Here is a 230686-nt window from a genome sequence, read left to right as displayed (position 1 = left end):
GACATTAAATTCCGTTCCATAGGTTCATTTTCGTAAATTATAGAGCATGTTGGTCCCATGATTATCTCTAGAAAGATGACATGAACCGGTGAAAAAATATTGGGATAAATCCAACCCAGTGCCAAAGGAATAAAAACAATCATGATGATTGGAATGTGAATGGAAATGATGTATTGTATCGCTTTTTTTAGGTTGTAATATATTTTTCTGCCCATGGCAATGGCATCAATCATTTTTGAAAAATCATCATCAATGAGAATAAGATTGGCAGCTTCCTTCGCAATTTCAGTTCCCTTTTTTCCCATGGCGATTCCAATGTGTGCTGATTTCAAAGCGGGTCCATCATTCACACCGTCACCAGTCATAGCTACAATTTGATTATTGTCTTTTAGTGCTTTTATAATCTTGAGTTTGGCCTCGGGAAACATTCTTGTAAAAATGGACGTTTCCATTACTTTTTCTCGAAGTGTAGCATCGTCCATGGCCATTAATTCGTCCCCATTTAGCGTTTTATCCGCATTTCTGAAGCCAATTTGTTTGGCAATTGTAGCGGTTGTTTCAGCATTATCGCCTGTAACTATTTTGACTTGAATTCCGGCTTTATAAAAAGTTTCGAATACTGCTTTAATATTCGCTTTTGGAGGATCGTAAAACGCAACTAATCCTTTAAACGCAAAAGAAAATTCCTGTTGCTTTTTGGGGTAATCTGTACCGGAAAACTCAGCAATGCCAACGCCCAATACCCGATATCCCTGCAAAGCCATTTTGGTCATTGCGGATAAAATTTGTTGTTTTTCCTTTTCGGATATATTTGAAGTTGCGATCAATGCTTCGGGAGCACCTTTGGCAGCAATATATCTCGTTCCATCTTGATTTTCGAAAACATGGGTCATCATCGGTGGCTTGCCATCCAATGGATATTCGTGTACCAATTTAAAATTAGGTCGTTCATCTATTATTTTTAACTTTGAATACGCTTCATGCAATGCAATTTCCATCGCGTCAAAGGGAATGGGTTCGCTGGCCCACATCGCGAGAGTCAGTAATTCGATATCATTCTCACTTTCATTATTAATTTCATTACTGTTACTTTCTTTTGTTGTATCATCAGATAACGTGTACCATTGTGCCAGACTCATTTTATTCTCGGTAATTGTTCCCGTTTTATCGGTGCAAATTACGTTTGCGCTTCCTAAAGTTTCGACCGTTTTTGTCTGTTTTACGATGATCCCCATCTTCATTAATCGCCAAGAACCAAGCGCCATGAAGGTGGTGAAGGCAACCGGAATTTCTTCAGGAATGATACTCATAGCCAAAGTAAGTGCATTCAGTAAGCTGTCTAAAACATTATTTGAATTGTAATAATTGATAACCCAGACAAAGCCAAAAATCACTAAACCAACAAGTGACATTTTTTTGACAAAATTCCCCATTTGCTTTTGCAAAGGTGTTTTTTCTTCACCAATTGCCTCCAGACTTTTACCTATTTTTCCCAATTGAGTTTTGTTACCAATAGCAGTTACTTCACAAATTGCTAAACCGCCAGTGACAATAGTCCCAAGGAAAACGGTATTGTTTTCGTCGGTTTCATTTTTAAAAACTGCCATCGATTCTCCTGTCAGAATGGACTCATTAACGGAAAAATCATTGGATTGAAGGATGATTCCGTCGGCAGGAATAAAGGTGCCCTCTTCCGACTGGATGAGGTCACCCATGACAATTTCTTCGCTTGAAATTTCAGTAATTTCGCTGTTGCGAATGACTTTGCTTTTGGGCTGCGATAGTTTTTTTAACGCTTTAATGGCAGTTCTGCTTCTGGATTCCTGATATAATGAAATGGTTGAAATCAGTATTATTGCAACAATCATGAAAATCCCGTTTCCATAATCGCCAATTATAAAATAAATGCTTGTTGCAGTTAGTAATAGTAGGAACATAGGCTCCAATACCATGTCAAATAAGGATTTAAAAAATTGATTTTTTTCCTGATTCACTATCGAATTCGGTCCAAATTTTGTTCTGGAAAGCAAAACCTCCTCATCTGATAGTCCTTTTAATTCTTGTCGAGTTTTTGTCATAGCAAAATAAATTAATCGGATTTTCTGGATCGAGAACTAAGGAATATTTTGGAACCAAAGAATTGACATTGAACTGCAATTTAATTATTTATTGTAAAATTATAGCAATTTTTTGCTTAAAATTATCTATATTTGCACGCAATTAAACTCCAACTACAATTGCAATGATCGCACACAACTCTAAGATTATCGGTGAAGGATTAACTTACGATGATGTTCTATTAGTTCCCAATTACTCAAATGTGCTTCCGCGCGAAGTGAGTATTCAATCCAAATTTTCAAGAAATATAACGCTTAATGTTCCTATTGTATCCGCTGCTATGGATACCGTTACCGAAAGTGCTATGGCAATTGCTATGGCGCAAGAAGGAGGAATTGGTGTTTTACATAAAAATATGACTATCGAGCAACAAGCTGCGAAAGTTAGAAAAGTAAAACGTGCAGAATCCGGAATGATTATCGATCCGGTTACCTTGCCATTAACTTCGACAGTTGCTGATGCTAAAAATGCCATGAAAGAATATGGTATTGGAGGTATTCCAATTGTAGATGAAAATCAAATATTAAAAGGAATCGTTACCAATAGAGATTTACGTTTCGAAAAAAATAGTTCAAGACCTATTGTTGAGGTTATGACTACCGAAAACTTGGTTACTGTTGCTGAAGGAACTTCTCTGGAACAAGCAGAAGTAGTTTTGCAAGGTCATAAAATCGAAAAGCTACCGGTTGTAAATGACAAATATGAGTTAGTTGGATTAATAACTTTTAGAGATATTACCAAATTAACCCAAAAACCAATTGCCAATAAAGATGTTTATGGTCGATTACGTGTTGCTGCAGCGATTGGTGTTACAGGTGATGCTGTTCAAAGAGCCGAAGCATTAGTAAACGCTGGTGTTGACGCTATTATTATTGATACCGCTCACGGACATACCCAAGGTGTTGTCAATGTATTGAAAGAAGTGAAAAGTAAATTCCCTCAAATAGATGTTATCGTGGGAAATATTGCAACTCCTGAAGCAGCTAAATTTTTAGTTGAAAATGGGGCAGACGGTGTGAAAGTAGGAATTGGTCCGGGTTCTATTTGTACCACTCGTATTGTTGCCGGTGTTGGTTTTCCTCAGTTCTCGGCTGTTCTTGAAGTTGCTGCGGCCATCAAAGGAACTGGAGTTCCTGTAATTGCAGATGGTGGAATTCGCTACACGGGTGACATTCCAAAAGCGATTGCTGCTGGTGCTGACTGTGTGATGCTAGGTTCATTATTAGCTGGAACTATGGAATCTCCTGGTGAAACTATTATTTTTGAAGGAAGAAAATTCAAGTCTTATCGTGGAATGGGTTCTGTTGAAGCGATGCAGGAAGGTTCAAAAGACCGTTATTTTCAAGATGTTGAAGATGATGTGAAAAAACTGGTTCCCGAAGGAATTGTAGGACGTGTACCTTACAAAGGTGAATTGAACGAAAGCATGCAACAATTCATTGGTGGTCTTCGTGCCGGAATGGGGTATTGTGGTTCAAAGGATGTTCCAACTTTACAGGAAACAGGACGCTTTGTACGTATAACTGCCAGCGGAATAAACGAAAGTCATCCACATAATGTTACGATTACTAAAGAGGCTCCGAATTATTCAAGATAATTTTTAGTTTTTTAAACAATAAAAAAAGGCATAATTAATTCCATTAACGGTTTTAATTATGCCTTTTTTCTTTAATGAAAATTTTTAATCTGCGGATTCAGTTAAATCTTTCTTCAGATGCTCGCTGTCCCAACTGTGATTGGTTGCAGCCACTTGAGAGTAAATATCACTCTTCAGCAGTTGTTCCTGAAGTTCAATTTCTTCTTTTACGGTTATCATGTAAGCCATTTTATCATGACGTTTTTCGGCCAATTTTCTAGTGGTAATTTCATCATATTTTATAAATTGCTGCCCTTGTCTGGTCGCACTATACTTCCTATGACCCAATTCTACTAATGCATCAACACCCATATTAACTGCACTGTATAATGTTTCCCGATAAATATGTTCGACTTTATGATCAATTAATTCATAGGCATCAATCCGGTTTCGGGCGCGGGTTAAGATTTTTAAATTTGGAAAATGTTTTTTTAAAGTTTCAATCACTTGTAAATTTACCGAAGGATTATCTATGGCCGCAATGAAAAGCTTTGCATTCTCGCAACCGGCAGCTTTCAACAATTCTAATCGGGTGGCATCACCATAGTAAACTTTAAATCCCAATTTCCTTAATACATCAATTCGGTCGGAATCATAATCCAGAATAGTCGCCTTGACTTTATTGGCTCGCAACAAACGGCCAACAGTACTTCCAAAATGACCAAAACCCGCAATAATGACAGGATTATCCTCTTCAATAAAATCACTTTCTTTATTAGTGTCAGTGCCTTTTTCTTTGATTCTTGTATTGGGGTAAATTAAACGCTCGTTAATTAATAACAAAAAAGGAGTTGCAACCATACTCATTGCGATTACTGCCATTATTTGGTTCGCTAAAACATTAGGAATAATATTCAGTTGCATACAAAAACTCATAATCACAAAACCAAATTCTCCTGCCTGACTCAAACCAAATGCAAATTGCAGATTTTGATCTAATTTCTTTTTATTAAATCTACTGATTGCAAATAAAACCCCGAATTTAACTAAAGTGAGAATCGCCCCAAAAACAAAAATGAAAAGAGGATTCTCAATAATCAATTTGAAGTTTATCGATGCGCCTACGCCAAGGAAAAATAATCCTAAAAGCAGTCCTTTGAACGGTGCAATATCACCTTCTAGCTCATGACGGAATTCCGAGTTTGCCAATACGACTCCGGCCATGAAAGCGCCGAGAGCAGGACTTAAACCAACCAATTGCATTGAATATGAAACACCAACTACTAATAATAATGCCGAAGCGGTAAACAATTCCTGTAAACGAGTTCTTGCGATAATATGTAATAACGGAACAAATAGAAATCGTCCGGCGAAATAAATTGTTGAAATACTTCCAATAACGATTAATGTTTGTAACCAGTTTGGGAAATTTGTAATTAAAGATTGGGGTACATCATTTGCTGCCTCAATATTGACGGTTGATAAAAGTGGTAGAAAAGCTAAAATTGGGATTACTGCAATATCCTGAAAAAGTAAAACTGCAAAAGAGGAACGTCCAACGGAAGTGTTTGATAGTCCTTTTTCCTTTAAAGTTTGCAATACAATCGCAGTGGAAGATAATGCCAGTGCGAGCGAAATGGCCAACGTGGTTTCCCATTTCCAGTCCATAAATAAAAGACATCCCACAAACAGAAGAAGAGTAGTTCCTATCAATTGCGCGGAACCCATTCCAAGAATAAATTTCCGCATTTTCCAAAACTTGCTGGGTTCTAATTCAAGACCAATCAAAAATAACATCATCACCACCCCAAATTCGGCAAAATGCATGATATCCTGACCTTCCTGACCGATAAAACCCAGAACAAAAGGGCCTATAATTATTCCAGCTAATAAATAGCCTAAAATTGAACTCAAACCCAATTTTTTAGCGATAGGTACGCATATAACTGCCGCTGATAAATAAATAATTGCCTGAAGTAGAAAATTCGTATCCATATTATATTTTTATTGTGGCAAACCATTCATTCAAGTAATTGTACTGCAAAATTTCATCTACATCTAAATCATTATTTTCTAAATAGTCGAGAAAATAACCATAAATCAAGCCGTTTTTATCATAATCTTCCTTGCTCATATTATGTGTCCCATGTACCACAAAAGGGGGTAAATAAGTCATATTACACACTTTTGCCGTTTGATTGAACGGTTCCAACAATTCAAGAATAGTAAATCGATCGCTGCCTGTTTCACAATAATTTTCTTTGTCGCCTCCAGTTGTGATTACCTGAAAAATAATTTTGTCCTGTAACGCAGTCCCTTTTTTGCCATACGCCCAATTGTGTTCCAGAACCATATCAATCCATTGTTTCATCAATGGCGGACAGCTATACCAATACATTGGATGATGCCAGATGATAATGTCATGTTGACTTAACAAGACTTGTTCGTGTTTTACATCAATGTCAAAATCCGGATATTCCTCGTATAAATCATGAAAAGTTATATTTTCTGAATCGGGGATATTTTCTACCATAGCTTTATTCGCATGTGATTTCTCATATAGCGGATGGGAAAATAGGATTAAGATTTTGTTTTTCGACATAAAATTTATTTTTGCTTTTTATTTTAAAAAGTTTAACTAGTTTATCTATTTGATTTACAGTCGTTTTTACTGTTTTAAAAACGTTTTGAAAGATATAAAATATTGCTCAATTTTTGATGATTTAAAAAGATACAAAAGTTTTTTTGCTTTTGATAAATAAAAAACAGAAAATCCCGTCAAAATAAAATCAACAGTTTTATTCCGACAGGATTAAAGTTTAACAATTATTGGTCAGCAGCATTGCTATAAAAAGGATAAGTAATCAAATATGGTTTATAATATGAATTTTAGAACTTAATTTTTGAAAAAAGTCGTTAACAGCTTTTTACTTCCCACTACCCAAAGAATATCATTTTTTTGTAAAATCATATTGGATTCAGGATTCAGTATTCGTTTTCCGCTCCTTTCAATTCCTACAATTAAACCATTTGTTTTTTCTCGTAGTAATGAATCGCGGATATTTTTACCAATAAACTCTTCTTCTTTAAGTTCTAATTGTTTTAAGATAATATCGGTGTCAACAACTTTTTCTGGAATTTCTATTTCATTTTGATGTAAATAGGATTTAAATTCCTTGACCTGATTGTCTGTTCCAATGACACAAATTTCATCGCCTGGGAATAATCTTTCGTTTTTATTTGGAATATTAATCATGATTTCACCGCGTTTAATGAAGGCGATATTAATTCCTAATTGTTCCCGAATGCGCAATTCATCAAGTGTTTTTCCTGCAATATTGGAAGTTGGCGCAATATCAAAAGTAGTCATGTGGCCGTCCCAAGGTGTTAAATCACTTCGGCTTCTTATGGCTTTTTTGATTTCTCGGGCATTAAGATTTTTTAAGAAATGATCTTCTATTTTATGGTACTGTGCGTTTAATTTTTTTGGAAAAACAAAATAAACAACAACCGCTGCTATCAAAGCTATAAAAGCAATTATTGGAGAGAAAAATATATTTAATAAAAATCCAATATAGAAAAGAGTCAACACCATTCGCAATAAAATCATCATTAAAATAGGTCCGCGATATTTGCGTTCTTCTCTTAAAATAGCCACTTCTTTTGCAGCAACGCGTCGCAAAGAAAGTGCCCATAAAAAAGGAGATATTATCACTAATGTGATTAATGCGCCAAATATATTTCCAAATTGTGATTCTTGCACTAAAGGTAAAATGAATGTAGAGGAAAGCAAAATGACAGCCACAATAATTACAGAATGGATAATTACTTGTGTCAGAAAAGCGCGTACAACTATCTGCCAATTGCTAACCAATTTTATAGATTGCGCATTGGCACTGTAACGTTCAATTCTTTTAGTCCATTTCCGAGGCAATTGCTTTTCCAGATATTCAGAAAAAGGAGTAGCGAATTTTACCATAAAAGGAGTCGTAAACGTAGTTACTGCTGATACTGCCACTACAATAGGATAGAGGAAATCACTGGTTACATTCAATGTCATTCCGAGTGTGGCAATGATAAAAGAGAACTCCCCAATTTGCGATAAACTCATTCCGGTTTGCACGGATTGTTTCAGTGGTTGTCCAGAAAGTAATGCGCCAATTGTTGAACTTACGGATTGTCCTATAATCACCACGAAAGTCAAAATAGCAACAGGAAAAGCATATTCGTACAACGTATCTGGATTAATTAACATACCAACTGAGACGAAAAAAACAGCTCCAAAAAGATCTTTTACCGGTTTAACCAAATGTTCGATGTGTTCCGCTTGAGTAGTTTCGGCAATGATGGAACCCATGATGAATGCGCCTAAAGCAGGCGAAAAACCAACATTAGCAGCAAGAATAACCATCATCAAGCACAATGCAAGTGAGATGATTAGCAGCATTTCGTCTGTCAAAAGGCTCTTTGCTTTTTTAAGTAATGTTGGGATAAAAAAGATACCGCCTACAAACCATATCGTCAAGAAAAAGATTAATTTAAAAACAGACAATAACAGTTCAGTTCCTGAAAATTGTTGACTTACGGCAATTGTAGAAAGCAAAACCATCATTAAAATGGCAACTATATCTTGGACAATAAGCGAACCAAGAACAATTCCTGCGAATTTTTGAGTTTTGACGCCTAGTTCGTCGAATGTTTTGAGAATAATAGTAGTCGATGAAATAGAAAGAATTACTCCAAGAAAAATGCTGTCCATTGGTTTCCAGCCAATCCATTGGCCTACCAAATATCCAATGGAAATCATTGCAATAATTTGTGTTATCGCAGTAATTGATGCGGTTCCGCCCACTTTCATCAGTTTCTTAAAACTGAATTCCAGTCCTAAACTGAACAATAAAAAGATTACTCCAATCTCGGCCCAGACTTCTACGCTTTTTATATCTTTTATCGATGGAAAAAAATCAAAATGGTTTCCAGCCAAAAATCCCGCAATTAAGTAGCCCAGAACTAACGGCTGTTTTATTTTTTTAAATAATAAAACGGCTACGGCAGCAGTCATTAGGATTAATCCCAAATCACTGATTAGCGGCTGTAAGTGGTGCGAGGCGCTCGCTACTGTTTCTTCAGCATTCATAGGCATTTACTTCTATTTTAAGGTTTTTACGTATAATGGTAAGATATAAAAAAACTTTAATTTTCAAAGTGTAATTTTAGTCGGATACTGATTTTATGATTTTTTTAGCAATAAAAATCCCGTTGAAAAGAATTTAATTTTCTTTATCAACGGGATTTTATAGAAAAGAAATAATTTCTTTTAATTTATATTCCTAAGAAATTACTCGGAGTGATTTGCATCAATTCTGCTTTTATTTCATCCGAAACTTCTAAAGTTGCTATGAAACCGTGAATTGCTTTTTTATCAATCGCTTCATTGGTTCTGGTCAATCCTTTCAATGCTTCATAGGGATTAGGATATCCTTCACGACGCAAGATTGTTTGAATAGCTTCCGCTACAACAGCCCAGTTTTTCTCTAAATCTTCGTGGAATTTTGGTTCGTTTAATAACAGTTTGTTCAATCCTTTCAAAGTAGCTTCAAAAGCGATTAGCGTGTGTCCCATTGGTACACCAATATTTCTCAAAACGGTACTGTCCGTTAAATCACGTTGCAATCTTGACAACGGTAATTTAGCCGATAAATGTTCGAAAATCGCATTTGCCATTCCTAAATTCCCTTCGGAATTTTCAAAATCAATTGGGTTTACTTTATGTGGCATCGCCGAAGAACCAATTTCTCCCGCCTTGATTTTTTGCTTGAAATATTCCATTGAAACGTACGTCCAAATATCTCGGTCTAAATCAATGATGATGGTATTTATTCTTTTCAACGCATCAAAAAATGCAGCGAAATGGTCGTAATGTTCAATTTGTGTAGTAGGGAAGGAGTGGTGTAAACCAAGGTTTTCCTCTACGAATTTCCCTCCGAATTTTCTCCAGTCAATTTGAGGATAGGCCACATGATGGGCGTTGTAATTTCCGGTTGCACCACCAAATTTAGCCGCAAAAGGAATATTAAATAACAAACGCATTTGCTCTTCCAGACGTTCTACAAAAACACCAATTTCTTTACCCAAACGCGTTGGAGAAGCAGGTTGTCCGTGAGTTCTGGCAAGCATTGGAATATCGCGCCATTCGGTACTTAGATCTTTTAATTTTGATGTCAAAGTGATCAATGAAGGCATGTATACTTTCTCGAAAGCTTCTTTCGTAGAAAGCGGAATCGCTGTGTTATTAATATCTTGGGAAGTCAATCCAAAGTGGATAAACTCTTTATGTTCAGATAATCCTAATTTTTCAAAAGCATCTTTGATGAAGTATTCGACCGCTTTTACATCGTGGTTCGTTACTTTTTCGGTTTCTTTGATCCAAAGCGCATCTTCAGTAGAGAAATTTTTATAAATGTTGCGTAAACTTTCAAATACATCTGGGTTTACGGTTGTAAGTTGTGGCAAAGGCACTTCGCACAAAGCAATGAAATATTCAATTTCAACCAATACGCGGTATTTGATTAAGGCTTCTTCAGAGAAAAACGGAGCCAGTGAAATAGTCTTGTTTCTATATCTTCCGTCGATTGGCGATATAGCATTCAATTCGTTTAAAGTAGTCATTGTTTAGTTGTTTGTTCGAAAAGCACAAAAATAGTTATAAGTTACAAGTTATGGGGTATAAGTTTAGATTTTTTGCGGGAATTCGTTATTGAAACTAAAATTCTTTTATTGCCATTGACATTGGAATTGTTATTTACGTTCTCATTGATTTTGCCATTTTCATTGCCATTGCCATTGTCACTGATTTTGTTATTGCTGGAGCAATTTTTCTTTCATAAAAGCAATACCAATTGAAGCCACTTCCGGAATCACTTCCAATGGGTTTCTAAGATTTGGGATTTTTATCGGCTTTGGATCAATATAAAAAATAGGTGTTTCCCGACTCGTAAAATCGATTAATCCTGCCGCAGGATATACTTGCAAAGATGTACCAATCACCGCAAAATAATCCGCACTTTGAGTAAGTGTTATCGCTTCATCAAGCGCTGGAACCTCTTCGCCAAACCAAACAATATGAGGTCGCAATTGATTTTTGTTTTCGTCTAAATCACCAAAATTCAAATCGTCCTGCCAATCCAGAATGTAATTTGGGTTTTTGGTACTTCTGACTTTTAATAATTCACCGTGTAAATGCAACACATTCGAGCTTCCTGCGCGCTCGTGTAAATCATCCACATTTTGTGTAATAATGAAAACATCGAATTCATTTTCTAAATCAGCCAGAATTTGATGACCCAAATTAGGTTGTACTTCCTTGAGTTGTTTTCGTCTTTGATTGTAAAAATCCAGTACCAAAACCGGGTTTTTATGCCAACCTTCGGGAGTTGCGACATCATTCACGTTGTGACCTTCCCAAAGTCCGTCACTGTCACGAAAAGTTTTGATGCCACTTTCGGCACTTATTCCCGCTCCTGTTAAAACAACTAAACGTTTTTTCATTTTATATAAATTTGGGCGTGACCACAAGGGTCGGGCTTTCGGCTTTATCGTTTTGGCTAAAAAGCCCAAAAAGGATATCGCCTCTATCCCTCACGCGAATTCCGTAAACATTCATAATTTGGTTTCAATTGAACAACCCTAAAAGCTGTCGTCACAATCTACTTTTGAAGGTATAAAGCTAGTCTTTTTTACTATTTTTGCAAAAAAATAATCCCTAATGATTGATTTAGAGTATCTCGCTTTTCTTGAAAATATCTTAACCGATAACCGAAAAGAAAAATTTCTGAAAGTATTGGAAAACAGAACCAAACATTTTACCATTGCTGTTGAGGATATTTTCCAAATGCACAATACGAGCGCGGTGATGCGAAGCTGCGAGATTTTCGGAATTCAGGAATTGAACGTGATCGAGCAGCGTTATGGAAAAAGTATCGACAAGGAAATTGCGATGGGTGCCCAAAAATGGGTCGACATCAATACCTTCGACAGTATTACGAATTGTGTGGATACGTTGAAAAGTAAAGGCTACCAAATCATTGCTACGACGCCACATGAGAATGATTGTTTGATGGAAGATTTTGATATTTCGAAACCGAGCGCTTTATTCTTTGGAACAGAAAGAGACGGATTATCAGAAGAAATTTTGAAACGCGCCGATGGTTTTCTAAAAATCCCAATGGTAGGTTTTACCGAAAGTTTAAATATCTCGGTTTCGGCGGCGATAATCATTCAAAACCTTACGAATCGATTACGTAATTCAAACATTGACTGGCATTTATCCGAAAAAGAAATTTTAGAAAAGCGTTTGGCTTGGGCAATAAATTCCATTAAAGATATTAAGCGAATTGAGGAACGGTATTTTGAAGAGAATCCGAGGTAGATTGCTTTGGTGACAAATAAACAATTAAGAAAATGACTTTCTACTTTATTTTACTTCATTTTCTAATTGCTCTGGATTTTGTCTTGTGTCAAAAAAGGTAATAATCTCAATCTCTTTTTTGTCAAAGTGTACTCTATAGTAAAAAGTAGTTTGTTTTGTTACAACACATTTAAAAAGCCCTTTGAATAAATAAGAGTCTGGACAACTTTCAGGTTGATTTGAAATTTGTTCTATTTTAGAAGTTAGCTTTTTAATAAAATCATTTCGAACTTTCAAATTCCATTTCAGTAAAAGATACTCATTTAATTTCAAAAGTTTACTTTCAGCTGATTCGGATAAAAAGACTTTCACTAGGAGATTTTTTTAAGAAAGTCTTTGAACTCCACTCTTTTTCCTTTATTCAATTCTGATATTCCTTTTTCAATTTCCTCTTGCTGAGCAATACTCAATTCATCCCAAAAATCAGCTTTTTCTTTTTGAATAAATTCAGTAATTTTTTCTATAAATTTATCATTCTCAATGTTGAGAATAATTTTTACTAATTCTAATTTAGAAGATTGAATATCCATGTCTTTTATTTCTTAAATTCAAAGTTACAAAAAAATAGTCACAGATATTCCCATGGAATTCTCTTTCTAACGGGATAGGATTCCGACATTTCGGATTTGAAAGTCGTGTCCATCATAATAATTAATTGTGTTTTACGGTACAATATCGAAATTTTCAAATTACAGATTTCATTTGTTGATATAGAGTAAATACATGTATTACTTGGTTAGTTTTCAAATCCGCAATTTCGTTCGATTATCAAAGTTTTGATTTTTCATAACGGTTTATACTCCTGCAAGGTTTCAAAAACCTTGTAGGTATCATTTTTGCAGATTTACATACTTAAAAGTCCAATAAAAAAATATTAAAACGTTGTTTCGCTCTCCAGTTGTATGTCTTTTATGTTGTTTGGATTCATTTTATAGCGGTAGACGCCGTTATTTCCAATGGCAAATAAGGTGTTGTCTCGCACAATTAAATCAAAACAATTTTTGTCAATGGCATTCACCAAAACAGGTTCAGCAGGATTTTGAATGTTGAATATTTTGATAACATCATCGCAAACCAGTAAATAATCAGCGGTGTAAAAACTGATGCCCTTTGGTTGCGACAGTGTTCTGCTGTGAATTAATTTTGGATTCGTAAGATCTTTGGTATCATAAACCTGCAAAACATTGGTGTTGTTGCCACAAGTTGCGTTTGAATTCAAGGTTACATAGGAGTGTGTGCTGTTGGCAATGACAGGATCACAAGCGGTAAAGTGTTGCACACTGGACAATTTTGTTGGGTTTTCAGGATTTGTGATTGAGTAGATAAACATTCCGTTTCTAGATCCAATAAACATATTATCTCCGTATGAAAATAAAGTTTCAATATCGAAACCTATGGGAATCTCATTGACTTTTACAGGCTTTTCGGAATCAATTAAAGAGAAGACATTCAACTTCATCTGGTCAACGCCGTAAAGATAATTCCCTTTTATAGCAAAAACAGCAAGTGAACCGCCTTGTCCTATATCGCCGTTTTGCGCGCTATCACTGTCGGAACAACCCATTATAAACACTAGTAATACGAAGGATATAATTTTTTTCATGTGTTACTTGATTAAAGTCCAATCTATTATTATTTCGTTTTCTTTGGTGTAGCCATATAAGCCGTTTGGAGCTTGCTTTTGCGGAAACACATTCCTGTTTCTGTTGGTTACCGTAAAAATTTTAGTGGCAGGATTGAAAGTGGCAGTTACTAAATCGACTGCTTGATTGATGTACACAGTATTTCCTTTGATGGCTAAATCAGTTGCGCCCGGAGCTTTTATAAAATGGAGTCGGATTGGTTTCTTAGGATCCGTGTAATCATAAACATGGAACCCTTTATTGACATCATTTATAAACATGAAATCGTCCTTGATATAGATTTTCCCCGATTTAATAATGGGTTGCGCATTTTGAAAAGCAATCGAACTTTCCAGAGCGCTGCGGGCAATTATCACCGGTTTGTATTCTTGACGCTCAAAGTCACCGTTATCCGTTGTGGGCCAACAGGAAATGAAGAGATATGAAACCAGCAGGAGAAGTACTATTTTTTTCATTGCGAAATGTTTTTATAAAGATAGCAAAAAAGATATTTGGTTGAGTTATGTTGCTGTTATTGTTCGTGTTGTATGTGCAATGAGACTCCGCTATCGGATTTTAACGATGTATTTTGTCATTGCGAGGAACGAAGCAATCATATTTAGTAATTTCTTTTGATTGAGTTCTTATCGTTGTGGCGGATTGCAAATCCGCGGTATCTGGCGCTCGTTTGCAACGAGTGCCTACTTAAAATTGTTATGATAAATTGTAGCGTTTGCAACGCGGTTTGACTAAACATATTACCATAATGGTTCAACATTTACATTACAAAAAACGAAGTTTTTTTCTTCATAATTTCTATAACTACTATTTACATAATCCCGTTCCTGAAAAACGATTTCGGCTTCAATAGGATTGTAATGTATGTAGTTAACGCGTTGCTCTATTTTTTCTAAAGTATCTAATATAACCGGAAGAAAGCCGTCTTGCCACAATTTGTAATTTTTTGCCCTCCCTGATTTTTGAGCTTCAAAACTAAACTTTCGTAACAACCATTCTCGCCTACTTTCAGGATGTTCTTGAATTGCCTTTACTAATTTTTTTGAAGTATGCTTTTTAAAATCACGAATGACATTTTGCAATTCACCGGCGAAGGCTGTTACTATTAAATGAATATGACTTGTCATGTAAACGTATGCATGTACACTCAAACCTTTTTCTTTAATGCAATAATTTAAAGACTCATCTAATATATTACAATAAACAGGGCGTACAAACAAATTTACCCAATCTACAACTGTAATAGTAATAAAAGTAGGCACTGTACTATCAATTACTTTGTATTTTTCTGACATTGGTTTTATTTTAAATACAGCATAAATCTTAATAATAAGAAATAGAAGTATATTTTTTAAAATATTTCTATACTAGTTAGCCGCGTTGCAAACGCTATGATTTGTTCTATGATTTAAGTTGGCACTCGTTGCAAACGAGCGCCAGTGGGGTTGTAAAATTCAGTTTCTTTATGAAGTTTTATATTATAAAAATTGCGCAAAGTCAGAGAGATTTGCGCAGCATTTACGAAAAATTTATATGTTCTCAAAAGTGTTTTGCGGAACGGATATTATTTTCTTCTGACTTTGATTAAATATCTTTTTCAAAATACAAATGAATATAAATGGCAGAACCAAAATTTGTTGATGTTGATGTAGTTAATCTATATCCTTTTGAGGCATATTTATCTAGTAATTGCTGAATTTCTTTTTTTGAGTCATTAGCAATGTGCTTTGAATCTAAAGTCAATTTAGAGTAATAAATTAAACTTTCTACTTTGTATTCTTTCATAACGGTTTTTTTGGTAATTAAATAGTGTTCTAACTTTGCATGTAAATATAAACGATTTTGCTTACAAAAAAAAGTTGCTTTTCCTTATTTTTCAACAACAACTCAAAATAGATACACGATCCATTTGTGATGAATTCAGGGATTGTATTCCAATATCTGGCGCTCGTTTGCAACGAGTGCCTACTTAAAATTGTTATGATAAATTGTAGCGTTTGCAACGCGGTTTGACTTAACAGATTACCATAAAGGTTCAATATTCACATTACAAAAAGCGAAGTTTTTTTCTTCATAATTTCTATAACTACTATTTACATAATCCCGTTCCTGAAAAACGATTTCGGCTTCAATAGGATTGTAATGTATGTAGTTAACGCGTTGCTCTATTTTTTCTAAAGTATCTAATATAACTGGATGAAAGCCGTCTTGCCACAATTTGTAATTTTTTGCCCTCCCTGATTTTTGAGCTTCAAAACTAAACTTTCGTAACAACCATTCTCGCCTACTTTCAGGATGTTCTTGAATTGCCTTTACTAATTTTTTTGAAGTATGCTTTTTAAAATCACGAATTACATTTTGCAATTCACCGTCGAAGGCTGTTACTATTAAATGAATATGACTTGTCATGTAAACGTATGCATGTACACTCAAACCTTTTTCTTTAATGCAATAATTTAAAGACTCATCTAATATATTACAATAAACAGGGCGTACAAATAAATCTACCCAATCTACAACTGTAATAGTAATAAAAGTAGGCACCGTACTATCAATTACTTTGTATTTTTCTGACATTGGTTTTATTTTAAATATAGCATAAATCTTAATAATAAGAAACAGAAGTATATTTTTAAAATATTTCTATACTAATTAGCCGCGTTGCAAACGCTATGATTTGTTTTTATAATTTAAGTTGGCACTCGTTGCAAACGAGCGCCAGTGGGATTTATAAAAAAAAAATTATTTGATTTCAGGGGTACTTTTTGGAGCGGGATATTTCTATACTAGTTAGCCGCGTTGCAAACGCTATGATTTGTTCTATGATTTAAGTTGGCACTCGTTGCAAACGAGCGCCAGTGGGGTTAGCCGCGTTGCAAACGCTATGATTTGTTCTATGATTTAAGTTGCCACTCATTGCAAACGAGCGCCAGTGGAACTATCAATTACTTTGTATTTTTCTGACATTGGTTTTATTTTAAATATAGCATAAATCTTAATAATAAGAAACAGAAGTATATTTTTTAAAATATTTCTATACTAGTTAGCCGCGTTGCAAACGCTATGATTTGTTTTTATAATTTAAGTTGGCACTCGTTGCAAACGAGCGCCAGTGGGCGCAATTATGCTGAATGAAAATAATAGTAAAATTGCAAATAATATTTTTTTCATATTTAAAGAGTTGTTTTGGTTTTGCATAACGTTCTGGGATTTCAGCTGGATGTTAGGAATCAACCACTTCATGACGGTTTAATTATTACCAAGCTCTTAAAAATTGCGCAAAGTCCGAGACATTTGCGCAGCATTCACGAAAAATTTATGTGTTTTCAGGAATAGTTTGCGGAGTTCGGGTCATTGTGAGGAACGAAGCTATCACAACTAGTTTATTTGACTAAATGCTTATCGTTGTGGGCACGGATTGCAAATCCGCGCTATCGGAAGTAGTTTTTATAAAGCTGATGAATAATATTTAAATAATTCTGGATTTGAAGATAATCCAAATGCTTCGATTATTTCTCCTTTAAATTGTTCAATTTTTAGATTTTCTAAATCTTCTATTCCGTGTAGCATTCCATAATAGCAATTATATCCTCCAAACCTTCCGTGATATTCTATAATTCCAAACCAACTATCCCTGATACTAATTTCGTGAATTATTTCATTATTTTCATTATCAAAAGTACCATCAACACAAAATTTTCCAAGAATTGGTCTGTCAATTTCTGCATCAGGTTTAATTAATTCTATTTTACTATCTTGATAACTTGAAATAATAATTGCTGACAATTGGCTATTCTGATGAATGATTGTAATCAAACAATTTTCAAAACGATATTCATTAATATTTACTATTAAATCATTTCCAAATAATTCATTTTCATCAATCGTGTGTGAGAAAAGTGGCAATCCAATTATTTCTTCAATTTTAGTCATTGATATTCCGATATGAACTGAATAAATAAAATCTTTAGGAATTGTTTTTTTACTATCTTCTATTTTCTCTTTTATATGATTCTTTTTTTTATTTTTTTCATTAACAATTTGAACGTAATAAACTAAAAGTCCGCCAAGCGAACCACATATTAAATTGATAATAAAATCTTTCATTGTTCTTTTTGATTATTGAATTCGGAGTCGTTCCGATAAAATTATTGTCAATTTGGATAAAGCCCTAACTATATCCTACTTATCACCCCATAATTTGATTAATAGATCTCATAAACGTCAGACTTTATTTATTTTCAAATATATAAATTAATCGCTGAAAATACTTATAAAAAATAAAACAACAATTTATTTATTCTCAAAGATATATTCTTGGCGCACAGGATTATTACGGGAAACCGTAAACGCAGTTGTTTACCACAAAATCCCTAGCCCCGACAGCAGCGGAAAGCCTATGCCGGTTGAAAACCACTTTTTTCTGGTGGTGGCAGAGCGACCAGAGGAAGCTCCTGACAGCGGCTAGAAAAAGGGTTTGAAGCCAAATAGCTTGCAGCGTAAGGCGGGATTGGCTTCTGAAAATAAGGCGCAAAAAAATTCCCCAACTACTTTCGTAATTGGGGAATGTAATAGTAAGAAATTGAAACGGTTTTTATTTAACGACAACCCATTGTCCTGAAGCGATTAGGCTTTCGGCTTTTTTGTATTTCATTTCTTGTATTTGTCCGTTGGCCACGTTTTGAATCGTAACGTTATCGTTGCGATTAATTTTTGGCATATCTCTCATGATAGTTTCGGTAACTTGACGTTGTTGCGTTTGTCCAACCTCACGGTTTGCAGCTTCGCTACTTACGATTTCATCTTTTGAAGTCGTGTAATCTTCTACCGGAGCAACTTCTTTCGCTTCTTGAATTTGTTGGTTTTCTTGAGCTGGTAAATCCCCTTTGAACAAGAATGAAATTACCTCTTTATTGACATTGTCAATCATTGCTCTAAACAAATTGAAAGCTTCCAGTTTGTAAATTAGCAACGGATCTTTTTGTTCGTGAACGGCAAGTTGAACTGATTGTTTCAATTCGTCCATTTTACGCAAGTGTTTTTTCCAAGCTTCATCTACAATTGCTAGAGTGATGTTTTTCTCGAAATCAGCCACTAATTGCGCGCCTTGCGTTTCATAAGCAGTTTTCAAATCAGTAACCACATTCAACGATTTTATTCCATCAGTAAACGGAACAACGATGCGCTCAAATTGGTTGTTTTTATCTTCGTAAACACTTTTTATGATCGGGAAAGCTTCTCTGGCGCTTCTTTCCGTTTTCTCTGTATAATAGTCTAATGTTGCTTTGTATACTTTTCCTGTTAACTCCATTTCGCTCAACTTCGTGAACTCACTTTCGGTAACTGGTGATGTGATAGAGAAATAACGAATCAATTCAAACTCAAAGTTTTTGAAATTGTTAGTCGCTTTGTTTTCTCCAATGATAACTTCGCAGGTATCATAAAGCATGTTGGCAATATCCAATTTCAATCGCTCTCCGAACAAGGCATGACGACGACGTTTGTAAACCACTTCACGTTGCGCATTCATAACATCATCATATTCCAATAAACGCTTACGAACTCCAAAGTTGTTTTCTTCTACTTTTTTCTGAGCACGTTCGATAGACTTAGTCATCATAGAATGCTGAATCACTTCACCTTCCTGTAATCCCATTCGGTCCATTACTTTAGCCACTCTTTCAGAACCAAACAAACGCATTAGGTTGTCTTCAAGAGAAACGTAAAACTGAGAACTTCCAGGATCACCTTGACGTCCTGCACGACCACGTAACTGACGGTCTACACGACGAGAATCATGACGTTCCGTACCTACAATTGCTAATCCACCAGCGGCTTTTACTTCGGCAGATAATTTAATATCGGTACCACGACCAGCCATGTTGGTTGCAATAGTTACTACTCCAGGTTTTCCTGCTTCTTCAACAATTTGTGCTTCTTGTTTGTGCATTTTTGCATTCAAGACATTGTGTGCAACGCCTCTCATTTTCAACATTCGGCTTAATAATTCTGAAATCTCTACAGAAGTCGTACCAATAAGAACTGGTCTTCCTGCTTTAGACAATTCAGTTACGTCTTCGATTACGGCATTGAATTTTTCACGAGTTGTTTTATAAATAAAATCCTCTTTGTCTAATCTTGCCATTGGTCGGTTCGTAGGAATTTCTACCACGTCCAATTTATATATTTGCCATAGCTCACCTGCTTCCGTAGATGCAGTTCCAGTCATTCCTCCCAGTTTGTTGTACATTCTGAAGTAATTCTGTAAAGTAACGGTTGCAAATGTTTGAGTGGCAGCTTCGATTTTTACATTTTCTTTGGCTTCAATCGCTTGGTGCAATCCGTCAGAATAACGACGACCGTCCATGATACGACCAGTTTGCTCATCAACAATCATGATTTTGTTGTCCATGATCACATATTCTACATCTTTTTCGAATAAAGCGTAGGCTTTCAAAAGTTGTGTCAACGTGTGAATGCGCTCGCTTTTTACACCGAAATCCTGAAACAATTTTTCTTTTTCTTCTGCTTCCGTGTCTTTATCTAATTTTTTCTTTTCGATAGCGGCAATTTCAGTTCCAATATCCGGAAGGACAAAAAAGTCGGCATCAGTATCTCCTGAAAGATATTTGATTCCGTTATCCGTCAATTCAACCTGATTGTTTTTTTCTTCAATAACAAAATACAATGCCTCATCAATCTTGTGCATTTCTTTTTTGTTATTCTCCAGGTATTGATTTTCAGTTTTTTGAAGCAATTGTTTAATTCCTTCTTCACTCAAAAACTTGATCAATGCCTTATTTTTTGGTAACGCTCTGTAGGCTCTTAATAGTTGAACTCCACCTTCTTTAGTTTTTCCTTCCTTGATTAACTTTTTTGCTTCAGATAAGAAACCGTTTGCCAACTGTCTCTGAATGCTAACTAAATTTTCAATTTTCGGTTTCATTTCCATGAATTCATGACGATCTCCTTGCGGAACCGGACCTGAAATAATCAATGGTGTTCTGGCATCATCAATTAATACAGAATCGACCTCATCGACAATTGCAAAATTGTGTTTTCGTTGCACTAAATCCTCAGGTGAATGCGCCATATTATCTCTCAAATAGTCAAAACCAAATTCATTATTGGTTCCGTAAGTGATATCGGCATCGTAGGCTTTTTTTCTTCCTTCTGAACTTGGTTGATAGTTGTCAATACATTCTACAGTCATACCGTGGAATTCGAATAAAGGCGCTTTCCAAGTACTATCCCTTTTTGCCAAATAATCATTCACAGTTACAAGGTGCACACCGTTTCCAGTCAATGCATTTAAGTAAAGCGGTAAAGTTGCCACCAATGTTTTTCCTTCACCGGTTTGCATTTCAGCTACTTTTCCTTCATGCAAAACCATTCCGCCAATTAATTGTACGTCATAGTGAATCATGTCCCAAGTAATTTCTTTCCCTGCAGCACTCCATGAATTTGCCCAAATAGAAGTATCTCCATCTAAAGTGATGTAGCTTTTTATTGCTGAAAGTTCACGGTCTTTTGGAGTTGCCGTTACCACTATTTGCGTGTTGTCTTTGAAACGTCTTGCTGTTTCTTTTACCACTGCAAAAGCTTCCGGAAGAATTTCCATCAATGTTTTTTCGGAGACATCGTAGGCTTCTTTTTCAAGAGCGTCAATGGCTACGTAAATATCTTCTCTTTTGTCAATATCAACAATGCTTTCCACCTCTTGTTTCAGTGCTGCGATTTTCGCATCTTTTTCTGAACGAGCTTGTTTTATTTTGTCTTTAAAAAAGATCGTTCTACCTCTAAGTTCATCATGTGATAATGCTTTTAGAGGTTCTTCGAAAGTTTTTATTTTGTTGAGATAAGGTTGTAAAGCTTTGACATCTTTTTGTGACTTATCGCCAACAAAGACTTTAATAATACTGTTAATGAAACTCATGATATGTTTTTATTTCTAATTGTGTAATTCTGTAAATTTAAACCAAAAAAAAGCCTCTTTTGAGACTTTTTTATTGGTTTACCTTTTAATATTCATCCTCATTCCAAAGATAATCTTCGTCAGTAGGATAATCTGGCCATATTTCTTCCATTGATTCATATATCTCGCCTTCATCCTCAATAGATTGAAGGTTTTCTACTACTTCTAATGGAGCTCCTGCTCTAATAGCGTAGTCAATAAGTTCATCTTTGTTAGCAGGCCACGGTGCATCACTTAAATAAGATGCTAATTCTAATGTCCAATACATCTGTTGTCGATTTAGTTTTGTGCAAAAATAAATTTTTTACTGAAAAATACAAGTAAAAAATGATTTATTTTTAGTTAAAGTTAAGAACGTCTTTTTTGATTGCTGATTATTGATTTTTGATTAACGATTTTTGATTTTAAAAAATGCTGTTTCCCGGTTTTAAATCGTTTGTAATCATTTAAAATAAATATAGATTTAACTTTTCAATAAATCTGAAATCAAAAATCGTAAATCTTCAATCTGAAATCTTATTTCCTCGGAATCCATTGAACCTCGGCAGCGTTCAAGTCATGAGACAACTTTCGTGCCAACACAAAAAGGTAGTCAGAAAGTCGGTTCAGGTACTGGATAGCGATTTCAGCAACGGGTTCATTGTGGCTTAAATGCACTGCTAAACGCTCTGCTCTTCGGCAAACACAACGTGCAATATGACAATATGACACGGTAGTATGTCCACCAGGAAGTACAAAATGAGTCATTGGCGGTAATGCTTCTTCCATCGCATCAATTTCATTTTCCAATAATTCAATATCTGATTCTATAATTCCTAGTTTTTTCAAACGAAGTTCGCCGTTTTTCATTACCTCTTTTTCTGGTGGGGTTGCTAAAATAGCACCAACAGTAAATAAACGGTCCTGAATTTCAATAAGAATTTCTTTGTAATGTGCATTCATTTCCTGATCGCGAATCAGACCAATATGGGAATTCAATTCGTCAACGGTTCCGTAACTTTCTATGCGGGCATGATCTTTTGGGACTCTGGTTCCGCCAAAAAGTGCTGTTGTTCCTTTATCCCCAGTTTTTGTATATACTTTCATCTACCGTTTATTTTATTTAAAAAAAACAAATTTAGCGTATTAATTCCACTATTTCCGCAACAAATCGTTCCATTGCGTTTTCACTCAGATTGAAATATAAATCGGGTTCTATGCATTCAATTTCCATTAAATAAAGTTCTTCGTCAATCAGAATTCCATCTACACGTGCGTATAAGAGATCTTCCTTAAAAGTGTCGACAACTTTTTGGGCTTTCTGAATCATTTCTGGGCTGGGCTGAACCAAAGTATATTTTCCTCCAAAAAGCGATTGCACCCTGAAATCACCATCAACTGGTTTTTTGTTTACCGCGTGAGAGAATTTTTTATTGAAAAAGATAAAAGAGGTTTCTCCCAATGTTTGAATCTCGGGCATGAATTCCTGCAAAAGCAACTCTTTCTCTGCAGCGATACTTTTATATTTCCCGCTGATTGCCTCAACTTCGGAAATTTCGAAAACTTCGGTTAGATACGATCCTGCCGAAAATGCCGGTTTTATTACCGCTTTTTTCCAGTGCGCAGGAATCAGTTCAGCAAGATTAAGATGTTCTGTCTTGTCAATGAAAACGGTGGGTAAAATCGGGATTCCTTGCTGCTCCATTTCACGCAAATAGAACTTATGGATGTTTTGCTTGATTATTTTGATTGGATTTAATGTCTTTATTCCCAGTTTTTCTATTTGGTCGAGCCAAATTTTAAACTCGGTTTCTTTTTCGAAATAATCCCAAGTATTGCGAAAAACCAGATAATCAAATTCAGACCAACTGATGGTTTTGTCACTCCAAATAGCGGCGGTGGCTTTTATATTATGTTTGGCCAAAGCCGGAATTATTTTTTGATCTTCGGGATTTAAATCGGGAAGTTTTTCGCAGGTTAGTATGGCGATTTTCATTTTTTGATAGGTGTTATTTGGAATTCTAAGTGCAATCGTGGTTTGGATTTCCTAGCCCGGATAATAGTGGAAATCCTTTTCTAAAAGCTGCCAGCCTTTTGTAGGCGGGAAACTTGTAGAAAAGATTGTAACGGATAGCCGGATTAAGCTCCTGAAAAAAAGTTATTTCGTGGTGTCGCTTTCGATTAGTCCATCACGCAAACGAATAACTCTGTGAGCGTATTCGGCGATTTCCTCCTCGTGCGTCACCAGAATTACGGTGTTGCCATTAGCGTGGATGTCCCCAAAAAGTTTCATAATTTCAAGCGATGTTTTGCTGTCCAGATTTCCGGTTGGCTCATCAGCAAGAATGATTGAAGGTTTGTTGACCAAAGCGCGGGCAATGGCTACACGCTGGCGTTGTCCTCCTGATAACTGATTGGGCTGGTGATCCATTCTGTCGCCAAGATTTACCTGTTCCAAAACTTCGGTGGCGCGTTTATTTCTATCTGATTTAGAGAAACCAGCGTAAATCATTGGTAAAGCCACATTGTCTAAGGCAGTTGTTCGGGGTAAAAGGTTGAAAGTCTGGAAAACGAATCCTATTTCTTTGTTTCGAATTTCGGCTAGTTCATCATCTTTCATCTGGCTGACGTCTTTTCCGTTCAGAATGTAACTACCGGAAGTTGGCGTGTCAAGGCAGCCTAAGAGATTCATTAAAGTTGATTTTCCGGATCCTGAAGGTCCCATTAATGCTACATATTCGCCTTTATTTATTTCTAAATCAATTCCTTTAAGAACATAAACGATTTCATTTCCAAGTACAAAATCTCGTTTGATATTGGTTATTTTAATTAGCGGGTTTGCCATTTCTATTTTTATTTTAATAAGCAGCTTTAGATTCTAAAAGTACAAAAGCCATTTGAATATTTAATAAGTAGTTTTTTTAAAAATTTGTTACATTTTTTATTTTAATATAAAAGTACGACTGCTAATCCATTGCGAATATTTTGTTTATGGTATTTCTCGGTTTTTGATACTAAAAATAGATGACAAAGTTTTATATCATTTTAGTATTTAATTATATAATTTACATTTAATTCTAGTTTATTTCACAATTATTTGAATATTTTATAAGATTTTTGGATGTGTATTGAATATTAAATAAATTTCTTAAATTTGTCTTAATAATTATTAAAATCGGAAATTATGAAAAATACAAAATTAGCTTTAGGGATAGCGTTACTTGCTATTGGATTTACATCTTGTAAAGATGACAAAACTGTTATGGCAACTAAATCAGTTGATGCTTATGTAGTGTATGTAGACTCGTTAGGGAATGTTTCTCCTGAAGATGCACAAGGAAATTGGGAAGGAATTGATGCTACGTACCAAATGAGAAGCAGTGAAGCTGAAGCGGCTTTAGCAAATATGGAAGATAATGCAGATGCTCAAGCACGTCTTGATGCAAGTAGAGCTAAATATGAAGCTTTGAAAGCTAAAGTTGAAGCTCAAAGAGCAGCAGCAGCGGTAACAACTACAGCTACAGCAGTAGGTACTTCAGGAAAACAATCTTTAAGAAATGCCTTATTTGGTGAAGGAAAAATAGGTGATGATATGAAATTTACTTGGGTTACTGCATCTAATATTCTTGGTGTTTACCAACAGTTTGTAAATACAGTAGAGGCTAATAAAGATAAATATACTCGTGAAGACTGGGATGAAGTAAAATTAATGTACGAAGCATTAGACAGCAGAAAAAATACTGTTGAAAAAGAAGGATTGTCTTCTGAGGACAACAGAAAAATTGCTGCTTTAAAATTGAAATTCTCGCCAATGTATACCTTGAACAGAATGGGTGCAAAAGCAGGTGAAATGAAAAGAGCTAAAGAATAAGCACTAATTGATGTATATATAGAAATGACAGTCAGCAATGGCTGTCATTTTTTTTTTAGGTTCGAATTATAAAATGTTCTTTTGGTTGTTCTCTTCTAAAAAATACGAATCCCCATTGAAACGTATCAATGGTTACCGTCACTTTTGGATGCTTTTTTATGATTTCCCATGCTTTTTCCATTTCTGGCGACCAATGAATATCATCGAATATCCAAACGGTTTCGTTTGTTATTGTTTGAAGTAAGACTTCAAAATATTCTAAAGTAGCTTTCTTGGAGTGATTACCGTCGAAGTAAATTAAGGAAAAGTGTTCAATATTCAGTTTGGAGTGTTCAGTTGCGGTATTCGATGATGTATTCAATTTGTCTAGATAAAAATTAAACGTTGTTACAACAGATTCTACATTATCAAAATTGAATTTTTCAAATTGCAATTGAGCTTCTCCAGCCGTTTGCGGACAACCTTCTAAAGTGATTATTTTTGCTTTTCTCCCGACGCTTTTGGATCCTAAAGAAAGTGCTGAAGTCGCTAATCCTAAAGAAGTTCCGATTTCTAAAATACTGTCCGGTTGAAAATAATGAGTGATTCTGAATAGTAATTCGGCTCGCTTTGCAGAAATCCCAGCAGTTTTCGCAATCTTGGATATTACTCTTGTATTGGATTTGAAAACTTTCGAACCCGCACCAAAATCAGTGACTTCAATCGTATTTTTGTTTGTTAAAAGTGAATTTCTGTACTTTTTTAAAACAGCATATTCTGGTTTTGATTTTTTGTCATAGAAACATTTTGTCAACAAATTAAACACAAACGGCGAATGTACAGCATGCTCGTTTTTGGAGTGCCAAAGGAATTTAAGGTACGATTTTATTTGAAATAACATATTGACTTGTACAAAATAGGCGCGAAGATAGTGAGATAATAGCCGAAAGTCAAAATGCAATACTATCATCTTCATGCTCGGACTTTTGACTCTATGACTTTGAAACTTTCCGACTTTAAAAAGGCTATATTTGCGCCCTTGGAATTTACACTAAGAATAAGACCCATTTTTACGATAATGATTGAACAAATAGAACATAAAACTGCTATAAGCTCGGAAGAAATCGACCGATGCATCGCTATTTTGGCACAACTGAATACCGATACCGACCAAATATTTGATATTCCAAAAGAACAAAGAACTGCCTTAATCAAAGCTGCAGGAATGTTTTCCAGACCCGACCGTGACGAACTTTCCCGCAGAAAAAAAGATGGAAAAGTGGCTGCCAAACGCAAAATGGAAAAACGCGACCGAACTGCCCGAAAGGAAACCGGAATTCGGCATGCGCGTGAAGCCAGTGTTTTTATGGCGCCAAAATTATTGGCTTACAATGATCTCGCCCTCAAAGAACAGTTGGAATTGGAAACTCCCCGAAATTGTTACGTTTGTAAAACCGAGTTTACTAAAATGCACCACTTTTACGATACGATGTGTACGGATTGTGGAGATTTTAATTATGCCAAACGTTTTCAAACTGCCGATGTAAAGGGACAAGTTGCTGTTATTACAGGTTCTCGCTTAAAAATTGGGTATCACATTACGTTGATGTTATTGCGTGGTGGAGCAACAGTTATTGCTACAACTCGTTTTCCGGTGGATTCCGCTTTGCGTTTTTCTAAGGAAGACGATTTTATAGATTGGGGACATCGTTTGAAAATTCACGGATTGGATTTAAGACACATTCCGAGCGTTGAGATTTTTTGCAATTTCATAGAGCAAAAATACGAGCGATTGGATATTCTGATTAATAATGCGGCGCAAACCGTGAGACGTCCTGCAGGATTCTACACTCATTTAATGGAAAATGAAGAGCGTTCTATCGGTTCCTTGCCAAAACAAGCGCAAGAATTATTGCTGGATCATACCAATTGTTTGGATGAACTAAAAGTATTGACAGCAGGCGCTTCTTCTAATCAAAATATGCCGGTGACTTGGCACGGACCGGAACCTGGAATTGGGTTGCGGGCTTCTGCCAAATTATCGCAGATTCCGTATTCGTTTGATAATGCTTTGGTGGCAAATGAAGTTTTTCCGGAAGGAGAACTCGATGCCGATTTGCAGCAAGTCGATTTACGAAAAACCAACAGCTGGCGCTTGCGATTGGGACAAATAGAAACAACCGAAATGATAGAAGTGCAGTTGGTGAATTCCGTAGCACCTTTTGTATTGTGCAACCGCCTTTCGGAAGTGATGAAGAAAGACAACACTGGAAAAAAACACATCATCAATGTGTCGGCAATGGAAGGGAAGTTTCACCGCTTTTTCAAAGAAGACCGTCATCCGCATACCAATATGGCCAAAGCCGCCCTGAATATGCTGACGCACACTTCCTCTGGAACATTGGCAAAAGATGGAATTTTTATGAATGCAGTTGACACAGGTTGGGTAACCGACGAAGATCCGGCAGAATTAGCCAAAAGAAAACAGGAAGAAGAAGATTTTCAGCCGCCATTGGATATTGTAGATGGAGCAGCACGAGTGATGGATCCGTTGTTTGACGGTATCAATACCGGAAAACATTGGTCTGGAAAGTTCTTGAAAGATTATAATCCGATTCCTTGGTAAAAGCCTCCTAACCCCCGAAGGGGGAATTAAAAATAGTCACAGAATAAAACAACCATAACAGAATTGGATTTTGTTGTGGTTTTTTTATCACTACTATTGTTGTCACAAAGTCAAAGACATTTACATAGCTTAACCAAAAACTATTGCAAGTTTTTAAGAGCGAGCTAAACTTAAAAAAGAACAATCGGGAGTTCATGTTGACGGCTACCATCTTTAGCGCTTGATTCAAATAGAACGAGAGTCAATTTAGAATTCTCTCGTTTTTTCTCAACAGTAATTGTAAAGTCAAAGTTGCCCCACTCGGGAGCTCCCGCATCAGTAGTCTGAAACCCCGTCTTTAACTCGTCGTGTCCGTCTTCAATAATCCAATTAAAGTTTGCCTCAAAGATTTGCCCTTTTCCGCGTACTCGGAAATTATTTTCATCTATACGTTCGACAGTTACTTCTTTGAAACGTGCATTAGAATATTGCTCTGGCAAAAGAATTTCTGGCTTTTCAGCCTTTACTACTTTAGTGCTATCAGGAATGGTTAAAGTGTCTTTTACAATAGTAGTGCGCAGAGTTTCCTTTTTATTGCAAGCGAATAATAGTAGTGCCGATAACAAAATTGTCCATTTCATAGTTGTGTTTTTTGTTTTTATAGTCGATTTTTTTAGCAGTTTGGTAATGTCGTGGCTATTGTTTGTTTTCAGGTAAAAGCGTAACAAATAGTTGTAAAATGAAATTTCCAAATAAAAACCACAAGTAAGCAAAAGCGCTGAACATAAAAACAAAAATAGGAGCAAAGCAAACTAAAACCACAACTCCATTTAAACCATAAATATCTTCATTGTTAAAGTTTACAGGCATAAGTCCAAAACTCACTAAGATAACAAACAATACTAAAAAGGGTAAATAGGCAAATGAAAACGTCACAAAAATTTTCTTAAATAATGAGTTTGGCTTCCCAGAATATTTTGATAAAGTGGTTTTGAGATTCATTGGATTTAGGTTTTTTATTCAGCTTTTAAAATCTTGTTGTAACGGGCATGGATTGCAAACCCGCGCTATCGGGTATGAATAATCGTTTTTTGGCTATTGCATCGAGAACATTTTTTCATCCAACAAATACTTTTAATTCTTGTTGATATACTAAAAACGATTATTGTGTCTTACAAATATCATCATTTTAGATAATACCTTAAATAGTAATAACCGATTAAATTTTCTTTCTAGAAAAAACAACCCCAACAGTTTTAGCGTTACTGCTAAAAGTGTTGGGGTTGTAAATTGTAATCAAATGTGTGCTTCTATTTCCCTTCGGGGGTTAAAGGCCTTTTATCCTTCGATTTTCGCACTAAGCTCAAACCATCTTTCCTCTTTTTCTTCAATTTTATTGATGATGTTTCTCAATTCGTTAGCTTTCTTTTCAATTGAGGCATCATCGATTTTTCCGTCTGAGAATAATTGCTCAATTGCTACTTTCTGAAGCTCTAAATCCTTGATTTCTTTCTCTGTTTTTTGGAATTCTTTTTGCTCGTTGAACGTCAGGTTTCCAGTTGGATTGTTTTGTTTCCAGTCTTTCTTTTCAGCTTTGTTTTCCTCTTTTTGAGCCACATCAGTACTGTCTTCGTAGGCTCTAAAATCAGAATAGTTTCCAGGGAAATCTTCAACTACACCATCACCTCTAAAAATGAACAAGTGATCCACAATTTTATCCATGAAATACCTATCATGCGAAACTACTACCAAACAACCTGGATAATCCAAAAGGAAGCTTTCCAAAACATTCAATGTTACAATATCCAAATCATTGGTCGGCTCATCCAGAATCAAGAAGTTCGGATTCTGAATCAAAACCGTACATAAATACAAACGTTTCAATTCTCCACCACTCAATCTGTCCACAAAATCATATTGTTTTTTAGCATCAAATAAGAAACGCTCTAACAATTGCGAAGCCGAAATCAATTTTCCTTTCATCAAAGGAATGAATTCTCCATATTCCTTAATAACATCAATCACGCGCTGTCCCGGTTTTGGGTTAATCCCGCTTTGCGTGTAGTAACCTACTTTTATTGTTTCACCAATCACTACTTTTCCACCATCAAGTGGCAAAGTTCCGGTCAATAAATTCAAAAATGTCGATTTTCCGGTTCCGTTTTTTCCGATGATTCCAATGCGTTCGCCACGCTGAAAATCAAAACTGAAATTATCCATGATGACATGATCCTTGAATTTTTTGGAGATTTTGTGAAGCTCGATAATCTTGCTTCCCATGCGTTCCATGTTAATTTCAAGCTCTACTTTGTTTTCACGGCGACGACTTTGTGCTTTTTCCTTGATATCATAAAAATCATCCTGACGCGATTTCGATTTTGTCGTTCTCGCTTTTGGCTGACGGCGCATCCATTCCAGTTCTTTCACAAAAAGATTCTGCGCTTTATCCACACTTGAATTTTCAGATGCGATGCGTTCTTCTTTTTTCTCTAAATAATACGAGTAATTTCCTTTGTATTGGTATAATTTTCCATTGTCTAATTCGATGATTTCATTACAAACACGCTCTAGAAAGAAACGGTCGTGTGTCACCATAAACAACGTAATATTTTCTTTGGTAAAATAACTTTCCAGCCATTCAATCATCTCTAAATCCAAGTGATTCGTAGGTTCATCCAGAATCAATAAATCAGGACGATTGATCAAAATAATAGCAAGTGACAATCTTTTTTTCTGTCCACCCGAAAGATTTTTTACTTTCAGCTTGAAATCTTCCAACTTCAATTTGAATAGAATTTGCTTGTATTGCGTTTCAAAATCCCACGCATTGTGCTGATCCATTCCGTCAAAAGCTTTTTGGTAGGCTTCTTCATCTTCGGGATTTTCTAATGCTTTTTCATAGGCTTCAATCACTTTCAACGTCTCATTATCCGACGCGAAAATGCTTTCTTCAATCGTCAATTCTTCCTGCAAATTATTGTTTTGCGAAAGAAACGCCATTTTGATTCCTTTTCTCAATACGACTTGTCCGGTATCTGATTCTTCCAAACCATTAATGATACTCATAATAGTCGTTTTTCCAGAACCGTTTTTGGCTATGAAGGCAATTTTTTGATCTTTATTGATTCCGAACGAGATGTCTTTAAAAAGAGTACGTTCACCAAAAGATTTCGAGATATTTTCTACAGAAAGATAATTCACAGGGCTAAATTTTTTGCAAAAGTAAGCTATTAAATGACGATTTGCCAATAGTTTAGTCGAATCTAAGTTTTCATTAACAATTATTGTTTCAGATAATTGGCTAAAAATGCGCTTAAATCAAATTGATGTAACTGCTGCGGGACATTAATAATTCGTTTTCTGGCGAAATTTTCATTGGTTAGAAAGTAATGAAGTCCATCTAACGTGCTGATGCCTTCCATCTGATGAAACGGAAGCGCAATTTTAATTTTTCTCTTGTTTCCGGAGAAAAAACCGGATTCATTATAATCGTAAAACAGATACAGAAAAGGCGATAAAGACTTGCTGTAGCCAGCAAGAACCAGCAGTTTTTTTTCGGCAAGATAGGTTGCTGCGGTAATTAATCCTTTCACATTATAGGATTCTTTCAGTTTTGCAATATGGTTTCCGGGAAGTTTTGGAATTACATAAACACTAGTTCTTTTTTCTTTCCATTCTTTGGTAAACATGTAAATACTGTCACCGGAAACAACAAATGCTTCGCAATCAAAATTGGTTGTATTGGCCTTTGCTTTTTTAAAATCCGTTTGATTGGAATATGAAAAAGACAGCGTATCAATTTTTGGATTGTGCTGCGAAAGCGACTGTTTTTCAACTCGTAATATATGAAGATCCTTTCTGTTTCCGGAGACATTATTCCCAAAATCGCCAATGTAAAAATAGTCATTGTCTTGCGCAATTTCTTCCCAGTCGGTATTGGTTACGTTTTTTAGTTCAATTTTATTTTGAATAACACCTTTGTTGTCAATCTCATAAAGTGCCGTGTCAGTGTCATCATTACTGGTCCAAAAAAGAGAATCGCTTTGTATTAAACTGGAAGTTTCTTTCAGAATGGCATCTAATTTTACCGAATATTTAGGTTTAATTCTTGCCGACGCATAGTCACAACTTCCGTCATTTACAGTTGCGGCAGAATTGTAGTTTTTAGAGAGTGGGTCGATGCAACCTAAAATTTGAGCTTGCGAAGTACAAATGGCAAATAATAGTGCTAGTGAGAATATTTTTTTCAATGAATTATTATCTTGAGATTCGTTAATATGTAACAAAAGTAAAGTTTCTCAAGTTTATAATTAGAATTTGGAGCGAATGATTTAGGCTTACTTGCTGATATAGTTCCCGCTTTCCGCTTCAATCTTTGTTCGTTCCTCTCAAAGGATTTTCACTGTAATCGGGGCTAAAGGGAAACATGTTTTTGTATTTTGTAACCTTAATACTTTGTGTTGTTACATCTTAAAATATATCTTTGAAAAATGCAGTTATCCGTCATTATCCTCAATTACAACGTTCGGTATTTCCTCGAGCTCTGTGTTTTAAGCGTTCAGAACGCTTTAGAAACCATTGACGGTGAAATCATTGTAATCGATAATAATTCTTTCGATGACAGTTGTGCCATGATGAAACATCGTTTTCCAAACGTAAAACTCATTCAAAATAACGAAAATATTGGTTTTCCAAAAGGCAACAACATTGGCGTAGCCCAAGCCAAAGGCGAATACATTTGTATTTTGAATCCCGATACGGTTGTCGCCGAAGATACGTTTGTGAAAATTTTGAATTTTGTCACTTCGGACGCAGTCGAGAAGAATAGTTTAGGAATTGTAGGTTGCAAACTCATCGATGGAGCGGGAAATTTTTTGCCCGAAAGTAAACGGGGTGTTCCAACACCTTGGGTCGCTTTTACAAAGGTTACCAGTTTGTATAAATTGTTTTCCAAATCAAAAACTTTTGGAAAATATTATGCGCAAGATTTAAACGAAAACCAAACAGGAAAAGTAGACATTCTTGTGGGTGCATTTATGTTCTTGAAAAGGGATTTGTATGTTGAAGTGGGCGGATTTGATGAAGATTGTTTCATGTATTCAGATGATATCGATTTGTCTTATCGGATTTTGCTAAAAGGAAAGTCGAATTATTATTTCCATGAAACGACCGTAATCCATTATAAAGGAGAAAGCACCGTTAAGGACGAAACGTATATGAAGCGGTTTCAGCAAGCAATGAATTTCTTTTACAAAAAGCATTTTAGTCCCGATGGTTCGGGATCCGCGTTATTCTCGATTTTTATGAAGACAGGAATCGTGTTTTTTTCTTTGGTAAAAATGTTTCAAGGGAAATCTGTAATAAAAACAGTTCCAAAATCATATCTTTTGTATTCGGAAAACGAAAAATTAGCGGATAAACTGCATCTTGTTTTGCAAAATAAAGTCCGGTTTCACGATTTAAAAACAGAAAAAATGGTAATTTCGTCTTCTGTTAAAAACAAAAAAGCAGTGGAATTTATTTTAGATAACGAATTCATTTCTTTTAAAGAATGTATCGCAATTCTCGAATCGTCAAGGATTAAAGGGATTACCTTTAAAATTATACCTAAAACCGCTAATTTTTTAATAGGAAGTAACAATAGTAACGAGAGAGGTGAGATTATAGAAATAGAGTAATAAATTACATTTAATGTAATTTATATTTGAAATATTTAGTAATTTCGCAAACTGAAAATCAATATCACCTTTTAGGTTAACAATATGGCAAGATTTGAATTAAAACTTCCAAAAATGGGAGAAAGCGTTGCAGAAGCAACCATTACAAACTGGTTAAAAGAAGTGGGAGACAGAATTGAAGCTGACGAAGCTGTACTTGAAATTGCTACAGACAAAGTAGACAGTGAAGTGCCAAGCGAAGTTTCCGGAATTTTGGTTGAACAATTGTTCGGAAAAGATGATTTGGTTCAAGTGGGTCAAACTATCGCAATTATTGAAACCGAAGGTGGAGAACGTGTCTCAATTGTTAATGAAGCGGTTGCTCCTGAGGTTATTGCTGAATTGACAAAAGCGGTGAAACCGGAAGTGTCTGTAACCCAAGAAAATGATGCCTCTTTAAAGGATTTCTCTGCTGATTATTCGGAATCTGAAAAATTCTTATCGCCTTTGGTGAAAAATATCGCTAAAGAAGAAGGAGTTTCGGTTGCTGAATTAGCAGCAATTTCAGGCACAGGAAAAGAAGGAAGAGTAACTAAAAATGATATTTTAGACTACGTAAAAAATAGAACTAGCCAGCCTGCAGTTGCCGCTCCGGTTGCCGCAGTTCAAAAACCTGTTGTTGCTCCAGTGGCTCAAAAAGCAGCTCCGGTTTCTGTAAGTGGTGGTGATGAAATTATAGAAATGGACAGAATGCGCAAGCTGATTGCGGGTTATATGGTCGCTTCGGTACAAACTTCGGCTCACGTACAATCATTTATTGAAGTCGATGTTACGAATATTGTAAAATGGAGAGAGAAAAATAAAAATACTTTCGAAAAGAGAGAAGGAGAGAAGTTGACGTATACCCCAATTTTCATGGAAGCGGTTGCGAAAGCGTTGAAAGATTATCCTGGAATGAATATTTCTGTTGATGGCGATTATATCATCAAAAAGAAAAATATCAACCTTGGAATGGCGGCTTCGTTACCAAACGGAAACTTAATTGTTCCCGTTATTAAAAATGCGGATCAATTGAATTTAGTAGGAATGGCCAAAGCGGTAAACGATTTAGGTGGTCGCGCAAAAGCGGGTAAACTAAAACCGGACGATACACAAGGCGGAACCTATACGGTTACGAATGTCGGAACTTTTGGAAGTGTTTTTGGCACGCCAATTTTGAATCAGCCGCAAGTGGGTATTTTAGCCCTTGGAGCAATCCGTAAAATGCCGGCGGTAATTGAAACTCCCGATGGAGATTTTATCGGGATTCGCCAGAAAATGTTCTTGTCGCACAGCTATGATCACAGAGTGGTCGACGGCGCGTTAGGAGGTAGTTTTGTAAAAAGAGTCGCTGAATATTTAGAAGCATTTGATGTAAACAGAGATGTTTAAAACTTTATAATTACAATAAAAGCCCGATTGATTTTCAAAAATCAATCGGGTTTTCTTTTTTTGAGGTCTTCTGGAACTTTAAAGGTGGAACTTTAAACGGAATTAAACCCAAATTTCTATATTTGTAACCACACAAAATTTAAAAATGGAACTTAAACTCAATAAACCAATTTGCTTTTTCGATCTTGAAACCACAGGAATTGACATCGGGAAAGATAGAATTGTAGAAATCTCAATATTCAAAGTTTTTCCAAACGGAAATAAAGAAAGCAAAACCTGGCTGGTAAATCCAACGATTCCAATTCCGCCGCAGACAACGGCTGTCCATGGAATTACTGATGAAAAAGTGGCGAATGAACCTACTTTTAATGAGTTAGCGACGCAAGTTTATAATATGATTAAAGACAGTGATTTGGCTGGATTTAATTCAGATCGTTTTGATATTCCGTTATTGGCCGAAGAAATGTTACGTGCCGGAGTAGATTTTGACATGAAAAATAGAGTTTCAGTAGATGTGCAAACTGTTTTTCATAAAATGGAAGAGCGAACTTTAAGCGCGGCACATAAGTTTTATTGCGGAAAAACGCTTGAAAATGCGCATTCTGCAGAAGCAGATACGATGGCTACTTATGAAATTTTGAAAGCACAACTGGACCGTTATCCGGAACTGGAAAACGACATGAAATCATTATCAGAGTTTACAACTCGAAAAAAAATCGCTGATTTTGCCGGAATGATAGCTTTTGATAAAGACAATGAAGAAATTTTCACTTTTGGAAAACATAAAGGAGTAAAAGTGGGTAAAATTTTGGAAACAGAACCCGGTTATTTCAGTTGGATTCAAAATGCTGATTTTCCGTTGTATACCAAAAAAGTTTTAACAGCGATTAAACTTCGAAAACTGAATAATAAATTAAGCTAATTTTTGAATCTTTTAATCATTTAATTTTTTAATTAACAAGAAATGAAAATAATCTGCATCGGTAGGAATTACACCAATCATATAGAGGAATTGCATAACGAAAGACCAACGGAACCGGTAGTTTTCATGAAGCCGGATTCGGCTGTATTGTTGAAACAACACCCGTTTGTAATCCCGGAATTCTCGGAAGATGTGCACCATGAAATTGAAATTATTGTCAAAATAAGTAAAGTGGGGAAATACATCGAACCTAAATTTGCGCATAAATATTATGATGAAATTAGTGTCGGAATCGATTTTACCGCTCGTGATCTACAGGATAAATTAAAAGCAAAAGGACTGCCTTGGGAAAAAGCAAAAGCATTTGACGGCTCGGCAGTTATAGGTGAATTTTTGCCAAAAAATCAATTTAGTTCACTAGAAAATATTACTTTTGAATTAACCAATAATAATAAGACAGTACAAATAAGTAATTCTAGTTTTATGCTGTGGAAAATTGACGAACTCATTTCATATGTTTCTCAGTTTTTTACGTTAAAAATTGGTGATATTATTTTTACGGGAACCCCGGAAGGAGTCGCTGCTGTAAAGCCAGACGACGTTTTGGAAGGATTTTTAGAAGGACAACAACTATTTAGAATACAAGTAAAATAATGGCTATAAACTACAACCTTTCAAAAGTGTACGCACTTTCAGACAACGATCCGGAATTTGTAAATGAAATTCTGACTTTATTCGTTACCGAAGTTCCAGATGATTTACAACAAATAAAGGAAGGAATTAAAAAGAAAGACCACAAGCATGCTTATGCCTATGCGCACAAGATAAAGCCAACCTTAGATTTGATGGGTTTAAACGTCGCTTTTGAAGAGATTCTTCAGGTCGAAGCCTGGACGAAAGCTGAAGGTAAAAAGAAAGACATTAAAGAAACTTTTAAGAGCGTAAAAAACCAAGTCAACGACGCTATTAAAGAAATCAAAAAAGATTTCGATTTGTAATATTGTGGCGTGACCACGTTTTCACTATCGTTACAGCGTGGTCGTGCTATCCGTTACAAACGAAGTTCATTGAACTCCTATGAAAATATAATTAGGTGAAGTAATCTCCCGGAAAAGCGGGAGGATTTTCACTTTTATCTCTCACGAAAATTGCAAGTGAATACTATTTATTTAATGCTACTTATTTAAAAAAACAAACACACTCCTTTGAACTTAAAAGACAAATATGAAAGACAAAATAGGACTTCTGTTTTTTTTATTTTGTTCATTTACCATATATTCTCAGAAAAATTATTCTTTTAATTATATCATTGAATATAATTTTCAGAAAAATGAAACTTCAAAACCAGAGAAACGATACCTTTTAACTAATTCTGAAGACGATAGTTATAGCGTTTATGTTTATGAAGAGGATAATTTGAATTTCAAAATGGATTTTAAGGATGAAAAAGGCATTCGCAGTATTTCCACAATTGATAAAAATGATTTTTTTAAAGCTGAAACCATGGTGTTGAGTTGTGAAAATATTCAATATCAGAAAGACAAGCGCAAATACGATTCGGCGAGGTTTGATTTTATCAATAAAAAGGATACTTTAATCAATGGAATTTCCTATCAGAATTATGAGATGAAGTATCGTAAAAATGCAGAGTCGAAAAGATATAATCGTGGAATCTCAAATTACATTGTAGAAAACAATACGGATTTTCATCCTCCATTAATGATGTTTTCAAGTATATTCGATGTTAGTGCAACAAGTAAAAACAGACCAAATGGTATTGCAAAAGAAATTTTCTCCCTTAGTCACGATAAAAAGCAGTATGAGTTTATCTATAAACTTTCACAATTTGCAAAAATCCAAAAATTTTTAGAAATCCCTGCAGAATGTGATTAAACAAATCCTAAAGTGAGCAAGTATACATTGTTTGATTGTAGTGGTAGAGATAAATTTAAAATTTTAATTAAATAAATGAAAGCAACTATAGTTACCATTGGTGACGAAATTTTAATAGGTCAAATTGTCGATACAAATTCTGGTTTTATTGCCAAATCGTTAGACAAAATTGGAGTTGAAATCAACGAAATGATTTCGATAAGTGATGATAAAAAGCATATTTTAGATACGTTTGCCTCTCTTCAAAACAAAGTAGATTTAGTGATTGTTACGGGCGGTTTAGGGCCAACAAAAGATGATGTGACCAAGAAAACATTCTGTGATTACTTTGAAGATGAACTGATCATTGATGAAGCGGTCGAAAAGCATGTTATTGAGCTTATTGAGCGTGTGATGAACAGAACAGCATCGCAAATCAATAAAGATCAGGCGCTGGTTCCATCAAAATGTACGGTGCTTCACAATCAGGTGGGTACTGCGCCGGGGATGTGGATGAAAAAGGAAAATACCGTTTTTATTTCGCTTCCCGGAGTTCCTTATGAAATGAAATATTTGGTAGAAAATGAAATCATCCCTAAAGTAGTTCGGGAATACAAACGTCCGTATATTATCCATAAAACAATTCTGACGTACGGACAGGGCGAAAGTCTGGTGGCGGAACGAATCGAAGATTGGGAAAATAACCTTCCGGAATTCATCAAATTGGCTTATTTACCAAGTCCTGGGAGAGTTCGTTTGCGACTTTCTGCCCGAGGTATCGATAAGAAAAAATTAGAAGCGGCTATTGATGAAAATGTAGCTTCTCTTGATGCACTTATTCACGATATAATTGGTGGTTTTGATGATGAAGAAACCATCGAAGTTGTGGTTGGTAAAATGCTTGTAAAGCAAAATAAAACCATTTCGAGTGCCGAAAGCTGCACCGGAGGTAAAATTGCAGCTTTGTTAACATCGGTTCCGGGAGCTTCGAGCTATTTTAAAGGCAGTGTAGTTTCTTACGGAACAGAGGTGAAAATTAATGTTTTAGGCATTCCGGAAAGTCTTATAAACGAATATTCAGTGGTGAGCAGGGAAGTAGTTTCGGGGATGGCGTTGAGTGTAAAAAAGATGATGAAAACGGATTATGCAATTGCGACAACGGGAAATGCCGGTCCGACAAAAGGAGACTCAAACGCGGAATTAGGAACTGTTTTTATCGCATTAGCTACGCCAAATGAAATAATTGTTGAAGAATTTAATTTTGGTCAACCCCGTGAAAAAGTGATAGATAGAGCGGTAATTAAAAGTTTGGAACTATTACAGAAAGAAATTTTGAAAAATGTGCGATAATATTGTTGGTTAATAGGTTTATTTTTCTTTTCTTTGCACCCTGATTTTGAATAACGATAAAAGATAAGTATAATGTCAAGAGTTTGTGACCTTACAGGTAAAAGAGCGATGGTAGGAAATAACGTTTCTCACGCTATGAACAAAACTAAGAGAAAATTTTCTGTAAACTTAGTTAAAAAGCGTTTTTATCTTCCAGAAGAAGATAGATGGATTACTCTAAGAGTAGCTGCATCTACGATAAAAACAATTAATAAAAATGGAATCGCTGCAGTTTTGAAAAAAGCTCAGTCAGAAGGATTTATTAAATAATCCCTTCCAAAATAAAAAAATAGCAAGATGGCAAAGAAAGGTAATAGAATCCAGGTAATTTTAGAATGTACTGAACACAAAACATCAGGTGTTGCAGGGACTTCAAGATACATAACAACAAAGAACAAAAAAAATACTCCGGACAGATTAGAGATTAAAAAATTTAATCCAATCTTGAAACGTGTAACTGTTCATAAAGAAATTAAATAATTATTAGTCATGGCAAAGAAAACAGTAGCAACGTTACAGACAGCTTCTAAGAGATTATCAAAAGCCATCAAAATGGTGAAATCTCCTAAAACAGGTGCATATACATTCGTAGAATCTATTATGACTCCAGAATCAGTTGATGAATTCTTGAAAAAGAAATAATATTCAATAAGCATTATATAGAAAAGCTACTTTCATTCGGAAGTAGCTTTTTTATTTTCTATATTTACCAGTAGAAAACGTATTGGTTCGTTGGACTTAAATACTTCATTCTTAATACTATTTATACAATGAGTTTTTTCAAAAGAATATTTTCATCAGAGAAAAAAGAAACATTAGACAAAGGTCTTGAAAAATCAAAAACAAATTTCTTTTCAAAGCTAACCAAAGCGGTTGCCGGAAAGTCTAAGGTTGATGATGAAGTTTTAGATAATTTAGAGGAAATCTTAGTGGCCTCAGATGTTGGTGTGAATACAACCTTAAAGATTATTACCCGAATAGAAAGCCGTGTGGCTTCAGATAAATATTTGGGAATAGAAGAACTCAACCAAATCCTTAGAGAAGAAATTGCAGCTTTGTTATCAGAGACCAATTCTGGGGAAGCCAGTGAATTTGTAATTCCAATTCAAGCCAAGCCTTATGTTTTAATGGTTGTTGGGGTAAACGGTGTTGGGAAAACGACTACCATTGGTAAATTAGCGTATCAATTTAAAAAACAGGGCTACAAGGTTGTGCTTGGTGCGGCGGATACTTTTCGTGCAGCAGCAATTGATCAATTACAAATTTGGGCAGATCGAGTAGGCGTTCCTATTGTTCGTCAGGATATGGGAAGTGATCCCGCTTCGGTAGCTTTTGATACCTTGCAATCAGCAGTGGCTCAAAATGCCGACATTGTTATTATTGATACCGCAGGTCGTTTGCATAATAAAATTAACTTAATGAACGAGTTGACCAAGGTAAAACGAGTGATGCAAAAAGTCGTTGGTGACGCGCCACATGATGTGTTATTGGTTTTGGATGGATCAACCGGTCAGAATGCTTTTGAACAAGCGAAACAATTTACAGCAGCTACCGAAGTGACTTGTTTAGCAGTTACTAAATTGGACGGTACTGCCAAAGGCGGGGTTGTGATTGGTATTTCCGATCAATTTCAAATTCCTGTAAAATATATTGGTGTGGGTGAAGGAATTGAAGATTTGCAGGTTTTTAATAAATATGAGTTTGTAGATAGTTTTTTTAAATAATAGGTAGCTAATGAATTTCTCTTCTATCAAAAACAGCAACCCAATTTATTTTTATTTTGTAAGTATTGTTTCTTTTATAATTGCAAATCTTATTCGCGATAAGAGTCTGAGTGTCTATTATTTTTTGTTGGTAGTTGGTTTGGTATTCTTTGTTTTAGGTTTCTTGAAACGGATGAAAACAAAATAGAGTACTGATGCGAATTACTAATTTTTTGACACAAGACTTCATCATAATCTCATAGATCAAAATCTGGATTATAAAGATTTGCAACATTTCTCAGTAGGACATTTATTATTTTACAGCTGTGAATACCATAGATTTGTTGGTCATTTATGCCTATTGTCATTAACATATTGGCTGGGTCAGAAGGTATACCTAGCCCTGATTGCAGCGTAAATCCTTTTTAGCCGCTTTTTCAGCGGATAAAAAGATTGAAGCGAAAAGCAGGAAACAGCTCCTAAAAATTATTATCATATGAAAAATACATTTAGCATTCTTTTTATAGCATTTCTTTTTGTGGCTTGTCAGCAAAAGATAAAGCCAGAAGAAATTTCAAAAATAAACGGATATTGGGAAGTGGAGAAGGTTGTTTTTGATTCCATAAAGGACAAAGAATATAGGATGAATGAAGTGTATGATTATTTTGAGATAAAGAATAATAAGGGCATTCGGAAGAAAGTAATGCCACAATTAGACGGAACTTTTTTAGTGAACGATGCGTATGAAAACGTAATGGTTCGATTTGCGGATGACAAAGTATTTTTAGATTATTCAACACCGTACATGAAGTGGAGTGAGGAATTAATTGCTGTTTCAGAGCAAGAATTAGTGCTGTTGAACAAAGAAAATATAGAATATCATTACAAGAAAGCAACATCAATAAATTTACTGGGCGATGGCAAAACGACTAAATAATCAGAGTACGATAGGGGATGTTTTGAAACAAATTATCCAAGTGAATAAACTGCAACCGGGAATGGATCAAATTGACGTGAAAGATGCCTGGAAAAACCTAATGGGGAATGGTGTGAACAGTTACACTAATAACGTGGTTTTGAAAGGAAGTACTTTGTATGTTGAGTTGACTTCGTCCGTTTTGCGTGAAGAATTAAGTCACGGAAAGTCTAAAATCGTCGCGATGATTAATGAAGAATTAAGACGTGATGTGGTGAAGGATGTGGTTTTGAGGTAGAGATATAAGATTGTTGAATAACGATTTTTGATTTAAGATTTTTGAAATAAAAAAATCCCGTTTCGATTTTGAAACGGGATTTTCTATTTGTTTTCAGATTAATATGTGACTGAACACTAAAAACTGAACACTGAATACTAGAATTGCTCTCTTCCAGCAAAATGGAAAGCACCTTCGATAGCTGCATTTTCATCGCTATCAGAACCGTGAACTGCATTTTCACCAATAGAAGTTGCGTATGCTTTACGGATAGTTCCTTCAGCAGCTTCAGCTGGATTTGTAGCACCAATTAAAGTTCTGAAATCTTCAACAGCATTGTCTTTCTCTAAAATAGCAGCAACAATTGGTCCTCTTGACATGAATTCAACTAATTCACCGTAGAAAGGTCTTGCAGCGTGTACTTCGTAAAAAGCTTGTGCATCAGCAACAGTTAATTGTGTTAATTTCAAAGAAACGATTTTGAAACCTGCGTTTGTAATCATTGCAAGGATGTTTCCGATGTGTCCGTTAGCAACAGCATCAGGCTTAATCATTGTAAAAGTTCTATTAGTAGCCATTTTTTTATTTTTTAAATTTTGTGCAAAAATAGTATTTTTTTATTGAATATTTTTACAAATTCGGCATTCAAATAACGGTTATCTGATTAAAGTACAATAATATCAAATTTATTGTCCAATGGTTTGAGCTGTTTGACTAATGTTGAGATTAGATTTTCACCAAATTCTAAATAAAATTCCGAAAAATTAGTTTGTCGTTCCTGTAAACTTTGGTTTGGGAATAACTCGTTTTGCAACTCAGTGATGCGTTGCAAAATTTCACTTAATTTTCTTTTTTGTGCTTTCAGTAAGCGTTTTTCCAGATTTTCTAATCCTTTTATTTGTTTGGTTTCCTGCGCTTTTACAGCTCCAAGGAAAGACTCGTCGGTTTTGTTCGCTACATCATAAAGCTCCTGAAATTGTTTTTGCAATTGGATTTTAAGATGCGTTAAATCGACTGGGAAATCTGACAATTCTTTGGTTTTAGTTGTTACTAAATCGGCCTGTTTCGAAAATAAACCACCCCAATTCAAGTCTAATTTATCTGCTTTTTTAGCTTGCTTTTCGGTTGCCAATAGTACAGAGTTTCTCAATAAAAGCATTGGAAAAGTTACTTTTGCAGCAGCAAAAAAGGATTTTAGTTCCAACCAATAGGCAATTTCTCCACCTCCGCCGATGTAACATAGATTTGGTAAAATCACTTCCTGATACAAAGGACGCATAATCACGTTGGGACTGAATTTCTCCGGATGATTTTCTAAAAGGGATAGAATTTCATTTTCAGAAAACTCAATTTTAGTGTGGTTTACTTTGTATCTGTCGTTTTCAAATATTATACGTTCTCTGATGTCATCTTCAATATAGAACAAATTGATTTCACGAGGATTTACCTGAACCGTATACTCTTTTAACTTTTCGGCAGTTTCCAACACTAATTTATGGGAAGATTGATGCAGTAATTCTTCTTTTGCAAAAGGGATAAAGTTGCGTTTTAAATCAGCATTATCAGCATCCAAAATAACTAAACCATACGCACCAAAAAGCGAATTTGCTAAAAATCTTGTGGCATCGGCTAGATTATCGTGTTTGAGATATGAATCTTCAAATAATTTTTTTATCGTGTCAGCATTTAAACTGGAGCCGATTTCTAATGTAAATATTTCAAGAAATTCATCCAGACCTTCAGTTGACAAACGACCCACAGGGCCAGTACTTTCTTTGTTCCAGCGGAATTTTTTGCCTTTAAAATTGAAATAATTGATTTCTTCAAAATCATGATCCTCGGTTGCCATCCAGTAAACGGGCACGAAATTATACGTTGGATATTTCGCTTTTAATTCAGTTGTTAAATTAATGGTCGAAATGATTTTGTACAAAAAATATAAAGGTCCGCTGAACAAATTTAACTGATGTCCTGTTGTAACAGTAAATGTATTCGGGTTATTTAAAGCGTCAATATTTTGTTTGGTCAAAACTGAAGTTTCAACTTTTGAATATTGTTTTTGTAAAGTGGAAACTAGAGTTGGTCTGTTGTTATTATTGTAGTTGTTCTGCTTTTCAAGGATTTGATCTTCAAAGTTCTCAAGCTTTGGGAATCTATTGTATAGAGAATCTAGATTGTTCTTTTGATCTAAATAATCGTTCATTAAAGAAGAGAAATATCCGGAATTTTGATAGCTGATACAGTCGGTTGGCATGTTTTGAGTTTCTAAATTTGTCGCTAAAGTAAGAAAAAGTAAAGTTATTTTTTTTTGGTTTAAGATATGTTTAGGAAAATAGTAATTATCTCTTTAAACTAAAATGACCTTTATATTCTTTTCCATCAGCTCTGTTTACTACAAACCAATAATCATCGGAAGGAAGTTCATATCCATTCATGGTTCCGTTCCAATCGTTATTTTGGATTAATTCTTTGATTAATTTTCCATAACGGTCAAATATTTTTATAATCAAGTTGGTTTCCAAATCTGAAAATTTAATATTCCAAGTATCATTAAAACCATCTCCGTTTGGGGTAAAATATTTGGGGTACATTAATAAAAAGACTTCATCTGTGGCAGTTCCGCAACCATTTTTGTCTCGGACATGTACGGTATATTCGCCACTAAACAATGCCGAAAATTGATTGCTGTCCTGAAAATGAGTACCATCAATTGAATATTCGAAATCACCTGCGCCCGATGCAAAAACAGTAATTATATTCTGATTGTCGGTCCAATCTTTCGTCTCTACAGAATTTATAATGGCAATGTTTGATTTTCGTACTTCAAAATTCTTAGTACTCGAACATAAAATTGTACTGTAATTAGTAGTAACGGTAACAGAATAATTTCCTGGATTTGCAATAAGTATCGTAGATGTTGTTGCACCTGTTGACCACAAATAAGTGTCGAAACCTAATCCGGCATCAACAGTAATGGAATTGTTTTCGCAAATGGGAACAACATCAGGAATTGTAATAATTGGTTTTGATACAAGCGTTAATTTTAATTCAACAATGGCATAACAAGGCGTATTAGAATTGATGCGAACATAAATTTTGTTCTCACCAAAAGATAAGTTGTAATTTGAAAAATTATTGATTTGATTAACTGTCAATTGATTTTCTGCACCTAAAAAAGTCGAATAATAAGAAAACGTATATCCTGAAGTATTTGAAATTAACTTAGAATCGTAAACTGATAGATTCACTTTCTCGGATCCGTCATTCAAATCATCACAAAATAATTCTTCATAATTATTTGCAGGTAAAGTGTTTATTAGTGAAATAGTAACAGCTAATTTATTAAGGCTTTCGCAATTATTTTCTGTTTGCGAAGCATAATAAGTCACGCCGTCTTGCAAAGAGGTTAAATTCGACAAAAGAACTGCGGCTGAATTGTACCATTTTATTTCATTACCTGAAATCTTGATAGTTTCCAAAGTTGGGTTTTGACTGGAACAAAAAGTCTGACTTGTATTTCCTGTTGGTTCAGGAGTATTTTGGGTATTTATTAGGACAGGAATTCTTTCGCTTTCGCAGCCACTAATGGTTTGTGAGGCGTAATAAGTGATTCCGTTTTCAAGTGGAGTTGTGTTTGATAAAAGAGTTCCATTTGTTAAAGTATCATACCATTTTATATTTTGACCTGTAATTGCAATGCTACTAATTGTTGCATTTTGTTGAATGCAAAAAGTTTGAGGGGAAATTATAATGGGATTTGTAGACTTATCAAATGTGTAAAGTTTTAAATCGGTTTCAACAAAGCAAAATGGATTATTTTGAAAATAACTTTTGACTCTTATGGTTTCTTCTTTTTTGATTGTATTGGTATATGGATTTGGTAAAGGACTGGGTAATAAATTTCCATTTGAATCTATATATTCAACTACTAAATTAGTTTGACTCCCTACTATAGTCGAGTTTATATTCGAAGTATCAAAGGAGTTCGATATTCCAGATCCTGGAATCGTCTCGCAGGAATAAATGGAGTTCAGAGTATTAATAGCAGGGGTATTAGTAATAGTGATGTCTTTTTCTAGCGTTTGTGAATCAGAGCCGCAATTTACTATCACTTTAACGTGATAAGTCCCTTCATCTGAAAACTGGTGTGTTGGATTATTAATTGCTGCACTATTTGATGATGAATTAGGGTCGTTAAAATCCCAACTAATTGAATCAAATGTTCCGTTTACCTTAAAGCTAGTCAAGCCGTTCAAACAGGTATTTTCAGTGATTATTTCACCAGTGGCATTTGATGCATCAAGTTTATATTTATAAAACATAACATCGCTGGCATTGTTACCACTGTTATTGTTGATAAAAGAACCGTTGATAGTTAATGGGGAACTTTGAAAATTTGCCGTTAGGAATAGGTCATTTCCATTAAATAAAATTGGGCTAGCAGCATCAGTAGACATGCCTTGCGAATAATAATTTGTTCCATTTGATTTTAGTATAAATTCAGATTCAAAATTGTTTAAATTGACTTTAAAAAGTACCAAATCCTCACTATTATATTCAGACGAACCACTAGTGTACGTTCTACTTTTGATCGTTGCATTGGGAAATGTCATTGTGCCGGTAAAACTAGAAAAAATAAATAATTCATTTCCTTTTTCAGTTAAATAACCCGTGTTTCCTGAAGAGTTTCCATCCATTCCGGGAATGTCCAAACGTGATGAGTTGTTAATTTGTTTAATTCTCTCTAAGTTTCCTGTGGTAATATTGAATTCTGATAAAATACTTTGGGTAAAATGATATCCTTCGATAGGATCTGTATAAATAGTTCCAAGTATATCTGCTAGTTTGTAAAAAGATGCCCACAGATATAATTTGTCATTGTTAGGGTTATAATGCAAAAGAGTTGGTCTGTGAAAAGATGCATTTTTAGTTTTATTGTTGGAAATTTCTTTACTCCAGACAATATTTAAATTAGTATCGATTTTATCAATGTCTGAATGAGTATATGAACTATTTGAAGGTGAATATTTTGCGAAATATAAATCTCCATTTTTATCCATTGCAGAGCTAGTATACTCAGCATCGCTAGTTCCAAATTTTTTAGCTTCTTTTAGATTTCCATCAAGATCAAATTTAGAAATGAATAATAATGGATGGTATAAATAATATCCGGTATTAAAGGTGTTTGTCAGTGTTATTTGATTGTTGATTGTTATGCTAGCCATGAATGTGCCAGTTATGTATAGAATATCATTGTGGATATAGATATCTCTCATTCCGTAATCTGCACCACTACCTATTGATCGGTTCCAAACAAAATTTCCATTTTTATCAAATTTCACCAGATTTAATCCAGGATACATAGGCAATCCACTAAACAATTGTGGATAGGTGCCTACAGTATTATGAGCATTATACCAAGTAAATAAAACATATATATTGTCTTGGCTGTCAATTGCTAACTTACTTAAATAGAGATTTCTTTCGTCAATTTCTTTTTTCCAAACTAAATTGCAATTAAAATCAAATTTGTAAATAGACATCCAATCTCCGAAATTCCCTCCATTCTTTGCTAAGTATATACCATCGCTTGCTTTCTTTAAATCAGCAGTAGCATCATCATTCCAACCACCAAAGTTTTTTGTACAATCAAAACATTGACCTTGCATTGCAAATGAAAAAGTAAAAAGTAAAAAGTAAAAAAATAAAAAAGGAAAAAGAAAAATTCGCTTCATAAGTAAGATTTATAGCAAAACAAATGTAATTAAATATCTACAGATTACATAAAAACTAAAAATGGCATTATTTTATATTTGAATCCAAAGAATAAATAAAAACGTAGCCTTTTACTTTTGTGGAAAGAACATAAATAAGCCTTATTTTTGCACCAAACTTATTTCTTTTGAAAACCAAATTATTCGTAATTACGCCGCCTTTTACCCAACTGAATACACCTTATCCGGCAACCGCATATATCAAAGGGTTTCTGAATACTAAAAACATTGAGTCTGTTCAGGCGGATTTGGGCATCGAAGTGATTTTGAAATTGTTTTCGAAAGAAGGACTTGAAAATTTGTTTAAAGTCGCAAGTTTAAAGTTTAACGTTGGAGAAGTCTCAGATAATTCGAAACGTATTTACGCTTTGCAAGATGAATACCTTAAAACGATAAATCCTGTTATTGCTTTCCTTCAAGGGAAAAATCCAACATTAGCGCTTCAAATATGTCAGGAAGATTTTTTGCCTGAAGCATCTCGGTTTGCACAATTAGAAGAATTAGATTGGGCTTTTGGAACCATGGGAACACAGGATAAAGCGAAACATTTGGCGACTTTGTATCTCGAAGATATTTCAGATTTTATCGTTGAATGTGTCGATGCGAATTTTGGTTTCAGTCGCTATGCCGAACGCTTAGGTAGGTCTGCCAATTCTTTTGACGAATTGTACGAAGCCTTACAACAAGAGCCAACGTACATTGATAACATTCTTCTTTCGATTTTGAAAGAAAAAATAGAAACCGTTCAACCTACATTTTTTTTGATTTCTGTTCCGTTTCCAGGAAATCTATATTCAGCTTTTCGTTCCGCGCAATGGGTGAAAAAGCATTATCCGAATACTAAAATTTCAATGGGCGGCGGTTTCCCAAATACGGAACTGCGTTCGCTTTCGGATACTCGAGTTTTTGAGTTTTTCGATTTTATTACGTTGGATGATGGAGAAGCACCAATTGAAGAATTAATAAATGCTGTCACTTCGAACGCAGTCGAGAAGCTATATAAAAGAACTTTTCTGTTGGAAGACGGAAAAGTAGTTTACAAAAATAATTCCCTAAAGCCTGATTATAAACAATCACAAGTGGGTACTCCAGATTACTCTGATTTACTTTTGGATAAATACATTTCGGTAATCGAAATTGTAAATCCAATGCACCGCATGTGGAGTGATGGCCGCTGGAATAAACTCACTATGGCGCACGGTTGCTATTGGGGAAAATGTACGTTTTGTGATATTTCTTTAGATTATATCAAAATTTACGAACCCGTTGCAGCCAATTTATTATGCGACCGAATAGAAGAAATGATTGCCCAAACAGGCGAGAACGGATTTCATTTTGTGGATGAAGCTGCACCTCCTGCTTTGATGCGCGCTCTAGCACTAGAAATACTCCGCAGGAAATTAGCGGTTACTTGGTGGACGAACATTCGATTTGAAAAAAGTTTTACCAAAGATTTGTGTCTACTTCTAAAAGCTTCCGGTTGCATTGCGGTATCTGGTGGTCTCGAAGTCGCTTCTGATCGATTATTGAAACTTATCGACAAAGGTGTAACAGTAGAACAAGTTGCGAAAGTCACCCGGAATTTTACTGAAGCAGGCGTTATGGTTCATGCGTATTTGATGTACGGATATCCTACCCAAACCATTCAGGAAACGGTGGATAGCCTTGAAATGGTGCGTCAATTATTTGAAGTTGGTGTATTACAATCGGGATTTTGGCATCAATTTGCAATGACCGCGCACAGTCCAGTGGGCTTGTATCCGGAGAAATTTGGTGTGGTAAAGGAAACCGAAGCGATTGGAACTTTTGCAAATAATGATATTAATTATACTGATTCAACAGGAATCAATCATGATAAATTCAGTTTTGGGCTCAAGAAATCCTTGTTCAATTTCATGCACGGAATCTGTTTTGATTACGAGTTGCAGGACTGGTTTGAATTTAAAATTCCAAAGACTAAAATTTCACCTGATTTTATTTTTGACGCTTTACTTGAAGACGAGGATTTCAACATCAAGCCTACAGCAAAAATTGTTTGGTTAGGCGGAAAACCATTTGTAGAACATTTTACCAAATCCAAGAAAGGAAATTCCTGGGAAATGATGACTTTGACTTTCCATGATAAAAAAGAAAGTTTCAATATTCAAACTAACAAGCAGGAAGGAGAATGGCTAGTAGAAATGCTGTTGAAAATCTCCGTTTCTAACGTTAAAATATACACTTTTCAAGAAGTAAAAGCGGACTTTGAATCAAACTTGGAAGACTTTGAATTGTTTTGGTTCTCAAAACCAATTAAAACTCTTAGAGATTTTGGATTATTAGTCTTGTAAAATTATTTCTTGAAACTATAGTAAATTAGCATAAAACTTTTATTTTTCGATTACGAAAACGTTTTCTTTTACTTATTTTTACGAAACTAAAATAGAAACAAATGAGTATTGGTTATAAAGTTAATGTAAACGACACTTTTCATTTTGATTTGGAAAAGGAAAGTGTTTCACAACTGGATGCAGTGCGTGTGGAAACGGATAAATTCCATGTTTTACACGAAAACACTCCTTTTCAAGCGGAAATCATCACTTCTGATTTTCTCAAAAAAAGCTATACCGTAAAGGTAAACAACAACACCTATAACGTTGCCATTTCAAATTCTTTAGATATTTTGATTAAAGAAATGGGATTTGAAACAGGACTTACCAAACAAGTCAATTTTATCAAAGCACCTATGCCCGGATTGATTCTGGAAATCAGTGTGGTGGTGGGACAAGAGGTAAAAGAAAACGACAATTTAATTATTCTTGGCGCCATGAAGATGGAAAACAGTTTTCTTTCGCCTCGCGATGGTATCATCAAAACCATTTCGGTTGCTATGGGAGACGCCGTGGATAAAGGACAGTTGTTAATTGAATTCGAGTAGAGATAAAAGATACAAGATAAAAAGAACCAAGAATTTATATTTCTTTGCTCTTGCAGCGAAGCGGTCTTTATTCTTTTAGTCTTAATAAATATGAAAAAAATATTAGTTGCCAATAGAGGGGAAATCGCTATCAGAGTGATGAAAACCGCACAGAAAATGGGCATAAAAACCGTTGCGGTTTATTCAACAGCCGACAGAAATGCACCGCACGTAAAATTTGCTGATGAAGCCGTTTGGATTGGAGAAGCACCTTCCAGTCAATCGTATTTGTTAGGAAGTAAAATTATAGAGGTTGCGAAATCTTTAAACGTAGATGCCATTCACCCGGGTTATGGATTTTTGAGTGAAAATGCTGATTTTGCTGAAGAAGCGGAAAAAAATAACATCATTTTTATTGGTCCAAAGTCGAAAGCGATAAAAATCATGGGAAGTAAATTAGCGGCCAAAGAAGCCGTTAAACAATACGATATCCCAATGGTTCCCGGTTTTGACCAAGCCATTACGGATGTCGAAAAAGCAAAAGTTATTGCCAAGGAAGTTGGTTTTCCAATACTGATTAAAGCTTCTGCCGGTGGTGGTGGAAAAGGAATGCGTGTGGTAGAAAGCGAAGCTGATTTCGAATCTCAAATGGATCGCGCCATCAGTGAAGCAATCGCTGCTTTTGGAGATGGTTCGGTTTTTATCGAAAAATATGTGGGCTCGCCAAGACATATCGAAATTCAGGTTATGGCAGACAGCCACGGAAATGTCCTATATTTATTCGAAAGAGAATGTAGCATCCAGCGTCGTCACCAAAAAGTGATTGAAGAAGCACCTTCTTCGGTTTTAACACCGGAATTGCGAAAAAAAATGGGAGAAGCTGCTGTTTTGGTGGCTAAATCCTGTGATTATTTAGGAGCTGGAACTGTTGAATTTTTATTGGACGAAAATAATAATTTCTACTTCTTGGAAATGAATACACGTTTGCAGGTGGAACATCCCGTTACGGAATGGATTACCGGAACCGATTTGGTCGAACTGCAAATTAGAGTCGCAAGGGGAGAAGAATTGGCAATCAAACAAGAAGACTTGAAAATAAAAGGACATGCGATGGAATTGCGTGTGTATGCCGAAGATCCGATTAATGATTTTTTACCAAGCGTAGGTCATTTGGATGTTTATAAATTGCCTGTTGGCGAAGGAATTCGTGTGGATAATGGTTTTGAACAAGGCATGGATATTCCTATTTATTATGATCCGATGTTAGCCAAATTAATCACTTATGGAGAAACTCGTGAAGAAGCGATTCAAATTATGATTAAGGCCATTGAAGATTATCATGTGGAGGGTGTGCAGACAACATTGCCTTTTGGGAAATTTGTTTTTGAACATGAAGCGTTTCGTTCCGGTAAATTTGACACGCATTTTGTCAAGAATTACTACAGTGCCGAAATGTTAAAAAACCAAATAGCGCAAGAAGCCGAAATCGCTGCGAAGGTCGCTTTGAAACAATATTTTGAAGATCAAAAAATCATACGCTTACTAAATTAAAATTGTTGTTCTGACCATTAAGGAATTAAGAAAATTTAAGTTCAGCTTTTTAAATGAAACTTAATTTTTAAATGGTTTTCAAATAAAAATTAGCGAATTGGCGGTTAAAAAAATAAATATGAAAGATAAAATAAATATACTTAATCATAAAATTGCAGAAGCTCATTTGGGTGGTGGTAAAAATAGAATAGCAAAACAACATTCGAATAAAAAACTTACTGCCAGAGAACGTGTCAATTACTTGATGGACGAAGGTTCTTTTGAAGAAATTGGGATGTTGGTGACGCACCGAACATCTGATTTTGGAATGGAAAAAGAGTTGTATTACGGTGACGGTGTCATTACGGGATACGGAACCATAAATGGGCGATTGGTGTATATTTTTGCGCAGGATTTTACGGTATTTGGCGGTTCGTTATCCGAAACTCATGCCGAGAAAATCTGTAAAGTGATGGATATGGCAGTCAAAATGGGAGCGCCCATGATTGGTCTTAATGATTCTGGTGGAGCGCGTATTCAGGAAGGTGTTCGGTCTTTAGGCGGTTATGCTGATATTTTTTACAGAAACGTACAAGCTTCAGGTGTGATTCCGCAAATCTCCGCTATTATGGGACCCTGCGCCGGTGGAGCGGTGTATTCTCCGGCAATGACTGATTTTACAATGATGGTGGAAGATACTAGTTACATGTTCGTGACTGGCCCGAATGTAGTGAAAACTGTAACCAATGAAACCGTAACGTCGGAGGAATTGGGTGGTGCGAGTACGCATTCTACTAAATCGGGTGTGGCGCATTGTACTTCTACTAATGATGTGGAATGTCTGGAGGATTTGAAACGCTTATTGAGCTATTTGCCGCAGAGCAACAAAGAAAAAGCACAAAATTTACCGTACGAAATGAATGATGAGGTTCGTACCAAATTAGCGACTATCATACCGGATAATCCAAACAAGCCATATGATATGCATGAGGTGATTGGTGGAATTATTGACGAGGATTCCTTTTATGAAATTCATAAAAATTATGCCGAAAATATCTTAGTTGGTTTTGCTCGATTGGGAGGAAAAAGTATTGGAATTATAGCCAACCAACCGATGATTTTAGCTGGTTGTCTGGATGTGAACAGTTCCAAAAAAGCGGCACGATTTACCCGTTTTTGCGATTGTTTTAATATTCCATTATTAGTTTTGGTGGATGTGCCTGGTTTTTTACCGGGAACTGATCAAGAGTGGAACGGAATTATCGTTCACGGTGCGAAACTGTTGTACGCCCTTAGCGAAGCAACCGTGCCGCGAGTAACCGTAATTACCCGTAAAGCATATGGTGGTGCGTACGATGTAATGAACTCAAAACACATTGGTGCCGACATAAATTTTGCTTGGCCAACTGCTGAAATTGCTGTGATGGGAGCTAAAGGAGCATCAGAAATTATCTTCAAGAAAGAAATCAATGAAGCCGAAGATCATGAAGCCAAACTCTTGGAAAAAGAAGCGGAATACGCTGATTTGTTTGCGAATCCGTATACTGCAGCGCAACGTGGTTTTGTAGATGAGGTAATCTTACCAGAAGACACTCGACGCAAATTGATAAAGGCGTTTAGCATGCTCGAAAATAAAGAAAGCATAACGCCAAATAGAAAACACGGAAATATTCCTTTGTAATTATTGGATATAAAAATTTTGAACGACCCCGAAAAGTTAAATACTATTTGGGGTTTTTTATGAAAAAATTTCAAGAATCCGACTGCTGTTTTAAACATATAAATTACCAGTTTAGATTTTGGAAGGATAGTCGTTTGGTTCTAGGTTCAGCGAAAACATTTTTTTTAAAAAGAATAAGTTATAAATTCCAATAGAATCTATGAGAAAATTATTAGTTAAGATTCAAATTGAATTAAGCGATGGAATAGATTATCTAATAAATAAATGATGTTAATGGTAAACCGCAGTAGCTTAAATTGTTGTTTTTTTTATGACAAAAAAAGTCTAACTTTGGCCAGCAAAAAAAGTGATATATCTTACAAAAATATTGGTAAGATTATTAAGTTGTTTTTTTATTTGCTTATAACATATGAAGAGATTGTGTAGCCTAAATACGTACTTTAAATTATTGTTGTTGATTGCATCAGCAACTGTGTTCTTTTTTATTTTATACGCTTCACTTTACCTTTACACCGTTCAGGAAGAGCATCGTTTTTATAAAGCGACCTACAATCAATATAATAATGAGGTTAAATCATTATTCAGACTTAATTCTAAAACGCCTACAGCAACGGTTATTGACGTCACATTTTGGGATGAACTAGTCAATTTTACTAAAACCAAGGACGAAAAATGGTACAATAATTACATATTAAGTGAATTTGAATCGTATGACGCGGATTATATTGGAATATACGATTTAAACAAAAAAATAATTAATAAGACAACTTCTGCTAAGGTTAAAGGTTTTGATTTTATTCCAAAAGCAATGATGACTTCCCTTCATCAAAGTAAACTGAAAAGGTTTTATGTAAAAATTCCTGAGGGTATAGTTGAGGTTTTTGGAGCAACAATTCATCCTTCAAGTGATCCAAAAAAGATTAAAACAAAACCTTCTGGCTATTTTTTCATGGCCAGACTTTTAGATAAACCCTTTTTTAATGCCTTGGGTAATTTAAGTAGTTCCAAAATTAATTTGGTTTCTGCAGATTATATCTTGAATCCTGAGGACGATTTTGTCACCGTTGGATTGGATCTAAAAGATTGGAAAAACAAAGTGGTCAGCAAATTAGTTTTTAAAAGACCTTTTAATTTAAATTATAGTAAAACGAAAGAAATTCTTTTAATAGTCGTTTTAGCTTCTTTTGTCAATATTTTAATTTTTATTTATTACACTAAAAAATGGGTTTATGACCCATTAAAATTGATTAAAAATATTCTTGAAACCGGAAGTAATACTTCCATAAACAGTTTGAAAAAATCCAAAGGAGAATTTGGCTATATTGGAAATCTATTCGAAGAAAACAGCAATCAAAGGAAGCAATTAGAAATTGCTAAGCAAAAAGCTGAGGAAAGTGATACACTAAAATCTTCTTTCTTAGCTAATCTATCACACGAGATCAGAACGCCCATGAATGCCATTATGGGATTTAGTGATTTATTGACGGACGCTAAGCTGTCGGAAAAAGAGAGATTCGAATATTTGAAAATTATAAAAAACAGCGGAAATAATTTAGTTTCAATTATTGAGGATTTAATTGAAATGTCCAGAATTGATGCCAAGCAAATAGCACCGAATTATAAAGGATTGGATATAGAAAAATGTATTGCTGAATTGTATAAATCTATCAAAATTACAATTCCTAAAGAAAAAGATATTGAGTTTTGTGTAGTGGAAAGTAGCGTGAAGCTTCAGAAAAATATACTTACTGATGAAACAAAACTGAAGCAGATTATTGTAAATTTAATAACAAACGCTGTAAAATTTACAGAAAAAGGTTTCGTGTCTTTTGGATATTCCATAAACAAAGAAAGAAATGTTTTAGAGTTTACGATTCAAGATTCTGGTTTAGGAATTAGTGATGATTATACGAAAGTTATCTTTGACAGATTCAGAAGAATTGAAGACAATGCAACTAGTGAAATGACAGGATTGGGACTTGGTTTGTCTATTACTAAAGCATATGTCGAAATGTTGGGTGGGGAAATAAGTGTAAAATCGACCATGGGAATTGGATCTGTTTTTACATTTACGATACCGTTACAATATGATGAAACTGTTGTAGAAAATTTGCCGGGGAAAAAGATCTCCTTTTCTGGAAATTATGAGAATGAGATTATTTTGATTGCGGAAGATGACAATATTAATTTCCTGCTGTTAAAGAAAATTATAGAATCAAAAAAGCATACCGTTTTACGAGCTTTTAACGGTCAGGAAGCAGTAAATATTTGTGCTGAAAATCCACATGTCAGTTTGGTTTTTATGGATATAAAAATGCCGGTATTAAACGGTTTTGAAGCCTTTGAACAGATAAAAGTATTAAAACCGGAACTTCCCGTTATTGCCCAAACCGCGTATTCTTCCTTTGAAGACAGAGAACGAATTATGCAATCGGGATTTATGGACTACATTACAAAACCATTGGACAAAGAGAAAATATTCGAATTATTAGATACTGTTTTTATGGAAATTAATTCCTAAATTTAATAATAAAAAATATTCCGGATTTCTATTTGGGTACTTTTTTTTTATTTGTCGTTTCATCTAAAACTATCAATTTTTTTTTTTCTAATTGATTCCCCATCCTCTAAAACTTAATTGACAAAGAATTTAAAATACAAAAAGCATGATATTTAAATCGATAAATCCATTTTCACAAGAAGTGATTGCGGAGCATGAAATATTGACAAATGCGCAACTCAATCAAAAGCTACAGATATCCGAAAGTGCTTTCAAGATTTGGAAAACTACTTCTTTCCAAGAAAGAGCTGACAAGATGCATAAACTGGCTAATATTCTCCGTGTAAATAAGGAGAAACTGGGGATGCTAATTACAAATGAAATGGGTAAGATTTTATCTGAAAGCATTGCCGAAGTAGAAAAATCAGCGGGAAATTGTGACTTTTATGCAGAACATGCGGAGCAAATGCTAAAAGAGGAAATTTACGATACGCCTTTCAAATCCATGTCGGTTTATGATCCAATGGGAGCTGTTTTTGCTATTATGCCTTGGAATTATCCTTTTTGGCAAGTATTGCGTTATGCCGCTCCGGCAATTATGGCAGGTAATGTGACACTTTTAAAGCATGCGCCAAATGTTATAGGTTGCGCCAAAGCAATAGAAAGTGCTTTTTTGGAAGCCGGTTTTCCCGAAGGTGTTTTCCAACAAATTACGATTAAAATTGATCAAGTTGAAAGTGTTGTCGCTTCAAATAGTGTTTGTGGGATCACTTTGACAGGTAGTGAAATGGCAGGTTCATCTGTGGCTGCATTGGCTGGAAAGCATATCAAGAAATCTGTTATGGAATTAGGAGGTTCAGATGCTTTTATAGTTTTGAATGATGCTGATCTTGAAAAAGCCGCAACCGTTGCTACACAATCCAGGATGTTGAACGCAGGTCAGGCTTGTATTTGTGCCAAACGTTTTATTGTTATTGAAAAGGTTGCGGATGAATTCGCTGCGCTTTTTAAGCAAAAAGTACAATTTCTGCAACAAGGAAATCCATTACAAAATGGAATCCAAATGGGTCCATTGGCCCGATTGGACTTAGCAGAAAAATTAGAAGGTCAATTAGCAAAATCATTGCAACAAGGAGCAAAATTACTAGTAGGAGGAGAGCGGGAGAATTGTAATTTCCAACCCACGTTAATTGATTTTGTGGATTCAAATAATGTTGCGTTTCAGGAGGAAACTTTTGGACCATTAGCTACTATCATTAGAGCGAAAGATGCAAATGATGCAGTCGCTATAGCAAACAATCACAGGTATGGTTTGGCTGCGGCTATCTGGAGCGAAGACCGTGAAAATGCATATAAACTCGCAAGGAGAATTGAAGCCGGAAACGTTTTTGTAAATTCTTTGGTGCGTTCAGATTCCAGAGTTCCTTTTGGAGGAATAAAAAAATCAGGCTATGGAAGAGAATTAGGCGCAATAGGAATCAAAGAATTTATGAATATGAAATCGTTAGTTATCGAATAAACGATTATCGGGGACTGGTACAATACTATTTCAATTCAGATTTGGTCTAGAATGCAAGTATTTAGCATGTCTTATAAATATAGAATCAAGAACAGGATTTGTAATTGTAACAAATCTGTTCTCGATTTTTCATTGAATTTCGACCTATTAATGCAAGGTGCTGGTAGGTATCAATTGCTTTAGTTCTACTAATACGTATAGACTGCCGCTTTTAAATCGTTTGGTTTATTGGAAAGAATTACAATAAATGGAGATCCTTTTATTGCAGCATTCTGTTTCAATCGTTTTTCACCGTTATCTGAAAAAGATACAGGAGATTCTCCTTTTATTCCACCATAAAAACTTGTGATTATCCCAGATTCTTTCAATCCTTCAGTTTGATGTTTTTCTAGCACAACAACCTTTTTATAATCAGATTTTCCATTCAGTTGAATCCTTTCAGATAGGATTGCAGAAGCAATTTTTGATTTTTCATTCAGCTGTGAAACAGCATATTGACTGATTTTTTTTTCTTCAGCACTTTGCGGTAAAGTGTAGTACACTATATTATTTTCCTTTTTAATAAAGTTTACATCCATCGTTTCGCCATTATGTTTGACTATTTGATGTGTTTGAGCAAGTAAAGAAGAAGTAAATAAAAATGTGAACGCTATAAATAAATTTTTCATGTGTATATAATTATGAGTTTAAATGACTCCATTTTTAGAGTGGTAGATAGATTAATAATGTTTTTAGTAAAAAAATGACTTTAAGCTTGTTCTGGTGGAGGAGTTAAATTCTGTAAAACAAACTCTTTAATTAGAAACGAATCAAAAGAATTAATCTTTCTGCTTTCAAAAGAATCGTAGTCAAAACAGTTTATACTTTCAATTGAAGCAAGTAAGAGTGTTTTAGATTTACTCTCTAAGGTGTTCTCTCCTGCATTTTTTTCGCTTTGTTCGTATAAATCCTGATTCTTTTCATTTGAAACCATGTATAATTTGTCGCTTATCCAAAGGGAGGAAAAAACGACAAATAACAGCAAAACGGAAAGCTTAATTAATAATTTAATCATGTTATAAATTTAATGAAAAAGGATTTTTTATGCTATTAAAATTTTCATAAAAAAAAAGAGAAATAACTGGGAACAAACCTGATGGAATCACAGTTTCATTATTGGCTTAATGAATTTAAATTTTAGTTAAATTGAATCAATTTATGAAATCTTAATCTATTGTTTTTGAATTAAAAATCAATTTTCAATTTTGTTTAATATAAAAGCGCACCCCTATTTTTGGTAGGGTATTTTTTTTTATTAAGTTTAAAAATATGTTAAATACATGTATTTTTTGGTATAATTGAATGATTAGATGTAAAAAATTAGGGTATGTGTTTAAAATAATGATTATTGAATTTTTAAAATAGTTCTTTATAAATATGGAATATCCATTTTTTTTTGTTCATTTTTTGTTATTGATAATTCTTCTCAAATCAATGTAAAAAAGTTGTAAATAGTAATTTTAGTGAAATAAAAGTTAATAAATTCGCCTCAGATGAAAGGAAATTTTAGATGTAAAAAGGTGTGAAGAAACCTATTTTTAGTAAAATATAGAGTTTCTGAATTTCAAACTAGTATTAACCAAAACCAAATAAAATACCAATGAGATTACTAACTAAAACCAACTAAAGATGAAAAACCAATTAGCAGCCATAGCATTATTGCTAACAACAACATTAACATTTGCACAGGAAACAACGCCCGCGCCCGCCTCAACTTTTGCTGGATCTGCTGACGCTTATTACAAATATGATTTTTCAGGAATAGATAATAGTTTGACCAGTTTTACTAATTCCCATAATTCATTTGAATTGGGAATGGCTTCTATTGAAGCTTCTCATAAAATGGGGAAAGCTTCTGTTTTTGTTGACTTGGGTTTCGGTAGTAGAGCCGCTCAATTTACCTATAATGACGATTCGACTACATTTATGATTAAGCAATTGAATTTTACTTATGAGTTCTCAGATAAATTCAAAGTTACTGCAGGAAGTTTCGGAACCCATATTGGGTATGAATTATTGGATGCGGTTGATAATAAAAACTACAGTATGTCATATGCATTTACGTACGGACCATTCTTTAATACGGGTGTAAAAGCTCAGTATACCTCGGGAAAGATGAGTTTTATGGCCGGTGTCTCAAACCCGACTGATTTTAAAACAACCATTGAGGCAGGTTCTTCCCAGAAAACATTCCTTGGACAAGTTGCGTTTTTAGGCGATACTGGAAGCGCTTACTTTAATATAACTTCAGGAAGCAGCAACCCATCTTCAGAAGAAAATAAGACTCAGTTTGACTTTGTTGGAACAAAAAAATTGAGTGATAATTTTTCATTGGGATTTAACGGAACCTACGCACTGACCAGCAATGATTTTGACAGTTCGTTGGACGGAGAATGGTTTGCCCTAGTGGGATACGCTAATTTAGCGTTGAAAGAATCGTTAAGTCTGGCTTACCGATTGGAGTATTTAGATGCTAAAGAAGCTACAGCAGGTTTGGGTTTGCTTGCGGGAACGAGTGTTGTGGGTAATACATTATCGTTAAATTACAAGGTAGGAAATTTGACTATTATTCCTGAGTTTCGTGTAGATACAGCATCTGAAAATATCTTTTCAAATAGTGATGCAGCACCAAAAGGAGTTACTGCTTATGCCTTACTGGCAACAACATATTCGTTCTAATTCCTGTTTTTTTTTTTTTTTGCTGCCAAGATATTCTAAAGTATTTTGGCAGTTTTTTTTGAAAGGGACTACTTATAAATAATTGTATTAGGACGGTTTAGATTAAGATCTATAATTAAGAAGTATTACTAATTATTGTTTCTTATAAATAGAATATATAGTATTAATGGTCTTTTCATCCAGAATATCGTTTACCTCATATTGAATAAAGTGCAGTTTAAAAGCTGTAATTGCCGCAGATAAATTTTTAGTGTCGTATCCGATAATTTGCAATCCCAGTTTAACATTGAAATCAATCGGAGCGGTTTCTAAAACTTCATCAGACCAAATCCCGAAACCTTTATCTGCTAATACTTTCCATGGAAATAAAGCGCTAGGGTCTTGTTTTCGAGAAGGTGCAATATCAGCATGACCTATAATGTTTTGTGCAGGAATATTGTAATCTTTCTTTAATTTTGTCAGAAGAGCCAATAAACTGTTGATTTGCAGTTCAGAGAAAAGCTCTGTTCCATTGTTGTCCAATTCAATACCTATTGATGTCGAATTAATATCGGTATTTTTTCCCCAAGAACCATTTCCGGCATGCCAAGCTCTGAGATAATCATTCAGCATTTGAACTACTTTTCCATCTTCTGAAATTACATAGTGCGAACTTACTTGTGTAGCGGTTTTGGTAAATGTATTTATAGTCTGTTGTAAAGAATCCTGTGCAGTGTGATGAATAATTATGAAATTTGGCTTTCTCAGATTGAAATTTACAGTTCCTATCCATTCTGTATTAATGCCATTTTCTAACGATGTAGAACCCGTTTGAGAAATAGTATCTTTGTAAGTATGAAGTTGCTGGCTGTATAAAGTATCAATATTCAGCTTTACATGAGGAATTAGTGGTAGCGAGTGGGGATCCTTATTGGAAATCGTTTTGCTTAAGGATTTAAGTTGTTTATCATAGATTTTCTCGCTCTTTTTGTAAGGATTCGTGGAGCATGAAGAAATGACAACAGCAAAAATTAAGTAGTAAAAAATTTTTTTCATTTTGGGAATTAATTTTTGTGTTTAACAAAAAAATTATTGTTTTGCTTTCTTCTTAGAATTGGATTTTTTAGGATTTTTTGCTTCTTCATTCATTGCAGTATATTTTTCCTTCTGGTCCTTATTAAGCAATTCCATTATTTTTCTGTCTGTAACTTCTGATAGCGCTTGAATGTTTTTTATTTTGTCTTCTTGGCTAACTTCTGCTTTTACGAGAATGCCTTGTGTTTTTATACTCTCTACCAGAATATTCGAGATGGCAATTTCCTGAAGTGCATCAAGATTGAGTTCCGGTTTTACGCGCTCGATTATTTTTCTAACGGTAACTTCAACTGGAATTTCTTTTGGTTTATCCTGTGCTCTTGATTGATCCATTCCGCTATTCATTCGACGATTGCTCCCGTAACCATTTCCATATCCGCCATTTCCGTATTGTGCGGAAATGGTATTTGTTGATAATAGTACAAATGCGAAAATTAGAAAAGATTGAATTAGTTTCATAAATAGCGTTTTAAAATGATTTTAAAAATCGTTCCCAAAAAATTATGCTGGTTCTCCGTACAAGTCGAATTCTGTTGCTTCAATGATTTTTATCATTACAAACTCACCCGTTTTTACGTAATGTTTCGATGCGTCAATCAAAACTTCATTGTCAACATCAGGACTGTCAAATTCAGTTCTTCCTACAAAATGTCCACCTTCTTTTCTGTCAATGATGCATTTAAATGTTTGTCCAACTTTTTCTTGGTTCAAATCCCAAGAAATTTGGGATTGTAATTCCATGATTTCATTAGCACGCTCTTGTTTTACAGTATCTGGAACGTCATCTTCAAGTAAGTACGCATGCGTATTTTCTTCATGTGAATAAGCGAAACAACCCATTCTGTCAAACTTCATTTCCTGAACAAAGTCTTTTAGTATGTTAAAATCCTCTTGAGTTTCTCCGGGATACCCTACGATTAACGTAGTACGAATAGCCATTCCTGGAACTGCAGCACGGAAATCTTTCAGTAATTTTGTTGTTTTCTCCTGATTTGTTCCGCGACGCATTGATTTCAAAATAGAATCTGATATGTGTTGTAACGGAATGTCAATATAGTTACAAATCTTTGGTTCGCGCTTCATGATTTCCAAAACATCCATCGGGAAGCCGGTAGGAAAGGCGTAATGCAGACGAATCCATTCGATTCCTTCCACTTTTACTAATGCTTCCAATAATTCTCCAAGAGCTCTCTTTTTATATAGATCTAAACCGTAATAGGTTAAATCCTGAGCAATTAAAATTAATTCTTTCACCCCATTTTTAGCTAAACCTTCTGATTCTTTCACCAATTTTTCGATGGTTTGCGAAACGTTTTTGCCTCGCATCAATGGAATCGCGCAAAAGCTGCATGGTCTGTCACAACCTTCAGAAATTTTTAAATACGCATAATTTTTTGGGGTAGTAGTCAAACGTTCTCCCAACAATTCATGTTTGTAATCTGCACCCAATGCTTTCAATAGTTGTGGTAATTCTGTAGTTCCAAAAAACTGATCTACATTAGGAATTTCCTTTTCTAAGTCCGGGCGGTAACGTTCTGAAAGACATCCGGTCACAAACACCTTGTCAACCAGTCCTCTTTCTTTCTTGTCAGCATATTCTAAAATCATATTCACTGATTCTGCTTTAGCATTGTCAATGAATCCGCAGGTATTTATAACAATAATATTGCCTTCTTCGGCTTCTGGAGCTTCATGTTGTACGTCTTTGCCACTGGCGCGAAGCTGGCCCATAAGCACTTCACTATCATACACATTTTTCGAACACCCAAGAGTGATTACGTTAATTTTATTTTTCTTTAAAGACTTAGTTCTCATAACAGTATAATCCCGATATTTTGGGAATTTTGCAAAATTACAATTTTTTATTCAAACTTTCCAGATACTTTTCTGTATTGTTTGGGCTAGTTGCCGATGTTCTTTTGGAGCTATTCCTGCTATACGCTACAATCTCCCGAAAAAGTCGGGAGGATTTTCACTTCTATCAGGGCTAAAAAAAAATCCGTTTCATAATCACGAAACGGACTCTAAATTTTATTTTATTGCGATAATTACATTTCAAAGAGCAGAGATAAAGACACATTATTATTAATGTTGTCGATGCTTGCTCCATCCGTAAATCCTTGACTAAAAAAACCTTGTTGGGTATTTCTTTTAGCGTACGAATAGGCTAAATCAACTTTGGTAGAACCAAAACTATAACCTAAACCTGCTGAATAAGCTTTTAAATCACCTATCGTAACTTCGTTTTTATAAGGACTTTGTTCATAACGGTAACCGGCTCTTAAGCTCAAAGCATCAATTTTATATTCAGCACCTATTCTCAATTCGCCTGTAGTGTCGAGTAACGAATTCATATCACTGTTTAAACCCCTGAAATAAGAATCATTTTCCGGTTTAAATTTAGTATTACTATAATTTTTCATTGCATAATCAATACTAATCAACCCCGATTTTCCAAAAACATACGCAAAACTTCCTGTCAATTTGCTGGGAGTCTGTAATTTATAAGGTTCGTACAAGTTAATGATTCTAGGGTCCACAACATCCGATGGCAATTCATCGATGTTATTGCTGCTAACTGTAACTAATTTTTGAGAAAATTCGTCATTTAAGGTGTACCATGTTGAAGATTCGTAAGCCAGACCAACTCGAACTTCAGTTGTCAGTTTTGCGATAGCTCCCAAGTGGAACGAGAATCCGTTTCCGTAAGTGTTTAAGTTATTGTCAAACTGTAATCGATTTATCTTGTAATTGGAGTCCAATGGATTACTGTTGTCTTCGTAAAAACTGGACGATCTTTGAAAATCAGTAAAATGTGAATTTAAATTTAATCCTATGTATAATTTATCTTGATAAGACGTGGCTGCATTAAATGATAATTTACCATTATATCCACTGCTGTACACTAAGTTTTCTTGGTAATATTTACCTCCCGACGGAACGTTTGATGTGTATACGGAATTGTTGGCGTTAGTACTGACTGGATTGATTACGAATCCTTGATACCCCAAAAATGCTTGTTGAGCACCGTTTCCTAAATCATCATAGTTTGAATTTTCTAATACATTTAGAGGCACACCATTGGCAAAACTCAAAAAATAATCAGCTACAGAATTGTTTGGATTGGTTCCTGCAGAAAATTTTATATTATCAAAATTACTACTGTTTTCATAGTTTACTGCTAATGAAATCTTTTTCCAATTGCTATCTGTATTACTGTTCTTAAATACGAAAACAACTCCACCTTGATTCAGGTCAAAAGTATTATTTTTTTCAGTTGTTTCAGTTCCAAAGTAATTCGAGTTATTCGTCGTATCATAATTGCTAATGGTGACTCCTATTTGATTGTTTAAAAAAATAGCTGAACCGGCAGGGTTTACATTTATCGATGACAAATCCCCTCCTAGAGCTCCAAATGCCCCTCCCATTGCTCTAAATCGGGCAGTTCCGTTCAGGTTATCCTGCGAATAACGCATTGCATCTTGAATATCTTGCGATTGTGCAATGTTTGCAGTCAAACCTAATGCTAATAAAATTATATATTTTTTCATTTTAAATTCGAAGTTTAATGTACAATAAAAATAAGAATTGAAATTATCTGTTTCCTCTTCCGCCACTGGATGATCTTCCGCTTCCACCAGAATTACCCGAACTTGGACTGTAAGATCTAGAATTACTATCGTTTCTAGAACTTGGAGTGTAAGATCTTGCCGGTGTATTATTCTGCTGACGGTTTTCTATGTTAGATCTTCTGCTTGGCGAGTTTTGAGGATTATTTGGCGCTGGTTGTCGATCTCTAGAAAAAATTGGACTTGTTCTGTCAAATCTATTAGATGAATTTCTTCTGAAATCAGTATTGTTACTTCTTGTATTATCTATGTTGTTGTATCTTCGATTAATTGTGCTGCTTGGATTTCTGGAATAATTTCCTGAATTCCGGTTGTTGTAATTGCGATTGTCGTTTAAATTGTTGGAGTAGTTAGAACCTCTTCTGCTTGGGTTGTATGAATAATTCCTGTTGTTGTATTGATTATGGTATCCCCAATTATTTCCGTACCAATTATTCCACCCCCAGTTATTCCATCCCCAGTTATTACCATAAAAACCATTTCCGTACCAATTGTTCCAACCCCAGTTGTTTCCGTACCAGCTGTTTCCGTACCAGCTGTTCCAGCCAAAACCCATGTTCAATCCCCAACCGTTACCGTACCAGTTGTTCATTCCCCAGCCATTGTCATACACATTTATTACAGTTGAAGGATTGTTGCCCCAGCCTGGATAACTGTTAATGGTACCGTTTTGATTGTCGTTTTCTATACTGTAATTGTTATAACTGTCAACGTCTGTAAAGATTTCAACAGGTTGACTGTTGTCTTGTAGGGATCCAAAATAATCTCTATATTGAGTATTGATTTGGGTATCTGTTCCAGCAGCCTGATTTGAACTGTTGTTATATATTCCGTCGGAATCATTGTAAGAACTGTTTTTATAGGAACTACAGGAGGTTATAACAACACTTATCAATCCAATTATTAGATAATTGGGAATTGATTTTGCCGAAGAAAAATAATAAGTTTTCATATCTATACATTTTTATTGTTGGTCATTACAAAAATAGTTAGTTTTGTCGAACTATTTATGTAAATGTATTAATGCAAAATTTGTGCCAAACTATTCAATATGAGTAAGAGCTTAACTACAAGATCAGAGGATTATTCAAAATGGTATAACGAGTTGGTTGTCAAAGCCGATTTAGCCGAAAATTCCGGTGTTAGAGGCTGTATGGTTATCAAGCCCTATGGATATGCGATCTGGGAAAAAATGCAAGCGGAGTTGGATCGAATGTTTAAAGAAACAGGGCATCAAAATGCTTATTTTCCTTTGTTTGTTCCAAAAAGTATGTTTGAAGCGGAAGAGAAAAATGCGGAAGGCTTTGCAAAAGAATGTGCGATCGTTACTCATTACAGATTAAAAAATGATCCGGACAGGCCGGGGAAATTAATGGTGGACCCTAATGCAAAATTAGAAGAGGAATTGATTGTTCGTCCTACAAGTGAAGCTATTATTTGGTCTACGTATAAAGGTTGGGTGCAATCGTATAGAGATTTGCCATTGTTGATTAATCAATGGGCTAATGTAGTGCGTTGGGAAATGAGAACCCGATTGTTCCTGCGAACAGCGGAGTTTTTGTGGCAAGAAGGACATACTGCTCATGCAACAAAAGGCGAAGCTATTGAAGAATCAGAAAAAATGATGAATGTATATGCTGATTTTGCTCAAAATTTCTTAGCGATTCCAGTTATCAAAGGAATAAAAACTGAAACCGAACGTTTTGCCGGAGCTGAGGAAACCTATTGTATCGAAGCTTTGATGCAAGATGGAAAAGCCTTGCAAGCGGGAACATCGCATTTCTTGGGACAAAATTTTGCTAAAGCTTTTGATGTGAAATTTGCAAATGCCGAAGGAAAACAAGAATATGTTTGGGGAACTTCTTGGGGTGTTTCGACTCGTTTGATGGGTGCCCTGGTGATGACGCATTCAGACGATCAGGGGTTAGTTTTGCCTCCTAGTTTAGCGCCAATTCAGGTAGTGATTGTTCCTATTTATAAAACAGACGAGCAATTGGCAGCTATTACGGCTGAGGTAAATGTTTTAACAGCAGCTTTGCGGAAATTACACATTTCAGTAAAATTTGATGATAGAACGACCCAAAAACCTGGTTTTAAATTTGCAGAATGGGAATTGAAAGGTGTTCCAATTCGTATCGCCGTTGGTCCGAAAGACTTAGAAAACGCCACTTTTGAAATAGCAAGAAGAGATACACTGACTAAAGAAGTAGTTTCTAAAGATGGAATTACGACTTACATTACCGATTTATTAGAAAAAATTCAAAAAGAATTGTTCGACAAAGCTTTAAATTATAGGAATACACATATAACGGAAGTGAATAGCTTTGAAGAGTTTAAAGAAGTTTTAGACACTAAAGGAGGTTTTGTATCAGCACATTGGGACGGAACTGCTGCAACTGAAGAGAAGATTAAAGACATGACAAAAGCAACCATCAGATGTATCCCTTTAGACAGGGTGGAGGAGACGGGAAGCTGTGTATTTACTGGGGAAAGTTCAGTAGGAAGAGTTTTATTTGCGAAGGCGTACTAAAAAAAAAATATTTTTTTAGTACCAGCTATTGTACGTTTCAAAAATAGTTGTATTTTTGCATCCGCATTAGAGAAGCAGGGCCCGTTCGTCTATCGGTTAGGACGCATGGTTTTCATCCATGTAAGAGCGGTTCGATTCCGCTACGGGCTACTATTTTTTTTGCAGATTAAAGTTATCCTGAACTTAGAGGGAAAATGGCCCGTTCGTCTATCGGTTAGGACGCATGGTTTTCATCCATGTAAGAGCGGTTCGATTCCGCTACGGGCTACAAGTGAATTTTAGATTGACAAAACTTAGGGGATAATGGTCCGTTCGTCTAGGGGTTAGGACGCCAAGATTTCGTCTTGGTAACAGGGGTTCGATTCCCTTACGGACTACAAAAATTAGTAAAAGATAAAAAAATAATAAAATGGCAAATCATAAATCAGCTCTAAAGAGAATTAGAAGTAACGAAAAGAGAAGAGTATTAAACAGATACCAACACAAAACTACTCGTAATGCCATCAAAGCATTAAGAATAGCTACTGATAAAACAGATGCTACTTCTAAATTATCAAGTGTAATATCAATGATTGATAAATTAGCTAAAAAGAATATCATTCATGATAACAAGGCGTCTAATTTAAAATCTAAATTAACGAAACTTGTTTCTAAATTGTAATAGTACAATTTATTATATATAAAAAAAGCTCCTAATATATTAGGAGCTTTTTTTATATATGTTATTTTTTTATTCCATCTTGTTTTTCAGATATTCTAACATTGATTGGGTAATTGGTTTGGATAAAAAGTCAATTACCATAGGATATTTTTTTGCATTTTGTAAATCTTCAGGGTCAATTGTCGACGAAAGTACAACCACTTTTATGTTATGGAATTCAGAGAATTCTGAACTGCTAAAATAATCCAGGAATTCCCATCCCCCCATTACAGGCATGTTCAAATCTAAAAAAACCAATTGTGGGTGCTGTATTACTTTGTTCTGATTACTGGCAGTTTTAATGTTGTTAAAGTAGCTAAGTGCTTCCTCGCCATTTTGAGAGGTAATTATTTCATTGGAGAATGCGCATTTGATAATTACTTTTTTGCACAGCATTAACGTTATTGGATCGTCATCAATACACAAAATTTGGTCTAACATTATTGTTTGTTTTTGAATGTTAATGTAAATGTGGTTCCTATATTGACTTTGCTTTCAATATTAATAGTTCCTCCCATAGTTTCAACCTGTGATTTAACTAAATATAAGCCTAATCCTTTACTGTCAGGATAATTATGAAATCGTTGGTAAAGTCCAAAAACTTTATCCCGATGCCTTTCTAAATCAATTCCTATTCCATTGTCTTGAAATACCAATACAGCATGATCATCAACTTCATTGGTCGTAATAGTTATTTTAAGTTTTTTATTCGCCGATTTATATTTTATGGAATTTGTCAAGAGATTCAACAATATGCTTTCTATGTAAGCTTTGTTAATATTTAATACGGAGACTTTATCAAAATTGAGTTTAATTATGGGTTTATACAAATCAATCTGGAAACTAAGCTGACTAAAAACATTCTCAAAAATTTCTTTAATTAACACCGCTTCTTTTTGAATGGAAGGATTGTCTTTTATGATAATAACTTTTACCAGATCATTAATCGTATCGTTCAGTAAATGTGTAGATTTATTGAAACCGTCCAAGATTTCCTTTAGCTCCTGATCTTCTATGGGGATGTCTTCTATTAGATTTAAAAGGCCAGTCAGATTTGATAGCGGAGCTCTCAAGTTGTGCGAAGTAATATAAGAAAACTGTTTTAAGTCTTTGTTGTTTTGAGTTAATTCTCTAATAAGTTGCTCTTTTTCCTTTTCTTGCTTTTTTTCCTCGGTTATCTCCCTTTGAATAGAAATCCAATGAGAAAGTTCGTTTTCAGAATTATAAATAGGGATCATGGAGAAACGCACCCAATATTCCTCTTTATTTTTTGTAAGACTGATTGTCTCTATTAAGCATTCCTCTCTGTTTTCTATTGCTAGTAATAATTTTTGAAGTTCATTAGTATCAGAATTTGGACTATTGAAAATATTTGGAGTTTTACCTATAAGATCATCAACGTCATATCCTGACATACTTGAAAAAGCAGGATTTAAATAAATGATGTTAGGGATTTTTCCGTCAACCGAAGTAGCCTCGGTGATGATAATGGAATCTTTGGATTGCGTAATAACAGTTTCTAACAACTTAAGCCTTTGTTCCTCCTCTTTTTGTTTGGTAATGTCTTGTATTGCTCCAATCATTCTGATCACTTTGCCGTTCTCATCTGTCAAAAGAAACCCTCGGTCTAAAACATATTTATAGGTATTATCAGAACACCTAAAGCGATATTGATCCTGCCATTTTTCTGTTTTTTGCTCTATAAAGGAGTATAGTCTTATCGACATTTTAATACTGTCTTCAGGATGAATCTTATCAAACCACCATGTCGAGTTGTCGCCCACTTGATCTTGTGTGTATCCAAAAACGCTTTCGATTCCCTTATTCCATGAAAAACTGTCGTCTTGTATTTTCCAGTCCCAAATCGTGTCACTGGTTGCTTTTGCTACAATGTCATATTTCTCATTTGACTCTTTAATTTCATCATTAGAGTTTTTAAGTTTTTCGAAAATAGTTATATTGCGGGAATCATTTTTTGATAAAACAAGTTTGAAAATTATACCGGTCACGAATACAAACAGAATGTCTTTGGTAAAAGTATACAACTGTGAATTTTCATCAGAAATATATTGAATTAATATTTTATGACTAACAATAGCTACAAACATTGAGATTAGAATGTAGGTGATGATTACTTGATTGGTTTTGCTTTTCATTACTCAAATATAAAAAAATATTGCGGTATTATTAAATATAAGTGTTAACTTATTTTTTGAAATTTTAATAAATGTCTGTATTTTGGGTCTAAAGAGTTAACAATATGTAAACTATTGTATAAATATTTTTTATCTCAAAATAAAGTGTACCTTTGCACCCATTAAAAATCACAGATGGAATCTATTAGAAACATTGCAATTATTGCCCACGTCGATCACGGTAAAACAACTTTGGTTGATAAAATTATGTATCACTGTCAGTTATTTCGTGACAACGAGAATACAGGTGACTTAATCCTTGATAACAACGACTTAGAGCGTGAAAGAGGTATTACCATTACTTCAAAGAATGTTTCTGTAGTATACAAAGGAACAAAAATCAACATTATCGATACTCCTGGTCACGCCGATTTTGGTGGTGAAGTAGAGCGTGTATTGAACATGGCTGATGGAGTTTGTCTACTAGTAGATGCATTTGAAGGGCCAATGCCACAGACACGTTTTGTATTACAAAAAGCATTAGACCTTGGTTTAAAACCATGCGTTGTTATTAATAAAGTTGATAAAGAGAACTGTACTCCTGAAGAAGTTCATGAAAAAGTTTTCGACTTAATGTTTGAATTAGGAGCAGAGGAGTGGCAATTGGATTTTCCAACTGTTTACGGTTCTGCTAAAAATAACTGGATGTCTGACCATTGGGAAAACGTAACTGATAATGTGGAAGCATTGTTAGATATGGTTATTGAAAATGTACCAGCTCCAAAAGTATCAGAAGGAACTCCTCAAATGTTGATTACATCTTTAGATTTCTCAGCATTTACTGGTCGTATCGCTATTGGTCGTTTAGAAAGAGGTGTTTTGAAAGAAGGAATGCCAATATCTTTGTGTAAAAGAGATGGTGTAATAATCAAATCACGTATTAAAGAATTACATACTTTTGAAGGACTTGGTCGTAAAAAAGTTCAAGAAGTAATTGCTGGTGATATCTGTGCAATTATTGGAGTAGAAGGTTTTGAAATTGGAGACACTATCGCTGATTTTGAAAACCCGGAAGCTTTACAAACTATTTCAATTGATGAGCCAACAATGAGTATGTTGTTTACTATTAATGACTCACCATTCTTTGGAAAAGAGGGTAAATTTGTAACTTCTCGTCATATTAGAGACCGTTTGACAAAAGAATTAGAGAAAAACTTAGCAATGAAATTAGGTGAAACTGATTCAGCTGATAAATTCATGGTTTTTGGTCGTGGTGTACTTCACTTATCTGTTCTTATTGAAACAATGAGAAGAGAAGGATATGAATTGCAAATTGGTCAACCACAAGTTATCATCAAAGAGATTGATGGTAAAAAATGTGAGCCAATTGAGGAATTAACTATTGATTTACCAGAAACACTTTCGGGTAGAGCGGTTGAGTTTGTTACTATGCGTAAAGGTGAAATGCTAAGTATGGAAACAAAAGGAGAACGAATGATTGTAAAATTTAATATTCCATCACGTGGAATTATTGGATTGCGTAATCAATTACTTACTGCTACTGCTGGTGAGGCTATTATGGCTCACCGTTTTATTGGGTATGAGCCTTACAAAGGAGAAATTGCTGGACGTAACAAAGGTTCATTGATTTCGATGGAAAAAGGAAAAGCAATCCCTTATTCTATTGATAAATTACAAGATCGTGGTAAGTTTTTTGTTGAACCAAATGCTGAAATTTACGAAGGTCAGGTTATTGGTGAGAACTCTCGTGGTGATGATATGTGTGTAAACGTTACTAAAGAGAAAAAACAATCTAACGTTCGTTCTTCTGGAAATGATGAAAAAGCAAGAATTATTCCTCCGATTATTTTCTCATTAGAGGAAGCTTTAGAATACATTCAAAAAGATGAATATGTTGAGGTTACACCAAAATCTATTCGTTTGAGAAAAATATATTTGACAGAAACTGATAGAAAAAGATTTAAAATCTAATTTTATTTTTATAAAACTGAAAAGCCATTCGTTGATTCGAATGGCTTTTTTTATGATTTTTAGGGTAGTAATTGTATGTTTTTTTTTCGAAAAATAATTCTGGAAATATTTTATTAATGTGTAAAAATGCCAAATTTTATTCGAAACAATTGGCTTAAAAAGTTATATGAAAGATAAAGCCAGTAAATATTCTATTATCGCATCAAGCTAAAATGGCTTTTGGCTTCTCTCCCGTCTTCAAGTCTTATTGTGAACCAATAATCGTCTGCAGGTAATGGCTCTTTTAAATAAGTCCCATCCCATCCCAGACTAGAAGGAGATAGCTGGTTCAATAATTTTCCAAATCGATCAAAAATATATATAACGGCATTCTGATACATGCTGCTGTTTATTCCTTTCAAATTCCAATAATCGTTATAGCCATCACCATTGGGAGTAAAGAATTTCGGAGCATTTAAAACGGCAAAACTTTTTATAATTCGTCCACATCCATTTTTATTCTCCGCAATTAATTGGTGAAATCCACCAGGTACGTTTTCAAAAAGTATTGAATTTTGAAATGAAGTTTCGGATCCATTTTCGTATTGAAGCTTATATTCATAATCACTTGAATTATCGAGTTCGACTGTCACTTGATTTGTTTGCTGTAAATCTTGTATAATAATATTATTTATTTTCGCTAAGTAGGATAGAGTTACAATGTATTTTCGTGTAGCGGTACAGCCGGATTTATTTTTTACCGTGACGTTATATTCACCTTCTTTGTTGATGGATATGGTTTGTGTTGTTTCGCCTGTTGACCATAAATAACTGAAATCATTAATTGATGCTGGTGCTAAAATTCCCGAATTCAAAAGGATTGAGTGATCTATAAGCCCTTCGCATAACATCACATTTTCTAAAATATTGATTTTTGGAGAAGGTTCAACTATAATTTGAAAATTTCCGGTTCCGTAACAACCTTCATCATTTTTTGCACGAAGGAATACCGTTTTAGAAACTGAAACAAACTCTTCATTTAGTTCGTTTATTTCGATAAAAGCATCCTCTTCACTTGAATAAAAAGAGATTTGTACATCTGAAGGTAAATTCAACTCCTTTTTTATTAAATCTTTTTTTTGTTCCAAATCAAATGCTGCTTTTCCGTCACCAAGATCACATTCATGCATTGATTCGGGTAACAATAGTATATTTTTGTTAGCATGTAAGATGACAGTTCCTATGCTGTAACAGCTTGAGTTTGGTTGCGAAACTTTTGCGTATAAAAGCTCATCGGGAATTCTATTTCGATAATTTGCGGGAATAGATTGCGTATTAGTTAAATCATTTTCAGCATCATGAAAACTGTGGTAGTAATGTACTTCATAATCTTTTTCGCCTCTACTAATTTGTTCGTTAGCCAGCGACAAATTAAACAGCGCTAATCCATCAGTTGGAACATTATCTTGTGTATCGCATTGTGTTAACATATGAGAAACAGTAAGTACTTTGGGGACTTCATAAATAGAAATTGTTTTTTCAAGAGGTTCTCTTTCTTCACCATTTACGGTTTTTATCAAAGTCACAATATACTCGCCGGGTGCCTGGTACGTATGGTATGGCTCTCTGTCTGTTGATTTTGTCGTTCCATCGCCAAAATCCCAAACAACGGAATCAATTGTTTCTACAGAGTTACTGTAAAAATGAGTAGCATCACCCAAACAATTGAATTCATAACTGAAAGCATATAAGAATAATGAGGTGATGAATGGCGGTAAACCTTGTTCGGAACTGCCTTTTGTTAAGCTTATTGCATTTGGTATATAATTACAACTAATTCCATCTAATTCCGGATTGTTGATTACCGACAATTTATTGCGTAGATTATCGGTTGTAACGTATCCTGCGCGGTAAATTTTCTCGTCAATAGCTAATTGTAGCGCTCCTGCTATGAGAGGAGAAGTGTCTATAATAGTTTTTGAGGTTGGTATAGAGGCATTTTTCAGGTCATATTGAATTAATGAACTTTCTAAAATGGTCTCGCCATCCGCCTTAAATTGATTTGCTGTTATATATAATTTTTTTGTTTTGGAAGAAAATTCAACTCCATAAGGATTCGAATTGACCAACAGCGGGATTTCATTGCTTGTTTTTCCTGTACTGGAATCGAAATCATACAGTAAAACATTGCCAGTGCTTCTGATAGGATTACCTTTTGGTCCGCTTTCATTTGTTCGGCGTGAAGCATTATTTGCAATAACTACTTTTTTCCCGTTGGGAGATGCCTTTAAATATCCTATGGCATTTGGAAGATAACCGCCTAAAAGGATTTTAAGATTGGTCTGTGTTTTGACCGGATTCTTAATGACGCCTTTAGCGCTTATTTTAAAAGCATAAAAATTATTTATAAAGTGGGTAATTACCCAAAAAGAGACTCCATCGCCGTGTTGAACGGCTGTAATCTTTTCGGAACATTTGTATTTTGTTTCTTCTATATCATTGGGATTATAAGTGACAAGATGAACATTCTTCTCAGTACTTACAATGTCGCCAAGACCATTATTTAGCCGTATATCTACTTGAGAATAATTTAAGCCATTATTTGGAGGATCCAGATCATTTAATGGATTATCATCCGCATTTGCAGGAAGCGGTTGGTCGACAGTAAAAATATAATAGATATATGGATCGTTTGGTTTTGGAACTATGATCGCAGACTGTGTGCTGGAATTGTGTCCAAGTAAATCAGAGCCATTAGGCATTATTTGATGATTCTTACTGTAAACAACTCTACCATCGGTATAAAACAGCAAGTTACCGTTTTTATCAGAAATAGTGGTACATCCTTCTCTGGTCTTCAATTTCCCATCAGTTAGCGAAACCGGACTCCCTGAATTGAAATCAAGACCTGCATTATTACCAAAGTACCATATCGCCGCTTCTTTTTGTGCAGTTGCGGGTGTAACAAAAATAAATAAGGTAAATACCAAAAGAAGGAGGGTTTTCATATCTATTTTATACCATCAAATATAGTTAATATCAGTGTAGAAAAGAAATAATACCATTCCATCAATATCGAGATTGTTTATCTCTTCAAACTGAAATGTCCCTTCGCTTCTCTGCCATCACCTAATTTTATGGTATACCAATAATCATCTGAAGGCAAATTTTGCCCTGCAAAAGTACCGTCCCAACCTTGACTGGAAGTGGAGATTTGCTTTAAAAGCTTGCCATAACGGTCATAAATATAGATAATAGAATTTTCGTTGAAATTAGCATTTACTCCTTTTACATTCCAATAATCATTTTGACCGTCGCCATTTGGAGTAAAGAATCTCGGAACACCAATAACAGCAACAGTTTGACTTACGGTGCCGCAACCATTTTTATCATTGATATATACTTCATGAATTCCTGCAGATACATTTTCAAACAAATTCGATTGTTGAAAAGGGCCAAACGCAGCATCAAGACTATACTCATATTGCCCTTGCCCACTTACATTTACCGTTATGGAGTTTACCTCTGATAGATCTACAATAGCAACATTTGTTATTTGAGCGATATCGGATGCGGTTACTTTTATCGATCTGGTTCTGCTACAGCCAGCGAGAGAGCTGACTTCTACTGTATAATTGCCTGCTTGATTTACATCCAAAGTGGATTTCGTTTCGCCTGATAAAACTACATTATCTTTAGACCAGATATAAGTGTAGTTGCTGCTTGGCGATCCATCTTGAATTCCCGAGTCTAATTGTACAAAAAAAGTAGGGAGGTTAGTACACACTAATTGATTTTCATCTAAATCCTCATTAGTGTCAATATTTGGTTTTGGATTAACTGTCAATGTGATTCTTGGACTTAAACCATAACAGGCGTTATCAGTGGTACTTTCCACGCGAACCCAAATTTTTTGCTCATTTGGATAGCCTACATTACTATAGTTCGTAATGTTTGTAATTGCATCGTTTTCAGCCAATGCGTCTTGTTCATTTTTATAATATTTTATAGAATAACCGCTTGTGGAGGTAGGGAGAATTGCCAAAATTTCCATCGTAACACTACTAAAATCAAATGTAGCGATTCCATCAGTATCGTCATTGGTCACAGTTAAGTCATCACAATTGCTGAAGGTTCTTTTATAAGACGCTGGAATTTGAGTAGTGGATACGACTAGGTTTATTTGAACTGTGCTAAAACAACCATTTGCATTTTCTACTCTTGACCAAACTGGCATGCTTCCCGCGGTGGTATTTCTAAAAGCTAGCGGATTGGTAATCAATTTCGATGACTCCGCTGTTTGCGCTCCAGCTAATGAGCTGTAATACGTGAATTTTTCTGCTGCGGAATCAGAGGAAATTAGTGAGTTTTTGACTGTTAAATTAAAATCTGAAAATCCATCTGTATCATCATCACACTGTACAATAGTTATGGTATTGACAATTGGCAGAGCATAAATTTTTAATTCAGTTTCTGCAGAAACTAAACCGCAGGAGTTTCCTGATTTTTCCAGTTTCACTCTGTACTTGTAACCATTCATTGTATTTTTAATACTGGTAATTAGCAAAGTTTTAGTAGTAACTCCACCGTACAATGCATTGTTTGAAAGGGTATTCCACACAACTCCATCGGTTGAAACTTGCCATTGATATGTATTTCCGCCATTATCACTTATAGCAATCGAAGCATTTTCCAATTCGCAGGTTGGCGATATTTGCGGTTGGACAGTGATTTCGATTGGTGCAGCAGTTATGTAATTATTATTTGGAGTGCTGTAACCCACGCCACTTGTGACTTTGCCATTTACATTTACAATAACAGGAGAATTTCCTAAAACACCGTCCAAGTCTGGATCATTAAAACCTGCTTCGATCACATCTAAACAGGTGTCGCCATCACTATCCAAATCGATATAGTTGAAAATTCCATCTGCATTTGTATCTGCAATGGTGTAATTTAGCTTACCGCTGTCTTGACTTGTTTCAAGACCATCAAACAGACCATTGGAACCAAAAGCTGCAGCAGGACCATCAATCATACCATCTTTATTAGTGTCGAGAGCATTATGACCAGATTCAACCACATCAAAAATACCATCATTGTCACTGTCTAAATCAAGATAATCATATACAGGCGAGGAATTGAAAATATCATTATCTGTATTAATTCTACTTAAACCAAGTTCAAAAGCATCATCTAAGCCGTCTTTATTGGAGTCAATTCCAGAATAAACTTTGAAACCTTTTCCCTGAGCCTCAATAGTATCCGGAATTCCGTCATTATCACTATCGATGTCCAAAAGATCAGGGATGGTATCTGAGTCGGAGTCAAAAGTTTCTGTATGACTAATCATGAATGTCGCCTTATTAATTGCTGTTTCCGAAAGATTAGTATGGATGAATGTCACTGCATTAGTTAGGTACGATGAAAATTGAAAGGTGCCCAAACCTGCCGCCAATGGTGTGGTGCTTTTTAATCGGAATCGAATTTGGAAAGAAGAAAATTCAGTCACGCCGCTTTCATAAATTCCGTCATAATTAGTGTCAACTAATAATTGATTATCTGGGTCGGTCAATGTAATTGTTTTATCAGCAGGGACTTGCAGAATGAAATCACCTTCCGAATTTAAATACTCAGAAATAGGAGTACTTTGGGTTGGATTATCCTGTCCAATGTACTGTATGCTTATACTTTTATTTTTTGTGAAAGAAATGGTATGGGAGACATTATTGATCTTGCCAGCCGGAACTTCCGAAACATATCCATTAACCGGTTTTCCGGTAATTGTACCGCTGCCGCTTGTTGTTGCGCTGTAATATGGGCTTGCTGACGAGTTTGACTGGTTCAACAGAGAAACATTGGCTTCGAGAATGTTTAAAATCCCATCGTTATCCAAGTCAATATCGATGTTGTTATTGGTACCGTCATTATCTGAATCTAATGGACAATCGCTGACTGGAATCATATCTGAAAAAGTAGGAACGTTGGAAGGACAGCCCACAATACTTCCTTTTACCTGATAAAAACCAGGTTTTGTTGGTGTATATGAATTTGAATTGGCACCTGTAATCAGAATGTTATTGAAATACCATTGAAAAGTATCGTAAGAGGACAGGGTGCTGATTTTTAAAATAACATTAGGAATACAGGCAGAAGTCGCCACCGCAATTTTGTCGGTAACAATTTCTGGTTTAGTATCAAATCCAGAATAATACCCGCCATAAGTTGCCGCTCCATTTGTTCCAAAATACGAAACATATACTTGTCTTGTTGATTTTACGGCTATGTTTCCCGACAAATTATATACGGTATAACGCACATAATTTGGGTTTCCAACTACTGCAACTGGCAGGCTGGTAATAGGGATGTTGTTTAAGGTTACTGCTGCGCCAGCTTCTGTTACAATGTTTAATCCACCGTTATAAATAGTATTTCCTATGGACTCAATTGCTGGAATATTGTCGACGATACTGGGTGTCGAACAATTTAAGGGCGGCACAAAAAATAAATTTTGATTTGCAGGGGAAAAATCACCTCCGATACTCTGATAAGCAGAAACATTTTCGGAGGTAGAGACATATAAATTTCCATTTATAAATTGGCTACCATCAATAACAGTATTTTTTCCTTTGCTAAGAGTTACGAGCGGTGTCAAGGAGCCGTTCAAAAAAACTTTAGTATCATCTGCATTCGCAATTAGCAAAACACGTTCCAGTTCGTCGCTTCCCAGACCTTTTACAAAGATGTATTCTTTTCCGGTCTTTTCTACTGGCACAATTTGATCAAAACCTACATCTCGGCCAGTGGGATTTCCAGCAGCGTTCACAAAAGTACTGTTGCTGCCTCCAAATGATCCCGAATTTACAACCACTGGCTTGTCCGATTCCACTAGGGCGCCAATTATATTGGAACTGTTCGAAACGGTACCGCTATAATTCTCCAAAGCTAAAACATAACTCTCATTTTTATTTAAAGTAACTTCTATCGGTCCATTAATTATTGTTCCATCTGTCAGCACTGTACCTGGTGGGATGTTAGAAAATGTGACTTTGGTGCCATTCTCTGTAGACAGTACGGAAGCAAAATTTACTACAATTGGATCATAAACCGGATTTTGCATAGCGCCTAATCTAAATTCTTTCCCCAAGGCACTGTTTCCTTTTGACACCAATCCTCCCGCATGATTATAGGACCTGCTTACTGATGAATATCCTGCATTAACACGAACACTTACGTAAATTAAATCTTCTGCTTCAACGATATATCCCTTATTTGTTACAATTCCAATGTTAGTTTTCGGAGTGAAGAGTTGAGTGTCTTGTCCTTGACCAACTGAATATATATAAGGTGTATTGTTATTGACAACACCAGTTATTATACTTCCGCCATTTGCCATAATTTTAAAATTGACATTGGTGGTACTTGGTGTAGAAATATATAGATATTGGTCCCCTGCTAAATTTGTAGCACAAGTTATAGGTGGTATGTAATGTGATTTGCTAAACTGTGAGAAACACGATAAAGAAAAAAGAATAAATAGACAGAGTAAAGTTTTTTTCATTTGCTAAAAATAACAAAATTTAGATTATCTTTTTAATGAAAAATGACCTTTTATTATTCTTCCATTTTCTAATTTTAAATGAAACCAATAATCATCCGCCGGCAATACAAAATCATTCACAATTCCATTCCAGCCAATATCTGATGTGGTCAATTGCTTTAGTAACTTTCCGTAACGGTCATAAATATACAAAGAGGAGTTGGGTAGTTTTTCAAGATTTTTTACTTGCCAAACATCATTATATCCATCATTGTTTGGCGTAAAATAACGAGGATAATCTAAAATATAAACCACAAACGGAACTGATGATCCGCAACCATTTTTATCTCGTGCATATACAAAATATTCGCCAGGCGGCACTGCGTTAAATTGAGGGTTTTCCTGAAAAAAAGAACCATCTATAGAGAATTCATAGGTCCCATTTCCTGTATATTCGATAACTATTGAGTTTTGATTACCAGCAAAATCATTGATTGCTACTCCAGTAATTGTTGCAATTCCAGATGCGGTAACCGTATATTTTTTGGTGATTTGGCAGCCATTTGCATTTGTGATTATCACCGAATAAATTCCGGGAGTATCTACCATTATAGCATTTGTTAACGCTCCTGTACTCCATAAATAGTTGGCAAAGCCAGCATCAACAGATAAGTTTACAGAGAATCCTTCGCACAGAATTAGAGTTTCGTCTTGAAAATTTGCCGGACCAAAAGTATTTACGACCAATGTGACAGGAGTAATAGCATAACAATCCGTACCATTCATTATTTTGGAATAAATCGTCTGTTGGTAAGCAACCGTATTTCTAAAATTATTGGGTAATGGATTTAGGTTTGCAATCGCATCCGATTGGTTTAAATAATATTCTACTATCAGTCCGGCCGGTAGCCCAGTTACTATTTGTGGTGTAACTTGGGAATTTAAATTAAATCCAGCCATACCGTCTTCAACGCCATCCTCATCACAAGTTGAAATTGGGTTTTGTACCAAAATACTATTATTTGCAATGCGCAGTTTTACTTCAGCATAGTTTGCACATTCAAAAGAATTAGAGACTTTGGCGAAAACGGACTGGTTAATGGTTTTGCTGGCGTATGCGGAAGGATTGGCAATTGGATTATTATGTGTATTCGCATCATTCATTGATTCATAATAAACAACAGGACTCAAATTAGTTCCACTGTTTTTTATAATGGCATCTGCTTTTTTTAAATCAAAAATGGCTAATCCATCACTGTTATCGTCACATTGTATGAGTGTGGCATCACTCAGAACAATTTCAGGAGTGTATTCAATTGTAATTTCCTCAGTTGCAATACAGCTTGGCGTGATAAGGACTTCAACTCTGTATATTCCAGGAGTAGTTACCGTATAAGTGGGAGAATTGTTGATGAATTCTACGTTGTTTTTAAACCATTTATGAGGATAACCGGAAGGCAAATTTGGTGCAATGGTGTAGCTTTCTCCAAAACAAATCGGATTATTAGTGGCAAACAAACGGTCCGGTCCTAGGTCTATTTTCGGTGAAAAACTGCCTGCCTTTAGAAAAACTGCTGAGTCATAATATTGATTTCTCTGATCTGCAATTACCAATTTTATGTGATAGGTTTTTCCTGGCTCGACTTTCTTTTGCGCGGTTAAGACTTTTGTTTGCCCCGCATAATTTATTGGACTGGTAAAAGTATTGAAACCGCCGAAATAAAATTCGTTTTCCGGACCGCAACTCTTTATTGCTTCTGTAGAATTAGGTAAAGCATTAATTTGAGGATGGATACTTTTTGAAGAAACGGGTATTGTGGTTCCCGGCAGCAATGCTAAATTTGAATACGTACTGGTATTAATTTCTTTGATTAAAAACGCAAAACCGTCGGAGTAATTACAAGGAAAATCATCTTGATACTCATTGGATGCAAATATATAATCAAAACTTATAAAATCCGTCAATGCTTTAAAATCAAATTCTAAAACCGTCGCGTTTATTGTATTTGTTATTCCTAATGCATTCTCTAAATCTGCATCTCCCGGCCAGGGTGAATCTCCGCCACCCAGGCTTCTTACAAAAGGGCCAATGGAATTTTTGCTTCCCCACGTACTTAAAAGAACACCTTCAGTAAAAGGGAAACTACCGCCTTGGTTATTAAAATAGCCGTAACTATTTTGACTTGTTGAAAATGATTTTCCGGTTACTGAAAAATTAGAAACATTTGCACAGGAACTGTTAACCAGTACATCTTCAACAAGTTGTTTTGCGGAGTAGGATTCGTTGACTGAAATAGGCTGCGCCGTTGCACTAAATATAGCGCAACTAATGAAAAAATAAAGCGATATTATTTTTACATATTTCATAGCTACGTAAAGATACTACAAATCTCTATTTTTTAATAATCGATAGGAAAGGAAAATAAAAATTGCTGTCCAACATAAAACTATAATAATAGAAATTAGATCGACATCATATTTCTTGTTATTATCTAAGCCTATTTGGACTCCTAAATTTTTAACTACTGATAATCGTGTAAAAGGCTCTACTATTAAATTCGACATGGATTCAAGAGGCAAAAATCGAGTGATTGATGCGGCCGTTGTGGAATTCGGGAATACTTTAAAACTTAAAACTCCATTGATAATTCCCTCAATTATATTCCAAACTAAGAGGAATCCAAGTGCAAATGCGGAACGCTTGACCAATATCCCTAAAAATAAACAGAAAGAGAAAAAACCAATTAACTTTACGAAATATGCCAAAAGATATTCTAAATCAGAGAAAACTATACTGAATTCGTTGTAAGAAGAATATCCAAATCCTAAAATCAGGGACAATATAAAAATAAAAACGGTAGATACCGAGGCAAACAAAACAACGGTTATGAATTTAGACTTAATGAATTCCTTTTTGCTCATTCCATCAATTAAATTTTGCTTCAGCGTACCATAGGTATATTCATTTGCCATCATCGAGACAATAACTATTGCCAAAAATAATTTTAATATTGCCGCAATATAAGTGTTGAAATGCCATATAAAAGGAAAATTAAAAATACCCATTTCGGCAAGGTGGAATTTAAAAACGCCTAAATCAAATTTTATCGAGGCAATTAATGCAATAAAAGTCAGTAGAATAAAATAAGTCAGCGTCAAAACGCGGCTTGCTTTATTTTTCCAAATCTTTTGTAATTCTATGGAGAGTAATCTTTTCATATTTTAGTTTTTGGAGTTTAAAATAGTACTTGTCAATTGTAAAAATTGCTCTTCTAAACTATTTTTACGTTTAACCAAATGATTTAATACAATGCCTTTTTCAAAAAGGAATTGGTTTAGATCCTTAGCATCTAAGTCATTTTTTAAATAAACTAAAACTTTTCCATCTTCATCGACTACATTTTTAATTGCGGGATGAGTTTTAATCGCCAGGATTAAATTCTCTGTGTCAGCAGCTTGTAGTTCAAAAAAACCTTCATTTGCTGACATGCCATCCACTAAACCAGTGTATAAAATTTCTCCTTTTCTTAAAACTACAACGTGGGTGCATACTTTTTCTACTTCGTCTAATAAATGCGAAGCAAGCAAAATGGTGGTTCCCTGAGCGGCAATTTGTTTGATAATATCTCTAATTTGATGAATTCCCTGAGGATCCAAACCGTTTGTAGGTTCGTCAAGAATTAAAATTTCAGGATCATTCAATAACGCAGAGGCTATCGCCAATCGCTGTTTCATACCTAAAGAAAAAGTACTGAATTTACTGTTTTTTCGATCGGTTAATCCCACCAATTCCAGCTTTTCATCGACTTTAATATAATTGATTCCCTTGATTTTGCAAACCAGTTCTAAGTTTTCCTTGGCGGTCATGTAAGGATAGAAATTGGGTCTTTCGATAATAGCTCCTACTTTTTTTAGGGCTTCATGCGTCTCAATACTGCCACCAAACCAGCTATATTCCCCGGAGTTTTTATTCACCACATTCAGAATAATTCCTAATGTTGTCGATTTCCCGCTTCCGTTTGGACCCAGGATACCGTAAACATTGCCTTTATGAATTTCGAAAGAAACGTTTTTCAAAGCCTGAATTGAGCCATAACGTTTGTTTAGATTTTTGATGGAAAGTATTGTTTGCAAGGTTTTCATCTTTTAAATTTCATATAGGACGAACAACAGTGCTAATTGTTACTTTGAAATTGGATTTACTTTATTGCACCAATTAATTGGCATAATGTATCCAACTTAGCAGCAGTAATCGGTTTCATTATATAATCTTTAACCACCTCGTACTTTTTTGCCATTTCGATATCGGCCGGATCTATTGAAGAAGTCATGATGAAAATAGCGATTTCTTTTTTTATAGGCAATTGCTGGAATTCATCCAAAAATTGCCATCCATCCATAACGGGCATATTTAAATCAAGTAAAATTGCATCTGGAAGTTTTTCCACGTCAGCACTATTTTGTTTCAGGTTTTCTATTGCAAGTTGTGCATTATGGAACGGCTCAATCGCCTCACAGAATTTGTTTTTAGCGATAAGAATACTCATCAGTTTCACTGTGAGTTTGTCGTCATCAATAATATATGTTAGCTTATTTTTCATTTTAAATAAATTCTAAAGGTGGAACCATACCCTAATTTGCTTTCTATTTCGATTTTTCCTTCCATTGACTCAACTTGATTTTTAGTTATGAATAAGCCAATACCTTTGGCATCTTCATTGCCGTGAAAGGTTTTATACATCCCAAAAATCTTATGGCCATTTTTCTCTAAATTAACACCCAAGCCATTGTCTTTAAAGCTAATAACAATGTAATTATCGTTTATTTCATAACCGATATCTAAGGTAGCTTTACGTTCTGGTGATCTGTATTTTATCGCATTTGTGAATAAATTAAGCAAAATACTGTCCAGATAAGCGGGTATGGCATTGACAATCAGATTATTTGGTATAGAGTGCGTAATTGTTATCTGACTTTCCTTAATAGCTACGCTTAAAGCCATTTTTGTTTTTTCGATCTCGTCCTTCAATCGAATTGCAGTTTTATTGCTATTTGATTTTTGTTCAATTGTTATAATTTCATTTAAATATTCAATAGTTTCTGATAATTTTTCTGTTCCCTCTCTGAAGAGATCAAAATAGGAAAGTTTTTCAGAAATATCATCTGTATTTTCAATCACGTCAACAACCATCGATAAATTGCTGGCATGTGAACGAATATTATGGGAAACAATATGAGTAAAATTGTATAGTTTATTGTTTTGACTGCTGGTCACCGCCAATAACTTCTCTAATTCTAATTCTTTTTCTATTCTGGAAGTAACGTTTCGACCAACACCGACAAAATTGATAAAATTGTTTTGGCTGTCAAAAACTGTCGTTATATTCAGTTCAAACCAATATTTTTCTTTGTTTTTATTATAATTTAAGATTGTGATTTTAATGCTCTCCTTATTTTTGATTGCTTCTCTCATTATAGTGGTGGAGTGCAAATCAGTTTCCGGACCTTTAGATAAATAGCCGGGTTTTTGGCCTAATACTTCAGAAATATTCAAACCGGTGAGGTCTAAATAAGCCTGATTTGCCCACACTGCTTCTCCGAGCGCATTTGCAATTACTATTGTATCAGTAGTTTCTGATGCTGCAAGTGATAGTAAATTCAGTTTAGATGCAATATTTTTTCTTTCACTGATGTCCCTTATGAAACAAACTAAGTAAGTTGTATCAGCTACTTGGAATTTTTTTCCGGAGGCTATTTCTACTGGAATTGCTTCTCCTGATTTTCTTTTAAGGTAAGTTTCGTTTACCGTATATTCATTTCTGGACAGATTGTATTTAAGAAATAAACGAAGTTCTTTTCTAAATCCCACTGGGAATAATTTAGAATTATGCAACCCAATTAATTTCGAATTATCATGTCCAGTAAGTTCTGAAGCTCTCGAATTACAGTCTGTTATAATACCTGTAACTGTGTCAATGATAAATATGGCATCATTCGCACTGGAAAAAATAGAGGAAAATTTTTCAACATTTGATTGAAGTTCTATGATTAAGTTTTGCTCAGTTGTGATGTCCTGAAAAGTCCCTAATAAATGGGAGGGCGTCCCGTTGGTAAATTCCACCTGGCAGATACATTCAATGTATTTGATGTTGTCTTTAGCTGTCGTAATTTGGAATTTATCATTAAAAGAAATGCCTTTCCACATCGCTTTTTCCATCAATGTTTTAATACGATCCCTGTTCTCGCCAATCGTATAAAAATTAATTCCACTTTCATTCATCGGTTTATAATCTTGTGGCACTTCAAGGATGTCTTTTGTAACGTCATCCCAAAAAATGTGCTCAGTATCCAAGTTCATTTTCCATATTCCAATCTTGGCTGATTGTGCAGCTTTGAAATAAAGATCCAGCTTATTTATCATTGGTAGGTTTTAAATATATTCAACATAATCGGGGCAACCAAATATATAGTATATATTTGCGAGTTCCTTTTTTTTAACATAAAATAACAGCTTTTGAGTGTAGTACTTCTATTTTGACAGGCAATTATAGTTATATTACTTTTAAAGTTGTGTATTGATTCGGTATGGCTGAAAAATAGATTTTAAAGGGAACGGATCTCTTCAGCAGTTTATTTTATTGTAATTTTGTATTAAATTTTTTTCTACATGAGTGCGCCAATAATGCTTTTCAAAAAACCATCCTACCCTATAAATAATTCCCTTTTGGAATATTTAGAGCGTTTTGATAGGATATCTAAAGTTTCCATTTTTTATGATGATTTATTGCGCTTTTTAGGATCGGTGACTGTTTATGATAAAAACAATCAGGATACTTTGTGGGTTAGAGTATATTACAATGAATTCGAAAGAGAAGAAATCGATCTGAATCTGAAAAAAATATATTCTCTTTTACACTCCGATGGAAATCTGGGAATTATAAAATTCTTAAATGTGGATTCCATTGATTATTGCACTTTTGGGAATTCGAAGCCTTTTCGAATAAAAGTCAGGAATATCCTCAATGACAATTACACGCATTTCTACATCAAGAAAGCCGATGCTTCTAGAGTTTATGGTCTTGAATTGGAACACATTCTTTCACCCGATAAAATAAATTTTTTGGTGTACAAAGACACCTTGATAGAGGAACACATCCTGGGAATTCCTGGGGATGTTTTTATAAAAACCCTGTTGGCAGATTGCACTGAAACGGAGAAATCACAAATAGCAAAAGAATTTGTGAAGTTTAATGAGCGTTGTATGATCCGCTTACTGGGCGATATGCGTTCCTATAATTATGTGATTGTTCCCACGCATGATTTTGATCAAGTGGTTTATAAAATCCGCGCGATCGATTTTGACCAGCAGTGTTTCGAAGGAAATTTTAAAGTGTATCGCCCGCAGTTTTTTAAAGAAAATTATCCAATGGTCAAATTGGTCAAAGATAAACTTCAAAACAGTTCTATCGAACAATACAAAGATGAGGAGCGATCAGTGCTTGCTAAAAGAATACTTTCGGCCGAAAACAGAATCAGTAGATTACTTCAAATTATGGGTGAAGATCAACTTGCGCCCGAATCTCATCTGCAGCAACTGCAAATGGAATTGTATCGTTATACCAACGATTTGAATTTTAAAAGAGCAAAATCGATGGGAAATATAATGAGCGCTGCCTTTGAATTCATCACTCGAAATTTCAAAAGTACTAACGTATTGCGAAGCAAGTTATAAAAAGCTTATGCTTTTCTATCATTACGCTTGAGACTAATCCTCTTTTTTAAAATATGAAAAAATATTGCTCGATTTTGTTTTTTTTTGCACTGTTTGCTTGTCAGCAAGGGGCAGATTCTTTGGTAACACTTTACTCTTTGCCTAAAAAGTTAAAGGAAGTTTCAGGAATTGCCTTTTTACCGGAAAGTAATTTAATTTGGGCAATAGAAGACAGTGGAAACCAAAATGCCATTCACGGAATTGATTCGAAGGGTAAAATCGCGCGCACTATAACTATTGGAAATACCCGGAATAGAGATTGGGAGGACATAACAAAAGACAGTCAAGGAAACTTATATATTGGAGATTTTGGTAATAATGACAATGACAGAAAGGATCTCAGTATCTTCAAAATAGATAAAAAAGGCTTAAATTCTGAAAGTAGTAGTCCGGCTTATACAATCTCGTTTGCTTATCCGGAACAAAAAGAATTTCCTCCAAAAAAATCTGAAATGTTCTACGATGTGGAAGGCTTTTTTGAATTTAAAAATAATTTTTATCTCTTTACCAAAAATCGAAGTAAGGGTTTTGACGGAACTGCTTTTCTTTATAAAGTTCCAAACAAAGTTGGCTTCCATCAGGCCGTTTTATTGGGGGAATTCAACACCTGCGGTAATGCTGATCAATGTGCAATAACAAGTGCCGCAATAAGTCCTGATGAATCTAAAGTAATTGTTTTAACCCACGACAAAATTCTTCTGTTCGAAAACTTCAAAGGAGATGATTTTTTGAATGGTTCACAAACAACACTGAAACTGAACCATTTTTCTCAAAAAGAAGCCATTTGTTTTAGCGACAATGATACGGTATTTATTGCCGATGAAAGATCAAAAAAGACTGGCGGCAAAGTGTATCAGGTCAGCCTTAAAACGCTAAAATCCAAATCCTAATCCTAAAGCAATTCGGGCTCTTTCTTCATCACTTTTAAAATAGGTAACTCTGGCTGTAATCACATTGAGTCCGCTAATCCACAATCCGCCACCAACTGCTTTGTGCCATTTGTCGGAACTTTGCCCTTCCTGCCAAACTCTTCCGTAGTCAAAACCGCCTAGTATTCCGTAAGACATTGGTAGTATAGTTTTCTTAATTTTGCCCAAATTCCAGCGTAAGTCACTACTTTGATAAAAAGACCGATTTCCTAAAAAGCGTTCGTTTCTGAAACCCCTTAAATCGTAATCACCACCCAATGTCGCTCCGTGATAAAAGTCGAAATTGTTGTTCAACAGCATTTTTCCTTTCAAGATAGTAGCCAGCACAAATTTGCCTTCAGCATCAATCTTATGATTAAAATTAAGTTTTCCTTCTAATGCAGGAAAATTTCTTTTCGTATCTTCCAAATTCACTTTCCAGCTTCCGCTAACAGAAAATCCCATTCCCATAGAAGGAAAGGACGGAATATCATAATTTTCATAACTGTATTTTAAGGTTGCTCCCGCAAATTTCTGGTTTTGAAAAACGGCGGGTAATATATCTTCTGAGATGTCCACCAATCGATTCATTGTTTCTTCGACAGTGATTCTTTCAAAACTGGTTTGCAACTGAATTGTACTGCCATTTTTTCCCACTTTTTTAATCGATGGCAACACGTTCAACATGCGGATGCGCACCCGATTGAAATCCATTCCTAGATTTCCGTCATCGTTAACGGTTTCACTGCCATAACCAAAATAATTAATGGTAAAATTCGGACTGGTGAATTTACTTTCCAAATCCAAATCCCATTTCCCAAATAGCTTTGGAAAACGAGCATCGTAACCCAATTCATAACCATTTGTGGCAAAAAAATAATTGGCTTTTAAAACATGTTTTTGCGTGTATGGATTTTGTTTGAAATCATTAACAATATATCCAATTACCGCACCAAGTTTAACACCATCATCAGGATTAAAACCAATATTTGGAAGTGTTGAAAATGAATTGTATTTGGGTTTTTCATAATCATAAAGACTTGTTTCATAGTCATCGGATAATAAAACTTTGGTTTTAGAATCTAAAGTATAGGTATTGGTCTTTGATTTGAAATCATGAATTTTTATATTTTTTCCGTTTTCAATTACGTATGAATCTTCGTTTTGTCCACCAATTAATCGAATTTTTATTCCTGAATTTGATGTTCCTTTTACGTCAAAAATATCATCATCGTCTAAACCATAAATCCATATTTTTTTAGTTTTTGCAGTGCTGAAAGTTTTAGTATACTGCAATTCTTCAACACCATCTTTTACTCGATACGCTTGAATTTCAACTTTATTTTTAGCTTTTTTATTGATTACAAATTTGTCTTTTTTATCAGTTCCAACAATCAAAACGGTGTGTTGCAATACGGAATAATATTCTGAAGCAGAACGGTGCAATCCATTTCGTCTGAGTTTCAGTTTGCGTTTGATGTCTTTTATTGATTCATCCTGAACCTCTTTTGGCAGATCAGTAAAAGCACCGTCAATGTCCGCATCGGACAGATTTTCCTGAATGTATTTTGCTTGTTTAATCCATTCCTGTTCGTCTGCAGTTTTTAAAAAGGCAAGATCTAAAGGGTAAGGTTCCCTGTTCATCAATTTAACATTTGACATCTTTTCTTTAAAAGGTTGCATATGTCGCATCTCTGATTTTTTCATTAAAACAAACAATAAAGCGCCGTCATATTTGGTAAAAGCCTGATCTCTATCTCTTGGATTGGGTTTATAAACTATTTTATCACCTACTATATATTCTCCCCAAAACCACTGATCCTCATGTCTGTTCCAATCGCCAATGAGCATGTCAAATAGCCGTGCTTTGATATAAGCACTTTCATCAACACTGTATTTTTCATCTTTCCTAAGATTTTTAAATAATTCTTCAGTAGTAATAATGGCAGCTGGCGTCCCAAAACTTTTCACACCTTTCTGACTCGGACTTGGATTTTCTTCTACCAAATACAATTCATCACCAAAATCAGAGTTGAAATTTTTTAAAGCTTTATGTTTTGGAATATAATACAAAGCAGGATTGGTATGAGCTACGCCAATCTTTTCTGCTAAATTATCAACGGCAAAAGGAGTGTAGGGATGGGCGGTGGTATAAAAATCAGATAAAAGATCTTCGGCATATGTATCCTCAAATTCGTTATGAATGTATTGATTTTTAAAAGCAACGGACTGTAAAAAACGCGCCGTACTTTTTTTCATTGCATGCATTACATATTCTTTTGCGTTTCTGTCAAACAGTTGCAAGGTTTTAGACTGAAAGCCACCTCCGGCACGTTTTGGTTGTAAACCTCCAAAAAGTGTATCTAATGTAGCTGTTTTTGCTTCAATTGGAATACCATAATAGCTGCGATAATGTTTTCCGAAAAGGGATCTGTAAAATCTGCTTTTTTCGGTTTGTTTCGCAGAATAAATGCTTGCGGTGGTTGTTGCCGGGAACGAGGCTGCAAAACCTTTAGTGCTGAAGTCATCTTTTGGCTCTAACACAGTTTGTTCAAATATTAATTTTTCGGTCGTGTTTTCTTTTGCATAAAAGGATACTCTGGCAGCTCCATTTTCGTAAATAGATAAGGCGGCATACCCATTTCCGCCATAGGAGAAGTCATTCGGGAAAACGGCTTTGGCGGCACCTGATTTTGATCCGGCTCCGCTGATAATTTGTTTGATATCGTCTTTTTCAAGATACTGCAAATTATGTTCGTGACCTGAAACTACAATAACATTATCCTGGCTCTGCAGTAGTGTTTTTATTCGTTTTATAAAAAAAGTGTATTGTTTATTCTGAAGGTCTTGTGGATTAATTCCGGATGTTTTTCGGATCAGATTTATAACGGAGCCCAATAAAGGCAGTGGAATTTTCCGTTCCAATGGAAAAACTTGATGCGCTACCGAAAACTGTCCTCCATGCCATCCATTGCTCATCAATGGATGATGCAGCGCCAGAATTACTGTTTTCTCTTGGTTTTTGTGTAAAAGGGATTCTAACTCATCAAAAAAATTATTTCTGGTTTTGATTGTACAGTCATCATTAATGGTCGGACTTTTGTCCCAATCTTCCATAAACCACTGGCTGTCAATAGTTACAAGGGTCACATTTTTATTGATTTCCAATTCATCTATCCCGCAACTTTTTCTGGGCAGAAATGAATTTTTATCATTTAGATAATCGGTAACAAATTTAGCTTGACGTTCTAAACCCTTAATTCCGCTATACCAGTCGTGATTTCCGGGAATAAATATAGTTTTACCTTTGAAATTTTTGGATAATTGAAGTTGATTTGTCAATTTATTTTCGGCAAGAAGGCGTTCATTTGCCTTTTCTGCAGTAGGTAATCCTTTTGGATAAATGTTATCACCCAGAAACAAAAGCGTGGCATTTTTAGGAGCTGTTTTTAGTCTGTTCTCTAACAGGGTAATTGTTTGTTTATTTTTTTTTTCGCTCGTCTCACCCGCGTCTCCTATCAAAAAAAAAGTATGCGAAATTTTTGAACTATCGGCTGTGTTTTGTGCTATGGGATTTATAATGTTTTTTCCAAATTGTGCATGATGTGTCGCGCATGATTGAAAAATAAGCGCCATAAAAAACAATATAAATGCTGCTTTACTAGGCAGATTATAACAATTAGTGAAAAATAATTTCATAGTGGAATAATATATAATAAATCCTGATTATTTTAACAAAGCCTCAAGATTTTCGTGCTAAATGATCCAAAGGTAAACTTTCTTAGTTATATAGTTATTATAATTTGAATCACGTAATACTTCATTTTGCTCGCTCTGAAATAATTAAATATCTTTAAAGTGTAAGTATCTCATAAATAGCAACTTATAGCTATCAGGATGAATAAATAGGATTGCACTACAACGTACTTTAAAAAAAAAATCTCCAACTACTTTCGTAATTGGAGATTGATATATTTATAATTATCGCCCTTTAAATTGCGACTGAACACTGATCATTGCAAACTGCGACTGCACACTAATCCTAACTCTTCTCTTCTTTATTAAAATAAACTAGGTAGTAATACATTTGTTTTTCCTCGTCCCAACCTTTTTCTACATATTTTTCAGCACTTTCAGGATTAATGAAGTCCATTTTAATTTGGATGTGCGTATCTAAATTAATAACGTTTTTGATTGATTTTCTGGCATCAGAAACCGCTGCATTTGCGATAGGAAAAGAAGTTACATCCTCAATACTATATTTTTCCCCTTTATCTATTTTATAATTTTTAAACTCAGGAATTAAGTCTGGATTGTCTAAAACTTCATTTAGGAAATTAGTTTCTTCGAACTGATCGTTTTTTGCAAAATAATTTACCGAACGGTTCATGAACATCACTTCTTCTTTTTTGTCCTCAGCAGGAAAAACAACATCTTTAGCAAAGTTCTGGCAGAATTTCAAGTATTTTTTAGTGATAAAATTCTCATCTTCAAAAGCATCCACAGATAAGAAATGCTCCAACCAATATCTGGCATCATAACGGTTACTGTCCACAGTCAGGATTTTGTATCCTTCTTCTTTCTTGTAATTAAAGATAATACAACCTTTGTCCAACTTATTTAAACTGACACCTTGCTGCAAAATCATTTCTAAATGTGTTGCTTTTTCTTCAAATTGTAAAAAGTCAGCTTGTATTTCACTTTTGAAAATTCCAATCGCATCAACCACATTATTGTCAATGCTCACGTTCGTTAAGTAAGTAACGTAAACTTCACCATTCTTGATGTGCGGATGATTAGACTGTTCAAATAAGTGTGTCGTGATTTTTTTAGAAACGTCATGAATAGCGGTTGGATTATCAAAAACCTCAGTTGCATATTTGAACATGTCATTGTAATCCAAATCAATTTCATGGGCAAACTGAAAATAATTTTCTTCTTTTTCTCGAAAGGGTTTAAAGAAGAATTCTTTCATCAAAGGCACAATCTCATCATTCAGATTAAAGGGTTGCTCCGATAAAAAAATGGCTTCATTTCTACTTTTATTTCCCACTCTGTGAATGGATAAGTTTTCGATGTGTGTGTTATATAAGTTGATCATTTTTTTTATAAGGTTTCCTCCCCCCAACCCCCTCCGAAGAAGGGGGAGACGAGACGTGATTTTGTATTTTGTTAAATTGTATTATAGTTGTCTGAAATCATACTTAATAAGGAAATCGGTGTAAAAAGTATCCATTAGATATCGACAACGACATTCATTTTATTTTTATGTGGTTTGGCTCCCTCTCCTTTGGAGAGGGTCGGGGAGAGGATTAATTCCAGTTCTCCTCAAATCCATAGTCTTCAAAACTGTCATCACCTTCAAACATATCCAGATCATCTTCGTCTAAGCCATCTTCAAACTCAGCGTTGTAGTCATCGGCATTGTCAGATTCAAAGTTTTTTTCCATTGCTTCGTCGGGCATTTCTCCATGAGAAAAAATAGTTTCAGGATATAAATTTCCAACAACTTGATCTTCTACAGCAGCAAGCTCTACGAGGAATGTCCACATATTTATGAAATCATAGACATATAAAATTTTGGTATTTTGCTTGTCTAAAATATCGGATAATTGGTAATCGCTCATGATTTTTTGTTCGCCTGGAACATCACCGGTATCAAAAAGTGAAATTTCCTCTTCTTGGTTCCAAGTTTCATCACAAGTATAGAACGAAGCCACTTCCATTCCGTCAAAACCAAAGGAATTGAAAATTGCATTGTGCAAATCTTCTAAGGTATCGTCTTCAAGTATTGCAATGTCTCTAAAAACATCTTCTTCCGCGTCTAGAATCACTCTAAATTTATAAACCATAATCATTGTTTTTATTGAAAGGTCAAAGGTAAAATATAATTTTAGATTTAGATTTCAGATTTTCGATTTGTTGATAATATTTTTGCGTATAAGTAATTAAGGAATCTATCAATATCGAAATATTTTCGAAGAAAAAGAAAAAAGTAAATCTTGTTTTAGAATTAAATATTTACCTCCGAAGTTAAAGTTTTTGATCGTTTGGTTTAATTTTAAAAACACTTGCGACTCTTTTTCGGAACTGATGGTATTTTTTATGAGTGGGATATTGTCTTTTTGACGTCATGTTGTTAAAAACTAAAGCTACGGACAGTAAAATAAGCACACCGGTTAAAACAGGAGAAAATACATACCAGTAGCCTAGATTTTTAATTTCGTTTGAGCCAGTTACCGCTATCAGTGCCGTTGCGCCGCCTGGTGGGTGTAATGTTTTAGTCATTTGCATAAAAACAATGGAGAGGGAAACAGCAAGTGGAGCGGTTAACCAAACTATATCCGGAACGAATTTATATACGGTAACCCCAATGATTGCAGAAATCACGTGTCCTCCAATAAGATTTCTCGGCTGTGCCAATGGACTTTGGATGACACCGTAAATCAATACGCTCGATGCTCCAAAGGAACCTATTAAATAAACCACATCAGATTCTGGCAGTGTTTGTGATTGTAAAAAAGCGATTAATCCAATGCCAATAAAAGAACCTAGAAAAGCCCAAAAATGTTCTTTGAAATCAACTAAAGTTTCTTTGTACAGAATGTACTTGGTTTTGCGGTAACTCTTTTCTATTTTGTATTTAGTATTCATTATTCCTTATGAAAAATAGAGAGTGATAATTATATTCATTTTATCGTTTTGGAAGAGATTTTATTTTTCATAAAACTCTACCGGTAAGTTATCTGGATCTGCGATAAAGAAGAAGCTTTTTTGAGTAAATTCATCTATACGAATTGCTTCTGCAGTTATATTTTCATTCACTAAATAATCTCTTGTTTTTTGAATGTCATTGACTTCAAAAGCTAAATGGCGCATTCCAGCTGCTTCAGGCGTGGAGGGACGTTTTGGAGGGTTTGGAAATGAAAACAATTCAATCGCATATTCTCCGTTAAGTGCCAAATCAAGTTTGTACGATTGTCTTTCTTGACGGTAAATTTCCTGAATTATTGTTAGTCCTAAAACATCTGTGTAGAAAGTTTTTGATTTTTGATAATCGGAACAAATAATAGCGATATGATGAATTTTATTGAGTTGCAGCATTTGTATTTTAATGAAGAAAGCCTAATCGGTTGATTAGGCTTTAGGTTTTTATTTTTTTGCATCGGAACAAAGTCCCACAATTTCATGGAAAGTGTCGTGTAAGTCTGTAATTGATTTCACAATTGCGGCATCAGATCCATTAGACATTATTAATTTGTGAAGCGCTTTACTTTTAATTTGCAACCGTTCAGCTGAAGCTAAAATAGCATCAGTTCTAAATTCTGTTGGAATATCTGATTTTAATAACATCGCTGCTTTGTTCATCATTTCTTCCGAACGTGCTTTTATTGGAGCCAAATTTCCTTCTTCAGCAGGATGAAATGTTTGCGACATTACTTCGTGAAATTCTTTTATGGTAGGCCATTTATCAAAAGTGGATTGTGCAGAAACAGTGTTTGCGACCACGATAAGTGCCAAGACTAGAAATGTTTTAAGATGTTTCATTATGATTTGTTTAAGTTGTTATAACAAATATAGGAAAATTTAGTTTTGAGAAATTGTAATTCCATTATTCATTCAATTTCCGAATCACTTTTGCCGGATTTCCTACGGCCAAAGAATTGTCAGGAATGTCTTTTGTAACCACTGAACCTGCGCCGATAACACAACCATTTCCAATGGTGATTCCCGGACATATCACTGAATTTCCGCCAATCCAGCAATCATTGCCAATACTTATTGGCAAAGCATTTTGCAGTGTTTTTCTAAGTTCAGCATCCAGCGGATGTGTGGCGGTATACAATTGAACGCCAGGTGCAAAAAATACATTGGAACCAATAGTGACTTTGGCGCAGTCCAAAACAACACAGTTTACATTGAAGTATACGTTTTCGCCACAGCTGATATTATAGCCGTAATCGCAAAAAAATGGAGGCTCAATATAAAGATTTGCTCCTGCATTAGGAATCAGTTCTTTCAGTATTTCCCGCGCTTTTTTCGTTACTCTATATTCAGTAACGTTTAATCTATGGAGTAAATTTTTAGATTTTCGCCTGTCTTTTACTAAAATAGAATCGTTGGCCAAATAATATTCTCCGGCAATCATTTTTTCTTTTTCGGTTAACATATTATATTTTAGTTTTAGCTATTTTATCATGAATTTTAAGTGTTTCCTGCAGTGCTGCGCTTCCGTACCAAAGCGTTAATTCAGCTTCCAGAAGTTTCGATTGCACCGCAGGATCTGTCGCCACAAAGGTTTTGGCTTCTTCAATACTGCTGGCATTAAAAATATAAATACCTCGATAATTATTATCATTTTTCATGAATGGACCTGCCACAACTAGCTTTCCTTCCATGGCTAATTTACTAATGTTAGCCATGTGTCCTTCAAATAATTTTTGAGTTTCTTCTTTAGTTGCGGTTGTATTAGTTCCTGTTTTTAATAAACAAAAAACATATTTTTTCATGCCATATTCATCCGCATTCAGGGATTTTGCCAGTTTTTCATCAAATGCTGGTGTGTTTTCCTGAGAGAATATTGTCGTGCTACAGCAAAGTAATACCAGTAAAAAGATAGATTTTTTCATTTTTTCAGAATTTGATTGTACACAAATTTAATGTTTTTCATTAGACGTTATTGAAATTATCAGTAACAATCCCAAGTAAATCGTTTATAAACTGATTTATAAAATCAGCCACAGATTCACAGATTAAAATTAAGTTACTGGCAATAAAAAGCACCTTGTTTATTACCTTGTTTTTTGAAACTATTTCCACTTATAAAAGAAATCAAATTATAAATCAGTGAATCTGTGGCAGAAAAAAACACTAAGTATGTTTTGCAGAAACTCATAAAATTTATTGATCAAAACAACTCATCCTTTAAATTCAACAGTTCAGCACTAACTTTTTTTGGTTGTGATTTTTGCGTTAGATATTTGCTTCATCAAAATCAAACATCATGAAACCATCATTTGCGCATCATTCCAATCATTCTCAGAAAAGTCTTAAATCGATTTTCACTTTTGCAATTCTATTATTCAGCCTGACAATTTTTTCACAAAGTATAATTTCAGGTAAAGTGGTGGATGAGAAAGGGAAACCGGTTTCTGGCGCTAATGTTTTTATCGAAGGGACTTATGATGGCGCCTCAACTACTGAATCGGGTGATTTTAGTTTTACGACTACTGTAAAAGGAAATCAAACTTTGGTAGTGAGTTTCCTGATTTATGAAACTTCAAAAACAGTAATTGATGTGGCTAATTTCCAAAATAAAACCATCAAATTAAGAGAAAGTGTTACCTCGCTTGATGCAGTTGTGATTACAGCAGGAACATTAGAAGCGGGCGACAAAGCCAGAGTTTCGGTGTTAAAACCATTAGATATAGTAACTACAGCGGGATCTGCTGGGAATATTATTGCGGCTTTGCAAACGTTGCCGGGAACACAAACGGTAGGTGAGGACGGAAGATTGTTTGTTCGTGGTGGCGAGGCTAATGAAACGCAAACCTTTGTAGATGGAATTCGGGTGGCGCAACCGTATGGTGCAACCACAAATAATTTGCCTACCCGCGGCCGATTTTCTCCTTTTCTGTTCAGTGGAATGTCTTTTTCTACAGGCGGTTATTCGGCGGAATATGGTGAAGCCTTGTCAAGTGTTTTGTTGTTGAATACACAAGATGACCCTGACCAAACTAAAACCGAAATCTCATTAATGACTGTTGGTTTAGGTATTGGAAATACCCAAAAGTGGAAAAAAAGTTCGTTGAGCGTCAATGCGAATTATATCAATTTAGCGCCTTATCAAGCAGCTATTCCTCAAAACGTGGATTGGAACAGTCCTTTTCAATCGTTGTCAGGAGAAACCGTGTATCGCTATAACTTTAATAATGGGATTTTGAAAGTGTACGCTGCTTTTGACGCTTCAAAATTTAATATTAATCAGGAAAATATTAATTCACCGGATAAAATCAGAGTTGATTTAAATAACAATAATTTCTATTTAAATTCGTCTTACAAAGGCGTTTTTGGGAACAATTGGCAAATTACTACTGGATTAAGCTATGGCTACAGTAACAATAAAATAAACATCGATTCAGGTAAAGTGGCGAATGATGAAAATGCGGCTCATTTGAAATTAAAATTAAGAAAAAGCTTTTCTGACCGATTCAAACTATCCATTGGAGCGGATTGTTTTATTACCCAATTCAATGAAGATTTCAACGAAAATTCAGGCTCGGTTTTCACCAATGGGTACGATTCGAACATTGCAGTTATTTATACAGAAACTGATATTTTCTTTTCTAAAAAATGGGCTGCCAAAGTAGGAATACGAGCTTCGAATAATGATTTGCTTGACGAAACTGCTATCTCACCCCGAATTTCATTTGCGTATAAAATGGCTAAAAACAGTCAGTTTGCATTTGCTTATGGCGATTTTACCCAAACTCCAAACGCCGAATATATTAAGTATTTCAACAACAATCAGTTTGAAAGCGAGAAAGCTTCACATTACATTTTGAATTTTCAATACAATAAAAATGGAAAAACGTTTCGTGCAGAAACCTATTACAAAGACTATCGCGATTTAGTGAAATTCGACACTAAAATGGCAGCTTTTAATTCGGTTTTTAGTAATTCTGGTTCTGGTTATGCCAAAGGTTTGGATTTGTTTTGGAGAGACGGAAAATCAATCAAAAACTTAGAATATTGGGTTTCCTATTCGTACATCGATACGGAAAGGGATTATAAAAATTTCAGTTCTCAAGTGACGCCAAGTTTTGTTGCGGATCACAGTTTGTCTATCGTTACAAAATACTTTATTACGGACTGGAAATCACAAATAGGTTTCACAAATTCCTACAGTTCCGGGCGTCCCTACAACAATCCAAACGAAACGAAATTCATGAATGGAAAAACGAAATCGTATAACAGTTTGAGTTTCAATTGGGCGTATTTACTGTCACAGCAAAAGATTTTATACTTCTCGGTTTCCAATGTTTTAGGTTCTCAGAATGTCTTTGGGTACGAATACGCGAACAGTGCGGACAATGCAGGCTTTTACAACAGAAAAGAAATTATTCCTACAGCCGATCGTTTTTTCTTTATAGGATTCTTTTGGACGATTAGCAATGATAAAAAAGACAATCAGTTGCGGAATCTTTAAAAGAAGTCATAATGTCTTAAAGTCAAAGGTCTAAAGTCCTTGTAAACGAAAACTCTTTCAACTTTATGACTTTCGACTTTATGACTAAATAACAATTCATCCATCAAATTCTACAGTTCAGTATTTATAAATTTTAAACCAATAGAAACCGATATACTTTTGAAGTATAAATTAATTAGAACGTTTCAATCATCAAAAAAACAACCATTTAAAAACAAGAAATCATGACCAAAATTATCACCACAATCGTATTTTTCATCTGTAGTTTAGTATCCGCTCAAGGCCAATTTGAGCAAGGAATGGGAAAAGCCTTCCAGTTATGGGGCGAAGGAAAAAACACTGAAGCTTCGGATTTATTTGAAAGAATTGCCGCTGCGGAAAAAACAAGTTGGTTGCCTAATTATTACGTGGCATTAGTGAATACGACAACTGCTTTTAGAACCAAAGATAAAGATCAAATGACTTTATTACTTTCGAAGGCACAAAAATCACTAGATATAGAAATGGATAAAAATCCAAATAATGCCGAATTATTGGTGATGCAAGCGATGATTCATACTGCTTGGATTGCTTTTGATCCAATGACAAACGGACAAAAATTATCCGGAACGGTGATGGAACTGTACGGAAAAGCACAAGCAATTGCTCCGGAAAATCCAAGAGTTGTTTTTGGTAAGGCCGAATTTGAAATTGGTGCAGCACAATTTTGGGGAACTGATACCAAACCAATGTGCGCACAAATTGAAAAAGCTATTGGACTTTTTGCTACTTTTAAACCTGAAACACCTTTTTCTCCAAAATGGGGATTAGACAGAGCTGTAGCAGCACAAAAAAATTGTAAGTAAATCTATGATTGTTTCTAATTATTTGGTTTTAAGAAACAAAACAGAGAATAGTAACTATTGAAAAAAAGAAAATGATGTATATAAAACCACATTTACTTAAAGCTTTATTTATTGGGGTTGTGATTTTTTTAGTATCCCTTCTAATTGAATTTATTTCCGTTGGTAATGCGGTTTTTAGCCCTAGATTATACGTTCATTTTTTATATTGCATGCTTTACAGTGTTACATTGTATCTTGTTAACGCAGCGTTGTTTGTATTTTTGGACAAAGTTTTTAAAGATAATATTTATGCTGTAAAGCGAATAATCATTGGATTTGTCGGCTCTTTTTTCATTTCCTTATTTACAATTTTTTCACTTCGTATCTTTTTGAACGTTATCGTAGAAAAAAAATCAATGACAGATTTTTTAGCAAATGAAACTCCTTCAAATTACATTGAATCGACAATTATCACTTTCATCATATTATTAGGCGTTCATGCTTTACATTTCTACAAAGCGTACAATGAAAATAAAGTCAAAGAACAGAAAATCATCGCAGGAACAGCTAACGCAAAATTCGAGAGTTTAAAAAATCAAATTGATCCTCATTTTCTTTTCAACAGTTTGAATGTTCTAAGTTCCCTGATTGAAGAAAATCCGGAAAATGCACAACGATTTACGACTTCATTATCCAAAATTTACCGGTATGTTTTGGAACAAAAAGACAAGGAATTGGTCTCGGTAGATGAAGAACTGGCTTTCGCCAAAACGTATATGAATTTATTGAAAATGCGTTTTGAAAACAGCTTATTTTATGAAATGCCAAAAACTGCAATTTCGGCTGAAGCCAAAGTCGTACCGCTTTCTTTACAGCTTTTATTGGAAAATACAGTGAAGCACAATGTGGTTAGTGAACAAAGACCGTTGCACATCAGGATTTATGTGGAAGGCGATTATCTGGCAGTTCAAAACGACTATCAAAAGAAAGAAGTTTTGCAGGAGCGTCAAGGTGTTGGGTTGCAAAATATCGTCAACAGATATGGGATTATTACCAACAGGAAAGTTCTGATTGCCCAAGATGAACAAACATTTACGGTTAAAATACCGATTCTAACAAAACAAATAATGGTTATGGAAACACAATATAGTTATGATGAAACTGGAGCATATTTGAGAGCATCAGAACACGTGAAAAAACTGAAAGGATTTTATGGAAATTTAATTTCATATTGTTTAGTAATCTCGTTTTTGATCTTTATTAATCTAAGTTTTAGTTCTAATTTTCAATGGTTTTGGTTTCCTTTATTGGGTTGGGGAATGGGACTTACTTTTCATGGTTTGGAAGTTTTTGGCTATGGCAAATCATGGGAAGAGCGAAAGATTAATGAGATTTTGAATAAAGACAATCAGAATAATAAATGGAATTGAGATTCCCAAAACTTAAAAAAAAATAGCAACTAATATGGACAATTCAGAAAAATATTTTCAAGCAAAAAAGCAGATTGGAAAAATAAAAGGTTTTTACAGACATTTAACGGTTTATAGTATTGTGATTGTTTCTTTGGTAATCATTAATTTGACCACATCACCTCAATACTTATGGTTTTTTTGGCCGCTATTTTGGTGGGGAATTGGAGTGATTTTTCATGGGATGAAAGTCTTTAACTATATGCCATTTTTGGGAGCTAATTGGGAAGAAAAAAAGATTAATGAGTTGATGGACAAAGATAAAAATCAAAACCACTAATATCATGAAAACAGATGCAATTAAAGAGTTACAGTATATTGAAGCTATCGCACGAGTAAAAAAAATTAAAGGATTTTATATACATTTGATTGTATATTTAGTGGTGAATTTAATGATTGTGTTTATTAATATTCAGGATTTAGATGTCGGCGAAAGCTACTTTAAGATGGAAAATTTCTTTACGGCTTTCTTCTGGGGAATTGGATTAGCATCTCACGCTTTTTCTACTTTTTTGCCCAATTGGATTTTTGGAAGAAACTGGGAAGAGAAAAAAATCAAGGAGTTGATGGAGAAAGAGAAAAGTGAAAAATGGGAGTGAAAATGAGTATTCAGGATTCATCCCGACGCTTCGGGAGCAGTTTTCAGTTAAACAAATAACCAGATAAACGATTTTACATAAATGACCACAATAATTATAGAAGACGAAAAACCAGCTGCCAGATTACTCCAAAGAAAACTGGAAAAACTAAATATTCAAGTAGGAGTGATGTTGCATTCCGTGGAAGAAGCACTTAATTGGTTTTCTAAAAATGAACATCCGGATTTGATTTTTCTGGACATTCAGTTGTCGGATGGGTTGTCCTTTGAAATTTTTGAAAAAGTTGAGATTAAGAGCGCCGTAATTTTTACTACCGCTTATGATGAATATGCGCTCCGTGCTTTCAAATTGAATAGTATCGATTATCTTTTGAAACCCATTGACGAAGATGATCTCAAAATTGCCGTCGCTAAATTTAAGTCGCTTTCGCCAAAGCAAGAATTGCAACCTCAAAACCTTGGAATCGATTTTGAGCAAATCAAAAAGATGTTGACCAATCCATTTGAGAAAAACTATAAAAAACGATTTACGGTAAAAATAGGCCAACATTTGAAAGTGATTTCGATTGATGAAATCGAATGTTTTTTTAGTGAAAATAAAGGAACCTATTTGCATACTTTTGACAATAGGAATTATTTAATCGAATGTACTTTGGAACTTTTAGAGCAGGAATTAGATCCAGCAGATTTCTTCCGAATTAGTCGGAAATTTATAATTCCATTGAAAGCAATCAAAGAAATTGTTGTTTACAGCAACTCTCGTTTGAAAGTTATTTTGCCCTCTTTTAAAGAAGAAGATGTGATTGTAAGCAGAGAAAAAGTATCCGATTTTAAAACTTGGATTGGGTAATTTTAAGGCATAAAAAAACTGTCTCAAAGCGTCTTCAAAAAATCCTGAAAAGGAATAATTTTGAATTTTGCTTTGAAACAGTTTAAGTAAGTTTAGGATCTAAAAATTAATCAAGTAATGATTTAATTTCTTTTTGTGTCTTGCCTAATTTTTGTTGTAATTTACCCCACATTTCATCTTCTTTACCTTCATCGTATAGTAAATCATCATCCGTCAAATCGGCAAATTTTTGTTTAAGTTTTCCTTTCAACTCATTCCAGTTTCCTTCAATCTCTTTTGAATTTGGCATAATTTCTAAGTTTTAAATTACTATTTGTTCTTTACAAATTTGGTGATTTAATATTATAAAATTGTTACATAATTCGAGGGAACTATTATATAATTCCGAGAATTGACATTACGCTCCGTTGATTTAAGGTGTCAAATTGGATTGAAATAAATATTAAACTATAAGTAGAGGCTTAGTTGTTTAATGTATTGGTAATGTGTAATCTGTGTTTTACACATAGATTATGTCTATGATGAATTTAAACCTTAAAAAACACTTTTCGAATGCCAATTATAACAAAAATTAATGCGGTGTAAAGTATGAAAAACGGAATGATATATTCTATTAAGTTCATAGGTAACATGATCGCTATAATCAATAACTGAAAGCCTAAACCGTAAATAGAAAGTAAGGTCATAAACCAGTTAGGAAACGTTTTTACTTTGTAGGCATCTTTATCGAGAAAGTGAATTATCTTGTCAAATACTCCATAAACGATTGTATAAATGCGAAACAAAATATCAACTGATTTTTGGGTTTCTCCAGGTAAAGCTCTTGGTGATTTGTACTCGAAAATTTTACTTGTCGTATCTCCGCCAACGGATTTATTTCGTAAAATCACATAGTAATAATTGTATAAAGTACCTTGTAATTGGATTCCAATAAAGGCCAAAATAGTAAGCCAAAAAGATGTTTTTGAGACATAACAAATGGTCATTAAAAACAGAAAATTCAGAATGATATCGAATACGCTGTCCAAGTATCTTCCGGTGTAAGAAGGCGTGTTTTTTAAGCGCGCCAATTCGCCATCAGCAGCATCAATTGCTGATTTCAACACGATGAAAAAACCAGCCAAAAAGTAAGATCCATCAATAATACAATAAATGGCTATCAACCCGGAAATACCAAAAAGTAAAGTAACATGTATGGGAGTGATCCAAGTATTTTTTAATTGATTGGCCAGAAACTTCCCGAAGGTTCTTCCATAATCTGATAAATCCAAAAATTTATCTTGAGCTGCAAGTTTAGACATTTAGGTTAATAAACAAAGAAATGCGACAATATAGTCAGGTGTAATCGTTGGTATATTTTTATTTTGATAATCGATGTAATGTAAACGTCATTGCCGATAATAGAATGAAAGCCATCACTTGATGCAGCAGTCCCAACCACAATGGAACGCCGTACAAAAGAGTGAAAACACCTAAAGCGAACTGGAAAAACACCATAATAACTAAAGTGCTAGTTCCTCTTTTTTGCAAAGTGTTTAGCAAGTGTTTTCTGCTGATGATATACAAGGCCAAAATTAGTCCTACTACAACATAGGCCATCGTTCGGTGTACAAATTGAACGCCACTTTTTCCTTCGGTAAAATTCAAAAACAAAGTGCTTTTTTCAATAAATACACTGTCGTGAATGAATTGTCCGTCGCTCATTAAAGGCCAGTGGTTGTGAATTAAACCGGCATTCAAACCGGCAACAAAACCGCCATAAATAATTTGGATAACAAGAAAAACTAATGCGACACGCGCGAGATTTCGCAACGGTATATTAACAGCAGTTTTGTTTGGATAAATTAAATCCAAAGCTACCCAAAGCGTGTAGGCAAATGTGATAAAGGCAAATGTAAGGTGTAATGCCAGTCTATAGTGGCTTACATCAGGATTATCAATTAATCCGCTGCGAACCATAAACCATCCTAAGAATCCTTGAAAGCCGCCCATAAAAAGCAAAACAACACACTTTTTGATTGTTTCAGTTGATAGACGTTTCTTGAATAAGAAATAGACAAAAGGTATAATAAAAGCCAAACCAATAATTCGTCCGATAAAGCGGTGAAACCACTCCCAGAAATAGATGAATTTATAATCGCTTAGCGTAAAATCATTATGAATATTGATTTTTTGATACTCCGGAAATTTTTTATATTCTTCAAAAGCTTGTGACCATTTTTCTTCTGTTAAAGGAGGGAAAGTATCGGTTACTAAATGCCAATCCGTCATGGATAAACCGGAATTTGTCAAGCGTGTAATTCCTCCCACTATAACCATTATAAACAATAATAAGCATCCTGATAACAACCAAATGATAACGTAATTATTCTCTTTTTTCATTGTTTGAATTAATTTTTGCAAAGATATTTGAAAAACGATTAAATCTTAATTCAACAAGCGTTAATCTTTAGTCCAATTTTAGCTGCTTTTTTTAGCATAAATTCATACGCTGCTTGATATTCATTTGGAATTTCTCCTTCAAGGATTGCTTCTTTAATCGCTTCCTTGAGCATCCCAATTTCTTTGGATGGTTTCAGGTTGAATAGTTCCATAATTTCCTCTCCTGAAATAGGTGGCTGGAAATTACGAACCTGATCACGTTCTTCGACTTCGACAATTTTCTTACGAACAATTTCAAAATTATTATGGTATTTCTTGAATTTGTTTGGGTTCTTAGTCGTAATGTCTGCTTCGCATAATGTCATTAGATTTTCAACATCTTCTCCCGCATCAAAAACCAATCGACGCACCGCTGAATCTGTAACTGTATCTTGGGATAAGACAATCGGGCGAGAACTCATCATAACCATTTTTTGCACAAATTTCATTTTGTGATTCAATGGCATGTGCAAACGTTCAAATATCTTTTTCGCCATTTTTCCACCAAGAAATTCATGTCCATGAAAGGTCCAACCTTGTTTTTTATTAAAACGTTTTGTAGGTGCTTTTCCAATATCGTGTAACAATGCCGACCAACGCAGCCAAACATCATCTGTATTTGGACAAATATTATCAACGACTTCCAATGTATGATAGAAATTGTTTTTATGTGTATGACCTTCTATTTCTTCAACCTGGTTTAATTCTGTTAATTCTGGCAGAATGATGTCTAAAAGTCCGGTTTTAAACAATAACAAAAATCCGATTGATGGTTTGTCTGTCGAAAGTATTTTATTTAATTCATCAACAATGCGTTCTCCGGAAATGATTTTGATTCGGTCCGCGTTTTTAGTTATGGAGTTCAACGAATTTTCTTCGATTTCAAATCCAAGTTGGTTCGCAAAACGAATACCTCTTAACATGCGCAACGGATCATCAGAATAGGTAATGTCCGGATCCAAAGGAGTTTTTATTACTTTATTCTCTAAGTCGGCTAATCCATTAAAAGGATCGGATAATTCTCCAAAATTTTTTGCGTTTAAAGATAAAGCCAACGCGTTTATGGTGAAATCGCGACGGTTTTGGTCGTCTTCTAATGTTCCGTTTTCTACAACCGGATTTCTGCTTTCAAAATGATAGGATTCTTTTCTGGCGCCTACAAATTCAATTTCAGTATCTTCAAAACGCAACATCGCTGTTCCGTAGGTTTTGAAAACCTGAACTTTTGGTTTATTAGGAAGTAATTGAGACACTTTTAAAGCCAATTCGATTCCGCTGCCCACTGCAACAATATCTATGTCTTTTTTGAAGTCTCTGTTCAAAAGTAAATCTCTAACAAAACCACCAATCACATAACTGTCAACGTTAAGTTCTTGTGAAGCTTGAGAGATGACTTCGAAAATTTTATTATGTAGTGCTTCTTTGTATGAAGTTTTAATGCTCATTTTAAAAAATGTTTAAAGTTTAAAGTTTAAAGTTGCTAAAACTGAAAACTAAAAACTGAATACTATTTCCGAATCACTTTCACTTGAGAATCATTCGTTAATTTTATAATAGTTGAAGGTTTACCGGCTATTTTTTCGCGATGCAAATTTACAACATAGTCCACACCTTTTATAATTTCCGGGCTAATATCTTTGAAGGCAATAGGAGTAGGCTGTCCGGAGATATTTGCCGATGTTGAAACCAGTGGTTTTTTCATTTTCTCCATTAACTTAAAACAAAAAGGCTCTTTCACGATTCGAATTCCTAATGTATTATCTGGCGCAATTAAATTTGGGGCTACGTTTCTCGGTTTGTCTAGAACTAAAGTGGTTGGATTTTCAGATAAATCCATGATTTGCCAGGCAACTTCCGGAATGTCTTTAAAAACATTGTACATCATTTTTTCGCCATTCATCAAAACAATCATACTTTGAGTTTCGGCTCTTTGCTTGAGTTTGTATATTTTGGCAACAGCCTCAGCATTTGTAGCATCACAACCAATTCCCCAAACCGTGTCTGTTGGATACAGGATGATTCCGCCTTCTTTTATTACTTCGTATGCTTTATGGACTTCTTCGTTTGTGTTCATAGTATTATTCGGGATAAATTCTGATGCAAAAATAACCTTTCTAAATGGTATTATTCTTAAATTTATTTCAGAATAAGCACCGCCTGCAGAATTATTATTCTTAGTGAAAAGGATTTTCTAATGATTTTTTATCAGTTTTGGCGGTGCAGTGCAAATGTTTGGTCAATATTGGAAAAATGATCGTAGCTAAGAAACTATTGTTTCATTTTCAATTTAGTGCTAATGTTATTCATAAACTCACTAATTTTGCTAAAAATATATATAATGGTTTGTAAGATTAGCCCTAAAGCTTCATTTAGTGAAAAAGAGATTTTTGAATTGGTTAACAGCTTTCATTCTAATGGAAATACGGTTGTAAAAGGAAACCGAAATGAAATAAAATCTTTTAAAAGCGGCTCTTTTAATTTTAATATTAAATCTTTTAAAAAACCCATTTTTGTCAATAAAATTATTTATTCCTATTTTAGAAAATCCAAAGCAGCGCGTTCTTTTGAGTATGGAATGATTTTATTGGAAAAAGGTATTGGTACACCTGAACCCATTGCTTATATCGAGAATTTTGACTGGATTGGTCTTAAAGACAGTTATTATATTTGTGAACATGTTACTTTTGATTTCATGTTTCGGGACTTGGTTGAAACCGAGAAGTTTCCTGATCTCGAAAATATTTTAAGACAATTTACAAGATTTTCTTTCGATCTGCATGAAAAAGGAATTGAATTTTTGGATCATTCTCCTGGAAATACGTTAATTAAGAAAGCTTCAAATGGGAATTACGATTTCTTTTTGGTTGATTTGAACAGGATGCGTTTTCATCAACAAATGTCTTTTGAAATGCGAATGGAAAATTTGTGTAAACTTGTGACAAGCAATGAAATGATTGTAATAATAAGTGAGGAATATTCCAAATTATATAAAAAATCATATGCAGAAACATTTGCGAAATTGAGTTTATATACCACCGCATTTCAGCAAAAACATGATAAAAAACGTAAGTTTAAATTGTTTTTTAAAAATTTAATCAAATAGTAAGGCATAAAATTAATTCAAGAGATACAATCCTTTTGTTGTAAAAAGATTAATATTTAAAATTATGAAATTGAAATTATCAGTTATTATCATCGCTTATAATGAAGAGAGAATTATTGAAAAATGCTTGCAAAAATTGTATTGGGCTGATGAAATAATCGTGATTGATTCCGGTAGTACGGATGCAACGGTCGCTATTTGTGAAAAATATAATGCTAAAGTCATATTTAATAAATTCGTTGATTACGGAGCACAGAAACAATTTGCAGTGCAGCAGACATCGAATGACTGGGTTTTATCTCTTGATGCGGATGAAGTATTATCGGATGAATTAGTAGATGAAATTAAAGGTCAATTTGAATCCAACGCAACTGAAGTTGTTGGCTATTATTTAAAATGCAGACACGTTTTTTTGGGAAAGGCATTTCTGTACGGAAATGAGAGTAACAGAAGCATTTTACGATTGTTTAATAAAAATTTCGGTCAATTTAATGAAAAAAGTGTCCACGAAAGCATCTGTGTAAATGGTAAAACCCATAAATTCAAAAATGCGTATTTGCATTACACTACTGATTCGTTGCATGGATATATCAACAAACTCAATAAATACACACAGTTATATGCCGAAAATAAATTTTTAAAGAACAAAAAATATTCGCTTTTTGAAATTATCATAAAGACGAAGTTTGAATTTATTAAAAAATATTGTTTCGAATTAAATTTTCTAAACGGTAAAGAAGGTTTTTACTGGTCTTATTTTTCTGCTTTTTACACAGGTGTGAAGTGTATTAAAACCAATGAACAACACCTCATAAATAAGAAATAGTTTGCTTTTTTATTTTTTTAATTTAATCCATAATGCACGTAGTTGCGCAAATCGATACGGTATATTTTTTGAAAGAACTAGTGGTTCATTTTGAAATGTTTCGCCTAATCGCAAAACATTCTTATAAAAATAACTTGATGGAACTCCCCATTTTGAAGCAAACGTCAATCGGCCATTATTTCTGACGACTCTTTCGGTGCTTTTGGATTGAAAATGATACACGAAACTGCTGCCGATACCTTTAAAATTTCTAACGCCTGCCTGCCATAATTTCATACTGAAATCAGGATCTGAACTAAATCCAGGCGAATATTCAACACTGTAACCGCCTACCTTGTCCCAAAGTTTTTTATGCACAACTGACGGAGGCCATGATGCTCCCTGCCAATCGTTCTTTTTGGCAGTTTTTATAAAAGAAAGTAATTTGTCTTCTTCAAATGTATTAGCGGTTAATCCAAAATTATGCGGCGCAAGTGCGCACTTGTTTTTTGTGTCTGTCGGTTCAATCATTGTTGCCGAAAAATAAAAAAAATCATCTCCATTATTTTTAATAGCTTCAATCAGATATTTATCCCATTTAGGGCACGCGTACATATCATCATTCATATACAAAATATAATCGGTGGTTGCGAGTTTAGCCATTGCATTCATAGCGTAGCAAACTCCCACATTTTCCAGGCTGTGTGTAAAAGCCAATTTCTGTTCTTTTACCCATTCCAATGTCCCATCATTTCCTTGATTAACATGTATAATTATCTGATGTTTTTCAACTGAATTTTTTATGATACTGTCTACGCAGATTTTCAATAATCCTAAATTATTCCACGATGGAATTAAAATTGAAAAGGTAGCGTTTGGAACTTTTTGGCCAACAAAAGACAAAATCGGCAGATCATATTGCATAGTACTGTTTTTAGAATTAGGGATTTAAACTGTCGTCAATCGTTAGAGATTCTTGTAGATGTTCATAATTTGACTGGCCACAACTTCATCATTAAATTTCTGCACAAATTCAAAACCTTTTGTTGCCATCTCGTGACGTAAATTATCATTTACTAATAATTGTGTGATTGCTTTCTGCATTTGGATGACATTTGTTGGATCAACATAGATAGAATTGGGTCCTCCAGCTTCCGGAAAAACACCGCCAATTGTTGTGATTACCGGAGTTTTAGAATATAATGCTTCAACAATAGGAATGCCAAAGCCTTCATATAATGATGGATAAACAAATATTTTGGCTAGTCTGTACAAAATTGCCAATTCACGAATAGTCAATCCTCTGAGAAATAGGACCTTGTTTTCTAAATTGTTCTCTTTGATAAAGTTTTTAACTTCGACAGTATATTTAGTTTCTTGGCCAACGATTACTAAACAAGTATCTATATTTTTTATCGCTTTTACGACTAAAAGAATATTTTTTCTAGCCTCAATTGTACCAACATTAAGAATAAAATTTTCGGGTAAACTAAATTTCCTAATGACTTCAGTGTGCTCCTCTTCGGAAAAATTTTCTTTAAAAGACGCATGGCAACCCTGATAAATCACTTTTATTTTTGCAGGCTCAATTTTTAAAAATTCAATAATATCATCCTTTGTTTGCTCACTTATTGCTATAATTATATCGGATTCTTGAGCTGCTTTTTTGAACTTGTAAAAATGTATTTTTCGATCAAAAAAAGAATACAAATTAGGAAACCTCATAAATATTAAATCGTGGATGGTTACTACGCTTTTTATATTTTTAGCACGTAGTCCACTAGGAATTTCGCCTGATAAACCATGAAAAATGGTGACTTTATCTTTTACTAAATAGGCTGTAACTCCTTTCTGTCTCCAAATATTATAAAATTTGGTATAAAAAGCAGAAGACGGCTTTTTCTCGAAAACAGTAATATTATTGGGTTCAAATAGTTTTTTATCTGACGGTTTAGGATTGTATAAAAAATAATTATTTTCAGGGAAATATTGGCTGAGAATGCGTATCAAATCACGACTGTAATTACCCAGTCCTGTTTTGTTGTGAAAAACTCTTTTTGCCTCAAAGCCAATATTCATCTGATTTTATTTATTATACTGCTACGTCATATTCGCGCAAAGCATTGTTCAATGATGTTTTCAAATCCGTTGAAGGCTTGCGGGTTCCAATGATTAAAGCACAAGGAACTTGGAAATCACCGGCAGGAAACGTTTTTGTATAACTTCCCGGAATCACTACCGAACGTGCAGGAACAAAACCTTTCATTTCAATAGGAGTTTCACCTGTAACATCAATAATTTTTGTGGAGGCAGTCAAGCAAACATTAGCACCAAGAACGGCTTCTTTCCCAACGTGAACTCCTTCAACTACAATACAACGTGAGCCAATAAAAGCACCGTCTTCAATAATTACCGGAGCCGCTTGCAAAGGTTCCAAAACGCCACCGATACCAACACCACCGCTTAAGTGTACGTTTTTACCAATTTGAGCACAACTTCCCACGGTTGCCCATGTGTCTACCATAGTGCCTTCATCAACATAAGCACCAATATTTACATAGCTTGGCATCAAAATAACACCACTTGAAATGTAAGCACCGTAACGCGCTACAGCATTAGGAACCACACGAATTCCTTTTTCGGCATAGCCTCTTTTCAATAACATTTTGTCATGGTATTCGAAAATTCCGGATTCCCATGTTTCCATTTTTTGAATTGGGAAATACATAACCACGGCTTTCTTCACCCATTCGTTTACTTGCCAACCTTCACCAACTGGCTCGGCAACACGTAATTTTCCAGTATCTAATAATTCAATAACTTCTCTGATTGCATCAGTAGTTGTAGTTTCTTGTAACAAAGCACGGTTTTCCCAAGCTTGTTCTATAATCGGTTGTAATGGATTCATTTTTTTGATAATTTTTGACAAAGATAGGATTTTTAACCAAAATCAAAAAAGCAAAATAGGTTGAAAATGTTACAGATTTAACTTCTTGTTTTAATATTAAATTTAAAATGATAATTGTTCTTTGTATTTCAATGCGGAACAAATAAATTTGAGAAAAAATGATATTGAAGTGACTTTTCTGTTACTGCTAAGAATTGAGATATTAAAATAGTTACCTTTGAAAAAAATTGAAATGCCAAGAATTCTCTCCATAGATTACGGACAAAAACGAACCGGAATAGCGGTTACCGATGAAATGCAAATCATAGCTTCAGGATTGACGACCATTCCTTCGGCAACTGCAATTGCTTTTTTGAAGGACTATTTTTCCAAAGAGAAAGTAGAGGCTGTACTTATTGGTGAACCCAAACAAATGAACGGTGAGCCTTCAGAAAGTGCTTCGATCATAAAAGGTTTTGTAACACATTTTACAAATCACTTTCCGGACATGAAAGTCATCCGTGTTGATGAACGCTTTACTTCAAAAATGGCTTTTCAATCGATGATTGATAGTGGAATGAGTAAGAAGCAACGTCATAATAAAGCACTTATTGACGAGATTTCGGCAACTATAATGTTGCAAGATTATTTAATCCGAAAATTGTAGAATTCAATTCTAAAACGTTTTCGTAATTATGTAATTTTCACACAAAATTTAAGGTTTTTTTTGCATTTAGATAATTTATCTTTGCACTTTAAAATTTTGTTATGCCTGATACAACCATTCGTTCAAACACTGAAGTAGTACTTATTGGAGCTGGAATTATGAGCGCCACTCTTGGTTTAATACTCAAAGAACTGCAACCCGATATAAAAATTCACATTTACGAGCGCTTAGATATTGCAGCTGCCGAAAGTTCTGATGCCTGGAATAATGCCGGAACGGGACATTCCGCTTTTTGCGAGCTCAATTACACACCTGAAAGCGAAGACGGAAGCATTGATCCAAAAAAAGCAATCGGTATTGCCGAATCTTTCGAGGTTTCAAGGCAATTTTGGGCGTATCTCGTTCAGGAAAATAAAGTTCCGTCTCCTGAAAATTTTATAAAAAGCATTCCACACCTGAGTTTTGTTTGGGGTGAAAAAAACGTGGACTACTTAAAAAAGAGATTTGAGGCTTTACAATCGAATCCTCTTTTTGAAGAAATGGTTTTCAGCACGGATTGTTCTGAGTTAAAAAAATGGATGCCTCTGGTGATGGAAGGCAGAAAAGAGTCTGATAAAGTTGCCGCTACTTCAATGGCTATCGGTACGGATGTTAATTTTGGAGAGTTAACCCGAAGTATTTTTGGTTATTTGACAAAATTAGAAGGTATTGAGATTCACTTTAACCATGAAGTTCAGAAATTAAAACAAAGGGAAGATAAATCCTGGAGGATAAAAATTACTGATTTGGCTACAGGCCAAAAGAAAAAAGCATACACTAAGTTTGTTTTCATAGGTGCGGGTGGCGGTTCGCTGCCATTACTTGAAAAAGCGGATGTTCCTGAAGGAAAAGGCTACGGCGGTTTTCCAGTGAGCGGGCAATGGCTAAAATGCACTAATCCCGAAGTGATTGCCAAACATCAAGCTAAAGTGTATGGGAAAGCAAGCGTTGGCGCACCACCAATGTCAGTTCCGCATATTGATTCCCGAATGATAAATGGAGAAAAAGCATTGCTTTTTGGACCTTTTGCTGGCTTTTCGACTCGATTTTTAAAAAATGGTAGGTATTCTGATTTGCCTTTATCTATTAAAAGAGATAATATATATCCTATGATTGCCGCAGGAATCAAGAATATTCCACTTACCAAATATTTAATTGAGCAAGTACGGCAGTCGCCTGAAGACCGGATAAACGCTTTGAGAGAATATGTTCCAACTGCAAAATCCAAAGACTGGGTTCTTGAACGAGCAGGGCAACGCGTTCAAGTGATTAAGAAAGATGAAAAAAAAGGTGGTATTCTGGAATTTGGTACCGAAGTGATTACCACTGCCGATGGTTCTTTATCTGTTTTGCTGGGTGCGTCGCCGGGCGCTTCAACCGCTGTTTCTATTATGGTTGATTTGATTGAAAGGTGTTTCAAAGAACAATTTGAAACACCGGAATGGCAGGAAAAACTAAAAACGATGATTCCGTCTTTTGGGCAGAAATTAAATGATAATCCTGAATTATTAAAGGAAATCAGAAAAGAAACCGCTACCGTTTTAAAACTGAATAATTAAAATTTTTTATAAATATAAAAAAGGCGCTGAATTTTAGATTGTATCTGATTTCAGCGCCTTTTTCTTTATAAATTTTTTAATATTTTTGTCGTTTTCAAAATATTTTCGGATAAATTAGTTAACCAGATTAATTGTTCGATTACTAATTGCGCTTCCTGCATTTTTAGTTGAAACTCCTCTTCATCAATCGGAATTCCCTGTTTTAATTCTTTTTCCCGGATGTTTTTCAGCTCTGTAAATCGCATCGCTAAATCTTCTTGTGGAAGGTTTACCTTGAGTTCTGAATTGTTTTCTTTGAGGACAGCAATGGCATTATGTAAGTTTTTAATGGCAGTGTCGACTACTACATTAAACGCTTCAGAGGCGGTTGTAGTTTTATGCGATTGGATATAGGTACCCAAAGAAGCTAACGAGGACAATAGCGAATGGTTTAAGACTGCCAGTTTATACACTTGCGGCAATTGTTTTTGCTTAGATTTAGGTTCTTGTACCATTCTTTGAAACGAAGCCATTAAATTTCCAATTTCGATAAAAGCATTTTTACGAGCCAAACGGTATGAAGTAGAAATGTTTCCTTTTTTATTGTAAAAAACAGAAATCTCCTTTAAATAATCTTGGTTTGCCTTAATCGATTTCTCTAAGTAAACGGGCGTATTTAAAAACTCCCATGACGGCCATAAAAATTGATTTGCCAAAAATGCTAAAACAGCGCCCACCACGGTATCCAGTATGCGATATTGGACTAAATCACTAATGTTAGGCGTCATTAATCCGTAAATAAAAACGACATACATGGTGACAAATACGGCACTTACTTTATAATTTATTTGGGTAAAAGAAAATCCCAACAGTATACAAAGAATGGAAAGGATACTGATAACAATGTTATCTTTTACCAAGAAAAGAATTCCAAAAGCAATTAGTCCACCTATGACCGTGCCAATTATTCGCTGAAAAGAACGTTCTTTTGTCAAACCGTAACCAGGTCTCATGATTACAATTATCGTAAGTAAAATCCAGTATACGTTGTGGAACGGGAGAAATTTTCCAATAATAAATCCAAGCATTAATGTCATGGTTAATCGCAAGGAATGTCTGAAAATAGAAGAGGAGAAACTCAGGTTTTGGGTCAGCGTGCTCAACGGGTAATATTGTGGCGTAAGGAATTTTTCTAAATCCTTGTCGATTCCTTTAAAATCCTGAGAATTAAAAGCAAGTGTAAATGCATGTTCTACAATTTTAATTTTTTCGACCTGTTTTTCAGCATACTGCAGCATCGTTGTCAACATAAAAACCCCTTCGGAAGCAGTAGTTTTCCCCAAATCACTCTCATAACCTGCGATGGATTGTTGTAAGGAATTTAAATCATTCAGTAAAGTGTGCTTAGAAATGTATTTTGTGTGTTTTTTGACACTTTTTGATAATTGCTTCAAACTAGCCGCCAGATTGTAAGCTAAACGTTGATAGGTTAGCAGAACCTTAGGGTGATCATCGAATTTTTGATGTAATTTATCATGATCGAAGGCTGTGGACAAGGCCAGTTCAAGAATTTCTACCAATGAAATAAAAACCAGCAACATTTTGCGGTTTTGATTGGATGAACCTGAGGTAGTATGGCTGCTAATCAATACTTCCCGTATATTTTGATGGATGGTATTAAGTTCCACCTGAAGGTGTAATTGTTTTTCAATTATGGATTTTTTATCAGCATTTAAGGTCCACAAATCGCCTCGCAGTTTCAAATATTTTGCAGTAAGTTTAATACATTCCGCAATTTGTAACTCGATATAGCGATGCGGTCTGATGTAATGAAAAATCAGCGAAATCAGCAAATAGAATAAACCGCCGGCAAGAATCAGCGCGGAATGAAGTACCATTGCCCAGCCGGTGTTGATGCTTGCAAATGCTAATGAAACGGCAATAAGACCAGAGAAAGAAACCATGGTGGCTCGTTGCCCATAAACAGAAAGCATGGCTATAAGGAAAATTAATACCGCCAAAAAAGGATAGAAAATCCATGAATACGGAAACACGATATTCACAATCAAATTGATGCTTGCCACCAGTATTGCGGTGACAAGAATACCGTTAATTTTATGCTTCAGACTGCTTGGAATATCGCTTGGATAGGTAAAAACTGCGCCAAGAGCCATTGCAAAACCCATTTCAAATTTACCCAAAAAAGAAAAGATCATAACGGGAATGACCGTCGCGATAGTAATTTTTATACCATTGGTAAAATTAGTGCTGTCGGTAAATTTTCGGATTTTGTAAATCATATCAATGTATTGGCACAAAGGTAAGAGTTGTATTAATTAGACAACCAATAAAGGAGGTGATTTGTTTTAAATTGTAAATATTAGCTAATATTTAACGGCAGATTATTCATTGTCTATTTTTTTACTATTTTTGCAAACTGAATGAAAAAGAAACATAGTTCAATTTCAGTAGACAATATTTAATACAAAACGAATGATTTTACCAATTATAGGATACGGCGATCCAGTTTTAAGAAAAACAGGAGAAGTTCTTTCACCGGAACATCCAAATTTGAAAGAAACAATTGTCAATATGTACGAAACTATGTATAATGCCTATGGTGTGGGACTTGCTGCGCCACAGGTAGGATTAGCCCTTCGTTTATTTGTAATCGACACGACTCCTTTTAGCGATGATGAAGAACTAGAAGATGTAGAACAAAAAGAATTAAAAGGATTCAAAAAAACTTTTATCAATGCAAAAATGATAAAAGAAGAAGGAGAAGAGTGGAGTTTTAATGAAGGTTGCTTGAGTATTCCAGATGTCAGAGAGGATGTTTATAGAAATCCGACGATAACAATTGAATATTGCGAAGAGGATTTTGTAATGAAAACAGAAGTTTTTGAAGGATTAATCGCCAGAGTAATTCAACATGAATACGATCATATTGAAGGAATTTTATTTACCGATAAAATTTCATCATTAAAAAAACGATTGATTCAAAAGAAACTGAAAAACATCTTAGAAGGAAAAACGTTCCAAGATTACCGCATGAAATTTTTTGCCAAAAAAGGAAGGTAAAATAAATTTACAGCTTCGGTTGGTATGATTTTTGGTTTTAAAGAAAAAATAAATAAGTCAAATTCTTAATAATAATTACACAAAAGATGAATTTAGAAAAAATATTAGCCATTTCTGGGAAACCAGGTTTATATGTATTGAAAGTGCAAACAAGAACTGGCTTTGTCGCAGAATCATTAGCAGACGGAAAAAAAATCACAGTGAACTTGAAAAGTAATGTGAGTTTATTGTCGGAAATTTCAATTTATACGTATGAAGGTGAAAAACCTTTAGCTGAGATCATGCAAAAAATTGCTGATAAAGAAAGCAAAGGTCCAGCACTTTCTCATAAAGAAGACAATGCTAAACTAACGGCTTATTTCAAAGAAATTTTACCGGATTATGATGAAGAAAGAGTGTATCCTTCTGATATCAAAAAAGTTTTAAACTGGTACAATATGCTTCAGGCAAAAGGATTAGTTACTGATGAAGCTCCAACTGCTGCTGTTGCTGAAGAAGTTGCTGCAGTTGTAGAAGAAACTCCAGAAGCTGAAGTAAAAGCTCCGGCTAAAAAAGCAAAAGCTAAAAAAGAATAATTTTTCACTTCAATAATATTTAATCCTGTTCAGCTATTTTCTGAACAGGATTTTTTTATTTTTACCAAAAACAATTTCTGATGAATTCAAGACAAAACCAACTGCAAGCTTTCGAAAGATTATTAGACATTATGGATGATTTGCGTGAAAAATGTCCTTGGGACAAAAAGCAAACTATGCAAACGTTGCGTCATTTGACTATTGAAGAAACTTACGAATTAGGAGATGCAATTCTGGACAATGATTTAAACGAAGTCAAAAAAGAATTGGGTGATTTGTTATTGCATATTGTTTTTTATGCCAAAATAGGAAGCGAAACCAACGATTTTGACATGGCTGATGTTTGCAATGAAATTTGTGAAAAGTTAATTCATCGCCATCCGCATATTTATAGTGATGTTGTGGTTAAAGACGAGGAGGAAGTGAAACAAAACTGGGAAAAACTAAAACTGAAAGAAGGCAAGAAATCTGTTCTGGAAGGTGTTCCAAGAAGTTTACCCGCTTTAGTCAAAGCAAGCCGAATTCAGGATAAAGTAAAAGGAGTGGGTTTTGATTGGGAAGAATCGCATCAGGTTTGGGATAAGGTTCAAGAGGAATTGGAAGAATTACAAGTTGAGGTTGAAGCGGGAGATCAGGATAAAATTGAAGCTGAATTTGGAGATGTTTTATTTTCGATGATTAACTATGCCCGATTTCTTAACGTAAATCCCGAAGATGCTTTGGAACGAACCAATAAAAAATTCATTAAGCGCTTTCAATATTTAGAAAGTAAAGCAGGAGAATTGGGAAAACCTTTAATGGACATGACTTTAGCTGAAATGGATGTTTTTTGGGAAGAAGCGAAGAAGTTGTAGTATTCAGTGTTCAGTGTTCAGTCCCGATGCTTAGGGATTAGTGTTCAAAGTATAGTTTCAGATTAATTTATAATTACCAATGTCAGAAAATAAAACCGAGTTAAAACGTTCTTTAGGATTAATAGATGCCACAAGTTTAGTAGCTGGTTCCATGATAGGATCCGGGATTTTCATTGTAACATCAGCCATGGCGAGAGATATTGGATCTGCTGCGTGGTTATTGGTAATTTGGTTGGTAACAGGATTAATCACAGTTGCCGCCGCATTGAGTTATGGAGAATTGGCTGGAATGATGCCTAATGCAGGCGGACAATTCGTTTATATTCAACGCGCTTATGGAAGATTAGTTTCTTTCCTTTACGGCTGGACTGTTTTCACGGTAATTCAAACTGGAGTTATTGCCGCTATAGCGGTTACTTTTGCTAATTATGCCGCTATCTTCTTTCCTGTTTTAGATCAAAGTCTTTTTACTATTGGTACTGGTTTTGTTTTTTCGTACCAAAAAGTATTGGCTATTTTTAGTATAATTCTGCTAACTTATATTAATACCAAAGGAGTTGAAAGCGGAAAAACGGTTCAATTGATTTTTACTTCGGCTAAATTAATTGCGCTTTTTGCATTGATTGTTTTAGGATTGTATGTTGGTTTACAAACGGATGTTTTGTCCAATAATTTTGCAAACATGTGGGAAGCCAGCAAAACGGTGGTCAATCCTGATGGAACGGTTACGGTTACAAAATTAGTTGGAATGGCAATTTTGGGCGCTGCAGGAGCAACGATTATCAATTCACTATTCTCAAGTGATGCTTGGAATAACGTGACTTTTATTGCAGGTGAAATTAAAGAACCGAAAAAGAATATTCCTCGAAGTTTGTTTCTTGGAACTCTAATTGTCACTGTTATTTATGTTTTGGCAAATCTGGCTTATTTGGCTTTATTGCCAATGCAAGGAACACCAAACGCTGCTGATAGTTTGAGTAACGGAATAATGTTTGCCAGTAACGACCGAGTAGGAGCGGCCGCGGCAAGTATTATTATGGGAAATGTTGGTGTTTTTGTGATGGCTGCGTTAATCATGGTTTCCACTTTTGGATGTAATAGCGGTTTGATTCTTTCGGGAGGAAGATTGTTTTTTGCGATGGCAAAAGACGGATTATTTTTTAAACAAGCGACGGAACTTAATAAGAATCAGGTTCCGGCCAAAGCATTATGGGTGCAATGTATTTGGGCTTGTGTACTTTGTATTTCTGGAAAATTTGGAGATTTACTGACGTATGCTACTTTTGCGTCGTTGTTGTTTTATATCCTGACGATTTTGGGAGTTTTTATCCTAAGAAAAAAAGAACCCAATGCAGACAGACCATACAAAGCGTTTGGATATCCAATTGTACCAGCCATTTATATTATAGTGACCTCGGCAATCTGCTTGACTTTATTGATTTATGATACGTTCAATACTGGATTGGGATTGTGTATTGTGGCGCTGGGAATTCCGGTGTATTATTTTGTAATGAATAAGAAAGAGTAAAATGAATCTTGCTATTCTGCTAATTTTTTTAGCGCATTGATATCTTTTAAAACTATTTTTTTTCCTGTTAATTCAATCAGACCTAATTTTTTAAAATCAGATAGCAAACGGATGCAACTTTCGGTGGCAGTGCCAATTATGCTGGCTAGTTCGTCTCTTGAAAGTTGTACTTTTAAGGATTTATCGTCATTTTCTCCAAAGGTGTCGTGCAAGTAAAGAAGCGCTTCTGCCAATCTTTCTTTAACGGTTTTTTGGGCTAAATTCACCATGTGATCATCGGCTTCTTTTAAATCACCACAAATACTTCGCATCACATTCATCGAAAACTGGTTATTCTTATCAAAATATCCCATCACTTCCGACTTTGGAATAAAACAAACCTGCATGTCTTCAAGAGCAACAGCGCTTAGATTCACCGGTTCATCGCTAATCATCGAGCGTTGTCCTAGTAATTCTCCTTTGGTAACTAATTTTACAATATGATCTTTACCGTTTGCACTTAGTTTAGTAAGCTTGCAGATGCCATCTTTGATGCAGTAAATACCGTTTACATTCTCGCCTTCTTCAAATATAACCTCCCCTTTTTTAATGATATGAGATGTTTTACAGTCTGAAAGTTTTAGTAATTCGTCTTTAGTAAGTGCTTTTAAAGAGCTGAATTCTCTTACTATACATTGTTCGCATTTACTCATATTGTTTAGAATTTATTGGGCGTACAAAACTAACCCTTTAATATGACAAATATCATATTTTTAACTTATTCAATTAATCACCTTTGCCTCAGGTAAAATGAGCAAAGTTATGGACACACAAAACTGTTTCCATTGTGGGTTAGATATTATTAAAGAAGACGAAATTATTTTTGATGCTAAAAATTTCTGTTGCAACGGTTGTAAAACGGTGTATGAAATTTTTAGTCTTAACGATTTGACGTGCTATTATGATTTCGAAAAATCCCCTGGAGCAACCCCGCAAGATATTAATGGTAAATATGATTTTTTAGACAATGAAAGTATTGTATCCAAGCTTTTGGAATTTCAAGAAAATTCAACCGCAATTATTTCACTTAACATTCCACATATTCATTGTAGCTCGTGTATTTGGATTTTGGAAAATCTACAGCGTCTTCAAAAAGGAATAAGCACTTCGCAGGTTAATTTCCCTGAAAAAAGAGTCCGAATCACCTTCAATCCCGAAGTGGTTTCTATCAAAACGATTGTTTACTTGTTAAGTTCTATTGGTTATGAACCGTACATTAGTTTAGAAAACTATGAAACGGGAAGTAAAAATGTAGATAGAAGTTTAACCTATAAATTGGGCGTTGCTTTCTTTTGTTTCGGAAATATTATGTTGCTTTCATTTCCCGAATATTTTGAGGTTAAAGAATATTGGCTGGATCAATACCGCGGTTTTTTTCGTTGGTTAATTTTCGCTTTATCGCTGCCAAGTTTCTTCTATTCAGCGAGTGGTTATTATGTTTCGGCGTATAAAAGTATCAAAACTAAAATGCTAAATATCGATATTCCAATTGCTTTAGGAATTGTAGTGATGTTTGTGCGAAGTACTTTTGATATTGTCATGGATTACGGTTCCGGTTTTTTCGACAGCTTGACCGGATTGATTTTCTTTATGCTTTTGGGGAAAATGTTCCAAATCAAAACCTATAGTTTTTTGAGTTTCGAAAGGGATTTTAAATCGTATTTTCCAATAGCGATTACCAAAATCAATTCGGATTTATCAGAAGAAAGCGTAGCAATTTATGAAGTTGAAAAAGGCGACAGACTACTAATCAGAAATCAAGAACTTATTCCGGTTGATGGAATCTTGATTTCGGAAAAAGCGGAAATCGATTATAGTTTCGTCACAGGAGAAGCGATTCCCATTACGAAACAGTCTGGAGACAAAGTTTTTGCGGGGGGGAAACAAATAGGAAAAGTAATCGAAATGGAGGTTTTACATTCCGTCTCTCAAAGTTATCTGACACAATTATGGAGTAATGATGTGTTCCAAAAAAATGTAGAGCAAAAACACAAAACGATTACCGATAGTATCAGCCGTTATTTTACACCTATTTTATTACTGATTGCTTTTGCAGGATTTGGATATTGGATTTTTATAGATGCCAACACTGCTTTCAATGTATTTACTGCGGTATTGATTGTTGCTTGTCCTTGCGCTTTAGCACTGACGGCACCATTTACTTTTGGGAACATATTGAGAATTTTAGGTAAGCAGAAGTTTTATCTCAAAAATGCTTTGGTAATTGAACAATTAGCAAAAGTTGATACAATTGTTTTTGATAAAACGGGAACGATTACCACCAATAAAAAATCGAATATTTCTTATGAAGGAACCATTCTTTCTGATGAAAATTTGTTGCTGATAAAAAATGTATTACGCGCCTCCAATCATCCGTTAAGCCGAATGTTGTATGATTATTTGCCTATTTCAATTTTACAAAGTAAATCGGTACACGATTCCAAAAAGTTGAAAGTAGATTCTTTTGAAGAAATCACCGGAAAAGGAATTCGAGCTCAGATTTTTGGTCACCAAATCCAAATTGGTTCTGAAGAATTTTGTGAGCCACCATTTTCTATTTCGTTTCCCTCTTCTTTGGAGAGAGTTGGGGAGAGGACATCAGTTCACATCAAGATTAATGATACTTATTACGGGAAATTCGTTTTTAACAATCAATACAGAGAAGGACTGGAAGAGCTTTTCAGGAACTTAAGCACTAACTATCAAATCAAGGTTTTATCAGGTGACAACGAAGGCGAACGAACAACTCTTGAACAGCTTTTGCCGAAAGGCACGGAATTGATTTTCAATCAGAAACCAGAACAAAAATTAGAATTCATAAAAAATTTGCAGGAACAAGGCAAAAATGTGATGATGGTGGGCGATGGATTAAATGACGCCGGAGCTTTGGCGCAAAGCAATGTTGGAATCTCGATTTCTGAAAATGTGAATGTTTTTTCACCGGCTTGTGATGCTATTTTGGATGCCGGTGAATTTCAAAAACTGAATTATTTCTTGAAATTATCTAAAAATTCTATTACAACAATTAAAATGAGTTTTGCATTATCCTTATTGTATAATGTCGTGGGATTATCGTTTGCCATAACCGGAAATCTGTTGCCACTGGTTGCAGCTATTATCATGCCGTTAAGTACAATAACCATTGTAAGTTTTGTAACGGTGATGAGCAGTTATTATTCAAATAAAAAGTAGAAAAATAAAAATTTTCTGATTTTTTTCACATATTTTTAACAAAAGTGATAAGTATGATAAATGTCATATTTTACTTGAAATCGTCAAAGTAACTTTGTTAACATAAATTAAGGTATGAGTGTCATTTATTTATTAATCTCCATCAGTATAATAGTCGCTATCGGATTTTTTATTGCTTTTATAACTGCAGTAAAGACAGGCCAGTATGATGACGATTATACACCATCGGTCAGAATGCTATTTGACGATGAGTTAATCCAGCCTAAAGTTGAAAAGTCAAAGGGCGAAAGTCAGGAGACTTTATAATATTCAACACTAATTTTTTAAATTTTTCAATCATTTAATTTTTTTATTTATGGAAATGCAGCAGTTTTATTACGATAACAAAATTGTAAAAAACTTCATTTACGCGACCATCGTTTTTGGAGTAGTAGGAATGTTAGTGGGACTTACATTGGCCTTTATGTTTCTTTTTCCAAATATTACCGATGGTATTTCGTGGTTGAGTTACGGTCGATTAAGACCATTACACACCAATGCGGTTATTTTTGCATTTGTTGGAAATGCAATGTTTGCGGGTATTTATTATTCGTTGCAGCGATTGTTAAAAGCCAGAATGTTCAGTGATCTTTTGAGTGCTATTAATTTCTGGGGTTGGCAATTAATTATTGTCGCGGCAGCGGTATCATTGCCATTAGGGTACAGTACATCTAAAGAATATGCCGAATTAGAATGGCCAATAGATATTGCAATCGCATTGATTTGGGTTGTTTTTGGTATAAATATGATTGGGACAATCATGAAACGTAGAGAGCGCCATTTGTATGTTGCGATTTGGTTTTACCTAGCAACTTTTGTTACTGTAGCGGTTTTACATATTTTCAATAGTTTGGCATTACCGGTCTCAGGAATGAAAAGTTATTCCGTTTATGCAGGAGTTCAAGATGCTTTAGTGCAGTGGTGGTACGGTCATAATGCGGTTGCATTTTTCTTGACCACACCTTTCTTAGGATTGATGTATTATTTTGTTCCAAAAGCGGCAAATCGTCCGGTGTATTCTTATAGATTGTCAATTGTTCACTTTTGGTCGTTGATTTTTATTTATATCTGGGCAGGACCACACCATTTATTATATTCTGCTTTACCTAACTGGGCACAAAATTTAGGAGTTGCATTTTCTATTATGTTGATTGCGCCATCTTGGGGTGGAATGATAAACGGACTTTTAACGTTGAGAGGCGTTTGGGATAAAGTACGTGTGGAACCAGTTTTAAAATTCTTCGTTGTAGCGATTACCGGTTACGGAATGGCGACTTTTGAAGGACCGATGTTATCCTTGAAAAACGTAAATGCTATTGCGCATTATACAGACTGGATTATTGCTCACGTTCACGTAGGTGCATTAGCCTGGAATGGATTTATGGCTTTTGGTATGATTTATTGGTTGGTTCCTAGAATGACTAAAAGTAGTTTATACTCTCTTAAATTAGCTAATTTTCACTTTTGGATTGGAACTTTAGGAATTATATTATACACGATTCCAATGTATGTTGCTGGTTTTTTACAAGCATCGATGTGGAAACAATTTAATCCGGACGGAACTTTAACCTACGGTAACTTCCTTGAAACAGTAACTCAAATTATGCCAATGTATTGGATGAGAGCTATTGGTGGAACCCTTTATTTAATAGGAATGTTTACTTTGGTTTACAACATTATCCAAACGGTAAGATTAGGTTCTAAAATTGAAGATGAATTAGCTGAAGCGCAGGAATTATTGAAAATTAGTGCAGGAAGAGTTAAAGGAGAGAAATTTCACCCTTGGTTAGAAAGAAAACCAATTCAGTTAACTATTTTGGCAACTATCGCAATTTTAATTGGCGGTGTTATCCAAATTGTACCAACGATTATGGTTAAGTCAAATATTCCAACTATTGCCAGTGTAAAACCATATTCTCCATTAGAATTAGAAGGACGTGATTTATACATTCGTGAAGGTTGTGTGGGTTGTCACTCGCAGTCTGTTCGTCCTTTCCGTAGTGAAGTAGAACGTTATGGACCGCAATCTAAAGCAGGAGAATTTGTATACGATCACCCGTTCCTTTGGGGATCAAAACGTACAGGTCCGGATTTATTGAGAGTTGGAGCAAAATACAATGATAATTGGCATTTTAACCACTTTTGGAATCCTCAAAGTATCTCTGCTGGATCAATTATGCCAGGTTACAAATGGTTGTTTGACAATAAACCAATGGATGTTTCTTTGACTCAAAAGAAAATGCAGGTAATGGTAACGCTTGGAGTTCCTTACACTGAAGCTGAAATTGCAAGTGGTTTAGATGATTTACGAAAACAAGCTGTCGCAATTGAAGAAAGTTTGAAAAATGATCCTGACTTTGTAAAAAGTTATGATGAAAGCAAGAAAAAAGCCGAAGCTAGAGGAGAGAAATTTATTCCAATGAATGAAAGAGAAATCGTTGCAATGATTGCTTATATGCAAAGACTTGGAACCGATATTAAAGTAAAAGATGTTGCTAAAAAATAAAAGTCATGTTCGAACAAATAAAACATAATATGGAAACGATTGAAGGTGTGGCGATATATCCCATCTTATCACTATTGATTTTTTTCTTCTTTTTTGTAGGTCTTGGTTTGTGGGTTTTGTCCTATAAAAAAGAAACGATAAATGAATTGAGTCAATTTCCATTAAGAGACAACTAAATAGTATAATTTTTTAAAATTTAGAAAATGAAAAAATTAATTCCAGCATACGTTAGAGTACCTGTTATTTTCTTTGCTGTATTGCTAGCAATGGAATACTTTATTGACTCAGGAGACAGACCTGCTTTTATAAAATTCCCAATGGTTTCCGTATTCTTATTCGTATTTCTTTTCCTTTTGATAGCAATAGAAATTACCGTGAATGCCGTTGACAATATTACCTATCACTTGTTGACCGAGGAACAAAAAATACAATTAAAGGAAGCAAACGCTTTAAGTTTCAGAGATAGCGACTGGTTTAAAAAGCTGATGACAAAACTGACTAAAACCGAGTCATTGGATAACGAAGGTCAATTATTATTAGATCATGATTATGACGGTATCAAAGAGTTAGATAATAATTTACCGCCATGGTGGGTGTATTTATTCTATGCTTGTATCTTATTCGGAGTTGTTTATATGGTGCGCTATGAAGTTTTAGGAGCTGACAATCAGGAAATGGAACTTACGAAAGAAGTGGCTCAGGCCAAAATTGATATTGCAGAATATATGAAAACTGCACCAGACATGATGGATGAAAAAACGGTGACTTTATTGACAGATCCTGCTGATTTAGCAGCGGGGAAAGAAATTTACACAACCAATTGTGCAGCTTGTCACAGGGCAGATGCGGGAGGGCAAATTGGGCCGAACCTAACAGATGATCAATGGATTTTAGGTGGCGGAATAAAAAATGTATTTCATACTTTGGTGAATGGAGGACGTGACGGAAAAGGAATGATTTCTTGGAAAGGTACATTGAAACCTAAAGAAATGCAGAAAGTTGCCAGTTATATCTTATCCTTAAAAGGAAGTAACCCACCAGATGCAAAAGGTCCTGAAGGAGAAGTTTGGGTAGAAGAAGATGTTACTGTTGCGGTTAAATAACAATTAACACACGTTTTTATTTAACTAAAGAATTTTACTAATTATTTTAAACTTGTGTGTTTTAAATAAGAAAAAATGTCAAAATTACCAGACGAAGCGTTTAGAGATACCATTGGAACTATTGATGAAGAGGGAAATAGAAAATTTATTTTTCCCAAAAAACCTTCAGGGAAGTTTTATGATTACAGGAAATGGGTGAGTTATTTTTTACTGATTGTACTTGTTGCGAATCCTTTTATAAAGATAAATGGGAATCAATTCATGATGTTCAATATACTGGAGCGCCGATTTAATATATTCGGATTTCCTTTTTGGCCGCAAGATTTTTATCTGTTTGTGCTTTTTATGATTATCGGGGTAGTTTTCGTCATCCTTTTTACGGTGATTTTTGGACGGATATTTTGCGGATGGATTTGTCCGCAGACCATCTTTTTAGAAATGGTTTTCCGCAGAATAGAATATTGGATTGAAGGCGATCGCGGTGCCCAGATTCGTTTGGAAAAACAAGAATGGAATGCAGAAAAAATCAGAAAGAAAAGCATAAAATGGACAGTGTTCCTTATCATTTCTTTTTTTATTGCCAATGTATTTCTTGCGTATCTTATCAGTAGCGACAAGCTGTTTTTAATGATTCAGGAAGGACCAAAAAACCATGTCAGTACGTTGGTTTCTTTATTCATTTTTACAGGAGTCTTCTATTTTATTTTTGCTTGGTTTAGAGAACAGGTTTGCATCATAGCTTGCCCTTACGGAAGATTACAAGGCGTTTTATTAGATGATAAATCTATAAATGTTGCGTACGATTTTGTTCGTGGCGAAAAAGAAGTAGGCCGTGCTAAATTCAACAAGCAAGAAGACAGAGCGACTACTGGAAAAGGCGATTGTATCGATTGTAAACAATGTGTAAATGTATGTCCAACCGGAATTGACATCCGTAACGGGACGCAGATGGAATGTATCAATTGTACCGCTTGTATTGATGAATGTGATACGATTATGGATAGCGTTGGTTTACCAAAGGGACTTATTAGATACGCTTCAGAAGATGAAATTGAGAAAAAAGTTAAGTTCAAATTTACGCCAAGAATGAAAGGATATTCGGCCGTATTATTCATCTTGACAGGAATTTTGATTGGATTATTGTTCTTACGTTCGGATGTTGAAGCCAGCATTTTAAGATTGCCAGGACAATTGTTTCAGCATAAAGGTGATAATATTAGCAACATTTACACTTTTAAAATCATCAATAAAACAAATAATGATTTTAATGATATTCGTTTCAAGTTGGTGGGTATAAAAGGAACTTTAAAAATGGTCGGAAAACAACAATTAAAAGTACCCAAACAAGGAATGAATGGTGGAACTTTATTTGTTGAAATCAACCAAAATTTATTGGATAGCGATAAAACAAAATTGAAAATTGAGGTGTATAATGGAGATGAAAAAATTGAAACGGCGACCACTAATTTTTTAAGTCCGCGTAGTTTTGATTAAATAGTATCCACTTCAAGGTTCAAAAAAAAAAATATAAATACAATATCATGAAAATTAGCTGGGGAACAGGAATAGTAATCGCTTTTGGTTTGTTTATGACCTTCATTTTGTATTTTGTTTTTACGGTTCAATCCGATTCAAAGTACGATAATGAGTTAGTTGTAGAAGAATATTATAAACACGATGCACATTTTGGTGATGAAATGGCTCGTGTGCAAAATGCAGCTGATTTGGCTCAAAAGCCAACAATTAAGAGTGTTTCAAATGGAATTGAAATAGTATTCCCAAAAGTTTTTGATCCAAAAATTGTCAAAGGAAAAGTGTCCCTTTACAGACCGTCTAACAAAAAATTAGATTTTGAAATTCCCATTTCACTATCTGATGCTACTACTTTGCTCATACCTAAAAAAAGTTTGGCAGGCGGTCGATGGGACATTAATATGGAATGGCAATATGATGGAAAATCGTACTTGTCTAAAGAAACAATTTATATCAATTAGTCTCAAAGTCAAAGTGATAAAGCCAGTTACTGGACTTTATGACCATTGGCACTATGACATTAGAGTAAAAAAATGCTTTACACTGCCTTCATTTTCGGTTTAATAAGTAGTTTCCACTGCATTGGTATGTGCGGTCCTATTGCTATGATGTTGCCCGTAGACAGAACGAATCAGGCCAAAAAAGCAACTCAAATTATCACTTATCATTTAGGAAGATTAACAGCTTATTCGACCATAGGTTTCGTTTTTGGACTGCTTGGAAAAGGTTTTTTTATGGCCGGTTTACAACAAAACTTATCCATATTTATCGGTGTAGCCATGATTTTAGTAGTTTTGACTCCAGAGAAAATTTTTGCCAAATATAATTTTTCAAAACCTGTTTTTAAAATAATTTCTAAAATTAAAACGGCTTTAGGAAGTCAGTTTAGAAACAAGAGTTATAAATCCCTATTTACTATTGGTTTACTGAACGGTTTTTTACCTTGCGGGATGGTTTATGTAGCGTTGTTTGGTGCGATTGCCATGCAAAGTGAGAGCTTAGGTGTTCTGTACATGATTCTATTCGGATTAGGAACCGTTCCTATGATGAGCAGCGTTGTGTATATCAATTCATATCTAACAGTTCCTTTTAGAAATAAAATCCAGAAAGCAATACCTTATGTAGCGGTATGCATTGGTTGCTTATTTATCTTGAGAGGATTAGGATTGGGAATCCCTTATATTTCCCCATCTAATATGAGTTTGTTTATTCAATCTGATCCAAACTGTCATTAACTTTCTAATAGTTTAGTATAGAAAAGCACGCCATTCAGCGTGCTTTTTTGTGCTATGTAAAATTTGTTAATTGTCAGGAATTTATTATTTAATATTCAAGATCGTCAATAGCTTCTAACTTTAAATTTGAATGTATTTGCTCGTTATCTCTTAATCTCATTGTTAAAATTTGAAGGGAATTACCATATAAGTTGTGACCGTCCAATTACTTTTTTATTTTAAAAAATTCATAAAATTAAATGGTCATCGAAAACAATGCTGTTTCCGGAGCTTTTCTTTTTAAGCGTAAATCGAATGCCATGCAAATATTTCTAACATAAGGTTTCCCTTTTTCAGTAACGGTAATTGAATTGTCTTTAATGATCAGTAATCCATCATTTTCCATTTCTTGCAACTGAAGTAGGACATCTGGGATTTCAATGAAATAACTTTCCTTATTTTCCCAGGAAGTTTCAAATTGGCACATTAAATTCAGAATGTGTTTTCGGATGATTAGGTCTTCATCGGTCAATAAATGTCCTCTGAAAACCGGTAATTTATTCCATTCTAATATTTGATAATAATCTTCCAGATTTTTTACATTCTGTGCAAAACTATACCAATTGTCACTGATGGACGAAACACCCAATCCAATCATCAATTGTGTTTTTGAGGAACTATAGCCCATAAAATTGCGATGCAATGCACCATTTTGAAAAGCCTCATGTAAACTGTCTGTTTTCAGCGCAAAATGATCCATACCTATTTCATGATATCCGTTTTCAAACAATAATTTTTTACCAGTCTCGTACAACATTCTCTTTTTATCATCTTTTGGAATATCCTCATCATTAAAACCACGTTGTCCGTTTCCCTTAATCCAAGGAACATGCGCGTAACTATAAAATGCTAATCGGTCTGGCTGTAATGATTTTGTTTTTTCAATCGTATCAATAATATCTTCAATTTCCTGAAATGGCAAACCAAAAATGATATCATGTCCAATGGAGGTATACCCAATTTCTCTGGCCCAAAATGTAACTTTTGCTACATTATGAAAAGGCTGCAACCTGTGAATCGCTTTTTGTACTTTCTCTGAGTAATCCTGAACGCCAAAACTCACTCTTCTAAAACCTAAATCGTATAGTTTTTGCAAATGCTCGTGGGAGGTGTTATTCGGGTGGCCTTCAAAACTAAACTCGTGATCTTTGGCTTTTTTGGCATGAACAAAAATACCATTTATTAAATCCTCTAAGTTTTTGGTGGAAAAAAACGTAGGAGTTCCACCGCCCAAATGAATTTCTTTTATAGTTGGCTTTTCTCCAAGAATCTTACAATATAATGCCCATTCTTTCAAGACTCCCTCTATATATGGATTCTCAACGCCATGATTTTTGGTAATCCGCTTGTTACAGCCACAAAAAGTACATAAGCTTTCGCAAAATGGCAAATGGATGTATAAACTAATGCCTTCTGAAGAATTACTTTCTACAAATGATTTCTTTAGTGTTTCAGCCCAAATTTCATCCGAAAAATCAGTTTCATCCCAATAGGGAACCGTTGGATAGCTCGTGTATCTTGGACCCGGAACATTGTATTTTTGTATCAAGGAATTTTTCATGGCAAAATCATTTATTGTTGATCAAAAGTAGAACGACTACTCAAATATTAAAATGATAATTATCATACCATTAGGATATTGCATAAAAAAACCTCGAATAATTCATATTCGAGGTTTTAAGTATCAATAAGTGCTGAAATCTATTCAGTTTTCAAATTCCGTAGTTGTTTTAATTTTTCTTTCCAAACATCAAGGCTTTCCTTGTGGATAGCAATGTTTTTGCGAACTTCTAATACTATAGAATTTTCTTTTTTAGCATTTCTTGTATTGGTGAAGAATTGAATATTATTCTCTAACTGGAAAATTTCATTTTGAACTTCTTCTATTTTCCGCATTAAGAAAATCTTTTCATTGTCAAGTTTGCGAGTATCATTATTTTCTGATAAATGATCCATTCTGTGGGAGAAACGTATCATTTCAGTGTCTTTTTTACTCAAACTCAGCTTTTCAAAAAGAGCGTCTAATATTTTATTGAATTTCCCTTCAATATGCCTTCTGGGAAACGGTACTTTTCCAAAATTTTTCCAATTCTCAATATGCAATTTTATTGCATCTAGATCAGTTTTATGATCTCCGGTCAATTGAAATTCTCTCAACGTTTCTAAATATGCTTTTTTATTATCAAAAGCTTCTACTTCTTCAGTGTTCTCCTCATTTTTTTGCTCTTTTAACTTGTCAAAATAATGGTTGCAGGCATCTTTGAACTCTTTCCAGATTTTTTCAGAATACTTTCTAGGTACATGTCCAATTTGTTTCCACTCATCCTGAATTTTTTTCATGATAGGAGTAGTGGACGCAAAGTCGGTACTCTCCTGTAATTCTCTCGCTTTGGCAACAAGAGCAGTTTTCTTGCTTAAATTGTCGTTTTGATCTTTTTTAATGTCTTTATAAAATGAATTTTTGAAGGAATTAAAATTTCTAACAGCGGTTTTAAAACTAGCCCAAGTTTCCTCGTTAACATCAGATGGAACTTTTCCTGCTGAGAAAAATGCAGTACGCAGCGCCTCCACTTTTTCAATTTGAGATAGCCATTGCACATGAGCATTGACTTTTTCTGTAGCCAGAACTTCAATTTTGCTAATAATTTCTTTTTTCTTCTCTAAATTCTCTAATTCTGTTCCTCGTTGATTTTCAAATAAAACTTCGCGCTTATCATGCATTTGTTTAGTCAAATCACTGAATTTATTCCAAATGTCATCACGATGTTCTCTTGAAACTGGTCCTATATCTTCTTTCCAGATTCGGTGTAAATCTTGTAATTCTCTGAAGGCTTTGTTGATGTCAGATTCCTTAACCAATTCTTCAACACGCGCTACAATTTTTTGTTTTTGCTCTAAATTATGTTTGAAATCTAGATCTCTCGCTTCTCTGTCTAAGTGCAAGTAGTCATAGAAGTTCTCCACATGAAAATGAAAGTTGTTCCAAACGTGGTTGTATTTATCTTTAGGAATTGGGCCCGCATTTTTCCAGCGATCTCTTAATTCATTAAAATGTTTTAATGTGTCTTTAATATTTTCCTGCGGATTAATCAATTCTTTCAATTCCTCCACGATTGCTAGGCGATTTTCTAAATTGGTTTTTAGATTGGTTTGCAAGCTTTTGAAATGAGTGTTTTTGGTGTCTCTGAAAAGAGAATAATAATTATCGAACTGCGTTTTCAATGGAGAATGATACTGAAATTCTTCATTTATATCTTGATTTTCGGCTAAAAATTCCTCTTTTTTCTCTTCAAGAAGATGATTGTATTTTGCCAAGAATGCTTTTTTTACTTCTTCAATATGGTCTTTTACAGACATTACTTTTTCGCTGGAAACTAAGTTTTTCATTTCCGCTATAAGCTCTTCAAGAGACAGCGCGTCGTAATCCTGCATCGGAATATCGTGACGGTCTTTTAAAGTTTCATCTTCGCTCTCTTCAGCATTTGTTTCTGCAATTGCATCGAGCGCAGTTTGATTTTCTGTTTCTGCAGCAGCAGCGTTTACAGGCGGTACTGTGTTAGAAGGGTATATCGTATTTTCTTCTGCAGGCACATCAGTAGGCTCACTTAATGTACCTTCTTCTAAAACTTCACTGTTGATCTCCGTTGTTTCAACTGACCTGTTTTCTAAATTTCCATCTGCCTCTGGCAGGTTGTCGTTCTTTTCTTCTAACATTTTTTCAATGTATAAGGTTTTTAAATAGATTCAAATCTAAAGATAGTAAAGCAGTATGGAAATACAAAATATTACTCCTTATTTATTGTGATTTTAGGTTAAGAAAATTGTTTTTTTGAAGGGACTTTTAGCTTTTTGAGGTTGGTCCATAGCAATAAAAAGCGCGATCGAAAGCATTCCGCAGTCGATAAAATTGTAATAATGTTTACAAAACTTGCATTTTTATAATATATTTGTTGGTTAATAATTTTAAAATTAATAGTGTTTTAAAACTTCTGTGGAATAATTGCTTGCAGTAAATAAATAGTAGAAAATGGATTTTTTACCTAACTAGATCTAGGCGATAAAAATGTTTTTCAATATCATTTATTCCAAATCTTCCAGGCTTTCTCTGCCTGAAAAATAAGCATATCCAGACCATTTTTGATTTGTGCACCTTGTTGTTTGGCTTTTTTAAGGAATTGTGTTTCAGCAGGATTGTAAATCAAATCATAGGCAATATGATTCTCCGTGAAAAATTCGTATGGAATTAACGGAAACGCATCCGTGTTAGGGCTTGTGCCTACTGGTGTTGCGTTGATTATGATTTGGTAATTGTCAAATGTTGTCGCGTTGATGCGGTCGTAATCAATCCCATTTTCATTGGCTTCTCTGGAAACAAAAGTGTAGGATATACCCAGTTCATCCAGAGCAAAAGCGACTCCTTTGGAAGCGCCGCCTGTGCCTAAAATCAATGCTTTTTTATGGTGTGGTTGCAATAGCAGTTCTAATGATTTTTTGAAACCATAAAAGTCCGTATTGTAGCCTTTCAACATTCCTTTTTTTGTGATTTTAATGGTATTTACTGCACCAATTACTGTTGCTTTTTTTGATAATTTATCCAAAAATGGAATAACCGCTTCCTTGTATGGAATAGTAACATTCAATCCTTTTAAATCCGAAGTGTTTTTAATTACCTCTGTAAATGCGCTTATTTCTGGAATATCAAAATTTTCATAGCTGCAACCTACAAAGTTTTCGTTGTCAAATTTGTCGGTAAAATATCCTTTAGAAAATGAATAACTAATATTACGTCCTACCAATCCAAAGCGTTTCTTAACAGTGTCAGTCATTATTGTTTTTTATGTTTTGCAATATAATTTTGCACCATTTTTTTTGTCCAAACCACAGGGAATAGATCTTCCAATATTATGTAATTATCAAAATTCAATCGTAAGGCATTGCTCAAGTGGAATTTTGCTTTAGTGGTATCCGTCATCATAAAATACAATCCTGCCAAGCGGTATTCGATTTCATTTTCTTCCGGGAAATAGTCTGAGGCTTGTAATAATGTTTGAATGGCACTTTCGAATTCGCCCAAAAATTGCAGAATATCAACCCAAAATAACCAAGTTTCTAATCCGGTTTCACCAAATTCGACTGCTTTTCGATAACCAAATTCAGCTTCCTCATAGAAGTTCATTTGCTTGTTGATACTGGCGTAACGTTTCCAATACAACCGGTTTTGGTTGTCTATCGCTAATGCTTTGTTGACAAAGAAAAGCGCTTTTTGGTAATTTTTTTGACGAACGTAAAAGTCAGTGATGGCAATCCAGCCTTTGTCTAAAAGCGGATCTTCATGCACGGTTTGATTGAAATACTTTAAAGCTAGAGCTTTATCGCCTAATTTTTCATGGCATTTACCCATTCGCAGTAGCGCATAAGAAGTAGCGTCATCTAATTCGATAGTTCTGTTGTAACTTTCTATAGCTTCAGAATATTTTTTTAAACGTTCGTAAGCTTTTGCTTTTTCCATAAAAGCGCCTAGGAATTCGTCATCAATTAAAGTGGCATAATCAAAGGCACGAATGGCATTTTCATATTCTTTCACGCTGTAATGCAGTCGACCCAGTTGATGCCAGGCAATTTCGCTGTAGGGATTTTTGTCGATGTATTTTTGTAAATAACTGATTGCATCTTGGTTTTGATCTAAAAATTCAAAACAATACACTACGTTATACAAAGCAGATTGATCTTCCAAATCCTCTTCTAAACATTTGATAAAGCTTTCTTTGGCCATTTCAAGATTGTCCATAAAAAGATATTCCATTCCTATTAAATTATAGACGTCAGCATTATCATCAGTGTATTTCAACGCTATTTTTAATAATTCAACTGCTTTTTCATGTTGATCTCTTTTAGAGAAGATATTAGCTTTTTGAATATAAATTTCTTCATTGGTTGGTTCGATAGCATATAACTCATTCAAAAGTTTTTCAGCAAATTCGAGTTTATCATCATACACTAACATTTCCACTTGGACTAGTTTTAGTCCGGTAGATTTTGGATGTTGTTCCAATGCCAGTTTTAGAGCTTTTTTTGCCAAAGCGGCCTTGCCCATATCGAGATAATGAAGAATAATTTCTTCAAATTCTTCGGAGTCAAAAAAGAGTACTTTGTTGGTTTTCAACATGGACTCAAATTTAGACAGGGATAAGTTATAGTCTTCTTCTTCGTTGCTTAATTGCATACTGTGTATTTTTAATTTGGCCTAAATAAATTTAGGGAATAGTGCGATTACTAAGAGGGAAAGTTAGAATTGTTGTGAACAATTTAATTAACAAAAAAGCTTTAGTTAAAACGGATGCCATAGCCCTGATTACTTCACTATACTTTTATTTTAATTGGAGTTCAGTGAACTTCGTTTGGAGTGGAAATCCTTTTACTTTTTGCTGCCAAAAAGTAAAAGATTACTTCACTATACTTTTATTTTAATTGGAGTTCAGTGAATTTCATTTATAACGGATAGCAGGAATAGCTTCTAATCGCTACATTTTTAACTACTTATTATTGTTCATCATTTCATCCATTACTTCCAAAATAATGCTGCAACCTTCTCGTATTTCTTCTTCAGAAATGGTTAGCGGAGGTGTAATTCTTATGGCGCATGCTTCAAAAAGCAGCCAGAATAAAATGAGCCCTCTGTCTTGACATTTGAGAATCACCTCATTAGTGATATCGGAACTTTTCGTCATTGCGGCAAGCATCAATCCTTTTCCTCTAATTTCCTCTATCAAAGGATGTACCAAAAGTGATCGGAATAGCTTTTCTTTTTCCATTGCTTCGGCCATCAGATTGGTCTCGGTAATTTCCTGCAAAGTCGCTAAACAGGCTGACGCAATGACAGGATGGCCTCCAAAAGTGGTGATATGTCCCAGTTTTGGATCATGACTCAACAGTTCCATCATAGCAGACGAAGCCGTAAAAGCGCCTACAGGCATACCGCCGCCCATCCCTTTTCCCATAACTACGATATCAGGAACAACATCGTAATTTTGGAATCCAAAAAGTTTTCCTGTTCTCCCGAAACCCGGTTGGATTTCGTCGAGAATCATTATTGCGCCCACTTCATTACAGCGCTCGCGCACTTTTTTGAGGAAATCATTGTGTGGCTGAATAAAACCGGCACCACCTTGAATGGTTTCCAGAATAATTCCAGCAGTTTTGGTGGTTATTTTTTGTAAATCTGTCTCGTTGTTAAACGTGATAAAATCAACATCAGGAATTAAGGGGCGAAAGATTTGTTTGCGTTCTTCAAATCCCATAACGCTCATAGAGCCCATAGTATTTCCGTGATAGGCGTTATGACAAGAAATTAATTGGCTTCTTCCGGTAGTTCTTCTGGCGAGTTTTAAGGCACCTTCTATCGCTTCTGTTCCTGAATTGACTAAATAAGTTTTGTCTAATGGAGCGGGCAGGAGCGAGGCAAGCAGTTTGCAATATTCTACAGCCGGGCTTTGCGAATATTCGCCATATACCATGACGTGAGAATATTTATCTAACTGATTCTTTATGGCTTGGTTTACTCTTGGATGTTGGTGTCCTAAGGCACAAGCCGAAACTCCGGCTACAAAATCCAAATATTTTTTAGAATTCGTATCGTAAATATAGGAACCTACAGCGTGTGAAACTTCCATTCCTAATGGATATGGTGAGGTTTGCGCTTGGTATTTTAGGAAATCGGTATTCAATTTATTAGAAATTTAACCGCAAAGTTTACGAAGTTTTTTCGCAAAGTTCACGAAGTTTTTTAAAGGTATTTTTTTATCAGATATATTGAAAGCTTAAGTCTGTTAATTAAGACTGAAAATTGAACACTGAATACTATTTTATTCCTTTCTTCTTATCGTAATTCAGGGTTTCTTTTCGGATTTTCATAGGAACGTCTTCTTTTGCTTTAGCTGATTTAGTTGCTTTAGCAATTTTATCATTGTCTTCATTTTCTTCAGGTGGAAAAATATCGTCCTTGGATTTAATTCGTTCATCACCACGCCAGACTAATCCACGTAGTTTTCGAGCATTTTCAGGTAAATCTTGTTCGGGATAAATATCGCCATCTACTTGCTGAAAAAAGGTGATGGTTTCAATTTCATTTTTTTCTAAAATAAGATTGATTTTACTGCTGACATTTTTGTTGATACCAATAAGTTCTTGGGCTTCGTTCCGCATGTAATAGATGACTTCGGCATTTTTTACAATATCAACATCGTGGAGTTTTCCTTCCTCAAATTTGCCGTACAAATTTTGTCCTTTGACCTGATTGTAACCAGTACCTATCGTGTCTTTGGAGACTATAAAAGTATTTTCGAGCACTTTGAGTGAATCTAGTTCCTGGGTTTTGTTATTGCCTATCAGATGCATAATATCACCTGTTATTTGGCTTTCAGCGTTCCAAAGTATCGGATTTCCGATCATTTTCGTCAAAGCAGTTTTGGAACTCGAATGAATCGAATCACATTTACCGCTCATATCAGTTTTGAAAAATCGGACATTATTGAACGCTCTGATAATTCGGTTTCCTTCTTTTCCGGTTACCATTAATTTTTTTCCGTGGATGTAAACGGAGTCATTTTCAACAAAATTTACGGCAACGGCTCTTTTGGTGACATAAACAGAATCCTTTTTTTTATATAATTCAGCATAGTTTCCTTTTATAATGCCGCGATTGACTGAATCGGTAATTTTTACATTTCGCGTTGCGGATGCAAATTCCCTGTTTCGGTCGTAATACAAGCTGTCACCTTTTATGACACGATCATCGTATCTGATATAGGATTTTTTTACAAAATGCGCCAGATTTTTTTTGGTATCATAAAATCCTTTCTCGGTATAAATATAATTGGCTTTACTGGTAATTGTTGAAGGTCCAAAAAGATAAGAATGACCGGAATTACTAAAATAATCCAAATGATTTGATTTGATTACATAGGTTGGATTTGTAATGGTAACCGCAGTCAGGAATTGAAATTTCTTTTGTTTCACAAAATATCTTCCTGAATTGCTTTTTAATGTATTGTCTTTATTGATAATTGTACCAGCTGTATCGTAAAATACTTCCTGGGTGTTTCGATCAAAGTTAATGATTTCGGTAGTCAAAGTTGCATCGGGAGAACTCATCATCGCATCTCCGGATGCATAGGCTTTTTTTACATTTCCATTGTATTCCGCGTATTTACTGTTCAAAAATAATGTATCGCCCTGCACCATTTGTACGTTTCCAAAAGCTTTCAAATAATTTTCTTTTTGAAAATAATAGGCCTTATTACATGTCATTACCACTCCGTCATGATTGATGCGTACATTGCCAGTTAGTAATATAGCACCAGGAATTTCAAACTGATTAATATCTTGAAAATCTGCATTTTCTATAAATATTTTTTTTGGGGCTTGCGCCAAAACCAAATTAGTAACAAGTAGCATCAAACAATAGCAAAGGAAAAACAGTGATTTCTTCAATGGATTTAATTTTTGTCAAATTTATGAAAAAGGAAACGATCCTAATCGATATTAAGATATATTTATAAAAAGGTCAATTGGCACAACAACTACTTATTTTGCCCTTTAAAGTTATCAACAATTACAAGTACTCTTTCGTTGTAGTTTAACTTTATAAGCAGAAATCATTTTAAATGCAGAAGATAATTAGTCCTTATTATTTAAAAAATATTAAATTTAAAAAATGATAGTCGAAAGGCATTATCAAATTATAAAAAGAATTGAAAATCAGTAGAAATACTTTTATATGGTAAAAAAAACAACTATTGTTGCTGGGATAAGCGTGATGCTTTTGGTAACGGCTTGTAAAACGAAAGATTTAAAAATGAACGCACAAAAGAACGAGTCAGTCTCCAATAAAAAAGAAGTGGTGTATCAGGTTTTTACCCGATTATTCGGAAATAAAAATACCACAAACAAACCTTGGGGAACCATTGAGGAAAATGGAGTTGGGAAGTTCAACGATTTTACGGAAACAGCTTTGCAGGAAATCAAGGATTTGGGAGTTACTTATGTTTGGTACACCGGAGTTCCGCATCATGCTGTGATTCGGGATTATTCCGCTATTGGGATTTCTAATGATGATCCGGAAGTGGTTAAAGGAAGAGCAGGTTCTCCTTATGCTGTAAAAGATTACTATAATGTAAACCCAGATTTGGCCGTAAATCCGGCAAATCGTTTACAAGAATTTGAAGCTTTGATTGATCGAACACACAAAGCGGGTTTAAAAGTGATAATTGACATTGTGCCCAATCACATTGCGCGTAAATATGAAGGAAAAAGCAATCCGGCAGGCGTTACCGATTTTGGTGTTGGCGATGATACAACGGTTGAATATAAAAGAGATAATAACTTCTTTTATATTCCAAATACCCGCTTTGAAATTCCCGATACAGACAAACCATTAAATGGAGAAAATAATCCATTAATTGATGGAAAATTTGAAGAAATTCCAGCTAAATGGACAGGAAATGGTTCCCGTTTAGCAAAGCCAGATAAGAATGATTGGTACGAAACCGTAAAAGTAAATTACGGAATCCGTCCGGATGGCTCCAAAGATTTTCCGGAACTTCCGGCTGGTTTTGATACCAAATCATATCAGGAACATTTCGATTTTTGGAAAGGAAAAGACGTTCCGGATTCTTGGGATAAATTCAAAGACATTGCTTTGTATTGGACCGCAAACGGAGTGGATGGTTTTCGATTTGATATGGCTGAAATGGTTCCCTATGAATTTTGGAGTTATATGAATTCAGCTATAAAAGTGAGTAATCCGGATGCATTTTTATTGGCTGAAGTCTACAATCCTAAAGAATATAGAAATTACATTCATTTGGGTAAAATGGATTATTTGTATGACAAAGTAGAAACGTATGATAAATTAAAAGATATTATTCAAGGAAGAGCATTGCCGGATGGTTTATCAGATATCCAAAACGGAATGGCAGATATTGAGCATCACATGTTGCATTTTTTGGATAATCATGACGAACAGCGTTTGGCTAGTCCTGAATTTGCCGGAACACCACAAAAAGGAAAGCCTTTGATGGTGGTTTCTACTACGATAAGTACTTCGCCTACGATGGTTTATTTTGGACAGGAAGTAGGAGAGGCCGGAAATGAAAATGCTGGATTTGGAACCCATTCCAGAACGTCAATCTTTGATTACATCGGAGTTCCGAATCACCAGCGTTGGATGAACGGCGGAAAATTTGATGGTGGTCAGTTATCGCAGGATGAAAAAGAGTTGCGTGATTTCTATAAAAAATTGCTGAATTTCTCTTTAAACAGTTCGGCCTTAATGGGAAAATTTCAAGAAATTCAAACGGTGAATCGTCAAACAACACAAGGATATGATTCGGGAATATATGCATTCACACGGTGGTCTGATACTCAAAAGTTAATTGTTGTTACAAATTTTTCATGGCTTACCACGAGTAATTTCGAATTGAAAATTCCTTCAGACATTATTCAAAAATGGAATTTGAAAGATGGGAATTATACAATAACGGATCAATTGTACCATAAAAGTGCTGTTAAGCTACAGGTTTTGAATGGTGAAGGAAAAGCACAAATTACAATCGCACCATCGGAATCGTTTATTTATCAATTGTAAAAAAATCGATAACTAAATTTTAAACTCTATTTAATGACAAAAAAAATCATAATTTGTTTACTCTTTTTATTATTTATGCCATCATTTGCACAAACTGATTTTACCCCAAATTGGAGTAAAGGAGTCGTGTGGTATCAAATATTTCCGGATAGGTTTCATAACGGGGACCCTTCAAACGACCCAAAAGTAGAAGATCAAGATGGAGCTTATCCCTTTGACAGTACTTCTGATTTTCAAATTCATCCGTGGACGAGTGATTGGTACGAATTGAAACCTTACGAAAAGAAAAACGGAAAAGATATTTATTACAATCTTCAACGCAGACGTTACGGTGGAGATTTGCAGGGAGTTATTGATAAATTAGACTATTTGCAGTCATTAGGCATTAATGCTATCTATATGAATCCGATTTTCTGGGCGCCATCTTCCCATAAATACGATGCATTGTGCTATCACCATGTTGATCCATCATTTGGACCTGATCCGGAAGGTGATAAAAAAATGATAATGAACGAAGATCCTTTAAATCCTGATAAATGGGTTTGGACTAAAGCAGATTTACTGGCTCTTAAGCTGATAGATGAAGTACACAAACGTAAGATGTTTATAATTTTTGATGGTGTTTTCAACCATTTAGGAGTGAACAGTTTTGCTTTTCGTGATGTGGAGGAAAAACAGGAAAAATCAGCTTACAAAGATTGGTTCATGGTTGATAGTTGGAGAGATGCTGCCAAAGGGACTAAGTTTGAATACCAAGGTTGGTTTGGTGTAAAAACCTTACCAGAGTTTAAAGAGGATGAGAATGGAATCGTATCAGGTCCTAAAAAATATATCTTTGATGCGACCAAACGTTGGATGAATCCAATGAACAAAGGCTCTCAATATGGAATTGACGGTTGGCGATTGGATGTGGCATATTGCATTGCACATCCTTTCTGGAAAGATTGGCGAAATGAAGTAAAATCTATTAATAGTGAAGCGTATTTGACTGCTGAATTAGTTGATCCGATTGAAAAAACAAAACCTTATTTAAGCGGAGACGAATTCGATGCGACGATGAATTATAATTTTTCTTTTCTAGTGCATGATTTTTTTGTGCAGGATGCAAAAGGGATTTCTGTTACCCAATTTGATACTCAATTGAAAGAATTGCGTGAAGGATTTGGAGAAGGTGTTGCGTTAAATATGCAGAATTTGGTGGGAAGCCATGATGCCACAAGAATCGGTAGTGCCGTAGCAAATCCTGACGGGAAGAAATTCAGTGATTGGGGAGATTACTTTAATTGGAGTCAGAAAAGTAATAATATCGATTATAATGCTCGAAAACCAACCGATAAACAATTGGAAAAGCACAAATTAATTGCTGCATTTCAGATGTTATATTTGGGATCACCTATGATTTATTATGGTGACGAATCCGGTATGTGGGGAAGTAATGATCCTGATTGCCGTAAACCAATGGTTTGGTCTGACAAAAAGTATGATTCAGAAACAATCAATCCTAACCAAAGTAAACATGAGGCAGATAAAGTAAACTTCGATGTTGACTTATTTAATTGGTACAAAAAATTCATTGGATTACGCAATCAATATATAGCGATTAAACTAGGTACTTACACGTCTATTGAAACAAATGATGCTAATAAGATGTATGCATTTAGTCGAAAACTTGGCAATGAAGAAGTGATTGTAATTATCAATCGAAGTGATAAAAATGTTAATTTCACGAATTCTATTCTGAGAAAAGGTAAATACAAAGATGTTTTTACTAAAAAAAGAATAAAAAAGGTGACGGTAAAACCTATGGATGTTATGGTATTGAGCAATACCATTTTAAAATAATCTGAAATGTTTAGATAATATTCAAGGTTATAAAGAGTATGGATTTAAGCAATAAAAAAGCTGAAGCAAAATTAATATTGCTTCAGCTTTTTTAATTAGTCATTAATTACTTTTTTTTAACAGCATCGTAATTCTCCTGAACTTTTTTCCAATTAATAACATTGAAAAATGCATCGATATAGTTTTTTCTTTTATATTGATAATCCAGATAATAAGCATGTTCCCAAACATCTATGGCTAATAATGGAGTTCCGGGAACAACTGCATTACGCATCAAAGGATTGTCCTGATTTGCAGTGCTTGTTACCTGAAGTTTTCCAGTTTTGTCTATGATAAGCCAGGTCCAACCGGAACCAAATAGTTTTATTGCCTCCCCTTTGAATAATGAAGTAAAGTTCTCAAAAGAGCCAAAATCTCTGGTTATTGCTTCGGCCAGTGCATTTGATGGTTTACCTCCGGCTTTTGGCGCCATACACTTCCAGTATAGAGAATGATTGTAAAAACCGCCCGCATTGTTACGAAGAGCTGCATCATTGGGATCTAATTGTGCCAAAACTTCTTCTATAGTCAGATTTTCTAATGGTGTTCCTAATACCGCTTTGTTCAAATTGTTTGTATAAGTCAGATAATGCTTAGAATAATGCATTTCTAAAGTGCTTGGTGATATATCAGGTGCCAAAGCATCGTAGGCATAAGGCAACTTATCCAGTTGAAAGGATCCTTCGTTAGCTTTTACATCATCAGGCAATCCCATAGCCACTTTTTCCTCTGCTGTGGGAAGCGGTACTTCAACCACTTCGGTTAATTTTTTATTATTGCAGGAAATTAAAGTTATAAGAAGAAATAATGCGGAAATTAAAAAATTAAACTTTTTCATAAATAGACTATTTTTTCAGTAAAGAATATATTATTTCTATGTATTGTTCTTTGGCCTCATCGGCGCTCAGATGACTGATTTGCATCCATGCATTGGTTTTGAATGCATCTCTTAAATGATAAATGGAGTTTTGTTTAAGATCTAAAGTTCCCAATGTGGCTTGCTTATAGAAAGCATAAAGTCGCAATTGGACATCTTGAGGTAAAGATGCTTGCGTCATTTCAGAGGCTTTATAAACCGCCTCTAAAAATCGGGTATCTAAATCTTTTTTAATCATTATGCTTTTGTTGCAATAATTGTTTTTCCTCCAATTGCTTTTTGATTCAATACAACATTTATTGGTGTTCCTAATGGTAGAAAAATATCAACTCTTGAACCAAATTTTATAAAACCGGCATCGGTTCCCTGAATTACCTGAGTTCCCTCTACGGCATAGTTAACTATTCGTCGGGCTAATGCGCCGGCAATTTGACGGTATAACACTTCACCAAAGGTTTTGTTCTCTATAACGATTGTCGTTCTTTCGTTTTCCTCACTTGCTTTTGGATGCCAGGCTACTAAGAATTTCCCAGGATGGTATTTACTGAATTTTACCAATCCACTAAGTCCATAACGTGTAACATGGACGTTAATTGGCGACATGAAAATTGATATTTGCAATCGCTTGTCTTTAAAATATTCAGCTTCATATACTTCTTCAATAACCACAACTTTTCCATCAACAGGAGCCAAAATGTGATTTTCGTTGATTACAACCGTTCTTTTTGGATTTCTGAAAAATTGCAAGATGATGATCAAAAGCAATAGCGCTGCTATTTGAATGGCCATTTTAAGCCAGTTGGTGTCTATGAAATAATCAGACAATAAAAGGACAACAGCAGTGAAAATAGTGCCTAGTAAAATAGATTGGCTTCCTTCTTTATGAAACATAGTTTAAAATTTGATAAAATAAAAATATAATTGGTGCTACAAATATAACACTATCTAAACGATCTAGTATGCCTCCATGACCAGGCATTATGCTTCCGCTGTCTTTTACACCCGCAATTCGCTTGAATTTTGATTCAATTAAGTCTCCAATAGTACCTGCTATTCCAACAATAACTGCAATTGAAGTCCAAATTATAATGGAACGTTCACTAAATTCAGGACTGGCTCTGATGTAATATTTAGATATTAAATAGCCCGCTAAAACTGCAAATAGTATTCCTCCTAAGAATCCTTCAACTGTTTTTTTAGGTGATATTTTTTCGAATAATTTGGTTCGACCTACAGATTTACCCACGATATAAGCAAAGGTATCATTCGTCCAGATTAAAATAAATAACCCAATAATGATTTTAGGATTATAGTCATTTATACCAAATGAAATTTTAGTGATAAATAAAAATGGTAAAATAATATATCCTATTAAATACAGGTATTTTGATGATGTACTGATCTTTTGAATATTGTCATAAAATAAAAAAACAATGCATTTTACTGAAACTACTAGCGCTATAACCAGTAGAACAACATCTAATTGTTTGATGTTTATAGGGATTTCTAAATCAGTTTTGAAAATTTGACTGAGTAGGTCAGTAGTCAACTTATTATAATGGCTTATTAAAGTTACTACCGTATAAAAAGTAATTGCAAAAAAAATTGGAAATATTTTATGTATTTGAATTAGATTGCAAAATTCATAAACGGCAATAGTAAGAAATATACCAAAAAGTATAAAAAAGCTTTCCGTAGAATATAAAATACAGGAAAGTAATAATATAATGTAAACTGCTCCTGATAGACCTCGTTTTAGAGTTTCATTCATCTTAAAGATCTTCTAAGAGCAATAAATAAAGGTTTTTTGCGGAACTTCCATATTGTGTGAAGTCTTCTTCTTTGGCTTTTTCGAAATATTTTATTGTAGTAATGTTGGTAGGATAATCTCTTTCGTATTTCTTTTTTATCGCACTTAAACCGTCGCTTTTCGCAGGAAGTATTTGGCTTGTTTTAGCTAAAACAACGATATTTGCTGGTAATTCGTAGGGCTTAAGTTGCTTGATTTGTTTGGATGAAAATAAAATAGAGCCTTCGTCAGCAATTAAATTTTCACAACTAGCAAGAATAAATTTGGGATTAGCAGGTCTGTCATAGATTAGCTTGTTATCATCCAACATTCCAAAAAGAGAAGGGTCAAAACATAAAACTTGGCTTTCGAACCAGTCATTTTCTTCTAATATATTTTCAAACTGCTCTTTCACTTCATCAGTGTTTTCACAATATAAAAATTTACCTCCATTTTTTTTAAAATTAAAGATAAATTGTTCATCTATAGACATTGCTTTTTCAGCACTGGATTTACTTAATTCACTTTCTTTACCTTCCTCAGAAGTCGGATTAATAGAACCAAAAATTTTTCTAAAAAGACTCATATATCTATAAACGAATAAAATTTATTATTTGAAAACGTCCAAAGATAAAAAAATCTTAATTCAAAAGCAGTTTTTGAATTAAGATTTTAAAAATAATTAAATAATTTTATAGTTTTCTATGACACTACTTCTTCAAGATTTTTATCAAAAGTTCTTTTTCCGAAAATAGCTTCTAAATCATCTTTAAAGATCACCTCTTTTTCGATTAGGATATTTGCTAACTGATCCAATTTATCTTTATTCTCCTCTAAGATTTGAATCGCTCTTTGGTACTGACTTTCAATTAGTAATGAAATTTCTTCATCAATAACTCTAGCCGTTTCCTCGGAATAAGGTTTAGAAAGGTTGTATTCACTTTGACCTGTTGAATCATAATAAGTAACATTACCTATTTTCTCATTCAGACCATATATCGTTACCATCGCGCGTGCTTGTTTGGTCACTTTTTCTAAATCACTCAATGCTCCAGTTGAAATTCTGTTGAAAGTCACTTTTTCTGCAGCTCTTCCGCCCATTGTGGCACACATTTCGTCCAGCATTTGATCAGGACGAACAATTAATCGTTCTTCCGGTAAATACCACGCCGCACCTAAACTTTGTCCTCTTGGAACAATGGTTACCTTGATTAAAGGAGCTGCATGTTCCAGCATCCAACTCACGGTTGCGTGACCTGCTTCATGAATTGCAATTGCTCTCTTTTCATCCGGAGTGACAATCTTATTTTTCTTTTCAAGGCCACCCACGATTCTATCAACTGCATCAAGAAAATCTTGTTTGTCTACAGCAGTTTTATTGTTTCTGGCTGCAATTAAAGCTGCTTCATTACAAACGTTTGCAATATCGGCACCTGAGAAACCTGGAGTTTGTTTGGCTAAAAAGTCAGTATCCAGTCCCTCTACTTTTTTCAAAGGAGCAAGATGCACTTTAAAAATTTCAGCACGCTCGCGAATATCCGGTAAGTCTACGAAAATCTGTCTGTCAAAACGACCTGCACGCATTAACGCTTTATCCAATACATCAGCTCTGTTTGTTGCAGCCAAAACGATTACGTTCGAGTTAGTTCCAAAACCATCCATTTCTGTCAGTAATTGGTTCAATGTATTTTCACGTTCGTCATTACCTCCTGACATATTGCTTTTTCCGCGGGCTCTACCTACAGCATCAATTTCATCGATAAAGATAATCGCAGGAGACTTTTCTTTGGCTTGTTTAAACAAATCACGCACTCGTGATGCTCCCACACCAACAAACATTTCCACAAAATCAGAACCTGACAAGGAGAAAAATGGTACTTGAGCTTCACCGGCTACGGCTTTTGCCAGTAAGGTTTTACCTGTTCCCGGAGGTCCAACCAGTAAAGCACCTTTTGGAATTTTTCCACCAAGATTAGTGTATTTTTCAGGGTTTTTAAGGAACTCTACAATTTCTTGTATTTCTTCTTTCGCTCCTTCTAAACCGGCTACATCTTTAAAAGTCGTTTTGATATCTGTTTTTTCATCAAATAGTTTTGCTTTCGATTTTCCAATATTAAAAATCTGACCGCCACCACCTGCACCGCCACCTGACATTTTTCTCATGATAAATATCCAAACAGCAATAATGATGATGATTGGCAATAAACTAATTAAAATATCCGACCAATTGTTCTTTGGTAAGAAATTAAAATCTTTCAATTTACCTTCGGCAACTGCTTTTTCTAATTTGTTTTGAAAGATTTGATCATTACCAATATCAAAGGTGTAATGTGGTCCTTTGTTAGGTCGGTCAAAAACATCTTTCGAAACTTTTTTATGCGCAGCATCTTTCATTGCTGCAGCATTTAGAAAAACCTCTGCTTCGGTTTTATTATAAACGATAACTTTTTCAATTTGTCCTTTCTCTAAATAGTCGTTAAACTTAGAGGAAGTCAATTGTCCGGGTTCGTTTAAGTTGGAACCACCAGTTATGAAACTTATAAATAAGAAAATTAATAATATTGCAGTGTAAATTAACCAAGGGCTTACTTTAAACTTATTCGGATTTGGATTATTTTCTTTAGCCATTACTACGGATTATATGTCTTTAGTATTTGTTTTCTATGGTCGTTATTTTAGCATCGCCCCATAAGCTTTCGATGTTGTAGTATTCACGGATATGTTTTTGAAATACATGAACTACAATGTTTACATAATCCATTAATACCCATTCCGCATTATCAGTTCCTTCTACATGCCATGGCTTGTCCTTCAATTCTTTAGAAACTGTTTTTTGGATAGAGTTTACTATGGCGTTAACTTGTGTGTTTGAATTACCGTTACAAATTACAAAATAGTCGCATACTGCCGTGTCTATTTCTCTTAAATCAAGGATGGTAATGTCATTTCCTTTTACTTCTTCTATTCCCTTAATGATGTTTGCCAGCAGGTCATCATTATTTATAGTCTTTTTCGCCATGAAATATTTTTATATATAAGTTTGTAAAGTTACCCTTTTTTGTGATTATTTTTGAACCTTAACACAATATTAAATTCTGTTTCACAAAAAAAATTACTATGAAGCTAATCAAACTCGATGCCATAGATTCAACTAATGAATTCCTCAAAGGATTGTCCAACGAACAGGAGATCGATAATTTCACTGTTGTTACTGCGGAAAATCAAACAAAGGGTAAAGGTCAAATGGGTTCAGTATGGACTTCGGAGGCTAGTAAAAACTTAACTATGAGTATTTTGGTTAAGGATTTTATAATGGATATTAGCCAGCTTTTTACTCTTAATATTGCAGTTTCAGTTGCTGTAATTAGCGTTTTAGAATCATATAAGATTCCTGATCTTAGTATTAAATGGCCGAACGACATAATGTCATACAATAGAAAAATAGGTGGCATATTGATAGAGAATACTATAAAAAGTAACGGAACCATCATTTCGATCGTGGGTTTGGGCCTTAATGTGAATCAAATTAATTTTGAAAATTTACCAAAAGCATCTTCTTTGGCGGTTATTTGTAACGTAAATTTCAATAAAGAGGAACTGCTTTTTTCGATTTGTGATGCAATTGAAAAAAATGTGAAGTTATGCAGGTACAATTCGACCCAGTTGTGGTCAGATTATAGCAATAAATTATATAAGAAAGGTTTGCCGATGCCTTTTTCAGATCAAAAGAATCAAAATTTTATGGGAATTATTCAAGGAGTTTCTTCGCAAGGGAAACTGCAAGTTCTTCTTGAAAATGACAGTGTTGAAGAATTTGATATAAAGGAAATCCACATGCTCTATTGATTTTCAGATCCTAAGGAAGTTTCACAATAATAAACAAAAAAACCTTTCAGTTTTTAACGCTAAAAGGTTTTTAAGTCAGTCGAAAGCATTTACAATTTGTTCATGTTGCTCGCTAAAGTTTCGATGAATTTTCCAATTGGACCTTTTATCATCATGGCCATCATCGGATTGAAATCCCCTTCAAAATCAAGTTTTACATCACTTGAAGTTTCAGAAACTGCATCTATATTTGCTACCAATGTAAATGGAAGTTTGTCGCTTGCTGCACCCAAAACTATTTTGGTTGGAGCTACTTTTTCTTTCATTTTTAACTTTATTTCCGGCATCCCTTTTAGTCCAAAAATGAAAGCATCGTCGCCGATAACTTCAAATTTAGCGATGTTTTCGGGCATTAATTTTTCAAAATTTTTCACATCACTCAATAAATCGAATAATTCTTGAGCTGATTTTTGAACTGTAACTTTAGGACTTTCTAAGTTCATTGTTTTTATTTTTTATTAATTGTTTAAACTTCAATTGTCCAAGTAGACGGACTCACATTCCATTCTCGTAGAGTCTGTTCTTCGTCCTCAGTGATATATCTTTTGGCAACAGCTAAATTCAATAAATTTTGATAATTACTCAACGTAAATAAATCCAGATTCGCACTTTTAAAATTCTGTTCCGCTACATCAAAACCGTACGTAAAGATTGCGGCCATACCTTTGACATTGGCGCCAGCTTCACGTAATACTTCCACAGCAAGCAAACTACTGTTTCCGGTGCTGATTAAATCTTCTACAACGACTACGTTTTGTCCTTTTTGTAGAAAACCTTCCACTTGGTTTTGTCTGCCGTGTTTCTTTGGTTCCGGGCGAACATATACAAACGGCAATCCCATACTTTCCGCCACCAGCATACCAATTCCTATTGCTCCAGTGGCAACACCTGCAATAACATCTGGTTTACCAAATTGTTTCTCAATATTCTTAGAAAATTCATCCCGAACATAATTTCTCACGGCTGGAAATGAGAGGATTAATCGGTTATCACAATAAATAGGCGATTTCCATCCAGAAGCCCATGTAAAAGGATTTCTTGGATTCAATTTAATTGCATTTATTTGCAAAAGAAATTCGGCTGTTTTTTCGGCTGTATCTTTATTAAAAATCATATTACAAATGTATAAAGTTTTTGTTAACGACAAACCACTTTTTTTGACAAATCACATCTCGAAGGAGACTGATTTTCAATTATTTCTATTAGAAAGTATTGATATAGAGCAACTTATAGTTAAAATTTTTCAAAATAAAATTAGCAAGGCCTATCTTTATCATCCTGACGAAAGCTTGATTATGAAGACTTTAAAAGCTAAAATCCCCGTTTGTAAAGCGGGAGGCGGCTTGGTTTACAATAAAAAAGGGGAGGTTTTATTCATTTTTAGAAATGGGAAATGGGATTTGCCTAAAGGTGGAATCGAAAAAGGAGAGGAAATCGAGGATACTGCCATGCGTGAGGTGGAGGAGGAGACTGGCGTAAATGGCTTGTCAATTTCACATAAACTTCAAAAAACGTATCATGTTTTTAGGCGAAACGGGAAGTACAAACTAAAAATTACGCACTGGTTCGAAATGCAATCTGATTTTGAAGGAACGCCTCAGGGGCAATTAGACGAAGGAATCGATAAAGTGGCGTGGATGAATCCGGAACAAATCAAGGAAGCTTTGAAAAACTCCTACGAAAACATAAAATTATTGTTCGAAGAAGAGAAGATTATATAAATTAAATGCCCCCAATAAGTAAAAACTATTTGGGGGCATTTCTTTGAAAAAAGAATTTTTATTTCAAAATACGATATACCGGATATTGTAAATGTGCCTTTTCATAATAAACCGAATGTTTGTAAATCCAGTCAAGTTGGGCTTCGGGATTATTGATGAAATTCACATCACTTTGCTTTTTTAAATCAAATTCAGCTTTTAGTTTTGGATTTTCTTTCAGAATTTGCGTTGCTGAATCTTCAAAAACATAATCGGAGTAGCCTTCTTTTTGTTGTAACATCGTATCGAAAAAGTTCCAGTTAAAAAAAGAATCGACTGCTTCCGGTTCTAAAGTTTCCAATAAATATTTGATTCCTTTTTGTTGTGTGGGAATTACGTAATCTCCTTTGGTGAAAGCCACTTTTTCCATTTTAGAAGTTACCGAAGTGTTTCGGTGCAAATAATGGCCTTCATAAGCTGAATTTGTAGTTTTAAAATCTGCAATTCTGTAGCTTTCGACTTCAATTATGGTGTCTTTTTTTAATTGGGTATAGGTAATCGTGTTACTTTTTAATAAATCGATTACTGGCCAAAATCCTCTTGGAATGATGTACGCTTCGGGAATGATTATCTCTTTTACGGATTTAAATTCCTTGCTGTACGGAATGTCTTTTTTGAATGGTTTTGTACGGTCATAAAACAAGCGATTTCCTGATGTGACGTCACTTTTTTTGTAACTGGCTTCGTAGCCTAAAAACGAAAAAGGAACCGTTTTGGTACTGTCTATTTCCCATTTTATCGTGTACGCTTTCTTTGGTTTATACTGCTCTTCATTTTTCAATCGCAGTTGTTTGATTTTTTTGTAATTAGCATCCGTAAAGTCAATTGCTGAGCGCATGTATTCGTAGGTTACTTTAACACGATCGGCATATTTTTTAAGCATGTGCGTTTCCACCACAAACCCAATGGTGCTAAACAATGAAGTATAACCCGTTGCAAATCGTGAGCTCTCAAAAAATTGACCAAAACCTTTGTCCGGTGTGTCCTGAAAAGCATTGACATAAGGCGTACTTTCGATATTCTTTTTTTGTAAATCTTGGACCAAAGCCGGCATCATTTCGGTATTTAAAAAATCACCTAAAACAGTTCCCAATTTGTTATGTTGGGTCATAATGTAGGTGAGTTTGTATTGATAATCCGCGCCATTGCTAACGTGATTATCAATAAAAACATCGGCATTTACTTTATGGAATATTTCAACAAAACTTTTCGTGTTTCGGGTATCCGACTTGATGAAATCGCGATTTAGATCATAGTTTCTGGCATTGCCACGAAAGCCATAGATTTCCGGTCCGTCCTGATTGGCTCTTGAAGTGGAATTTCTGTTTAAAGCACCGCCAATATTATATACCGGAATACAAACAATAACCGTGTTTTTAGGAGCTTTTATTTTGCCTAAAGCTAAATCTCTAAACAATTGCATTGAAGCGTCAATTCCATCCGGTTCTCCTGCGTGAATACCATTATTGAGTAGGATTACTGCTTTGTTTTTTTGGATGTTTCCAAAGTCAAATTGTTTTTCAGGATTAAAAATAACCATGTGCAAGGGTTCGCCACTGTCTGTCAATCCCATTTTTTGCATTTCGATAGTAGGAAAATCATCTGCCAAAAGTTTGTAATAAGCAATTGTTTCTTGATAACTAGCAGATTGGTTTCCATTGCCTTTTTCGAAAAAAGTATCGTATTTATTCATTTTTTGTGCAAATGAACTGATGGAGAGTAGTAAAAAAAGGAATCTGAAAAGTCTCATATTTCGGTTTTTAAATGGAATTTCAAATGTAGCTTTTTTTAGATAACTGTAGAAATGAATGTACTAAAAGGAATTTTCCAATTGAAAAAGAATGAAATTTAATAATTCAAAATTCATAACTCACAATTAAAAATTACCTTTGCACCAAATTGAAAAAATGAATAAGAAACACCATTCCAACAATATACTTTTGAATTTAGGCATTGAAAGCCTTAACGAAATGCAGGAAGTAGCACAAGGTGCTATTCTGAATGACAATAATGTACTATTGCTTTCGCCAACAGGTTCTGGAAAAACTTTGGCTTTTTTGTTACCGATTTTAGAAATGTTGCAGCCTGAAATTCAATCGGTTCAATGTTTAATTTTAGTTCCATCACGTGAATTAGGATTGCAGATTGAGCAGGTTTGGAAAAAAATGGGAACCGATTATAAAGTAAATGTGTGTTACGGCGGACATTCCATTGATACTGAAATCAAGAATTTAAGCAATCCTCCAGCAGTTTTAATAGGGACTCCGGGAAGAATTGCGGACCATATCGACAGAGGAACATTCCGAGTAGATAAAATTCAAACCTTGATTTTGGATGAATTTGATAAATCGTTGCAATTGGGTTTTCATGAGCAAATGTCTTTTATCATTGGAAAATTAACGAAACTGAACAAACGTGTTTTAGTTTCGGCCACTTCCGATATTGAGATTCCAAGATATACAAGAGTTGTGAATCCAACGATTTTGGATTTCATTCCAGAAAATGTAGAAGAAACGAATCTTTCCATGAAAATGGTTGTTTCGAAAGAAAAAGACAAAATTGGAAGTTTATTCAATTTGATTTGTTCGTTGAAATCACAGTCGGCTATTGTTTTTTGCAACCATCGTGATGCTGCAGAACGCATAAGCGATACGTTGAACGAAAAAGGAATTTATGCCACGTATTATCATGGCGGAATGGATCAAGACGAGAGAGAACGCGCACTAATCCAGTTCAGAAACGGAAGTGTAAGTTATCTAATCACAACTGATTTGGCTGCCCGTGGACTCGATATTCCCGAAATGAATCATGTTATTCATTATCATTTGCCATCCAAAGAAGACGAATTTACGCATAGAAACGGACGTACAGCACGTATGTTAGCCTCTGGAACCGCCTATATCATTGCTCATGAAAGTGAGAAAAAAATGGATTACATCGATTATGGAATGGAAGCTTTGAAAGTAGAAAACTCTACCTCATTGCCAAAACCACCTGAATTTCAAACTATTTATATCAGTGGTGGAAAGAAAAATAAATTGAATAAAATTGATATTGTAGGTTTCTTTTCTCAAAAAGGAAAACTGGAAAAAGGCGATTTAGGATTAATCGAAGTGAAAGATTTTATCTCTTTTGCTGCAGTCAAATTCAATAAAGTAAAAGATTTATTGCACGCCATTAAAGACGAAAAAATGAAAGGCAAAAAATTTAAAATCGAAGTTGCCCGAAAAGTGATTAAGAAAGAAGAGGAGTAGTTTTTTAGTGTTCAGTGTTCAGTGTTCAGTGTTCCGTTTTCAGTTTAAAAAGTGCTCAATGTTCAACTTTTAGTGAGTAGAAAAAAAATGATTTAATAATAAAAAATCGTTAATAGTAAATTTGATTTACTGTTAACGATTTTTGCTCTAATGTGTTTCTAATTACACTTTTTTCTGACCACTGAATTTTTTTATAAAGTCAGGTACTGATCACTGATCACTGCACACTGATGACTATATTTTCTTAACGTATTGCGTAATAATTACAATAGTCTGACCATCTACTTTTCCTTCAATATACTCTGCGTTTTCATGGTCTAATCTGATGTTACGCACTGCAGTTCCTTGTTTGGCTACCATGCTGGAGCCTTTTACTTTCAAATCTTTGATTAAAACGACTGAATCTCCAATTTCAAGAATCACGCCGTTGCTGTCACGGTGAATTACTTTGGTTTCGTCTTCTTCCCCTTCACCGGTTGATTGCGCCCAAGCCAAAGTATCTTCGTCGAAGTACATTTGGTCTAATAATTCTTGAGGCCATCCCGCTGCACGCAAGCGGCTTAACATTCTCCAAGAAACAACTTGTACCGGAATATACTCGCTCCACATACTGTCGTTTAGACATCTCCAATGGTTTAAATCTTCGTGTCCTGCATTTTCTATTTGGTCTATGCAAGTGCTGCAAGCCATGATACTTTCGTCAAGTCCACCTTTTCTGGTAGGTAGTACTTCAAACATTTTTAGATTTTCAGTTGCGCCACAAAGTTCACATTTTGATCCGCTGCGTTTGCTTAATTCTCTTTCTGTACTCATTTTTTGATGGCTTTTATTTTTAGGTAAAAGTACGGCTTCTTGCTCCGTTTCACAAGTAATATTGTTACTGTTTATTTGTCAAGTCAAGCGCAGCCGAGACCTATCTTTTAGTCTCGACTGCGCTCGACTTGACAAAACTCTTTAAAATTATTTTACTCTAACGGCATCGGGAACCAGCATTTCATACTGTCCTCCGTTACGGATTACATCTCTTACAATACTGGAACTGATATAGGAAGTCCTGGCTGCAGTCAATAAAAATACGGTTTCTATTTTTGACAAACGTCGATTGGTATGCGCGATTGCTTTTTCGAATTCGAAATCGGCTGGATTACGTAAGCCACGAAGGATGAAGTCAGCTTTTATTCTATGGCACAAATCTATAGTCAAACCTTCGTAGGTAATTACCGAAACTTTTGGCTCGTTTTTGAAGGTTTCTTCGATGAAATGTTTTCTTTCTTCGAGCGAAAACATGTATTTTTTTTCGGCATTAATTCCAATTGCAATTACGATTTCATCAAATAACGGAATGCTTCTTTTGATGATGTCTTCATGTCCTAAAGTGATTGGGTCAAATGAACCCGGAAATATGGCTTTTCTCATTTATTTTTTCTGTTTTGTCTTTCCGAATAAGCACAGATCTGATGATCTAGTTTTTCTACTGTATTGAAGTGGCAAGTTTTTTTTAATTAAGCGATTTACGGCAAAGCTAATTCTATTGCATTGGTAAACAAATCTCCCAATGAAATTCCGGCGGCTTTGGCTTGTTGCGGAATCAAACTTTCTGTGGTTAATCCAGGAATGGTATTCATTTCCAACATGTGTGGTTCTCCGTTTACCAATATAAATTCGCTTCTGGAAAAACCTTTCATTTTTAATACTTCGTAAGCGCGTTTGGCAATTTCGCTTACTTTTTGGGTCATTTCATCCGAAATTCTGGCGGGTGTAATTTCTTGGGATTTACCCAGATATTTGGCTTCATAATCGAAGAAATCATTGTCAGAAACGATTTCCGTTATCGGTAAAACGGTTACTTTTCCTTTGTAATTGATTACGCCAACAGAAACTTCGGTGCCGTCAAGGAAACTTTCGATGATGATCTCGTTGTCTTCTTTATAAGCGACCTCTATCGCGATTGGCAATTCAGCGATGGTTTTTACTTTGGAAATTCCAAAACTGGAACCTGCTTTATTGGGTTTTACAAAACAAGGCAAACCTACTTTAGCGATAATTTCGTCCGTATTGATCCCATCGCCTTTGTTTAAGTAATAAGAGGTCGCAGTTTTTATTCCGTATGGTTTTAAAACCGATAATAAATCACGTTTGTTGAACGTTAAAGCCGCTTGGTAATAATCGCAGGATGTTTGCGGAATATGCAATAATTCGAAATACGCCTGCATCAATCCGTCTTCGCCGGGAGTTCCGTGAATGGCATTGAAAACGCAGTCAAAACTGATTTTGTTACCATCAACAATTACTGAAAAATCATTTTTATCAATAGGGAATTCAGCATCATTAGCATCAACATAAACCCATTTTTCTTTGAAAATATGGATTCGGAATGCGTTATATTTTTTTTTGTCCAGAAATTGATACACGACATTTCCACTGATAAGTGAGATTTTATACTCGCTGGAATATCCGCCCATGATGATGGCAATGTTTTTCATTATTTTTTGTTTGATTATTGTATTGTTTTAAATAGTAAAAAACCACCCCGCCTTTCTGGCACCCCTCCAGCGGAGGGGAAATTGTATGGATTCCCCTATAATGGAGGGGTGCCCAACGGGCGGGGTGGCTTTTAGATGTTTTAAAATGAAAGTTTTCTTTTGAAAACGGACGCCATAGCCCCGATAGCAGTGGAAATCCTTTTTATCAGCTTTTTCAGCGGATAAAAAGATTGCAACGAATAGCGGGAAATAGCTCCAAAAAGCATTAAACAAAATTATCATTTTTTTTGGAACGAAATAGCTTTATCTTTGCCGCATATAAAAATAAATTTATGAGTTTACGTAAGTATCTTACTAGCCGTGTTTTTTTAGTGCAAATGTTAATTGCAATTGGAATTATAGTTGTTTTGGCCTATTTATTTATGCATTGGCTGACTTTTACGACAAATCATGGGCATGAAATAGAGGTTCCAAATTTGAGTAAATTGACTGAAGAGCAAGTGGAGGAAAAGTTGGATGAATTGGACTTAAATTATGTGCTATTGGATAGTGTGGATTACAAAAGCGATTATCCGCAATACAGTGTTGTTGAGCAAGATCCCACGCCGGGGACAAAGGTAAAAGAAGGCAGAAAAATATATATAAAAATTAATACTTCGGGATTTTCATCCGTGCGAATTCCTGAATTAGTAAATAAAACGTATCGTGAAGCAGTGCCAACTTTGAAAGCTTTAGGACTTGAAGAAGGATCGGTTACTTATGTTCCAAATCTTGGAAAAGATATGGTGCTGGAAATGCGTTTCAAAGGAAGAAACCTGAAAGCAGGAGACAGAGTGTTGAGATCGTCCAAAATTGATTTGGTTTTAGGTGATGGAAAAATGAGTTACGAAGAAGAGGAAAATGCCGTAGATACCCTTGCAGCACCAATAGAAGAAGAAATACCAGTTGATGAACAATAATATAGATACAATAGATTTAGAAGACGAGTTATTTGAACATTTCAGGTTTGAAGTTCCCAAAGGCCAAGCGTCGTTGCGAATTGATAAATACTTGATGAGCCTTATTCAAAATGCTACACGCAACAAAATACAGACCGCAGCTACCGAAGGAAATATTTTTGTAAACGACGCTACCGTAAAGTCGAATTACAAGGTGAAAGCCAACGATGTGGTTCGAGTTATGCTTACGCATCCTCCTTATGAAAACCATATTATTCCGGAGAATATTCCGCTTGATATTGTGTATGAAGACGATACTTTATTGTTGATAAATAAATTGCCAGGAATGGTGGTGCATCCCGGTCACGGGAATTATACCGGAACTTTAGTTCATGCGTTGGCATATCATTTTGATAATTTGCCAATGAACAGCAGCGAACGTCCCGGATTAGTGCATCGAATTGATAAAGACACTTCGGGTTTATTGGTGATTGCCAAAACTGAAGCGGCTATGACGCATCTTGCCAAACAATTTGAAGCTAAAACTTCCGAAAGAGAATATGTAGCTTTGGTTTGGGGAAATGTGGTGGCTGATAAAGGAACGATTGAAGGAAACTTAGCAAGACACTTAAAAGATCGCATGCAAATGGCGGTTTTTGCTGATCCGGAAATAGGGAAACCTGCCGTGACGCATTACAAAGTGTTGGAGCGTTTTGGATACGTTACATTGATTTCGTGCCAACTAGAAACAGGAAGAACACACCAGATTCGTGCACACTTGAAACATATCGGACATCCTTTATTTAATGACGAGCGTTATGGCGGTCATTTAATTTTAAAAGGAACTACGTTTACTAAATATAAGCAGTTTATAGACAACTGTTTTAAAGTTTTACCTAGACAGGCTTTGCACGCCAAAACTTTAGGTTTTGTGCATCCTACAACCGGCGATATGATTCGTTTTGATACGGAACTTCCGCAGGATTTAATGGATTGTATCGAGAAATGGAGAGGATATTCAAAATCCCATGGTACAGACGAAGAAGAAGAATAAAAACATGAAAAGTCCCGAATTGGGGCTTTTTTTGTGGAAAGTAATTTGTATTAGTTGTATTTTAATACACACAAAGAATGTTATACTATAGGTTTCTTGGTATGTTTATTGTTTATCTTTAGCTTTTGGGCTTTTCCCTTCGTTCTCATTTCAAATGATATAAATTAGTTAGATTTGTAAAGTTGAACTTTATGGGATTCCATAATCTTCCTGTTTCGATTATGAAATACAGAATACAGCGATTCTCATTAAAAACTTAGAGTATGCTAATTTAATTTTTTCACTATGAAATTTAAAAATATAAATACCATGAAATTGACACTGTTTATAGGTTTATCGATACTAGTTGCAAGTAGCGTAGCTTTTAGTGCATTTAAATCAGTTAAATCTTCTCCTCAAAAAAATGAAATTACTGTCAATCAGACATTTGTAAATCCGATTGAAAATGATGATTCCTTGGGAGATAGAATTGTGAGATATGGAATGGAATTTTTGGGTACGCCTTATGTAGCAGCTGGTTGTAGCAAGGACGGTTTTGACTGTTCCGGTTTTATATACTATGTCTATAATAATTTTAAAATTAAGGTTCCGCGCAGCTCGTCACAGTTTGAGAATTTCGGTGAAGAAATCCCGATAGCTGATGTAAAAAAAGGTGATATTTTGTTGTTTTTGAGTCCAACCAGAAATGTTATTGGGCATATTGGGATCGTATCAAATCCAAAAGGAATGGACAGTGATTTTATTCATTCTACCTCAGGTCGTGAAATGCAAGTGGTTATTACCAGTTTAAAAAAGCCAGGGTATACACGTAGATTTGTGAAAGCGATACGTGTTTTGTAAATAAATTTAGTTGGAAACTCACGATTTATTTTGCTTAAAGCAAATAGTTTTTAACTATAACTAAATATGTAGGTTTCGATGATTTAATCTGACAAAAGTGCTATTTCTTAAAACTAATTTCATCCAATCCTATCGTGTATTCCGCACGTTGATTGTCATTGACATCCCAAATTTCCATTTTTATTTTTGGGATTTTCTTTTTCCAGTCTATCGTTAATAAGCCAAAATGGTTTTCCATAATAGGACCTTCAATTCTGTTGTTATTGGGTGTTGCAAAATGCCAGGTTGAAGAAAGTCCGCTTGAGGTAAAGTCGTAAATAGGATACAGTCCCGGTTCCGTAAGTTTAGAGATTTCGCCATAATGTACGTCGCCTGTTAAAAACAAAACACCATTTGCTTTCGTTTTTTTGATGAGGTTTAGGAATCTTTTTTGCTCCAGCGGAAAATTAGCCCAGCCTTCGTAACCGTTGTATTCAATTCCAAACTGGGACCCCGAACCAATCAGTCTGATATCCGCGGGTTTTTGCAATTCGGCTTCCAGCCATTTCCATTGCGCGGCTCCTAAATACGTAGAATCTGGGTTTTGTAAAGGAGCATAGTCTAGAGAGTAGAAATACCTTTTATCATCCTTAAATTCATCATTATATTTCTTATAATTATCTCTGAAGGTACGATTGTCTAATAAGATAATTTGTACTTTTTTACCTTTGTTTTCATACATGTAGGACGTGTATATTCCCTCGTGTTTTCGTCTTTCGGAATCTGCAGGTTCATTAAAAAACTTCAAGAACAGTTCTTTAGATTCTTCCTTTTTTGGATAATGCCGACCCGCATCATTTTGTCCGTAATCGTGATCGTCCCAAGTAGCAATAATAGGTACATTTTTTTTCAAATTTTGAAAAGTAGGTTTAGCCCCTAATCGATCGTATTTGGCTTGTAATGTATTCATATTGTCCGTGTCTCCGTAAATGTTGTCGCCCAGAAATACAAATAAATCCGGTTGATGTTTTACCACAACATCAAAAATGGGTAGCGGATTGCTTTGGTTCGAACATGATCCGAAAGCAATTTTTGAGATGTTCTTTTGAGAATAACCGTTGTATGGAAGTAATGATATCATTAAAAAAAGCAGTAATATCTTTAAGGAATTAATTTGAAGCATTTTTTTTATTTTTAAAAAGTTTGTAGATTTTTTTTTCATTAGTAAAATCGTTGCGTCTTTGACACTTTTGAGATAATTTGTTGTATGTTTTTTAAGCTTGCTGATATCCTACTGATAATTAGAATCGTCTCCATTTTGAGGCGTGTTGATTGTGCTTTTAAATTTTTGAATATGTCTTTTATGACGCAAAAAAATATACAATTGCATGTTCCATTAATTGCTCAACATCATAACTTTGCTTCCACGAAGTAGTTATCTTTTTGTTTTCATCCAGTTCTTCAATTTCATCATCATTTAAAGCGTTGAGTACATTTTCATTGTAAACCATCATTTTATTAAAGTCTTGCAAATATTCTTTTATTGTTGTGTGAAAAACTTTTTGAGGCCGCTCTGTTTTATTCCCTTTCAGATTATGAATGTAAATCGCATAGCAATAGCCTTAACTTACGGTGCGAGACAAAACGGTCTGGATTTCGTCAGTGGCTTCAGGGTCTTTAATACTTGACAAAAAAGTATCAGAAATATCTTCAATCACCTTTCCAATTTCTAATAGTGCTTGTTCGTATAAGTCTACCAATGCTCCTATTCCTCCTTGTCTGTACATGGTGTTTACTTTTTATGGTGAGATAAATTAAAGTGGGTTTATTATACCTTAAACTAAAGTAAATATAGGAGTTTTAACCGAAATGGTAATATTTGTTTTCATAATTACTGCAGCAAATAAACCAGCGGATGAAACAGCCATTTCTCCTTTAATTTTTTGATTGAAGTATTAATTTGATTTAAATGTTTCGGAAATGGAAGTATGGCCTATCTTTTGTATTACAGATTGTAATTCAATTCTGGATATAGAAAAGTAGTGTAAAATGATAAAAAAATTAGTATTCATGCTCCTTATTACCTGTGGTGCCTATGCTCAAGAGCAGGTGTTTAATGTGCAGCGCTATTGCGTAGACGAAATTCCTTTTAAAAATGGGCAATGTGATCTGGTAGGGAACGAATATTCTTTCGTGTTTTTAGATATTAAAAAGAGTGAAGTTGTATTTTTTTTTACTCAGATGAAAATGAAATATAAAATCGTAAAATCGGCTAATTTCTCGCCTGATCCTAATTATACGTTGTTTACATTAGAAAATGGACGTGAACAAATAGAGATGAAATTAAACAAACTACATACCAAGATCGAATTTATATATCCTAATAATCGTATTTATTTAACGGTAGGTAAGTCGACAAAAGGATTAAATTAAGATGTAAACTAATGTATGTCAAAATTCCCTTTATCTTTTGTAATATCAAAATAAATCATTTTACTTGTTAAGGAACAATCCGGATAGTGCATTTGAAATCTTCGCATCTTCCAATTGACAAAATGCTTACACTTTAATAAAAATGATTGATTATCTGTTTTGTCTTATTGTCATGGGAAAAGAATACAAGTAGGTGCTATGGGACTAAAGTTTATGTTTCCAGTCAAGGTATATTCTATTCAAAATTTGGTTAACATTTTTTAAAAGAAGAGTGGGGCTTACGTTCATAGTTTTTATAATTTTATGTTAAAACTTAATTTGCGATATAAAAAATTATTGTCCCTAAACTTTTTCCTGCATTAAATATCGCAGAAAGACTTAATGAGACAGCTATAATTTTAAATTGTAGTTTTTACGTTCCGTTTACAAGATATTTTTTCGATTCTATTATCAATTCTCTAATTTCTAATTCTAAATTATTCAATTTTTTTTAATTTAAGGTTTTAATAGAATGTTATTTTTCTAAATTATCAATGTGAAATGTCGTTAAATACCGTGTTTTTTTAAAGTTATACCGCTTAATTTTATATTGAAAGTAACAAAATTATTTAAAACCCGATCGCTCGTATTTATATAAAATGCGCTACCGATCGTGACATAGCACCGCAGTTAATTTATGACCGCCTATTTGTATTTGGAAAGATTACCTTTTGCGGATTTTTCTTTAGTTCTTCCATCACGACGTCAAAAAGTCTCTTCTTCACTTGGCCTGATTTTTTTGGTTCAACCAAGTATCGCACTACCACTTCTATCCATGTGTTGCTATGAGCTTTTAAAATAACTGAAGGAAATTCATTTACATCGAGCTCATCTACAGGAGTGTTTTTCAAAATTGTTTTAAATCGCTTTACCCGTTTCACCATTGCTTCACCAATTTCCGTTTCAACAATACGTTTTATCGTATCGCTGGTAAATTTGAAATCGCTATCATAAGATATGAACAAACTAAGTTCGTTCCAGATGAAAGGGAATAATGGCCAGGAGTAATTATATACATATTCATTGAATACTTTTGAGTTGGCAAATCGTATAATACGTCCGCTTGGATGGTCGCCCGATAAATAATCGCCATTAAATTCCCATAGTGTTGTATCAATGTAGCTTACGTTAATCACATCACCATACACGTTACCGATCCGTATACGGTCACCAACTTCGTAAGGCTTACGGATAAGAATATATAACCATCCAAAAAAACTTATTATGAGATTTTGTAAAGCAAAACCAAGTATTAGTGATACAATACCAAATGAAACCAAAGCAGTATACCAATTAGCAAAAAGCAGTGACAGGATAATACCGAGGATGAGCAGGCTCGCAAATAAGTCGACAATAAGATTGAAATTAAATACATGGGTTTTATCTACAATCTTGCGGTTAAATATTTTTTTGAAAAGTTTTGAAGCCAACAACACTAAAGAAATCAACATTACGGCAAGCACGATTTTTTGCGCCAACGGAATATAAATGCTGGAAATGGGCAAACGTTTCAATCCAAGAAGAAAATAAACGGCACCGCAGATTATAAATATGATGGCAGATATTCCCAGCAAGGGAGCCTCTATTGTTAAAGCAACAGCACTTTCCTTTTGTACAGAAATTGAGTTTTCGCTCAAGGCTCTTTGTACTTTCTCATCCTTTTGAATGTCTTGTAATTCCTTATCTTCTATAGATTCTGAATTTTCCATATTTTTTTTAAGTAGATATATTAATAATCGGTTTTAAAAAAAGCAGAAGCTTGTATTTATAGATAATCTTTAACACTATTTCGCAAACTGTGCCCGCTACAATTCGCAACTATTATAAAACTGATTTATATTTTTTAAAGTCACGCATTAGATCGCATAATATAAAACCATTTACTGCTTTCTGTATAAATGGTTATGGATGAACATAATACAATAATATTAGATTTCTAAGCCCTTTTGTTCTCCACTATGTACCAATTGAATACTAATATTTTTTTGATTAAATCGGATACAAGCATAAATCCAGCGAATGGTGTTAATCATTATGAAATAAGCTTCTTCGGTTGTTGTGGCTTTATACTTTGTTATTTATATTATTGGCTCTTAGTTTCTCATTATTGTGGGCACAGTTTTCAAAACTGCGCTAACGGTGATGCTATATCAGCGTGGTCGGGTGTTCTTAATTATTTACAAGTAACGCTGATTTACTTCAAAAAAAAAACTACAGTCAATCTAGTAAAAAAGCGATTGGCAAAGCTTAGTTTCGTTTTATGTTTCCCAAATATATAAATAATAAGTTACAAATTATTAAAAGAGCTTTGGTATTTGTGGGATGGTTCTAATAACTGCAAAAGCATGTAATTAGTCGGTTTTGCGTGAAGGATGGCAGTGAAAATCCTTTTATGAAGCGTAGCGTAATAAAAGATTACAACGTACAGCCTGACCTTGTTGCGGTACTAAATAAAGTAATCTACACAATAGCAATGTAACAAGGACACGTCCAAAATAAAAATATGTGTCATAAAAAAAACCGACTTGTTTTCACAAATCGGCTCGTATTAAAAGGAGATTTCCGTTTATACAAATAAGCCTTCGATGCTTAAATAATGTTCGCCGGTATCGTAACAAAAAGTGAGGACTTTAGCGTTTTCAGGGATTTCTGAAAGTTTTTTGGCCACGGCAGCGAGCGATGCTCCCGAGGAAATTCCTATGAACATGCCTTCTTCTTTGGCGGCTCTTTGAGTATAGGTAAATGCTTCGTCTTTGCTTACTTGGATAGTTCCATCCAATAAATCAGTATGTAAGTTTGTGGGGATAAATCCTGCTCCAATCCCTTGAATAGGGTGGGGAGCAGCTGTGCCGCCGCTGATAACGGGTGAAGCTTCTGGTTCTACAGCGTATACTTTCAGGTTAGGGAAATGTTGTTTCAATATTTCGGCACAGCCCGTGATGTGGCCGCCGGTACCTACGCCGGTTATCATATAGTCCAATCCGTCTGGGAACGCTTTTATGATTTCCTGAGCGGTGGTTGTTTTATGAATTTCAATATTAGCAGGATTGTCAAATTGAAGCGGTGACCAGGCATTTGGCATTTCGGAAACTAATTCTTGTGCTTTTTCCAGTGCGCCTTTCATTCCTTTTTCGCGGGGCGTCAAGACAAATTCGGCACCATACAGGCTCATGAGTCGGCGTCTTTCTATAGACATCGATTCTGGCATCACCAATATTAATTTATAGCCTTTTACGGCCGCAACCATAGCGAGCCCAATTCCTGTATTTCCGGAAGTGGCTTCAATGATGGTGCCTCCTGCTTTTAAAAATCCTTTAGTTTCGGCATCTTCAATCATCGCAAGAGCGATTCTGTCCTTGATGCTGGCACCAGGATTGGCGCGTTCCAGTTTGATCCAGACATTGCGGTTGGCACCAAATAAACGATTGATTTTTACGTGTGGCGTATTGCCTATTGTTTCGAGTATGTTATTGTATTTCATAATATTTATATAGAGAAAAAATTAATATCTTTTATTTCCTGCTGGTTCAAAACCGTGTTTTTATTGGATTGCATAACAAACGAATAGGGATTTACACTCTTGGTAATAAACGTGTTTCCACCTACAATACTGTGATTTCCTATGATGGTGCTTCCGCCTAAAATAGTGGCATTGGCATAAATAATAACATGATCTTCTACGGTAGGATGTCGTTTTTTTTCCTGCATGCTTTTCTCAACTTGCAACGCTCCCAAAGTCACTCCTTGATAGATACTGACATATTTCCCTATGATTGTGGTTTCGCCAATGACAATTCCGGTTCCATGATCAATCATAAAAGGAACGTCAATAGTAGCGCTGGGGTGAATGTCGATTCCTGTTTTGCTGTGTGCATATTCGGTTAGAATTCGCGGCAGCAGACAAGCGGTTCGGGTAGCAATCGCATTAGCAATACGGTAGACCTCAATGGCAAAAAAACCGGGATAGGAGTTGATGATTTCCTCGATACAATCAGCAGCGGGATCCGTATCCAGAATGGCTTGTGCATCTTTTTGCATCGAATTGTACAATTCCGGAAGTCCGGTATAAAAAGCTTCGGCGTCATCCAGAATTTCATTGGACGTTTTGTCTTTTACAATTTCAGATAAAATCGTGATAAAATCGGCTTTATTTTGGTCCAAGAGCATTTCTATCTGGATGGTTTCCAGAGCTTTTTCGGGGAATAATATTTTGAATAAATCATCAATCCAAGTAATAATCTTAGAAGAATCGATGGCTCTTACCCAATTTTTATTTTGGCTTTCATGCAGTGTATTCGAAAAATGGTTGGTTGCAGTGTTCATTTATAAAGGAATAAAATCAGAATTATACGAGTAAAATGGCTCGTTATACAAATATAGAGCAGAATTGAATAGCTTCATAACCCTGCTGTCTAAATAAATGTTAATATGTTAAATTCGCACAAAATGGATGATTTGTGTTGTAATTGGTGTTATAAAAAAATCCGATTTGCTTTCGTCAATCGGATTAAATATTTACAATATCAAAAATGAATTATTAAATTTTTTTTTGAAATGGTAACTGGTTTCAAGAGTTTTGAAGTTTGATAAAAAGATTTTGCGAACAATTACTTGATGAAAATTCTGTTTTTTGAATTAATAACTTTGCTGTATACAGCGTCAAAAGTATACTGTTTAATCAAACCGGATATCTTTTTTAATTCATTGATTTTATGTAAAGTCGAACGTTTGATTGCACGTGACATTCTAATAATAGTATCCGTATTGTCATCAACCTCCATAGCTATAATGGATTGAATAATCTCTTTTTTCATGATATGCCCAACCATTCCGTGCTCGCTAACAGCAATAAGCTGCTGGAGCTTTTCTGCGATTCTCATATTTTGAATGCCTTGATAGCTATAATTTGGTTGTTTGTCTAAAAAGGTTTTCTTTAAATTCGAAATTAAAGGATCATTAATAGTATTTGATAAGTTTGCAGTTTCGACTTTTATAATCGAAAATTGAACGGCCGTATCTTTTTTAAAATGTAATATGGTATTTATACTTCTTTTGCTGGTTACAACAGTTGAAAGATGTTTTCTGAGGGTTGATTGGTGTCCAGATATGCCAAAGCTGTGTTTAAAAGATCCCTCAGTACAATACGCAAATACAATTGACGTTGCGCTTAAAGATTCCATACTTAGTGTTACATCATCAGAAAACATCAGGTTTACCTGAATAGAAGTAATACCGTTTATAAAGGTTACCGCTTCAATATTTGCCTTAATCAAATCGGTATTTAGCGCTAGTTTAAATTCGTTATCACTTGAATTTAAAACGCCATTAAAAGAAGTTTCCAGTCCACTAAAAACTTCATTTATTGTTCCGGTATTTAGATACATATTTTTCATAAGACATATATTTAAATAATTATAAAAAGAAAATTGATTCTGTTTACTGTAACTATTTTTATTAATTCAAATTTCGCAAAACAGAGTAAAATTTTTGTTACGTAATTCTGTGTAAAAGTTTCATAATTCTTAGTTAAATTAGTTACAAACTAATTTATGGTCAAGAGGATAAGGCAGTTGAAGCAGCGCAATTTGCTTTTTTATTGGAGTGAAGTTGAAGATTATAGTTTTAAAGGCGGTGAATCTTGACTAAGCCCATAAAAAAATCCGATTTGCTTTCACAAATCGGATTTATATTATTCTGTAGAGACGCACTGCAGTGCGTCTCTACCGTTAAATTTACAAGTGTATTACCTCGCCATATGCATCCGCAACCGCTTCCATAACGGCTTCGCTCATCGTTGGGTGTGGGTGAATTGATTTCAGGATTTCGTGTCCTGTAGTTTCCAGTTTACGTGCTACAACTGCCTCAGCAATCATATCAGTAACTCCGGCTCCGATCATGTGACATCCTAACCATTCTCCGTATTTAGCATCAAAAATTACTTTTACAAAACCATCCGGTGTTCCAGATGCTTTTGCTTTTCCTGAAGCTGAGAAGGGGAATTTACCGATTTTCAATTCGTATCCTTTTTCTTTAGCTTGCTTTTCAGTCAATCCTACAGAAGCAATTTCTGGAGTTGCATAAGTACAACCCGGTACGTTTCCGTAATCTATAGGATCTACGTGAAGTCCTGCAATTTTCTCCACACAGTTGATTCCTTCCGCCGAAGCTACGTGAGCTAATGCTTGTCCTGGCGTAACATCGCCAATGGCGTAATAACCCGGAATGTTAGTTTGATTGTAAGCATTTACCAAAATTTTATCTTTATCGGTAGCAATTCCTACTTCTTCTAGTCCTATATTTTCAATATTGGTTTTGATTCCAACCGCTGAAAGTAAAATCTCCGCTTCCAAAACTTCTTCTCCTTTTGTTGTTTTGACAAATGCTTTAACACCTGCTCCAGAAGTATCTATTCTTTCTACTGAAGAGTTGGTCATAATCTTGATACCTGCTTTTTTCAAAGAACGTTCCATTTGTTTTGAAATATCTTCGTCTTCAACAGGAACTACATTTGGCATAAATTCTACGATGGTAACTTCAGTTCCCATGGAGTTGTAAAAGTGTGCAAATTCAATCCCAATAGCTCCAGAACCAACAATTATCATTGATTTAGGTTGTGTTGCTAATGTCATTGCCAGTCTATATCCAATCACTTTTACACCATCTTGAGGCAAGTTTGGCAGCTCACGGGAGCGTGCTCCAGTGGCAATGATGATATGATCTGCACTGTATTCAGTAACTTTATTTTCTTTGTCAGTAACATCAACCTTCTTTCCTGGTTTTAGTTTTCCAAAACCATCAATCACGTCAATTTTGTTTTTTTTCATCAAGAATTGAACCCCTTTGCTCATTCCGTCCGCTACAGAACGGCTGCGCTGTACAACAGCGGAGAAGTCTTTGTCAAATGATGAAACAGTCAGTCCATAATCCGAAGCATGTTTTAAATAATCAAAAACCTGCGCTGATTTTAGTAACGCTTTTGTTGGGATACAACCCCAGTTCAAACATACACCGCCTAAGCTTTCTTTTTCTATTACGGCTACTTTAAAGCCTAATTGTGATGCTCTAATCGCTGTAACATAACCTCCTGGACCACTTCCTAAAACTATAATATCGTATTTCATTTTATGCTTGTTTATTTGTTATTTGTACAAAATGAATTTGTAAAAACTCATTTCATTTTATGTTTTTTTTGTATTTAATTGAATGGGCGAATTTAATGATTTATTCTGTTTTGAGAAAGTTTCAAAGTAATAAAGTCGCAAACTAACCAATTTTCAAAAAAACACCTCTGTTTTTTAACTGCTGCATCTCTACAAAAAGTAAAGTGAAATTTAAAGCACACAAATTAAATTAATTTTTACTCTTAATTCTTTTATTCTCATTGTTGAAAAGATGGGAAACAGATTCAACGGATTCTTCTCTTTCTCTCTAAGTCTCATTGTTAAAAAAATGGCAGACAGCTGACACGGATTCAACGGATTTACGCTGATTTTTTAATTTAAAACTTTTGAGGCTTTATCTTTTATTCTTTATTCTTTGTCCCTCTGTTGCTTTTCAGCAAAAAAACTAATTCGCTACCGAAAACTGGGAATCATATAAATTTCTGTAATACCCATTGTCGCGGTTGATTAATTCCTGATGTGTTCCTTGTTCTACAATAAGTCCTTTGTCCATCACTACAATTTTATCAGCATTGACAATCGTTGCCAAACGATGCGCAATCACAATTGAAGTTCGGCCTTTGGTAATTGTTTCCGTAGCACGCTGAATCAATTCTTCCGAGTAGGTATCGATCGAAGACGTTGCCTCGTCCAAAATCAAAATACTTGGATTGCTCACATACGCTCTCAAGAAAGCAATCAGTTGGCGCTGACCTGACGAAAGCATAACGCCACGTTCCTTCACATCAAAGTCATAATTATCCGGTAAACTCATGATGAATTCATGTACGCCGATTTTTTTGGCTGCAGCTAAAACTTGTTCCCGACTTGTTTCAGGATTATTCAAGGTGATATTATTGAAAATCGTATCGGCAAAAAGGAAAACATCCTGCAATACAACTGCAATTTGTTGACGCAAAGAGCCCAAGGTGTAATTCTCAATATTGTGATTATCGATGTAAATAGAACCACTGTTGATTTCGTAAAAACGATTCAGTAGATTGATAATCGTCGATTTTCCTGCGCCTGTAGAACCAACAATTGCAATTGTCTGACCAGCAGTCACCTCCAAATCAATTCCTTTTATCACTTCTTCATCCGGAATATACCCAAAACGGACTTTTTTAAATTCTATATCTCCCTTAAAAATTGGTGCTTCGATAATTCCTGTATCCTGAATTTGATCTTCGGTATCCAAGATATCAAAAACACGGTTCGCCGCAATCATTCCCAGTTGCATCTCATTGAATTTATCCGCAATTTGACGCAACGGATTGAATAACATTCCGATGAACATCGTGTACGAAAATAAATCTCCAAAAGTGGTAAAGTTATCTCCGTTTAATATTTTGATTCCGCCATACAACACAATGAAACCAAGCGTTAAAGACGAAATAATATCTGCAATTGGGAAGAAGATGGAGTTATAAAGAATGGTTTTGATCCAGGCTTTTTTGTGCTTATCATTGATACTTTTGAATTTTTCGTATTCAATTTTTTCACGATTAAAGAGTTGAACAATCTTCATTCCCGTTACGCGTTCCTGCACAAAGGAGTTCATATTGGCAATTTGAGTGCGCACTTCTTCAAAAGCGACTTGCATTTTCTTTTGAAATATTCGGGTCACAAAGACTAAAATTGGCATTGCCACAATGACAATCCAAGTTAGTTTCCAGTTCATATAAAACATAAAAGCCAGCACCACAACCATTTTCATCAAATCACTGATAATCATGAATAATCCCTGACTAAAAATTCGAGCGATGGACTCAATATCTGAAACCGAGCGAGTCACGAGTTGGCCCACAGGAACGTGGTCAAAATATTTCATTCGGAAACTCAAAATGTGTTGAAATAGTTTCGTCCGAATGTCTTTTACAATATCCTGGCCGAGCCAATTTGCCCAATACACAAAGTAAAACTGAGAAAACACTTCAAACAAAAGAACGATTCCCATCAGGATTACATACAGCAATAATCCCTGCTTGTCTTGCGTTGCAATGTAACCATCAACGGTTTGTTTTAATAAATACGGTCGTAATGCCGCAAATACCGATAGCGAAATGGCGAAGATAATCACACCATTAAAACGCCATTGATAGGGTTTGGTAAATTTTAATATTCGTTTGAATAATCTGGTATCAAATGCTTTTGCTTTCATATTGTGTATTTTATCCTGACTGTTTTCAGGAGCTTAGTCCTGCTATTCGTTGCAATTTTTTATGTTTTTGGCAGCAAAAACATAAAAGGATCTTCACTTCAAATGTTTACATTCACTGAACTCCTATGAAAATAAAAGTCTAGCGAAGTAATCAGGGCTATTGCGTAATGTAATCGTACTCTATTTTGGTTAAATACAAACCATGCGCCGGAACCGAAAAACCAGCTTTATCTCGGTTTTTACTTTCTATGATGGCAGTAAAATCAGCCAGTGTAATCTTGTGTAACCCTATATTGATTAATGTTCCGACAATGGCACGTACCATATTCCGTAAGAAACGATTGGCCGAAATGGTGAAAATCAGGTTGCCATTTTCGTGGTTCCAACAGGCTTCAAAAATTGTACAATCAAAAGTATTCACATCCGTATTTACTTTCGAAAAACATTGAAAATCAGTCTGATCGAAAAGTATTTGCGCCGCTTGATTCATTAAATCGACATCTAACTTTTGATGGAAATACCAACTTTGCTCTTGCGAAAAAACATCTTTGAACGTATTGATGTGGTATTCGTAGGTTCTTTTTGTCGCGTCAAAACGAGAGTGCGCTTCATCATGAACCGGAATAATGTCATAAATAACAATGTCTTTGGGCAAGTAGGAGTTGAGTTTGTGTACTAAACTTGGAATATCAAATGGGGTTTCAAAATCAAAATGAGCGTACATCTCTTTGGCATGAACACCAGTATCCGTTCTTCCGGCTCCCATGAGACTGATGGTCGTATTCAACACCACCGAAAACGCTTTGTTCATCGTTTCCTGAACAGAAGCAGCATTGGGTTGGTATTGCCAGCCGTGATAATGCGTTCCGTTATATGCTAATTTGATGAAATATCTCAAGTAAATTTTTTTGAAGCCACAAAGATACTTATTAATTTTTTTGCCACGAAGTCGCACAGGTGCAAAGTTTGGTAAGTTTCAAATTGATTTTTTATTTGGAATGTGAATGTTTATTTTTACCACAAAATTCTAGCCCTGATAAAAGTGAAAATCCTTTATTGTTTTTTTTTTAAACAATAAAGATTGTAACGGATAGCAGGAAATTGCTCCTAAAAAAAATACTTTGAAAAAAATACTTTTGCTTTCTGATACGCACAGTCATATTGATGATACGATTTTGAAATATGTAGCTCAAGCTGACGAGGTTTGGCATGCCGGTGATATTGGTGATTTGGCTGTGACTGATGCGATAAAAAAGCTAAAACCGTTGCGTTGTGTGTATGGGAATATTGACGATGCCAAGGCGCGAATGGAATTTCCGTTGCACAACCGATTTAAGTGTGAAGGTGTCGATGTCTGGATTACGCATATTGGCGGTTATCCGGGAAAATATAATCCGAATATCAAAGCAGAGATGCAATTGAATCCGCCAAAATTATTTATTTGTGGACATTCGCACATCCTGAAAGTGATATTCGATAAGAAACATAATTTATTGCACATGAATCCCGGAGCAGCCGGAAAAAGTGGTTTTCATCAGGTACGCACCATGTTGCGATTTGTGATTGAAGGGGATAAAATCAAGGATATGGAAATAATAGAGATTGAAAAACGGGTCTGATTATTTTTTCTAATAGGTAATAGGAACATTTATTTTAATGGCTGTTCCAGAATCAAGCTTGGAATTTATAGCAACAGTTCCTTTTAGATTATTAATTCGGGCTTTAATTTGGTTAATACCAAAACCTTCTAAAACATGAAATCTATTGGAATCAAATCCCTTTCCGTTGTCCGTAATAGTAATATCCAGATATTTGCTGTTTTCATGGATGCTTAATCTTGCCTGCTGCGCCTGACTGTGTTTTATGATATTGTTCAGGAGTTCCATAATGATGAAATAAATTTTCATTTCGAAATCTTCGTCATAACGCGTTGTGCGATTTAGCGTACTGGAGTATTCCATGTGAAGAATGGAGTTGGAATTTTTTTGGCATAAATCCTCCAAAGCGTCAAATAAGCCAAAACGGGCTAGAAGGGAAGGCATCAGTTCGTGTGATAAATCGCGGACTTGATCGTGAGCTTGTTCCAGAATTGCCTTGGTTTTTACAATTTCTTGCGAGGAAGACTGATTTTGGGAAGTGTAGGCCTGAAGATGCAATCCTGCCGAAGAAAGTAAAGCGCTAATATTATCGTGCAAAAAAGAAGCGATTTTTTTTCGTTCTAATTCCTGCCCGTTTATCGATGCATTAATCATGTTTTCCTGGACTTTGCTTCGAAGGTCTTTGAGTTTATTTTTATGTTTTAGTTGCGCGTTTTGAGAATAAAAGTAAAAAATAAAGAACAATAATACCAAAATTGAGATCAATACAACGACAATTTTTTTATTTTTGGATTGCTCCTGCAATAGCAGATATTCTTTGGTTTTGAATTCGCTTTCTATTTTATCGATTTCTCTTTTGTATTCATCAATTTGAAGATTAATACCAGCAACATTTGCTTTTTGGAGTTTCTCTTCGTTGTTTAGTTTCTCTGTAATGGTATTGAAAAGTTCGAGGTTTTTATAAGCGTTTTTATAATCGCCGTTTTTTAATAAAAACTTAGAAAACTCATGATGTGAGTAGGATAAGTCTGATTTTTCATTTCCTTCATTTCCCAGTTTAATAGCGTTTAGGAAAAAGAATTGTGCTTTTTTAGTATCATTTTTATAATTATAATACATCCCGTTAAGCATGTTTAGTGCAACAATGGTAGAGCTGTCGCCATGTTTTTTATGGTGTTTGTTAATGTATTTTAGATACGGTAGTCCTTCGTTATAACGGCCAATATCAAAATATGCCCAAGTCAAATTGAGTTTGGTAAAAAGTATTTGCACTGAATCTTTTATTTTACTGCTATACTGCAACGATTTTTTGTAGTGTTCAATTCCTTTTTTATATTGCTTTTTGTCAAAACAATAAATGTTTCCTAAATTATTATTTAGCCAGTTTTTTAAAATGTCATTGTTGGTTTTGTTGGCATAGGTCAAACCTTTGTGGTAATAATAAGAAGCTTTGTCATTTTCAGATAACTGATCAAAATTTGCAGCAATGGTATTGTACAAACCGGCAATGAGATTATCGTCTTTTAAAAGGATAGCCTGACTTAACGCTAATCTTGATTTTATAAGTGATTGCTCATGATTGCCTACTTTCATTAACTCATTAGCTTCTTTGGCAATTGCCGTAACTTTACTTTTGGAAGGAATATTGCTTTGCGCCAAGACTGTTAAAGTGGCAAAATTCAATACTAAAAGCAGAATGATAAGAAGGTGTTTTACCAACATAAATATTTTATTTTAATCTATTGGATGCATTTAATTATAAATTAATTTGATTTTTGAATCTGTAAAAACTTGTATAGTATAGCAAAAAGAATCTTTAATTGTGCAAGTGAAATCCGCTTCAGGATTTAATCAATTTGTGTTTAATGGCATATTTGACGAGACTTATGGAGTTTTTGGCATCCAATTTTTTCATTATGTTTTTTCGATGCGTTTCCACCGTATTCACACTAATAAAAAGTTGATCACTGATTTCTTTACCACTGAACTCAAGTGAAATCAAAGTGATAATTTCTAATTCTCTTTCCGTCAATGTTAAGTTTCCTGTGAGATCAGATTTGTTTAATCGTGGATTATCCTTAGTTACAGTGGTAAATATTTTCTCCCGAACAGCTTTACAAAAATATTCTTCCCCGCGGTGAACCGCATGAATTGCTTCAACTATATTTTCGCCGGCACACTTTTTTGTCAAATAACCGCTGCTGCCTAATTTCATCACTTCTTTTATTATTCTTAAATCATCGTGACTCGACAAAACAATAATTTTGCATGGGAATCCTTTTTCAGCAAACTCTTTTAAGACTTCGATCCCGTCCTTTTCGGGCATATTTAGATCCAGAATAAGAATATCTGATTTATTAAGAATCACTTCATTGAAAAGGTTTTTGCCAGTTAGCGAAAAACCAACAACTTGAAAATCCGGGATTGTATGTAATAAAGTCCTGATTCCATCGATAAGGATCTGATGGTCATCAGCTAGATGAATAAGTAATTTTTTAGTCATATAAAATTGTTATATCCAAATTTATAAAAAAAAACAGGAGAATAGCCTTTTATAAGATTTTTATTCTGTTTTAGATTAAAAAAATAAATGACACAAAAAAACCCGAATTGTTACATTCGGGTTTCCTTCGCACTAATAAACTAAATATTATAGGTTTACCTCAATCTGTCCACAGATTTTACAAGATCTTCATCCTTTTTGATAGCCTTATTAGCCAAGACTAATAACACGATAGCAACTACAGGTAGAAACATCCCAATACCTTTCTCCGAAACAGCAGGTGTTTCTCCAGATAGATTTAGTGAACGATATACAAACAATCCTAATAAAATCAAATTTAATATGATATTCAGTCTGCCAATAACAAACTGATTTTGTCTTTTTTTATAGGAAACTACACTAAATAAACTCAACGTCGTACTCAATCCTAATAATATCGTATACACTTGACTTTGCATGAAATAATACTCCTTACCATCGCTCATTGTCCATAATGGAATAAAAAATAGTAAAATGCCTGTCACTACAAAAGCAAGCAATAAATAAATAGTCTGAATTCTTTGTATCATTTGTTAAATATGTTTTACAAAAATATATTTTCTTTTTTAAAAATACTATTGTCTGATTAAATTTTATTCGTATTATTGCATCATAATTCCGTAAGCACTTCATACTGCGGTTGATTCAATTTTAAGTTCACTACCTATCTTTTACATTATTTCCAAAAATTAATTAAACTCATAGAACATTCATGTTTGATATTTCTGCATTAAAAGAAATGAAGCTTTCTGAGCTTCAAGAAATAGCTAAAGCAGCTAAAACCATAAAATTTAACGGTGTAAAAAAAGATACTTTAATCGGTCAGATTTTGGATCATCAAGTGGCTACTGTTGACGCTGCACCAGATTCCAAAACGGAAGGTATTCTTGAAGACGATAAACCTAAAAGAGCTAGAATTTTACCTGTAAAAAAATCAGCTATTCAAAAAGCGGTAAAAAATTCCGTTTCTGAAACCGAAGAAACAGTAACAGAAACCAGCGTTCCTGTTCAAAATATTTCTTCTGATGAAGAAATGCCAAAAGAACAAGAAGCAGCTTTAATTCAAGAATCTGGACTTAGCGAAAAAAAAGTGGGTAAGGTGATTAAGTTTAATAAATCAGCTTACGAGAAAAAAATTGCCTTGAAAAAAGACAAGGAAGAAGTGAAAGAAACCCAAAATGAGAATGATTCTGTACAAGAAACCTCATTAGAAGAAAAAGTTGAAGAACAGATTCCTGTAAAAAAAATAAATCCAAATCAATTACATAAGCAGAATCCCAATCAAAATCCAAATCAAAACGGAAATGGAAACGGGAATCAAAATCCGAATTTCAAAAATAAGAAAAGTAATTTTGCTGCTTCTGATTTTGAATTTGACGGAATTATAGAAAGTGAAGGCGTTCTGGAAATGATGCCTGATGGTTATGGTTTCCTGCGTTCTTCGGATTACAACTATTTGGCTTCGCCAGATGATATTTATTTATCTACTTCTCAAATCAGATTATTCGGTCTTAAAACCGGAGACACGGTAAAAGGTGTGGTTCGTCCACCAAAAGAAGGAGAGAAATTTTTTCCATTAGTACGCGTTTTAAAAATAAACGGACACGATCCGCAAGTAGTTCGTGATAGAGTTTCATTCGAACATTTGACTCCTGTTTTTCCATCAGAAAAATTTAAATTGGCCGAAAAGCAAAGTACGATTTCAACGAGAATCATCGATTTGTTTTCACCAATAGGTAAAGGACAGCGTGGAATGATTGTGGCGCAGCCTAAAACGGGTAAAACGATGTTACTTAAGGAAATTGCCAATGCTATTGCGGCAAATCATCCTGAAGTATATTTAATCGTTTTATTGATTGACGAACGCCCGGAAGAAGTTACAGACATGCAGCGCAGTGTGCGTGGAGAAGTAATTGCTTCCACTTTTGACAGAGAACCGCAAGAGCATGTCAAAATTGCAAATATCGTTCTGGAAAAAGCAAAACGATTGGTAGAATGTGGTCACGATGTCGTGATTCTGTTGGATTCCATTACGCGTTTGGCCAGAGCATATAATACAGTTCAGCCTGCTTCAGGTAAAGTATTGAGTGGTGGTGTGGATGCGAATGCATTGCAAAAACCAAAACGTTTTTTTGGAGCTGCTCGTAACGTAGAAAATGGTGGTTCGTTAAGTATTATTGCAACTGCATTGACTGAAACGGGTTCGAAAATGGATGAAGTTATCTTTGAAGAATTTAAAGGAACCGGTAATATGGAATTGCAATTGGACAGAAAAATTGCTAACAAACGTATTTTCCCGGCTATCGATTTGACTTCTTCAAGTACAAGACGCGACGATATGTTATTGGATCAAAAAACATTGCAACGCATGTGGATTATGAGAAAATACCTTTCGGATATGAATCCGGTGGAAGCGATGGATTTCATCAATGATCGTTTCAAGAAAACGAAGAATAATGAAGAGTTTTTAATCTCAATGAATGATTAAAAGAAAGTTTAAAATTTTTTTAGTTTAATGTTTAAAGTTGAAAAAAGATTAAGCTGAAAAAATAAATTCACAAAAAAGTCCTCGAATTTCGAGGACTTTTTTGTGAATTCTGGAGTCTAAAATCTGTTTTTTATTCTACTTCTTTTTGTACTCTTTTTTCTTTCTGTTCTGAGCTTTCTTTTCGTTCTAACAAAGCCATGTAGAATCCGTCAAAACCAGATTCCGAAGCCAAGATTTTTTGGTCTTTTATAAAATTGAATTGTTTACCAATTTCGGTTGTCAAAAAACGTTGAACTTGTTCCTGATTTTCGGATGGTAATATAGAACAAGTAGCGTAGACTAATTTCCCTCCCGGTTTTACAATTTTAGAATAACTCTCTAAAACTTCCGATTGCACTTTACGGATGTTGTCGATGAATTCGGGTTTCAATTTCCATTTAGCGTCCGGATTTCTTTTCAAAACTCCTAAACCGCTACAAGGTGCGTCAATTAAAACACGATCCGCTTTTTCGTGTAATTTTTTGATGATTTTTGTAGAGTCAATAATGCGGTATTCAATATTAAAAGCACCGTCTCTTTTGGCTCTGATTTTTAATTGCTTCAATTTGCTTTCATACAAATCCATCGCAATTAATTGTCCTTTGTTTTCCATTAAAGATGCAATGTGCAATGTTTTTCCACCAGCGCCGGCACAAGTATCAACCACACGCATTCCCGGTTTAACATCAAGAAAAGCAGCAACTAGTTGTGAATTGGCATCCTGAACTTCAAAGAAACCTTGTTTGAAAGCATCAGTCAGGAAAACATTAGCTCTTTCTTTTAACACTAAAGCGTCAGGCTGATTTTTCAGCGTTTCTGTTTCAATGTTTAAATCCATCAAAATAGCACGCAATGCTTCTCTCGTTGTCTTTAGAGTATTTACCCTCAAAATTACTTTAGCTGGTTGATTTTGAGCTGTAATTTCAGTAGCCCAAACTTTTTCGCCTAATTCTTTAACTCCTAATTCATCCATCCAGTCCGGAATAGATTCTTTTAAAGCTCTTACTTTTGAAAGTTCGTCAAAACGCCCTTTTATTTTTCGTTCCGGAGTTCCTTCCAGCTGACGCCAATCCGGAATTGGATATCCTCTTAATACTGCCCAAACAGAAAACATTCTCCAAAGATTGTCTCTGTCAAATGGTTCTTTAACTTCGGCTATTTCTGCGTATAATCTTTTCCAACGTACAATTTCGTAGATGGTTTCGGCAACAAACTTTCTGTCAGAGCTTCCCCAACGCTTGTCTTTTTTTAAGGATCTTGCGACCACTTTATCTGCATATTCGCCCTCGTTGAAAATGGCGTTCAATGCGTCTATTGTTGTATAAACTAAATTTCTGTGTAATCTCATTTTGAATAATTGAGGTGCAAAGGTAGGTTTTTTTTATGTGAGTTTTTGCATTTGTAGTTTAGGAGTTTACAAGGGTGTTGCCTGCAAATAGTTGTTCTTGGCCTAAAAGCAAAAAAGTTTTTTTCTGATAAAGAAAAAAACTTTTTTGAAATAAGATTTACCATAAGAAAATAAAAAGAATTATATATTCTGATTTGACTTTTCTATTCTTTTCATATTGATAATTTCCGGTGGATGCAGAACCATGGGGAACTGTTCAACTTTAACGGAACTATTGTCTAAACCAAAAGCTTTACCTTCAGACAAACTGAATTTTTTCAAAATGAAATAGGTGTTCATTACAATTTTTTCGAAGAAAGTTAGATCACTGTCATTAGAAAGAAACTTTTCGGATAAAACAAATTTGAAATCACCTATAATATTATTTTTATTCAAAGATTCATAACGGCTGGAAATGTCCATTTCGCCTTTGCTAACCATATCTTTTATTACTTCTTTAAACATCAAGTTTATTTTTGTTGGTTCTCTAAAGCCCAAGTAAAAATCAACGCGATACAAATCATCTTTTAAGATTTCGGTCACTCGGTATTCTTTTTTATAAGGTTCATTTAACACGTTTACATGTATAAACCAGTATATATCAGCTCTTTTTGGTCTTTTTCGGAGGATTGAATACATCACTTTTTCTTCAATTTCATCGGATCTGGTTGCATTGGTCATGTACACTAAATGCGTTGCATATTTAGGGATTGTTTCATCATGACTCAACTCGCCCAGCACTTTTGCATAATCGTCAATTTTAACAATTTGCGTGTAATTTTTGCTAATTTTCTTGGCTAAAAACCAAGTGCTCATTATAAAAATCATAAATATTGCCACAAACAACGTTACATAACCACCTTCCATAAATTTAGAGACATTCGCATACAAAAATGCAATTTCAATGGTAGCGTATAACGCAATTAACGGCGTTAAAAAATACCATTTGACTCTTTTCATTATCAAATAAAAATTTAATAGAGTTGTAGTCATCATCATTCCTAAAATTATGGATAGACCATAGGCATGCTCCATATATTTAGATTCTTTGAAATACAAAACAATACCAACACATCCTACAAAGAGTAGCCAGTTTATCGAAGGAATGTATAGTTGTCCTTTAACATCTGTTGGATAATTGATTTTTACTTTTGGCCAAAAGTTCAATCGCATGGCTTCATTAATCAGTGTAAATGAGCCACTGATTAATGCTTGTGAAGCAATAATAGCTGCGAATGTAGCTATTACTATTCCAATGGGCTGAAACCAATCGGCCATTATTAAATAAAATGGATTGTGATTTGAACTACCTAATTGTGCTAATGTTTTTCCTTCGTGGAGCAGTAAAAATGCTCCTTGTCCAAAATAATTAAGAATTAAAGTAGTTTTTACAAAAACCCAACTCACTCGGATATTGCGTCGTCCGCAATGTCCCATATCCGAGTACAATGCTTCTGCTCCGGTTGTACACAAGAAAACAGCCCCCAAAATCAGAAATCCTTCTCCCGCGTTATCTGAGGTTAATAATTTATAGCCATAATAAGGATTAATAGCTTTGAAGATTTCAACATTTTTAAAAATCTGTATGCATCCTAAAATTCCAAGCATCGAAAACCATACTAGCATTGTAGGTGAAAAAAACTTACTTACCAGCTTTGCCCCAAATTGCTGAATGCTAAACAATATGAATATTATCGCAATAACTATCGGAATTGTTGGAATATCAGGTTTAAAGATATGCAATCCTTCAACTGCGGAAGATATTGAAATAGGCGGCGTAATAATACCTTCGGCCAATAATAAGCTTCCCCCAATAATAGCAGGGACAATCAGCCATTGTATTTTAGTTTTTTTGACCAAAGAGTATAAGGAGAAAATTCCACCTTCACCATGATTGTCTGCATTAAGGGTAATAATGACATACTTTAGGGTAGTTTGTAGAGTCAAGGTCCACAGGATACAAGACAAACCACCTAATATTAATTGTTTATTTATGGTATGTTCTCCTATGATGGCTTTCATTACGTATAATGGTGAGGTACCAATATCACCGTAAATTATTCCTAGAGTAAGTAATAAACCGGCAGCCGAAAGCTGAGTATGTATATTTTTATGCGATGTGCTCATGTAATGTTTTTAAAAACTTGGCAAAGTTACTGTTTTTGAATAAAGTAACACTGATTGTTAAAATAAAAGATAATTATTCAAGTTGTATGTCCGTTTTTAGCTTTTAAATATAATTATTTAATCCTTGTTAAACCTATGTTTTCAGGTGCATGAAGTACCATTGGAAATTTTTCTATTTTTACGGAGCTGCTGTCTAAACCAAAAGCTCTTTCTTCGGATAAACTCAATTTTTTAATTAAAAAATAAGAGTTCATAATTATTTTTTCATGCCACCTTAAATCACTGTCATTAGAAAGAAATTTTTCAGATAAAACGAATTTGAAATCGCCTATGATATTATTGTTATTCAAAGACTCATATCTGCTGGTAATATCCATTTCGCCTTTTTGTACCATATCCTTAATTACTTCCTTAAACATCAGGTTTATTTTTGTAGGTTCCCTAAATCCTAAATTGAAGTCTACACGATACAGATCATCTTTTACAATTTCAGTTACTTTATATTCAGTTTTATAAGGTTCAGTCAATATATTCACATGGACAAACCAGTATATATCAGCTCTTTTAGGTCTTTTTTGTAAAATGGAATACATTACCTTTTCTTCAATTTCATCCGTTCTTCCCGCATTGGTCATGTAAACTAAATGTGTGGCATATTTTGGAATTGATAAATCAGCACTCAATTCAATAAGTACTTTTTTGTAGTCTTCAATTTTAACGATTTTAGTGTAACTTTTGCTGATTTTCTTCGCTAAATACCAAATTGTCATTATCGATATCAATGCAATAGCGATAAAAAGCGTTACATAACCGCCTTCAGCGAACTTCGTAATATTGGCTGCCAGAAAACTAAATTCGATTATTAAATAAATTGTAATCAATGGAGTAATGAAATATAATTTTACTCTTTTCATGATTAAATAAAAAGTAAGTAAAATAGTGGTCATAATCATGCATAAGATAATCGCCAGACCGTAAGCATGTTCCATATTGCTGGATTCTTCAAAGTGCAAAACGATTCCAACACACCCTATAAATAATAACCAATTTATAGATGGAATGTACAATTGACCTTTCAATTCTGTGGGATATTTGATTTTTACTTTTGGCCAAAAATTCAATCGCATTGCCTCATTTATTAGAGTAAAAGAGCCACTAATTAATGCTTGTGAAGCAATTACAGCAGCAAGCGTAGCGATTACAATTCCGAAAGGCTGAAACCAGTCCGGCATTATTAGGTAAAAAGGATTTCCGTTTTCTCCACCCAAACTTTGCAATGTTTCACCTTGATGCTGAATTAAATAAGCGGCTTGACCAAAATAGTTAAGTACTAAAGCAGTTTTCACAAAAATCCAGCTGATTCTAATATTTTTCCGGCCACAATGTCCCATATCCGAATATAATGCTTCAGCTCCAGTTGTACAAAGAAATACAAAGCCTAAAACAAAAAAGCCTTCCGGATGAATCGTTAATAAATGATACGCATAATAGGGGTTGATTGCTGTAAAGACTTCAGTATGTTGAGAAATCTGGGTGATTCCCAGAACAGCAAGCATGCCAAACCAAATCAGCATCATCGGGGCAAAAAATTTACCGACTAATTTGCTTCCAAATTGTTGAATAGTAAATAATACAAATAAAATACCAATCACAATTGGGATTGTATTTATTTGTGGATAAAATGTTTTAATTCCTTCTACTGCAGAGGATACGGAAATTGGAGGGGTAATTATTCCATCAGCGAGCAATGCACTTCCACCGATTATTGCGGGGACAATCAGCCATTGAATTTTTGTTTTTTTGACTAAAGCATATAAAGCAAAAATTCCACCCTCACCATGATTGTCAGCACTTAAAGTAATGATAACATACTTAATTGTAGTTTGTAAAGTAAGTGTCCAAAATACAGCTGAAACACCTCCTAAAACAATATCAGCATCAATGATGTGATCCCCAAGTATGGCTTTCATTACGTATAATGGTGAAGTTCCTATATCACCATAAATTATTCCTAATGAAATTAATAATCCACCTAATGTCCATTTACTATGGAGGTCCTTGTGTGAAGTGCTCATGAAAAATTTTTAAAAAACTGGTCAAATTTACACTTTTAAAATAAAGCAACACTTTTTATCTTATAAAAAAAACACGGCCTTCTGAGCCGTGTTTTTATAGGTTTCTAATCAATTTGTGTTACGATCTTCTGCTTTCATTTCTGGATGAATTACCTCTCTGAGATTCAATTCTCTGAGGTGCAGCTTCTCTTGAAGAGTTTCCTCTGTTTTGACTTGCAGCTCTTTGTGGCGCAGCTTCTCTTGAGGCGTTTACTCTATTTTGAGATTCAGTTCTTTGTGGCGCAGCTTCTCTTGAAGAGTTTCCTCTGTTTTGAGATTCAGCTCTTTGTGATGCCGATTCTCTGGAAGGACTAGTTTTGTTTTGAGAATAGTCTCTTTTCGGAGTTGCCTGACTTGATGGACTAGTACTGTTTTGAGCATAATCTCTTTGAGAATTTCCTCGTTGCGGAGTTGCCTGACTTGATGTACTGGTCCTGTTTTGAGCATAATCTCTTTGAGAATTTCCTCGTTGCGGAGTTGCCTGACTTGATGTACTGGTCCTGTTTTGAGCATAATCTCTTTGAGAATTTCCCCGTTGCGGAGTTGCCTGACTTGATGTACTGGTCCTGTTTTGAGCATTATCTCTTTGAGAATTTCCCCGTTGAGGAGTTGCCTGGTTTGAAGGACTAGTCCTGTTTTGAGAATAATCTCTTGGTGAACTAGCTCTTTGTGTTGTAGCTTCTCTTGAATTACTCAATCTGTTTTGAGAAAAATCTCTTGAAGTGTTAGCTCTTTTATTGGAATAGCTCATATCATTTCTTAAACCTCTTCGTTGATCTAATTCATATCTGTTTGCAACATTAGCATTTCTACTCGAAAATGCATAGTTTGGATTTTGTCGTTCATATCCGTTTGAACGTCGTGAATTATGTAAAACTACAGCTCGACTACTTCTTCTAAAATTAACATAATTGTAATTATTGTTAATATTGATGTTGATGTTAATGTTATTCCTGTATCGAAAAACTGGGAATGGATTCCATGCGTAATAGTAAGAAGGATAATAATTCCAATTCCAAGATGAGTAATAAGGACTGTAATTAGCAGACCAAAAGGAAGCATAAATTAGCGGAGTGCTGTAATAAACAGGCTCATAAATATAATTGCGACCATACATAAAAACATCCCCTACTACCTGTACGTGAATTCTGTTGTTACTGTCTTTCTCTACGTCGATAGTTGCAACATCTTGATAAACATCTCGATCAAGAACAGATTGAACTATGATTACGTGGGTTCGATTTTCGACCGTTTCGATAACCCGCAAATAATCAACTTGATTATCGTTATTCAAATCTAAATTAGATATTTGAAGTTCCGGATCATTCAGGCGTCTTTCGAAATCCTGTAAGTTTCTAGAATCACCAAAAATCGAAGCAACAGCTCTTAAGTCAAGATTATCGCTGATTTCGGAATTCATCGCATGTACCGATGTCCTGTCTTGCGCTTGTATATGTGTTGCGAAAACAGAAGCCAACAGACTCAATAGTAACAATTTCGTTTTCATAATTATAGTGGATTAAATTTAGTATTTTTCAATCCAATTACTATGCCATTAAATTTAGTTACCAAGTAGCATTACCATTATTAATTGTAAATTAGCCCAAAATGTACAGAAAATGAAAAATATTTTTTTAATCCTACTAGTGTTGAATGTTTGTATATCCTGTAAAATAAATGTTTACACTGAAAAAAAAGTAAATGACTCTGAATTTCAGTCGATTCAAATTGATACTTTATTCCAGGATAAAATAAGCATCAGAGCGATCCAAATTGATGGAAATATAGTATGGTATGGTGCTGATAATGGAAGATACGGTTTCTATAACTTAAAAACGAAGCAAAAAAATGAAAATCAAATTATTAAAGATTCTTCAAAACTTGAATTTAGAAGTATTGCTCAAACAGCGAAACATGTTTTTATTCTGAATGTCGCAAATCCTGCAATGTTACACCGAATTTCAAAAGACGGAAAGGAAACAAAAGTAGTATACCAAGAAAATCATGAAAAAGTTTTTTACGACAGTATGCAATTTTGGGATGATCAAGAAGGTATCGCAATGGGAGACCCGATTACGGACTGTCTTAACATCATTACGACCCGTGACGGAGGGAATTCATGGAAAAAGATTCCGTGTCTTAAGTTACCAAAAGTAGCGTATGGTGAAGCAGCTTTTGCGGCAAGCAATACTAATATTGTTATCAAAGGAAGTAATACATGGATTGTTTCCGGCGGAAAAAAATCTAGAGTTTTTTATTCGTCAGATCGAGGAAATAGTTGGAATGTGTATGAAACGCCAATTGTGCAAGGAAAATCAATGACCGGAATTTTTACTGCTGATTTTTACGATGCAAATAACGGATTTATAGCTGGTGGTGATTATGAAATCAGAAATCAAAACTTTTCCAATAAAGCTATAACAACCAATGGTGGCAAAACGTGGAAACTTACAGCTGAAAATCAAGGTTTCGGATATGCCTCCTGTGTTCAATATGTTCCTAAAAGCAATGCTAAAGAACTTGTTACCGTAGGTTTTTCCGGCATTTATTACTCATCTGACAGTGGCGTTTCATGGAAACAACTGTCCACAGATTCTACTTTAAATACAATACGTTTCATAGATGAAAATACTGCTATTGCAGCAGGGCAAAATAAAATGATTCGTATCAATTTTAAATAATAAAAAACCCTAAGCTTTATTATAATTTTGCTCAGGGTATTTTTTTTAATCGATAAAATAAAAAATTATTTCTTGATGCCTTTGTTACGATATTGCTGTAATAACTTCCTGTTAAAATCTTCCTCAGCTTTTCTAAGTTTAATGATTTTTACAGAAGGTAATATTCGTCTCAAATTTTGTGTGAATTTTTTTCGAAGTAAAAATAATTCTTCTTCAGTATCTTCCATTTGAACTAAAAAAATATTTGCCTCTTTTTCAGTAATTTTATCTAATGAGCCATCATTCATTCTTTTCATGAACGCCCTCATTTTTTGATGCCTTAGTTCAAATTGTTTGTCATCAAATGTATTATATAGTGGCCAGAATTTCTCTGCTTGACTGATTGTTAAGTCCAACTCTGTTGTGAAAAAAGCTACTTTCAACTCTTTAATTTTTTCTTTTTTTTCTTTCATGCTTTCGCTCTGAGCGTAAAAGCTGAATGAAACTAATAAGAATAATAGGGGTAATAATTTTCTAATGTTCATTTTTTGTTATTTTGTTTAAAGCTAAGAGCCTGTTAACTATTTATTCTAAAATAAGATTTTCTAAATTTGAATTCTCAGATAAAACATCTTCTATGGTTTCATCTGCTATGGTAATACTTGTATTTAAGCTGTTAATATCTTCACTTTCCAAGCCACTCATCAAGTCATATTGATTGACATTAGATTGATAAGTTATATAATTTTCCAAAGCAGTTGAATCTAATTCACTAGTGCTCGTGGTTGAGTAATTTAAAATTGGAATCATCAGTGCAATTACTAAAACTGCCGCCACCATCATAATTAAATTCTTCCTTTTTTGAAAAATAGAAATTACTTTTGGTTCACTCTCAGGCAATTGCTGCATCATTTTGAGTGAAAAGTTCTCAAAATAATGATCTGGAGTTTTAAATCCGGTTGCAATTTTAGGCTCGTTTTCTAATTTAAATGTTTTCATATTTTCTTTAGATGTAATTCTGATAAAAAGGTTTAATTAGCAGATACAAAAGCTTCAATTTTTTTTACTGCAATATGATAGGATGCTTTTAATCCTCCAACAGAAGTTCCCAAAATTTCCGAAATTGCTTCATACTTAAGTTCTTCAAAATATTTCATTTTAAAAATTAATTGCTGTTTTTCAGGTAATAATGCGATAGCTTTTTGCAACTTTATTTGAATGTCATTGCCGTCAAAAAAAACATCCGCTTCCAGATTTTCGAGTGTTTTATTTTGCAAGCTTTCCGATGAAATCCCGCTTATTTTTGATTTTTGCTTTAAAAAAGTCAAGGCTTCATTGGTGGCTATTCGATACATCCACGAAAAGAGTTTGCTTTCTCCTTTAAAATTTTTCAAGTTTTGAAATATTTTAATGAAAGTATTCTGCAGAATATCATCAGTATCATCGTGATTTAAAACGATATTACGGATGTGATTATAAAGGGGTCTCTGATAATCCTGCAATAACCTCTGAAAAGCCTGATTTTGCGTTTTAGGGTTTAGCAATTGGGTTATAAATTCCTGTTCTTCTTGCAAAGCTTTTGTTTATTTGTTTAGAATGGAATCCATCAGAAAGGTTTAATACTCTTTGAAAAATAATTAAAATTCAGATTTTTCTTCTTCCTTAATTATTAAAGGATCAGGCGCTTTTACAGGTGCTACTTTTTTGATGACAGCTGGTGTGTAAGCTTTTACGGGAATTGCTTTTGGTTTAACCGGATAGTAAATTTCGGTTACCCATTTTGAAGGGCTTTTGATATCTGATCTGCGGATTATTTGACTTTCAAGGTGTGAGAATGATGGATCAGCGGCAATTCCGTTCGCATTAAGATATTTGATTGATTTATCCAATGCCTCTTTAATATGTGAATAATCACCCGTTAAAGTAGTCTTAACAGCATCGAATGGCTCCAGTTTTCCGCTTAAGATGTCACTTCCGGAACTCGTTAAAATCTGACTTTTTATTGGAATACAAAAAGATAACCTCGTTAAACCCTTTGCTAAATCATACGTGTGATAAATTACAAATGGCTTTCCATTTAACGGGATATTATTTTCCTTACAAAAATTGATTATTTTTGGAAATACTATTCGTGAATTCTTAGTGACATTCAAAATTGTGCTGGTAAAAGTTTGATTCAAATAAAAGGTGCCGGTTTTTTTTGTTAAACCATTCACTTTTACTGTGTAAGTATTTAATTCGTCATCCAAGGTTTTGTCCAAATTTGCTAGGCTTTTTTCATACATTTTACCGATAGTTTTATCAAGACCGCCATTTAAGGCAGTGAAAATTTTCATCGTAAAACTCTTTTTCCCAGTAGTTTTCCATGTTACTTTTGTGCCTCCTACTGTATCTTTAAAATGCCACATTACAGCTGATGAGTCTCCATTGTAATCCATTTTTTGAGAAATACTATCATTTTCTTTCACAAAAATAGTGGACATTGTACCGCTGCCATCTTTACCTTCCCAAGAATAGGAAGCTCCTGACCCAATGGTTTTTTTTGGATAAATAAATTTCATCTCAGCATCTTCCTTGGCCCAAGATACGAAGTCTTCCCAATTTCTGTAATCATTGACAAAATTAAAGACAGTTGCTTTGGGAGAATTTATAATTTGACTTCTTTCTACAGTGTAATCTCCTTTTTGAGTAGCCACAAAAATGGAGAATGCTACAAAACTAAGTAAAAGTAAAAGAAACAAATATTTTAAAATCCTCATAATATAACGGTTTGTTGATGTTGTAAAGTTAAAAATTTAATCTATAAGTTGTCAAAACGGTTAAAAAAAGTTGTTTAAATTTTCAAAATAGCAACAGTTTTTTAAATGTATTTAAGTTATAAATGGACTGTTTTAAAATACTGATTCACAATATAATTTAAATGTTTAAGGAATTCTGTCTGAAGATTCGAAATTGATAATGATGCCGCGTGTTATTAAGAAGATCCAATTAATCTTGTAAACAAATTGACAATCAGGATGATGTTGACAATTTTCTTTTTTTACTTTTAAATTTAACATTTGCAGCAATCATGACATATTTCTTAAAATTGATATGAAAGCATGAGTAAAATTGCTATTTTGACAATGGTGCACCCACAGCAATATCGCAGCGATGGTTCGTCTGTCCATGAGGAGGATTCATTCCTTCAGCTGTTGGCGTCACGGCTACTGCTGCAGGCGTAGCAGTCGCCGTATTTGCAGAAATAGGCTGACTTGGTTGTGTAATCATTTGGGGTGCAGCGACTTTGTTTATATTTGTGGGTGCAGGAGAATTTAGTGGTTCACCTACAGCAATGTCACAGCGATGTCCCGGCTGACCATGCGCAGGATTCATTCCTGTTGAAACGGCATTTGTAACATTGCTATTTGTATTACCAACAATAGGATTTTGCTGGACTGGCGTTTGCGTTTGCAGCTGCTTACCAACTTCGGTAAAAGGAACTACGTTAGTTGGACTGGCACTATTTTTAGTTTCAACTTCTTTTTTGCAAGAAGTCAATAATAATGAGGAGACTAATAGGAGGCTTAAAAGAGATTTCATAATCAGTTGTTTAGTTACTACCTCAAATATAAGATTTTAAATAATACAGGACAATATAAAAGAAATGATTTTAAACCTATTAAATGCTACAACTTGTAAATTTGATACATCATTTATAATAGTCTCCTATGAACACACTTTTATTTTAATCTTGCTTTAATTAAAATCTCTTAATTAGCTAAAGAATAATTATTTGGCTATTTTTCTCAAAGAACACATTGCGCAAATTTTCAAATCCACAAAATATATCTTACTTTAGCGTTTCATAAATTTCTTGTAAAATGATTAATGAAAAACAGTTCCAAACAGAGTTGCAAATATTGATAGAGAACGCCATACGAGAAGATGTTGGACCAGGGGATTACAGTTCATTGGCCTGTATTCCGGCGACAGCAAATGGAAAAGCAAAATTATTGGTCAAAGAAGACGGTATTATTGCCGGCGTAGCTTTTGCTAAAATGGTTTTTAAATATGTTGATTCAAATTTGGAAATTGAAACTTTTATCGAAGATGGAACTCCAGTGAAAAAAGGGGATATTGTTTTCCATGTTTCCGGAAGCTCACAATCGATTTTAAAATCGGAACGCGTAGTTTTAAATTCTATGCAAAGAATGTCAGCTATCGCCACTAAAACTAAAAATTTTGTTGTTTTATTAGAGGGAACAAATGCAAAAATCCTTGACACACGAAAAACAACCCCTGGATTTAGAGCCTGTGAGAAATGGGCAGTCAAAATTGGCGGAGGCGAAAACCATCGTTTTGCTTTGTATGACATGATTATGCTCAAGGATAATCACAACGATTTTGCGGGTGGTATCACTTTGGCCATAGCCAAAACCAAAGCATATCTCAAAGAAAATAATCTGGATTTAAAAATCATTGTTGAAGCCAGAAATCTAAATGAAATTAAAGAAATTCTTGAAAGCGACGGCGTTTACAGAATTTTAATTGACAACTTTAATTTTGAGGATACCAAAAAAGCAGTCGCTTTAATAGGTAGAAAATGCTTGACAGAATCCTCTGGAAATATTAACGAAAACACAATCCGGAATTATGCGGAATGTGGCGTAGATTATATTTCGTCTGGCGCACTGACACATTCCGTATACAACTTGGATTTGAGTTTGAAAGCATTATGAGCAAAGAAATTGAATTGAAACTTCGAAGAATTCCAATTGTACGGAATCTTATGTTTGGTTTAAAAAAGATAAAACTACCTTGGTTAGAAGGTTTGTCTTTGTATGATTTGATCGAATTATATGGCTTAGGAATCGTAGAAAGTGCGCTGACTTATCATGCCAGTGCCATTGCATTTAGCTTTTTTATGGCATTATTTCCTTTTGCACTATTTATATTAAATTTAATTCCATTTATACCTATTGAAGGTTTTCAGGAAGATTTTCTGTTGTTTGTCAAGGACGGAGTGCCGCCCAATACCTACGATGCAATTTACAAAATCATCACTGACATTCTTACTAATAGTGATTCTGGATTATTATCTTCCGGATTCATATTGTCAATTTTTTTGATGGCAAATGGATTGAATGGAATCTTGGGAGGTTTTGAAACTTCTCGTCATGTTTTGATCAAAAGAGGTTTTATACGCCAATATTTTGTTGCGTTTGGCATGTCTTTATTGCTGTCATTATTATTAATAGTAACGGTAGCGATTATAGTCGTTTTTGAGGTATTAATACAAAAAACGGTCTTCAGCGATCAAGTTCAATTAATTGTTTTAGGACGATATGCATTTATTATTTTAATGATTTTAGTCACAACTTCTATACTTTTCAAGTTTGGTACGAAACATGACAAAAATAGGGCTTTTATCTCGATAGGTTCCGTATTTACAACTATTCTTGTTCTTCTGGATTCTTATATTTTTGGAATTTGGGTTACAAAATTTTCACAGTACAATGAATTATATGGGTCAATTGGAACATTATTGATTCTGATGTTTTACATTTGGATCAACTGTATGATTTTGCTGTTAGGTTTTGAATTAAATGCCACAGTAAACAAATTAAAAACAAAAAAAGAGTAATTATTAATCCAAAATAGTTTTTTTATCAAAAGCTATAAAGGGCTTAAAAAAGAAAAAAGATGAAAAATACGATTACAATTCTGGCATTATTTATTTCAGTATGTTTTTACGGTCAAAACCAAAGTGTAATAGGAAAATGGAAAACCATTGACGACGAAACAGGAAAAGCTAAATCAATAGTTGAAATTTACGAACGCTCCGGTAAAATATATGGAAAAATAATCGACATATTAGATGTTGAAAAGAAAAAAAGTCTATGCACCACTTGTTCTGGCGATGAAAAAAATAAGCCAGTGATGGGACTTGTGATTATTAAAGGTCTTAAAAAAGATGGTAAAGAATACAATTCCGGTAAGATTTTGGATCCAACATCAGGGAAATTATACAAATGTTTTATGGCTTTAGACGGGAATGACAAACTCAATGTTCGAGGATATATTGGTGTAGCATTATTTGGACGAACACAAACTTGGAACAGAGTTAAATAATTGATGTGTTCAAAAAATATCAAACTAAGAGTAACTCCCAACTTATAATTACTATTAAATGTATTTCGTAGAAGTAATTTTACCACTTTCCCTAGCCAAAACATTTACCTACAAAGTTTCTGAAGCGGAGTTTCAGTACATAAAAAAAGGAATGCGGGTTGCGGTTCCTTTTGGAAAAAGTAAAATTTATACGGCTTTAGTTATTGAAATACATAAAAATAAACCTGAGTTATACGAAGCCAAGGAGATTCATCAAATTCTCGATGAAAGACCCATTGTAACAGAAATCCAAATCGCACATTGGCAATGGATCGCGTCTTATTATATGTGTGCTATTGGGGATGTGTATCGTGGTGCCATGCCAAGTGCACTTTTGCTCGAAAGCGAAACCCTGATTTCTCAAAAAACCGATTCGTTTGTAGATACAGGCCTTCTTTCGGATGATGAATTTCTGGTTTATGAAGCTTTGCAACAGCAAAATTCATTAAAAGTTCAAGATATTATTGCTATTTTAAACAAGAAAAATATTTTTCCCGTTATTCAAAAACTGGTAGATAAGAATATTCTGGTGCTTCAAGAGGAAATTCAAGAAAACTATAAGCCAAAATTAGTTCGATACGTACGTTTGCATCCAAAATATGAATCCAATCAAGGTTTGAGTGAGTTATTGGAAACACTGAAAAATGCCAATAAACAAAAGGAAATCGTGATGCGTTATTTCCAATTGTGCGCATCTGAAAAGACCCAAGGCGCAGCTAAACGCATAACCGTAAAAAGACTAATTGAGGAAGCTAATTCTACTGCGGCAATTATAAAAGCATTAATCGAAAAAGAAATATTCGAGGACTATTTTCTTCAGGAAGACCGAGTAAATTTCAACGGGAAAATAAAAGAAGATGAATTACGATTAAGTGAAACACAGCAAACAGCTTTTGCCGAAATCAAAGAAAGTTTCACTCATAAAGAGGTGTGCTTGTTGCACGGAGTAACTTCCAGCGGAAAAACTGAAATTTACATCAAACTTATTGAAGAGTTTTTGGCAACGGGAAAACAAATCCTTTATTTATTGCCGGAAATCGCTTTGACGACTCAATTGGTGGGGCGTTTAAGAGCGTATTTCGGGAATAAAGTAGCTGTTTTTCATTCGAAATACAACAATAATGAGCGCATTGAAGTTTGGAATCAAGTCTTACAAAAATCACAGAAAGCGCAAGTAGTGATAGGAGCGAGGTCGGCTTTGTTTTTGCCATTTCATGATTTGGGTTTCATAATAGTAGACGAAGAACATGAACAAACCTTCAAACAAGTAGATCCAGCTCCAAGATATCATGCGCGCGATGCGGCGATAGTATTGGCGCATTCGCATAAAGCAAAAGTACTTTTGGGTTCGGCTACGCCAAGTATAGAAACGTATTTTAATGCCAAATCAGATAAATTTGGTTTAGTCGAAATTTCCAAGCGTTTTGGAAACGTGATGATGCCCAATATCGAGCTGGTAGATTTGAAAGACAAATATTTCCGTAAAAAAATGACGGGACATTTTAGTGATGTTTTGATTGAAGAAATCACAAACGCATTGTCTTTAGGAGAACAAGTAATTTTGTTTCAAAATAGAAGAGGTTATTCTCCTATTATTGAATGCATCACTTGCGGTCACGTGCCGCACTGTCAACAATGCGATGTGAGTTTGACGTATCATAAAAATAAAAACCAGTTGCGCTGCCATTATTGCGGGTATAACATGGCTAAGCCTACGCATTGTCACGCGTGTTCCAGTATTGATCTGACTACAAAAGGGTTTGGAACCGAACAAATCGAACAAGAATTAATCTCTATTTTTCCAAATTCAAAAATTGGAAGGATGGATCAAGATACTACGCGAGGAAAATTTGGTTTCGAAAAAATCATTGATAGCTTTAAAAATAGGGAATTAGAGATATTAGTTGGAACTCAAATGCTCGCTAAAGGGTTGGATTTTGATAACGTAAGTTTAGTGGGTATCATGAATGCTGACAATATGTTATTTCACCCTGATTTTCGAGCATTCGAGAGAAGTTTTCAAATGATGACTCAAGTTGCAGGTAGAGCGGGGCGTTCAGAAAAACAAGGAAAAGTAATCGTACAAACCTATAATCCCGGTCACAATACCATACAACAGGTTACTAATAATGATTACTTGGGAATGTATAAAGAGCAATTGTATGACCGTAAAATTTACAAATATCCACCCTATTTCAGAATCGTAAAGCTGACGCTGAAACAGCGTGATTTTGATAAGTTGAAGGAAGGTTCTATATGGTTGTATCAAGTTATGAGCCAGAACTTAAATATGCCGGTACTAGGTCCAGAAGAACCAGCAATCAGTAGAATTAGAAACGAATATATTCGGACAATTATTGTCAAAATCCCTCAAAATGTGTCAATTGGAAACACCAAAAAAACGATTCAGAAAATGTTGAATAGCTTTGAGGCTGTTGCACAATATAGATCGATAAGAGTTACACTGAATGTAGATTTTTATTAGTGACAAAGTATTAAGAAAATGAAAGCGCCTTCACTAAATCTTCTTTTTTATGTCGGCTTAAAGGAATTTTTGTGACACCAATCTCAGCGTATTTACTATTAAACCGTTCTACTTTATCAATATTTATAATGTATGATTTGTGAACTCTGACAAATTTTTCTTTGGACAAATCATTTTCAAAAGATTTCATAGTAGAAAGAACCAGATTACTGTCTTCTTCGGTGACTACTCTAACATAATCGCCAAAAGCTTCAATCCATTTTATTTTAGAGGTAAAAACTTTTAATTTTTTCAAATTACTTTTAATGAAAATATGTTCTCCTTCTTCTTCTTTATTCTCTTTTTTGAGTAGATGTTGATCCATTGCTCTTTTAACTGAAGCGTTGAACCTGTCCATTGCAATTGGTTTTTGAAGATAATCAGTGGCATCGTAGTCAAAAGCTTTCATTGCATATTCCGCTTTTGAAGTGATAAAAATTATTTGAGGTTTTGTTTTTAATCCATCCAAAAAATCAAAACCACTAATTACGGGCATTTCAATATCCAGAAATATTAAATCTACATTGTGTATGGACATGCAGCTTCTGGCTTCAATTGCGTTAGAAAAATCACCTATTAAATGTAAGTTTTGATGATTATTAACTAACTTTGCAATAATCATCCTTTGGATGGAACTATCATCAACTACAACACAGTTTAGTTTCATAATATTTTTATTTAGATTTGGCTTAGTAAATATATTATTTTTTTATTTAGAAAAACTAATTCAGGCGTTGTTTTTTTACCATACATCGAATAAAATCAAATAAGGCTTGTTTGATAAGAATAATTGATTACTTTTGCAGCCAAAATAACAAATAAATATATATTTATGAATCATTATGAAACTGTTTTCATTTTAAATCCCGTTTTATCTGAAGTTCAGGTGAAGGAAACAGTAAGCAAATTTGAAGATTTTCTTACTAGTAGAGGAGCAGAAATGGTGTCGAAAGAAGACTGGGGTCTGAAAAAAATGGCTTACGAAATTCAAAACAAAAAAAGTGGTTTTTACCATTTATTCGAATTCAAAGTAGCTGGAGAAGTCCTTATTGCTTTTGAAACTGAATTTAGACGTGATGAAAGAGTAATGCGTTTCTTGACTGTAAGTCTTGATAAACATGCTATTTCTTGGGCTGAAAGAAGAAGAACTAAATTAAAATCTACAAAAGCTTAATTATCATGGCAACATTACAACAATCGGCTTCAGGAAAAAAAGACGGAGATATCAGATATCTTACGCCTTTGAACATAGAAACTAACAAAACTAAAAAGTATTGTCGTTTCAAAAAATCAGGTATCAAATATATTGATTATAAAGATGCTGATTTCTTATTGAAATTTGTAAATGAGCAAGGAAAAATTCTTCCTCGTCGTTTAACTGGTACTTCTTTGAAATACCAAAGAAAAGTATCAGTTGCGGTAAAAAGAGCGCGTCATATTGCTTTAATGCCATACGTAGCAGATTTACTAAAATAATAAAATAACTCAGTTGTTGGTTTTCTGAAACATGAAACCTAACTTCTATAACAAAGGACAACAACATGGAACTTATATTAAGACAAGACGTTCAAAATTTAGGATTTAAAGATGATATTGTAACGGTAAAAAATGGTTACGGTCGTAACTTTTTGATCCCACAAGGTCATGCACATTTAGCTACTTCTTCTGCAAAGAAAGTATTAGCAGAAAACCTTAAACAAAGAGCGCACAAAGAAGCTAAAGTGGTAGCAGATGCTAAAGCAGTAGCGGAAGCTTTGAAAGCTATCGAAATAAAAATCTTTGCAAAAGCAGGTGGTGAAAAATTATTCGGTTCAATCACGAATATTGATATCGCTGAAGCTTTGGCTAAAGGTGGACAACAAATCGAAAGAAAATTCATCACAAGCGGAATCGTTAAACGTACTGGTAAATATACTGCCAACGTTCGTTTACACAGAGACGTTGTCGTTGAATTAGATTACGAAATTGTTGCTGAAAAAGCATAAATTTTTTAAATTTATATAATTAAATCCCGATGGAAGTCGGGATTTTTTTTGTTTAATCTGAACCTGTTTCAGATTCCTTAATTCATAAATAAAGAGCATCTTAAATAATTAAGATGCTGAAATAAATGCAGCATAAATGAAATACTCAAGATTAACAAAAGAGCAATTTGAAGAATTGAATCAGGAATTCAGTACTTTTTTAGCAACCCAAGCGATTGATAAAGCGGAATGGGATACAATTAAAGCTTCAAAACCAGAAGTTGCTGAACAAGAATTAGACGTTTTCTCTGATTTAATTTGGGAAGGTGTTCTTTCAAAAGCTACTTATTTAGAGCATTTTTCTAAAAATCATATTTTCCTTTTTCATTGTTTTGATACGCATGTTCAATCGATTGTTTTGAAATCATTGGTTCCTGAAGTTGATTTTTTGACCAAAGAAGGATTGCAATGGCTTAGCGATAATATGTTTACGGATACTATTGAAATGAAAGTTGGAAAAAAAGAGTTTACCGAAGAGCGTAATACTTCGATTTTTGAACTGATACAACAAGGTTCATTTTTAAGCGATGGACTTTTATATCAGCAAATAAATACAATTATAGCATCATAATTGCATTGCTATTTCTTTTAAATTGGTTATTTTAGTACACTTTTTCAAAACTAAAATAGCCAATTTTTATTTTCTATGGACATTCAAAATACGATTCAAAAATTAAGGGAAGAATTAAATCAACACAATTATAATTACTATGTGTTAGATAAACCTGTAATTTCTGATTATGAATTTGATTTGAAGTTAAAGCAGCTTCAAGAGCTCGAAAATCAATATCCGGAATATTTTGACGGAAGTTCTCCTACTCAACGTGTAGGTGGAACAATAACGAAAAATTTCCAAACTGTACCCCATGAACACCGAATGTATTCTCTTGATAATTCCTATTCCAAAGAAGAATTAATCGATTGGGAAAAACGCATTCAAAAAGTTTTAGGAGATGTTCCATTAGAATATACTTGTGAATTAAAATACGATGGTGCTTCTATCAGTATTACATATGAAAACGGAATCCTTAAACGTGCTGTAACTCGAGGCGACGGTTTTCAAGGAGATGATGTAACTAATAATATCAAAACTATAAAATCCATTCCATTAAAATTAAAAGGAAATTTTCCTTCTAAATTTGATGTCCGTGGTGAAATCATTTTACCTTTTGCCGGTTTTGAAAAAATGAACCAAGAATTAATTGAAATTGGTGAATTACCGTATTCGAATCCAAGAAATACGGCTTCCGGGAGTTTGAAATTGCAAGATAGTGCCGAAGTGGCAAAACGACCACTAGATTGTTTGTTGTATTTTTTAATTGGAAATAATTTGCCTTTTAAATCTCAATTTGAAGGATTAGAAACTGCCAGACAATGGGGGTTTAAAGTTCCAAAGGAAGCAAAGTTGGCGCTTAACTTAGATGAAGTTTTTCAATACATTGATTATTGGGACACTCACAGGCATAATCTACCTTATGAAACCGATGGAGTAGTTATCAAAGTAAATTCTTTTCATTATCAGGATGAGTTAGGTTTTACCGCGAAATCACCTCGTTGGGCAATTGCCTATAAATTCAAATCAGAACAGGTTTCAACAAAATTAAATTCTATTTCGTATCAGGTCGGACGAACAGGTTCTATAACTCCAGTAGCTAATTTAGAACCAGTACAACTGGCTGGAACTATTGTAAAGCGTGCCTCTTTGCATAATGCAGATCAAATCGAAAAATTTGATATCCGTGCAGGTGATACTGTTTTTGTAGAAAAAGGAGGGGAGATTATTCCTAAGATTATTGCTGTTGATTTGAGTAAGCGTCCTGAACATTCAGAACCAACAAAATACATCACACATTGTCCGGAATGCAATACAGAATTGGTCAGATCTGAAGGCGAAGCCAACCATTATTGTCCTAATTTTTATGGTTGTCCGCCACAGATTATTGGGAGAATCCAGCATTTTATTTCTCGAAAAGCGATGGATATTGAAGGTTTAGGAGGAGAAACAGTAGCTTTGTTATTCAATAACGGGTTGGTTCATAATTATGCCGATTTGTATGAATTAAAAGTGGAGCAAATTCTTCCTTTGGAACGAATGGCTCAAAAATCCGCAGAAAATTTGGTAAACGGAGTCGCTAATTCAAAAAATATCCCTTTTGAGCGGGTTTTATTTGCGCTTGGGATCCGATTTGTGGGAGAGACAGTGGCTAAAAAACTGGCTAAACATTATAAAAGTATCGATGCATTGAGTCAAGCGACTTTGATGGATTTAATTTTAGTGGATGAAATTGGCGAACGTATTGCGCAAAGTGTATTAGATTTTTTTGAAAATGAAGAAAATCGAAACATCATTGAAAGACTTAAAAAACATGGAATACAATTTGAAATCATCGAAAAATTAAATCCAAATGCAACAGTTAAACTTTCTGGAAAAACCTTTGTAGTTTCAGGTGTTTTTGAGAAATTTTCCAGAGACGATTTGAAAAAAGCAATCGAAGATAATGGGGGGAAAGTGGGAAGTTCTATTTCAGCAAAAACAGATTATGTTGTAGCTGGAGATAATATGGGACCCGCAAAATTAGAGAAAGCAAATAAGCTCAATATTTCGATAATCACTGAAGATGATTTTATGAATTTAATAAATGAAACTAATGCAGCTACTGACTAAGAAGTATAATTTTTCACAGGGAAACGCAATCGTTGGTCTGCTTTTTTCTTTTGCAATTATTGAAGTTGTGGCGGAGTTGTTTTCATTCAAAGTAATTCTGTTTGCATTTCGACCTTTGATAGCGTTAATGATACTCTATCTTTATTGGATTACCTCCAAGGAAAGAAGTGTTCTTTTTTTTATAACTATCTTTTTTTTGTTGCTTACCAGTATTTTTATTATTTTGGAAACAGAATTATTTTTAAAACTAGGATTAGTCGGAATAGTTATCCATCGTCTTTTACTCATAATCTATATTATAAAGTTGAATAAGGTCAAAGATTATATACCTATTCTAATAGCAATAATTCCTTTTGTATTTATTTTTTCTTATTTGCTTTCTATTTCGGATGGAATTCCAGAGGGAAGTTATTACCCTTTGTTAGTCCAAAATATATTAGTGTCTATTCTTGGCGGAGTTATTTTGTCGAATTATTTTATGACTGAAACTACAAATACACCGTGGCTGTCAATTTTTGGAGTACTATTTATAGCCTTGTATTTTACTGTTTTTATCGAGAAACTTTTTTTAAATAATTTGCCGCCAACCTATTTTAGACCATTGGGAATGGTTTTGTATGTAACGAGTTATTATGCTTTTTATAAATTTGTAATTGATACCGAAAAATTAAATACAAATGCAAATGAAAATAACGAATAAACTATTGAAGTTTATTTCAAATAAAAAAAATCGATTATAGTTACACTATAATCGATTTTCCTTCAAAAGCTTTAGCTTTATTGTTATCTACATAAAAATCTATTCGTCCTAAGTTAATGCCATAGCATCCTACCTGATTTACTAAAACTTCTTTGCCCAAAAGATTCTTCGCAACTGTAGGTTTGTCTAAAAAAGTATGGGTGTGACCGCCAATTATTAAGTCAATATCCTGAGTTAGTTCAGCTAATTTTAAATCAGAAATTTTATTAGGCTCATCTCTGTATCTGTAACCTAAATGAGATAAACAAATCACGATATCACATTGCTTTTCTTTCTTTAAAATCCGAACCATATCCTGAGCCGTTTCCACAGGATTATTGTACACGGTTTCTTTGTACATTCCTTTGTCAACCAATCCTGCAAGCTCTATTCCAAGTCCAAATACACCTACTTTTATTCCGTTTTTATTGAATATTTTATACGGTTTTACAAAACCATCCATTACTGTATTTTTAAAATCGTAATTGGCGGACAGGAATTCAAATTTAGCATGGGGCATTTGCGCATGCAAACCTTCAACACCATTATCAAAATCATGATTTCCTATTGTAGACGCATCGTACTGCATCATACTCATCAATTTAAACTCTAATTCGCCTCCGTAATAATTAAAATATGGCGTTCCCTGAAAAATATCACCAGCGTCCAATAGTAACACGTTTGGATTTTCTTTCCGAATCGTTTCAATCAAGGCTGCTCTTCGTGCCACGCCACCCATATTTGCATTGCGGGGATGATCCGCAGGGAAAGGATCAATATAACTGTGAACATCATTCGTGTGTAAAACCGTAAGTTGTCTGGTTTTTGCCGACTCAAAACTGCTCAATGATACACCTAAACCTATTAATGCTGAACCAGCAGCTGTTTTCTCTATAAATTCTCTTCTTTTCATTTTATATTTTTTTGGAGCTATTTCCCGCTTTTCGTTACAATCTTTTTTATCGTTAAAAAACGATAAAAAAGGATTTTCACTTCAATCAGGGCTAGGGCTTTATGTTTTCAAAATTACTTTCGGTTGTTTTATGCTTGTTTTTTATTCAACTGTAATTCTAACATCTTTTATTACAGGAATGGTATCCACTTCTTTAAAATAATCAATCAGGATATTTCGTAGTTTGTACTCTAAATCAAATTTTTGAACTCCTTTTTTAAAGAAATTCATATTGTCTCCGCCATTAGACAAATAATCATTAGTTCCTACATAATAAATGGTCTCTTTTTGAACAGGTTTCCCTTGAACTAAAATATTTTTGGCAACATTATTTTTATCAATAGTAAAGGTTACACCTGATAATGGATGTGGTTTCTTTTCAGTAATAAAAAAGTCGACCATCTCAAGAATTTGTTCTCCTTTTAATGCAATAACAACCAAACTGTTTTCAAAAGGCATAATTTCAAAAGCTGTTCTGGCTGTTACATTTCCTTTTGGAAGTATGGAACGAATCCCTCCGCTATTGAGCAAACAAATATCAATATTCTTTTGTTCTCTGGCTTGAAATACGATATTTCCTCTCATTAAAGTAACATCAGCCATCAAATTACCAATTGTAGTTTGCCATTTACCCGTGCTTTTATCCAATGTTTCCGGACAATAAGCCAGAACGCTATCTAAATCTTTGTTGATATGTTCCCGATATGGCTTTATAAAATTTTCAATTGCAGGAACTTGATTTTCCTTTTCAGTGATAGGAATTCGTTTTCCTTCTATTTTAGTGACGTAATTTTGTTTGCTGCAAGAGGCAACAAATAAAAATGTTAAGAATATAACAAAAAGTTTAGAAACGTCGTTATACTTTTTTAGATTTACCATTTTAAATGCGACTTATTTAATTAATTTTGTAATCAAGTAAAAGTAATATGTTTTTAAATTATATAAAGAATTTTTTACTAAAAAAAACATTAAAAAATAGCTTGCAAAATTTAAAAAATGATTTGTCAAATAATGTTGTGAAAACAATTGGTTTAGTGGTTGATGCCACTCGTTTTACTGAAACGGAATTACTAATCAAAGAGTTGATAGCTAACGGGATAAAGCCAAATGATATAACAACGATTCTTTACAAAGATACAGTCAGGAAAACAGCAGAGAATACATTTCCCATCTTCAATTCAGGACACATCACATGGAACGGAAAATTTTCATCAACTGAGTTAAATAATTTTGTCGATGAAAAGTTTGATTTGTTGATCAGTTATTACGACATAGAAATACCCATTTTGTTGCAAATTACGTATAATTCTGAAGCAGAATTTAAGGTTGGTTTTTCATCCATCGACAAACGATTAAATCATTTCATGATTAAAACAGAGGTAAATAGTTATCGCATTTTTGTAGGTGAGCTATTCAAATATTTAAAATTATTAAAAAAAATATAAAATAATATGCAATCATTAATAGGAACTGGTGTTGCTCTGGTAACTCCATTTAAACAAGATTTTTCAATTGACACCGAAGCATTAAAAAGAATTGTAAATTTTTCAATTGACGGAGGAATAGAATATCTTGTCGTTTTAGGTACTACTGCAGAAAATGCAACTTTGTCTCAGGACGAAAAAGAAATAGTTATCAATACCGTAATAGAAGCCAATAATGGCGCTTTGCCATTAGTTTTGGGAGTGGGTGGAAATAATACTTTAAAAGTAGTTGAAGAATTAAAGACTAGAGATTTATCTGCATTTGCAGCAATACTTTCCGTTTCGCCGTATTACAATAAACCGACACAAGAAGGAATTTATCAGCATTTTAAAGCAGTAGCTGAGGCTTCTCCAATCCCGGTAATTTTATACAATGTTCCGGGAAGAACCGCTAGTAATATGTTGCCTTCAACTGTTTTGCGTTTGGCTAATGATTTTGGAAATGTGATCGCTATTAAAGAAGCGGCTGGAGATCTTGTTCAGGCGATGCAATTACTAAAAGATAAACCAAAAGATTTTTTGGTAATTTCTGGTGATGATATGATTGCTTTGCCGATGGTTTTGGCAGGAGGATCAGGTGTAATCTCTGTTATTGGACAAGGCTTTCCTAAAGAATTTTCAGAAATGATTCGATTGGGATTGAATCGTAAAGTGGACGAAGCTTTCAAAACACAATACCTTTTGGCAGATTGTATTGATATGATTTTTGAACAAGGAAATCCAGCAGGAATCAAACAAGTGTTTCTGTCACAAGGAATTTCTGAAAACACAGTGCGTTTGCCATTAGTAAAAGTAGATAATTCACTAGCAAGCAGAATTGATGAATTTGTTGAAAAAATCAATAAGCAAGGGTAAAAAAAGTAGCTGTTTTTAAACAAAAAATATATTTTGAAGTCGCTAAATTATTAACTAAATTTGCCACCGCAACTTCGGTATGATTTTATAGGTTGTTTCAACCAAGAAAGCATAATAAAAGTAAAAAAATGAAAAAAATTATATATCTATTGCTTCTTGTCGCTGTTTTCAGCTCTTGTAATGAATATCAAAAAGCATTAAAAACCGAAGATGTCGCTGTAAAATTTGATATGGCAACTAAATTGTACGATGCAGGAAAATATACTAAGGCGATTCGTATTTTTGAACAAATAGCTCCAGCATACCGAGGGAAACCGCAAGCTGAAAAATTATTTTACATGTTTGCTCAATCCTATTATAAGACAAAACAATATTATTTAGCGGGTTTTCAGTTTGAAAGCTTTGTTTCAGGATATCCAAAAAGTGAAAAATTACAGGAAGCGGCATATTTGGGAGCAAGAAGCTACTCTATGTTGTCACCAGTCTATAGTTTGGACCAAACGGATACTACAAAAGCATTGGATAAATTACAAACATTTATTGATACGTATCCTAATTCTGAATACTTGTCAGAGGCTAACGCGTCTGTAAAAGTACTGAGCGAAAAAATAGAGAAAAAAGTATTTGAAAATGCGAAGGGCTATCATACGATTTCAGATTTTAAATCGGCAATCGTTGCTTTAGATAATTTTGTTGCTGACTATCCTGGAACGCCATTTAAAGAAGATGCCCTATTTTATAAATATGATTCTGCTTACCAATTAGCCATTAACAGTATTCCTGCGAAAATGGAAGAAAGATTAAATGTTGCAAAAGCGGCGCATTCAAATCTTATAAAGTTTTATGCGAATACCAAATACAAAAAAACAGCTGACGTAATGTTAGTTCGAATAGATAAAGATTTACAAAATTTTACTAAATAAATAAAGTCATGGATTTAAAAAAGACGAATGCTCCGGTAAATACAATAACCTACAACAAGAATGTTATTGAAGAACCTACTGGAAACGTGTATGAAGCGATAACCATTATGGCTAAAAGAGCAAACCAAATCAATTCTGAAATCAAAAAAGAATTGACTGAAAAACTGGAAGAATTTGCTACATATAATGACAGTCTTGAAGAAGTTTTTGAGAACAAGGAACAAATTGAGGTTTCAAAATTCTACGAAAAATTACCGAAGCCACACGCTTTAGCAGTTCAAGAATGGTTAGACGGTAAAATCTACCACAGAGATTCAAATAAATAATTGTACGATGTCAGTTTTAAGCGGTAAGAAAATTCTACTGGGAGTTTCTGGTGGAATAGCAGCCTATAAAACAGCATCATTAGTACGACTTTTCATAAAAGCAGGTGCACATGTCCAAGTGATAATGACACCTGCTTCTAAGGATTTTGTAACACCTCTTACATTATCCACGTTATCCAAAAATCCTGTATTTTCCAGCTTTTACAATCAAGATGACGAAAATGAAAAATGGAACAATCATGTTGAATTAGCACTTTGGGCTGATTTAATGGTTATTGCTCCGGCTACTGCAAATACATTGTCTAAAATGGCAAACGGTACTTGCGATAATTTATTGATTGCGGCCTATTTATCTGCAAAATGTCCTGTTTATTTTGCGCCTGCAATGGATTTGGACATGTACAAACATCCATCCACCATTGCTAATTTTTTCTCACTAACTGAATTTGGTGATGCTATAATTCCTGCAGAGACCGGTGAATTGGCAAGCGGATTAGCGGGTGAAGGAAGAATGGCTGAGCCAGAACATATTGTCGCGTTTATCGAAGCTGATGTAGAAAGCAGATTACCATTAAAAGGAAAAAAAATATTAATTACTGCCGGCCCCACATACGAAGCGATTGATCCTGTGCGTTTTATAGGAAATCATTCTTCGGGAAAAATGGGTTTTGACATTGCCTTAAGCGCTGCAAATCTTGGTGCTTCGGTGATTTTAGTTTCTGGGCCTACCCATTGTAAAGCAACGAATTCGTTAATACAAGTGATTCCTGTAGTTTCTGCTCAGGAAATGTACGATGCCTGCCATCACTATTATGCTAACGCAGATGTTGTCATTGCTGCTGCTGCAGTAGCAGATTATAAGCCTAAGAGGGTGGCTCTGCAAAAGATAAAAAAGAGTGCGGACGATTTCAACATTGAAATGGAGAAGACAAAAGATATCTTGGCTTCTTTAGGACAAATTAAAGAAAATCAGTTTTTAATCGGTTTTGCATTGGAAACAGAAAATGAAATTGAAAATGCAAAGTTGAAAATTCAGAAAAAAAACTTAGATTTGATAGTTCTAAATTCTCTGCAAGATAAAGGAGCAGGTTTTGGAAAAGATACAAATAAGGTTACCTTTATAGATAAGTTTTTTACTGTTGAAGCGATGGAATTGAAATCCAAAGAGGCAGTTGCCGATGATATATTAAATAAAGTAATAGCACATTTTGATGTATAAATTAGTTACTTTTCTGGTATTAATGACTTTTGGGCTTACACAAGCGCAACAGTTGAATTGTACTGTCACAGTAAATGCACAACAATTAAGTAATGCAAATCTGCAGGTTTTTAAAACACTAGAAACATCAATTAGTGAATTTGTAAATAAAACGGATTGGACAGGCCAAAGTTTTAAACAAAATGAAAAGATTAATTGTTCTATGTATATTACGGTTTCTACAAACACTGCCGATCAATTTACCGCTACTCTGCAAGTGCAGTCATCAAGGCCAATTTTTAACTCCTCCTACTCATCGCCTGTACTAAACTACAATGACAAAGACTTTAGTTTTAGATACACGGAGTTTGAAAATTTAATTTTTAATCCAGCTAGTTTTGATTCGAATCTAGTTTCTGTAATTGCTTTTTACAGTTATATGATTTTGGGAATGGATGCTGATACATTTGTTTTGGAATCTGGAAATCCAAATTTTGATATTGCTCAAAACATTTCAAATGTAGCGCAACAAGGAGGATCAAAAGGATGGAGTCAGGCAGACGGAAATCAAAATCGTTATTTTTTAATAAACGATATGCTATCGCCAACATTCAAACAAATCCGACAATCTATGTTCGAATATCATAGCGGATTAGACTTAATGAGTCAGGATTCAAAATCTTCAAAAGAAAAAATAAAATCGTCGTTGATAAGTTTATCAAAATTAAATGCATCCAGACCCAACGCGTTTTTAACCCGTGTCTTTTTTGATGCTAAATCTGATGAGATCGTTTCCGTATTTTCTGGTGGTCCAAGTATCACGATATCAGATTTAGTCGATAATCTGAATAAAATATCCCCTTTGAATTCAAGTAAATGGGTGCTAATAAAATATTAATTGTTCTTCAATTTTTTAGTTTAATCGATAGCTTCCACTCACAAAAAAATATATAGATGATAACGTCACTTTCGATAAAAAACTATGCTCTAATAGAAAAATTGACTATCGATTTTTCAAAAGGGTTTTCAACGATTACGGGAGAAACCGGTGCAGGAAAATCAATAATTTTGGGCGCATTGGGTATGGTTTTAGGAAAAAGAGCCGACTTAACTTCTTTAAAAAACAAGGAAGAGAAATGTATTATAGAAGCTCATTTTGAAATTTCTAAGTATAATCTGCTTTCTTTTTTTGAATCGAATGATTTGGATTATGAACCGGAAACAATTATTAGACGTGAAATTCTGCCGTCGGGAAAATCAAGAGCTTTTATAAACGACAGTCCCGTAAATCTTCAGGAACTTCAGGAACTGAGTCTGTTTTTAATTGACATTCATTCGCAACAGCAAACTCAGGAACTTTCCGATCAAAATGTGCAGTTCGACATTATCGATGCTATTGCAAGCAATAAAGAGTCGATTTTGGACTATCAAGTTCTTTTAAAAACCTATAAATCCGATAAAGCTAAATTGAATTCGCTGCTGAAGAGACAAAGTGAAGCGAGGCAAGAGCAAGAATACAATACTTTTTTGTTGGATGAATTAGTTACAGCCCAATTAAAATCTGGCGAGCAAGAGACTCTTGAGGCTAATTTTGAACAATTGAACAATGTTGAGATTATAAAAGAATCGATTGATAAATCTTTAGCTATCGCTAATGATGAACAAATTGGAGTCTTGAATAATTTGAAAGAAATTAAAATTTCATTACAAAAGATCGCTCCTTTTTCAACAGAATACCATTCTTTGTTAGAAAGAATTACAAGTTTAACAATCGAGTTTAATGATATTTCAGATGAAATGAACCGCTGCTCAGAAAAACTTATAAATGATCCGGAGCAATTGGATTTAATTAGCCAAAAGCTACAGGTTATTTTTAATTTGCAAAAGAAACATCAGGTAAATACGGTGGATGAATTACTGGAAATTCAAATTAACTTAGAAAATTCAGTTTTAGAATTAGGAAATATAGAAGAAGAAATTAAAGCATTGATTCAATCAACCGAACAAAAAACAGTTACATTAGACGCAATATCTGCTATAATTCATAGTAATCGCTTAGAATCTATTCCTGTTCTATCTCAAAAACTGATTGCGATATTAGAAACCTTGGGAATGCCGAATGTGCGCTTTAAAATTGAACTTAACGAGACTTCAACTTATTTTCAAAATGGTAAAGATGAACTTCAGTTTCTGTTTTCTGCCAATAAAGGAACAGATTTCGGTTTGTTGAAAAAAGTTGCTTCTGGCGGGGAAATGTCCAGAATTATGCTGGCTGTTAAAGCAATTTTGGCACAATATTCAAAATTACCAACATTGATTTTTGATGAAATTGACACTGGTGTTTCTGGAGAGATTGCTATTAGAATGGGTGAAATTATGAAGGAAATGAGTCACGAGATGCAAATTTTTGCCATTACTCATTTGCCCCAAATCGCTGCAAAAGGAAATGCACATTTCAAAGTATTCAAATCAACTGATGGTGAGAACACACAATCCGAATTGAAGTTATTAAATGGACAAGAAAGAGTAGCCGAAATTGCCCAAATGTTATCTGGAACGGTAGTTTCAGAATCGGCCTTAAATCATGCTAAAGCCTTGCTGAACTAATATTTTGCTCTATCTTTGTACTTTTTTACTTTTTAATAAAGCTAAAAAGAATTAGATAAAAAATTAAATTAAACCAAATATGATTATAGAACCTAGAATGAGAGGATTTATTTGTACAACATCTCACCCAAAGGGATGCGAACAAAATGTGAAAAATCAGATCGAATATATAAAATCTAAAGGGCACAGTAACGGGGCTAAAAAAGTTCTGGTAATTGGAGCTTCAACTGGATTTGGTTTAGCATCCAGAATTACAAGTGCTTTCAGTTCTGATGCAGCAACTATTGGTGTATTTTTTGAAAAAGAACCTTCCGAAGGTAAAACAGCTTCTCCAGGTTGGTATAATTCTGCAGCTTTTGAAAAGGAAGCGCATAAAGCAGGTTTATATGCAAAAAGTGTCAATGGTGATGCATTTTCGAATGAAATAAAGCAGCAAACATTAGATCTGATAAAAGAAGATTTAGGTCAAGTGGATCTGATTATCTATAGTTTAGCATCACCAGTTCGTTTACATCCTGTCACGGGGGTACTACATCGTTCAGTTTTGAAACCAATTGGAAGTACTTTTACTAATAAAACCGTTGATTTTCATTCAGGCAAAGTTTCTGAAATTTCTATTCAACCGTGTAATGAAGAAGAAATTGCTAATACCGTTGCGGTAATGGGTGGAGAAGATTGGGCCATGTGGATTGATGCTTTAAAAGCTGACAATCTGCTTGCTCCGGGAGCAATAACTGTAGCGTACTCTTACATTGGGCCCGCCTTGACTGAGGCAGTTTATAGAAAAGGAACAATTGGTCGTGCCAAAGATCATCTTGAAGCGACTGCATTTGCTATCACTGACACTTTAGCCGAGATCGATGGAAAAGCATTTGTTTCTGTAAATAAAGCATTGGTGACGCAGGCCAGTTCTGCTATTCCAGTTATTCCATTGTATATTTCTTTATTGTATAAAATAATGAAAGAAGAAGGAATTCATGAAGGATGTATCGAACAAATTCAGCGTTTGTATCAAGAAAGATTATACACAGGTAACGAAGTTCCTGTAGATGAAAAAGGAAGAATCCGTATTGACGATTTAGAAATGCGTCCTGATGTTCAGGAAAAAGTGGCTAAATTGTGGATTGAAGCAGTAACTGAAAATCTATCTGAAATAGGTGATTTAGAAGGATACAGAAAAGATTTTTACAATTTATTTGGTTTTGATGTAGAAGGAGTTGATTACAAAGCAGATACAAACGAAGTAGTAAAGATCGAAAGTATCGCGTAAAAGTGTGGTACAAAATATATTATTTACAAAACCATCAATTAATAGTTGATGGTTTTTTTATTGATAAAGACTACATTTGTTTAGACTTTTTAATCAAAAAACACACATTAATACCACATTCGTAATTTATGTTATTTTCCCTAATCATACCCGTTTATAATCGCCCCGAGGAAGTTGATGAACTTTTAGCAAGTTTAATTCACTCAACGTACAAAGAAAAATTTGAGATTGTGGTGGTAGAAGATGGATCCACTGTAGATTGCAAAAATGTAGTTGAAAAATATGGTACTAGGCTTGATATTTCATATTATTACAAGAAGAATTCCGGTCCTGGTGATTCAAGAAATTTCGGAATGAAAATGGCGAAAGGAGATTATTTTGTCATTTTCGATTCGGATTGTATTATTCCAAAAGAGTATCTATCAGAAGTTGACATGGCATTAAACCAAAATTATACAGACTGCTTTGGAGGGCCGGATAAAGCTTTAGATAGCTTTTCAGATATACAAAAAGCAATCAATTTTGCAATGACATCGTTTCTGACAACGGGCGGAATACGCGGAGGTTCTGAAAAAATTGGTAAGTTTCAGCCACGGAGTTTTAATATGGGATTGTCTCGTAAAGCTTTTGAAGCATCAAAAGGTTTTGGAAATATTCATCCCGGTGAAGATCCGGATTTATCGATTCGTTTGTGGAATTTAGGTTTTGAAACCAAACTTTTTTCTAAGGCTTATGTGTACCATAAGAGAAGAATTGATTGGGAAAAATTTTCAATTCAGGTTAATAAATTTGGAAAAGCACGACCTATTTTAAATAGTTGGTATCCAAAATACAATAAACTCACTTTTTTCTTTCCATCAGTATTTATTGTTGGTTTTTTTACTTCCTTTTTTGCAATGTTACTTTTTAATTTTGACTTCCTGCTCCAACTATATTTTGTTTACTTTTTGGTATTATTTTTGGTGTCTTCTTATCAAAATAAGAGTTTAAAAATTGGCTATTTATCGCTCGTAGCGGTCTGGAAACAATTTTATGGTTATGGTTTAGGCTTTATAAAATCCTATTACAAAGTGATCATTTTAAAGCAAAAACCGCAAGATGCTTTTCCCGAATTATTTTTTAAAGTGTAAATATGACTAAAATTATTGGTTTAACAGGTGGCATTGGAAGCGGAAAAACTACCGTTGCAAAATATTTTGAAGATTTTGGAATTCCAGTTTATATTGCTGATGATGAAGCCAGAAAAATCATGCAATCTTCAGAAATTATAATTGCTGTTAAAGATATTTTTGGCGATACTGTTTTTGAAAACGAAAAGTTAAATAGAGCAGAATTGGCTAAAATTGTCTTTAGTGACTCTTTGAAATTAGAAAAACTTAACAATATTGTTCACCCTGCCGTAAAAAAGCATTTTGAACATTGGCTTTTACAACATAAAAATGTTCCTTATGTGATTTATGAAGCTGCAATTTTATTTGAAAGTGGCAGTTATAAAAATTGCGATTTGATAATAACAGTTACAGCACCTGTAGAGACAAGGATTCAGCGGGTTCTTGAAAGGGATAAAACTACTCGTGAACTTATTTCAAAACGAATGGATGCACAGTGGACAGATGAAAAACGCATCCCCAAAAGCGATTTCGTTATCGAAAATACTTCTATTGAAACTACAAAATTTGAAATTGACCGAATTCTTAAAATTTTAAAGATTAAACAAAAAGATACATAGGTGTTAATGTTTGGTTAATCTATTATTTAATATATTGTTAAAATACTAAATTTGTTTCGATGAATAAACTTTTTTTTAGGTTACTTGTTTTACTGATGAGTTTGTCTCTGATTGGGATAATTCTTGTACAAGTATATTGGTTCAACACATCATTCAAAAATAATGATGAACAGTTTAAATTTCATGTTAAACAAGTCATAGGTAACGTGGCGGATAAGATCCAAAAGCAAGAAACCTATAATTTTTATGATAAAATAAATCGTATTAAGGATAGTACTGGTAAACTTCCTGAAAAAGATGATTTATTACAGTTTTATTATGTTCAGAAAAATCCGAAAACGAATAAAACCATTATTTATTCGAACAGCATAATATCTGAAGATTATAATATTTCACCAACGTTCTTTGATAAAAAATTTGATAGTGAAAAATTTAAGAGCTTCAGCTCTAAACGTGTGACTGAAGTTTACAACAATAATTCTGTTGACAATTCCGGTGTTAGCAAAAGTTTGATTCCCGATATTAGAATAGAAAAATCAGGAAATTTGGATATTTTGGATAATGCTCTTTTTGAAATTTCTGCAAAGGATGTTCTTTCTGCAATGCCACTTGAAGAACGGGTTTCCAATGATATTTTGCAGAAATTAATTAAAAAAGAATTAGAGGAATATGGAATTGAAACACGATTTGAATTTGGTATCTATAGTGATAATCTAGCTACGAAAATTAAATCAAACGATTTTAAATACGATAAAGAATCCACGTATTCTATTCCGATTTTTACGGATAATGAGGGGAACAGTAAATACCAATTGTTAGTTACATTTCCTCTTAAAAAGAAATTTTTATTATCTGAGCTCGTAAGTATAACCGTTCTTTCAATTGTTTTTACACTGATTATTTTAATTGCTTATACAAGTGCATTAAATCAATTAATTCGTCAACGTCAAATTTCTGAAATAAAAAACGATTTCATTAATAATATGACACACGAATTCAAAACACCAATTGCAACTATAAATTTAGCGCTTGATGCGATTAAAAATCCAAAAATAATCGATGATAAGGAAAAGGTTTTAAGATACCTGCAAATGATTAAGGACGAAAATAAACGCATGCATGCACAAGTTGAAAATGTGCTTCGAATTTCTAAATTAGAAAAAAAAGAATTAGATATTACTAAGGAATCGAATAACATACATGAGATTATAGAAGATGCAATTGATCATGTTAATTTGATTTTAGAAGATAGGCAAGGAACAATTACTTGCCACTTTAAAGCCATTAGAACAACAGTTTTAATAAATGATGTTCATTTTACCAATGTGATTGTGAATATTTTAGAAAATGCGGTAAAATACTCGCCAAATGTTCCTGAAATTGAAATCTTTACTGAAAACATCAAGGATATGGTGATAATTAAAGTGAAAGATAGTGGACTTGGGATGAGCAAAATAGCGCAGAAAAGAATTTTTGAAAAGTTTTACAGAGAACACACCGGAGATATTCATAATGTGAAAGGTCACGGATTGGGTTTAGCATATGTAAAAAGAATTGTTGAAGACCATCACGGTCAAGTATATGTAGAAAGTGAAAAGGGAAAAGGGAGTACCTTCATAATAAAATTACCATTAATAAATTAGAATATGGAAAATGTAAATAAAAAAATACTTCTAGTCGAAGATGATCTTAATTTTGGTGCAGTTTTAAAAGATTATTTAATGCTAAATGATTTTGATGTCACTTTGGCGAAAAATGGAATGGAAGGATTTGAAAAATTCAAAAAAGATACTTTTGATTTATGCATTCTTGATGTGATGATGCCTTACAAAGACGGATATACATTAGCCAAAGAAATCAGAGAAAAAAACAATGAAGTGCCAATCATTTTCTTGACAGCAAAATCGATGAAAGAAGATGTGTTGAAAGGATATAAAGCTGGTGCTGACGATTACTTGAATAAACCTTTTGATTCTGAAGTTTTGTTGATGAAAATCAAAGCTATAATTCAAAGAAAATCTTCTGACACTAAAGCAGAACAAGTACAATTTGAATTTAATATTGGTAAATTTCATTTGAATTCAAAACTTCGTTTTTTAACATTTAACAATGAAGAACCAATAAAACTTTCTCCAAAAGAGAATGAATTATTGAAAATGTTGATTCTTCACGAAAATGACTTGATGCCAAGAGAATTAGCCTTGACTAAAATCTGGAGAGATGATAACTATTTCACTTCTAGAAGTATGGACGTGTACATAGCTAAGTTGAGAAAGTATTTGAAACTGGACGAAGATGTTGAAATTTTGAATATTCACGGAGAAGGATTCAGATTAGTAGTTAAGAATAAAGTAGCAGAATAAATAGATACAAGCCTCAAGAAATTGAGGCTTTTTTTTGGATTGAAAGGACTTTTTTATTTCCAATTCAATTGTAAAGCAAAACTCGTTCTGTCTTCTTTTGTAATGCTAAAAATAGTTTCATTATCAGAAATGCTTTCGTGAATCAGCACTTTATCTTTAATAGATAATTCCTTTAAGAAATTCATTTCAAAACTTTTAATTTTCTGATTTAGAATTAATTTCTCATCCACTAAATCCAAACACCATTCCAGATATTTGACATTATTGACATGATTTACAATGTCTAAATCGGATAAAAAGACAATTTTTTCGAAAACTATTTCTTTCTCATTATTAAAATTTATTTTAGAGAAACCATCAATAGTTGCTCTTTTTTCAGGATATAATTCGAAATGTTCGAACGGCAATGCCAGTCCTTCCGGCCGACGCTTTTTAGTATTAAACACTGCCCAGAAAGTCTCAGAACCTACAATTTTCTCCCCATTTACATGCATTTCCAGCGCACGTACGGAACGAGAATTTTCCAAAGAATTAATCCATGTTTTCACAGTTACAATATCGCCCCATTTTGGTAATTTTGTAATTTCAACTCGCATGCGGCTCAATACCCAGGCTTGGTCAAATTCCTGCATGTCCGTAAAACTAATTCCACCAACTTCGGAATGTGCTGCAGCCGTTAATTGCAAAATATTACACAGATCAGTGTATTTTAAAAATCCATTTGGCGCACATTGTGTAAAATTGATTTCCCAGTCTTTGCTTAAAATAGATGTGAAGTTAGAAGAGATAGGCATGTATATAATTATGAATTATGAATTATGAATTTGTAATTTAGACATATAATTTATTGGTTTACTTCTTTGATTTGATGTAATCCACAATAGTTTCATAGGGAGTTTCAAAATCAAACCATTTGGTATTTTCATTTCTTTTGAACCAAGTCAATTGGCGCTTGGAAAATCTTCGGGTGTTTTTCTTTATTTCTTCAATGGCAAATTCCAATGAAATTTCTTTGTCAAAATAACTGAATAACTCTCGGTAACCCACGGTTTGCAGTGCATTGAGTTCTTTGTTCGGAAATAGATTTTTGGCTTCAGCCAATAGTCCTTCGTTCACCATGATTTCAACGCGTTGATTGATTCGGTTGTAAATGATTTTTCTGTCCGCTTCCAGACCAATTAAAATGGGAGCGAAGTTTCGGCTGTTTTGTTTTTGATTTAAAAACGAAGAATATGGTTTTCCAGAACCTAAACAGACCTCCACAAAACGCATCATTCGTTGTGGATTTTGTAAGGTTTGAGGATTCTCGATAGTCAAAGTTTTGTAGTAATCGGGATCTAAAACTTCGAGTTTTTGTTGCAAATATCCAATTCCCAGTTTTTCATAATTTATGTTTATTTCTGTACGAACTCTTGTATCAATTTCTGGAAATTCATCAAAACCTTTCAGAATTGCATCTACATATAATCCGGAACCGCCAACTAGGATCGCATAATCATTAGTCAAAAATAATTCGTCCAGTTTTGCAATCGCTTCTTTTTCGAAATCTCCTACGGTATAATTTTCGAATATGGATTTGTTTTGGATGAAATTGTGTTTTGCAGCAGCTAATTCTGATTCATTGGGAACTGCGGTTCCAATAGTCATTTCCTTGAAAAATTGTCTGCTGTCGCAGGAGATGATTTCACATTTGAAGTAATTCGCTAAAACAATGCTTAAGGAAGTTTTTCCTATCGCTGTAGGTCCGATTATAGTAATTAGGTATTTCATATTTTTTAGCCCAGATGGAAACGGAAATCCCGCAGTTATGAAAGTTAGTTTTTCTTGGCATAAAAGAGCGACTGAAAGAAGCTCCTTTTATGCCTTAGAAAAACAATTGAAATAACGAGGAGTTGCAGTGTACAGCTGGAATTGCTTCTAATTATTAAATTAAAGTTCTGATCCGCAATGGAAACAGTATTTGGCATTAAATTCATGACCTTCGGTTCCGCAATCCGTACAGGGATTGATTTTTTCGGCTCTAGGTTTTGTACGGTTGCTGTTAGCAAATTCAGCCGTAACAATTCCTGTGGGCACGGCTATTATTCCATAACCCATAATCATTACTACTGACGCGATGGCTTGTCCCAATGGTGTTATTGGCGAAATATCTCCATAACCTACTGTCGTGAGCGTTACAATGGTCCAATAAATACTAATGGGAATACTAGTGAATCCGCCTTCCTTTCCTTCAACAACGTACATTACGGAACCTATTATGATACTGCTAATTAGCATGAAATAGATGAAAATTAAGATTTTTCCTCTGCTGGCAATCAAAGCTTCTTTTAGGTGTGCTGATGGGCTGGAGAATTGAGGATGCTTCAAAATTTTGAATAAACGCAGTAAACGGAGAGCTCTAACGACAGTTAAAATACTGGTACCAACAAAAAACAAGGAGAAATACATGGGTAAAGTCGCAATCAAATCAATAATTCCATAGAAACTAAATATATATTTGAGTGGCTTTTTGATCGATATAATCCTAAGAATATATTCTAAAGTAAAGAAAATGGTGATAATCCATTCCAATATAATTAGTTCTTTGTGGAATTTTACATCGAATCCCTGAACTGTTTCGAGCATCACAATTACGACACTTAACAGAATTACTGCTAAAAGTACGAGATCAAATAATCGTCCGGATGCCGTGTTGGTTCCGTAAATTACTACATTTGTTCTTTGTCTGAAAGCTTCGAATTTTGACTTCATTCTTTGCATATTTATTTACTGATTGACATGCGTTTAGAATTTCACAGTTTTTAACGTTTTATTTTTTCGGATATGTCCTTGAATAATATTTTTAGTATCACGGTTATTTTGCATCGGAATAATAATATTTCTTAGTATTTCGATATTATTGATTTGATAGTTTAAATCATAAAAAGCATAGCCTTTATAAATCCCGTTTTCTATCAAAACTGCTGAACGTTCGCTTATGGTTCTGCCTTTGTCAATCAAAACTACATTTTGGTTTTCGAAGGTGTTTTTCTCTATAAAATTTTGTACTCTGACATTGTATTCTTCGGGCGAAACCTTTCCAATACAAGCGCCGTCACACTCTTTTATACTGTATTGAAAGCAATTAGTTTTAGAATGATACAAACCGGTTAATTTTTGGCATAAATTGTAATGGGCTGTGATTCTGAACAACGCATTTTTTCCTTCTTGAATAGAAGTAAAGGAGGTGATTTCTTTTTTTCGGCCGTCTGCTTTTTGAAGTTTCAAGTTAATGTAACCTTGATCATCTTTCTCAGCATATAGAGCCAGTTGAAAAATACTTTTTCGCTGTGCTCTGTTAAAGATGGGTTTATTTATTTTTATTTCTTCACTTTCTTTTAATAAAGCAATCAATTCACTTCCAGTTTCATCATACGTTACGGTAAAAACTTCGGCCTGAATTTTTTTGCATTTCGGCGAAGTTCCTGTAAAATGCTGGTTTATGCGTTTTTTTATGTTTCGGCTCTTGCCGATGTAAACCAGGTTCCCTTTTTCGTTGTGAATGTAATAAACACCAGTTTTCGAGGGTAATCCGGCAACAATATCCAGTAATTTGGGAGCAATTCCTTTTTCGATTTCGAGCTTAATAAAATCTTTTACAATTTCTTTTTCTAAATCTTTTTCTAAAAGGATTTTAAATAGTTTGACTGTTGCTAATGCATCTCCACTTGCACGATGTCTGTCTGCCATTGGGATTCCAAGTGCACGAACTAATTTTCCTAAACTATGAGAAGGTTGTTCGGGTAATAATTTTTTTGATAGTTCGACTGTGCAAATTGTTTTAGCTTCATAATCATAGCCTAATCGGCGGAATTCAGTTCTAAGAATTCTGTAGTCAAAAGAGGCATTATGAGCTACGATTACACAATCATTTGTCATTTCGATGATGCGTTTTGCTACTTCGAAAAACTTCGGTGCCGATTGTAACATGGCGTTATTAATACCAGTGAGTTTGACCACAAAAGGCTGAATTGGAATTTCGGGATTGACCAAACTAATAAACTGATCCACGATTTCATGTCCATCAAATTTATAGATGGCAATTTCAGTGATTCCCTCCTCGTTAAATTGTCCTCCAGTGGTTTCTATGTCGAGTATTGCGTACAAAATAAGTATTCAGTGTTCAGTTTTTAGTATTCAGTTTTTAAGTAGATATTATCTTCTGGAATCAAAAATCGTTAATCTCAGATCACAAATCAAAAATCAATTTCTTCCCCCAAAGATACTACTTCCTATTCGAACCATAGTGCTTCCGCATTCAATTGCGAGTTGATAATCGCCGGACATTCCCATAGATAGTGTAGAGACGTACTGCAGTGCGCCTTTGCTGCTAATGTTATCAAAAATAGTTTTCAAATGAGTGAATTCTTTTTTGACTTGTTCTTTGTCATCTGTGAAAGTTGCCATTCCCATTAATCCAACGATTCTAATATTTTTCAGTTCCTGAAATTCGTTTGAGGATAGGAGTAAAGCGAGTTCTTCCTCGTCAAGACCAAATTTAGTTTCCTCTTCGGCAATATGAATTTGTAGTAAGCAATCTATAATTCTATTGTTTTTTAGTGCTTGTTTATTGATTTCCTGAAGTAATTTCAAACTGTCTACTCCGTGAATTAAGCTTACAAACGGCGCCATAAATTTGACTTTATTGGTCTGAACGTGACCAATCATGTGCCATTGAATGTCTTTGGGCATTTGTTCCCATTTCTCGGCCATTTCCTGGATTTTGTTCTCTCCAAAAATGCGTTGACCGGCTTCATAGGCTTCCATTAAATCCGAAACTGGTTTGGTTTTTGAAACCGCAACCAAGGTTACATGTTCCGGTAAAGTGGATTTTATTTGGAGTAAATTTGTTGCTATTGACATTATAATATTTTGATTTTTGAAAAGTTATTGAAATCTAAAGTTCATATACTACCAATCCGCTTCGGAATTTAGGTTCAATATACGTGCTTTTTGGAGGCATAATTTGATTGGCATCTGCTAAGGCTTTTATTTCTCGAATGTTTGATGGGAATAGTATAAAACCGATTTCAAATTCTCCTTGATCAATTTTGTTTTTTACTTCTAAAACGGATTGTTTTCCTGATAGATATTCTATTCGTTCATCATTTCGTAAATCTTCAATAGCAAGGATTGGTAATAACACTTTTTTGTATAAAATCTGAGTGTCTAAACTGTCTAAAGCTGTATTGAAAACTTCATTTTCTTTTCGTAAAATTAAGCTGTAAAATTGATTGTCAAGATACATTCCGAACTGATGCTTTTGAGCAGGTTGAAATGGTTGTTGAAATTTATTTTCGATAATAAAATCCTTTTCTAACTCTTTGACAAAATCTTCTTTCGAAAAACCGTTTAAATCTTTAATTAAACGATTAAATTCATATATTTTGACATTGTTCTCTGAAATCAAATAGCTCAAAATGTGATTTTTAGCTATATTTTCTGAATCATCATTTTCCTCAGATAACAATTTTAATGCTTCAGTTCGGTGATGACCATCAGCAATATATAGATTATTTGTCTTTTCAAATATTTTTTGCAACCAATCGATTTCTAATGCATCTTCAATTTTCCACAAGTAATGAATTTCTTTTTTGGTGGTTGAAAATTCAAAATCAGCTAATTTTTGAGTACAGTTAAAAATCCAGTTTTCAATTGTTTTATTATCAGGATATGTCATCAGAACCGGTTCTGTATTAAACTCAGAATATTTCATGTAGTCTTTTAGTAATCGAACACGGAACGCGATAATATCTTCATGTTTTTTGATGATATTATTGCAATAATCAGCTACACTTGTCCCGGCAATAATTCCGGTAAAAGACTGTGTTTTCGTCACAATTTTATGAATATAAATTGCGGGTTTTTTGTCTTTAACCAAAATGATTTCATTTTTGAAATCCTCATATTTTTGATGAACCTGGCGGTATCTTTTTTCGAAAGAAACAGTTTCCTGATTGGTGTAAGCAGGTTTTAGAATGTGCAAAAAAGACAACGGATTGAAATCCAGTTGTGCCGCCAATTCAGCATTTACATATTCTTCATACGAACGGCAAGTAACAAGGCAAACCTTATCACGAGTAGGACGAACTGCTTTGAAAGGAACTATTTTAGCCATCTGATGTAGTTTTCAGTCACAGTCACAGTTTTTGATTTAAATCTTTTAACTGTGACTGTAAATGGTAGCTTTATATAAATTGTTTAGAAATTTTCTCTGCTTTTTTGCTTTCAGAATAGTCGTAGAAACCTTCACCAGACTTCACACCCATTTTTCCTGCACGTACCATATTGACTAATAACGGGCAAGGCGCATATTTTGGGTTTTTGAAACCGTCGTACATTACATTTAAAATAGCTAAACATACATCTAGACCGATAAAATCAGCTAATTGCAAAGGCCCCATTGGGTGTCCCATTCCAAGTTTCATAACCGTGTCAATTTCATAAACACCGGCCACCTTGTTATATAAAGTTTCGATAGCTTCGTTGATCATTGGCATCAAAATTCTGTTGGCAACAAAACCAGGATAATCATTTACTTCAACAGGTGTTTTTCCCAATTTCTCCGAAAGAGTCATGATTGTTTTAGTCACTTCGTCAGAAGTATTATAACCGCGAATGATTTCCACCAATTTCATTATTGGCACCGGATTCATAAAGTGCATCCCAATAACGCGTTCCGGATGCGCCACAACGGCTCCAATTTGAGTAATAGAAATCGAAGAAGTATTGGTTGCTAAGATCGTATTATGAGAACAAGCTTCATTCAATTGCTTGAAAATATTCAGTTTTAGTTCTACATTTTCCGTGGCAGCTTCAACCACTAAATCAACACCTACAACACCATCTTTAATATCCGTATAGGTTATAATATTGGTGATTGTTTTGGCTTTATCTTCTTGGGTAATACTTCCTTTTGCAATCATTCGGTCTAAATTTGCGGCAATTGTTGCCATTCCTTTATCCAAAGATTTCTCAGAAACATCTATTAATTTTACGGTGAAACCACTTTGTGCAAAAGTATGGGCGATTCCATTCCCCATTGTTCCTGCTCCGATTACGGCTATTGTTTTCATATTTTTATTTTAAAGTTTAAAAGTTTAAAGTTTAAAGTCGTCTTGAACGACTTTAGACCTTAAACTTCAAAGGAATTTCATTTATTTTTTAAAACAATCAATAATTTGGTACGCCACTCTTAACGCTTCAGTTGCTTGTTCTAATGTTACAACAGGTTCAGATTCATTAATAATAGCGTCTGCAAAAGATTCAAGTTCATCAAGAATTGCGTTGTTTGGTTCTACATCTGGATTAGAAAAATAGATTTGTTTTTTTATGCCTTCCGCATTTTGTAAAATCATATCAAAATCGCCGGGAACTTCAGGAGCATCTTTCATTTTGACTACTTCACATTTCTTTTCTAAAAAATCTACGGAAATATACGCGTCTTTCTGGAAAAAACGAGATTTACGCATATTTTTCATCGAAATTCGGCTTGCAGTTAAATTAGCTACGCAACCATTTTCAAATTCGATTCTCGCGTTAGCAATATCTGGTGTATCACTAATAACCGAAACTCCACTCGCGCTAATATTTTTTACTTTGGATTTCACCACACTTAAAATAGCGTCAATATCGTGAATCATCAAATCTAAAACTACAGGAACATCAGTTCCACGAGGGTTGAATTCAGCAAGACGGTGTGCTTCAATAAACATAGGATTTTCAATCATGTTTTTGGTAGCGATGAAAGCTGGATTGAAACGCTCCACATGTCCAACTTGCCCTTTAACATTGAATTCTTTTGCCAATGTGATAATTTCTTCGGCTTCTTCAACCGTATTTGAAATGGGTTTTTCAATAAAAACGTGTTTACCGGATTTGATTGCTACTTTGGCACATTTATAATGAGAAAGCGTTGGAGTAACAATGTCAATTACATCAACTGCATGAATAAGAGTGGCAATTGTAGTAAAATGCTTGTATCCAAATTCTTTAGAAACTTTTTCGGCATTCTCTTGATTTGGATCATAAAAACCGACTAATTCATATTTATCAGATTGTTGTAATAAACGCAAATGTATTTTTCCTAGATGACCAGCACCTAATACTCCAATTTTCAGCATAACGATGTAATTTTTACAAAAATAGCAATAAAATGATTAATCTATTATTGATATGGGACAATTATTACATTAATTTAAAATTTAAAATCCAACATTTGAATTCAGAAATTCTTTGTTATTTTTACCAAAATAAAATAGTAAATTTTGAAAGACACAGCCAAACATCAAGGACTTCGGAATCAATTAGTAAGCGTTTTAGAGCAAAAAGGGATCACTGATAAAAATGTTTTGGAGGCGATAAAAAAGATTCCAAGGCACTTATTTTTGGATTCCAGCTTTGAAAATTATGCTTATCAAGATAAAGCATTTCCTATTGGTGCAGGACAAACCATTTCTCAACCATATACTGTGGCTTTTCAGTCTCAATTATTAGAAGTAAAAAAAGAGGACAAAATCTTAGAAATAGGAACAGGTTCAGGATATCAAACTGCTGTTTTGTGTGCGATGGGTGCCAAAGTATTTAGTGTAGAAAGACAAAATGAATTATTCAAAAAAACATCGGGTTTATTTCCAAAGTTGGGAATTCGTCCCAAACATATTTCTTTTGGAGATGGATACAAAGGTTTGCCTAATTATGCACCTTTTGATGGCATTATTGTTACAGCGGGAGCACCATTTATTCCTCAACCTTTGATGGCGCAACTAAAAATAGGAGGAAGGTTGGTAATTCCACTAGGAGAAGAAGTGCAGATTATGACTTTATTGATTAGAAAAAATGAAACACAATTCGAAAAACATGAGTTCGGAGAGTTTCGATTCGTTCCTTTATTAGAAGATAAAAATTAAAATTCATCTTCTGCTCCCTTCCCTTTGGGAAGGGAGCAGAAGATGAATTTTATTGACCGATAATAGTTAGATATCGTTCTAAACTTTCTTTTTCTATCTGTGCAATGAACAACAAAAAATCTTCTTTATTGTTTTTAGTTTGTGCTGTTTCAAGTGTTTGATAATATTGCATTCGACTTTCATAGTCACCTTTTATATTAGCAATAATGTAGCCATGTTGTAATAAAATCAGGTTCATAACCAAGCGCGAAGTTCTGCCGTTTCCATCAATAAATGGATGGATAGTAACCAAGCGTTCGTGCATCTCAGCTGCCAAAACTATTGGATGAAGACTTGATTTATTGGTTTGATACCAAATAAAATAATCTTCCATTTCCTTGGAAACAAGAAAAGGTTGTGGAGGCAAATAACTGCTTCCTTGGATCATCACTTGCACTTTTCTATAGCGACCTGCATCTTCAGGTTGAATTCCTCTCAAAATAAGATTATGAATAGACAATACTTCCCGTTCATTTATGGAGCTGTTTCTTTGCATTAAATCTTTAATGTAAGCAATAGCTTCTTGATGGTTAATCACTTCAAGATGTTCTCGCATGCTTTTTCCTGAAATAGTTAAACCTTCATTGATAACTAAATCAGTTTCTCTTAAGGTCATTGTATTTCCCTCGATTCGATTACTTTCAAAAGTGTATTCCAGCTCTAAAGCTTGTGCAACTCGATAGCTGTCAAATTGACGACACTTATCTAGTTTTGACTTTAAAGCATCTATTTCATCTAAAACTTTCTGTAGAGTGGTAGATAATTTTTTCTTGAAAGGATTACCTTGATATCGAATCTCTTGTTCAGCAACTAATAATGCTTTTAGTGCAAACTCGTCATGACCAATTTCATAAAGAATTTTTTCTTTAAGCCACACGACCATGATTGTTTCTAAATCTATTTCTAGTAGAGACGCTAATTTTAAAACTTGATCTCTTGTAGGTTTTCTGGTTCCACTTTCAAATTTACTTATTAAGGCTTGATCAATTCCTAAAATTTGAGCCACTTCTCTAGTTTTGAGTCCCTTTTGTTCTCTTGCATTTTTGAGTAGTGTTTTCATTTTAAAAATGTTTTAAATTGTCTTGACAAATTTAGTCATTTTTTAAATCAAAAATATTTTTTTTTAATTTTCTTTTAATTTAAAATGCTTTTTTGATTCTGTCTAAGTCACGTTTTGTGTCTTGTTCTTTAAGAGATTCCCTTTTGTCATAGGTTTTCTTTCCTTTACAGAGGCCTATTTGTAGTTTCGCCAATCCTTTTTCATTAGTAAAAAGCTTCAAAGGGACTATTGTAAGACCTTTTGCTTGAACACTTTTTAACAAGCCCTTTAATTCCTTTTTCTTCAAAAGTAATTTGCGTTCGCTTCTTGCTTTGTGGTTAAATTGATTGCCAAAAGTGTATTCTTCGATATATGTATTTATCGCAAAAAGTTCATTATTGCTAAATTCACAAAAGCTCTCGGTGATATTTGCTTTTCCTAATCGAATAGATTTGATTTCGGTACCAGCCAAAACAATTCCAGCATTGAATGTTTCGATTATTTCGTAATCAAATTTGGCTCTCTTGTTGAATATGTTTACTGTTTTTAGCATGTTTGCAAAGGTAGCAAAAATTAAAGGTTTAGCAATGCTTTAAGGTAATTTCAGTAGTTGAAAACTGATTATTCCGTCAATTATTGTAACAATATAAAGATTCCCAAAAGTTTCATCTTCCATATCAGAAAAAGAGTCTTGATTGATAATATCATTGACAAATTTTGGTGTAGTATTGCTATGTCCCACAATCAAAACTTTTCTCCCTAATGTTTCTTTTTTGAAAGATTCAATGTTTAGCGTTTTGGGATTATACAGTTTAATCTCAATCCTCCTTGCTGTCGCGGTTGGACTTGCAGTTTGCAAAGTTCTTTTGTAATCCGTTGAGTAGATTTCATCAAAACGAATCTCCGAAAATATTTTGTTCCAAAGTTCCGCTCTTTTCAAACCTTTTTCGGATAAATTTGGATTTTGAGAACTATCAACTTTCTCCGCATGGCGAATGAAATAATACGTAGTTATATTTTGTTGTCCAAAACTGATGTTTAAAAATAGTAGCGCAATTATTAGTACAATTTTTTTCATTTGAATGAATTTAAAAAATTAGTATTTCCCGATTTTATATATTTGCCAAATGGAAAATTTAAAATCGAAAGATCCACTTCATGGAATCACACTTCAAAAAATAGTTGAACAATTAGTGGCTCATTATGGATTTGATACTTTGGGAGAACTGATTAAAGTAAAATGTTTTACGGATAATCCTAGTGTAAAATCCAGCTTGACTTTTTTGCGAAAAACGGATTGGGCAAGAAAGCAAGTGGAAGATTTGTATCTAGAATCAGTAACTAAATTTAAAAAACAACTTTAATCGATTCGGTAGGAAATCATTACTCCTCCGCGATAAGGTAACCATTCACCACTTTTATTATAGTCTTTGGCAGGTTCATATCGTTCTCCAGTTTCTATTAGATAGCCTTTGTAAAATCCTTGATGACTTCCGCCGCCAATAAAAAAATCCAAAAGAAAACGTCTATTCAATTTTTTTTGATATCCAACTGTAACCCCGCCCATGTAGCCAACACCTTCTTGATAAGCGTTCGCATTATAATAATTCCATTTTTGAAATCGAAAAACAGTTGCTCCAATGTGGGCTCCTGCATAAAATCCGTTGAATTTTTCTTTAAAATGGTAGCGATATTCAGGTGTAAAAATATAGAATTGGCTAGGATGACCATTTATTGATTTCCAAAAAGAGGCGGTAACATCAAATTGAAAAGTTGACTTTTTCCCAATACTAGTTTCGATTCCAACATGCGGGATAGTCAGTAAAGTGGTTAAAGCATTTGCTTTTATATAAGTTTGACTTTGCGATAAAAAAGAGAATAAAAGAAAAGCGGTAAGAAATATTTTTTTCATAAAATGTAATGTCATTACTTTGTCGAGGTGGAGCTGGAGCACTTGCAAATATAAAAATTAATGTGTCAGGTGATTGATGTTTTACGTTAAAATAGCAGTTGATAATTATTTAAAGTCTAACTTTATTCAATAAAGAATAGATTACACTATCCAAAAATCGTCCTTCAAAAAATTCATATTCCTTAAAATGCGCTTCTTTTACAAACCCGTTTTTTTCTAAAACTTTTGCAGAAGCATGATTTTCAGGATCAATTACTGCCTCTAACGAATGTAATTTCATGATATTAAATCCATAATTTAAGACTTCTTTCATTGCTTCAGAAATAATTCCTTTTCCTTGGTATTCAGGTAATAACATATATCCAATTTCGGCACGATAATGTTCTGGTTTTATTCGATAATGTCCAATTATTCCAATTAGTTTTGGATTATTTTTCAACGTTATCGCCCAATTGATGCCTTCATTATTTTCTATTTTAAAGTCAATCATTGCTATGTGTTCCAATGCATCTTCATCCGTTTTCAGCAAAGGTCTTGGAATATATTTCATGGTTTCCGGATTGGATCGTAAAGCCAAAATCTCCTTAATATCATTAAAATCTACTCTCCTTAAAAGCAAACGATCAGTTTCTAAATTCGGAAATGGACTGAAATTTATAGTTAACATATTCACATTTTTTGATTAAAGGATTTCGAGACTGAATTTTGAATGGAAAGTCGCATCTGATTCTAAAATTTGAATCCCTTCTTTTTCGAATAGATTTCCAGAACTTTCATTAGTATCGGAATAACCAAACCAAGGTTCGATGCAAAGAAAATGGGCATTCATTTTAGTCCAAATACCTAAACTTGGAAAATCCTCAAAATGTACTCTTAAAATTGGTTTTTCATTTTCTAAAATCGTTAATGAATCAGATTGTAATGTTTTAAAAATCAAAGCGTCGTTTTTAAACAATTCATAAGTCAGCGGAATCTGTTTATCCGTAACTTCTAATTTCTTTGTCTTATTCGAAATTAAATCATTCTCCAAAAGGTAATATTCCAATGATTCTTCTTTATCGAAAGCAAGAGCGTAATTTTCGAATTGATTTGGTAAAGCAAAAGCAGGATGCGCACCAATAGAAAAAGGCATCGTTGATTTTCCTTTGTTAAATACCTTGTATTCAATCGATAAATTGTTTTCATTCAAAGTATAAATCAGTTGCAATTCAAATTCAAAAGGATACACTTTTAAAGTTTCTGCAGAAGATTGTATGGAGAAAACTGCTCTACTTTCTGTCGCTTCGATTAGTTCAAACTCCATGTCTCTGGCAAAACCATGTCGTGACAAATGATATTCAATTCCGTTATAATGAAAGGAGTTATTTTTTAAAGTACCAACAATTGGAAACAAAATAGGAGAGTGCTTGCCCCAAAATTCTGGATTTCCCTCCCAAATGTATTCTTTATGCTGATTCGATTTTAATGAAATTAATTCGGCACCAAAACGTTTGATTTCAGCAGTTAGAATTGAATTTTTTATTACAGTTGTCAAAATGATTCGTCTTTTAATTTAATTTTTTTTTCTAGGGTAAATATATTTTATAATTTTGAATTCTAATTCAATTTAAGCTAGATTTTATTTATATAAAATGGAATCAATTCTACTACTATAGCTCAAAATTCTCTTTTTTTTCATTAATTTGTGATATAAATCATAACAAAATGAAAAATATTCGTTTCGGAGTCATATTACATCTGACTTTATTATTGGGAGTTACGTCTATGATGGCGCAACAAACTCCAGCAAACACCTTTGGTAACACAGTTTCAAAGTACGATTACCATGATGCTTTTGCTCCGTTTTTTTACTCAAAAAATGGAACAAGTACGCGATCTGCGAGTGGTCAGCCGGGTGCTGAATATTGGCAAAACAGTGCCGATTATAAATTAACGGCAAAACTGGATGAAAAAAATAACGAAATTTCCGGTACAGGAATCATCACGTATACGAATAACAGTCCGGATAAAATGGCATTTGTTTGGATGAACTTAGACCAGAATTTATTCAAAGCGGATTCTCGTGGAAATGCAATTGTTCCCTTGACAGGAAGCCGAAATGGGGCTCAAGGCCAAGTTTTTGATGGCGGTCATAAAATAAAATCCGTTAAAGTAATTACTACCGTAAAAGGAGTCGCTACGGAAGCAACAGCAAAATATGTGATTACGGATACGAGAATGCAGGTTTTTCTTCCGCAAGGATTGAATGCTAAAGGCGGTTCTGTTAAAATCAAAATTGACTTTTCTTTTATAGCTCCTTTTGAAGGTTCGGACAGAATGGGAGTTTTGGAAACTAAAAACGGTAAGATTTTCACTATTGCGCAGTGGTATCCTCGCATGTGTGTGTATGATGATGTACGTGGTTGGAATACAAATCC

At 34.4% G+C, this 230686-nt stretch carries 208 protein-coding genes and 3 tRNA genes (2 of these 211 only partly in view); 91 read left to right on the top strand and 120 right to left on the bottom strand.

The annotated features are described in order from the left end of the window. On the bottom strand, window positions 1-2078 hold the 5' portion of the coding sequence (locus tag E0F89_RS08195) for a cation-translocating P-type ATPase (protein ID WP_131909303.1). The gene continues 439 nt to the left of window position 1, outside the view; 2078 of the gene's 2517 nt are visible here — the first part of the coding sequence; its start codon is at window positions 2076-2078; the stop codon falls past the left edge of the window. 164 nt (window positions 2079-2242) lie between these two features. Here E0F89_RS08195 and guaB point away from each other — a divergent pair, with 164 nt between their 5' ends. Further along, window positions 2243-3715, top strand: a complete 1473-nt coding sequence (gene guaB, locus E0F89_RS08190; protein WP_131909302.1) for an IMP dehydrogenase — start codon at window positions 2243-2245, stop codon at window positions 3713-3715. 84 nt (window positions 3716-3799) lie between these two features. Here the strand turns inward: guaB and E0F89_RS08185 are convergent, their stop codons facing one another. The 5 genes from E0F89_RS08185 to E0F89_RS08165 form a co-directional block, all read right to left on the bottom strand. Continuing rightward, on the bottom strand, window positions 3800-5689 hold the full coding sequence (locus E0F89_RS08185) for a monovalent cation:proton antiporter-2 (CPA2) family protein (protein ID WP_131909301.1): 1890 nt from the start codon (window positions 5687-5689) through the stop codon (window positions 3800-3802). A gap of 1 nt (window position 5690) precedes the next feature. Further along, the gene (locus tag E0F89_RS08180) at window positions 5691-6296 is read right to left on the bottom strand and encodes an NAD(P)H-dependent oxidoreductase (RefSeq protein WP_131909300.1); all 606 of its coding nucleotides are present in this window, start codon (window positions 6294-6296) and stop codon (window positions 5691-5693) included. Between the two features lie 294 nt (window positions 6297-6590). Then, on the bottom strand, window positions 6591-8831 hold the full coding sequence (locus tag E0F89_RS08175; protein ID WP_131909370.1) for a cation:proton antiporter: 2241 nt from the start codon (window positions 8829-8831) through the stop codon (window positions 6591-6593). A gap of 185 nt (window positions 8832-9016) precedes the next feature. Continuing rightward, window positions 9017-10363 (bottom strand): adenylosuccinate lyase, encoded by a 1347-nt coding sequence (gene purB / locus E0F89_RS08170; protein WP_131909299.1) that lies wholly within the window; start codon window positions 10361-10363, stop codon window positions 9017-9019. A gap of 189 nt (window positions 10364-10552) precedes the next feature. Further along, complete coding sequence (locus E0F89_RS08165; protein ID WP_131909298.1) at window positions 10553-11242, bottom strand: SIR2 family NAD-dependent protein deacylase; 690 nt, start codon at window positions 11240-11242, stop codon at window positions 10553-10555. 217 nt (window positions 11243-11459) lie between these two features. Here E0F89_RS08165 and E0F89_RS08160 point away from each other — a divergent pair, with 217 nt between their 5' ends. Beyond that, window positions 11460-12122: a TrmH family RNA methyltransferase gene (locus E0F89_RS08160; RefSeq protein WP_131909297.1), complete on the top strand. Its 663-nt coding sequence runs from the start codon at window positions 11460-11462 to the stop codon at window positions 12120-12122. Window positions 12123-12167: 45 nt separating this feature from the next. Here E0F89_RS08160 and E0F89_RS08155 read toward each other — a convergent pair whose 3' ends face one another. The 13 genes from E0F89_RS08155 to E0F89_RS08095 all read right to left on the bottom strand — a co-directional run bounded on the left by E0F89_RS08155 (window position 12168) and on the right by E0F89_RS08095 (window position 24600). After that, window positions 12168-12473 (bottom strand): type II toxin-antitoxin system RelE/ParE family toxin, encoded by a 306-nt coding sequence (locus E0F89_RS08155; RefSeq protein WP_131909296.1) that lies wholly within the window; start codon window positions 12471-12473, stop codon window positions 12168-12170. After that, window positions 12473-12691, bottom strand: coding sequence for a hypothetical protein (locus E0F89_RS08150; RefSeq protein ID WP_131909295.1), 219 nt, complete (start codon window positions 12689-12691; stop codon window positions 12473-12475). Before E0F89_RS08150 ends, E0F89_RS08155 begins: the two co-directional genes overlap by 1 nt. Before the next feature lie 344 nt (window positions 12692-13035). Next, window positions 13036-13764, bottom strand: coding sequence for an LVIVD repeat-containing protein (locus E0F89_RS08145; RefSeq protein ID WP_131909294.1), 729 nt, complete (start codon window positions 13762-13764; stop codon window positions 13036-13038). A gap of 3 nt (window positions 13765-13767) precedes the next feature. Next, a complete protein-coding gene (locus tag E0F89_RS08140; RefSeq protein ID WP_131909293.1) occupies window positions 13768-14259 on the bottom strand; it encodes a hypothetical protein in 492 nt (163 codons plus the stop codon). Between the two features lie 282 nt (window positions 14260-14541). Further along, on the bottom strand, window positions 14542-15096 hold the full coding sequence (locus E0F89_RS08135) for an REP-associated tyrosine transposase (RefSeq protein ID WP_131909292.1): 555 nt from the start codon (window positions 15094-15096) through the stop codon (window positions 14542-14544). 289 nt (window positions 15097-15385) lie between these two features. Then, window positions 15386-15586 (bottom strand): DUF4177 domain-containing protein, encoded by a 201-nt coding sequence (locus E0F89_RS08130; RefSeq protein WP_131909291.1) that lies wholly within the window; start codon window positions 15584-15586, stop codon window positions 15386-15388. A 237-nt stretch (window positions 15587-15823) separates the two neighbouring features. Then, window positions 15824-16378, bottom strand: a complete 555-nt coding sequence (locus E0F89_RS08125) for an REP-associated tyrosine transposase (RefSeq protein ID WP_131909290.1) — start codon at window positions 16376-16378, stop codon at window positions 15824-15826. 870 nt (window positions 16379-17248) lie between these two features. Then, on the bottom strand, window positions 17249-17908 hold the full coding sequence (locus tag E0F89_RS08120; protein ID WP_131909289.1) for a hypothetical protein: 660 nt from the start codon (window positions 17906-17908) through the stop codon (window positions 17249-17251). Between the two features lie 487 nt (window positions 17909-18395). Further along, window positions 18396-21737 carry a preprotein translocase subunit SecA gene (gene secA, locus E0F89_RS08115; protein ID WP_131909288.1) on the bottom strand — a complete coding sequence of 1114 codons (3342 nt, stop codon included), beginning with the start codon at window positions 21735-21737 and terminating at the stop codon, window positions 18396-18398. Between the two features lie 85 nt (window positions 21738-21822). Then, the gene (locus E0F89_RS08110; RefSeq protein WP_007138072.1) at window positions 21823-22044 is read right to left on the bottom strand and encodes a DUF2795 domain-containing protein; all 222 of its coding nucleotides are present in this window, start codon (window positions 22042-22044) and stop codon (window positions 21823-21825) included. A gap of 248 nt (window positions 22045-22292) precedes the next feature. After that, window positions 22293-22862, bottom strand: coding sequence for a cob(I)yrinic acid a,c-diamide adenosyltransferase (locus tag E0F89_RS08105; RefSeq protein ID WP_131909287.1), 570 nt, complete (start codon window positions 22860-22862; stop codon window positions 22293-22295). A 31-nt stretch (window positions 22863-22893) separates the two neighbouring features. After that, a complete protein-coding gene (locus E0F89_RS08100) occupies window positions 22894-23751 on the bottom strand; it encodes an ATP-grasp domain-containing protein (RefSeq protein WP_131909286.1) in 858 nt (285 codons plus the stop codon). A 162-nt stretch (window positions 23752-23913) separates the two neighbouring features. Next, window positions 23914-24600: an ABC transporter ATP-binding protein gene (locus E0F89_RS08095; RefSeq protein WP_131909285.1), complete on the bottom strand. Its 687-nt coding sequence runs from the start codon at window positions 24598-24600 to the stop codon at window positions 23914-23916. Between the two features lie 339 nt (window positions 24601-24939). Here E0F89_RS08095 and E0F89_RS08090 point away from each other — a divergent pair, with 339 nt between their 5' ends. Beyond that, window positions 24940-25626, top strand: a complete 687-nt coding sequence (locus E0F89_RS08090) for a DUF6565 domain-containing protein (protein ID WP_131909284.1) — start codon at window positions 24940-24942, stop codon at window positions 25624-25626. A gap of 55 nt (window positions 25627-25681) precedes the next feature. On the opposite strand, the gene E0F89_RS08085 is transcribed toward E0F89_RS08090, so the two are convergent. Next, window positions 25682-26506, bottom strand: a complete 825-nt coding sequence (locus E0F89_RS08085; RefSeq protein WP_131909369.1) for an O-methyltransferase — start codon at window positions 26504-26506, stop codon at window positions 25682-25684. A 177-nt stretch (window positions 26507-26683) separates the two neighbouring features. Here E0F89_RS08085 and E0F89_RS08080 point away from each other — a divergent pair, with 177 nt between their 5' ends. Continuing rightward, window positions 26684-28231 carry an SDR family NAD(P)-dependent oxidoreductase gene (locus E0F89_RS08080; RefSeq protein WP_131909283.1) on the top strand — a complete coding sequence of 516 codons (1548 nt, stop codon included), beginning with the start codon at window positions 26684-26686 and terminating at the stop codon, window positions 28229-28231. Window positions 28232-28401: 170 nt separating this feature from the next. On the opposite strand, the gene E0F89_RS08075 is transcribed toward E0F89_RS08080, so the two are convergent. The 4 genes from E0F89_RS08075 to E0F89_RS08060 all read right to left on the bottom strand — a co-directional run bounded on the left by E0F89_RS08075 (window position 28402) and on the right by E0F89_RS08060 (window position 32460). Beyond that, a complete protein-coding gene (locus E0F89_RS08075; RefSeq protein ID WP_131909282.1) occupies window positions 28402-28851 on the bottom strand; it encodes a Gmad2 immunoglobulin-like domain-containing protein in 450 nt (149 codons plus the stop codon). 55 nt (window positions 28852-28906) lie between these two features. Further along, window positions 28907-29212, bottom strand: coding sequence for a hypothetical protein (locus E0F89_RS08070; protein ID WP_131909281.1), 306 nt, complete (start codon window positions 29210-29212; stop codon window positions 28907-28909). Between the two features lie 336 nt (window positions 29213-29548). Beyond that, window positions 29549-31411: an ABC-F family ATP-binding cassette domain-containing protein gene (locus tag E0F89_RS08065; RefSeq protein ID WP_131909280.1), complete on the bottom strand. Its 1863-nt coding sequence runs from the start codon at window positions 31409-31411 to the stop codon at window positions 29549-29551. 80 nt (window positions 31412-31491) lie between these two features. Further along, window positions 31492-32460, bottom strand: a complete 969-nt coding sequence (locus tag E0F89_RS08060) for a T9SS C-terminal target domain-containing protein (RefSeq protein WP_243699497.1) — start codon at window positions 32458-32460, stop codon at window positions 31492-31494. A gap of 240 nt (window positions 32461-32700) precedes the next feature. On the opposite strand from E0F89_RS08060, the gene E0F89_RS08055 reads away from it, so the two are divergent. The 13 genes from E0F89_RS08055 to E0F89_RS07995 all read left to right on the top strand — a co-directional run bounded on the left by E0F89_RS08055 (window position 32701) and on the right by E0F89_RS07995 (window position 42398). After that, complete coding sequence (locus tag E0F89_RS08055) at window positions 32701-33888, top strand: glycosyltransferase family 2 protein (RefSeq protein WP_131909279.1); 1188 nt, start codon at window positions 32701-32703, stop codon at window positions 33886-33888. Window positions 33889-33972: 84 nt separating this feature from the next. After that, window positions 33973-35298 (top strand): dihydrolipoamide acetyltransferase family protein, encoded by a 1326-nt coding sequence (locus tag E0F89_RS08050; protein WP_131909278.1) that lies wholly within the window; start codon window positions 33973-33975, stop codon window positions 35296-35298. A gap of 145 nt (window positions 35299-35443) precedes the next feature. Continuing rightward, window positions 35444-36220, top strand: a complete 777-nt coding sequence (locus E0F89_RS08045; protein WP_131909277.1) for a 3'-5' exonuclease — start codon at window positions 35444-35446, stop codon at window positions 36218-36220. 42 nt (window positions 36221-36262) lie between these two features. Continuing rightward, window positions 36263-36874 (top strand): fumarylacetoacetate hydrolase family protein, encoded by a 612-nt coding sequence (locus E0F89_RS08040; protein ID WP_113634358.1) that lies wholly within the window; start codon window positions 36263-36265, stop codon window positions 36872-36874. Further along, a complete protein-coding gene (locus tag E0F89_RS08035) occupies window positions 36874-37218 on the top strand; it encodes an Hpt domain-containing protein (protein ID WP_131909276.1) in 345 nt (114 codons plus the stop codon). Before E0F89_RS08040 ends, E0F89_RS08035 begins: the two co-directional genes overlap by 1 nt. A gap of 226 nt (window positions 37219-37444) precedes the next feature. After that, window positions 37445-38113 carry a hypothetical protein gene (locus tag E0F89_RS08030; protein ID WP_131909275.1) on the top strand — a complete coding sequence of 223 codons (669 nt, stop codon included), beginning with the start codon at window positions 37445-37447 and terminating at the stop codon, window positions 38111-38113. A gap of 75 nt (window positions 38114-38188) precedes the next feature. Next, window positions 38189-39442: a CinA family nicotinamide mononucleotide deamidase-related protein gene (locus tag E0F89_RS08025; RefSeq protein WP_131909274.1), complete on the top strand. Its 1254-nt coding sequence runs from the start codon at window positions 38189-38191 to the stop codon at window positions 39440-39442. A gap of 72 nt (window positions 39443-39514) precedes the next feature. After that, on the top strand, window positions 39515-39751 hold the full coding sequence (gene rpmB, locus E0F89_RS08020; RefSeq protein WP_024980263.1) for a 50S ribosomal protein L28: 237 nt from the start codon (window positions 39515-39517) through the stop codon (window positions 39749-39751). 27 nt (window positions 39752-39778) lie between these two features. Beyond that, a complete protein-coding gene (rpmG, locus tag E0F89_RS08015) occupies window positions 39779-39961 on the top strand; it encodes a 50S ribosomal protein L33 (protein WP_017495179.1) in 183 nt (60 codons plus the stop codon). 9 nt (window positions 39962-39970) lie between these two features. Further along, on the top strand, window positions 39971-40123 hold the full coding sequence (locus E0F89_RS08010; RefSeq protein ID WP_072675716.1) for a DUF4295 domain-containing protein: 153 nt from the start codon (window positions 39971-39973) through the stop codon (window positions 40121-40123). Window positions 40124-40251: 128 nt separating this feature from the next. Further along, window positions 40252-41205 (top strand): signal recognition particle-docking protein FtsY, encoded by a 954-nt coding sequence (ftsY, locus tag E0F89_RS08005; protein ID WP_131909273.1) that lies wholly within the window; start codon window positions 40252-40254, stop codon window positions 41203-41205. A gap of 475 nt (window positions 41206-41680) precedes the next feature. Further along, a complete protein-coding gene (locus tag E0F89_RS08000) occupies window positions 41681-42121 on the top strand; it encodes a hypothetical protein (RefSeq protein WP_131909272.1) in 441 nt (146 codons plus the stop codon). Beyond that, window positions 42102-42398, top strand: coding sequence for a DUF721 domain-containing protein (locus E0F89_RS07995; protein ID WP_073355171.1), 297 nt, complete (start codon window positions 42102-42104; stop codon window positions 42396-42398). Before E0F89_RS08000 ends, E0F89_RS07995 begins: the two co-directional genes overlap by 20 nt. A 137-nt stretch (window positions 42399-42535) precedes the next feature. On the opposite strand, the gene E0F89_RS07990 is transcribed toward E0F89_RS07995, so the two are convergent. The 3 genes from E0F89_RS07990 to E0F89_RS07980 form a co-directional block, all read right to left on the bottom strand. Then, the gene (locus E0F89_RS07990) at window positions 42536-42955 is read right to left on the bottom strand and encodes a nucleoside-diphosphate kinase (protein WP_113634352.1); all 420 of its coding nucleotides are present in this window, start codon (window positions 42953-42955) and stop codon (window positions 42536-42538) included. Window positions 42956-43041: 86 nt separating this feature from the next. Then, window positions 43042-44631, bottom strand: a complete 1590-nt coding sequence (gene bshC, locus E0F89_RS07985) for a bacillithiol biosynthesis cysteine-adding enzyme BshC (RefSeq protein ID WP_131909271.1) — start codon at window positions 44629-44631, stop codon at window positions 43042-43044. Between the two features lie 85 nt (window positions 44632-44716). Beyond that, window positions 44717-48112: a T9SS type B sorting domain-containing protein gene (locus tag E0F89_RS07980; protein WP_131909270.1), complete on the bottom strand. Its 3396-nt coding sequence runs from the start codon at window positions 48110-48112 to the stop codon at window positions 44717-44719. A gap of 167 nt (window positions 48113-48279) precedes the next feature. On the opposite strand from E0F89_RS07980, the gene E0F89_RS07975 reads away from it, so the two are divergent. The 6 genes from E0F89_RS07975 (at window position 48280) to E0F89_RS07950 (ending at window position 58277) form a co-directional block, all read left to right on the top strand. Beyond that, window positions 48280-50481 carry a B12-binding domain-containing radical SAM protein gene (locus tag E0F89_RS07975; RefSeq protein WP_131909269.1) on the top strand — a complete coding sequence of 734 codons (2202 nt, stop codon included), beginning with the start codon at window positions 48280-48282 and terminating at the stop codon, window positions 50479-50481. A 101-nt stretch (window positions 50482-50582) separates the two neighbouring features. Continuing rightward, a complete protein-coding gene (locus E0F89_RS07970) occupies window positions 50583-51068 on the top strand; it encodes an acetyl-CoA carboxylase biotin carboxyl carrier protein subunit (protein ID WP_131909268.1) in 486 nt (161 codons plus the stop codon). Between the two features lie 90 nt (window positions 51069-51158). Further along, on the top strand, window positions 51159-52598 hold the full coding sequence (gene accC / locus E0F89_RS07965) for an acetyl-CoA carboxylase biotin carboxylase subunit (protein WP_131909267.1): 1440 nt from the start codon (window positions 51159-51161) through the stop codon (window positions 52596-52598). Window positions 52599-52716: 118 nt separating this feature from the next. Continuing rightward, window positions 52717-54258 carry an acyl-CoA carboxylase subunit beta gene (locus E0F89_RS07960; protein ID WP_131909266.1) on the top strand — a complete coding sequence of 514 codons (1542 nt, stop codon included), beginning with the start codon at window positions 52717-52719 and terminating at the stop codon, window positions 54256-54258. Between the two features lie 409 nt (window positions 54259-54667). Beyond that, window positions 54668-56779 carry a response regulator gene (locus E0F89_RS07955; protein WP_131909265.1) on the top strand — a complete coding sequence of 704 codons (2112 nt, stop codon included), beginning with the start codon at window positions 54668-54670 and terminating at the stop codon, window positions 56777-56779. Between the two features lie 145 nt (window positions 56780-56924). Next, a complete protein-coding gene (locus tag E0F89_RS07950; RefSeq protein ID WP_131909264.1) occupies window positions 56925-58277 on the top strand; it encodes an NAD-dependent succinate-semialdehyde dehydrogenase in 1353 nt (450 codons plus the stop codon). Between the two features lie 188 nt (window positions 58278-58465). On the opposite strand, the gene E0F89_RS07945 is transcribed toward E0F89_RS07950, so the two are convergent. Both E0F89_RS07945 and E0F89_RS07940 read right to left on the bottom strand, forming a co-directional pair. Next, on the bottom strand, window positions 58466-58945 hold the full coding sequence (locus E0F89_RS07945) for a hypothetical protein (RefSeq protein WP_131909263.1): 480 nt from the start codon (window positions 58943-58945) through the stop codon (window positions 58466-58468). Between the two features lie 80 nt (window positions 58946-59025). Then, window positions 59026-59331: a hypothetical protein gene (locus E0F89_RS07940; RefSeq protein ID WP_131909262.1), complete on the bottom strand. Its 306-nt coding sequence runs from the start codon at window positions 59329-59331 to the stop codon at window positions 59026-59028. Between the two features lie 614 nt (window positions 59332-59945). On the opposite strand from E0F89_RS07940, the gene E0F89_RS07935 reads away from it, so the two are divergent. Next, the gene (locus E0F89_RS07935) at window positions 59946-60995 is read left to right on the top strand and encodes a porin (protein ID WP_131909261.1); all 1050 of its coding nucleotides are present in this window, start codon (window positions 59946-59948) and stop codon (window positions 60993-60995) included. Here the strand turns inward: E0F89_RS07935 and E0F89_RS17545 are convergent. From E0F89_RS17545 to E0F89_RS07910, 6 genes are all read right to left on the bottom strand, one after another. Beyond that, window positions 60955-61047: a hypothetical protein gene (locus E0F89_RS17545; RefSeq protein ID WP_394345967.1), complete on the bottom strand. Its 93-nt coding sequence runs from the start codon at window positions 61045-61047 to the stop codon at window positions 60955-60957. The two genes, E0F89_RS07935 and E0F89_RS17545, sit on opposite strands and share 41 nt — an antisense overlap. 80 nt (window positions 61048-61127) lie before the next feature. Next, window positions 61128-62030, bottom strand: coding sequence for an N-acetylmuramoyl-L-alanine amidase (locus tag E0F89_RS07930; RefSeq protein WP_131909260.1), 903 nt, complete (start codon window positions 62028-62030; stop codon window positions 61128-61130). Between the two features lie 33 nt (window positions 62031-62063). Then, a complete protein-coding gene (locus E0F89_RS07925; RefSeq protein WP_131909259.1) occupies window positions 62064-62528 on the bottom strand; it encodes a hypothetical protein in 465 nt (154 codons plus the stop codon). Between the two features lie 42 nt (window positions 62529-62570). After that, window positions 62571-63884, bottom strand: a complete 1314-nt coding sequence (rimO, locus tag E0F89_RS07920) for a 30S ribosomal protein S12 methylthiotransferase RimO (protein WP_131909258.1) — start codon at window positions 63882-63884, stop codon at window positions 62571-62573. Window positions 63885-64117: 233 nt separating this feature from the next. Next, the gene (locus E0F89_RS07915) at window positions 64118-65620 is read right to left on the bottom strand and encodes an OmpP1/FadL family transporter (protein WP_131909257.1); all 1503 of its coding nucleotides are present in this window, start codon (window positions 65618-65620) and stop codon (window positions 64118-64120) included. A gap of 43 nt (window positions 65621-65663) precedes the next feature. Next, window positions 65664-66650 carry a hypothetical protein gene (locus tag E0F89_RS07910; protein WP_131909256.1) on the bottom strand — a complete coding sequence of 329 codons (987 nt, stop codon included), beginning with the start codon at window positions 66648-66650 and terminating at the stop codon, window positions 65664-65666. A 99-nt stretch (window positions 66651-66749) separates the two neighbouring features. On the opposite strand from E0F89_RS07910, the gene proS reads away from it, so the two are divergent. The 5 genes from proS to rpsT all read left to right on the top strand — a co-directional run bounded on the left by proS (window position 66750) and on the right by rpsT (window position 68889). After that, complete coding sequence (gene proS, locus E0F89_RS07905; protein WP_131909255.1) at window positions 66750-68228, top strand: proline--tRNA ligase; 1479 nt, start codon at window positions 66750-66752, stop codon at window positions 68226-68228. A 78-nt stretch (window positions 68229-68306) separates the two neighbouring features. Continuing rightward, window positions 68307-68378: transfer RNA gene (locus tag E0F89_RS07900), tRNA-Glu, on the top strand. A gap of 46 nt (window positions 68379-68424) precedes the next feature. Then, window positions 68425-68496, top strand: a tRNA-Glu gene (locus E0F89_RS07895). A 37-nt stretch (window positions 68497-68533) separates the two neighbouring features. Then, window positions 68534-68605 (top strand) — tRNA-Glu (locus E0F89_RS07890). Window positions 68606-68637: 32 nt separating this feature from the next. After that, a complete protein-coding gene (gene rpsT, locus E0F89_RS07885; RefSeq protein WP_113666201.1) occupies window positions 68638-68889 on the top strand; it encodes a 30S ribosomal protein S20 in 252 nt (83 codons plus the stop codon). A 69-nt stretch (window positions 68890-68958) separates the two neighbouring features. Here rpsT and E0F89_RS07880 read toward each other — a convergent pair whose 3' ends face one another. Next, a complete protein-coding gene (locus tag E0F89_RS07880; protein WP_131909254.1) occupies window positions 68959-69369 on the bottom strand; it encodes a response regulator in 411 nt (136 codons plus the stop codon). Beyond that, window positions 69369-71084 carry a PAS domain-containing sensor histidine kinase gene (locus tag E0F89_RS07875; RefSeq protein WP_131909253.1) on the bottom strand — a complete coding sequence of 572 codons (1716 nt, stop codon included), beginning with the start codon at window positions 71082-71084 and terminating at the stop codon, window positions 69369-69371. Before E0F89_RS07875 ends, E0F89_RS07880 begins: the two co-directional genes overlap by 1 nt. A gap of 174 nt (window positions 71085-71258) precedes the next feature. Between E0F89_RS07875 and typA the strand changes: the two genes are divergently transcribed. Further along, the gene (gene typA / locus E0F89_RS07870) at window positions 71259-73055 is read left to right on the top strand and encodes a translational GTPase TypA (RefSeq protein ID WP_131909252.1); all 1797 of its coding nucleotides are present in this window, start codon (window positions 71259-71261) and stop codon (window positions 73053-73055) included. A gap of 194 nt (window positions 73056-73249) precedes the next feature. Here the strand turns inward: typA and E0F89_RS07865 are convergent, their stop codons facing one another. The 7 genes from E0F89_RS07865 to E0F89_RS07835 form a co-directional block, all read right to left on the bottom strand. Beyond that, window positions 73250-76042, bottom strand: a complete 2793-nt coding sequence (locus E0F89_RS07865) for a T9SS type B sorting domain-containing protein (RefSeq protein ID WP_131909251.1) — start codon at window positions 76040-76042, stop codon at window positions 73250-73252. A gap of 77 nt (window positions 76043-76119) precedes the next feature. Further along, window positions 76120-80430 (bottom strand): T9SS type B sorting domain-containing protein, encoded by a 4311-nt coding sequence (locus E0F89_RS07860; RefSeq protein WP_243699496.1) that lies wholly within the window; start codon window positions 80428-80430, stop codon window positions 76120-76122. Between the two features lie 189 nt (window positions 80431-80619). Next, window positions 80620-82941 carry a T9SS type B sorting domain-containing protein gene (locus E0F89_RS07855; protein WP_131909249.1) on the bottom strand — a complete coding sequence of 774 codons (2322 nt, stop codon included), beginning with the start codon at window positions 82939-82941 and terminating at the stop codon, window positions 80620-80622. Window positions 82942-82956: 15 nt separating this feature from the next. Next, a complete protein-coding gene (locus tag E0F89_RS07850; protein ID WP_131909248.1) occupies window positions 82957-83793 on the bottom strand; it encodes an ABC transporter permease in 837 nt (278 codons plus the stop codon). 3 nt (window positions 83794-83796) lie between these two features. After that, a complete protein-coding gene (locus tag E0F89_RS07845) occupies window positions 83797-84708 on the bottom strand; it encodes an ABC transporter ATP-binding protein (RefSeq protein ID WP_131909367.1) in 912 nt (303 codons plus the stop codon). A 65-nt stretch (window positions 84709-84773) separates the two neighbouring features. Then, window positions 84774-85175, bottom strand: coding sequence for a response regulator (locus E0F89_RS07840; protein WP_131909247.1), 402 nt, complete (start codon window positions 85173-85175; stop codon window positions 84774-84776). Then, complete coding sequence (locus tag E0F89_RS07835; protein WP_131909246.1) at window positions 85172-86995, bottom strand: PAS domain-containing sensor histidine kinase; 1824 nt, start codon at window positions 86993-86995, stop codon at window positions 85172-85174. The genes E0F89_RS07840 and E0F89_RS07835 overlap by 4 nt, the downstream gene beginning before the upstream one ends. A gap of 246 nt (window positions 86996-87241) precedes the next feature. Between E0F89_RS07835 and E0F89_RS07830 the strand changes: the two genes are divergently transcribed. Together E0F89_RS07830 and E0F89_RS07825 are read left to right on the top strand one after the other, a co-directional pair. After that, on the top strand, window positions 87242-88306 hold the full coding sequence (locus E0F89_RS07830; protein ID WP_131909245.1) for a hypothetical protein: 1065 nt from the start codon (window positions 87242-87244) through the stop codon (window positions 88304-88306). Window positions 88307-88359: 53 nt separating this feature from the next. Beyond that, the gene (locus tag E0F89_RS07825) at window positions 88360-89235 is read left to right on the top strand and encodes an NHL repeat-containing protein (protein WP_131909244.1); all 876 of its coding nucleotides are present in this window, start codon (window positions 88360-88362) and stop codon (window positions 89233-89235) included. Here the strand turns inward: E0F89_RS07825 and E0F89_RS07820 are convergent. From E0F89_RS07820 to E0F89_RS07785, 8 genes are all read right to left on the bottom strand, one after another. Then, window positions 89218-92889, bottom strand: a complete 3672-nt coding sequence (locus tag E0F89_RS07820; RefSeq protein ID WP_243699495.1) for a metallophosphoesterase — start codon at window positions 92887-92889, stop codon at window positions 89218-89220. The two genes, E0F89_RS07825 and E0F89_RS07820, sit on opposite strands and share 18 nt — an antisense overlap. Before the next feature lie 406 nt (window positions 92890-93295). Beyond that, entirely contained in the window at window positions 93296-94354 is a 1059-nt protein-coding gene (locus E0F89_RS07815; protein WP_131909242.1) for a nucleoid-associated protein, read from the bottom strand. Between the two features lie 211 nt (window positions 94355-94565). Beyond that, window positions 94566-95105, bottom strand: coding sequence for an IS1096 element passenger TnpR family protein (locus E0F89_RS07810; protein ID WP_113634318.1), 540 nt, complete (start codon window positions 95103-95105; stop codon window positions 94566-94568). A 181-nt stretch (window positions 95106-95286) separates the two neighbouring features. Then, a complete protein-coding gene (locus E0F89_RS07805; protein ID WP_131909241.1) occupies window positions 95287-95907 on the bottom strand; it encodes an HPP family protein in 621 nt (206 codons plus the stop codon). Window positions 95908-95967: 60 nt separating this feature from the next. Continuing rightward, window positions 95968-96357, bottom strand: coding sequence for an SMU1112c/YaeR family gloxylase I-like metalloprotein (gloA2, locus tag E0F89_RS07800; RefSeq protein WP_131909240.1), 390 nt, complete (start codon window positions 96355-96357; stop codon window positions 95968-95970). Between the two features lie 48 nt (window positions 96358-96405). After that, window positions 96406-96801 carry a hypothetical protein gene (locus E0F89_RS07795; protein ID WP_131909239.1) on the bottom strand — a complete coding sequence of 132 codons (396 nt, stop codon included), beginning with the start codon at window positions 96799-96801 and terminating at the stop codon, window positions 96406-96408. A 64-nt stretch (window positions 96802-96865) separates the two neighbouring features. Beyond that, on the bottom strand, window positions 96866-97423 hold the full coding sequence (locus E0F89_RS07790; RefSeq protein ID WP_131909238.1) for a sugar O-acetyltransferase: 558 nt from the start codon (window positions 97421-97423) through the stop codon (window positions 96866-96868). 1 nt (window position 97424) lies between these two features. Next, window positions 97425-97883: a YciI family protein gene (locus E0F89_RS07785; protein ID WP_131909237.1), complete on the bottom strand. Its 459-nt coding sequence runs from the start codon at window positions 97881-97883 to the stop codon at window positions 97425-97427. 374 nt (window positions 97884-98257) lie between these two features. Between E0F89_RS07785 and E0F89_RS07780 the strand changes: the two genes are divergently transcribed. The 6 genes from E0F89_RS07780 (at window position 98258) to E0F89_RS07755 (ending at window position 104203) form a co-directional block, all read left to right on the top strand. Further along, on the top strand, window positions 98258-100462 hold the full coding sequence (locus E0F89_RS07780) for a TonB-dependent receptor (RefSeq protein WP_131909236.1): 2205 nt from the start codon (window positions 98258-98260) through the stop codon (window positions 100460-100462). A 224-nt stretch (window positions 100463-100686) separates the two neighbouring features. Beyond that, on the top strand, window positions 100687-101307 hold the full coding sequence (locus E0F89_RS07775; RefSeq protein ID WP_131909235.1) for a hypothetical protein: 621 nt from the start codon (window positions 100687-100689) through the stop codon (window positions 101305-101307). Window positions 101308-101381: 74 nt separating this feature from the next. Further along, window positions 101382-102716, top strand: a complete 1335-nt coding sequence (locus tag E0F89_RS07770; protein ID WP_131909366.1) for a histidine kinase — start codon at window positions 101382-101384, stop codon at window positions 102714-102716. 34 nt (window positions 102717-102750) lie between these two features. Further along, the gene (locus tag E0F89_RS07765) at window positions 102751-103035 is read left to right on the top strand and encodes a 2TM domain-containing protein (RefSeq protein ID WP_131909234.1); all 285 of its coding nucleotides are present in this window, start codon (window positions 102751-102753) and stop codon (window positions 103033-103035) included. Between the two features lie 4 nt (window positions 103036-103039). After that, window positions 103040-103354 carry a 2TM domain-containing protein gene (locus E0F89_RS07760; protein ID WP_131909233.1) on the top strand — a complete coding sequence of 105 codons (315 nt, stop codon included), beginning with the start codon at window positions 103040-103042 and terminating at the stop codon, window positions 103352-103354. A gap of 81 nt (window positions 103355-103435) precedes the next feature. After that, window positions 103436-104203, top strand: a complete 768-nt coding sequence (locus E0F89_RS07755) for a LytR/AlgR family response regulator transcription factor (protein ID WP_131909232.1) — start codon at window positions 103436-103438, stop codon at window positions 104201-104203. Window positions 104204-104309: 106 nt separating this feature from the next. Here the strand turns inward: E0F89_RS07755 and E0F89_RS07750 are convergent, their stop codons facing one another. The 5 genes from E0F89_RS07750 to E0F89_RS07730 all read right to left on the bottom strand — a co-directional run bounded on the left by E0F89_RS07750 (window position 104310) and on the right by E0F89_RS07730 (window position 108698). Further along, complete coding sequence (locus E0F89_RS07750; protein WP_091208473.1) at window positions 104310-104492, bottom strand: CsbD family protein; 183 nt, start codon at window positions 104490-104492, stop codon at window positions 104310-104312. A gap of 238 nt (window positions 104493-104730) precedes the next feature. Then, the gene (locus E0F89_RS07745; protein ID WP_131909231.1) at window positions 104731-105504 is read right to left on the bottom strand and encodes a CDP-alcohol phosphatidyltransferase family protein; all 774 of its coding nucleotides are present in this window, start codon (window positions 105502-105504) and stop codon (window positions 104731-104733) included. A gap of 58 nt (window positions 105505-105562) precedes the next feature. Next, window positions 105563-106585: a COX15/CtaA family protein gene (locus E0F89_RS07740; RefSeq protein WP_131909230.1), complete on the bottom strand. Its 1023-nt coding sequence runs from the start codon at window positions 106583-106585 to the stop codon at window positions 105563-105565. 50 nt (window positions 106586-106635) lie between these two features. Continuing rightward, a complete protein-coding gene (locus E0F89_RS07735; RefSeq protein WP_131909229.1) occupies window positions 106636-108069 on the bottom strand; it encodes a CCA tRNA nucleotidyltransferase in 1434 nt (477 codons plus the stop codon). Window positions 108070-108131: 62 nt separating this feature from the next. Next, the gene (locus E0F89_RS07730; RefSeq protein WP_131909228.1) at window positions 108132-108698 is read right to left on the bottom strand and encodes an L-threonylcarbamoyladenylate synthase; all 567 of its coding nucleotides are present in this window, start codon (window positions 108696-108698) and stop codon (window positions 108132-108134) included. Window positions 108699-108962: 264 nt separating this feature from the next. On the opposite strand from E0F89_RS07730, the gene E0F89_RS07725 reads away from it, so the two are divergent. Both E0F89_RS07725 and E0F89_RS07720 read left to right on the top strand, forming a co-directional pair. Then, complete coding sequence (locus E0F89_RS07725; RefSeq protein ID WP_131909227.1) at window positions 108963-109727, top strand: protein kinase family protein; 765 nt, start codon at window positions 108963-108965, stop codon at window positions 109725-109727. A 64-nt stretch (window positions 109728-109791) separates the two neighbouring features. Then, window positions 109792-110553 (top strand): glycosyltransferase family 2 protein, encoded by a 762-nt coding sequence (locus E0F89_RS07720; protein WP_131909226.1) that lies wholly within the window; start codon window positions 109792-109794, stop codon window positions 110551-110553. Between the two features lie 9 nt (window positions 110554-110562). On the opposite strand, the gene E0F89_RS07715 is transcribed toward E0F89_RS07720, so the two are convergent. The 3 genes from E0F89_RS07715 to E0F89_RS07705 are packed head-to-tail and all read right to left on the bottom strand — an operon-like array spanning window position 110563 to window position 113440. Beyond that, a complete protein-coding gene (locus tag E0F89_RS07715; RefSeq protein WP_131909225.1) occupies window positions 110563-111456 on the bottom strand; it encodes a glycosyltransferase family 2 protein in 894 nt (297 codons plus the stop codon). Window positions 111457-111498: 42 nt separating this feature from the next. After that, window positions 111499-112611 (bottom strand): glycosyltransferase family 4 protein, encoded by a 1113-nt coding sequence (locus E0F89_RS07710; RefSeq protein WP_131909224.1) that lies wholly within the window; start codon window positions 112609-112611, stop codon window positions 111499-111501. Between the two features lie 13 nt (window positions 112612-112624). Next, window positions 112625-113440, bottom strand: coding sequence for a 2,3,4,5-tetrahydropyridine-2,6-dicarboxylate N-succinyltransferase (locus tag E0F89_RS07705; protein ID WP_131909223.1), 816 nt, complete (start codon window positions 113438-113440; stop codon window positions 112625-112627). A gap of 232 nt (window positions 113441-113672) precedes the next feature. On the opposite strand from E0F89_RS07705, the gene ruvX reads away from it, so the two are divergent. Both ruvX and E0F89_RS07695 read left to right on the top strand, forming a co-directional pair. Further along, the gene (gene ruvX, locus E0F89_RS07700; RefSeq protein ID WP_131909365.1) at window positions 113673-114086 is read left to right on the top strand and encodes a Holliday junction resolvase RuvX; all 414 of its coding nucleotides are present in this window, start codon (window positions 113673-113675) and stop codon (window positions 114084-114086) included. Between the two features lie 101 nt (window positions 114087-114187). Then, window positions 114188-115684 carry a malate:quinone oxidoreductase gene (locus tag E0F89_RS07695; RefSeq protein ID WP_131909222.1) on the top strand — a complete coding sequence of 499 codons (1497 nt, stop codon included), beginning with the start codon at window positions 114188-114190 and terminating at the stop codon, window positions 115682-115684. Between the two features lie 65 nt (window positions 115685-115749). Here E0F89_RS07695 and E0F89_RS07690 read toward each other — a convergent pair whose 3' ends face one another. Beyond that, complete coding sequence (locus E0F89_RS07690; RefSeq protein WP_131909221.1) at window positions 115750-117963, bottom strand: FUSC family protein; 2214 nt, start codon at window positions 117961-117963, stop codon at window positions 115750-115752. Window positions 117964-118156: 193 nt separating this feature from the next. Here E0F89_RS07690 and def point away from each other — a divergent pair, with 193 nt between their 5' ends. From def to E0F89_RS07670, 4 genes are all read left to right on the top strand, one after another. Next, entirely contained in the window at window positions 118157-118744 is a 588-nt protein-coding gene (gene def, locus E0F89_RS07685) for a peptide deformylase (protein ID WP_131909220.1), read from the top strand. 86 nt (window positions 118745-118830) lie between these two features. Further along, window positions 118831-119319 (top strand): DUF5606 family protein, encoded by a 489-nt coding sequence (locus tag E0F89_RS07680; protein ID WP_131909219.1) that lies wholly within the window; start codon window positions 118831-118833, stop codon window positions 119317-119319. An 80-nt stretch (window positions 119320-119399) separates the two neighbouring features. Beyond that, window positions 119400-120173, top strand: a complete 774-nt coding sequence (gene mazG, locus E0F89_RS07675; protein ID WP_131909218.1) for a nucleoside triphosphate pyrophosphohydrolase — start codon at window positions 119400-119402, stop codon at window positions 120171-120173. Window positions 120174-120252: 79 nt separating this feature from the next. Further along, the gene (locus E0F89_RS07670; protein WP_131909217.1) at window positions 120253-121701 is read left to right on the top strand and encodes an APC family permease; all 1449 of its coding nucleotides are present in this window, start codon (window positions 120253-120255) and stop codon (window positions 121699-121701) included. An 11-nt stretch (window positions 121702-121712) separates the two neighbouring features. Here E0F89_RS07670 and E0F89_RS07665 read toward each other — a convergent pair whose 3' ends face one another. Further along, window positions 121713-122393, bottom strand: a complete 681-nt coding sequence (locus E0F89_RS07665; RefSeq protein ID WP_131909216.1) for a Crp/Fnr family transcriptional regulator — start codon at window positions 122391-122393, stop codon at window positions 121713-121715. A gap of 109 nt (window positions 122394-122502) precedes the next feature. On the opposite strand from E0F89_RS07665, the gene E0F89_RS07660 reads away from it, so the two are divergent. The 8 genes from E0F89_RS07660 to E0F89_RS07625 all read left to right on the top strand — a co-directional run bounded on the left by E0F89_RS07660 (window position 122503) and on the right by E0F89_RS07625 (window position 131348). Then, window positions 122503-124932 carry a heavy metal translocating P-type ATPase gene (locus E0F89_RS07660; RefSeq protein ID WP_131909215.1) on the top strand — a complete coding sequence of 810 codons (2430 nt, stop codon included), beginning with the start codon at window positions 122503-122505 and terminating at the stop codon, window positions 124930-124932. A 114-nt stretch (window positions 124933-125046) separates the two neighbouring features. Next, window positions 125047-125238 (top strand): cbb3-type cytochrome oxidase assembly protein CcoS, encoded by a 192-nt coding sequence (ccoS, locus tag E0F89_RS07655; RefSeq protein ID WP_131909214.1) that lies wholly within the window; start codon window positions 125047-125049, stop codon window positions 125236-125238. A gap of 49 nt (window positions 125239-125287) precedes the next feature. Beyond that, window positions 125288-127477, top strand: coding sequence for a cytochrome-c oxidase, cbb3-type subunit I (gene ccoN / locus E0F89_RS07650; RefSeq protein WP_131909213.1), 2190 nt, complete (start codon window positions 125288-125290; stop codon window positions 127475-127477). Between the two features lie 5 nt (window positions 127478-127482). Beyond that, the gene (locus E0F89_RS07645) at window positions 127483-127653 is read left to right on the top strand and encodes a CcoQ/FixQ family Cbb3-type cytochrome c oxidase assembly chaperone (protein ID WP_131909212.1); all 171 of its coding nucleotides are present in this window, start codon (window positions 127483-127485) and stop codon (window positions 127651-127653) included. 27 nt (window positions 127654-127680) lie between these two features. Beyond that, window positions 127681-128580 (top strand): cbb3-type cytochrome c oxidase N-terminal domain-containing protein, encoded by a 900-nt coding sequence (locus E0F89_RS07640; RefSeq protein WP_131909211.1) that lies wholly within the window; start codon window positions 127681-127683, stop codon window positions 128578-128580. A 75-nt stretch (window positions 128581-128655) separates the two neighbouring features. After that, a complete protein-coding gene (ccoG, locus tag E0F89_RS07635; protein ID WP_131909210.1) occupies window positions 128656-130074 on the top strand; it encodes a cytochrome c oxidase accessory protein CcoG in 1419 nt (472 codons plus the stop codon). A gap of 47 nt (window positions 130075-130121) precedes the next feature. Beyond that, window positions 130122-130574 (top strand): FixH family protein, encoded by a 453-nt coding sequence (locus E0F89_RS07630; RefSeq protein WP_131909209.1) that lies wholly within the window; start codon window positions 130122-130124, stop codon window positions 130572-130574. A gap of 72 nt (window positions 130575-130646) precedes the next feature. Next, window positions 130647-131348, top strand: coding sequence for a sulfite exporter TauE/SafE family protein (locus E0F89_RS07625; RefSeq protein ID WP_131909208.1), 702 nt, complete (start codon window positions 130647-130649; stop codon window positions 131346-131348). 235 nt (window positions 131349-131583) lie between these two features. Here the strand turns inward: E0F89_RS07625 and hemN are convergent, their stop codons facing one another. From hemN to E0F89_RS07595, 6 genes are all read right to left on the bottom strand, one after another. Next, window positions 131584-132948 (bottom strand): oxygen-independent coproporphyrinogen III oxidase, encoded by a 1365-nt coding sequence (gene hemN / locus E0F89_RS07620; protein WP_131909207.1) that lies wholly within the window; start codon window positions 132946-132948, stop codon window positions 131584-131586. Window positions 132949-133088: 140 nt separating this feature from the next. Next, a complete protein-coding gene (locus tag E0F89_RS07615; RefSeq protein ID WP_131909206.1) occupies window positions 133089-135101 on the bottom strand; it encodes a DUF349 domain-containing protein in 2013 nt (670 codons plus the stop codon). A gap of 362 nt (window positions 135102-135463) precedes the next feature. Then, window positions 135464-136213, bottom strand: coding sequence for a shikimate dehydrogenase family protein (locus E0F89_RS07610; RefSeq protein WP_131909205.1), 750 nt, complete (start codon window positions 136211-136213; stop codon window positions 135464-135466). Beyond that, window positions 136213-137610 carry a tetratricopeptide repeat protein gene (locus E0F89_RS07605; protein WP_131909204.1) on the bottom strand — a complete coding sequence of 466 codons (1398 nt, stop codon included), beginning with the start codon at window positions 137608-137610 and terminating at the stop codon, window positions 136213-136215. The genes E0F89_RS07610 and E0F89_RS07605 overlap by 1 nt, the downstream gene beginning before the upstream one ends. A 310-nt stretch (window positions 137611-137920) precedes the next feature. Next, window positions 137921-139111: an aspartate aminotransferase family protein gene (locus E0F89_RS07600; protein ID WP_131909203.1), complete on the bottom strand. Its 1191-nt coding sequence runs from the start codon at window positions 139109-139111 to the stop codon at window positions 137921-137923. Between the two features lie 133 nt (window positions 139112-139244). Further along, on the bottom strand, window positions 139245-140840 hold the full coding sequence (locus tag E0F89_RS07595; protein WP_131909364.1) for an OstA-like protein: 1596 nt from the start codon (window positions 140838-140840) through the stop codon (window positions 139245-139247). Between the two features lie 322 nt (window positions 140841-141162). Between E0F89_RS07595 and E0F89_RS07590 the strand changes: the two genes are divergently transcribed. Together E0F89_RS07590 and E0F89_RS07585 are read left to right on the top strand one after the other, a co-directional pair. Next, entirely contained in the window at window positions 141163-143031 is a 1869-nt protein-coding gene (locus tag E0F89_RS07590; protein ID WP_131909202.1) for an alpha-amylase family protein, read from the top strand. A gap of 33 nt (window positions 143032-143064) precedes the next feature. After that, window positions 143065-144873 (top strand): glycoside hydrolase family 13 protein, encoded by a 1809-nt coding sequence (locus E0F89_RS07585; RefSeq protein WP_207915799.1) that lies wholly within the window; start codon window positions 143065-143067, stop codon window positions 144871-144873. Between the two features lie 106 nt (window positions 144874-144979). Here E0F89_RS07585 and E0F89_RS07580 read toward each other — a convergent pair whose 3' ends face one another. The 7 genes from E0F89_RS07580 to rsfS form a co-directional block, all read right to left on the bottom strand. Next, a complete protein-coding gene (locus E0F89_RS07580) occupies window positions 144980-145750 on the bottom strand; it encodes a superoxide dismutase (protein ID WP_131909201.1) in 771 nt (256 codons plus the stop codon). A gap of 7 nt (window positions 145751-145757) precedes the next feature. Beyond that, window positions 145758-146027, bottom strand: coding sequence for an acyl-CoA-binding protein (locus E0F89_RS07575; RefSeq protein ID WP_131909200.1), 270 nt, complete (start codon window positions 146025-146027; stop codon window positions 145758-145760). Next, a complete protein-coding gene (locus tag E0F89_RS07570) occupies window positions 146027-146680 on the bottom strand; it encodes a phosphatidylserine decarboxylase family protein (protein ID WP_131909199.1) in 654 nt (217 codons plus the stop codon). Before E0F89_RS07570 ends, E0F89_RS07575 begins: the two co-directional genes overlap by 1 nt. Beyond that, window positions 146670-147560 carry a phosphatidate cytidylyltransferase gene (locus tag E0F89_RS07565; RefSeq protein WP_131909198.1) on the bottom strand — a complete coding sequence of 297 codons (891 nt, stop codon included), beginning with the start codon at window positions 147558-147560 and terminating at the stop codon, window positions 146670-146672. The genes E0F89_RS07570 and E0F89_RS07565 overlap by 11 nt, the downstream gene beginning before the upstream one ends. 1 nt (window position 147561) lies before the next feature. After that, window positions 147562-148164: an LUD domain-containing protein gene (locus E0F89_RS07560; RefSeq protein ID WP_131909197.1), complete on the bottom strand. Its 603-nt coding sequence runs from the start codon at window positions 148162-148164 to the stop codon at window positions 147562-147564. 116 nt (window positions 148165-148280) lie between these two features. Continuing rightward, entirely contained in the window at window positions 148281-150206 is a 1926-nt protein-coding gene (ftsH, locus tag E0F89_RS07555) for an ATP-dependent zinc metalloprotease FtsH (protein ID WP_131909196.1), read from the bottom strand. Window positions 150207-150225: 19 nt separating this feature from the next. Further along, window positions 150226-150597: a ribosome silencing factor gene (rsfS, locus tag E0F89_RS07550; protein WP_113634263.1), complete on the bottom strand. Its 372-nt coding sequence runs from the start codon at window positions 150595-150597 to the stop codon at window positions 150226-150228. Window positions 150598-150695: 98 nt separating this feature from the next. On the opposite strand from rsfS, the gene E0F89_RS07545 reads away from it, so the two are divergent. After that, entirely contained in the window at window positions 150696-151424 is a 729-nt protein-coding gene (locus E0F89_RS07545; protein WP_131909195.1) for a biotin--[acetyl-CoA-carboxylase] ligase, read from the top strand. An 89-nt stretch (window positions 151425-151513) separates the two neighbouring features. Here E0F89_RS07545 and E0F89_RS07540 read toward each other — a convergent pair whose 3' ends face one another. Then, window positions 151514-151906: an SRPBCC family protein gene (locus E0F89_RS07540; RefSeq protein ID WP_131909194.1), complete on the bottom strand. Its 393-nt coding sequence runs from the start codon at window positions 151904-151906 to the stop codon at window positions 151514-151516. A 23-nt stretch (window positions 151907-151929) separates the two neighbouring features. Then, window positions 151930-152577: an orotate phosphoribosyltransferase gene (gene pyrE / locus E0F89_RS07535; protein ID WP_131909193.1), complete on the bottom strand. Its 648-nt coding sequence runs from the start codon at window positions 152575-152577 to the stop codon at window positions 151930-151932. Window positions 152578-152584: 7 nt separating this feature from the next. On the opposite strand from pyrE, the gene E0F89_RS07530 reads away from it, so the two are divergent. Then, window positions 152585-153184: an NUDIX hydrolase gene (locus E0F89_RS07530; RefSeq protein ID WP_131909192.1), complete on the top strand. Its 600-nt coding sequence runs from the start codon at window positions 152585-152587 to the stop codon at window positions 153182-153184. Window positions 153185-153242: 58 nt separating this feature from the next. On the opposite strand, the gene E0F89_RS07525 is transcribed toward E0F89_RS07530, so the two are convergent. After that, window positions 153243-154973, bottom strand: coding sequence for a M14 family metallopeptidase (locus E0F89_RS07525; protein ID WP_131909191.1), 1731 nt, complete (start codon window positions 154971-154973; stop codon window positions 153243-153245). Window positions 154974-155130: 157 nt separating this feature from the next. On the opposite strand from E0F89_RS07525, the gene E0F89_RS07520 reads away from it, so the two are divergent. Next, complete coding sequence (locus E0F89_RS07520; RefSeq protein ID WP_131909190.1) at window positions 155131-156477, top strand: DEAD/DEAH box helicase; 1347 nt, start codon at window positions 155131-155133, stop codon at window positions 156475-156477. Window positions 156478-156711: 234 nt separating this feature from the next. Here E0F89_RS07520 and E0F89_RS07515 read toward each other — a convergent pair whose 3' ends face one another. The 3 genes from E0F89_RS07515 to E0F89_RS07505 all read right to left on the bottom strand — a co-directional run bounded on the left by E0F89_RS07515 (window position 156712) and on the right by E0F89_RS07505 (window position 158960). Next, window positions 156712-157290, bottom strand: coding sequence for a PhnA domain-containing protein (locus tag E0F89_RS07515; protein WP_131909189.1), 579 nt, complete (start codon window positions 157288-157290; stop codon window positions 156712-156714). A 147-nt stretch (window positions 157291-157437) separates the two neighbouring features. Continuing rightward, window positions 157438-157893, bottom strand: coding sequence for a pantetheine-phosphate adenylyltransferase (coaD, locus tag E0F89_RS07510; protein WP_131909188.1), 456 nt, complete (start codon window positions 157891-157893; stop codon window positions 157438-157440). A gap of 95 nt (window positions 157894-157988) precedes the next feature. After that, window positions 157989-158960, bottom strand: coding sequence for a D-alanine--D-alanine ligase (locus tag E0F89_RS07505; protein WP_131909187.1), 972 nt, complete (start codon window positions 158958-158960; stop codon window positions 157989-157991). A 332-nt stretch (window positions 158961-159292) separates the two neighbouring features. Between E0F89_RS07505 and E0F89_RS07500 the strand changes: the two genes are divergently transcribed. The 3 genes from E0F89_RS07500 (at window position 159293) to E0F89_RS07490 (ending at window position 161792) form a co-directional block, all read left to right on the top strand. After that, window positions 159293-159919 carry a PASTA domain-containing protein gene (locus E0F89_RS07500; RefSeq protein WP_131909186.1) on the top strand — a complete coding sequence of 209 codons (627 nt, stop codon included), beginning with the start codon at window positions 159293-159295 and terminating at the stop codon, window positions 159917-159919. Continuing rightward, window positions 159909-160952, top strand: coding sequence for an RluA family pseudouridine synthase (locus E0F89_RS07495; RefSeq protein WP_131909185.1), 1044 nt, complete (start codon window positions 159909-159911; stop codon window positions 160950-160952). The genes E0F89_RS07500 and E0F89_RS07495 overlap by 11 nt, the downstream gene beginning before the upstream one ends. A gap of 309 nt (window positions 160953-161261) precedes the next feature. Beyond that, on the top strand, window positions 161262-161792 hold the full coding sequence (locus tag E0F89_RS07490) for a C40 family peptidase (RefSeq protein ID WP_165929996.1): 531 nt from the start codon (window positions 161262-161264) through the stop codon (window positions 161790-161792). 100 nt (window positions 161793-161892) lie between these two features. Here E0F89_RS07490 and E0F89_RS07485 read toward each other — a convergent pair whose 3' ends face one another. From E0F89_RS07485 to E0F89_RS17245, 3 genes are all read right to left on the bottom strand, one after another. Continuing rightward, window positions 161893-162912 (bottom strand): alkaline phosphatase D family protein, encoded by a 1020-nt coding sequence (locus E0F89_RS07485; protein ID WP_165929995.1) that lies wholly within the window; start codon window positions 162910-162912, stop codon window positions 161893-161895. 220 nt (window positions 162913-163132) lie between these two features. Then, a complete protein-coding gene (locus E0F89_RS17250) occupies window positions 163133-163303 on the bottom strand; it encodes a hypothetical protein (protein WP_207915794.1) in 171 nt (56 codons plus the stop codon). Window positions 163304-163393: 90 nt separating this feature from the next. Continuing rightward, window positions 163394-163558, bottom strand: a complete 165-nt coding sequence (locus tag E0F89_RS17245; protein WP_207915792.1) for a hypothetical protein — start codon at window positions 163556-163558, stop codon at window positions 163394-163396. Between the two features lie 283 nt (window positions 163559-163841). Here E0F89_RS17245 and E0F89_RS07475 point away from each other — a divergent pair, with 283 nt between their 5' ends. Continuing rightward, window positions 163842-164204, top strand: a complete 363-nt coding sequence (locus E0F89_RS07475; RefSeq protein WP_131909182.1) for a hypothetical protein — start codon at window positions 163842-163844, stop codon at window positions 164202-164204. A gap of 674 nt (window positions 164205-164878) precedes the next feature. Here the strand turns inward: E0F89_RS07475 and E0F89_RS07470 are convergent. From E0F89_RS07470 to truA, 7 genes are all read right to left on the bottom strand, one after another. Next, on the bottom strand, window positions 164879-165952 hold the full coding sequence (locus tag E0F89_RS07470) for a mechanosensitive ion channel family protein (protein WP_131909181.1): 1074 nt from the start codon (window positions 165950-165952) through the stop codon (window positions 164879-164881). 857 nt (window positions 165953-166809) lie between these two features. Continuing rightward, window positions 166810-167724, bottom strand: a complete 915-nt coding sequence (cysK, locus tag E0F89_RS07460) for a cysteine synthase A (RefSeq protein WP_131909180.1) — start codon at window positions 167722-167724, stop codon at window positions 166810-166812. A 5-nt stretch (window positions 167725-167729) separates the two neighbouring features. Further along, complete coding sequence (locus E0F89_RS07455; protein WP_207915790.1) at window positions 167730-168566, bottom strand: serine O-acetyltransferase; 837 nt, start codon at window positions 168564-168566, stop codon at window positions 167730-167732. 284 nt (window positions 168567-168850) lie between these two features. Beyond that, on the bottom strand, window positions 168851-169636 hold the full coding sequence (locus E0F89_RS07450) for a hypothetical protein (RefSeq protein WP_131909179.1): 786 nt from the start codon (window positions 169634-169636) through the stop codon (window positions 168851-168853). 339 nt (window positions 169637-169975) lie between these two features. Then, complete coding sequence (gene lpdA / locus E0F89_RS07445) at window positions 169976-171364, bottom strand: dihydrolipoyl dehydrogenase (protein WP_131909178.1); 1389 nt, start codon at window positions 171362-171364, stop codon at window positions 169976-169978. A 445-nt stretch (window positions 171365-171809) separates the two neighbouring features. Next, window positions 171810-173564 carry an ABC transporter ATP-binding protein gene (locus E0F89_RS07440; RefSeq protein ID WP_131909177.1) on the bottom strand — a complete coding sequence of 585 codons (1755 nt, stop codon included), beginning with the start codon at window positions 173562-173564 and terminating at the stop codon, window positions 171810-171812. A 157-nt stretch (window positions 173565-173721) separates the two neighbouring features. Continuing rightward, complete coding sequence (gene truA / locus E0F89_RS07435) at window positions 173722-174462, bottom strand: tRNA pseudouridine(38-40) synthase TruA (RefSeq protein ID WP_131909176.1); 741 nt, start codon at window positions 174460-174462, stop codon at window positions 173722-173724. A gap of 223 nt (window positions 174463-174685) precedes the next feature. Between truA and E0F89_RS07430 the strand changes: the two genes are divergently transcribed. Further along, window positions 174686-175183 (top strand): metallophosphoesterase family protein, encoded by a 498-nt coding sequence (locus tag E0F89_RS07430; RefSeq protein WP_131909175.1) that lies wholly within the window; start codon window positions 174686-174688, stop codon window positions 175181-175183. Window positions 175184-175192: 9 nt separating this feature from the next. Here the strand turns inward: E0F89_RS07430 and E0F89_RS07425 are convergent, their stop codons facing one another. The 3 genes from E0F89_RS07425 to E0F89_RS07415 form a co-directional block, all read right to left on the bottom strand. Next, window positions 175193-176884, bottom strand: coding sequence for a tetratricopeptide repeat-containing sensor histidine kinase (locus E0F89_RS07425; RefSeq protein WP_131909174.1), 1692 nt, complete (start codon window positions 176882-176884; stop codon window positions 175193-175195). Window positions 176885-177002: 118 nt separating this feature from the next. Then, complete coding sequence (locus tag E0F89_RS07420; RefSeq protein ID WP_131909173.1) at window positions 177003-177665, bottom strand: response regulator; 663 nt, start codon at window positions 177663-177665, stop codon at window positions 177003-177005. Window positions 177666-177820: 155 nt separating this feature from the next. Next, complete coding sequence (locus E0F89_RS07415) at window positions 177821-178234, bottom strand: DUF4293 domain-containing protein (RefSeq protein WP_131909172.1); 414 nt, start codon at window positions 178232-178234, stop codon at window positions 177821-177823. A gap of 182 nt (window positions 178235-178416) precedes the next feature. Here E0F89_RS07415 and rho point away from each other — a divergent pair, with 182 nt between their 5' ends. Next, entirely contained in the window at window positions 178417-180192 is a 1776-nt protein-coding gene (rho, locus tag E0F89_RS07410) for a transcription termination factor Rho (RefSeq protein ID WP_131909171.1), read from the top strand. 130 nt (window positions 180193-180322) lie between these two features. On the opposite strand, the gene E0F89_RS07405 is transcribed toward rho, so the two are convergent. The 4 genes from E0F89_RS07405 to E0F89_RS07390 all read right to left on the bottom strand — a co-directional run bounded on the left by E0F89_RS07405 (window position 180323) and on the right by E0F89_RS07390 (window position 187366). Next, window positions 180323-181579, bottom strand: coding sequence for an RsmB/NOP family class I SAM-dependent RNA methyltransferase (locus E0F89_RS07405; RefSeq protein ID WP_131909170.1), 1257 nt, complete (start codon window positions 181577-181579; stop codon window positions 180323-180325). 180 nt (window positions 181580-181759) lie between these two features. Continuing rightward, window positions 181760-183745, bottom strand: a complete 1986-nt coding sequence (locus tag E0F89_RS07400) for a KUP/HAK/KT family potassium transporter (RefSeq protein WP_131909169.1) — start codon at window positions 183743-183745, stop codon at window positions 181760-181762. A gap of 113 nt (window positions 183746-183858) precedes the next feature. Then, window positions 183859-185820: a KUP/HAK/KT family potassium transporter gene (locus tag E0F89_RS07395; protein ID WP_131909168.1), complete on the bottom strand. Its 1962-nt coding sequence runs from the start codon at window positions 185818-185820 to the stop codon at window positions 183859-183861. 118 nt (window positions 185821-185938) lie between these two features. Beyond that, the gene (locus E0F89_RS07390; RefSeq protein ID WP_131909167.1) at window positions 185939-187366 is read right to left on the bottom strand and encodes a hypothetical protein; all 1428 of its coding nucleotides are present in this window, start codon (window positions 187364-187366) and stop codon (window positions 185939-185941) included. Window positions 187367-187478: 112 nt separating this feature from the next. Here E0F89_RS07390 and E0F89_RS07385 point away from each other — a divergent pair, with 112 nt between their 5' ends. Beyond that, complete coding sequence (locus tag E0F89_RS07385; protein ID WP_131909166.1) at window positions 187479-188540, top strand: WD40/YVTN/BNR-like repeat-containing protein; 1062 nt, start codon at window positions 187479-187481, stop codon at window positions 188538-188540. A 65-nt stretch (window positions 188541-188605) separates the two neighbouring features. Here the strand turns inward: E0F89_RS07385 and E0F89_RS07380 are convergent, their stop codons facing one another. From E0F89_RS07380 to E0F89_RS07360, 5 genes are all read right to left on the bottom strand, one after another. Continuing rightward, the gene (locus tag E0F89_RS07380; protein WP_131909165.1) at window positions 188606-189064 is read right to left on the bottom strand and encodes a sensor of ECF-type sigma factor; all 459 of its coding nucleotides are present in this window, start codon (window positions 189062-189064) and stop codon (window positions 188606-188608) included. 40 nt (window positions 189065-189104) lie between these two features. Then, window positions 189105-189518 carry a hypothetical protein gene (locus tag E0F89_RS07375; protein WP_131909164.1) on the bottom strand — a complete coding sequence of 138 codons (414 nt, stop codon included), beginning with the start codon at window positions 189516-189518 and terminating at the stop codon, window positions 189105-189107. Between the two features lie 32 nt (window positions 189519-189550). Continuing rightward, complete coding sequence (locus E0F89_RS07370; RefSeq protein WP_131909163.1) at window positions 189551-190093, bottom strand: RNA polymerase sigma factor; 543 nt, start codon at window positions 190091-190093, stop codon at window positions 189551-189553. Window positions 190094-190156: 63 nt separating this feature from the next. Beyond that, a complete protein-coding gene (locus E0F89_RS07365; RefSeq protein WP_131909162.1) occupies window positions 190157-191278 on the bottom strand; it encodes an SRPBCC family protein in 1122 nt (373 codons plus the stop codon). Window positions 191279-191633: 355 nt separating this feature from the next. Further along, on the bottom strand, window positions 191634-192101 hold the full coding sequence (locus E0F89_RS07360; protein ID WP_131909161.1) for a hypothetical protein: 468 nt from the start codon (window positions 192099-192101) through the stop codon (window positions 191634-191636). A 281-nt stretch (window positions 192102-192382) separates the two neighbouring features. Between E0F89_RS07360 and nadC the strand changes: the two genes are divergently transcribed. Genes nadC through priA form a run of 4 tightly spaced genes read left to right on the top strand, consistent with a single transcriptional unit; the run spans window position 192383 to window position 197157 of the window. Next, on the top strand, window positions 192383-193240 hold the full coding sequence (gene nadC, locus E0F89_RS07355; protein WP_131909160.1) for a carboxylating nicotinate-nucleotide diphosphorylase: 858 nt from the start codon (window positions 192383-192385) through the stop codon (window positions 193238-193240). Next, window positions 193237-194145: a YihY/virulence factor BrkB family protein gene (locus E0F89_RS07350; protein WP_131909159.1), complete on the top strand. Its 909-nt coding sequence runs from the start codon at window positions 193237-193239 to the stop codon at window positions 194143-194145. Before nadC ends, E0F89_RS07350 begins: the two co-directional genes overlap by 4 nt. Before the next feature lie 59 nt (window positions 194146-194204). Then, the gene (locus E0F89_RS07345; protein ID WP_131909158.1) at window positions 194205-194633 is read left to right on the top strand and encodes a DUF2147 domain-containing protein; all 429 of its coding nucleotides are present in this window, start codon (window positions 194205-194207) and stop codon (window positions 194631-194633) included. Between the two features lie 58 nt (window positions 194634-194691). Continuing rightward, entirely contained in the window at window positions 194692-197157 is a 2466-nt protein-coding gene (gene priA / locus E0F89_RS07340; protein ID WP_131909157.1) for a replication restart helicase PriA, read from the top strand. A gap of 10 nt (window positions 197158-197167) precedes the next feature. Here priA and E0F89_RS07335 read toward each other — a convergent pair whose 3' ends face one another. Further along, the gene (locus E0F89_RS07335; RefSeq protein ID WP_131909156.1) at window positions 197168-197863 is read right to left on the bottom strand and encodes a LytR/AlgR family response regulator transcription factor; all 696 of its coding nucleotides are present in this window, start codon (window positions 197861-197863) and stop codon (window positions 197168-197170) included. A gap of 165 nt (window positions 197864-198028) precedes the next feature. Between E0F89_RS07335 and rpsF the strand changes: the two genes are divergently transcribed. The 6 genes from rpsF to E0F89_RS07305 all read left to right on the top strand — a co-directional run bounded on the left by rpsF (window position 198029) and on the right by E0F89_RS07305 (window position 202585). Then, window positions 198029-198370 (top strand): 30S ribosomal protein S6, encoded by a 342-nt coding sequence (rpsF, locus tag E0F89_RS07330; RefSeq protein WP_035671622.1) that lies wholly within the window; start codon window positions 198029-198031, stop codon window positions 198368-198370. A gap of 5 nt (window positions 198371-198375) precedes the next feature. After that, window positions 198376-198672, top strand: coding sequence for a 30S ribosomal protein S18 (gene rpsR / locus E0F89_RS07325; RefSeq protein ID WP_086454224.1), 297 nt, complete (start codon window positions 198376-198378; stop codon window positions 198670-198672). Window positions 198673-198737: 65 nt separating this feature from the next. Next, entirely contained in the window at window positions 198738-199181 is a 444-nt protein-coding gene (gene rplI, locus E0F89_RS07320) for a 50S ribosomal protein L9 (protein ID WP_131909155.1), read from the top strand. Between the two features lie 136 nt (window positions 199182-199317). Beyond that, a complete protein-coding gene (locus tag E0F89_RS07315; RefSeq protein WP_131909154.1) occupies window positions 199318-199791 on the top strand; it encodes a DUF6495 family protein in 474 nt (157 codons plus the stop codon). A 75-nt stretch (window positions 199792-199866) separates the two neighbouring features. Then, window positions 199867-201885, top strand: coding sequence for an NAD-dependent DNA ligase LigA (gene ligA, locus E0F89_RS07310; RefSeq protein WP_131909153.1), 2019 nt, complete (start codon window positions 199867-199869; stop codon window positions 201883-201885). Continuing rightward, window positions 201860-202585, top strand: coding sequence for a hypothetical protein (locus E0F89_RS07305; RefSeq protein WP_131909152.1), 726 nt, complete (start codon window positions 201860-201862; stop codon window positions 202583-202585). Before ligA ends, E0F89_RS07305 begins: the two co-directional genes overlap by 26 nt. A gap of 40 nt (window positions 202586-202625) precedes the next feature. Here the strand turns inward: E0F89_RS07305 and E0F89_RS07300 are convergent, their stop codons facing one another. Both E0F89_RS07300 and E0F89_RS07295 read right to left on the bottom strand, forming a co-directional pair. Continuing rightward, a complete protein-coding gene (locus tag E0F89_RS07300) occupies window positions 202626-203537 on the bottom strand; it encodes a bifunctional metallophosphatase/5'-nucleotidase (protein WP_131909151.1) in 912 nt (303 codons plus the stop codon). A gap of 141 nt (window positions 203538-203678) precedes the next feature. Next, window positions 203679-204455 carry a 5'-nucleotidase C-terminal domain-containing protein gene (locus tag E0F89_RS07295; RefSeq protein ID WP_131909150.1) on the bottom strand — a complete coding sequence of 259 codons (777 nt, stop codon included), beginning with the start codon at window positions 204453-204455 and terminating at the stop codon, window positions 203679-203681. A gap of 47 nt (window positions 204456-204502) precedes the next feature. On the opposite strand from E0F89_RS07295, the gene E0F89_RS07290 reads away from it, so the two are divergent. The 12 genes from E0F89_RS07290 to E0F89_RS07235 all read left to right on the top strand — a co-directional run bounded on the left by E0F89_RS07290 (window position 204503) and on the right by E0F89_RS07235 (window position 216331). Continuing rightward, on the top strand, window positions 204503-205021 hold the full coding sequence (locus tag E0F89_RS07290) for a DUF6913 domain-containing protein (RefSeq protein WP_131909149.1): 519 nt from the start codon (window positions 204503-204505) through the stop codon (window positions 205019-205021). Between the two features lie 6 nt (window positions 205022-205027). Next, window positions 205028-205915 carry a 4-hydroxy-tetrahydrodipicolinate synthase gene (gene dapA, locus E0F89_RS07285; protein ID WP_131909148.1) on the top strand — a complete coding sequence of 296 codons (888 nt, stop codon included), beginning with the start codon at window positions 205028-205030 and terminating at the stop codon, window positions 205913-205915. A gap of 128 nt (window positions 205916-206043) precedes the next feature. Continuing rightward, complete coding sequence (locus E0F89_RS07280; protein WP_131909147.1) at window positions 206044-206838, top strand: outer membrane protein assembly factor BamD; 795 nt, start codon at window positions 206044-206046, stop codon at window positions 206836-206838. A gap of 8 nt (window positions 206839-206846) precedes the next feature. Further along, entirely contained in the window at window positions 206847-207164 is a 318-nt protein-coding gene (locus tag E0F89_RS07275; RefSeq protein WP_035671643.1) for a DNA-directed RNA polymerase subunit omega, read from the top strand. 7 nt (window positions 207165-207171) lie between these two features. Next, the gene (coaBC, locus tag E0F89_RS07270; protein ID WP_131909146.1) at window positions 207172-208383 is read left to right on the top strand and encodes a bifunctional phosphopantothenoylcysteine decarboxylase/phosphopantothenate--cysteine ligase CoaBC; all 1212 of its coding nucleotides are present in this window, start codon (window positions 207172-207174) and stop codon (window positions 208381-208383) included. Then, a complete protein-coding gene (gene porD / locus E0F89_RS07265; RefSeq protein WP_131909145.1) occupies window positions 208376-209260 on the top strand; it encodes a type IX secretion system protein PorD in 885 nt (294 codons plus the stop codon). The genes coaBC and porD overlap by 8 nt, the downstream gene beginning before the upstream one ends. A 56-nt stretch (window positions 209261-209316) precedes the next feature. Continuing rightward, window positions 209317-210969, top strand: coding sequence for a DNA repair protein RecN (gene recN / locus E0F89_RS07260; protein WP_131909144.1), 1653 nt, complete (start codon window positions 209317-209319; stop codon window positions 210967-210969). Between the two features lie 79 nt (window positions 210970-211048). Further along, window positions 211049-212239 (top strand): enoyl-ACP reductase FabV, encoded by a 1191-nt coding sequence (gene fabV / locus E0F89_RS07255; RefSeq protein ID WP_131909143.1) that lies wholly within the window; start codon window positions 211049-211051, stop codon window positions 212237-212239. A 128-nt stretch (window positions 212240-212367) separates the two neighbouring features. Beyond that, entirely contained in the window at window positions 212368-213369 is a 1002-nt protein-coding gene (locus E0F89_RS07250) for a glycosyltransferase (RefSeq protein ID WP_131909142.1), read from the top strand. A 2-nt stretch (window positions 213370-213371) separates the two neighbouring features. Further along, on the top strand, window positions 213372-213968 hold the full coding sequence (gene coaE, locus E0F89_RS07245) for a dephospho-CoA kinase (RefSeq protein WP_131909141.1): 597 nt from the start codon (window positions 213372-213374) through the stop codon (window positions 213966-213968). Between the two features lie 59 nt (window positions 213969-214027). Further along, on the top strand, window positions 214028-215611 hold the full coding sequence (locus tag E0F89_RS07240; protein ID WP_131909140.1) for a sensor histidine kinase: 1584 nt from the start codon (window positions 214028-214030) through the stop codon (window positions 215609-215611). Window positions 215612-215614: 3 nt separating this feature from the next. After that, complete coding sequence (locus E0F89_RS07235; protein ID WP_113634522.1) at window positions 215615-216331, top strand: response regulator transcription factor; 717 nt, start codon at window positions 215615-215617, stop codon at window positions 216329-216331. A gap of 53 nt (window positions 216332-216384) precedes the next feature. Here E0F89_RS07235 and E0F89_RS07230 read toward each other — a convergent pair whose 3' ends face one another. The 8 genes from E0F89_RS07230 to E0F89_RS07195 all read right to left on the bottom strand — a co-directional run bounded on the left by E0F89_RS07230 (window position 216385) and on the right by E0F89_RS07195 (window position 224493). Beyond that, window positions 216385-217125 carry an acyl-[acyl-carrier-protein] thioesterase gene (locus E0F89_RS07230; protein WP_131909139.1) on the bottom strand — a complete coding sequence of 247 codons (741 nt, stop codon included), beginning with the start codon at window positions 217123-217125 and terminating at the stop codon, window positions 216385-216387. A gap of 58 nt (window positions 217126-217183) precedes the next feature. Continuing rightward, entirely contained in the window at window positions 217184-218101 is a 918-nt protein-coding gene (miaA, locus tag E0F89_RS07225) for a tRNA (adenosine(37)-N6)-dimethylallyltransferase MiaA (protein WP_131909138.1), read from the bottom strand. A 159-nt stretch (window positions 218102-218260) separates the two neighbouring features. Next, on the bottom strand, window positions 218261-219091 hold the full coding sequence (locus E0F89_RS07220; protein WP_131909137.1) for an ion transporter: 831 nt from the start codon (window positions 219089-219091) through the stop codon (window positions 218261-218263). Between the two features lie 24 nt (window positions 219092-219115). Continuing rightward, window positions 219116-220477, bottom strand: coding sequence for an exonuclease domain-containing protein (locus tag E0F89_RS07215; RefSeq protein ID WP_131909136.1), 1362 nt, complete (start codon window positions 220475-220477; stop codon window positions 219116-219118). 96 nt (window positions 220478-220573) lie between these two features. Continuing rightward, window positions 220574-221233 (bottom strand): YggS family pyridoxal phosphate-dependent enzyme, encoded by a 660-nt coding sequence (locus E0F89_RS07210; protein WP_131909135.1) that lies wholly within the window; start codon window positions 221231-221233, stop codon window positions 220574-220576. Window positions 221234-221267: 34 nt separating this feature from the next. Next, window positions 221268-222488: a DUF1015 domain-containing protein gene (locus E0F89_RS07205; protein WP_131909134.1), complete on the bottom strand. Its 1221-nt coding sequence runs from the start codon at window positions 222486-222488 to the stop codon at window positions 221268-221270. Window positions 222489-222558: 70 nt separating this feature from the next. Continuing rightward, window positions 222559-223446 (bottom strand): 3-hydroxyacyl-CoA dehydrogenase family protein, encoded by an 888-nt coding sequence (locus E0F89_RS07200; protein WP_131909133.1) that lies wholly within the window; start codon window positions 223444-223446, stop codon window positions 222559-222561. A gap of 81 nt (window positions 223447-223527) precedes the next feature. Continuing rightward, window positions 223528-224493 carry a Gfo/Idh/MocA family protein gene (locus tag E0F89_RS07195; protein ID WP_131909132.1) on the bottom strand — a complete coding sequence of 322 codons (966 nt, stop codon included), beginning with the start codon at window positions 224491-224493 and terminating at the stop codon, window positions 223528-223530. A gap of 144 nt (window positions 224494-224637) precedes the next feature. Here E0F89_RS07195 and E0F89_RS07190 point away from each other — a divergent pair, with 144 nt between their 5' ends. Next, window positions 224638-225279, top strand: a complete 642-nt coding sequence (locus E0F89_RS07190; protein WP_131909131.1) for a protein-L-isoaspartate(D-aspartate) O-methyltransferase — start codon at window positions 224638-224640, stop codon at window positions 225277-225279. Between the two features lie 49 nt (window positions 225280-225328). Here E0F89_RS07190 and E0F89_RS07185 read toward each other — a convergent pair whose 3' ends face one another. The 3 genes from E0F89_RS07185 to E0F89_RS07175 form a co-directional block, all read right to left on the bottom strand. Continuing rightward, entirely contained in the window at window positions 225329-226378 is a 1050-nt protein-coding gene (locus tag E0F89_RS07185; protein WP_131909130.1) for a Fic family protein, read from the bottom strand. A 79-nt stretch (window positions 226379-226457) separates the two neighbouring features. After that, the gene (gene smpB, locus E0F89_RS07180; protein ID WP_131909129.1) at window positions 226458-226910 is read right to left on the bottom strand and encodes an SsrA-binding protein SmpB; all 453 of its coding nucleotides are present in this window, start codon (window positions 226908-226910) and stop codon (window positions 226458-226460) included. Window positions 226911-226949: 39 nt separating this feature from the next. Then, window positions 226950-227435 carry a SixA phosphatase family protein gene (locus tag E0F89_RS07175; protein WP_131909128.1) on the bottom strand — a complete coding sequence of 162 codons (486 nt, stop codon included), beginning with the start codon at window positions 227433-227435 and terminating at the stop codon, window positions 226950-226952. A gap of 49 nt (window positions 227436-227484) precedes the next feature. Between E0F89_RS07175 and E0F89_RS07170 the strand changes: the two genes are divergently transcribed. Beyond that, window positions 227485-227721 (top strand): VF530 family protein, encoded by a 237-nt coding sequence (locus E0F89_RS07170; RefSeq protein WP_131909127.1) that lies wholly within the window; start codon window positions 227485-227487, stop codon window positions 227719-227721. On the opposite strand, the gene E0F89_RS07165 is transcribed toward E0F89_RS07170, so the two are convergent. The 3 genes from E0F89_RS07165 to E0F89_RS07155 all read right to left on the bottom strand — a co-directional run bounded on the left by E0F89_RS07165 (window position 227718) and on the right by E0F89_RS07155 (window position 229803). Beyond that, window positions 227718-228269, bottom strand: coding sequence for a DUF3575 domain-containing protein (locus tag E0F89_RS07165; RefSeq protein WP_131909126.1), 552 nt, complete (start codon window positions 228267-228269; stop codon window positions 227718-227720). The two genes, E0F89_RS07170 and E0F89_RS07165, sit on opposite strands and share 4 nt — an antisense overlap. A gap of 109 nt (window positions 228270-228378) precedes the next feature. Then, window positions 228379-228936, bottom strand: a complete 558-nt coding sequence (locus E0F89_RS07160; RefSeq protein ID WP_131909125.1) for a GNAT family N-acetyltransferase — start codon at window positions 228934-228936, stop codon at window positions 228379-228381. 15 nt (window positions 228937-228951) lie between these two features. Then, complete coding sequence (locus E0F89_RS07155) at window positions 228952-229803, bottom strand: aldose 1-epimerase family protein (protein WP_131909124.1); 852 nt, start codon at window positions 229801-229803, stop codon at window positions 228952-228954. 170 nt (window positions 229804-229973) lie between these two features. On the opposite strand from E0F89_RS07155, the gene E0F89_RS07150 reads away from it, so the two are divergent. Further along, window positions 229974-230686 carry the 5' portion of a M1 family metallopeptidase gene (locus E0F89_RS07150; RefSeq protein ID WP_131909123.1) on the top strand. It continues 1555 nt past the right edge of the window, so the window shows 713 of its 2268 coding nt (coding positions 1-713); its start codon is at window positions 229974-229976; the stop codon falls past the right edge of the window.

Origin of the sequence: Flavobacterium caseinilyticum, from assembly GCF_004349085.1 — a bacterium.
GTDB lineage: Bacteria > Bacteroidota > Bacteroidia > Flavobacteriales > Flavobacteriaceae > Flavobacterium > Flavobacterium caseinilyticum.
The sequence above is the reverse complement of the archived record's forward strand: the minus strand, read 5'-3'. Positions and strand labels throughout refer to the sequence as shown.

Coding starts and splice junctions, on each gene's coding strand:
- guaB (WP_131909302.1), top strand. CDS start 2,243: ATGATCGCACACAACTCTAAGATTATCGGTGAAGGATTAACTTACGAT.
- E0F89_RS08185 (WP_131909301.1), bottom strand. CDS start 5,689: ATGGATACGAATTTTCTACTTCAGGCAATTATTTATTTATCAGCGGCA.
- E0F89_RS08180 (WP_131909300.1), bottom strand. CDS start 6,296: ATGTCGAAAAACAAAATCTTAATCCTATTTTCCCATCCGCTATATGAG.
- E0F89_RS08175 (WP_131909370.1), bottom strand. CDS start 8,831: ATGAATGCTGAAGAAACAGTAGCGAGCGCCTCGCACCACTTACAGCCG.
- purB (WP_131909299.1), bottom strand. CDS start 10,363: ATGACTACTTTAAACGAATTGAATGCTATATCGCCAATCGACGGAAGA.
- E0F89_RS08165 (WP_131909298.1), bottom strand. CDS start 11,242: ATGAAAAAACGTTTAGTTGTTTTAACAGGAGCGGGAATAAGTGCCGAA.
- E0F89_RS08160 (WP_131909297.1), top strand. CDS start 11,460: ATGATTGATTTAGAGTATCTCGCTTTTCTTGAAAATATCTTAACCGAT.
- E0F89_RS08150 (WP_131909295.1), bottom strand. CDS start 12,691: ATGGATATTCAATCTTCTAAATTAGAATTAGTAAAAATTATTCTCAAC.
- E0F89_RS08145 (WP_131909294.1), bottom strand. CDS start 13,764: ATGAAAAAAATTATATCCTTCGTATTACTAGTGTTTATAATGGGTTGT.
- E0F89_RS08140 (WP_131909293.1), bottom strand. CDS start 14,259: ATGAAAAAAATAGTACTTCTCCTGCTGGTTTCATATCTCTTCATTTCC.
- E0F89_RS08135 (WP_131909292.1), bottom strand. CDS start 15,096: ATGTCAGAAAAATACAAAGTAATTGATAGTACAGTGCCTACTTTTATT.
- E0F89_RS08130 (WP_131909291.1), bottom strand. CDS start 15,586: ATGAAAGAATACAAAGTAGAAAGTTTAATTTATTACTCTAAATTGACT.
- E0F89_RS08125 (WP_131909290.1), bottom strand. CDS start 16,378: ATGTCAGAAAAATACAAAGTAATTGATAGTACGGTGCCTACTTTTATT.
- E0F89_RS08120 (WP_131909289.1), bottom strand. CDS start 17,908: ATGAAAGATTTTATTATCAATTTAATATGTGGTTCGCTTGGCGGACTT.
- secA (WP_131909288.1), bottom strand. CDS start 21,737: ATGAGTTTCATTAACAGTATTATTAAAGTCTTTGTTGGCGATAAGTCA.
- E0F89_RS08110 (WP_007138072.1), bottom strand. CDS start 22,044: ATGTATTGGACATTAGAATTAGCATCTTATTTAAGTGATGCACCGTGG.
- E0F89_RS08105 (WP_131909287.1), bottom strand. CDS start 22,862: ATGAAAGTATATACAAAAACTGGGGATAAAGGAACAACAGCACTTTTT.
- E0F89_RS08100 (WP_131909286.1), bottom strand. CDS start 23,751: ATGAAAATCGCCATACTAACCTGCGAAAAACTTCCCGATTTAAATCCC.
- E0F89_RS08095 (WP_131909285.1), bottom strand. CDS start 24,600: ATGGCAAACCCGCTAATTAAAATAACCAATATCAAACGAGATTTTGTA.
- E0F89_RS08090 (WP_131909284.1), top strand. CDS start 24,940: ATGAAAAATACAAAATTAGCTTTAGGGATAGCGTTACTTGCTATTGGA.
- E0F89_RS08085 (WP_131909369.1), bottom strand. CDS start 26,506: ATGTTATTTCAAATAAAATCGTACCTTAAATTCCTTTGGCACTCCAAA.
- E0F89_RS08080 (WP_131909283.1), top strand. CDS start 26,684: ATGATTGAACAAATAGAACATAAAACTGCTATAAGCTCGGAAGAAATC.
- E0F89_RS08075 (WP_131909282.1), bottom strand. CDS start 28,851: ATGAAATGGACAATTTTGTTATCGGCACTACTATTATTCGCTTGCAAT.
- E0F89_RS08070 (WP_131909281.1), bottom strand. CDS start 29,212: ATGAATCTCAAAACCACTTTATCAAAATATTCTGGGAAGCCAAACTCA.
- E0F89_RS08055 (WP_131909279.1), top strand. CDS start 32,701: ATGCAGTTATCCGTCATTATCCTCAATTACAACGTTCGGTATTTCCTC.
- E0F89_RS08050 (WP_131909278.1), top strand. CDS start 33,973: ATGGCAAGATTTGAATTAAAACTTCCAAAAATGGGAGAAAGCGTTGCA.
- E0F89_RS08045 (WP_131909277.1), top strand. CDS start 35,444: ATGGAACTTAAACTCAATAAACCAATTTGCTTTTTCGATCTTGAAACC.
- E0F89_RS08040 (WP_113634358.1), top strand. CDS start 36,263: ATGAAAATAATCTGCATCGGTAGGAATTACACCAATCATATAGAGGAA.
- E0F89_RS08035 (WP_131909276.1), top strand. CDS start 36,874: ATGGCTATAAACTACAACCTTTCAAAAGTGTACGCACTTTCAGACAAC.
- E0F89_RS08030 (WP_131909275.1), top strand. CDS start 37,445: ATGAAAGACAAAATAGGACTTCTGTTTTTTTTATTTTGTTCATTTACC.
- E0F89_RS08025 (WP_131909274.1), top strand. CDS start 38,189: ATGAAAGCAACTATAGTTACCATTGGTGACGAAATTTTAATAGGTCAA.
- rpmB (WP_024980263.1), top strand. CDS start 39,515: ATGTCAAGAGTTTGTGACCTTACAGGTAAAAGAGCGATGGTAGGAAAT.
- rpmG (WP_017495179.1), top strand. CDS start 39,779: ATGGCAAAGAAAGGTAATAGAATCCAGGTAATTTTAGAATGTACTGAA.
- E0F89_RS08010 (WP_072675716.1), top strand. CDS start 39,971: ATGGCAAAGAAAACAGTAGCAACGTTACAGACAGCTTCTAAGAGATTA.
- ftsY (WP_131909273.1), top strand. CDS start 40,252: ATGAGTTTTTTCAAAAGAATATTTTCATCAGAGAAAAAAGAAACATTA.
- E0F89_RS08000 (WP_131909272.1), top strand. CDS start 41,681: ATGAAAAATACATTTAGCATTCTTTTTATAGCATTTCTTTTTGTGGCT.
- E0F89_RS07995 (WP_073355171.1), top strand. CDS start 42,102: ATGGCAAAACGACTAAATAATCAGAGTACGATAGGGGATGTTTTGAAA.
- E0F89_RS07990 (WP_113634352.1), bottom strand. CDS start 42,955: ATGGCTACTAATAGAACTTTTACAATGATTAAGCCTGATGCTGTTGCT.
- bshC (WP_131909271.1), bottom strand. CDS start 44,631: ATGCCAACCGACTGTATCAGCTATCAAAATTCCGGATATTTCTCTTCT.
- E0F89_RS07980 (WP_131909270.1), bottom strand. CDS start 48,112: ATGAAGCGAATTTTTCTTTTTCCTTTTTTATTTTTTTACTTTTTACTT.
- E0F89_RS07970 (WP_131909268.1), top strand. CDS start 50,583: ATGAGTATTGGTTATAAAGTTAATGTAAACGACACTTTTCATTTTGAT.
- accC (WP_131909267.1), top strand. CDS start 51,159: ATGAAAAAAATATTAGTTGCCAATAGAGGGGAAATCGCTATCAGAGTG.
- E0F89_RS07960 (WP_131909266.1), top strand. CDS start 52,717: ATGAAAGATAAAATAAATATACTTAATCATAAAATTGCAGAAGCTCAT.
- E0F89_RS07955 (WP_131909265.1), top strand. CDS start 54,668: ATGAAGAGATTGTGTAGCCTAAATACGTACTTTAAATTATTGTTGTTG.
- E0F89_RS07950 (WP_131909264.1), top strand. CDS start 56,925: ATGATATTTAAATCGATAAATCCATTTTCACAAGAAGTGATTGCGGAG.
- E0F89_RS07945 (WP_131909263.1), bottom strand. CDS start 58,945: ATGAAAAATTTATTTATAGCGTTCACATTTTTATTTACTTCTTCTTTA.
- E0F89_RS07940 (WP_131909262.1), bottom strand. CDS start 59,331: ATGATTAAATTATTAATTAAGCTTTCCGTTTTGCTGTTATTTGTCGTT.
- E0F89_RS07935 (WP_131909261.1), top strand. CDS start 59,946: ATGAAAAACCAATTAGCAGCCATAGCATTATTGCTAACAACAACATTA.
- E0F89_RS07930 (WP_131909260.1), bottom strand. CDS start 62,030: ATGAAAAAAATTTTTTACTACTTAATTTTTGCTGTTGTCATTTCTTCA.
- E0F89_RS07925 (WP_131909259.1), bottom strand. CDS start 62,528: ATGAAACTAATTCAATCTTTTCTAATTTTCGCATTTGTACTATTATCA.
- rimO (WP_131909258.1), bottom strand. CDS start 63,884: ATGAGAACTAAGTCTTTAAAGAAAAATAAAATTAACGTAATCACTCTT.
- E0F89_RS07915 (WP_131909257.1), bottom strand. CDS start 65,620: ATGAAAAAATATATAATTTTATTAGCATTAGGTTTGACTGCAAACATT.
- E0F89_RS07910 (WP_131909256.1), bottom strand. CDS start 66,650: ATGAAAACTTATTATTTTTCTTCGGCAAAATCAATTCCCAATTATCTA.
- proS (WP_131909255.1), top strand. CDS start 66,750: ATGAGTAAGAGCTTAACTACAAGATCAGAGGATTATTCAAAATGGTAT.
- rpsT (WP_113666201.1), top strand. CDS start 68,638: ATGGCAAATCATAAATCAGCTCTAAAGAGAATTAGAAGTAACGAAAAG.
- E0F89_RS07880 (WP_131909254.1), bottom strand. CDS start 69,369: ATGTTAGACCAAATTTTGTGTATTGATGACGATCCAATAACGTTAATG.
- E0F89_RS07875 (WP_131909253.1), bottom strand. CDS start 71,084: ATGAAAAGCAAAACCAATCAAGTAATCATCACCTACATTCTAATCTCA.
- typA (WP_131909252.1), top strand. CDS start 71,259: ATGGAATCTATTAGAAACATTGCAATTATTGCCCACGTCGATCACGGT.
- E0F89_RS07865 (WP_131909251.1), bottom strand. CDS start 76,042: ATGAAAACCCTCCTTCTTTTGGTATTTACCTTATTTATTTTTGTTACA.
- E0F89_RS07860 (WP_243699496.1), bottom strand. CDS start 80,430: ATGGCAAATGGCGGAAGTATAATAACTGGTGTTGTCAATAACAATACA.
- E0F89_RS07855 (WP_131909249.1), bottom strand. CDS start 82,941: ATGAAATATGTAAAAATAATATCGCTTTATTTTTTCATTAGTTGCGCT.
- E0F89_RS07850 (WP_131909248.1), bottom strand. CDS start 83,793: ATGAAAAGATTACTCTCCATAGAATTACAAAAGATTTGGAAAAATAAA.
- E0F89_RS07840 (WP_131909247.1), bottom strand. CDS start 85,175: ATGAAAAATAAGCTAACATATATTATTGATGACGACAAACTCACAGTG.
- E0F89_RS07835 (WP_131909246.1), bottom strand. CDS start 86,995: ATGATAAATAAGCTGGATCTTTATTTCAAAGCTGCACAATCAGCCAAG.
- E0F89_RS07830 (WP_131909245.1), top strand. CDS start 87,242: ATGAGTGCGCCAATAATGCTTTTCAAAAAACCATCCTACCCTATAAAT.
- E0F89_RS07825 (WP_131909244.1), top strand. CDS start 88,360: ATGAAAAAATATTGCTCGATTTTGTTTTTTTTTGCACTGTTTGCTTGT.
- E0F89_RS07820 (WP_243699495.1), bottom strand. CDS start 92,889: ATGGCGCTTATTTTTCAATCATGCGCGACACATCATGCACAATTTGGA.
- E0F89_RS07815 (WP_131909242.1), bottom strand. CDS start 94,354: ATGATCAACTTATATAACACACACATCGAAAACTTATCCATTCACAGA.
- E0F89_RS07810 (WP_113634318.1), bottom strand. CDS start 95,105: ATGGTTTATAAATTTAGAGTGATTCTAGACGCGGAAGAAGATGTTTTT.
- E0F89_RS07805 (WP_131909241.1), bottom strand. CDS start 95,907: ATGAATACTAAATACAAAATAGAAAAGAGTTACCGCAAAACCAAGTAC.
- gloA2 (WP_131909240.1), bottom strand. CDS start 96,357: ATGCTGCAACTCAATAAAATTCATCATATCGCTATTATTTGTTCCGAT.
- E0F89_RS07795 (WP_131909239.1), bottom strand. CDS start 96,801: ATGAAACATCTTAAAACATTTCTAGTCTTGGCACTTATCGTGGTCGCA.
- E0F89_RS07790 (WP_131909238.1), bottom strand. CDS start 97,423: ATGTTAACCGAAAAAGAAAAAATGATTGCCGGAGAATATTATTTGGCC.
- E0F89_RS07785 (WP_131909237.1), bottom strand. CDS start 97,883: ATGAAAAAATCTATCTTTTTACTGGTATTACTTTGCTGTAGCACGACA.
- E0F89_RS07780 (WP_131909236.1), top strand. CDS start 98,258: ATGAAACCATCATTTGCGCATCATTCCAATCATTCTCAGAAAAGTCTT.
- E0F89_RS07775 (WP_131909235.1), top strand. CDS start 100,687: ATGACCAAAATTATCACCACAATCGTATTTTTCATCTGTAGTTTAGTA.
- E0F89_RS07770 (WP_131909366.1), top strand. CDS start 101,382: ATGTATATAAAACCACATTTACTTAAAGCTTTATTTATTGGGGTTGTG.
- E0F89_RS07765 (WP_131909234.1), top strand. CDS start 102,751: ATGGACAATTCAGAAAAATATTTTCAAGCAAAAAAGCAGATTGGAAAA.
- E0F89_RS07760 (WP_131909233.1), top strand. CDS start 103,040: ATGAAAACAGATGCAATTAAAGAGTTACAGTATATTGAAGCTATCGCA.
- E0F89_RS07755 (WP_131909232.1), top strand. CDS start 103,436: ATGACCACAATAATTATAGAAGACGAAAAACCAGCTGCCAGATTACTC.
- E0F89_RS07750 (WP_091208473.1), bottom strand. CDS start 104,492: ATGCCAAATTCAAAAGAGATTGAAGGAAACTGGAATGAGTTGAAAGGA.
- E0F89_RS07745 (WP_131909231.1), bottom strand. CDS start 105,504: ATGTCTAAACTTGCAGCTCAAGATAAATTTTTGGATTTATCAGATTAT.
- E0F89_RS07740 (WP_131909230.1), bottom strand. CDS start 106,585: ATGAAAAAAGAGAATAATTACGTTATCATTTGGTTGTTATCAGGATGC.
- E0F89_RS07735 (WP_131909229.1), bottom strand. CDS start 108,069: ATGAGCATTAAAACTTCATACAAAGAAGCACTACATAATAAAATTTTC.
- E0F89_RS07730 (WP_131909228.1), bottom strand. CDS start 108,698: ATGAACACAAACGAAGAAGTCCATAAAGCATACGAAGTAATAAAAGAA.
- E0F89_RS07725 (WP_131909227.1), top strand. CDS start 108,963: ATGGTTTGTAAGATTAGCCCTAAAGCTTCATTTAGTGAAAAAGAGATT.
- E0F89_RS07720 (WP_131909226.1), top strand. CDS start 109,792: ATGAAATTGAAATTATCAGTTATTATCATCGCTTATAATGAAGAGAGA.
- E0F89_RS07715 (WP_131909225.1), bottom strand. CDS start 111,456: ATGCAATATGATCTGCCGATTTTGTCTTTTGTTGGCCAAAAAGTTCCA.
- E0F89_RS07710 (WP_131909224.1), bottom strand. CDS start 112,611: ATGAATATTGGCTTTGAGGCAAAAAGAGTTTTTCACAACAAAACAGGA.
- E0F89_RS07705 (WP_131909223.1), bottom strand. CDS start 113,440: ATGAATCCATTACAACCGATTATAGAACAAGCTTGGGAAAACCGTGCT.
- ruvX (WP_131909365.1), top strand. CDS start 113,673: ATGCCAAGAATTCTCTCCATAGATTACGGACAAAAACGAACCGGAATA.
- E0F89_RS07695 (WP_131909222.1), top strand. CDS start 114,188: ATGCCTGATACAACCATTCGTTCAAACACTGAAGTAGTACTTATTGGA.
- E0F89_RS07690 (WP_131909221.1), bottom strand. CDS start 117,963: ATGATTTACAAAATCCGAAAATTTACCGACAGCACTAATTTTACCAAT.
- def (WP_131909220.1), top strand. CDS start 118,157: ATGATTTTACCAATTATAGGATACGGCGATCCAGTTTTAAGAAAAACA.
- E0F89_RS07680 (WP_131909219.1), top strand. CDS start 118,831: ATGAATTTAGAAAAAATATTAGCCATTTCTGGGAAACCAGGTTTATAT.
- mazG (WP_131909218.1), top strand. CDS start 119,400: ATGAATTCAAGACAAAACCAACTGCAAGCTTTCGAAAGATTATTAGAC.
- E0F89_RS07670 (WP_131909217.1), top strand. CDS start 120,253: ATGTCAGAAAATAAAACCGAGTTAAAACGTTCTTTAGGATTAATAGAT.
- E0F89_RS07665 (WP_131909216.1), bottom strand. CDS start 122,393: ATGAGTAAATGCGAACAATGTATAGTAAGAGAATTCAGCTCTTTAAAA.
- E0F89_RS07660 (WP_131909215.1), top strand. CDS start 122,503: ATGGACACACAAAACTGTTTCCATTGTGGGTTAGATATTATTAAAGAA.
- ccoS (WP_131909214.1), top strand. CDS start 125,047: ATGAGTGTCATTTATTTATTAATCTCCATCAGTATAATAGTCGCTATC.
- ccoN (WP_131909213.1), top strand. CDS start 125,288: ATGGAAATGCAGCAGTTTTATTACGATAACAAAATTGTAAAAAACTTC.
- E0F89_RS07645 (WP_131909212.1), top strand. CDS start 127,483: ATGTTCGAACAAATAAAACATAATATGGAAACGATTGAAGGTGTGGCG.
- E0F89_RS07640 (WP_131909211.1), top strand. CDS start 127,681: ATGAAAAAATTAATTCCAGCATACGTTAGAGTACCTGTTATTTTCTTT.
- ccoG (WP_131909210.1), top strand. CDS start 128,656: ATGTCAAAATTACCAGACGAAGCGTTTAGAGATACCATTGGAACTATT.
- E0F89_RS07630 (WP_131909209.1), top strand. CDS start 130,122: ATGAAAATTAGCTGGGGAACAGGAATAGTAATCGCTTTTGGTTTGTTT.
- E0F89_RS07625 (WP_131909208.1), top strand. CDS start 130,647: ATGCTTTACACTGCCTTCATTTTCGGTTTAATAAGTAGTTTCCACTGC.
- hemN (WP_131909207.1), bottom strand. CDS start 132,948: ATGAAAAATTCCTTGATACAAAAATACAATGTTCCGGGTCCAAGATAC.
- E0F89_RS07615 (WP_131909206.1), bottom strand. CDS start 135,101: ATGTTAGAAGAAAAGAACGACAACCTGCCAGAGGCAGATGGAAATTTA.
- E0F89_RS07610 (WP_131909205.1), bottom strand. CDS start 136,213: ATGACTGACACTGTTAAGAAACGCTTTGGATTGGTAGGACGTAATATT.
- E0F89_RS07605 (WP_131909204.1), bottom strand. CDS start 137,610: ATGCAATTAAGCAACGAAGAAGAAGACTATAACTTATCCCTGTCTAAA.
- E0F89_RS07595 (WP_131909364.1), bottom strand. CDS start 140,840: ATGCTACTTGTTACTAATTTGGTTTTGGCGCAAGCCCCAAAAAAAATA.
- E0F89_RS07590 (WP_131909202.1), top strand. CDS start 141,163: ATGGTAAAAAAAACAACTATTGTTGCTGGGATAAGCGTGATGCTTTTG.
- E0F89_RS07585 (WP_207915799.1), top strand. CDS start 143,065: ATGACAAAAAAAATCATAATTTGTTTACTCTTTTTATTATTTATGCCA.
- E0F89_RS07580 (WP_131909201.1), bottom strand. CDS start 145,750: ATGAAAAAGTTTAATTTTTTAATTTCCGCATTATTTCTTCTTATAACT.
- E0F89_RS07575 (WP_131909200.1), bottom strand. CDS start 146,027: ATGATTAAAAAAGATTTAGATACCCGATTTTTAGAGGCGGTTTATAAA.
- E0F89_RS07570 (WP_131909199.1), bottom strand. CDS start 146,680: ATGTTTCATAAAGAAGGAAGCCAATCTATTTTACTAGGCACTATTTTC.
- E0F89_RS07565 (WP_131909198.1), bottom strand. CDS start 147,560: ATGAATGAAACTCTAAAACGAGGTCTATCAGGAGCAGTTTACATTATA.
- E0F89_RS07560 (WP_131909197.1), bottom strand. CDS start 148,164: ATGAGTCTTTTTAGAAAAATTTTTGGTTCTATTAATCCGACTTCTGAG.
- ftsH (WP_131909196.1), bottom strand. CDS start 150,206: ATGGCTAAAGAAAATAATCCAAATCCGAATAAGTTTAAAGTAAGCCCT.
- rsfS (WP_113634263.1), bottom strand. CDS start 150,597: ATGGCGAAAAAGACTATAAATAATGATGACCTGCTGGCAAACATCATT.
- E0F89_RS07545 (WP_131909195.1), top strand. CDS start 150,696: ATGAAGCTAATCAAACTCGATGCCATAGATTCAACTAATGAATTCCTC.
- E0F89_RS07540 (WP_131909194.1), bottom strand. CDS start 151,906: ATGAACTTAGAAAGTCCTAAAGTTACAGTTCAAAAATCAGCTCAAGAA.
- pyrE (WP_131909193.1), bottom strand. CDS start 152,577: ATGATTTTTAATAAAGATACAGCCGAAAAAACAGCCGAATTTCTTTTG.
- E0F89_RS07530 (WP_131909192.1), top strand. CDS start 152,585: ATGTATAAAGTTTTTGTTAACGACAAACCACTTTTTTTGACAAATCAC.
- E0F89_RS07525 (WP_131909191.1), bottom strand. CDS start 154,973: ATGAGACTTTTCAGATTCCTTTTTTTACTACTCTCCATCAGTTCATTT.
- E0F89_RS07520 (WP_131909190.1), top strand. CDS start 155,131: ATGAATAAGAAACACCATTCCAACAATATACTTTTGAATTTAGGCATT.
- E0F89_RS07515 (WP_131909189.1), bottom strand. CDS start 157,290: ATGAGTACAGAAAGAGAATTAAGCAAACGCAGCGGATCAAAATGTGAA.
- coaD (WP_131909188.1), bottom strand. CDS start 157,893: ATGAGAAAAGCCATATTTCCGGGTTCATTTGACCCAATCACTTTAGGA.
- E0F89_RS07505 (WP_131909187.1), bottom strand. CDS start 158,960: ATGAAAAACATTGCCATCATCATGGGCGGATATTCCAGCGAGTATAAA.
- E0F89_RS07500 (WP_131909186.1), top strand. CDS start 159,293: ATGAGTTTACGTAAGTATCTTACTAGCCGTGTTTTTTTAGTGCAAATG.
- E0F89_RS07495 (WP_131909185.1), top strand. CDS start 159,909: ATGAACAATAATATAGATACAATAGATTTAGAAGACGAGTTATTTGAA.
- E0F89_RS07490 (WP_165929996.1), top strand. CDS start 161,262: ATGAAATTGACACTGTTTATAGGTTTATCGATACTAGTTGCAAGTAGC.
- E0F89_RS07485 (WP_165929995.1), bottom strand. CDS start 162,912: ATGATATCATTACTTCCATACAACGGTTATTCTCAAAAGAACATCTCA.
- E0F89_RS17245 (WP_207915792.1), bottom strand. CDS start 163,558: ATGTACAGACAAGGAGGAATAGGAGCATTGGTAGACTTATACGAACAA.
- E0F89_RS07475 (WP_131909182.1), top strand. CDS start 163,842: ATGCTCCTTATTACCTGTGGTGCCTATGCTCAAGAGCAGGTGTTTAAT.
- E0F89_RS07470 (WP_131909181.1), bottom strand. CDS start 165,952: ATGGAAAATTCAGAATCTATAGAAGATAAGGAATTACAAGACATTCAA.
- cysK (WP_131909180.1), bottom strand. CDS start 167,724: ATGAAATACAATAACATACTCGAAACAATAGGCAATACGCCACACGTA.
- E0F89_RS07455 (WP_207915790.1), bottom strand. CDS start 168,566: ATGAACACTGCAACCAACCATTTTTCGAATACACTGCATGAAAGCCAA.
- E0F89_RS07450 (WP_131909179.1), bottom strand. CDS start 169,636: ATGAAAAATATGTATCTAAATACCGGAACAATAAATGAAGTTTTTAGT.
- lpdA (WP_131909178.1), bottom strand. CDS start 171,364: ATGAAATACGATATTATAGTTTTAGGAAGTGGTCCAGGAGGTTATGTT.
- E0F89_RS07440 (WP_131909177.1), bottom strand. CDS start 173,564: ATGAAAGCAAAAGCATTTGATACCAGATTATTCAAACGAATATTAAAA.
- E0F89_RS07425 (WP_131909174.1), bottom strand. CDS start 176,884: ATGTTGGTAAAACACCTTCTTATCATTCTGCTTTTAGTATTGAATTTT.
- E0F89_RS07420 (WP_131909173.1), bottom strand. CDS start 177,665: ATGACTAAAAAATTACTTATTCATCTAGCTGATGACCATCAGATCCTT.
- E0F89_RS07415 (WP_131909172.1), bottom strand. CDS start 178,234: ATGATACAAAGAATTCAGACTATTTATTTATTGCTTGCTTTTGTAGTG.
- rho (WP_131909171.1), top strand. CDS start 178,417: ATGTTTGATATTTCTGCATTAAAAGAAATGAAGCTTTCTGAGCTTCAA.
- E0F89_RS07405 (WP_131909170.1), bottom strand. CDS start 181,579: ATGAGATTACACAGAAATTTAGTTTATACAACAATAGACGCATTGAAC.
- E0F89_RS07400 (WP_131909169.1), bottom strand. CDS start 183,745: ATGAGCACATCGCATAAAAATATACATACTCAGCTTTCGGCTGCCGGT.
- E0F89_RS07395 (WP_131909168.1), bottom strand. CDS start 185,820: ATGAGCACTTCACACAAGGACCTCCATAGTAAATGGACATTAGGTGGA.
- E0F89_RS07390 (WP_131909167.1), bottom strand. CDS start 187,366: ATGAAAACGAAATTGTTACTATTGAGTCTGTTGGCTTCTGTTTTCGCA.
- E0F89_RS07385 (WP_131909166.1), top strand. CDS start 187,479: ATGAAAAATATTTTTTTAATCCTACTAGTGTTGAATGTTTGTATATCC.
- E0F89_RS07380 (WP_131909165.1), bottom strand. CDS start 189,064: ATGAACATTAGAAAATTATTACCCCTATTATTCTTATTAGTTTCATTC.
- E0F89_RS07375 (WP_131909164.1), bottom strand. CDS start 189,518: ATGAAAACATTTAAATTAGAAAACGAGCCTAAAATTGCAACCGGATTT.
- E0F89_RS07365 (WP_131909162.1), bottom strand. CDS start 191,278: ATGAGGATTTTAAAATATTTGTTTCTTTTACTTTTACTTAGTTTTGTA.
- E0F89_RS07360 (WP_131909161.1), bottom strand. CDS start 192,101: ATGAAATCTCTTTTAAGCCTCCTATTAGTCTCCTCATTATTATTGACT.
- nadC (WP_131909160.1), top strand. CDS start 192,383: ATGATTAATGAAAAACAGTTCCAAACAGAGTTGCAAATATTGATAGAG.
- E0F89_RS07350 (WP_131909159.1), top strand. CDS start 193,237: ATGAGCAAAGAAATTGAATTGAAACTTCGAAGAATTCCAATTGTACGG.
- E0F89_RS07345 (WP_131909158.1), top strand. CDS start 194,205: ATGAAAAATACGATTACAATTCTGGCATTATTTATTTCAGTATGTTTT.
- priA (WP_131909157.1), top strand. CDS start 194,692: ATGTATTTCGTAGAAGTAATTTTACCACTTTCCCTAGCCAAAACATTT.
- E0F89_RS07335 (WP_131909156.1), bottom strand. CDS start 197,863: ATGAAACTAAACTGTGTTGTAGTTGATGATAGTTCCATCCAAAGGATG.
- rpsF (WP_035671622.1), top strand. CDS start 198,029: ATGAATCATTATGAAACTGTTTTCATTTTAAATCCCGTTTTATCTGAA.
- rpsR (WP_086454224.1), top strand. CDS start 198,376: ATGGCAACATTACAACAATCGGCTTCAGGAAAAAAAGACGGAGATATC.
- rplI (WP_131909155.1), top strand. CDS start 198,738: ATGGAACTTATATTAAGACAAGACGTTCAAAATTTAGGATTTAAAGAT.
- E0F89_RS07315 (WP_131909154.1), top strand. CDS start 199,318: ATGAAATACTCAAGATTAACAAAAGAGCAATTTGAAGAATTGAATCAG.
- ligA (WP_131909153.1), top strand. CDS start 199,867: ATGGACATTCAAAATACGATTCAAAAATTAAGGGAAGAATTAAATCAA.
- E0F89_RS07305 (WP_131909152.1), top strand. CDS start 201,860: ATGAAACTAATGCAGCTACTGACTAAGAAGTATAATTTTTCACAGGGA.
- E0F89_RS07300 (WP_131909151.1), bottom strand. CDS start 203,537: ATGAAAAGAAGAGAATTTATAGAGAAAACAGCTGCTGGTTCAGCATTA.
- E0F89_RS07295 (WP_131909150.1), bottom strand. CDS start 204,455: ATGGTAAATCTAAAAAAGTATAACGACGTTTCTAAACTTTTTGTTATA.
- E0F89_RS07290 (WP_131909149.1), top strand. CDS start 204,503: ATGTTTTTAAATTATATAAAGAATTTTTTACTAAAAAAAACATTAAAA.
- dapA (WP_131909148.1), top strand. CDS start 205,028: ATGCAATCATTAATAGGAACTGGTGTTGCTCTGGTAACTCCATTTAAA.
- E0F89_RS07280 (WP_131909147.1), top strand. CDS start 206,044: ATGAAAAAAATTATATATCTATTGCTTCTTGTCGCTGTTTTCAGCTCT.
- E0F89_RS07275 (WP_035671643.1), top strand. CDS start 206,847: ATGGATTTAAAAAAGACGAATGCTCCGGTAAATACAATAACCTACAAC.
- coaBC (WP_131909146.1), top strand. CDS start 207,172: ATGTCAGTTTTAAGCGGTAAGAAAATTCTACTGGGAGTTTCTGGTGGA.
- porD (WP_131909145.1), top strand. CDS start 208,376: ATGTATAAATTAGTTACTTTTCTGGTATTAATGACTTTTGGGCTTACA.
- recN (WP_131909144.1), top strand. CDS start 209,317: ATGATAACGTCACTTTCGATAAAAAACTATGCTCTAATAGAAAAATTG.
- fabV (WP_131909143.1), top strand. CDS start 211,049: ATGATTATAGAACCTAGAATGAGAGGATTTATTTGTACAACATCTCAC.
- E0F89_RS07250 (WP_131909142.1), top strand. CDS start 212,368: ATGTTATTTTCCCTAATCATACCCGTTTATAATCGCCCCGAGGAAGTT.
- coaE (WP_131909141.1), top strand. CDS start 213,372: ATGACTAAAATTATTGGTTTAACAGGTGGCATTGGAAGCGGAAAAACT.
- E0F89_RS07240 (WP_131909140.1), top strand. CDS start 214,028: ATGAATAAACTTTTTTTTAGGTTACTTGTTTTACTGATGAGTTTGTCT.
- E0F89_RS07235 (WP_113634522.1), top strand. CDS start 215,615: ATGGAAAATGTAAATAAAAAAATACTTCTAGTCGAAGATGATCTTAAT.
- E0F89_RS07230 (WP_131909139.1), bottom strand. CDS start 217,125: ATGCCTATCTCTTCTAACTTCACATCTATTTTAAGCAAAGACTGGGAA.
- miaA (WP_131909138.1), bottom strand. CDS start 218,101: ATGAAATACCTAATTACTATAATCGGACCTACAGCGATAGGAAAAACT.
- E0F89_RS07220 (WP_131909137.1), bottom strand. CDS start 219,091: ATGCAAAGAATGAAGTCAAAATTCGAAGCTTTCAGACAAAGAACAAAT.
- E0F89_RS07210 (WP_131909135.1), bottom strand. CDS start 221,233: ATGTCAATAGCAACAAATTTACTCCAAATAAAATCCACTTTACCGGAA.
- E0F89_RS07205 (WP_131909134.1), bottom strand. CDS start 222,488: ATGGCTAAAATAGTTCCTTTCAAAGCAGTTCGTCCTACTCGTGATAAG.
- E0F89_RS07200 (WP_131909133.1), bottom strand. CDS start 223,446: ATGAAAACAATAGCCGTAATCGGAGCAGGAACAATGGGGAATGGAATC.
- E0F89_RS07195 (WP_131909132.1), bottom strand. CDS start 224,493: ATGCTGAAAATTGGAGTATTAGGTGCTGGTCATCTAGGAAAAATACAT.
- E0F89_RS07185 (WP_131909130.1), bottom strand. CDS start 226,378: ATGAAAACACTACTCAAAAATGCAAGAGAACAAAAGGGACTCAAAACT.
- smpB (WP_131909129.1), bottom strand. CDS start 226,910: ATGCTAAAAACAGTAAACATATTCAACAAGAGAGCCAAATTTGATTAC.
- E0F89_RS07175 (WP_131909128.1), bottom strand. CDS start 227,435: ATGAAAAAAATTGTACTAATAATTGCGCTACTATTTTTAAACATCAGT.
- E0F89_RS07170 (WP_131909127.1), top strand. CDS start 227,485: ATGGAAAATTTAAAATCGAAAGATCCACTTCATGGAATCACACTTCAA.
- E0F89_RS07165 (WP_131909126.1), bottom strand. CDS start 228,269: ATGAAAAAAATATTTCTTACCGCTTTTCTTTTATTCTCTTTTTTATCG.
- E0F89_RS07160 (WP_131909125.1), bottom strand. CDS start 228,936: ATGTTAACTATAAATTTCAGTCCATTTCCGAATTTAGAAACTGATCGT.